Annotated in this window: 233 protein-coding genes, 1 tRNA gene, 4 pseudogenes, 1 riboswitch and 4 other annotated features (1 of these 243 cut by a window edge); of the genes and pseudogenes, 32 read left to right on the plus strand and 206 right to left on the minus strand. The window is 37.4% G+C overall.

Going from position 1 to position 230,686, the window contains the following annotated elements; translation table 11 throughout:
• Window positions 1–334 precede the first annotated feature (334 nt).
• Entirely contained in the window at window positions 335–517 is a 183-nt protein-coding gene (locus ACEN4L_RS00005; protein ID WP_407095309.1) for a YjzD family protein, read from the plus strand.
• Between the two features lie 71 nt (window positions 518–588).
• On the opposite strand, the gene clpB is transcribed toward ACEN4L_RS00005, so the two are convergent.
• On the minus strand, window positions 589–3,204 hold the full coding sequence (gene clpB / locus ACEN4L_RS00010; protein WP_407095310.1) for an ATP-dependent chaperone ClpB: 2,616 nt from the start codon (window positions 3,202–3,204) through the stop codon (window positions 589–591).
• A gap of 171 nt (window positions 3,205–3,375) precedes the next feature.
• Here clpB and ACEN4L_RS00015 point away from each other — a divergent pair, with 171 nt between their 5' ends.
• On the plus strand, window positions 3,376–4,314 hold the full coding sequence (locus ACEN4L_RS00015) for an NADP-dependent oxidoreductase (protein WP_407095312.1): 939 nt from the start codon (window positions 3,376–3,378) through the stop codon (window positions 4,312–4,314).
• A 213-nt stretch (window positions 4,315–4,527) separates the two neighbouring features.
• A pseudogene (locus tag ACEN4L_RS00020) lies at window positions 4,528–4,965 on the plus strand (IS3 family transposase); the annotation flags it as partial.
• Between the two features lie 350 nt (window positions 4,966–5,315).
• Here the strand turns inward: ACEN4L_RS00020 and ACEN4L_RS00025 are convergent.
• From ACEN4L_RS00025 to ACEN4L_RS00325, 61 genes are all read right to left on the minus strand, one after another.
• Window positions 5,316–6,224: an alpha/beta fold hydrolase gene (locus ACEN4L_RS00025; protein WP_407095313.1), complete on the minus strand. Its 909-nt coding sequence runs from the start codon at window positions 6,222–6,224 to the stop codon at window positions 5,316–5,318.
• Window positions 6,225–6,521: 297 nt separating this feature from the next.
• Entirely contained in the window at window positions 6,522–6,866 is a 345-nt protein-coding gene (locus ACEN4L_RS00030) for a metal-sulfur cluster assembly factor (protein WP_407095314.1), read from the minus strand.
• Between the two features lie 24 nt (window positions 6,867–6,890).
• Window positions 6,891–7,652, minus strand: coding sequence for a prolyl oligopeptidase family serine peptidase (locus tag ACEN4L_RS00035; protein WP_407095315.1), 762 nt, complete (start codon window positions 7,650–7,652; stop codon window positions 6,891–6,893).
• Window positions 7,653–7,891: 239 nt separating this feature from the next.
• Window positions 7,892–9,109, minus strand: a complete 1,218-nt coding sequence (locus ACEN4L_RS00040; RefSeq protein WP_079650362.1) for an N-acetylmuramoyl-L-alanine amidase — start codon at window positions 9,107–9,109, stop codon at window positions 7,892–7,894.
• 2 nt (window positions 9,110–9,111) lie between these two features.
• Window positions 9,112–9,393 carry a phage holin gene (locus ACEN4L_RS00045; RefSeq protein ID WP_079650364.1) on the minus strand — a complete coding sequence of 94 codons (282 nt, stop codon included), beginning with the start codon at window positions 9,391–9,393 and terminating at the stop codon, window positions 9,112–9,114.
• On the minus strand, window positions 9,371–9,670 hold the full coding sequence (locus tag ACEN4L_RS00050; protein WP_131832526.1) for a hypothetical protein: 300 nt from the start codon (window positions 9,668–9,670) through the stop codon (window positions 9,371–9,373). The genes ACEN4L_RS00045 and ACEN4L_RS00050 overlap by 23 nt, the downstream gene beginning before the upstream one ends.
• The gene (locus tag ACEN4L_RS00055; RefSeq protein ID WP_131832527.1) at window positions 9,667–10,077 is read right to left on the minus strand and encodes a hypothetical protein; all 411 of its coding nucleotides are present in this window, start codon (window positions 10,075–10,077) and stop codon (window positions 9,667–9,669) included. Before ACEN4L_RS00055 ends, ACEN4L_RS00050 begins: the two co-directional genes overlap by 4 nt.
• Window positions 10,078–10,122: 45 nt before the next feature.
• A complete protein-coding gene (locus tag ACEN4L_RS00060; protein WP_407095316.1) occupies window positions 10,123–10,245 on the minus strand; it encodes a CD1375 family protein in 123 nt (40 codons plus the stop codon).
• On the minus strand, window positions 10,245–10,511 hold the full coding sequence (locus ACEN4L_RS00065; RefSeq protein WP_131832528.1) for a hypothetical protein: 267 nt from the start codon (window positions 10,509–10,511) through the stop codon (window positions 10,245–10,247). The genes ACEN4L_RS00060 and ACEN4L_RS00065 overlap by 1 nt, the downstream gene beginning before the upstream one ends.
• A complete protein-coding gene (locus tag ACEN4L_RS00070) occupies window positions 10,508–11,572 on the minus strand; it encodes an RNA-directed DNA polymerase (RefSeq protein WP_079650368.1) in 1,065 nt (354 codons plus the stop codon). Before ACEN4L_RS00070 ends, ACEN4L_RS00065 begins: the two co-directional genes overlap by 4 nt.
• A 341-nt stretch (window positions 11,573–11,913) precedes the next feature.
• Window positions 11,914–13,671, minus strand: coding sequence for a phage tail protein (locus ACEN4L_RS00075; RefSeq protein WP_407095317.1), 1,758 nt, complete (start codon window positions 13,669–13,671; stop codon window positions 11,914–11,916).
• Window positions 13,672–13,685: 14 nt separating this feature from the next.
• The gene (locus ACEN4L_RS00080; RefSeq protein WP_079650370.1) at window positions 13,686–14,471 is read right to left on the minus strand and encodes a putative phage tail protein; all 786 of its coding nucleotides are present in this window, start codon (window positions 14,469–14,471) and stop codon (window positions 13,686–13,688) included.
• Window positions 14,464–15,531 (minus strand): baseplate J/gp47 family protein, encoded by a 1,068-nt coding sequence (locus ACEN4L_RS00085; RefSeq protein ID WP_207557992.1) that lies wholly within the window; start codon window positions 15,529–15,531, stop codon window positions 14,464–14,466. Before ACEN4L_RS00085 ends, ACEN4L_RS00080 begins: the two co-directional genes overlap by 8 nt.
• The gene (locus tag ACEN4L_RS00090) at window positions 15,531–15,935 is read right to left on the minus strand and encodes a DUF2634 domain-containing protein (protein ID WP_079650374.1); all 405 of its coding nucleotides are present in this window, start codon (window positions 15,933–15,935) and stop codon (window positions 15,531–15,533) included. The genes ACEN4L_RS00085 and ACEN4L_RS00090 overlap by 1 nt, the downstream gene beginning before the upstream one ends.
• Window positions 15,935–16,267: a DUF2577 domain-containing protein gene (locus tag ACEN4L_RS00095; RefSeq protein WP_407095319.1), complete on the minus strand. Its 333-nt coding sequence runs from the start codon at window positions 16,265–16,267 to the stop codon at window positions 15,935–15,937. Before ACEN4L_RS00095 ends, ACEN4L_RS00090 begins: the two co-directional genes overlap by 1 nt.
• A complete protein-coding gene (locus ACEN4L_RS00100) occupies window positions 16,248–17,207 on the minus strand; it encodes a hydrolase (RefSeq protein WP_079650378.1) in 960 nt (319 codons plus the stop codon). The genes ACEN4L_RS00095 and ACEN4L_RS00100 overlap by 20 nt, the downstream gene beginning before the upstream one ends.
• Before the next feature lie 11 nt (window positions 17,208–17,218).
• On the minus strand, window positions 17,219–17,911 hold the full coding sequence (locus ACEN4L_RS00105) for a LysM peptidoglycan-binding domain-containing protein (RefSeq protein WP_079650380.1): 693 nt from the start codon (window positions 17,909–17,911) through the stop codon (window positions 17,219–17,221).
• Window positions 17,911–21,327 carry a tape measure protein gene (locus tag ACEN4L_RS00110; protein ID WP_079650382.1) on the minus strand — a complete coding sequence of 1,139 codons (3,417 nt, stop codon included), beginning with the start codon at window positions 21,325–21,327 and terminating at the stop codon, window positions 17,911–17,913. The genes ACEN4L_RS00105 and ACEN4L_RS00110 overlap by 1 nt, the downstream gene beginning before the upstream one ends.
• A 210-nt stretch (window positions 21,328–21,537) precedes the next feature.
• Window positions 21,538–21,969: a phage tail assembly chaperone gene (locus tag ACEN4L_RS00115; protein WP_079650412.1), complete on the minus strand. Its 432-nt coding sequence runs from the start codon at window positions 21,967–21,969 to the stop codon at window positions 21,538–21,540.
• 87 nt (window positions 21,970–22,056) lie between these two features.
• Entirely contained in the window at window positions 22,057–22,527 is a 471-nt protein-coding gene (locus ACEN4L_RS00120; RefSeq protein WP_079650384.1) for a phage tail tube protein, read from the minus strand.
• 16 nt (window positions 22,528–22,543) lie between these two features.
• Window positions 22,544–23,851: a phage tail sheath family protein gene (locus ACEN4L_RS00125; RefSeq protein WP_079650386.1), complete on the minus strand. Its 1,308-nt coding sequence runs from the start codon at window positions 23,849–23,851 to the stop codon at window positions 22,544–22,546.
• 1 nt (window position 23,852) lies between these two features.
• Window positions 23,853–24,038: a hypothetical protein gene (locus ACEN4L_RS00130; RefSeq protein ID WP_207557994.1), complete on the minus strand. Its 186-nt coding sequence runs from the start codon at window positions 24,036–24,038 to the stop codon at window positions 23,853–23,855.
• A 5-nt stretch (window positions 24,039–24,043) separates the two neighbouring features.
• Window positions 24,044–24,463: a DUF6838 family protein gene (locus ACEN4L_RS00135; RefSeq protein WP_131832529.1), complete on the minus strand. Its 420-nt coding sequence runs from the start codon at window positions 24,461–24,463 to the stop codon at window positions 24,044–24,046.
• A complete protein-coding gene (locus tag ACEN4L_RS00140; protein WP_079650388.1) occupies window positions 24,460–24,930 on the minus strand; it encodes an HK97 gp10 family phage protein in 471 nt (156 codons plus the stop codon). The genes ACEN4L_RS00135 and ACEN4L_RS00140 overlap by 4 nt, the downstream gene beginning before the upstream one ends.
• Complete coding sequence (locus ACEN4L_RS00145; protein ID WP_407095321.1) at window positions 24,930–25,286, minus strand: hypothetical protein; 357 nt, start codon at window positions 25,284–25,286, stop codon at window positions 24,930–24,932. The genes ACEN4L_RS00140 and ACEN4L_RS00145 overlap by 1 nt, the downstream gene beginning before the upstream one ends.
• Complete coding sequence (locus ACEN4L_RS00150) at window positions 25,280–25,705, minus strand: hypothetical protein (protein ID WP_131832530.1); 426 nt, start codon at window positions 25,703–25,705, stop codon at window positions 25,280–25,282. Before ACEN4L_RS00150 ends, ACEN4L_RS00145 begins: the two co-directional genes overlap by 7 nt.
• Window positions 25,706–25,726: 21 nt before the next feature.
• On the minus strand, window positions 25,727–26,782 hold the full coding sequence (locus ACEN4L_RS00155; protein ID WP_079650392.1) for a phage coat protein: 1,056 nt from the start codon (window positions 26,780–26,782) through the stop codon (window positions 25,727–25,729).
• A gap of 21 nt (window positions 26,783–26,803) precedes the next feature.
• Window positions 26,804–27,394 (minus strand): phage scaffolding protein, encoded by a 591-nt coding sequence (locus tag ACEN4L_RS00160; RefSeq protein ID WP_407095322.1) that lies wholly within the window; start codon window positions 27,392–27,394, stop codon window positions 26,804–26,806.
• A gap of 89 nt (window positions 27,395–27,483) precedes the next feature.
• Window positions 27,484–27,681: a hypothetical protein gene (locus tag ACEN4L_RS00165; protein WP_407095324.1), complete on the minus strand. Its 198-nt coding sequence runs from the start codon at window positions 27,679–27,681 to the stop codon at window positions 27,484–27,486.
• 5 nt (window positions 27,682–27,686) lie between these two features.
• A complete protein-coding gene (locus ACEN4L_RS00170; protein ID WP_131832531.1) occupies window positions 27,687–27,908 on the minus strand; it encodes a hypothetical protein in 222 nt (73 codons plus the stop codon).
• A gap of 34 nt (window positions 27,909–27,942) precedes the next feature.
• Window positions 27,943–28,149, minus strand: a complete 207-nt coding sequence (locus ACEN4L_RS00175; RefSeq protein ID WP_131832532.1) for a hypothetical protein — start codon at window positions 28,147–28,149, stop codon at window positions 27,943–27,945.
• A gap of 21 nt (window positions 28,150–28,170) precedes the next feature.
• A complete protein-coding gene (locus ACEN4L_RS00180) occupies window positions 28,171–29,379 on the minus strand; it encodes a minor capsid protein (protein ID WP_079650397.1) in 1,209 nt (402 codons plus the stop codon).
• On the minus strand, window positions 29,366–30,826 hold the full coding sequence (locus tag ACEN4L_RS00185; protein WP_407095325.1) for a phage portal protein: 1,461 nt from the start codon (window positions 30,824–30,826) through the stop codon (window positions 29,366–29,368). The genes ACEN4L_RS00180 and ACEN4L_RS00185 overlap by 14 nt, the downstream gene beginning before the upstream one ends.
• A gap of 18 nt (window positions 30,827–30,844) precedes the next feature.
• Window positions 30,845–32,128: a PBSX family phage terminase large subunit gene (locus tag ACEN4L_RS00190; RefSeq protein WP_079650399.1), complete on the minus strand. Its 1,284-nt coding sequence runs from the start codon at window positions 32,126–32,128 to the stop codon at window positions 30,845–30,847.
• Entirely contained in the window at window positions 32,121–32,894 is a 774-nt protein-coding gene (locus ACEN4L_RS00195; protein WP_131832533.1) for a hypothetical protein, read from the minus strand. The genes ACEN4L_RS00190 and ACEN4L_RS00195 overlap by 8 nt, the downstream gene beginning before the upstream one ends.
• Before the next feature lie 120 nt (window positions 32,895–33,014).
• Window positions 33,015–33,386, minus strand: coding sequence for a DUF1492 domain-containing protein (locus tag ACEN4L_RS00200; RefSeq protein ID WP_079650402.1), 372 nt, complete (start codon window positions 33,384–33,386; stop codon window positions 33,015–33,017).
• Between the two features lie 385 nt (window positions 33,387–33,771).
• Window positions 33,772–33,954, minus strand: a complete 183-nt coding sequence (locus ACEN4L_RS00205) for a hypothetical protein (RefSeq protein WP_131832535.1) — start codon at window positions 33,952–33,954, stop codon at window positions 33,772–33,774.
• Window positions 33,955–33,970: 16 nt separating this feature from the next.
• A complete protein-coding gene (locus tag ACEN4L_RS00210; RefSeq protein WP_079650404.1) occupies window positions 33,971–34,237 on the minus strand; it encodes a DUF3310 domain-containing protein in 267 nt (88 codons plus the stop codon).
• The gene (locus tag ACEN4L_RS00215) at window positions 34,230–34,415 is read right to left on the minus strand and encodes a hypothetical protein (protein ID WP_407095326.1); all 186 of its coding nucleotides are present in this window, start codon (window positions 34,413–34,415) and stop codon (window positions 34,230–34,232) included. Before ACEN4L_RS00215 ends, ACEN4L_RS00210 begins: the two co-directional genes overlap by 8 nt.
• On the minus strand, window positions 34,412–34,552 hold the full coding sequence (locus ACEN4L_RS00220; protein ID WP_165702194.1) for a hypothetical protein: 141 nt from the start codon (window positions 34,550–34,552) through the stop codon (window positions 34,412–34,414). Before ACEN4L_RS00220 ends, ACEN4L_RS00215 begins: the two co-directional genes overlap by 4 nt.
• Window positions 34,553–34,625: 73 nt before the next feature.
• Window positions 34,626–34,793 carry a hypothetical protein gene (locus ACEN4L_RS00225; RefSeq protein WP_165702190.1) on the minus strand — a complete coding sequence of 56 codons (168 nt, stop codon included), beginning with the start codon at window positions 34,791–34,793 and terminating at the stop codon, window positions 34,626–34,628.
• Between the two features lie 17 nt (window positions 34,794–34,810).
• Complete coding sequence (locus ACEN4L_RS00230; protein ID WP_407095328.1) at window positions 34,811–34,963, minus strand: hypothetical protein; 153 nt, start codon at window positions 34,961–34,963, stop codon at window positions 34,811–34,813.
• Window positions 34,964–35,176: 213 nt separating this feature from the next.
• Entirely contained in the window at window positions 35,177–35,434 is a 258-nt protein-coding gene (locus tag ACEN4L_RS00235; protein WP_131832537.1) for a hypothetical protein, read from the minus strand.
• Window positions 35,427–35,690 carry a hypothetical protein gene (locus ACEN4L_RS00240; RefSeq protein ID WP_131832538.1) on the minus strand — a complete coding sequence of 88 codons (264 nt, stop codon included), beginning with the start codon at window positions 35,688–35,690 and terminating at the stop codon, window positions 35,427–35,429. The genes ACEN4L_RS00235 and ACEN4L_RS00240 overlap by 8 nt, the downstream gene beginning before the upstream one ends.
• Window positions 35,691–35,692: 2 nt before the next feature.
• Window positions 35,693–36,622: a DNA cytosine methyltransferase gene (locus ACEN4L_RS00245; protein ID WP_407095330.1), complete on the minus strand. Its 930-nt coding sequence runs from the start codon at window positions 36,620–36,622 to the stop codon at window positions 35,693–35,695.
• The gene (locus ACEN4L_RS00250) at window positions 36,623–36,895 is read right to left on the minus strand and encodes a helix-turn-helix transcriptional regulator (RefSeq protein ID WP_165702191.1); all 273 of its coding nucleotides are present in this window, start codon (window positions 36,893–36,895) and stop codon (window positions 36,623–36,625) included. It lies immediately after the preceding gene.
• Complete coding sequence (locus tag ACEN4L_RS00255; RefSeq protein WP_165702192.1) at window positions 36,840–37,124, minus strand: hypothetical protein; 285 nt, start codon at window positions 37,122–37,124, stop codon at window positions 36,840–36,842. The genes ACEN4L_RS00250 and ACEN4L_RS00255 overlap by 56 nt, the downstream gene beginning before the upstream one ends.
• A 19-nt stretch (window positions 37,125–37,143) precedes the next feature.
• Complete coding sequence (locus ACEN4L_RS00260) at window positions 37,144–39,027, minus strand: phage/plasmid primase, P4 family (RefSeq protein ID WP_079650340.1); 1,884 nt, start codon at window positions 39,025–39,027, stop codon at window positions 37,144–37,146.
• 37 nt (window positions 39,028–39,064) lie between these two features.
• Entirely contained in the window at window positions 39,065–40,780 is a 1,716-nt protein-coding gene (locus ACEN4L_RS00265; protein ID WP_109557438.1) for a hypothetical protein, read from the minus strand.
• 57 nt (window positions 40,781–40,837) lie between these two features.
• A complete protein-coding gene (locus ACEN4L_RS00270; protein WP_079650342.1) occupies window positions 40,838–41,293 on the minus strand; it encodes a DUF669 domain-containing protein in 456 nt (151 codons plus the stop codon).
• Between the two features lie 2 nt (window positions 41,294–41,295).
• The gene (locus tag ACEN4L_RS00275; protein ID WP_131832523.1) at window positions 41,296–41,499 is read right to left on the minus strand and encodes a hypothetical protein; all 204 of its coding nucleotides are present in this window, start codon (window positions 41,497–41,499) and stop codon (window positions 41,296–41,298) included.
• Window positions 41,500–41,515: 16 nt separating this feature from the next.
• Window positions 41,516–43,414, minus strand: coding sequence for an AAA family ATPase (locus ACEN4L_RS00280; protein WP_079650344.1), 1,899 nt, complete (start codon window positions 43,412–43,414; stop codon window positions 41,516–41,518).
• Window positions 43,336–43,749, minus strand: a complete 414-nt coding sequence (locus ACEN4L_RS00285; protein ID WP_079650346.1) for a VRR-NUC domain-containing protein — start codon at window positions 43,747–43,749, stop codon at window positions 43,336–43,338. The genes ACEN4L_RS00280 and ACEN4L_RS00285 overlap by 79 nt, the downstream gene beginning before the upstream one ends.
• Window positions 43,739–44,101 carry an NUMOD4 motif-containing HNH endonuclease gene (locus ACEN4L_RS00290; RefSeq protein WP_079650348.1) on the minus strand — a complete coding sequence of 121 codons (363 nt, stop codon included), beginning with the start codon at window positions 44,099–44,101 and terminating at the stop codon, window positions 43,739–43,741. Before ACEN4L_RS00290 ends, ACEN4L_RS00285 begins: the two co-directional genes overlap by 11 nt.
• Entirely contained in the window at window positions 44,102–44,419 is a 318-nt protein-coding gene (locus ACEN4L_RS00295) for a siphovirus Gp157 family protein (protein ID WP_109557439.1), read from the minus strand.
• Entirely contained in the window at window positions 44,409–44,618 is a 210-nt protein-coding gene (locus ACEN4L_RS00300) for a hypothetical protein (RefSeq protein ID WP_407095332.1), read from the minus strand. Before ACEN4L_RS00300 ends, ACEN4L_RS00295 begins: the two co-directional genes overlap by 11 nt.
• Window positions 44,602–45,879, minus strand: coding sequence for a DEAD/DEAH box helicase (locus ACEN4L_RS00305; protein WP_207557990.1), 1,278 nt, complete (start codon window positions 45,877–45,879; stop codon window positions 44,602–44,604). Before ACEN4L_RS00305 ends, ACEN4L_RS00300 begins: the two co-directional genes overlap by 17 nt.
• 79 nt (window positions 45,880–45,958) lie before the next feature.
• The gene (locus ACEN4L_RS00310) at window positions 45,959–46,465 is read right to left on the minus strand and encodes an NUMOD4 motif-containing HNH endonuclease (RefSeq protein WP_079650350.1); all 507 of its coding nucleotides are present in this window, start codon (window positions 46,463–46,465) and stop codon (window positions 45,959–45,961) included.
• Between the two features lie 10 nt (window positions 46,466–46,475).
• Window positions 46,476–47,078 carry a hypothetical protein gene (locus tag ACEN4L_RS00315; protein WP_079650352.1) on the minus strand — a complete coding sequence of 201 codons (603 nt, stop codon included), beginning with the start codon at window positions 47,076–47,078 and terminating at the stop codon, window positions 46,476–46,478.
• Between the two features lie 64 nt (window positions 47,079–47,142).
• Window positions 47,143–47,520 carry a helix-turn-helix transcriptional regulator gene (locus ACEN4L_RS00320; RefSeq protein WP_165702193.1) on the minus strand — a complete coding sequence of 126 codons (378 nt, stop codon included), beginning with the start codon at window positions 47,518–47,520 and terminating at the stop codon, window positions 47,143–47,145.
• Window positions 47,510–47,707 (minus strand): helix-turn-helix transcriptional regulator, encoded by a 198-nt coding sequence (locus ACEN4L_RS00325; RefSeq protein WP_079650354.1) that lies wholly within the window; start codon window positions 47,705–47,707, stop codon window positions 47,510–47,512. Before ACEN4L_RS00325 ends, ACEN4L_RS00320 begins: the two co-directional genes overlap by 11 nt.
• A 283-nt stretch (window positions 47,708–47,990) precedes the next feature.
• Here ACEN4L_RS00325 and ACEN4L_RS00330 point away from each other — a divergent pair, with 283 nt between their 5' ends.
• From ACEN4L_RS00330 to ACEN4L_RS00350, 5 genes are all read left to right on the plus strand, one after another.
• The gene (locus tag ACEN4L_RS00330; RefSeq protein ID WP_079650356.1) at window positions 47,991–48,407 is read left to right on the plus strand and encodes a helix-turn-helix domain-containing protein; all 417 of its coding nucleotides are present in this window, start codon (window positions 47,991–47,993) and stop codon (window positions 48,405–48,407) included.
• 15 nt (window positions 48,408–48,422) lie between these two features.
• Window positions 48,423–48,836 (plus strand): ImmA/IrrE family metallo-endopeptidase, encoded by a 414-nt coding sequence (locus ACEN4L_RS00335; protein ID WP_079650358.1) that lies wholly within the window; start codon window positions 48,423–48,425, stop codon window positions 48,834–48,836.
• Window positions 48,837–49,157: 321 nt separating this feature from the next.
• Complete coding sequence (locus ACEN4L_RS00340) at window positions 49,158–49,613, plus strand: hypothetical protein (RefSeq protein WP_131832525.1); 456 nt, start codon at window positions 49,158–49,160, stop codon at window positions 49,611–49,613.
• A 141-nt stretch (window positions 49,614–49,754) separates the two neighbouring features.
• The gene (locus tag ACEN4L_RS00345) at window positions 49,755–50,768 is read left to right on the plus strand and encodes a tyrosine-type recombinase/integrase (protein ID WP_079650360.1); all 1,014 of its coding nucleotides are present in this window, start codon (window positions 49,755–49,757) and stop codon (window positions 50,766–50,768) included.
• A 129-nt stretch (window positions 50,769–50,897) separates the two neighbouring features.
• Entirely contained in the window at window positions 50,898–51,710 is an 813-nt protein-coding gene (locus ACEN4L_RS00350; protein WP_079650534.1) for a Cof-type HAD-IIB family hydrolase, read from the plus strand.
• Between the two features lie 66 nt (window positions 51,711–51,776).
• Here the strand turns inward: ACEN4L_RS00350 and ant(6) are convergent, their stop codons facing one another.
• Window positions 51,777–52,631: an aminoglycoside 6-adenylyltransferase gene (gene ant(6) / locus ACEN4L_RS00355; RefSeq protein ID WP_407095334.1), complete on the minus strand. Its 855-nt coding sequence runs from the start codon at window positions 52,629–52,631 to the stop codon at window positions 51,777–51,779.
• Between the two features lie 294 nt (window positions 52,632–52,925).
• Here ant(6) and ACEN4L_RS00360 point away from each other — a divergent pair, with 294 nt between their 5' ends.
• Window positions 52,926–53,153, plus strand: a complete 228-nt coding sequence (locus ACEN4L_RS00360; protein WP_407095335.1) for a hypothetical protein — start codon at window positions 52,926–52,928, stop codon at window positions 53,151–53,153.
• Between the two features lie 346 nt (window positions 53,154–53,499).
• Here the strand turns inward: ACEN4L_RS00360 and ACEN4L_RS00365 are convergent, their stop codons facing one another.
• From ACEN4L_RS00365 to ACEN4L_RS00485, 25 genes are all read right to left on the minus strand, one after another.
• On the minus strand, window positions 53,500–54,402 hold the full coding sequence (locus ACEN4L_RS00365; RefSeq protein ID WP_407095336.1) for a YitT family protein: 903 nt from the start codon (window positions 54,400–54,402) through the stop codon (window positions 53,500–53,502).
• A gap of 182 nt (window positions 54,403–54,584) precedes the next feature.
• Window positions 54,585–55,001, minus strand: a complete 417-nt coding sequence (locus tag ACEN4L_RS00370; RefSeq protein ID WP_407095337.1) for an OsmC family protein — start codon at window positions 54,999–55,001, stop codon at window positions 54,585–54,587.
• 32 nt (window positions 55,002–55,033) lie between these two features.
• Complete coding sequence (locus ACEN4L_RS00375; RefSeq protein ID WP_407095338.1) at window positions 55,034–55,477, minus strand: hypothetical protein; 444 nt, start codon at window positions 55,475–55,477, stop codon at window positions 55,034–55,036.
• Window positions 55,478–55,607: 130 nt separating this feature from the next.
• Window positions 55,608–55,955 carry a 50S ribosomal protein L19 gene (rplS, locus tag ACEN4L_RS00380; protein WP_079650518.1) on the minus strand — a complete coding sequence of 116 codons (348 nt, stop codon included), beginning with the start codon at window positions 55,953–55,955 and terminating at the stop codon, window positions 55,608–55,610.
• Window positions 55,956–56,086: 131 nt separating this feature from the next.
• A complete protein-coding gene (trmD, locus tag ACEN4L_RS00385) occupies window positions 56,087–56,815 on the minus strand; it encodes a tRNA (guanosine(37)-N1)-methyltransferase TrmD (RefSeq protein ID WP_079650514.1) in 729 nt (242 codons plus the stop codon).
• Window positions 56,815–57,330, minus strand: coding sequence for a ribosome maturation factor RimM (rimM, locus tag ACEN4L_RS00390; RefSeq protein WP_407095340.1), 516 nt, complete (start codon window positions 57,328–57,330; stop codon window positions 56,815–56,817). The genes trmD and rimM overlap by 1 nt, the downstream gene beginning before the upstream one ends.
• Before the next feature lie 143 nt (window positions 57,331–57,473).
• Window positions 57,474–57,716, minus strand: coding sequence for a KH domain-containing protein (locus ACEN4L_RS00395; RefSeq protein ID WP_407095341.1), 243 nt, complete (start codon window positions 57,714–57,716; stop codon window positions 57,474–57,476).
• A gap of 13 nt (window positions 57,717–57,729) precedes the next feature.
• On the minus strand, window positions 57,730–58,002 hold the full coding sequence (rpsP, locus tag ACEN4L_RS00400) for a 30S ribosomal protein S16 (protein WP_407095343.1): 273 nt from the start codon (window positions 58,000–58,002) through the stop codon (window positions 57,730–57,732).
• A 108-nt stretch (window positions 58,003–58,110) separates the two neighbouring features.
• Window positions 58,111–59,535, minus strand: a complete 1,425-nt coding sequence (gene ffh / locus ACEN4L_RS00405; protein WP_407095345.1) for a signal recognition particle protein — start codon at window positions 59,533–59,535, stop codon at window positions 58,111–58,113.
• A 15-nt stretch (window positions 59,536–59,550) separates the two neighbouring features.
• Window positions 59,551–59,895, minus strand: coding sequence for a putative DNA-binding protein (locus tag ACEN4L_RS00410; RefSeq protein WP_407095346.1), 345 nt, complete (start codon window positions 59,893–59,895; stop codon window positions 59,551–59,553).
• Window positions 59,896–60,134: 239 nt separating this feature from the next.
• On the minus strand, window positions 60,135–61,739 hold the full coding sequence (locus tag ACEN4L_RS00415; RefSeq protein ID WP_407095347.1) for a PTS transporter subunit EIIC: 1,605 nt from the start codon (window positions 61,737–61,739) through the stop codon (window positions 60,135–60,137).
• A gap of 207 nt (window positions 61,740–61,946) precedes the next feature.
• Entirely contained in the window at window positions 61,947–62,969 is a 1,023-nt protein-coding gene (ftsY, locus tag ACEN4L_RS00420; RefSeq protein ID WP_407095348.1) for a signal recognition particle-docking protein FtsY, read from the minus strand.
• Between the two features lie 38 nt (window positions 62,970–63,007).
• Window positions 63,008–63,832, minus strand: coding sequence for a Cof-type HAD-IIB family hydrolase (locus ACEN4L_RS00425; protein WP_407095349.1), 825 nt, complete (start codon window positions 63,830–63,832; stop codon window positions 63,008–63,010).
• A 29-nt stretch (window positions 63,833–63,861) separates the two neighbouring features.
• A complete protein-coding gene (smc, locus tag ACEN4L_RS00430) occupies window positions 63,862–67,428 on the minus strand; it encodes a chromosome segregation protein SMC (protein ID WP_407095351.1) in 3,567 nt (1,188 codons plus the stop codon).
• A 180-nt stretch (window positions 67,429–67,608) separates the two neighbouring features.
• Window positions 67,609–68,307 carry a ribonuclease III gene (rnc, locus tag ACEN4L_RS00435; protein ID WP_407095353.1) on the minus strand — a complete coding sequence of 233 codons (699 nt, stop codon included), beginning with the start codon at window positions 68,305–68,307 and terminating at the stop codon, window positions 67,609–67,611.
• Window positions 68,308–68,781: 474 nt separating this feature from the next.
• Window positions 68,782–70,614, minus strand: a complete 1,833-nt coding sequence (locus ACEN4L_RS00440; protein WP_407095354.1) for an oligopeptide ABC transporter substrate-binding protein — start codon at window positions 70,612–70,614, stop codon at window positions 68,782–68,784.
• Between the two features lie 17 nt (window positions 70,615–70,631).
• Window positions 70,632–71,543, minus strand: coding sequence for an ABC transporter permease (locus tag ACEN4L_RS00445; RefSeq protein WP_407095356.1), 912 nt, complete (start codon window positions 71,541–71,543; stop codon window positions 70,632–70,634).
• A gap of 32 nt (window positions 71,544–71,575) precedes the next feature.
• A complete protein-coding gene (gene opp4B / locus ACEN4L_RS00450; protein ID WP_407095357.1) occupies window positions 71,576–72,538 on the minus strand; it encodes an oligopeptide ABC transporter permease in 963 nt (320 codons plus the stop codon).
• On the minus strand, window positions 72,538–73,497 hold the full coding sequence (locus tag ACEN4L_RS00455) for an ATP-binding cassette domain-containing protein (protein ID WP_407095359.1): 960 nt from the start codon (window positions 73,495–73,497) through the stop codon (window positions 72,538–72,540). Before ACEN4L_RS00455 ends, opp4B begins: the two co-directional genes overlap by 1 nt.
• A gap of 1 nt (window position 73,498) precedes the next feature.
• Complete coding sequence (locus tag ACEN4L_RS00460) at window positions 73,499–74,533, minus strand: ABC transporter ATP-binding protein (protein WP_407095361.1); 1,035 nt, start codon at window positions 74,531–74,533, stop codon at window positions 73,499–73,501.
• Window positions 74,534–74,794: 261 nt separating this feature from the next.
• Window positions 74,795–75,037, minus strand: a complete 243-nt coding sequence (gene acpP, locus ACEN4L_RS00465) for an acyl carrier protein (protein ID WP_407095362.1) — start codon at window positions 75,035–75,037, stop codon at window positions 74,795–74,797.
• A 130-nt stretch (window positions 75,038–75,167) separates the two neighbouring features.
• Window positions 75,168–76,190, minus strand: a complete 1,023-nt coding sequence (plsX, locus tag ACEN4L_RS00470; RefSeq protein ID WP_407095363.1) for a phosphate acyltransferase PlsX — start codon at window positions 76,188–76,190, stop codon at window positions 75,168–75,170.
• A gap of 66 nt (window positions 76,191–76,256) precedes the next feature.
• Window positions 76,257–78,305: an ATP-dependent DNA helicase RecG gene (gene recG / locus ACEN4L_RS00475; protein ID WP_407095562.1), complete on the minus strand. Its 2,049-nt coding sequence runs from the start codon at window positions 78,303–78,305 to the stop codon at window positions 76,257–76,259.
• A gap of 316 nt (window positions 78,306–78,621) precedes the next feature.
• Window positions 78,622–80,289 carry a DAK2 domain-containing protein gene (locus tag ACEN4L_RS00480; protein WP_407095365.1) on the minus strand — a complete coding sequence of 556 codons (1,668 nt, stop codon included), beginning with the start codon at window positions 80,287–80,289 and terminating at the stop codon, window positions 78,622–78,624.
• 57 nt (window positions 80,290–80,346) lie between these two features.
• On the minus strand, window positions 80,347–80,709 hold the full coding sequence (locus ACEN4L_RS00485) for an Asp23/Gls24 family envelope stress response protein (RefSeq protein ID WP_204210742.1): 363 nt from the start codon (window positions 80,707–80,709) through the stop codon (window positions 80,347–80,349).
• Window positions 80,710–80,978: 269 nt separating this feature from the next.
• Here ACEN4L_RS00485 and rpmB point away from each other — a divergent pair, with 269 nt between their 5' ends.
• On the plus strand, window positions 80,979–81,167 hold the full coding sequence (rpmB, locus tag ACEN4L_RS00490) for a 50S ribosomal protein L28 (protein ID WP_204210741.1): 189 nt from the start codon (window positions 80,979–80,981) through the stop codon (window positions 81,165–81,167).
• Window positions 81,168–81,240: 73 nt separating this feature from the next.
• Here the strand turns inward: rpmB and ACEN4L_RS00495 are convergent, their stop codons facing one another.
• The 23 genes from ACEN4L_RS00495 to ACEN4L_RS00605 all read right to left on the minus strand — a co-directional run bounded on the left by ACEN4L_RS00495 (window position 81,241) and on the right by ACEN4L_RS00605 (window position 105,336).
• Window positions 81,241–81,891 carry a thiamine diphosphokinase gene (locus ACEN4L_RS00495; RefSeq protein ID WP_407095366.1) on the minus strand — a complete coding sequence of 217 codons (651 nt, stop codon included), beginning with the start codon at window positions 81,889–81,891 and terminating at the stop codon, window positions 81,241–81,243.
• Entirely contained in the window at window positions 81,888–82,541 is a 654-nt protein-coding gene (gene rpe, locus ACEN4L_RS00500; RefSeq protein ID WP_407095367.1) for a ribulose-phosphate 3-epimerase, read from the minus strand. The genes ACEN4L_RS00495 and rpe overlap by 4 nt, the downstream gene beginning before the upstream one ends.
• A gap of 9 nt (window positions 82,542–82,550) precedes the next feature.
• On the minus strand, window positions 82,551–83,447 hold the full coding sequence (gene rsgA / locus ACEN4L_RS00505) for a ribosome small subunit-dependent GTPase A (RefSeq protein WP_407095368.1): 897 nt from the start codon (window positions 83,445–83,447) through the stop codon (window positions 82,551–82,553).
• A gap of 197 nt (window positions 83,448–83,644) precedes the next feature.
• Window positions 83,645–85,651: a Stk1 family PASTA domain-containing Ser/Thr kinase gene (pknB, locus tag ACEN4L_RS00510; protein ID WP_407095369.1), complete on the minus strand. Its 2,007-nt coding sequence runs from the start codon at window positions 85,649–85,651 to the stop codon at window positions 83,645–83,647.
• 3 nt (window positions 85,652–85,654) lie between these two features.
• Window positions 85,655–86,398, minus strand: coding sequence for a Stp1/IreP family PP2C-type Ser/Thr phosphatase (locus tag ACEN4L_RS00515; protein ID WP_407095371.1), 744 nt, complete (start codon window positions 86,396–86,398; stop codon window positions 85,655–85,657).
• Between the two features lie 126 nt (window positions 86,399–86,524).
• Complete coding sequence (rsmB, locus tag ACEN4L_RS00520; protein ID WP_407095372.1) at window positions 86,525–87,892, minus strand: 16S rRNA (cytosine(967)-C(5))-methyltransferase RsmB; 1,368 nt, start codon at window positions 87,890–87,892, stop codon at window positions 86,525–86,527.
• Between the two features lies 1 nt (window position 87,893).
• Complete coding sequence (gene fmt / locus ACEN4L_RS00525; RefSeq protein WP_407095374.1) at window positions 87,894–88,832, minus strand: methionyl-tRNA formyltransferase; 939 nt, start codon at window positions 88,830–88,832, stop codon at window positions 87,894–87,896.
• 61 nt (window positions 88,833–88,893) lie between these two features.
• On the minus strand, window positions 88,894–91,314 hold the full coding sequence (priA, locus tag ACEN4L_RS00530; RefSeq protein WP_407095375.1) for a primosomal protein N': 2,421 nt from the start codon (window positions 91,312–91,314) through the stop codon (window positions 88,894–88,896).
• Window positions 91,315–91,329: 15 nt separating this feature from the next.
• Window positions 91,330–92,535, minus strand: coding sequence for a bifunctional phosphopantothenoylcysteine decarboxylase/phosphopantothenate--cysteine ligase CoaBC (gene coaBC, locus ACEN4L_RS00535; protein WP_407095376.1), 1,206 nt, complete (start codon window positions 92,533–92,535; stop codon window positions 91,330–91,332).
• A 199-nt stretch (window positions 92,536–92,734) separates the two neighbouring features.
• Window positions 92,735–92,950, minus strand: a complete 216-nt coding sequence (rpoZ, locus tag ACEN4L_RS00540) for a DNA-directed RNA polymerase subunit omega (RefSeq protein ID WP_304511187.1) — start codon at window positions 92,948–92,950, stop codon at window positions 92,735–92,737.
• Between the two features lie 5 nt (window positions 92,951–92,955).
• Window positions 92,956–93,570: a guanylate kinase gene (gene gmk, locus ACEN4L_RS00545; RefSeq protein WP_407095378.1), complete on the minus strand. Its 615-nt coding sequence runs from the start codon at window positions 93,568–93,570 to the stop codon at window positions 92,956–92,958.
• Window positions 93,571–93,617: 47 nt separating this feature from the next.
• Window positions 93,618–93,845: a YdbC family protein gene (locus ACEN4L_RS00550; RefSeq protein WP_204210730.1), complete on the minus strand. Its 228-nt coding sequence runs from the start codon at window positions 93,843–93,845 to the stop codon at window positions 93,618–93,620.
• 146 nt (window positions 93,846–93,991) lie between these two features.
• Window positions 93,992–95,371, minus strand: a complete 1,380-nt coding sequence (locus tag ACEN4L_RS00555; RefSeq protein WP_407095380.1) for a patatin-like phospholipase family protein — start codon at window positions 95,369–95,371, stop codon at window positions 93,992–93,994.
• A 182-nt stretch (window positions 95,372–95,553) separates the two neighbouring features.
• Window positions 95,554–96,183, minus strand: a complete 630-nt coding sequence (locus tag ACEN4L_RS00560; protein WP_407095382.1) for a V-type ATP synthase subunit D — start codon at window positions 96,181–96,183, stop codon at window positions 95,554–95,556.
• 6 nt (window positions 96,184–96,189) lie between these two features.
• On the minus strand, window positions 96,190–97,566 hold the full coding sequence (locus tag ACEN4L_RS00565; protein WP_407095384.1) for a V-type ATP synthase subunit B: 1,377 nt from the start codon (window positions 97,564–97,566) through the stop codon (window positions 96,190–96,192).
• Window positions 97,559–99,343, minus strand: a complete 1,785-nt coding sequence (locus ACEN4L_RS00570; protein WP_407095386.1) for a V-type ATP synthase subunit A — start codon at window positions 99,341–99,343, stop codon at window positions 97,559–97,561. Before ACEN4L_RS00570 ends, ACEN4L_RS00565 begins: the two co-directional genes overlap by 8 nt.
• 12 nt (window positions 99,344–99,355) lie before the next feature.
• Window positions 99,356–99,667: a V-type ATP synthase subunit F gene (locus ACEN4L_RS00575; protein WP_407095388.1), complete on the minus strand. Its 312-nt coding sequence runs from the start codon at window positions 99,665–99,667 to the stop codon at window positions 99,356–99,358.
• Window positions 99,657–100,661 (minus strand): V-type ATP synthase subunit C, encoded by a 1,005-nt coding sequence (locus ACEN4L_RS00580; protein WP_407095389.1) that lies wholly within the window; start codon window positions 100,659–100,661, stop codon window positions 99,657–99,659. The genes ACEN4L_RS00575 and ACEN4L_RS00580 overlap by 11 nt, the downstream gene beginning before the upstream one ends.
• Before the next feature lie 12 nt (window positions 100,662–100,673).
• Window positions 100,674–101,252 (minus strand): V-type ATP synthase subunit E, encoded by a 579-nt coding sequence (locus tag ACEN4L_RS00585; protein ID WP_407095391.1) that lies wholly within the window; start codon window positions 101,250–101,252, stop codon window positions 100,674–100,676.
• Window positions 101,253–101,298: 46 nt separating this feature from the next.
• Entirely contained in the window at window positions 101,299–101,778 is a 480-nt protein-coding gene (locus ACEN4L_RS00590; protein WP_407095392.1) for a V-type ATP synthase subunit K, read from the minus strand.
• Between the two features lie 46 nt (window positions 101,779–101,824).
• Window positions 101,825–103,783 (minus strand): V-type ATP synthase subunit I, encoded by a 1,959-nt coding sequence (locus tag ACEN4L_RS00595; RefSeq protein ID WP_407095393.1) that lies wholly within the window; start codon window positions 103,781–103,783, stop codon window positions 101,825–101,827.
• Window positions 103,770–104,096, minus strand: coding sequence for a hypothetical protein (locus tag ACEN4L_RS00600; protein ID WP_407095395.1), 327 nt, complete (start codon window positions 104,094–104,096; stop codon window positions 103,770–103,772). Before ACEN4L_RS00600 ends, ACEN4L_RS00595 begins: the two co-directional genes overlap by 14 nt.
• Window positions 104,097–104,142: 46 nt before the next feature.
• Window positions 104,143–104,188 (minus strand) — a sequence feature (sodium ion sensor (DUF1646 type); this cis-regulatory element may regulate processes involved in with the transportation of sodium ions).
• 278 nt (window positions 104,189–104,466) lie between these two features.
• Complete coding sequence (locus ACEN4L_RS00605; RefSeq protein ID WP_407095396.1) at window positions 104,467–105,336, minus strand: DegV family protein; 870 nt, start codon at window positions 105,334–105,336, stop codon at window positions 104,467–104,469.
• A gap of 144 nt (window positions 105,337–105,480) precedes the next feature.
• On the opposite strand from ACEN4L_RS00605, the gene ACEN4L_RS00610 reads away from it, so the two are divergent.
• Entirely contained in the window at window positions 105,481–105,819 is a 339-nt protein-coding gene (locus ACEN4L_RS00610) for a hypothetical protein (RefSeq protein ID WP_407095397.1), read from the plus strand.
• A gap of 67 nt (window positions 105,820–105,886) precedes the next feature.
• Here ACEN4L_RS00610 and ACEN4L_RS00615 read toward each other — a convergent pair whose 3' ends face one another.
• The 12 genes from ACEN4L_RS00615 to ACEN4L_RS00670 form a co-directional block, all read right to left on the minus strand.
• The gene (locus tag ACEN4L_RS00615) at window positions 105,887–106,585 is read right to left on the minus strand and encodes an ABC transporter permease (RefSeq protein ID WP_407095399.1); all 699 of its coding nucleotides are present in this window, start codon (window positions 106,583–106,585) and stop codon (window positions 105,887–105,889) included.
• A 1-nt stretch (window position 106,586) separates the two neighbouring features.
• A complete protein-coding gene (locus ACEN4L_RS00620; protein ID WP_407095563.1) occupies window positions 106,587–107,531 on the minus strand; it encodes an osmoprotectant ABC transporter substrate-binding protein in 945 nt (314 codons plus the stop codon).
• A 20-nt stretch (window positions 107,532–107,551) separates the two neighbouring features.
• Window positions 107,552–108,187, minus strand: a complete 636-nt coding sequence (locus tag ACEN4L_RS00625; RefSeq protein ID WP_407095401.1) for an ABC transporter permease — start codon at window positions 108,185–108,187, stop codon at window positions 107,552–107,554.
• A gap of 15 nt (window positions 108,188–108,202) precedes the next feature.
• Window positions 108,203–109,378, minus strand: coding sequence for a betaine/proline/choline family ABC transporter ATP-binding protein (locus tag ACEN4L_RS00630; RefSeq protein WP_407095403.1), 1,176 nt, complete (start codon window positions 109,376–109,378; stop codon window positions 108,203–108,205).
• Between the two features lie 190 nt (window positions 109,379–109,568).
• Window positions 109,569–111,020, minus strand: coding sequence for a cardiolipin synthase (gene cls, locus ACEN4L_RS00635; RefSeq protein ID WP_407095406.1), 1,452 nt, complete (start codon window positions 111,018–111,020; stop codon window positions 109,569–109,571).
• A 90-nt stretch (window positions 111,021–111,110) separates the two neighbouring features.
• The gene (locus ACEN4L_RS00640) at window positions 111,111–112,286 is read right to left on the minus strand and encodes a hypothetical protein (protein ID WP_407095408.1); all 1,176 of its coding nucleotides are present in this window, start codon (window positions 112,284–112,286) and stop codon (window positions 111,111–111,113) included.
• 169 nt (window positions 112,287–112,455) lie between these two features.
• Window positions 112,456–113,022: an energy-coupled thiamine transporter ThiT gene (gene thiT, locus ACEN4L_RS00645; RefSeq protein ID WP_407095409.1), complete on the minus strand. Its 567-nt coding sequence runs from the start codon at window positions 113,020–113,022 to the stop codon at window positions 112,456–112,458.
• Between the two features lie 76 nt (window positions 113,023–113,098).
• A riboswitch (TPP riboswitch) is annotated at window positions 113,099–113,201 on the minus strand.
• Window positions 113,202–113,282: 81 nt separating this feature from the next.
• Complete coding sequence (locus tag ACEN4L_RS00650) at window positions 113,283–113,756, minus strand: GNAT family N-acetyltransferase (protein ID WP_407095410.1); 474 nt, start codon at window positions 113,754–113,756, stop codon at window positions 113,283–113,285.
• Window positions 113,757–113,866: 110 nt separating this feature from the next.
• Window positions 113,867–114,532 (minus strand): HD domain-containing protein, encoded by a 666-nt coding sequence (locus ACEN4L_RS00655; RefSeq protein WP_407095411.1) that lies wholly within the window; start codon window positions 114,530–114,532, stop codon window positions 113,867–113,869.
• Window positions 114,533–114,898: 366 nt separating this feature from the next.
• Window positions 114,899–116,578: a ribonuclease J gene (locus tag ACEN4L_RS00660; protein WP_407095413.1), complete on the minus strand. Its 1,680-nt coding sequence runs from the start codon at window positions 116,576–116,578 to the stop codon at window positions 114,899–114,901.
• A 43-nt stretch (window positions 116,579–116,621) separates the two neighbouring features.
• Window positions 116,622–117,494 (minus strand): 4-hydroxy-tetrahydrodipicolinate synthase, encoded by an 873-nt coding sequence (gene dapA / locus ACEN4L_RS00665; protein ID WP_407095415.1) that lies wholly within the window; start codon window positions 117,492–117,494, stop codon window positions 116,622–116,624.
• A gap of 28 nt (window positions 117,495–117,522) precedes the next feature.
• A complete protein-coding gene (locus ACEN4L_RS00670) occupies window positions 117,523–118,572 on the minus strand; it encodes an aspartate-semialdehyde dehydrogenase (protein WP_407095418.1) in 1,050 nt (349 codons plus the stop codon).
• Between the two features lie 230 nt (window positions 118,573–118,802).
• Between ACEN4L_RS00670 and ACEN4L_RS00675 the strand changes: the two are divergent.
• Window positions 118,803–119,398 (plus strand): annotated as a pseudogene (locus ACEN4L_RS00675) (DUF3891 family protein).
• 224 nt (window positions 119,399–119,622) lie between these two features.
• Here the strand turns inward: ACEN4L_RS00675 and pnp are convergent.
• The 23 genes from pnp to gdhA all read right to left on the minus strand — a co-directional run bounded on the left by pnp (window position 119,623) and on the right by gdhA (window position 149,878).
• A complete protein-coding gene (gene pnp / locus ACEN4L_RS00680; protein WP_407095420.1) occupies window positions 119,623–121,788 on the minus strand; it encodes a polyribonucleotide nucleotidyltransferase in 2,166 nt (721 codons plus the stop codon).
• Window positions 121,789–122,109: 321 nt separating this feature from the next.
• On the minus strand, window positions 122,110–122,379 hold the full coding sequence (gene rpsO / locus ACEN4L_RS00685; RefSeq protein WP_407095422.1) for a 30S ribosomal protein S15: 270 nt from the start codon (window positions 122,377–122,379) through the stop codon (window positions 122,110–122,112).
• Between the two features lie 172 nt (window positions 122,380–122,551).
• The gene (uvrB, locus tag ACEN4L_RS00690; protein WP_407095424.1) at window positions 122,552–124,537 is read right to left on the minus strand and encodes an excinuclease ABC subunit UvrB; all 1,986 of its coding nucleotides are present in this window, start codon (window positions 124,535–124,537) and stop codon (window positions 122,552–122,554) included.
• A gap of 363 nt (window positions 124,538–124,900) precedes the next feature.
• Entirely contained in the window at window positions 124,901–125,155 is a 255-nt protein-coding gene (gene rpsT / locus ACEN4L_RS00695; protein WP_407095426.1) for a 30S ribosomal protein S20, read from the minus strand.
• Window positions 125,156–125,299: 144 nt separating this feature from the next.
• Complete coding sequence (holA, locus tag ACEN4L_RS00700) at window positions 125,300–126,355, minus strand: DNA polymerase III subunit delta (RefSeq protein WP_407095428.1); 1,056 nt, start codon at window positions 126,353–126,355, stop codon at window positions 125,300–125,302.
• Between the two features lie 67 nt (window positions 126,356–126,422).
• Window positions 126,423–128,735 (minus strand): DNA internalization-related competence protein ComEC/Rec2, encoded by a 2,313-nt coding sequence (locus ACEN4L_RS00705; protein WP_407095564.1) that lies wholly within the window; start codon window positions 128,733–128,735, stop codon window positions 126,423–126,425.
• Between the two features lie 51 nt (window positions 128,736–128,786).
• A complete protein-coding gene (locus ACEN4L_RS00710; RefSeq protein ID WP_407095565.1) occupies window positions 128,787–129,293 on the minus strand; it encodes a ComE operon protein 2 in 507 nt (168 codons plus the stop codon).
• A gap of 121 nt (window positions 129,294–129,414) precedes the next feature.
• On the minus strand, window positions 129,415–130,110 hold the full coding sequence (locus tag ACEN4L_RS00715; protein ID WP_407095430.1) for a helix-hairpin-helix domain-containing protein: 696 nt from the start codon (window positions 130,108–130,110) through the stop codon (window positions 129,415–129,417).
• 159 nt (window positions 130,111–130,269) lie between these two features.
• Window positions 130,270–131,310, minus strand: a complete 1,041-nt coding sequence (locus tag ACEN4L_RS00720; RefSeq protein ID WP_407095432.1) for a SepM family pheromone-processing serine protease — start codon at window positions 131,308–131,310, stop codon at window positions 130,270–130,272.
• 34 nt (window positions 131,311–131,344) lie between these two features.
• Window positions 131,345–131,833 (minus strand): pantetheine-phosphate adenylyltransferase, encoded by a 489-nt coding sequence (gene coaD / locus ACEN4L_RS00725; protein WP_407095434.1) that lies wholly within the window; start codon window positions 131,831–131,833, stop codon window positions 131,345–131,347.
• Window positions 131,826–132,401, minus strand: a complete 576-nt coding sequence (gene rsmD / locus ACEN4L_RS00730) for a 16S rRNA (guanine(966)-N(2))-methyltransferase RsmD (protein WP_407095435.1) — start codon at window positions 132,399–132,401, stop codon at window positions 131,826–131,828. The genes coaD and rsmD overlap by 8 nt, the downstream gene beginning before the upstream one ends.
• Window positions 132,402–132,483: 82 nt before the next feature.
• Window positions 132,484–132,786: a YlbG family protein gene (locus tag ACEN4L_RS00735; protein ID WP_407095436.1), complete on the minus strand. Its 303-nt coding sequence runs from the start codon at window positions 132,784–132,786 to the stop codon at window positions 132,484–132,486.
• Between the two features lie 82 nt (window positions 132,787–132,868).
• Entirely contained in the window at window positions 132,869–134,095 is a 1,227-nt protein-coding gene (locus ACEN4L_RS00740; protein WP_407095437.1) for a CAP-associated domain-containing protein, read from the minus strand.
• A gap of 40 nt (window positions 134,096–134,135) precedes the next feature.
• A complete protein-coding gene (locus tag ACEN4L_RS00745; RefSeq protein WP_407095438.1) occupies window positions 134,136–137,567 on the minus strand; it encodes a pyruvate carboxylase in 3,432 nt (1,143 codons plus the stop codon).
• An 80-nt stretch (window positions 137,568–137,647) separates the two neighbouring features.
• Window positions 137,648–138,841 carry an FtsW/RodA/SpoVE family cell cycle protein gene (locus ACEN4L_RS00750; RefSeq protein WP_407095439.1) on the minus strand — a complete coding sequence of 398 codons (1,194 nt, stop codon included), beginning with the start codon at window positions 138,839–138,841 and terminating at the stop codon, window positions 137,648–137,650.
• A 375-nt stretch (window positions 138,842–139,216) separates the two neighbouring features.
• Complete coding sequence (gene typA, locus ACEN4L_RS00755; RefSeq protein WP_407095440.1) at window positions 139,217–141,052, minus strand: translational GTPase TypA; 1,836 nt, start codon at window positions 141,050–141,052, stop codon at window positions 139,217–139,219.
• A gap of 296 nt (window positions 141,053–141,348) precedes the next feature.
• Window positions 141,349–142,131, minus strand: coding sequence for an inositol monophosphatase family protein (locus tag ACEN4L_RS00760; protein WP_407095441.1), 783 nt, complete (start codon window positions 142,129–142,131; stop codon window positions 141,349–141,351).
• Window positions 142,132–142,209: 78 nt separating this feature from the next.
• Window positions 142,210–142,482 carry a UPF0223 family protein gene (locus tag ACEN4L_RS00765; protein WP_407095442.1) on the minus strand — a complete coding sequence of 91 codons (273 nt, stop codon included), beginning with the start codon at window positions 142,480–142,482 and terminating at the stop codon, window positions 142,210–142,212.
• Window positions 142,483–142,730: 248 nt separating this feature from the next.
• On the minus strand, window positions 142,731–144,137 hold the full coding sequence (lpdA, locus tag ACEN4L_RS00770) for a dihydrolipoyl dehydrogenase (RefSeq protein WP_407095443.1): 1,407 nt from the start codon (window positions 144,135–144,137) through the stop codon (window positions 142,731–142,733).
• 12 nt (window positions 144,138–144,149) lie between these two features.
• Entirely contained in the window at window positions 144,150–145,772 is a 1,623-nt protein-coding gene (locus ACEN4L_RS00775) for a dihydrolipoyllysine-residue acetyltransferase (protein ID WP_407095444.1), read from the minus strand.
• 151 nt (window positions 145,773–145,923) lie between these two features.
• Complete coding sequence (locus tag ACEN4L_RS00780; protein ID WP_407095445.1) at window positions 145,924–146,901, minus strand: alpha-ketoacid dehydrogenase subunit beta; 978 nt, start codon at window positions 146,899–146,901, stop codon at window positions 145,924–145,926.
• Between the two features lie 2 nt (window positions 146,902–146,903).
• Window positions 146,904–148,013, minus strand: a complete 1,110-nt coding sequence (pdhA, locus tag ACEN4L_RS00785) for a pyruvate dehydrogenase (acetyl-transferring) E1 component subunit alpha (RefSeq protein ID WP_407095446.1) — start codon at window positions 148,011–148,013, stop codon at window positions 146,904–146,906.
• Between the two features lie 518 nt (window positions 148,014–148,531).
• Window positions 148,532–149,878 (minus strand): NADP-specific glutamate dehydrogenase, encoded by a 1,347-nt coding sequence (gdhA, locus tag ACEN4L_RS00790; protein ID WP_407095447.1) that lies wholly within the window; start codon window positions 149,876–149,878, stop codon window positions 148,532–148,534.
• 187 nt (window positions 149,879–150,065) lie between these two features.
• Between gdhA and def the strand changes: the two genes are divergently transcribed.
• The gene (gene def, locus ACEN4L_RS00795) at window positions 150,066–150,629 is read left to right on the plus strand and encodes a peptide deformylase (protein WP_407095448.1); all 564 of its coding nucleotides are present in this window, start codon (window positions 150,066–150,068) and stop codon (window positions 150,627–150,629) included.
• A gap of 73 nt (window positions 150,630–150,702) precedes the next feature.
• Here the strand turns inward: def and ACEN4L_RS00800 are convergent, their stop codons facing one another.
• From ACEN4L_RS00800 to ACEN4L_RS00815, 4 genes are all read right to left on the minus strand, one after another.
• Window positions 150,703–151,269, minus strand: a complete 567-nt coding sequence (locus ACEN4L_RS00800) for a metal-dependent hydrolase (RefSeq protein ID WP_407095449.1) — start codon at window positions 151,267–151,269, stop codon at window positions 150,703–150,705.
• A 302-nt stretch (window positions 151,270–151,571) separates the two neighbouring features.
• A tRNA-Ala gene (locus ACEN4L_RS00805) sits at window positions 151,572–151,644 on the minus strand.
• A gap of 66 nt (window positions 151,645–151,710) precedes the next feature.
• Complete coding sequence (locus tag ACEN4L_RS00810) at window positions 151,711–152,265, minus strand: DUF1697 domain-containing protein (RefSeq protein ID WP_407095450.1); 555 nt, start codon at window positions 152,263–152,265, stop codon at window positions 151,711–151,713.
• Between the two features lie 50 nt (window positions 152,266–152,315).
• Entirely contained in the window at window positions 152,316–153,095 is a 780-nt protein-coding gene (locus tag ACEN4L_RS00815) for a Cof-type HAD-IIB family hydrolase (RefSeq protein WP_407095451.1), read from the minus strand.
• 394 nt (window positions 153,096–153,489) lie between these two features.
• Between ACEN4L_RS00815 and ACEN4L_RS00820 the strand changes: the two genes are divergently transcribed.
• Window positions 153,490–153,705 carry a DNA-directed RNA polymerase subunit epsilon gene (locus ACEN4L_RS00820; protein WP_407095452.1) on the plus strand — a complete coding sequence of 72 codons (216 nt, stop codon included), beginning with the start codon at window positions 153,490–153,492 and terminating at the stop codon, window positions 153,703–153,705.
• Entirely contained in the window at window positions 153,705–155,375 is a 1,671-nt protein-coding gene (gene rnjA, locus ACEN4L_RS00825) for a ribonuclease J1 (RefSeq protein WP_407095453.1), read from the plus strand. The genes ACEN4L_RS00820 and rnjA overlap by 1 nt, the downstream gene beginning before the upstream one ends.
• 68 nt (window positions 155,376–155,443) lie before the next feature.
• Here the strand turns inward: rnjA and ACEN4L_RS00830 are convergent, their stop codons facing one another.
• The 15 genes from ACEN4L_RS00830 to zwf form a co-directional block, all read right to left on the minus strand.
• Complete coding sequence (locus ACEN4L_RS00830) at window positions 155,444–155,746, minus strand: HesB/YadR/YfhF family protein (RefSeq protein WP_407095454.1); 303 nt, start codon at window positions 155,744–155,746, stop codon at window positions 155,444–155,446.
• 120 nt (window positions 155,747–155,866) lie between these two features.
• On the minus strand, window positions 155,867–156,499 hold the full coding sequence (locus ACEN4L_RS00835) for a response regulator (RefSeq protein ID WP_407095455.1): 633 nt from the start codon (window positions 156,497–156,499) through the stop codon (window positions 155,867–155,869).
• A complete protein-coding gene (locus ACEN4L_RS00840; protein WP_407095456.1) occupies window positions 156,492–157,568 on the minus strand; it encodes a sensor histidine kinase in 1,077 nt (358 codons plus the stop codon). Before ACEN4L_RS00840 ends, ACEN4L_RS00835 begins: the two co-directional genes overlap by 8 nt.
• Window positions 157,565–158,302 (minus strand): cell wall-active antibiotics response protein LiaF, encoded by a 738-nt coding sequence (liaF, locus tag ACEN4L_RS00845; RefSeq protein WP_407095457.1) that lies wholly within the window; start codon window positions 158,300–158,302, stop codon window positions 157,565–157,567. Before liaF ends, ACEN4L_RS00840 begins: the two co-directional genes overlap by 4 nt.
• 201 nt (window positions 158,303–158,503) lie before the next feature.
• Window positions 158,504–158,983 (minus strand): transcription elongation factor GreA, encoded by a 480-nt coding sequence (greA, locus tag ACEN4L_RS00850; RefSeq protein WP_407095458.1) that lies wholly within the window; start codon window positions 158,981–158,983, stop codon window positions 158,504–158,506.
• 204 nt (window positions 158,984–159,187) lie between these two features.
• Complete coding sequence (gene udk / locus ACEN4L_RS00855) at window positions 159,188–159,823, minus strand: uridine kinase (protein WP_407095459.1); 636 nt, start codon at window positions 159,821–159,823, stop codon at window positions 159,188–159,190.
• 107 nt (window positions 159,824–159,930) lie between these two features.
• On the minus strand, window positions 159,931–161,067 hold the full coding sequence (gene mltG / locus ACEN4L_RS00860) for an endolytic transglycosylase MltG (protein WP_407095460.1): 1,137 nt from the start codon (window positions 161,065–161,067) through the stop codon (window positions 159,931–159,933).
• Window positions 161,068–161,379: 312 nt separating this feature from the next.
• A complete protein-coding gene (locus ACEN4L_RS00865; protein ID WP_407095461.1) occupies window positions 161,380–161,694 on the minus strand; it encodes a DUF1292 domain-containing protein in 315 nt (104 codons plus the stop codon).
• 64 nt (window positions 161,695–161,758) lie between these two features.
• Entirely contained in the window at window positions 161,759–162,181 is a 423-nt protein-coding gene (ruvX, locus tag ACEN4L_RS00870) for a Holliday junction resolvase RuvX (protein ID WP_407095566.1), read from the minus strand.
• The gene (locus ACEN4L_RS00875; protein ID WP_407095567.1) at window positions 162,181–162,447 is read right to left on the minus strand and encodes an IreB family regulatory phosphoprotein; all 267 of its coding nucleotides are present in this window, start codon (window positions 162,445–162,447) and stop codon (window positions 162,181–162,183) included. The genes ruvX and ACEN4L_RS00875 overlap by 1 nt, the downstream gene beginning before the upstream one ends.
• Window positions 162,448–163,225: 778 nt before the next feature.
• A complete protein-coding gene (gene alaS, locus ACEN4L_RS00880; protein WP_407095462.1) occupies window positions 163,226–165,877 on the minus strand; it encodes an alanine--tRNA ligase in 2,652 nt (883 codons plus the stop codon).
• Window positions 165,858–166,076 carry a hypothetical protein gene (locus ACEN4L_RS00885; protein ID WP_407095463.1) on the minus strand — a complete coding sequence of 73 codons (219 nt, stop codon included), beginning with the start codon at window positions 166,074–166,076 and terminating at the stop codon, window positions 165,858–165,860. Before ACEN4L_RS00885 ends, alaS begins: the two co-directional genes overlap by 20 nt.
• Window positions 166,077–166,297: 221 nt before the next feature.
• On the minus strand, window positions 166,298–166,693 hold the full coding sequence (locus ACEN4L_RS00890; RefSeq protein WP_407095464.1) for a hypothetical protein: 396 nt from the start codon (window positions 166,691–166,693) through the stop codon (window positions 166,298–166,300).
• A 392-nt stretch (window positions 166,694–167,085) separates the two neighbouring features.
• A complete protein-coding gene (locus ACEN4L_RS00895) occupies window positions 167,086–167,727 on the minus strand; it encodes a YczE/YyaS/YitT family protein (RefSeq protein ID WP_407095465.1) in 642 nt (213 codons plus the stop codon).
• 34 nt (window positions 167,728–167,761) lie between these two features.
• Window positions 167,762–169,216, minus strand: a complete 1,455-nt coding sequence (zwf, locus tag ACEN4L_RS00900; RefSeq protein ID WP_407095466.1) for a glucose-6-phosphate dehydrogenase — start codon at window positions 169,214–169,216, stop codon at window positions 167,762–167,764.
• Window positions 169,217–169,443: 227 nt separating this feature from the next.
• On the opposite strand from zwf, the gene ACEN4L_RS00905 reads away from it, so the two are divergent.
• On the plus strand, window positions 169,444–170,397 hold the full coding sequence (locus tag ACEN4L_RS00905; protein WP_407123572.1) for a diacylglycerol/lipid kinase family protein: 954 nt from the start codon (window positions 169,444–169,446) through the stop codon (window positions 170,395–170,397).
• Window positions 170,398–170,542: 145 nt separating this feature from the next.
• Window positions 170,543–171,292 carry a sulfite exporter TauE/SafE family protein gene (locus ACEN4L_RS00910; protein WP_407095468.1) on the plus strand — a complete coding sequence of 250 codons (750 nt, stop codon included), beginning with the start codon at window positions 170,543–170,545 and terminating at the stop codon, window positions 171,290–171,292.
• A gap of 62 nt (window positions 171,293–171,354) precedes the next feature.
• Here ACEN4L_RS00910 and ACEN4L_RS00915 read toward each other — a convergent pair whose 3' ends face one another.
• The 3 genes from ACEN4L_RS00915 to ACEN4L_RS00925 form a co-directional block, all read right to left on the minus strand.
• Window positions 171,355–171,537, minus strand: coding sequence for an IS3 family transposase (locus ACEN4L_RS00915; protein ID WP_407095568.1), 183 nt, complete (start codon window positions 171,535–171,537; stop codon window positions 171,355–171,357).
• Window positions 171,538–172,200: 663 nt separating this feature from the next.
• On the minus strand, window positions 172,201–174,699 hold the full coding sequence (locus tag ACEN4L_RS00920) for an ATP-dependent RecD-like DNA helicase (protein ID WP_407095469.1): 2,499 nt from the start codon (window positions 174,697–174,699) through the stop codon (window positions 172,201–172,203).
• An 84-nt stretch (window positions 174,700–174,783) separates the two neighbouring features.
• Window positions 174,784–175,464, minus strand: coding sequence for a tetratricopeptide repeat protein (locus tag ACEN4L_RS00925; RefSeq protein WP_407095470.1), 681 nt, complete (start codon window positions 175,462–175,464; stop codon window positions 174,784–174,786).
• 162 nt (window positions 175,465–175,626) lie between these two features.
• Between ACEN4L_RS00925 and ACEN4L_RS00930 the strand changes: the two genes are divergently transcribed.
• Window positions 175,627–176,994, plus strand: coding sequence for a metallophosphoesterase (locus tag ACEN4L_RS00930; protein WP_407095471.1), 1,368 nt, complete (start codon window positions 175,627–175,629; stop codon window positions 176,992–176,994).
• An 81-nt stretch (window positions 176,995–177,075) separates the two neighbouring features.
• Here the strand turns inward: ACEN4L_RS00930 and ACEN4L_RS00935 are convergent, their stop codons facing one another.
• Window positions 177,076–178,518: a 6-phospho-beta-glucosidase gene (locus ACEN4L_RS00935; protein WP_407095472.1), complete on the minus strand. Its 1,443-nt coding sequence runs from the start codon at window positions 178,516–178,518 to the stop codon at window positions 177,076–177,078.
• Window positions 178,519–178,781: 263 nt separating this feature from the next.
• Here ACEN4L_RS00935 and ACEN4L_RS00940 point away from each other — a divergent pair, with 263 nt between their 5' ends.
• Window positions 178,782–179,486, plus strand: a complete 705-nt coding sequence (locus tag ACEN4L_RS00940; protein WP_407095473.1) for a GntR family transcriptional regulator — start codon at window positions 178,782–178,784, stop codon at window positions 179,484–179,486.
• A gap of 1,165 nt (window positions 179,487–180,651) precedes the next feature.
• A pseudogene (locus ACEN4L_RS00945) lies at window positions 180,652–180,735 on the plus strand (SEC-C metal-binding domain-containing protein); the annotation flags it as partial.
• 58 nt (window positions 180,736–180,793) lie between these two features.
• Here the strand turns inward: ACEN4L_RS00945 and ACEN4L_RS00950 are convergent.
• The 4 genes from ACEN4L_RS00950 to mnmA all read right to left on the minus strand — a co-directional run bounded on the left by ACEN4L_RS00950 (window position 180,794) and on the right by mnmA (window position 186,789).
• Complete coding sequence (locus ACEN4L_RS00950) at window positions 180,794–181,135, minus strand: nucleotide pyrophosphohydrolase (protein ID WP_407095474.1); 342 nt, start codon at window positions 181,133–181,135, stop codon at window positions 180,794–180,796.
• Window positions 181,128–182,906 (minus strand): DUF2075 domain-containing protein, encoded by a 1,779-nt coding sequence (locus tag ACEN4L_RS00955; protein WP_407095475.1) that lies wholly within the window; start codon window positions 182,904–182,906, stop codon window positions 181,128–181,130. Before ACEN4L_RS00955 ends, ACEN4L_RS00950 begins: the two co-directional genes overlap by 8 nt.
• Window positions 182,907–183,325: 419 nt before the next feature.
• On the minus strand, window positions 183,326–185,107 hold the full coding sequence (spxB, locus tag ACEN4L_RS00960) for a pyruvate oxidase (protein WP_407095476.1): 1,782 nt from the start codon (window positions 185,105–185,107) through the stop codon (window positions 183,326–183,328).
• 557 nt (window positions 185,108–185,664) lie between these two features.
• Window positions 185,665–186,789 carry a tRNA 2-thiouridine(34) synthase MnmA gene (gene mnmA, locus ACEN4L_RS00965; RefSeq protein ID WP_407095477.1) on the minus strand — a complete coding sequence of 375 codons (1,125 nt, stop codon included), beginning with the start codon at window positions 186,787–186,789 and terminating at the stop codon, window positions 185,665–185,667.
• A gap of 791 nt (window positions 186,790–187,580) precedes the next feature.
• Here mnmA and ACEN4L_RS00970 point away from each other — a divergent pair.
• Entirely contained in the window at window positions 187,581–188,546 is a 966-nt protein-coding gene (locus tag ACEN4L_RS00970; RefSeq protein WP_407095478.1) for a glycosyltransferase family 2 protein, read from the plus strand.
• Window positions 188,547–188,974: 428 nt separating this feature from the next.
• Here the strand turns inward: ACEN4L_RS00970 and ACEN4L_RS00975 are convergent, their stop codons facing one another.
• The 4 genes from ACEN4L_RS00975 to gshAB all read right to left on the minus strand — a co-directional run bounded on the left by ACEN4L_RS00975 (window position 188,975) and on the right by gshAB (window position 194,034).
• On the minus strand, window positions 188,975–189,310 hold the full coding sequence (locus ACEN4L_RS00975) for a cysteine desulfurase (RefSeq protein ID WP_407095479.1): 336 nt from the start codon (window positions 189,308–189,310) through the stop codon (window positions 188,975–188,977).
• A gap of 88 nt (window positions 189,311–189,398) precedes the next feature.
• A complete protein-coding gene (locus ACEN4L_RS00980) occupies window positions 189,399–190,547 on the minus strand; it encodes a cysteine desulfurase family protein (protein WP_407095480.1) in 1,149 nt (382 codons plus the stop codon).
• 52 nt (window positions 190,548–190,599) lie between these two features.
• Window positions 190,600–191,742 carry a hypothetical protein gene (locus ACEN4L_RS00985; RefSeq protein WP_407095481.1) on the minus strand — a complete coding sequence of 381 codons (1,143 nt, stop codon included), beginning with the start codon at window positions 191,740–191,742 and terminating at the stop codon, window positions 190,600–190,602.
• A 24-nt stretch (window positions 191,743–191,766) separates the two neighbouring features.
• The gene (gene gshAB / locus ACEN4L_RS00990; RefSeq protein WP_407095482.1) at window positions 191,767–194,034 is read right to left on the minus strand and encodes a bifunctional glutamate--cysteine ligase GshA/glutathione synthetase GshB; all 2,268 of its coding nucleotides are present in this window, start codon (window positions 194,032–194,034) and stop codon (window positions 191,767–191,769) included.
• Between the two features lie 256 nt (window positions 194,035–194,290).
• Here gshAB and ACEN4L_RS00995 point away from each other — a divergent pair, with 256 nt between their 5' ends.
• From ACEN4L_RS00995 to ACEN4L_RS01005, 3 genes are all read left to right on the plus strand, one after another.
• Window positions 194,291–195,547: a replication-associated recombination protein A gene (locus ACEN4L_RS00995; protein WP_407095569.1), complete on the plus strand. Its 1,257-nt coding sequence runs from the start codon at window positions 194,291–194,293 to the stop codon at window positions 195,545–195,547.
• A gap of 383 nt (window positions 195,548–195,930) precedes the next feature.
• Complete coding sequence (locus ACEN4L_RS01000; RefSeq protein ID WP_407095483.1) at window positions 195,931–196,212, plus strand: hypothetical protein; 282 nt, start codon at window positions 195,931–195,933, stop codon at window positions 196,210–196,212.
• 177 nt (window positions 196,213–196,389) lie between these two features.
• The gene (locus ACEN4L_RS01005; protein WP_407095484.1) at window positions 196,390–196,851 is read left to right on the plus strand and encodes a universal stress protein; all 462 of its coding nucleotides are present in this window, start codon (window positions 196,390–196,392) and stop codon (window positions 196,849–196,851) included.
• Window positions 196,852–197,463: 612 nt separating this feature from the next.
• Here ACEN4L_RS01005 and ACEN4L_RS01010 read toward each other — a convergent pair.
• The 24 genes from ACEN4L_RS01010 to ACEN4L_RS01125 all read right to left on the minus strand — a co-directional run bounded on the left by ACEN4L_RS01010 (window position 197,464) and on the right by ACEN4L_RS01125 (window position 221,879).
• Window positions 197,464–198,654, minus strand: a complete 1,191-nt coding sequence (locus ACEN4L_RS01010) for an acetate/propionate family kinase (protein WP_407095485.1) — start codon at window positions 198,652–198,654, stop codon at window positions 197,464–197,466.
• 21 nt (window positions 198,655–198,675) lie between these two features.
• Window positions 198,676–199,683, minus strand: a complete 1,008-nt coding sequence (locus tag ACEN4L_RS01015; RefSeq protein WP_407095486.1) for a class I SAM-dependent methyltransferase — start codon at window positions 199,681–199,683, stop codon at window positions 198,676–198,678.
• 325 nt (window positions 199,684–200,008) lie between these two features.
• On the minus strand, window positions 200,009–200,293 hold the full coding sequence (gene rpmA / locus ACEN4L_RS01020; RefSeq protein WP_407095487.1) for a 50S ribosomal protein L27: 285 nt from the start codon (window positions 200,291–200,293) through the stop codon (window positions 200,009–200,011).
• A 16-nt stretch (window positions 200,294–200,309) separates the two neighbouring features.
• Window positions 200,310–200,651, minus strand: a complete 342-nt coding sequence (locus ACEN4L_RS01025; protein WP_407095488.1) for a ribosomal-processing cysteine protease Prp — start codon at window positions 200,649–200,651, stop codon at window positions 200,310–200,312.
• Window positions 200,652–200,668: 17 nt separating this feature from the next.
• Complete coding sequence (rplU, locus tag ACEN4L_RS01030; RefSeq protein WP_204210639.1) at window positions 200,669–200,977, minus strand: 50S ribosomal protein L21; 309 nt, start codon at window positions 200,975–200,977, stop codon at window positions 200,669–200,671.
• A 15-nt stretch (window positions 200,978–200,992) separates the two neighbouring features.
• Window positions 200,993–201,066: a sequence feature (ribosomal protein L21 leader region), on the minus strand.
• Between the two features lie 109 nt (window positions 201,067–201,175).
• Window positions 201,176–201,847, minus strand: a complete 672-nt coding sequence (locus ACEN4L_RS01035; protein WP_407095489.1) for an amino acid ABC transporter ATP-binding protein — start codon at window positions 201,845–201,847, stop codon at window positions 201,176–201,178.
• Between the two features lie 15 nt (window positions 201,848–201,862).
• Window positions 201,863–202,498, minus strand: a complete 636-nt coding sequence (locus tag ACEN4L_RS01040) for an amino acid ABC transporter permease (RefSeq protein ID WP_407095490.1) — start codon at window positions 202,496–202,498, stop codon at window positions 201,863–201,865.
• A 28-nt stretch (window positions 202,499–202,526) separates the two neighbouring features.
• Window positions 202,527–203,336, minus strand: a complete 810-nt coding sequence (locus tag ACEN4L_RS01045; RefSeq protein ID WP_407095491.1) for an amino acid ABC transporter substrate-binding protein — start codon at window positions 203,334–203,336, stop codon at window positions 202,527–202,529.
• A gap of 48 nt (window positions 203,337–203,384) precedes the next feature.
• Window positions 203,385–204,179, minus strand: coding sequence for an amino acid ABC transporter substrate-binding protein (locus ACEN4L_RS01050; protein WP_407095492.1), 795 nt, complete (start codon window positions 204,177–204,179; stop codon window positions 203,385–203,387).
• A gap of 91 nt (window positions 204,180–204,270) precedes the next feature.
• Window positions 204,271–204,517 (minus strand) — a binding site (T-box leader).
• Window positions 204,518–204,551: 34 nt separating this feature from the next.
• The gene (minD, locus tag ACEN4L_RS01055; RefSeq protein ID WP_407095493.1) at window positions 204,552–205,346 is read right to left on the minus strand and encodes a septum site-determining protein MinD; all 795 of its coding nucleotides are present in this window, start codon (window positions 205,344–205,346) and stop codon (window positions 204,552–204,554) included.
• The gene (locus tag ACEN4L_RS01060; RefSeq protein WP_407095494.1) at window positions 205,343–206,035 is read right to left on the minus strand and encodes a septum site-determining protein MinC; all 693 of its coding nucleotides are present in this window, start codon (window positions 206,033–206,035) and stop codon (window positions 205,343–205,345) included. The genes minD and ACEN4L_RS01060 overlap by 4 nt, the downstream gene beginning before the upstream one ends.
• 42 nt (window positions 206,036–206,077) lie before the next feature.
• Window positions 206,078–206,599: a rod shape-determining protein MreD gene (mreD, locus tag ACEN4L_RS01065; protein WP_407095495.1), complete on the minus strand. Its 522-nt coding sequence runs from the start codon at window positions 206,597–206,599 to the stop codon at window positions 206,078–206,080.
• Between the two features lie 3 nt (window positions 206,600–206,602).
• Entirely contained in the window at window positions 206,603–207,454 is an 852-nt protein-coding gene (mreC, locus tag ACEN4L_RS01070; RefSeq protein ID WP_407095496.1) for a rod shape-determining protein MreC, read from the minus strand.
• A gap of 169 nt (window positions 207,455–207,623) precedes the next feature.
• On the minus strand, window positions 207,624–208,637 hold the full coding sequence (locus tag ACEN4L_RS01075) for a rod shape-determining protein (protein ID WP_407095497.1): 1,014 nt from the start codon (window positions 208,635–208,637) through the stop codon (window positions 207,624–207,626).
• Between the two features lie 374 nt (window positions 208,638–209,011).
• Window positions 209,012–210,385, minus strand: a complete 1,374-nt coding sequence (locus ACEN4L_RS01080) for a class II fumarate hydratase (RefSeq protein ID WP_407095498.1) — start codon at window positions 210,383–210,385, stop codon at window positions 209,012–209,014.
• Window positions 210,386–210,630: 245 nt separating this feature from the next.
• A complete protein-coding gene (locus tag ACEN4L_RS01085; protein ID WP_204210628.1) occupies window positions 210,631–210,831 on the minus strand; it encodes a cold-shock protein in 201 nt (66 codons plus the stop codon).
• 210 nt (window positions 210,832–211,041) lie between these two features.
• Window positions 211,042–211,734, minus strand: a complete 693-nt coding sequence (gene radC, locus ACEN4L_RS01090; RefSeq protein ID WP_407095499.1) for a DNA repair protein RadC — start codon at window positions 211,732–211,734, stop codon at window positions 211,042–211,044.
• 52 nt (window positions 211,735–211,786) lie between these two features.
• The gene (locus tag ACEN4L_RS01095; protein ID WP_407095500.1) at window positions 211,787–212,458 is read right to left on the minus strand and encodes an HAD family hydrolase; all 672 of its coding nucleotides are present in this window, start codon (window positions 212,456–212,458) and stop codon (window positions 211,787–211,789) included.
• A gap of 13 nt (window positions 212,459–212,471) precedes the next feature.
• The gene (locus ACEN4L_RS01100) at window positions 212,472–213,782 is read right to left on the minus strand and encodes a bifunctional folylpolyglutamate synthase/dihydrofolate synthase (RefSeq protein ID WP_407095501.1); all 1,311 of its coding nucleotides are present in this window, start codon (window positions 213,780–213,782) and stop codon (window positions 212,472–212,474) included.
• A 127-nt stretch (window positions 213,783–213,909) separates the two neighbouring features.
• Window positions 213,910–216,555, minus strand: coding sequence for a valine--tRNA ligase (locus ACEN4L_RS01105; protein WP_407095503.1), 2,646 nt, complete (start codon window positions 216,553–216,555; stop codon window positions 213,910–213,912).
• Window positions 216,556–216,628: 73 nt separating this feature from the next.
• Window positions 216,629–216,861: a binding site (T-box leader), on the minus strand.
• Between the two features lie 60 nt (window positions 216,862–216,921).
• A complete protein-coding gene (tpx, locus tag ACEN4L_RS01110) occupies window positions 216,922–217,413 on the minus strand; it encodes a thiol peroxidase (protein ID WP_407095504.1) in 492 nt (163 codons plus the stop codon).
• A 167-nt stretch (window positions 217,414–217,580) separates the two neighbouring features.
• Entirely contained in the window at window positions 217,581–218,798 is a 1,218-nt protein-coding gene (gene thiI / locus ACEN4L_RS01115; RefSeq protein ID WP_407095505.1) for a tRNA uracil 4-sulfurtransferase ThiI, read from the minus strand.
• A 23-nt stretch (window positions 218,799–218,821) separates the two neighbouring features.
• The gene (locus ACEN4L_RS01120; RefSeq protein WP_407095506.1) at window positions 218,822–219,961 is read right to left on the minus strand and encodes a cysteine desulfurase family protein; all 1,140 of its coding nucleotides are present in this window, start codon (window positions 219,959–219,961) and stop codon (window positions 218,822–218,824) included.
• Window positions 219,962–220,163: 202 nt separating this feature from the next.
• A complete protein-coding gene (locus tag ACEN4L_RS01125) occupies window positions 220,164–221,879 on the minus strand; it encodes a septation ring formation regulator EzrA (protein ID WP_407095507.1) in 1,716 nt (571 codons plus the stop codon).
• A 205-nt stretch (window positions 221,880–222,084) separates the two neighbouring features.
• Between ACEN4L_RS01125 and ACEN4L_RS01130 the strand changes: the two genes are divergently transcribed.
• From ACEN4L_RS01130 to ACEN4L_RS01140, 3 genes and pseudogenes are all read left to right on the plus strand, one after another.
• Window positions 222,085–222,561, plus strand: a complete 477-nt coding sequence (locus ACEN4L_RS01130; protein ID WP_407095508.1) for a GAF domain-containing protein — start codon at window positions 222,085–222,087, stop codon at window positions 222,559–222,561.
• 256 nt (window positions 222,562–222,817) lie between these two features.
• On the plus strand, window positions 222,818–223,423 hold the full coding sequence (gene rpsD, locus ACEN4L_RS01135; protein WP_407095509.1) for a 30S ribosomal protein S4: 606 nt from the start codon (window positions 222,818–222,820) through the stop codon (window positions 223,421–223,423).
• Window positions 223,424–223,599: 176 nt separating this feature from the next.
• Window positions 223,600–223,797: pseudogene (locus ACEN4L_RS01140) on the plus strand (S-ribosylhomocysteine lyase); the annotation flags it as partial.
• A 41-nt stretch (window positions 223,798–223,838) separates the two neighbouring features.
• On the opposite strand, the gene ACEN4L_RS01145 reads toward ACEN4L_RS01140, so the two are convergent.
• A complete protein-coding gene (locus ACEN4L_RS01145; RefSeq protein ID WP_407095510.1) occupies window positions 223,839–224,486 on the minus strand; it encodes a DUF1054 family protein in 648 nt (215 codons plus the stop codon).
• Window positions 224,487–224,686: 200 nt separating this feature from the next.
• Entirely contained in the window at window positions 224,687–225,232 is a 546-nt protein-coding gene (locus tag ACEN4L_RS01150; protein ID WP_407095511.1) for an NADPH-dependent FMN reductase, read from the minus strand.
• 316 nt (window positions 225,233–225,548) lie between these two features.
• Between ACEN4L_RS01150 and ACEN4L_RS01155 the strand changes: the two genes are divergently transcribed.
• Entirely contained in the window at window positions 225,549–225,995 is a 447-nt protein-coding gene (locus ACEN4L_RS01155; RefSeq protein WP_407095512.1) for a YueI family protein, read from the plus strand.
• Window positions 225,996–226,026: 31 nt separating this feature from the next.
• Window positions 226,027–226,500 carry a GNAT family N-acetyltransferase gene (locus ACEN4L_RS01160; RefSeq protein WP_407095513.1) on the plus strand — a complete coding sequence of 158 codons (474 nt, stop codon included), beginning with the start codon at window positions 226,027–226,029 and terminating at the stop codon, window positions 226,498–226,500.
• 104 nt (window positions 226,501–226,604) lie between these two features.
• Here the strand turns inward: ACEN4L_RS01160 and ACEN4L_RS01165 are convergent, their stop codons facing one another.
• The 3 genes from ACEN4L_RS01165 to ACEN4L_RS01175 are packed head-to-tail and all read right to left on the minus strand — an operon-like array spanning window position 226,605 to window position 228,162.
• A complete protein-coding gene (locus ACEN4L_RS01165; RefSeq protein WP_407095514.1) occupies window positions 226,605–227,294 on the minus strand; it encodes a 5'-methylthioadenosine/adenosylhomocysteine nucleosidase in 690 nt (229 codons plus the stop codon).
• A gap of 54 nt (window positions 227,295–227,348) precedes the next feature.
• Window positions 227,349–227,600 (minus strand): cell wall synthase accessory phosphoprotein MacP, encoded by a 252-nt coding sequence (macP, locus tag ACEN4L_RS01170; RefSeq protein WP_407095515.1) that lies wholly within the window; start codon window positions 227,598–227,600, stop codon window positions 227,349–227,351.
• A gap of 13 nt (window positions 227,601–227,613) precedes the next feature.
• Window positions 227,614–228,162, minus strand: a complete 549-nt coding sequence (locus ACEN4L_RS01175; RefSeq protein WP_407095516.1) for an NUDIX hydrolase — start codon at window positions 228,160–228,162, stop codon at window positions 227,614–227,616.
• A gap of 225 nt (window positions 228,163–228,387) precedes the next feature.
• Between ACEN4L_RS01175 and ACEN4L_RS01180 the strand changes: the two genes are divergently transcribed.
• From ACEN4L_RS01180 to ACEN4L_RS01190, 3 genes are all read left to right on the plus strand, one after another.
• A complete protein-coding gene (locus ACEN4L_RS01180; protein WP_407095517.1) occupies window positions 228,388–229,092 on the plus strand; it encodes a 5-bromo-4-chloroindolyl phosphate hydrolysis family protein in 705 nt (234 codons plus the stop codon).
• Window positions 229,093–229,109: 17 nt separating this feature from the next.
• Complete coding sequence (locus ACEN4L_RS01185; RefSeq protein WP_407095518.1) at window positions 229,110–230,336, plus strand: toxic anion resistance protein; 1,227 nt, start codon at window positions 229,110–229,112, stop codon at window positions 230,334–230,336.
• A 116-nt stretch (window positions 230,337–230,452) separates the two neighbouring features.
• A protein-coding gene (locus ACEN4L_RS01190; RefSeq protein ID WP_407095519.1) for a GlsB/YeaQ/YmgE family stress response membrane protein crosses the window boundary here: on the plus strand, window positions 230,453–230,686 show its 5' portion. Its footprint extends 15 nt past the window's final position; only the first 234 of its 249 coding nucleotides appear in the window; the start codon lies at window positions 230,453–230,455; its stop codon lies beyond the right edge, outside the window.

Genomic DNA, 230,686 nt, shown 5'->3' on the forward strand with positions numbered 1-230,686 from the left:
ATCACTTCGTTGAAGTTCGACAAAATCTGACCCATTAACTGAGCGAACACATCATACATATAGCCTTGAATCGCTTCTTCTGTTTCTATTAAGTTGCTTGAATCCTTTATTATTTGATAAACCTTTGATATAATCTTATCCATAAGAAGGCCTCTTTCATTTATGTATTTGCCCTGCAAAGCATACATTTATGATAAAGTGCCTTCTTTCTTTTTTCCAGTAAAATTATTGGCTCTCGAGAACTATTTTACACATACTCAAAAATCATCAGCTTTTACTTTCATTCTTAAAAAAAAGTGGTAGAATGAGGATGAAGAAAGAGGGTGTTGATACCATGAAATATATCGCAACATTATTTTGGGGATTTTGCTTAGGACAAGTAGTGAATTACATCGGAAGTTCTTTAACCAGCGGAACTTATTCCTTTTTCACAGCTACTTTAATTGGTTTATTGAGTGCAGTACTGGTTATCTTATTGACTTCTGCTATTCCGAAACCTCCAGAAACACAACATTAATCTACTATTCAACTGAATGAAATCATCTCAAAAAAAAGAAGCCGGAATTTAAATCCCGGCTTCTTTTTTGCTTATTCTGAATCTAATTGGGCAACCTCAACGGCCAAATGCTCTTCTCTGACAGTTAATACAGCTGTCGCTCCAGGATAAATTGTTCCTGCAATAATTTGTTTGGCAATCGGCGTTTCTACTTCTTTTGTCAGATACCGTTGCAAAGGCCGCGCTCCATAGGCTGGATCGTACGCTTTTTCAGCGATCCAAGATTGGGCTTCTTCCGTGATATCCAAGCTGATCTCTTGCTGTAGCAACCGTTTTTCTAAGTCTTTAGTCATTTTCAACACGATTTTCTTCACGACTTCAAAATTCAATGGTGCAAATAGAATCGTATCGTCAATCCGATTTAAAAACTCTGGTTTGAAGCTGGCTCTTAGCAAGTTCAACACTTCATCTTTCGTGTGTTGCGCAATTTCGCCTTTTTCATTGGTTCCGTCCAATAGCAAACCTGATCCAATATTGCTGGTCATAATCAAGACGGTATTCTTAAAGTCTACTACGCGACCTTTAGAATCCGTTAATCGTCCATCGTCTAACACTTGCAGTAAGATATTAAACACATCGGGGTGAGCTTTTTCAATTTCATCCAATAAAATAATCGTATACGGACTTCTTCTGACAGCTTCCGTCAATTGCCCACCTTCTTCGTACCCTACATAACCAGGAGGTGCTCCGACTAATCTGGAAACGGTGTGTTTCTCCATATACTCACTCATATCAATACGCACCATATGGTCTTGGGAATCAAACAGGTTTTCAGCCAAAGTTTTAGCCAATTCGGTTTTTCCTACACCGGTTGGTCCCAAGAATAAGAATGAGCCTAATGGTTTATTTGGATTTTGGATACCTGCACGTGCTCGAATAACCGCATCTGTCACACTCTCTACTGCCTCATCCTGGCCAATCACTCTTGATTTCATATTCTCCGCCAAATTCAATAGTTTTTCGCGTTCGCCTTTGACTAATCGATTAACCGGAATACCAGTCAATCTACCGACGACTAAGGCAATTTCTTCTTCCGTAACCGATTCTTGCACTAAACGATTCACATTCGAATCGAGTTGAGCTTGGCTGTCTTCCAACTCTTTCAATTCTTTTTCAAGCGCTGGAATTTCTCCATGACGCAAGACGGCTGCACGTTCTAAATCATAACGTCCTTCAGCATCCTCTAATTCATGGCGTAACTGATCCAATTTTTCTCTTTTATCTCTTAAATGATTTACTTGATTCTTTTCAGCATCCCATTTCAATTGCAATTGACTGGCTTCTTCTTTCAACTCGGCCAGTTCTTCTTGAATGATGTCCAGTCTTCGCTTGCTGGCTTCATCTTGCTCTTTTTTCAAAGCCGCTTCTTCGATTTCCAACTGCATCACACGTCTTCTGACTTGATCCAGTTCAGTAGGCATCGAATTCATTTCCACACGAATGGTTGCGCAAGCTTCATCAACTAAATCAATGGCTTTGTCCGGCAAAAAACGGTCCGTAATGTAGCGATTCGATAAGGTTGCTGCCGCTACAATAGCATTATCGTGGATGTTGACACTGTGATAAATCTCAAAACGTTCTTTTAGTCCACGTAAGATACTAATGGTTTCTTCAACGGTTGGTTCATTAACCAATACTTTTTGGAAACGACGTTCTAACGCTTTATCCGTTTCCACGTATTGACGGTATTCATCTAACGTCGTTGCTCCAATACAATGCAACTCTCCACGAGCCAACATAGGTTTCAGCAAGTTTCCAGCATCCATGCTGCCTTCTGTTTTGCCCGCTCCCACGATGGTGTGAATTTCATCAATGAATAAGATAATTTGTCCATCACTTTTCTTCACTTCTTTTAAAACTGCTTTTAATCGTTCTTCAAATTCGCCTCGGTATTTCGCTCCAGCGATCAAAGCACCCATATCTAAGGAGTAAACGGTTTTATCTTTCAAATTCTCTGGAACATCTCTGCGCACGATGCGTTGCGCTAGTCCTTCTACAATAGCCGTTTTACCTACCCCCGGCTCTCCTATCAAGACAGGATTATTCTTTGTTTTCCGAGATAATATCCGGATCACATTTCGTATTTCTTCATCTCTTCCTATAATAGGATCTTGTTTCCCGCTTTTAACGGCTTCAATCAAATCAGTCCCATATTTTTTCAATGCTTCATAGTTTTCTTCTTGATTTTGTGAAGTCACTCGTTCCCCACCTCTTAGTTCTTCAATTTTAGTGCGCAAGTTTTTTTCTGTCAGCCCTTGAGCCGTTAATTCTTTCGTCAGTGAATGATTTTTAAGTTTCATTAAGGCCAATAAAAAAATCTCCGTAGACACAAACTCATCTTGAAAGGTCTCACTGATTTTATCGGCTTCCGTCATCAAGTTAAACAGATTTTGGCTCATCGATTGCCCATATTGAAGGTTACTTCCTTGAACGACCGATATTTTATCTAATTCCTGATCAATCACTTGTTCAAATTGATCCGTATCGATGCCGACTTGGTCATAAATATTCTTTGCAAAATGATTTGGTGTCAAAAATATTTTCCATAAATGAGCAATGTCAATCTCTTGATGTTGTCTAGTCACAGCGATCTGTTGTGCCTCGCTTAAGGCTTCTTGCATCGTACTTGTTAATTTGTTCAGCTCCATATTTTCCACCACTTTCAGTTGAATGATTTACTATAAGTCTATTTTACTCTTTTGGTCAATAATGGTCAAACATTTTCATTGCTCAAACAAACTATTTTTGGAGATTCTATGACAAGTGTATACTAAATACAAGCGAATAGCTTACGAGAAACTCATAGAAAGGATGTCATTATGAAAGCAATCGTTATCAACCAATACGGTTCTGCTGACGAACTAGTCGAACAAGAGGTACCTCTTCCAGAAATAAACGATGACCAGATATTAATGGAGTTAAAAGCTACTTCCATCAATCCTGTTGATTGGAAAATGCGTGAAGGTTATCTAAAAGAGATGTTGCCTTATAAATTTCCAATCATTTTAGGCTGGGATGTAGCGGGGATCGTAAAAAAAGTTGGAAATCAGGTGACCGCTTTCCAACCAGGAGATAAAGTGTTTGCACGGCCTAAAACCAACCCAACCGGTACTTATGCAGAATATGTAGCTGTTGAGGAGGATTTGGTGTGTTCTCTTCCAGAAAACAGTTCTTTTGATGAAGCTGCAGCCATTCCGCTCACAGGCCAAACAGCTTGGGTAGCGTTAGTAGAGATTGCACACATCAAAAAAGGCGACCGTGTCCTAATTCATGGAGGTTCTGGTGGTGTTGGCCATTTAGCGATCCAGATCGCCAAACATTTCGGCGCTTATGTAGCCGCAACCGCTAGTGGAAAAAATGAAGCTTTTGTTCAATCGATGGGTGCGGATGAGTTCATTAATTATAAAGAACAAGACTTTGAAACCTTATTGAGTGATTACGACATCGTACTAGATACGCAAGGTGGAGAAACACAAGAAAAGAGTTTTTCGGTGCTGAAACGCGGCGGCACATTAGTCTCTATTGCTGCTCCGCCGGATGAAGAAAAAGCTGCTGAAAAAGGCATTAAGACTGGCTATTTCTTCTTAGAACCAGATGGAGAAAGATTGCAGGAATTAGCTGAACTAATGAAAAATGACGAATTGAAAGTCACCATTGGTAAGACTGTTCCTTTTACTGAGGAAGGTCTGCGTGAAGCTCATAGAGTTAGTGAAGAACACGGAGTGGTTGGAAAAATCGTGGTTCAGATAGGCAAATAAAAATCGTCAGAGTTATTCTGATTAGGGCATAAGAACCCCCGCTGAAGAATTTTCGAAATGAAAATTCTTCAGCGGGGGTTCTTTAATGGCTCAAAAGTATTATTTTAATAATGGTTCCATTCACTAATCTGTTGGCGTGCTTAATTACGATATATACTCTGATACAAAATCTTGAACTTTTTTCTGATACTCTCCTTTGTTCTGTTCATAGGTTATTTATCGACCATTAAAGACGGTACGACAAAAGAGGTGCTATCTCATTATGTGTCTGATAACCTAAAACTGGATATTTCTTTAAATACTGTTGATTTATGAATAAGCGCCCACGGCGCAACGCTACACGCAGATGCCTTTATCCATTCAGACCAAGGTGTCCATTACACTAGTCCAAAATTTCATAAAAAGTTGGCAGCTAATCAGTTAGGGCAGTCCATGTCTAGAAGAGGTAATTGTTGGGATAACGCTCCACAAGAGTCGTTCTTTGGGCATTTGAAAGATGAAATGAAGTATAAAGAGTGTACAAATTTAAAAGGATTGCGAGCAATTGTAGATAATTACATTGACTATTATAATAATGAACGCGGACAATGGAATCTAAAAAAATTGCCCCCTGCTCAATACAGGAAGCAGTTTTTTATGGATGTTGCATAAGGTCTCTTTTTTTTAATGTCCTTGACATAGGGTCCATTTCAAAATGATGAAGAAACTTTTATGGGTTCTTTTTCAAGACGGTAACTTTAGTGACATGGTTGATGAGGTAAACCTGCCCTATTCTGAAGTTACTACCACCATAGAAAAGAAGCAGGAACTTAATATCACGTTAAATTCTAATTTGATTAGACAGTCTACTGATGCAACAACAACAGAATTATTGACTCCATCAAATTACTAACTAGTCTTTTTAAATGAAAAGTTAGAAATAGTAGCTGTTTATATTTACTAACTAAAACACAAAAATAAGGATAGTAGAATATCAACATTCTACTGTCCTTATTTTGTTTTTATGGTCTATCCCATAAAAAATTCGCCACAAGCTCATCCACTTGAGTATTTTCATGCAGCTGACTGTGGCTAGCTTGCGATCCGGTAATGATTTCAGTTCGGTACTCTAATCCATTCATTTGCATTAAATAACCAATGGCGAGTGCACTTCTGCTTGGGACAGTCCCATCTCCTTCTGATCCATCTTCTAAATCCCCCACAATATTCAGCATGTTGGTTGCTTTAGGGTAATCTTGGATGCCAGCGGCATAGTCGCTATACCGTTCACTGATGACTAGCGGGCCATTTTGACTTAATGCATCTACAGATTGTTCTTCATTACCTGAAACAAAATTATTGAACGGCGCACCGATTGCAATAAATTTGTTGACCACTGGCAACGAATCATCCTTTCCATAAGTAATTAAATATCGGAAACTGCTCACACCACCCATAGAGTGGCCCACTAGGTTGACTTCTTCAATCTGATACGTCTGATTTAAATAGCTTAAAACAGCTTTGATCCACTCGGCTTGGTTCAGTTCACTATTTTTATTATCCGCAAATAATACCTGAATCATGGGATTGACTACCTGGTCATCCCAAGTTCCTGCAGCAGAAACTGTTCCATCTGGCTGAACGGTTACAGTTAATACCTTCTTTCCAAAATAGTTGGATTCAAAACGAGACAACATCCCATTAAAGCTTCCCTCTGTTCCTCCATATCCATGTATGAACAAAGTGGGAATGGTTGTCTGATTTCTGGTTAGAGAAACACTGTGGGAAAAAACAGCATCACTAGTATTCGTTACATTTGATACAACAGATGTGCGGCTTTCTTTAACTGGATCCGTTTTTTCCTTCCCGCACCCTATACTTAGCAAGCTGAATAAAATAACGAGGAAAGAAATGATAAACGTCTTTCGCATACCGTCACACTCCTGAATATTTTCTCATAAGCTGTATGCTAAACACTGTTTCGCGAATAACAGCGTCATACTCTTTTTTTATTATCATTCTTCTAGTCGTCTTTTACGAATACTAGTAGGTGAAAAAATAAGCCGATAATATCCTCATAGCACTATTATCGGCTTATTTTTTTGAATATAGCTTGAATGAATTTCCCTTCTCTACCATAGACAGTTCATTGATGATCTTAACCTTCTTTTTTAGAATTTAACAGGGTTAGGTAATTAAACTAGCTATCTTTTCATACTTTTAGTATTCTATTGACGTATTCCCAACGCGATCCGCGCATAGCGAGACATCTTGGAAGTATCCCAAGCTGGATACCATACTAATTTCACTTCACTCGTTTCTATTTCTGGAATGGGTTTGAGAGCGTTTATGACTTCCTCTGTGATAACATCCGCCAACGGACACCCCATTGTGGTCAACGTCAAATTGATTACACAATGTCCGCCTTCAAACAGGCCAACTCGATACACCAATCCTAAATTGACGATATCAATCCCTAATTCAGGGTCAATGACTTGTTCTAATGCCCCCATAATATTTTGCTTGATTCTTTCTTGTTCTTCAGAGGACCAAGAAGAAAGTTGTTCAGACATAGCTATTCTCCTTTTTATTGCCGTTTATTTAAGGTTTTCTTCAAAGAAATCTGCCATTTCAACAGAAATAGCGTAAGGTACTTTGTGAGTACCATTCACAGTTGTTTCAAATTGGACATTTTTAGCGTATGACTCATTTTGTATGGTTTGGATAAACTCATTCGTCAACGAATACGGTACGAGTTCATCCTTTGTTCCATGCCAAAAATAAACCGGACGTCCAGCAATTTTTTCAGGTTGCAACGCTAGCGAAATGGCTTTTAAGGGGTCAGTCATTTGATTGATTTGTTCTTCCGTTAATTCAATGTCCAGTCCTTCAGTCCATGGAGAGTTCAGAATCCATTTGGAAAAGGAAATCGGTGAAGGAGTGCCCATCAATACTCCCGCTGCTTTTATCCAGGGGAACTGAGTCAACATGGCACTAGTAGTAATCCCACCCATAGACAGACCAGAGACACCGATACGATCAGGATCCGTTAATTGCTGTTCCACGTAATACTCTTTTATCGTATTGATTTCAGATAAGTTATGTACTACAACATTCCAAAAATCAACATTTCCGTTTGTTGATTCATCAGTCTTTCTTTCGCCGTGCAAATGAGCTTCAGGAAGCAACGCGCGAAAACCTCTTTTAGCTAACTCATAGCCATTGACTAAAGAACTTTCTTTTACATTCGTCCAGCCATGATAGAAAAATACTGTCGGCAGCTTTTCAGAAAAAGTTGCTTCTGGAGCAATTTCTAGCAAAGGAAGTCCTGCTATCGTTACCGTTTTGATTGAAATCATACGGACACCTCGTTTTACATATTTTTTTATTTTTCATTTTGTGTTATCGTGTACTTAAATGAATCGAGAAAGTCTTTAGATACTCATATGTCAATATTCTTTGAACTTTAAAAACGTGTGAAAACTAGTCAATTTGTATGTGTTAGTAACAAGCTAGTGACACGCTAGTAACAAGATAGTAACACGAAATAACCCCTAACTCAATCAAGAGTTAGGGGTTATTTTTTAGTTTGTCTAAATTAGAATGTTCCATTATTTAATCTGCGTTGCAATTCTCGGACCATTAATGATGGACGGCTCAATACTCCATCCGCCGGCGTACCTAATTTACGTTGTAAAGCTTTTAGTGTTCCTGGACCAAAGTTACCGTCTTCAGTAATTCCTAGATATTTCTGTAAAGCACGTACCATCATTGATCCGCCAGATCCGTATGTGATCGCATTTTGATCAATGCCTGCTGATACACTTGATTTGACTTGACCACTAATCACTCCGTCTTCAGGTGTGCCGAATCTGTGTTGTAACAAACGTACGGTGTCGCTACCTAGATAACCATTTTCGCTTATTTTTTCTTGTTGTGACTCGTTAATCGGCTCTGCAGAGGCTACTGCTTTACCACCGTTCGTGGTAATAAAAGCATCGTAACCTGCGGCTTTTACTTTTATCTCTTGAGCTTCGGCATTGGTTTTATTCGCAAACGCCCCGATTTGAACTTTGTAAAGATCGTCAACTTGAACAATATAAGTGTCAAATCCTTTTTTACGGATATCACTTGCGGCTTGAATCGCATTGTTCTTATTAGCAAAAGCTCCTGTTTGGACACGATACAAAGTGCCTGCTGCAGCATCTACTGAAGTTATAGGAGTAACTGCTCCAGATTTTCGTTTCAATCCATATTCGGCTGCCACAGCTTGCGCTACTTTAGTTCCTAGCGAAGCTGTTTTTTTATTATCACGAAGCACTTTAATATCAATAGTTGAATCCATGTAGCCACCCTCAATTAATGTAGCTGGCATTTTTGTGTTTCTCAATACGGCAAAATTAGCACGCTTAACGCCTCGGTCTCTTAATGCATAAGCTTGTGCTGCGGCTTTATGTGCTGTATTTGTCAGTCGTAGACTCTTAGAAGCATTGGCCGTATCTTTGTTGAATCGGTATGTTTCTGTTCCGGTCCACGTGCCCCATGAACCTGTATTAGCATTATGATGGAACGAAAGATACAGGTCCGCACCCCAATCATTTGCAATGTCTGTGCGCTCATTTAGAGGGACATCACGTCTGCCTGTTGGATCAGATACTACTTTTACTGCTACGTCCTGATAATTATTCATTTCTTGAACAAAGGCATCTACATTTTGATCATTAAAGTTCCATTCATACTCACCTGCTGGTGTTCTCTTTCCGGGAGTAACTCCAAAACCTGCATGACCTGCGTCTGCTGCTATTTTAAATACCATGATTATTTTCCTCCTTTTTTAGGTGCGCTATAATTTAAAGCCTGTTGGCTGTCTGATAATCCAGATGTCGTTGGATCAACTACTGCGTTATAAACTGATACAGTCACCATCAATAACACATATGGATTTGATAGCGCATCAATGATTAAATCCAACAAAATAGCCCAAGACGTGATGTCCTGAGCTGTAATACCCGCATAAGTTAATATTGGGATAAAGATGGCCACAATCAATTGAGCAATAAATTGTGGATTTTTAAATCTAATTTTCCAGTTGATTTTCATATTTTTCACTCCTCTTTATTGTTAATTTCAATTCATTCATCTGATTCCTTAAGTCTTGAATAATACTTTTTAATGTGTCATTTTCCTCATCTTTTTCATCTACTTCATTTTCAAGCTCTTTGATTTTGTTATCTAATCGCTCTATTTCTTTTCTAGCACGATCTAATAAATTTAATTCATGAGCCTGATTGTTACTTTTATGTGTAAAATAAGCAGAAAGAATCGTTCCCGCTCCTCCACCTCCAATGAATAGACCAACAAGCACTTCCCAACTCATGCGCTATAATCCCCCTTGAGAGATACTCTAAAGCATCCTACTGCAATCATTCCGATAAATATATAAGAGGGATGCGGGTATCCTGTACCAAATGAATACGTTAAGGCAACGAAAAATAAACCACTCCACATGCCGCTGAGTAGCCAGATACTATATTTTTTCAATGGTCTGTATTGAAAAAATAGACCTATCGATTTTAAAATGCCTAAAACGACAAGAATAATTCCAATCAAATCTTCTGGCATTTGACTTAGATACGGTTCAGCGTTTGCGATTAAAAAACCATCCACTCTAAATATGAATTCACCATACAAGATACTTACAACAGCAATTTGAGTTCCCCAAAAATCACTGGGACGCTTATAAGACGCTTTCTCTAAATCTTGCTTTAACTTTCTATTTACCATATTTCACCAACTTTCATTCAAATTAAAAAGAGCAACCATTTTTGGTTACTCTTCTATTTCGATACCTTTTTCTCTGCATTTTTCTCTAACTTCTTCTTTCCATCTATCGGGCACATTAGTGATGGACCATAATTTTTTATCGATTAAATTGACGTATACAGCTACCATTAAAATGCACCTCCCAAAGTAATAGCGGCTAATTCAGCGATAGCCAAATCAGTTGATGTTTTTTCTGTTTCACGTTGCTTGTCAATTTGAAGAATATATTCATCTTTTGAATATTGAATTTGAGTATATTCATAACCTTCAAATTCATTTTCTTCATTGTCATTTTCTGAAACTTCAACAATATTTTCAGCAATCCAAACACTATGTTCATCAATAACTAGACGTTCCGGTTTGATGGTGCTTCTTACTTTTTCAATTGTTTTCATGTCAAAACTCCCTTTCCCTTTATGTTTTTAAAATAATAATCATCCGCATAATCTTGAATCGGATCAATATATTTTTTATTTAATCGATAGCTATCACAATGAATTAACCATCCTTTATATGAATTTATGGAACACCATTCAGAATAATTTAGTTCTTGATTAGTTAATCTCTTCTTATTAATACGAATCATTTTCTTCTTGAATTGCAAACAAGTTGTTTTTCTTAAAAGAGAATAATTCATAAAGACACGATACCCAACAAAATCAATTCCACGTACAAAAGTTGGAAACACTTGCCAATTTTCTTTAACCTTCAATTTCAATTTGGTTTTGAAAATTTCATCTATTTCTTTTCTCAATTTATGAAGATCTTCTTTATTATTTCCAAGAATGACAATATCATCCATGTAACGATAGTAATATTGAATATTTTTCACTTCTTTTATCCAATGATCAAATTTAGCTAAATAAAAATTACCACTATATTGAGAAATATAATTTCCAATTGGAATACCAGTATCACCATCTGTTGATTCTATAATTTCATCTAATAACCATAGAAGATCATTATCTTTAAATAATCCTCTATATTTATTTTTTAGAATGTCGTGATTAATTGAAGGGTAAAACTTTTTAGCATCCATTTTCAAGCAATATTGAGTATTTGGAACATCTGTCTGAAGTGCTTTTTTCAATCGATTCAAACAAAGATGAATACCTCTTTCTGGTATAGCTGAGTACGTGTCATTAGTAAAATAATTTAACAGTATTGGCTCAATAATCAACATCACTGCCCATTGACAAACACGATCTGGAAAATAAGGTAATTTAAAAATTTCCCTTTCTTTTCCGCCTTCTTTTTTGATGAATGTTTGGTATTCAGAGGTATGGTAAGTTTTATTGATCAACATATTTTGTAACTGTTTAAGATAAAAATCAGGATTTTCATCAATCATTTTTACTTCCTTATACCATCCTTTTCCTTTTTTCGCATTTTTATGTGCTAATCGTAAATTATCTATGTTGTAAATTTTTTCATATAAATTGCCGTAACGTTTCATTGTATTTGTCCTTTAGTGTCGTTGTATTTGTCTGTATGCAAAATGAAAAACCGAATCCTCAACAAAATGTTTACTAATACAGTTTCAAGAGATTTTTATGTTTTGGCAAGAGCCAGGGTAATAAGCGTTTCACGCTTTTTTATTTTTTCGAATCATGCATTTACTAAGTGACTGCTGATATTCCGATTACGATTAGAAGTGGTATTATTCACATTCCAATTGAAACTACCACTATTAGAACCATTATTCCAATTACTGCCCAATTGAGTGATTAACTTACTTAAAAGTTTTTCAATGTCGCATCAACATAACTTATTACCCATTCTTTATTCAATTATTTGTTAGGCTACACCTGGTACATACACCAAGCGACCGCCGATAATCCGACTACGAGTAGAAGCGGCATAAATCACAAGCCAATCGAAACCACCACCAGTAGAACCATAAGCCCAACCACCGCCCAACCGAGCGACCAACCAACTGTTAGCAGTGTTGTTTTGGTATAGGTAATCTCCAACTGGTACACTTGAACTTCCTGTCGTTTCAGATGGGAAGAACAACCAATCGAACTCCTCATTATAAGCAAAAGCTGAAATATAACCGTTTGTTTTAGCAATTGTAATTCCAGCATCTTTATATGGTGCTGTACCAATATCATCAACAAAACCGTTATCAGCTACATATAAATTGTGTAAACCTTTAGCTTCAATGTTTAATCCATCTACGAACATCCACAAGTTCATCCAAAAGTTTTCTTCACCACGATACGTGATTGAACCATTTTCCGTTTTACCTGATTTGTTCCCAAGTAATGTCGTTGCTCCAGTAGGCTCACCTTGGTTGGTAGCACCATCATCTGCTTTCGATACACCCATACCAATCTCTTCTTGTGTATTAAATGAAGAATATTCGATAGAGAATAATAATTGAGTAGCTGCAACAGTAGCGGCATATGATTGATTCCAACCGATACCACGATTGTTAGCCAACTTACGTGTATTTGCACGTGTCAAGTTTTGTGTAAGTCCTGAAGCTGGTTTCGTTCCAGAAATGGATGCTAATTTGTCTGCTACAAAATCAGCAATTTGAGCATCATCCAAAATATGAGAGTTTGTTGATGCATCATAAATACTACCTTCATAGGCAGATAAATAAATATTATTTTTCACTTTCCCGTTGTGAATAAAAGCTGGATGTATTTTGAACCCTAATTTTTGTTCATCCGATACATAATAACGTGCTTTTCTTAAATGGAATCCTTTTCCACCAACTACTTTGTCCAGTTTTAAAGGGACAACTTTGTAATAAAACTTTGGTTGTTCAACCATTACTTGAACTTTTGTTCCAACTGGATAAGTTGTTTCACCAAGCGTAATTGATTGTGTTAATGTTCCATTTTCCGTATATCCTAATTCGCCATGATAAGCTAAACGAACACCTTCGTCTGTTAAAATACAGCGTCTACGACCACCAAAAGCATCAATGTCATCAAATGATTGACCTTCAGTTCGATTAACTGCACCGGCCAAACGAATAACTTTTTTATTTTCAAAATCTGCTTCAATTCCAACAATATTTTCGTCATCATAACCAATATAAGATTGAATATTATTCAATTGACTTTGTAAATCTTGAATATCTCCAACAGTTGCTACTGCGGCTGGATCAACTTGTAGATTAACATTGTCCGCATTTCCAATAGTTGTAACTAATTTGAAGAAAGCTCCGGATGGAGTTCGTCCATTGAATGGTGGCATATATCCGGCTACACTCGCATTTGTTACGGCATAAAGGACTTCACCATCTTGTGGATCTAACGCGTATAATCCTAAAGTGTGCATGTAATAACCGGTAGTTACATCCGTATTTGTGATGGCTCCTTCAACTTGTACAGCTACATCATTCGTTCTTAATACTTTACTTACTGGTGCATTTTGTTTAATGCTTGATAAACTAGTCAATCCCTCTAATTGAGAATCTGAATAAGTTGTACTAGAAACTGCAATCCTTGTAAATTCAACTGTTCCGGTACCACTCATTAATTTGGCCATTAAAGCTTGACCTTTTTTCGTAATAACTACTTTTTTAAATTCAGCCACGTTTTATCATCCTTTCATTCTGTACTGATTATTTGAACATTTCCTAAATTCATACCTGATTCATTTCGACCATCTATACTAAATGATTCATTATAAGCGTCTGTAATAACTACGGTGACGCCACCATTTAATACTGAACCAACTTCATTTTTACCATGTACAATGTATCGTTCGTTGTACGAATCGCTTAATTCTATCACTGCATTTATAGAATGTTGACCTCCTATAGAATAATTTCCGTTAATTTGGAAGTATTCTTGATAAGCATCCGATAATTCGATTATGGAAGCATAAGCGAACCCACCAATAGCATAAATATTACCTTCAGCATTACAATAGATTCTATTTTTTGAATCAACTACTAAGTTAACCGGCATAATGTAATCTAGAATTCGATCCAATTCATCTACTTGACCAGGAACTTCTAAATGAGTAATGATTTCAATTTCATATTTATTATAATCACGATTTATAATAAAATTCTCGCTATTGTGCAACGAAATCAATTTAGAAACTAAAGCATGATACGTGTAAGGAGAAATATCGTTCCACCTACTCATTACCCTTGAACGTCTAGTTTGTAGTTGTTCATCTTTAGAAACATGAATATTTAAAATTCTTTCAAATTTTTGAATACCTTGTTCATCTGCTGAAAGAATAAATTGATTATCTTTTATCCTTTCAGATTCGTCTGCTGCTGCTTGAAATTCTAGATCTTCAGTATTTGTAATCAAAACAAATTCACGAAAGTTCTGCAAAAAAGGCGGCAAATGTTCGATTAAATTAATATCTCTAATCATTTGATACACCACCTAGAATTGGAATTTCATACGGTAACAACTCTAAGTTTTTATTTTTTCCATTAATTCGTGTGTTTTCAATGTCAATCACACCACTAATGGCTAATATTCTTGTATCGATTTGGGCTGTTCGAATAATGGTGTAAGGTTGATTCGCCCAATCACGTCTTAACTCCATCAAATACCGCTCTAAAACTTCACCGATGGTTGTTTCTAATGTTTGGAGTGAATAACCATCATCGAATGTTAAACTCAATACAACGTTGATGTTTACATTCGTAACAGTATCAACGGTTACGATGTGACCAATAGGAGCTATACCCAAACCATCAGATAATTTTGTGGGATCAATTTCTTTTTGGACATTTTGAATCAATGTATTGCTTGCGCTATCAAAATCAGAATTAAGAATAGTTAATTTGACCGTACCCCCACCGTTCCAAACAGGTGTAACTTTTGTTGAACCTACTCCAGGAATAGCATTTGTCTTTTGAATGTAATCCTTTTTGTTCCCACCAAAAGGCTTAGTATCGAATGTTTGAAAGTACCTTTCACGAATCAGTTCAGTATCTTCTTCATCTTCACCAGGTACTAAAATTTCACTCAATACGGCCGTCTCCAACCCATCAATATAATCGATTGGAATAAGTGTTCCAGATAATTCATTACCTACTGAACCAATCATTTCACATTGCAATTGATATTGGCCATTTGTAATTTTGGAGGTAACGGTATAATTTAAGTCTCCAATGGAAAAACGAGACCCTACAGGAACGTTTAAGTCTATAGGTGTAAATTCCCCTTTAACTACCGCATAAGTTGCTGAATAGGGCGTAATTCCTCTTTCGGCTACCCGTCTAATTAAGTAATCTCGACTAGCGGTATCACCAAAAGTTTCTTGTAATATGATGTCAAATTCCATATACATCAATTGCAATTCAACCGCTGCTGGTGCGAGTGCATTGTAAATGACGCTACTTTCTCTTTTATCAAATGAATCTGGAACACGCTCCATCATTCGTTCTAATAAAGTTTCATATTCAATATGTTCATAAACCACTAAATATTCACCACCATTTCATTTTCTAAATTTCCAAAGATGGTATCCGCAATGAAAGTGACTTGAATTTTACCTTTTTGCGAATTATCAAAATCAAAAGTATGAACTTCCAATACCCTTTCATCCATCATCAATGCTTCACTCACTCGTCTTTCCACTTCTGGACAAGCATAAGTGACTGGTTCACCATACAAATCTTTTAGCTCAATTCCATAATCCCAACTATAAATAACGTGTTCATATCGTTCAGTATTCAAAACCATGAAAATGGCTTGTTTTACAGCGTCAATTCCATCTACCATTCCGATTATTTTTTGATTTTCAAAATACATTCGATAATCCAAACTAGGAAGTTGTTCGAATTCTAAATCCTCTTGTAAAGCTGAATCTGTTCCAGGTATCATCAGTTCACCACCTTATCCAAAACTACATATTTTTGACCGCCTTGCTCCCTCAAAAGGACAACTTTATCACCAATTTTCAATTCATTTGAAATCGTAATCGATTTGTTTTCGTTATCTAATAAAATAGTCGTTTTATAATTCATCACATTTCTAGTCAAAATTAAAAACGAATGATCTAGGACCATTCGTTGTTCAACATTTATTTTGAGTGGATTCGTACTGATTACTTTCCCATACATGATTGCTACCGGATAAGTCGTATCCATTGTTTCTTTAGCGTTTTGCTTTAAAAACTTGTTTAAATCATTAAAATCACGCAGTGAACTCACCACCTTTAAGGGTCAAATCCATAAAATGTTCGTCTTTTGAAAATTTATGTGTACATTTTTCAACCAACATCATATTCGATAATGTGGTATCTCCCAAATTCAATTGAACAACAACCATTGACCCGGCTCTTACTCTTAAATCACCTAATGCATTTTTGACAGTAAGTTTTTTCGTTTTTGCATTATACAATGACAAAAGTGAATCAGCTTTACTTTTTCCGTTTTCATTCTCTTCCAACTTATCAAAGTGTTGTAATACTCCCCACTTGTTAATATTTTTTGAATCTTGAGAAATGAAAACTTCGCGTGTTCCTTTTTCTTCATTTTCACGAATCAATTTTACACGGTTATAGGTTTCAGAATCAATTGAAGAACTGTAATCGAAATCTTCAGCAGTCGTTGCATCTACCAAATAATCAATCGCTAAATCTTGAATTCGTTTTAATGCAATTTTTCCAAAATCATCATACATGACGTATTGTTGCCCTTTATTTTGTAAAGTTAAATCTAAAGCGGTTTGAATCATGTCGAATAAAGCCGTATTATCTTCAATCCTACTTGGTATTCTATAACCGGTATTTGGTAACGATCCTACATTCATACTAAAATCATTAGCGACCATTTTAATAAATTCATCTGCCCGTTTGTTTGAATAAATATAGGTATCTTTATTCTTAAAATACCTTAATTGATCATAAGCAGTCACTTTGATTAAATCATCTTTACTAGTATCTTTTTTAAATACGAAACCATAAAAAACACCTTTATTGTCAACTTGTAATCGAACGGCATTGCCTTCTTCAAATTGCAAGGTGGCATCATTCAAAACAGAAAACGTCAATTCACCTGGAACTCCTTGACGTTCTGTTTTCCACTCGGTCCCATCTTCTACTACTGGAATGAGTGCATTATCTCCATTCTGTATTAACATTTGTATATTCATTTTTCATTCTCCTAAATTGGTGGGATGGTGAAAACTTGTCCAGGATAGATTAAATTTGGATTCTTTATTTTTCCTTTATTTGCAGCAACCACTTTATTAACCAACGTCCAATTACCTTTCCCATAAAACTTTTTACAAATATTCCATAAGCAATCACCTTTTTTGACAGTATAGCTTTTGGATGTTTTTTTGGGTTTGGGAGAAGATTCTGTTGAACGATTTTTACTTACGGTTACTTTTGGTTTTGCTTTTACCGCATTCAATTTTATTTTTGCTTTTTTTGTTCCAAAATCTTTGTATTGCTTCAAATTAATCGAAACAACAACGTCAAACCCTTCTTCGTTGTTTTCCTTTATCTCATAATCTTCCATAGAAACTTTCATATTCGTATCGAATAATAATTTTCCATTAGGTAAGGTACGTGTGACAATAAATTGAAAAGGTTCTTTTTTGACTTTTAAAGATTCAAATTTATTTAAAAAATGAGCGGCTCTTTGAAAACCGCTCTTATAATAAGCAAACGGATAATTCACTTGCGGTAGTAATACTTCAAGTGAAATATCTGTCAATCCAGCTGATTTCAAAAGGTTTATTTCACCTTCATTAATCATGTTCATGGTCTTATTTTGATTGTTGATCGTCATTGTTAATTCTCCAGGAGCAACGGGTAATAGTACCTTGTCCAAATAAAAATAATAGGCCATTAATCATGCACCCCTTCCGCTGATTTCATCATGGCATCTTCCAATCCACCAACAATATAATCAACTACACCATCTAAATCTTGTTCTTTATTTACTGTATTATTTACTCCACCAAGATTTACGTTAAAATCTTGATGTGTTGTGTAACGATTAACAATATCTCGTGCGGCTAAATCACGTAAATATTTCAAATCCTCTTGTGATAGATCAAGAGCATCTTTCATATCCCCAGTATTATCAGCAATATCTTTCAAATCATCTTCTGCTGAACCACTACCGCTACCATTACCACTTCCACCGGTTTTATCATCTGCTGCTCCACCTAAACCTTTATCATCTGCACCAGGTATTCCACCCATCTCTTCCAATGTTGGAATATTTCCAGAACCTAATTTATCCAACATATCGGCATAATCGGATTCAGTCGGAATGTCAGGCATATCAAAACCAAGCATATCCATTAGGTCAAAATTCTTAACGTTTTCAGCTAAGTTTTCGCCCCATTCATAACCAGCAGCATGCGCATCTTCAAGACTCTTATAATCTAATTTGTCAAACATAATTGTTTCTGGCATTTTAGGAAGTTCAACATTAGATAGAAAGTCTTTTGTGATAGTTGGTGTATCGAACATAACGGTTTCTGGCATTTTGGGAACATCTACACCATTCAAGAAACCTTTTGTAAGGTTTGAGCGATCGAATTGAGTCACTTCCGGCATAGATGGAACATCTACTGAATTTTTGTAATTACCAGCTAAATTGCTTCTTTCTAAAGAAACTCTTTCGGCTTTAGTTGGTGCAGATATTCCAGAACCAATATTATCGACAAAATTTTGTATTCCTGAACCGACCTGTAAATCAACTGTTCCGATAGCTCCAATGTTTACCCCAGGAATCATGTTGGCCATACCGATAAGTCCATTTAATCCACCGACAGCAGTATTTATTAATGCTGTAATTCCGGATAAAATAGTATTTACTACTCCAATTGTTCCGCTACCTATCGCTTGCATAATTTTAGATGAAAATATCTGTAACTGATAAAAGGCAGACTGTACGCCGAAAATTCCAGAATTCCAAGCATTAGCAAAGAACTCGGCCGTACTAATACCACTATTTAATATTGCGTCTAATACGGTTAATGCGAGAATATTGAATCCAATGAATCCCATTTGAATAGCCCATATTCCAAAGTTCCATGCGTTGGCAAAAAATTCAGCTGTCGAAATACCCATATTCAATATAGAATCCAAAATAATAAATACTAATGTGAGTAGTCCGAAAAAGGCCATCTGAATTAACCAAATCCCCATATTCCAAATATTCACAAATAATGCAGCAATCGAAATACCAATTGAAAGAATGACATCTAGGATTACGGCGACAACTAAAGCTAACCCAATGAAAGCTAATTTTAACGCCCAAATTCCCATATTCCATACGTTAACGAATAATTCAATTGTAGCTATTCCAATATTTACAATAGCGATTAGGATGTTCCAAATGATAGCCCCCATTATCGCAAAGGCTCCGGCTACAACTCCGGTTGCACTTATTGAAGTACCGGCGAAATGATTAATAGCTCCAACCACCGCATAAAGTACTGCGATAATTGCGATAATTCCTAAAATCACCCAAGTAATTGGACTTGCTAATAATGCCGCATTCAATCCGTATTGGGCTGCTGTTGCAGCAAATGTAGCTCCAGCTTGCATCATACTAGCTGCAGCTTGCACTGCTTTTATACCAGCTGAAATAGCTTCCAAAGTATTATTGATAAATAGGGCCGTTTTGTAAACTGCCATAACTCCCATGTAGAACAATAGAGCTGTTGCGATTCCATAAACGATTGGTGAAATCATTCCCCAATTATCAGCAACAAATTGACCTGCAGTGATCATGCCTTGAAATGCAGCCATCACGACAGATGCGAGTACAGCAACGGCTTGAATTCCGTTATTAACAAAATTTTGAAATGCTGGTGTATTTGCCAATTGATTCAATTGTTGCAAAACAGGTTGAAAAGCCATCACCGCATTATTTTTAAAACTTTGCCAAATTTGACTAAAAGTCATAGGCATTTTTTCAAAATCAGCATTGATTGCATCCGTTGCGGAAAGCATGGCATTTTTAACGATTTCAGCAGTGATTTGACCTTCACTGGCCATTTCACGAATTTTACCGATCGGTTCATCAATATAATCAGCAATGGTTTTAATAATGTTTGGTGCGGCTTCAAATACAGCATTTAATTCTTCACCACGTAATACTCCTGATCCCAAAGCTTGTGTCAATTGAAGCGTTGCACTTGATACCTCTTCTTGACTTGCTCCGGCAACAACAAAGGCTTTATTTAATGTTTCAGCAAAAGCCAAAACTTGTTGGGTATTATCAAATGCATCACCTGCACGTTGTCCAAGTTTGGCAACGGTATCCGCCATACCCATGTACTCACCGCGTGAACGTTGTGCTGCTAAGAAAATCAAATCTTGCAATTGTTCAGTGGTTTGCAATCCATCATTCATCAAACTTAATCGTGCATTGGTTTGAGTAAGTTCATCCGACAAGTTCAATATTGAACCGGCTGATTGTAACGTTAAATAGGTTGCGACCAAACCAGCCATCTGCCTACTTAAATTGGATGTTTCTTGTGTGCTTTGTTGTACTTCTTGAGTGAAATCATCTTGCGCTGCTACATTATCCCTTATATAACGTTCAGAATTACTGATGGTACTATTTAAGCGATTATAAGCAGCATTGACATCAGTCGCGTCCATTCGTTGCATAGCGTCATTCAAATCCATTTGTTGCGATTCTGCTTGACCTAACGAACGTCTTAATGTTTCAAGTTGATTATTTACGGAGTCAACGTCTAAATCCAACCGATTACTTTCTAATTGTTGGATTTCGGTTCTAATATCACGAATTCGTTCACTCATCATACCTAAATCATTAACCGCTTTGTATGGTAATAGTTCCATACCAGCAGATTGATTTGCGATATCAATTTGAGTTTGATTCAATCTTTCCAAGATTCCGTTTGCCGATCCAATTTCACTTTCGAACCGTTCAATTCCGCTTGTTTTAAAGACATCAATTTCATCTACTTGCCAATTAATCGGTACGATAACGGGTTCGGGTTCTGGAAGTTTCAATGTATCAAGTGGTTCGATACTTGTTGGGATTTCAATTGGTGGTAAATCTTTTGATATATTTTCACGCATTTTAGCAAATGTTTTAGATACATCATCCAATTCACTTCTCAAATTGTCATAGCTTGAATTTTCAAATTGCGCATTTGCTGAATTTTGCATCTCTTCAAATGCACTGACCGCCGTATATAAGGAACTCGTGATACTTTGAAGTGGTGAGGTCATTTGGTCGTAAATTTCTAGCGTTGTACCAATATGTGCCATAATTTCACCTACCTTTCTATCGTTTTCTAGGTTTCTTCATTCCTCTTTTACTTTGTTTCTCTTGTTCCTTTTCTTCTTCCATTTTCACTTGAATGGCGGCGATGATGAAAGCTTTCTCTTGTCCATCCAAAGCTAAGTATTGATTGGGAAGTATATTGAACTTGTGAAGGCAATAGTACGCGATGTTCGCGTCAGTATCTCCTTCAGTGATTAGTTTTTTGCTTCGTCTACCGCTTCATTATCCTTTTCAGTAAACCCATTAAATTCTTGAATGAATTTTTGGAATTCAGCAAATTCACCTGGATCATCAATCATTTCTTGAACTAATTCATCCGGTGTTTTAACTCCATATGAATCTTGAAGTTCAGCGTTATTCAAATCCGGTTCAATAACACTGGCCACAATTAATTTTGTACCATATTTAGATGTGTTTAATTTTTGACGGTACATATGACGTTTTTTGTCCACTGGAACTTCAACCGTACACTCATCACGAATATCTTCATTCATTTTTGTGGTTAATGGTTTAATCGCCCATTCTAATGCATTTCCATTTTCATCCGCAATTGATTTTGTAGCGGCAAAAGAAGTATTTTCTCTTAGTTTTTTATTTTTCTTTAAGAATTTTGATAAGTTTGACATTGAGTTCACCATTCCTTTAGTTGTTTTGTTATTTTTATACAAAAAAGAACCCAAAAACCATTGAGATTTTTGGGTTCGGTGGATTTATTACATCCCAAGCAATGCTTTGAATTTTTCTGGCATAGTGAAGTCTTCGAACGTTCCTTCGACATCTTCATCTAAGTATTCACCATCAGCATCAAATTTCGTTAATGTTCCACCATCTAAGTTGCAATCTTTCAAGATGATTGTTTGACGGCCAACACTTGTTTGAGGGTCTTCATTTGTGATTTGGATTTCGAAGTAAGGATCCAAACCAGTATTCTTATAATCAATCAATGTTTGTCTAAAAATGGATTGGTTGTAGTGCATTGTTCCGGAAAATGTTCCGGTCATCCCTACTGTTTTGTGAGATGTCATAATTTTCCCAAGAATCGGAACTTCCACTTTATTTTTTTCAATCGGTGCTTCAAAATCAATGATGTTACCAAAATTATACCGTCTTCCAGCTATAGTGATAAAACATTCAGCTAGTTTAGCTGAAAGTGTATCTTGACCTTTCATAATTGCATTTTGCATTAGTCATTCCCCTTTCTTATTGGACCACAACGGACATGTATAACTGTTCCATTGTGTTGATAATTGTTACCGCATCGTTTACAATGATTGATTTCTTGCTATCACCTTGTTCGACAGTTACGTCTTCTTCACTGAAGTTTTCAATTGCGCGTGCTGCTTGTAACTCTAAATGATGGCTAATGATATCAGATTGAAGTGAAACACGACCCGATTGATCATTAGGAATTTGACCAAGATATTTGGTGCTGAATAAAGTAGCAATGTCATTTGCAATTTGATCCACAATACGCACTGTTTGGTTATCTTGGAAGATTTTTCCTTTGTCCGCGGTAAATGTAACAAGTGAATTAACATCACTTAATACACGAATATCTGAACCCACTTGGTGTAATGTGAATTCACCAGCTTTAATTGCTTGCTCTAATTCAGTTTGAGTATATTCAACATTTACATCGAATTCACCATCATAAATACTATTTAAAGCTGAAGCATTTACGGCTGTACCAGCAACAATACCAGTCACCCAATAAACTAGTGAAGATCTTGAAACTCCTTCGTCTACGGCTTCATTTTTGACGTTTACGACACCTTCATAGTCTGCTGCTGTATTAAATACGACAGCTTGGAATTTTTGACCCAATTCATCACGTAAACGTTCGGCATGTACCGCGTACAATTGGTTGATTGTAGGGTCTTCAGTTACAACTCCAATTGCATTAAATGCTTGTGATTCTGACTTGTCCAAGAATGCTTGGTGTGATGCACCGTCAACCGTTCCATTTGTTCCACCTGTTAAAGGTGTAGCAGCAGTTTGAACTAATGTTGAACCTTCTTTGAACTCAACGAAATCATTTGAACTTAATTCTGATGAATTAGAAACGATTTGTTCATCTACAACTGAAGTTCCTAATAATGTGATGACTTCAAACTTAGATTCGTCATCAACAGTTGGTTGAATGGAAATTTTTAAATCATTTCCACGAACACCAGAATGTTTTGCAGTAGCAAAAGCATTGGATGCTTTGATTCCACCACTTGTCAATTTATAAGTGATTAACGTATGAATGTTTAAGAATAAATCTCGTAAACCTTTCATTTTTTCGTGTCCATAATCATAACCAAAAATCTTACGTGAATGTTTAGTTAGATCCTCACGACTTACAACAAATACTTCGTTATCAATACCCCAATCCAAATCTAATGCCATTGCAGCAATGCCACGATCAGATAACGACGCATCAACTGTTGCGGCTGAAATGAAATTAATATACGAACCTGGTAAAACCTTGTTTTGAGAAACGAACGTTCCGCCACCTAATGCCATATTACTTCACCTTTCCCTTCATAAATTTATTCATTTTATTATCGACTTCTTCAAATGAATATTCTTTTTCGTTTTCCAAAATCACATTTAGAATGTCTTTTCGATTCGCATACTTTTCAGATTTCACTAATTTTTCTTTCGAAAATTTAGCAATTTCTTTTTTTGACACTTCTTTTTTTTCTACCAAAATGTTCAACTCCTTGCTGTATTTTTTACTTCGATGGATTCCATTGGGTCCCCCATTATTTCCACTTTATGTGTAAAAAAGTCATAGTGAACGAAAAAATGTAGAACATTATCCACTGGTTCAGCGTTCATTTTAGAACCTCTGAACGATTTCTCGTTCAAGTCAGTAACTTCTTCAAGAACAAAATTCAAACGTCCTAAAACCTCGTTAATTTCGTTTCTACCACCTTTAGGGAAGTATTGAATCAAAAATAAATGTTTCTGTTTGTATTTGTTATTTATGAACTGTTCATTTTCCGGTTTAACCAACGTAATCAAAAAACAAGGTTCATTTAAACCTTGTTCGACATTTTCTGTATAAATTTCTGACTCTGGAAATTCTTTACTTAAAGCTAAAGAAATCCCATCAATGATGTTATTTATCATCCAAACACGTCCTTAAACATTCCCACAATCATTTTTTCTAATATTTGTGGTGTAGCGGCTTGTAGTTCTTCTTCAGATATAGTCAGCATGAATTGACCAGCTACCCAACCTTTATGATTTGGTGTTCTATGACCAAACTCAACATAGCTGGCATAATCTACTGGATTGATGATCTCAATAACGAAAGATGAACCTGTAGAAGTGACGGACAACGATTCAGCATAAGATTTAAAATCTATATCTTTTTCATTGGTCCATCCACGTCTTAATGTTCCACCAACTTTTCCAGAACCTGAAGAATATTGACCGACAGCCGTTCTGGGAATAACCAACCCTAATAATCTGGCTGCTAATTCTTTTGCAGCTGCTTCATAGAATTCAATGATTTGTTTACCGTCTAGTTTTTCAAACTTTTTGTGTAAGTCCTTTAGTTGTTTAAAATCTGCTTTCCCAAATCGTTTACCCATTAAGTCCAACCTCCAAATGATTCCAGGATGATTTCTTGATGAGTAAAATAAAGAGCTGGTTCTCCACTTTTACCGTACTCATTTGTTTCACCATTTTGAGTAACGACTAGTTTTGAACCAGGCTCTATTTTAATATCTGGATTAATGAATAATTTAACGACAGTTGAAACTAAAGTAGCATTATCGCTTGAATTAGCTGAATTAATATTGGAAAAAGACAACTTACATGGAATGTCGGGTTTATCGATTACCGGTCCAAAACTTGTTGAACCATTTGGTAATTTGATTTTTTCTTTCTTCCAAATCGTACATTTTCCAATATAGGTACTTTCAACTGCATTTCTGACAGTCACCATTTGATTTTGCGATAAGATAATAAATCACCTCGCCCATAATTCATGAGTTGACCAATTAAAACATCAATACCACTACTGCCACCATCTTGAAAAGTAGTAGTGACATCACCAGTTTTAATCGATTTTAAGGCTTGTTTTGAATCGAATTCACTTAATCGACCTGTTAATTGCCTTACGTTTAAAAACTCGCCACACACCATATTAACTGCCGTATAAATGAGTCCTTCAGGTATAGAAAGTAAATTAGTTTCATTAAGGATGGTTTCTTTTACTTTTCCAATTGCATAAGACAATTCAAATGCATCTTCAGTTCCCAACTCAATACCAAAAGTTTTCAATCGTTCAATTGATCGCTCGATAATCGCATCCAAGATTACATCATCTTTAACTATATTTTTTACACTTTCAAATAGAGCCATTAAGGGTCATCCCCTTTCTAATTACCCACGAGACACTAATTTAACGATTGGAACATCTTTGTGGTCAAAGTATTTACGTGCTGAAGCATTACCACCATCGTGAACTAATTCCCAGTTAGTTCCATTTTCCAATTCTGCTTTTGTTGGTGAATTAGTAACCATTGCTTTTTTAGTAAATGAAATTCCATAAGGTGCAAATACTTTGCGCTGACGACTATATAAAGTATCTTCCCCACCGTTTACTTTTGCATCACGAGCCATTTCGTGAGGAACCTTTACACCAACATCTTCATGGTCAAATGCTCCATCACCCAATACATAAGACGTGTATTTGGTATAAGCTTCAGTTTCCGCCTCTACATCTGCTGGCACTTCTTCAGTCGGCATAGCGTCATCGATCAATACTGTTTTACCATTCCAAGTTGCTAATTGTAATTGACGTTCAATTCCGTTTGCATCTGTATATTTTAAATATTGTAAAACATTCAAGTTTTCTAAATTGGTAGCTACTTGTGAGTGCATGATAATTAATGAGAATTTATTTTTCTTATCTCCAGATGCTTTTTGAATTGCACTATTTAAAGTGGTAGCTCCTACAAAATCATCAGATTCAACTGTATGATTATCAATAAATTTAGCATTTCCTGTACCAGTCATTGAGAACACACCATTCAAAATAGCCAATAATGTATCTTGGTCAACGTCTTCCCAATATTCAGACGCTTGACGACCAACATTGCTCATGAAATCTACTCCACCAGTAATATCTTCACTAAAGTCGCGTTCAACCCATGCTTTCGCACGACCAATAACAACGACACCACGATCAAAAGTAGTAGTGCTAGTTGCCGTAATATCTGTTTGACCGTCATAGTTCAATGGGTCTCCACCAATACGACCAAACATAGGTAAAACAGCATATACTACTCCGGTTTGTCCTGTAAATGCATTACGAATTTGTTCGTTTGAACGTAATGCTCGTGATTTCAACAATTCATTCTTTGTTAATTTAGGAACTGTATCCACATACGCTCCAAATGCTTCAGGGTTAAAAGTTTTTGCATCAAATTTTGCCATTATCTATCATCCTTTTCGATTTTATTGTTTTGTATTTTTTAAATAAGTATCAATTTCAGCGTATGACATTTTACTGAAATCAACTTTTTCTTTTGAATCATTTTGTTTCTGACTACCAGGTTGAGCACCTTTAAAATTTGGATCTTTAGGTGGTTCTTCGATATTGAATAAATAAGCATCTGATTCTTTCAAGGCATTTAATTGTTCTTCCAATCCCTTAATCGATCCATCTTCATTTAATTCAACCTTTTTTAACTCTAGTAAAGCTTTGACTGCTTTTTCATTCTTTGCTTTGAACTTATTCAATTGACGTTCAACCGCTTGGTCTAATTTCATTTGTTTTAGTTCAGCGACACGTTCAGTTTCAAGCGTTTCGACTTTTTCTTTATATTCGACAATAGTATCTTGAAGTTCTTTCACATCAACATTGTCTTTTTGTAATGTTTCAAGTGTTTCGTTAGCGGTTTTTAATTCTTCTACTTTAGAATTGAAGTCTGTTTTAGGTACTGCATTTTTTGGAAATTCCGCGTCTATTTCCTTGTTTGCTTCTACCAAGTCAACAGTTCCATCTTCTTTAGTGTGTTTGTTTAAAATCGTTTTAATCCAATCCATAATTAAAATCTCCATTCCTTTTTATTCTGGTCGGTACCAGTTAGAGTTGTGAGATATTCCGCTCACGTTCGGTATTAAGACTTTTAAAGTCATTCTTCAGGACCAATAAATGTTGGTTTTCCTAATACGAATATTAACAATCGTTCAACCGGTTCGTCATTATGTGTAATTGTAAATGTTTGTGGTTTGAACCAAAAACGTATACATCTAACCCACCACATAAGTTTCCAAAATGGTTCGCATTCTATTTTGACATTGGTTTTTTCAAATAATATTCTTGTTTTCATATTGGCTAACCTCTTATTTCATCGACTAAAATAGATTTTACAACTTCCAATAATCCTATAACTGAAGAAGTTTCTTCTGTTGAAAAGGAGATGTCTACTTCTTTATCCTTGTTGATGGCTACAATGATAACTTGTTCATAAGTATCTTTCGTTTCTACCAATTCATCCACTAACTCATTAACCGAGTATCCGCGTTCTTTCTTTTGTTTAGCTTGTTTGAAATCCATAGTTCACCACCTTCAAGTCAGATTAGATATTGGATCACTTCCTTTCTTTAATGGGCAAGAATTCAATAGAAATCCACAATTCATTATGATGTTGTTCTTCTTTATTTCCGGTATTTATTTCGTTTGTCATACGTCCATCTAAGAGAATAACTTCATCTTTTTCAAATGATTCAATGAATAAATTCAATTCTTTACGCATAGCATTCAACTGTTCCAATTGTGCTTTCTTAACCTCATCCATTACCTAACCCTCCTTTCAAAGTTATTTTTTTCTCTTTTTAGGTACTTGTTCGATCACATTATTCGAAACATCAATTACACCTAATTTTTCATAATCTTTGTCTGAAAGTTTATCCAGTAACGTATCGAAACTCTTCACTTTATATTTCGTCTTCATTTTATTAACATATTCGTTGTATTTGCGTTCATCTATATTTGGTTCAATGTATTCCGCATACCAATCTTCATACTTCATGTTTGCCGGAACATAGTAAGTTTTACCTGTTTCATCATCACGTGCTGCACGACTACCAATAATGAAGTCATCTTCAAAGTATGGAATAGTAACGGTACGGCAATTTGGATGGAATGGCGGTGCAGTGACACCAACCTCGTAATTGGACATTTCAAATACTTCTAAGTCCATATCTTGACAAATTTCAGATGTAAGGCTATCTAAAGTAGCAACAATCTGATATTTTTCAACATCCAAATCTTGATAAGCTTCCTTTTGACTTTCAGCATAAAAATAAGCCGATTCAGTCATAATTAACCGTCCGGCTTGCTTTTTAGAAGTATTCATTTTTTTAGCAATATTCTTGATGGCTTCATCAGGTTTACCGCCACGAATAGTCATTTGAGTTAATTCTTTATGCAACTCATTGACTAACTTATCTTTGTTTTCCCAAATACGATCACTAAATATTTTCTTATCTACTGACCAAGGTTTATTGATGATTTTATCTAATCTACGTTTATCAAAAGATTGAACTTTCCAACCAACATTGAACCCCTTTTGAACTTCAAATACAGAATGATAATAAGTATCGGGGATTACTTTTTTAGATAATGAAGTGACACCAGCTAGGTATTCAGCGAATAATACTTCAACATGATTTTGAATTTGAAGTTTAGCTAAATCTAAATTAGAAATATGAACTCTTGCTGAAGCATTTTCAAGCTGCTTCATCCAAATAGGATTATCTTCGTTCTCTTCACCATATCGAATGTAATCTTCCACATCCCATTGAAGTTCTTCTAATTCAGCTGCCGAAATGAACTTACGTGCATCAGCCATTGATATTTCATTGTTTACCGCTACTCGTTGATACCATTGTTCAATAGATTTAGCTAAATCCTTTTGAGTTTTATTGAATTTATTTTCTAAATTTTGATACAAATCAATCGCTTCATCGTGTTCCATTTGTTCAAGTGCTTCAAAACGATTCTTCCAATACTTATTCGACTTCATCCGTCTTCACCTTCTTAAAGGCATTTTCATATTCATCCACTTTAGTTTCTTCTTCATCAATCAACTGCATTTCTTCATCCACATTATCAATCCAAGGATGATTCTTGACTTGTGATTTACGTGAAATGACACCAGTACTATTTCGTATGTTCGTAATGATTTCAGATTCATTCAGCATCATATCCCGATTAAAAACTACATCTACAATTTCTTCGTATTCACCTTTATTCGAATTAACAAAGTGAATGTCAATGAAATAAAGCATTTGTTCAAAACTAGCTTGAAATTCTGTTTCCATTTCATTAGCATCCAAATCAATATCTGAATACATAGATTGAATGTTCATTTGATTTGGAGTACCATTCAAACGATCATCTTTACCATCATACCCACGTGCGTTCTCAATCAAGGCATCTTTGAATAGCTTCAAGATAACTTTATAGTTTTCAGCATTTACTTCAACTTGCAACGTTTTAACATCACCGCCACCTGTAGTGGAATCATTTCGAACTTTAACTGCACCATATTGAGCTAAGTTTCTTCTGAACTCACCTAAGTTCTGACCATCATAGTTGACCAGGATAAGAATAGTATTTCGTGCATCCTCTTCCATGTTATTTGCAAACGTGGACAATACTTTATTGATCGCATCTTGTAATGATTTGACCTTACGAATCAATGGTATTTCTTTTGTGTTATATCTGAATGGAATTATAGGAAGCTGCAACCAATTAAACGGTGTCTCATTTCCTTCTTCATCAATCGCACTAAAATAGTTACTGAAGGGTTCTTCATCTGGAATCAGTTTGTTTTCAGTACGAATAAAACGACTAATACCGTTTGAATCATAGACTTCAACTTTCTGAAATTCTTCACCTGAAGGAGACTCCCAATCATAGAAGTAAATTAAGTATTCTAATTCTTCATGTTCAAAATCAGACCATCCAGGAATGACTTGATAAGGTTTTAACCGTCTCATAGATAATGTTCCTTTATCATCATAATTCAAGAACAACCATCCAATGCCACAATTAAGAGCATCTTCACCAATATTCTTTATTAGACGCTGGAACCTCTTATTTAAAACATCATCTAATAATTTGTTATAAGTTTTATTTTCTGATTGGAAGATGATGGGTTTACCCAATAAATAGTTTTTCTTTTGATCAACCATCTTTTGGTATTGATTATCAATGATTTGATTGTTGGGAAGATTCTCAACTTCTTCTAGTTCTCCACCTTGACCAATAACAGTACGTTTAACTTCCAGAATGTCATGTTTACCCTCATAGTAATCTTCACCAGTAATCATTTCTTTGCGTGATTTAGAAGCAAGAAAATCTTCAATCTGTTTCTCAACGAATTCTTCATCCGTCATAGCATTCGTTTCATGAATGATTTTATTTAATCGAACTGGATCACTCGATAGACTTGTAAATTTAAACAAATTATTTCACCTTCTTTCTTAATCAAAACTGAATGTACCTTTACGATAAACAACTTTAAATACGAAATAACGCAATGCATCCATCGCATGATCATGTTCTTTAATTGGTTTGTCTTTACCCAACAAAGAAGCTTTGTCATCCCATCGATAAGAACTAAATTCTTGAATAACGTTTTTACATTTTCTACTGAATTTAATTAAACCTTCATTCATTGCAGAAGCCGTTGCTCTTATCCCATCTAACACATCATTACTTGCTTGTTCAACAACATATCCGTCATTTCTTAAAGCCGTAATGAAAGAAGCAGCTGAAGGGTCAACAATAATTCTCACATCTGATTTACTTAATTCATGATCTTCAACAAATTTATTCATATCCTTAACATATTGTTCATCTGTTTTTTGACGTTGTGTATCACGTCCGGAATGATAATATTCATCACGACAATACCATGTATCTTTGTTTTGTCCCCACAATAAGAATGCAGTAGGGTTCAACGTACCATAATCGACTGAGATATAATGTCTAGTGAATACCATGTCTTTTGGAATATCCACGACCATTGTCTCTTGATCAAAATTATCGTAAATGATTCCTTCAGACATTACCCACAAACCTAAAATAAACCGCTGGAAGAACACACCGGAATACATTCGTTTATATCTATTTTTTACTCTCTCACTCAATGAAGGATTATCATCCATTGTAAAATGAATGTGCAAAGCTAATTTTTCTTTTGCTTTGTCAATCCATTCAGTCTTGAACCAATGATAGGGTCCTTCAGGATTCATATTAAACCATAGTTTAGAACCATCTACCGAACAACGTGCTGTTGCTTGATTAACGAATGATTGTGGCATCAATGCAGCTTCATCAAAGAAGAAACCTGCTAATGTAATCCCTTGAACCAAATCTTGTGATGATTCATCTTTCCCACCAAATATAAAGAAATAATTTGTTTTGTCACCTTTAGATACGGTCAAGATATTCTCGGAACGATTATCATGAACCTTATATCCTCGTCCCCACAAAATAATTTTGAGAGTTCTCAATACATTACGTCTGAATGATCCAATCGTTTTACCAGCCATCCCAAACTGTTCTTCTTTAAATTCCGTCATAGCCCATAAGATAAAACTCAATGACATGATCAACGTTTTACCAGCACGAACAGAGCCATCACAAATAATAGCTTCCAAATTTTTAAATGATGGATGTTGCCACCAACTCAATACTCGCATTTGTTTTTTGGAGAAGTTAGTAAATTTAAAAACTATGTTTGCTTTTTTTGTTTTAGCCATCCGAATCACTCCAAATAGAATCCATGGATTGATTAATAGCTTCTAAGAATCCATCATCTTCATTACCATTTGAACCAGGAATTGATGCTTTGATTTCTTTAATTTCTAAATTAGATTTTTCGACTTGATTATTCAATAGTTCAATTCTCAATCTTCTTTCATCAAACTCATCTGTTAATTCACTAAATTGTTTGATCAAATTTCTTTGTTCGGCCATAGCTCTTGTTTGAGCTTTGATGTAGGATTCATACTTCTCATAAGCAAACATATGCTTATGAGTATCTCCTACACCTTTATCTCCCCATGAACTACCGATTTCTACTCTTGAATCATCTGAAGCATCTTCAACAAACATAATTTTTTGCATTCGAACAATAGAGCTAAAATTAATTTGAATCTGAATCCAAAGTTGATCAACAAGTGATTTACCTTCCATCAAATCCATAATTTCAACTTGTTCTTCATTCAAATATTTACTCCAGAATCCTGATTTCAATGCTATCGAGTTCCGTTTTGTAAATTGATTCTTAGGATTAGGATTACCTATTCCTTTTCTACTCTTTGTTGGTTCTGCAACGTTTTCTGATGCAACTTTTTTATTTTTTGATGCAACATTCGTTTTGTGTTGCGTTGCAACATTTCGTTGCCATCCTTCCCGATTTTTACGACTTCTCAACGTTGAGGGCTTGACATCATGTTTTTCGGCTAAAGCCTTCATTGTTATATCTGTACTTTCAAATTCAGCTCTAATTTCTACCCAATCCACATTAATCCCACCACCTCGCTTAAATTAGATAAAGAAAAAAGAGATACCTGTACTGGAAGGAGGTGACCAGGACAAATATCTCTTTTTTTGTATTATCTTACATTTACATAATATGATGGATTACGATGTCTTACAATGTCTTTCAGTGTCATTACTAGACAGTTTAGGACAATATTTTTTACCGAATGCAATCAATGCTTTACCGTGGATTCGATGCACATGTCGTTCAGTATAATTAAGAGAATAAGCAATATCTTTCCAGGACTTATTCAATACATATCTTGCTTTAAGTACATATTTTTGTTTACGATCACTCAACTGATCAATCTCATTACCGATTTTCATTTTCAATCGAAGCGAATCACCTATCTTCTTATCAATAGACGTTTTCAATTCAGCATAAGCAACATATCCGTCATCGTAACTTTCTCGTGCTGAAGTTTGTACTTTATCGGTTTTTAATTGTTGTGCGCCTAAGAACGATGCACTCATATTTTCAAGGTCTTCTCTTGCTAACTTAATATCTTCATCGACATATCGAATTTGATTTAAGTATTCTTTGGAATCATTCAATAATTTACACAACCTTTCTCATTTGACAAGCGGTTCAAGGTAAACATTCAGGTTCAAGATGGGTTCAAGTTAAAAATATCTATCTTGAACCGTCTTAGTTCTTACTCTCCCAACGGATTCAATCTATCGGTTCAAGATGGTTCGTCATTTGGTACTATATACTTATATATTAGAGTAATAACTATAAATTACTCTAATTTAGTACATTACATAAAGAACTTGATTTCATCTTGAACCATCTTGAACCTCTTACTCTCCCAAGGGTTTCATCTTGAACCTTCATCTTGAACCAACCTTGAACTTTTCATTCATCTTGAACCGATTTATGAATTATTCGACCCCTACCACTATTTGTTAAATGTTCTTTGAGAACGATGATGTCTTTCTTCAATTCTTTATTTTCTTCTCTAACCTTCAACCATTGAATAATAAACGGTGATTTTCCAATCGCATATCCAACTAAAAACATAACGATATACTCAAACATTTATCCACCACTCCTCCTAATCTAAAATATTATATCCGCCATAATGAGTGTCAATGGTTCGCTTATTCTCCAAATATTCGATTGCTTGGTCTAAATTTTTTCTTGCTTTCTTTAGATCTTCTACTCCATTTTTTAAAGGGCTACGGAGAATATATTCTGTTGCACTAGCAGCACGATGTGCAACATACGCATCCTCGTATCTTGGAATGAAATTCTTCAACACATTTTCTACTTCCAGACCATCCACTCCCACATAATGATTAGGTTTGTTTATTTTACTCATTAGGAACCTCCTCAGCTAAAAAACTGGGATAAGAAGCGAAACTAGTAGATTGTTTTGCGTCTTGATAATCACCTAATACTTTGTAGTGTTTACCTCCAATTATGATCTCTTTACCTATTGGAAATTGGTGTTCCATTTCTAAAGGATGTAACACTACTTCTATTCGTTTTGTTTTCATTCCGCACCATTCTCTTTCATGTTTTCGATAACTTTCATCGCTTGACCGATTCCAAAAGCCATAATTTCCATGTTACTTTCTACTGCAAATTTTCTTTCTTTTTCTAACTTTGCTAAAATCTCTTGTTTATCTAACATTTTGATTACCCTCCATATTTTAATTCACTTAAATATGAATCTTTGGATAAAATTCATATTTAAGTGAATCATTTTATATTTCAATCGTGATGCGTCTATTTGGACCATTACCTCTACTTTGATAATTAGGAGTAGCATAATAATGAATTGTTTTAACTCGAACATCTAATACTGCAGCACATTCTTTGGCTGTTCCCATTGCGAGAAGTTTTTCACCTTTATAAACCGCGTATTGTTTCATTACCCCCATCCTCCCTCTTACTTTTTAATTTCTCTTTGTATCGCAAACATGTAAAAAGCTGCAACGAAACCGAATAATGTCATCCGATGTGTGTCTAGATTAATCATTCCGTAATAAATAAAGAGCAACGCTGCTAGTGCAAACGAGATTAAATACAAACACCCTTTCATTTAGCACTCTCCTCATGAACTCGTATTGGAACCAACTTAATTGTTCTTCTACCTTCATTGAACGACTGTAAAACATTGAAAAACGAATGGATAATCAATATTTTTACGATGATTTCATCATCTGATTTTCCTTTACACCAATCAGCAGAAATACTTTCTTCAATAACCAAACCACTAGTCTTCACTTTATAACGATTTTTTTTTTTCCAGCCATTATTCATCACCAAAAATATCAAGAGTTCCATCGGTGATTGGATCTAATATCACTACACTGTCCGAAACATTAATTTTTGCAGTCCGCTTACCTTCCTCATCATCTTCCATTTGAATGACGATAGCTTGACCATTCGGATAAGACTGAATAATCGTATAATCATCTTGATTAGGGTCAACTTCTATTTCTATAAGTTTTTCAAATCCAAGTGCAGTTACATTTTTAAATTGTTCTGAAGTATCGTATAGTTTACTCATTATTTTCACTCTCCATAGTTTGGTATTTTATTCCTTCGTTTCTAGCTTCAATTTGATTCAACTTCCAGTTACTAATGAGTAACTGCTCTTTATTTCCATCACGTTCAAATTCTACTCGTTGTAGCTCAACATATACATCTGCTAAATTTTGATGTAGTGTTTTAACATAGGTTTCGGTTTTAATAATGTAATACGTTATCAACGTTAATAACATCAGAATCAAAATGGATAAACCAATATTTATTTTCTTTAACATTTTTAACCTCTCTCCAATCCTAAAATTTTACTGAACAATTCTTCCAACACATCTACGACAATGCTATTACCCGACTGGTGATATAAGGTTCCGTTTAAGAAATTTTTTCGTCTCGGATGTGCTTTTGCTGCATTATGATAGTCATTATCTTCAAAACCCATTAGTCTCCAACATTCGAGTTCGGTCAATAATCGATATTTTCCATTTCCTATAGGTATGATCCCACTGTTTGGACAACGCATTTGCTTGGTTGTAATTGTCCAAGCAAAATCTTCAATCACATTTAACGATCTGGTAGAAGATGAATTAATTTTCTTCAACATGCTGGGCTGCGTGATGATATAGCGATCATCAACATCACTTTCAAGAAATGCTTGAATATTTTGCGTAGGTTTCTTTTCTAATAGAGTAAAATCAAATGCCGGACCATCTAGCTTACTGACCACGAATATTCTTTGTCGGGCTTGAGGTATTCCAAAATCTCTCGCATCAAGAACTTCAAAACTGTTTTTATATCCTAATGATTCCATATCGGATAAATAACGATTGAATGCCCCCATCATTCTCTTAGATAAAACATTCTTAACATTTTCCCAAACTACAATTTTAGGTTTCCAAATACCCATGTTCTGTATGATTCTAATTGTTTCAAACATAAGAGAACTTCTTGTACCATCTTCGGTGTTTCCACCATATTGTTTCCCAGCAATACTAAAATCCTGACAGGGTGAACCATGTATCAAAATATCAGGTTTCAAATCATAACCAACAACTGATTCAGAACGATAATTGTTATCAAATATTTCATTATAGGTTCTGACAGCTTTTTCGTTCCATTCAACATAATCAATTGACTTATGTTTGACTCCTAAATTAATCAAAGCTTTTCTTGGTGCCCCTATTCCACCAAACAATTCTAATATCTTAATCATCTAACCCCATCTTTCATTTTCATCTGCTTCTTTGATCGCTTCACGAATTTCTTCGGAACTCCAATCAATAAGAAATTTGTATGGTTCGATTCTTAATGTGTCAGCAAATTTATCTAAAGTATCTGGACTCAATCCAACTGTTGCTTCTTCAATTCTTTGGATATAGCTTGGAGAAATGCCCATTCTTCTGGATAACATTTCTCTACTGATACCTTTCTCACTTCTGAACTTGCTGATATTGAACGCTATTATTTCCCTGGATTGCTTTTTCATCCACCATCTTCTCCCATCCATGCTGCATACCAAACCATTTATAAATTTGGTAGCGCTCATCAATTAGAAACAAGTTGTGTAAATGTTTACGATCGGTAGACCAAATTGTTACTTCTTTATCTTTTGAGACAAAAAATTTACCAGTAACTTTAAAACCATGATCTCTTAACCACTCCATTAAGTAGTTTGCTTGTTTTTGTGCTTTCGCTTTAACTTTACTTTCACTCACTTACTTCTCTCCTTCATCATCATTTAGATACAAAAACGCGGTATTTTCTTCCATCAATTTTCTTGTCTACAATGTCAAAACCATAAAATTTCTTGATTTCTTTAGAAAACTGGATGTTACTCATTGCAGTTAAACCATTGTTGATGCAGTATTCTGAATATTTTAAGAAAGTATCTTTCGTTGGTTGATCTTCTAATCCAGAACGATCTACTGATTTTAAGAAACCAAGAATTGGATTATTTTCTTCTTCATATTCTTCAATTTCTTTTTCGACCGCTTTAGAGATAGTGAATTTATTGTTGTCCAATACACGTTTTAAGCCCTGTATTGCTATTTTGATTAAGTATTCGATAGATTCTTGCTTTCTCAGGTCATACTTGATGTGCGGCTTAAAACCTGGATCATCAGAACTAAAACGGGCATTAAAAGGAATAATAACTAATCTACGAGTGACTGCCGCGGAATCTTTTCCTTTCCCAAGTCGTGGGATACTATTCGCTGAAAAGAGCAGCTTACTGTAATTATTAAAATCAAAAGGATCCAATCCTTTTCGTTCAACAGACATTCGATCACCAGTGACTAGCTTCTTGAATACAGCTGTATTTTGGATGTACTCGTTATTGATATCATCACCAATGTTTGCCATTTTCCCAAAGAGTTCAGCGGTTTTGAACCGATCTCCCAATTCAGCTAAATCTAGTGCGGATATATTGTCCTCACCCAACATGGTTTTTACCATATCCAGGAAGGTTGATTTACCATTTGATTTTTCACCTGTTAGGATGAAGGCTTTCCCTAATTCATTTCGCCTATACAAGGTGTAACCAACCATTTCTTCCATCAAGTAACGAATACTTTTATCGTTACAAGCCATTTTATTCAAAGTATTATCAGTCAAATCACTATGAGCATGTGGATTATAACCCCAATCAATTTTATTAGTAATGATGTGATTGGAAGTAAAATCAATGAATTCATCTGTAAAAATATTGAGTAATCCATTTCGGAATGCAATCCACGCTGCATCTTCTGATTTTTCATTTTCAGTAATTAAAATTTCCAAGTAAGCCAACACTTCAGAACGTTTTGCTCGATTCAATGAAGGGATGTGTTTGATCATGGCCGATTCAATTTTGTCGTATCCAGATGTATAGATCCCATCTTTATAAATGTGCAATTGACCATTTATTCGCTTTATGTGGTGATTATTCTTTAGAAAGACAGCAAATTTATCAAATAAGAACGCATTTTTCTTGAAAAATACTGGTTTTGAAAAAGCATCATCCCTTAGAACGATTTCCAATTCTGATTCTTCTAGTGGTTCTTTCAGAATGTACCCATTGATTATTTCAATCGTTTCTTTTGATTCTTCTTTGGAAAAATCATTCGACTGGAGGGTTAAAATATAATTGAATAAAGCTTGATTTCTACCTTCTCCAGAATCCATATCTAAGAATTCAGCATTTGATTTTATCGGGAACAACCATTTTGGAACTGTTTCAGGTTCTTCATCATCAAACAAATCATAGATGATTTCTCTTTCAATACCATTGTGTTTCAGAACCTCATAGCTGTTTTTAGATCCCAATTTGATATCTGCTTTGATCCCGATAGATAATTTAGCACCAGTTCGATTTGTTTCTTGCTCTTTATTTTTGAAAAGGAAATGTTTTCCCCTGGTAGTCTCATAAACTCGACAAGCCAACTGTTTATCTTCCACAATATCCATTAAGATTTCTGATTGATCATAATCATCAATATCAATCAAAATAGTATCATTTGCCAATATTCCAGCATAATCAGGTAGTGATTGGACTTGTTTAAAGGTTTTGAAATCATCTCGCCCTTTTATTTTTTCTATGGACTTTTTATCTTTTGTTTCAATGTAACCTTTATAAAACAAATCCAATCGCTCCTTCCTTTTTTGTGTGGTGTCATCATTAGATCACTCCAAAATCTCTTAATCGCTTGTTTGTCATATCAATATAGAACTTTCTATCCAGGTAACTTGGTGTCTTTACTCCATCCATATTGTCATTGAAGGTAAAACAACTTAATGGAGAATTCGGAAATTTTGCAGCTGTTTTGGTAATTTTGTGTACTTTTCTTAATCCACCATCAGTTTTTCTATTGGAAGCGAAAATTCTTACACAACGTTCATTCAGCTCTTTTTCCCCATGAAGTAAATGACTATATTTACCACTTATTTTTGCTACTAATTGAAATTCGATTAGGTCGTCACATTCGTTGATTGTTTTTTCAACAGGCGTATCATTCACCATATACTCAATCAAAGCTTTATTGATGATCGGTAAATTATAATCAATTCGACTCAATTTCTTCACGTATCCACCTTTAGTTTTTACGTTACCTTCAGCATCCACTAAAATGTAATTATTAACATCTTTTTGGAATAATCGTTCAAACTCTTCAAATTCCATTACCATACCGGTCATTTGTTCCCATTGGTGAACGATGTCATCAATTAATTCATAGTCATCGTAATTGCGTAATTTAACTAAGATACCATCGGTGTTGGATTGGAGTAACTCAACGTGTTCTTCCACCATTTCAATCAACAACAACAGCATCAATTGACCATTTACACAAACAGCATTATTCATTAACGGATCATATAACTTACTGTTTTTATCTTTCAGTTGTCCTGAAATGGAGTTATCGGCAATTTTAAACGGTAGCCGTTCAACTTTTCGACCTTCTTTTTTCAAATTAATATTTTGCATGTGTATTTTCTCAAAGTTTTCAGGTTTACCCATATTCCGGTAACCAAAGTTGTATTCCATTTGTGTTGAAGGATAGTAGGCTTCAACGTCAATATTTAACAACCAACCCTGTTCGGTACTCTTTTCTTTTGCTCCATGAAGACCACCCCATCCAAATACGTGTGGTACTCCGGCAACCGTGGTTTCCAATTGATGTAATTTTGTACCATCTTTGTATTTCATATTTTCTGGATTACGGTACCAATCTAAAACGTATCGGTATTTTTTCAAGTACTTCTCAACTGCTGTAACGATAGGAAAATCAAATTCATTTTCATTGAATTTTTTCTTCATTCCACCTAGAATTTCCGATACGAGTTGTGCTTTCGTTTTACTAAAAGAAGTTATTGGTAAATCGAATATTTTTATCAACTGTCTACTAGCTTCAAATTCACTTTTTCGTTCCAAGAAAACTTCTACTGTTTGCTGTACATCATGACGACAGTATTTGATAGTTTCTTCTATTTCTTCTTCAGTTAATTTACGATCAATATCAAAAGGTACTGTTGATTCTCGAATATCATTACCCATGTAACCTTCGAGAGTTTTTAAACCACCATCTCCAAACTTCATGACGTCATAATTAATCATTTTAATTTTTCTAAATAGCGATGAAAACTTCCAACCTGGATTACCTTTTTCAATGATGTAATCATTTACTCTTTTTGGATCAAATCCACAAAGGATAGCTTTATGAATATATTGGTCATAATGATTATTGTTATAACCAACCCAAATTTCATTGCGATTTTCTTCATGGAATTTTTCCAATTTTTCAGGGTCATTAATGATAATATGTTCTTTCTTTTTCACCATATCTAAAATGACCACTAGCCAATCTTCTTTGAAAACCTCATAGTCAAAAAATAACAAGTCATTTCACATCCTCATAAAAAATAAGGGAGAAATAACCTCCCTTATTCAGTTGTTTTATTCTACTTCGAACACATCTGAAATCTTGTAATTGCTGAAACCTTTTTTACCTTCTGTATATTCCAATTCGAATTCTAATGTTTTATCGATAGCTTCCATTACATCCATTAATAGTTCGCCATATTGTTTGTATGAGCTGAATTCGATTGTTAAACCAGAGTCCATTCCACGTAACAGTTCATTCGCAAAGTGAATTTGGAAGCCTTGAGTAATAACCTGGTTGTAGAAAATAAGGCTGTTTTTGAATTTTCCTTCAAGGATTTTGAACCAAACCGTCACCATTGGGTCACCTTTTTTAGATTGAGTCAATTCCATTTTATTTACTGCCACTTCATAAGTTCCGTGAGGTACTTCTTCGTAATCTCCACCGCCATTTTTAGCAGCTTCCTTTACATCATTTTGTAATCCTGTAGTATCGATTTCTTTATCAAATTTATCCCAAATATTAGCCATTGTTATTTATCTCCCTTAGTGTTTGTATTTTTTATTACTGTTAATTCGTCTTTTAAAAAAAGTTCTAATTTACCGTTTTCTAAAGTCACTGATAACTGATAACCGTTACGTCCGTGAATACTAGTAATCGTTCCTTTTATTCCAACTAATCTACCGTTTGTAGCTTTGTTCTTATCTGTAATGATGATCCTATCCATTACTTTCATGATTTCATTACTCCTTTTAGTCGCGTTTTTTGCGAGTACGTCTTTTAGGTTCTTCTGAAGATTCTTCAGTAGTTTCTTCGACTTTTGGTTCTGCTTTTTTACGAACGCGTCTTTTTGGAGCTTCTTTTTCTTCAGCTACTTCAACTACTTCAGTTGATTCACTTTCTTCTTTTTCATCCTTATTATCCTCGACTGGTTCTACTGGTTTGCGTTTTCTTGTGCGAGCTTTAGGTTTTTCTTCAACCGCTGGTTCTTCTTCCGCTGTTCCCATCTCTGATTCATCCAATGACTCCGATTCTTCAGATATTTCTTCCGGTTCTGTTTCTTTCTCAGTTTCTTCTTCAACCTCTGTCACTTCCTCAACAGGTTCTACTTTTTTCTTACGTCCACGTTTCGGTTTTTCAGTGGTTTCTTCAGTTGTAACTTCTTCTTTGACTGCAGCTACTTTTCTTTTAGAAGGTTTATTCGCATTTGCTTCTTCATAAACTTTCAAGAAAGCTTCATAATCCAATTCAATTTCTGTTACATCAGTAGTTAATCTTCCACCACCAAATGTCACTTCATCTTGCTTAAATGAAAGAGTACGATCATCATTTTCTTCAACAATGACACGCGCTACAATATGGACCATTCCAGCCAACTTATTTGATACTTTGTCATTTAAGTTTGGTTTAATAGCCGTTATACGGTCACCACCCTTTTTGGTAATGTCTTTGGATGAATCTTCATGACTGATTAAAATAATGTTCTCATAGTCCAGGTTCATCAATTTACGGTATGTTGATAGGAATTCAATACGAACTTTATCCCATGCGCTGAAGGAATCATCTGATTCATGAGTGATTCCCAATTTGTCATACATGTAAAGGCGACATGATTCATAAGTGTCTTCAACCAAATCCACAATGATGGTTTTAAATTCATTATCTTTCTTTTCCAATTCGTCAATCGTGTCTTTAAAGTTTGCCCATGCGAATGTGCGAATGGTACGTCTTCCTTCAGTAACTACCGTGTCTTTTATTGGAATAAATGGAGCATCTACGAATTGAATGTTCCCATCTGTATTCAGCATTAATGGATCAGGGAAATTGTTCGCAAATGTCGTTTTACCACTCATTGGTTTACCATATTCCCAAATCGTTCTCTTGCTTACTTTCGTGATATCTCGTCTTTCGTTTCCTGGTAAAATCATGTAATCTTCTCCATTCATAATGTAGTTGTGGTATTCTGAAAATTTCCATAAATAATCTTCGTAAAGCGGAAATGTATCGGCTTCTAGTAATCGTTTTGAATCTAGTAAAAATTCAATAACTTTTGAAGAATCGTATTCAATTTCAATTAGTTCCGGTTCCATGGTGGAAAGTTGGTCCATTAAACGTTGTCTAAATTCGAACAATGATTCAGTTTTCTTTTGTCTAATTCCAGTCTTTGGAGCAAATAAGAAATACATATTTCTTACTTCTTTACCTGGGTTTTGTCTCTCCCAAAAGTATTTGTACAAGTGTAACTGACTAGAATTCTTATAGTTCTTGACGTTATTTGAATATTTGAAATCGTAAATGTCATACGTTCCATCTTCGTTCTCAGACACCAAGTCAATGAATCCAATAAAATCTTTGTTTGAAATCATCACTTCATGTTCACCATCTGGAATCATTTTCTTTACTTTAGGAACGATAACTTCCAGCTTCATGGCTTCTTCAATGTGTCTATCGTTGATGATGGGGTAACTCATGTAATATTCTTTGATTCCTTGTTCAGCGGTTGTTTCTACCCCTTTATGAAGTCCTAATCCAATGATTAATGGATTTGTTGGATCATCAGGTGGTAAAGTTCTTAATCGGTCAATATATCGCAATTTGTATTCGAGTGGATTTCTTTTAAAGAGTTCAACTCTGGAATGTGATAGTTGCATTGAAGTACTCCTTCCACAATTTGTTTAAATTCCTCAAATCCTTCTGGATATAAAATCAATCCTATTCCGTTTGATTTGTTGATTCGTTTTGTGTTTAGTTTTTGTAATTCGGATGGAGTTCCTACTGAAGCTTTCAGTTCAATGGAGAAAAATACCCCATTAATACAGGCAATTACATCTGGAATACCAGACTTTTGAAATCCCCCTCCAAAAACTTTGAAGTACCATCCCTTTTGCTTCACCGTCATACTTTGTATCGGATGACCAGCAGAATAGATACCTTGAGTGTGTAACCATTTCTTTACTTTATTTTCAAATAATTTTTCACTTGCCATTCAAAACCCTCTTTCTCAATCCAGTATCCCAAGCATGTTGTGTGTTTTCTGAATTTGTCATCCACTCCAAGTTATCAATATGATTATTCGATTTATCACCATCTTTGTGATTTACCTGTGGTTTGTTCATAGAATTTTCAATGAATGCTTGTGCTACCAGCCTATGCACTTTCTTTATATTTCTATGAATATCAACTTTCAAATAACCCTTTGGATCCGGATATGGTTTCAAGATTATCCCTTTTCTAAATGCTCCATTATTCATAATGAAACCTTTAGACCGAACTCTTCCAAAACTACTAACTTCATAGGCTTTGTATCCTTCCACCGGTCTCCAAACTTCTGCTGCCATTTAACGTACCGTAAACTTCAAATATGGTTTTCGTTCGGTAACTTTAGGATAATCTTTCAACAAATCTTCATGTAAACTTGGTTCTTTTTTCTTAACTGCTGCAAGGTCAATACTCACACTAGGTTTTGATTCGACATAAGTTATCTTAATGAACTCATTGTCAATGGATTGAATATCATAAGCTTCCATTGAAGATTGAATCTGACTTTTAACCTCTTTTTCTTGTTTTTCCAGAGATTTCTTTTGTGCAGTTAATCCAGCCAATTGTTGAAAATAAACCAAATGATTCTTTTCAAATTGTGTCATTTCATTTTCCATATTCGTTCAGCTCCTCTTTCCCATCTGTGATTGTTCCATCTAGTAACCACACCAATATCGGTAATACATAGATGAATATTTCTCCACCTGTCGAATCATAACCTCTACTACCATCTGCAATTTCGAATATATAAGGTGCTACCCAAATGCAAGTTGCAGCAAAGATTGACCATAACGTTTGTTTATTCGTTGGTTTCATATTCCTTAAAGAGTTCATCAGTATAGTCCTTTCTCATTTTCAAATTTTCATAGATATCTTGTTCGATACTGTTTTTTGTTTCTAAAATATAGTAGAAGCAAGGTTTATCTTGTCCAATCCTATGAATACGTTTCTTGGATTGTTCAAATAATTCACTTTTTTCAGTGAGTGAGAAATAAATAATCTTGTTTGCTTTTTGAAGATTCAGACCCATTGCACCAGCCTGGTATTGAATGAAGGTGATGGAGTTATCAAATAACTCATAACTTTTTAAATGTTTTTCGTCACCACTAATGACCGACATTGGACGTTCGTGTTTGTCAGCTAGTAGTTTCATATTTTCCAATTCTTCTTTGAAGTTATAGAAAACTACTAATCGATCCATGGTACTAGTTATCAAGTCTTCGAATGCTCGCCATTTATTTTCATTGTATTGAGCTGCTAACATTCTCAAATACAATCTATGAGTTAATGTAGTATCTCCAATTAGTTCCAAATCACTCATTCCCCATACCGTTCCGTAAAAATCAGAATCAATATCATTTGGTTTTTCTTCATAAACATCCCCATAACCTTTCAAAACAACATACTTATCATGTTTAAACGTTCTGTATAGTTTTGTGGACGAAATAGGCACCGTTATGAAGTTTTGTCTTGGTAAATCGAATACTTCTTCAGTCTTCATGAAGATGGCTCCATGCTGTCTCATTTTTGATTTTAGACGTTCTACGTTTCGATATGGATTAGCTGGGTCAGGTATTTTTCTGATGAAACCACCTGAATCAATTTTTTTCCAATTCACGTACTGTTTTTCATACAAATTCTTTGAAACTTTCCAACCCAATAAATGAAGTTGAGTCCATAAATTTTCGTATTTACCACTCGTTGGTGTACCAGATAATAGGATGACGTTCTTAGGTTGCATGTCTAGCACAAATTTAGACCGTTTAGCCTTGTCATTTTGAATCAATGAGGATTCATCTAATATTAGAGTATAATCTCTCAAACCAAGGAATATTTTCCTTCTAAAAAGCAAGTCATAGTTAACCACTAAAAAATATTTGTGGTCTTCATTTAATCCCTCATTCAATTTCTGCAAATTACCTTTGATCGTCATATCCAATAATTCATACTGTGGATAATGCTGTTCAATGTGTTTTGACCAGGTCTCAATCAGTGACTTTTGACAAACGACAATAGTGATCCATTCATCTAATTGTTTTGCTTTTTCAGAACCTACATACGTTTTTCCAAGTCCCATTCGTCACATATCCAAATAATAAGCTACGTTTGAGAACTGTTCTGTTTCCTTTAGCGCACGTTCTTGGTGCGGAAATAACTTAATATTGGACATTGGCATCACCACACTTGATAGAGTGTCCGAATAACTGGAATGAATTCCCTCGTTTTCGCCTTTCGTGTGAGATTCTGAATGGTTTTAACCCGATTGCGATACTTGCTTCTTTCATTGTCCTAAATCGTTCACCATTCACGTAAGTTGGTACACAATGAGTTTGTAATTCAGTTTCATAAGAGTGTCTAATGTTTTCTTTTTGAGAAAGCCATTCTAAATTCGCTACATGATTGTTTGTTTTATCACCATTGATATGATTGACTACATTTCCACCTTTTTCTTGATTGATGAAATTCAATGCTACCAATCGATGAACGTAATATTTTTTGACTTTCCCAAATCGATCGTATAAGTTTACTCTTAAATATCCACCTTTATTAACATAAGGTTTCAATTCTCCAATTCTTCTCGATGTAGTTTGGAGAATTGAAAATACTCTACCGTCATGGGAAACTTCGTAAATTCCTTCGTAACCTTTAACCGACAATTTCAATTATCTTCACCTACCCTATTCTTACTGGTGTAACCAGATATTGAAGGTTTTCATGTTCAAACATCATCGGGCGAACTGCTGAACTAGCTGTCATTTTGATAATTTTTATTTTTTGAGTTTTGAAAAACATCATCGCGTCATATAAATATTTTACATTTACAGCTATATGAAATTCTTCATTCATGTTCAGTGGAACAGTTAATTTTGCTTCTTGTATGATGTTTCCAGCGTAATTTACAGGTTTGAATTCAATACCATCTTTGCGAAACGAAAGTTTTATCACTTCTACTTTTTCCAATTTGAAAGGACTCAACATTCCAAGCATTAGTTTTGGCTCCAACTCAATTTGAAAACTACCATTTTCTACTCCATTGAATATTCGTTCCAAACTTGGATAAGCTGAAGTATCAAGATAAGGTACAACGTGTTCTGGTTGTTCGTGAACGTCTTTCATTCGAATAGCTACATGACTATTAGTCATTTCAATGTTTCCATCTTCTGTGAAATGAATTGTGTTTAAAACGGGACGATTTTCTTTTAATCTCTTATTACCTACGAACCATTTTTTCAATTCTGCTTGTAGCTTATTGAATGTTTTTTCAGTTAATTCCATGGTATACTCTCCTTACAAATTACTTTTTCCAAGTCACTGTTCGCTGCAGTGGCTTTTTTTCGTTTTATCCAACATATTCTTTGAATTTCTTTGGACTGATATGGTAGGTGAACTTACTACTCATCTTTACCGCAAAACCGAATGGTAAAATACCATTTTGTAATCCAACTCTTACGAATTGTTCTGACTTGCCAAGTTTTTTAGCAGCAAATGAAATGGAAATGTTATTTGTACTTTCCGGTTGCGATTCGGATTCTTCTAAAAAATCAGCATCCACTTCCAAAACTTTCATCAATCTCTTTTTGTTTTCTGCGGATGGCTCATTCTTTCCAGATACATACTGACTAATAGATGATTTTGCTAAACCAGTTAAATCACTTAATTGTTTTTGAGTCATTTCGTTTTGAATCATCAACTTTTTCAACTCTTGACTAAATGTCATTTGAATCACCATCCATACTCAAAATATAAATAATTCTCTTCCTTTGTTCCGGAGCGTTTCTTTTCCCTTTCAAAATATCTGAAAGATATGCTTCTGAAATATTCAATGTTTCTGCTAATTGTTTAGCCGACATTTTCCGTTTCCATAGCTCATTCCGAACACGTATTTCGAAAGTTTCGGACGTCATGTTTTTTATTCTCTCCTCTCTATAATTATTTTCTCAAGTTATTATCCTTTTCTATTGACCTTCAAAGGAAAATAAGCTAAGATATAAGCATATTAAATAAACAAAAGAGATATACAATAACCCTTTAATGTCGCCAAACATTGTTGTTTTTGTTTTGTCTTTTTTGCTAACTTATTAGCTTATACACATAATAACGGAATATTTTCCTTTCGTCAAGAGAAAAAGGAATATTTTCTATTGTTTATTTGATAAGCTATCAAAAACCTTGATAGGACGTGGAAAAATGATAGTAGAAAGAATTGTAGAATTAGCTGAACAACGGAAAATAACACTAGCTGAACTAGAACGTAAGTTGGATTTGAGTAATAGCAGCATAAGAAAATGGAATACTACTAACCCTGGAATCGATAAAGTTAAAAAGGTTGCTAAGTATTTTGGCGTCTCAACTGATTATTTATTAGGAGAAACAGATCATAAAAATTTAGCAAAAGAAGTTCAAAAATATGAAGAGTTCCAAAAACTATCTAATGCAGACGTGGCCAGTTCGATTAATTTCTTATTGGAACAGTTAGGTTCAGAAAATTATGCGTTAATGTTTGATGGTGATGAATTGGATGATGATACTCGTGATCTTTTGAAGAATAGTTTGGAAAATAGTTATAAGATGGCAAAAATGATTAGTAATAAACATAAGGATTGATGTCATTTGAAAAAAATGGTTACTGATTTAGTTAAAAAGCACGATTCACGAGATCCATTCATCATTGCCAAAGAATTAGGAATTCACATCATCTTTGAACCATTGGGTAAAATTAATGGCTACTTTAACATTATGTTAGATGAGAAGTTTATCCATATTAATGAAAACATGGACGAACACCAACAAATGTTTACTGCATCGCATGAATTAGGTCATGCGCTACTTCACTCTGATATAAATGCCATGTTCTTAGTAGAAAATACTTACCTTTCCATAAGTGAATTTGAAAATGAAGCAAATGCGTTTGCCATCCAATTACTAATTAGCGATGACATGGTTGAAGAATATAAAGAATTTCCAAGTCCTAAATTAGCTGAAATGTTTTCTATTAAAGAAGAACTAATCGAATACCGGTTCAAGATGAAATGAAAGTTCAAGATAAGTTCAAGATGAAATAATGCCATCTTGAACCGCATAAAACTCATGGTGTGACTGACTTTTGAGGGTGAAAAGTTCAAGGGTTCAAGATGAATCTCATTTCTTTATAGTATTCTTACTTTTATCTTTTCTCTATCTTTAAATACTTTAGTACTATAATATATAAGTATATAGTACTAAATGGCGAACCCTTGAACCTCTAGGGTTAAAAAGTCAATGGTATCAAGTGTTCATGACGGTTCAAGATGAAATGTTTAACTTGAACCTATCTTGAACCTAACTTGAACCTGTAGTGAGAAAGGGAGAATATAAATGTTTGGGATAAAAAAGAAAAATTATGTGATCGTTTTAGGTAGCTTAGTTGAAGGTCTTTCATTAGAAGAAGAAACAGATATATTTCTGAAACTATCAAGTGATGAGTTATATATGTACGGATTAACGAATGGTAAAAAGCAAGAATTCACCTTATCCATAGATAAAATTAATTCGATCGTTCATAAAACGGAAACCGAAATGCAGCAATATGCAAAACAATCGGTTCCAGGTATGATGATTGGAAATGCTACATTCGGATTATTGGGCGCCATGATTGGTGGCCGCGTCAAAACTAAAGAGAAAAAACAAAAAACTGATTTTATTCTTATTAATTACGTTTCAAATGATGAACCGAATACAATCGTATTGATTACACGCGATCCAAATAAATTAAAATTGGTTCAATTATTTGAAAAAATAAAACCAACTCAATCAAAGAACGTCTATTTATAAACAAAAAAATACACCACTCTCTCCTACCAAAGTTCGAGTGATGTATTTTTACCTAAACAGTGTACTAACGCTACTGAAATTTGTAACGTCTCTTTAGCGTACCTGTACACTCATTTTACCATAAAATGAGGAGTGAATGGAATGAAATTACCAAATGGATATGGTTCTGTAACCAAATTATCAGGAAATAGAAGGAGACCCTTCTTTGTCAGAAAAACAATTGGATGGAATGAAAAAGGACATCCAATATATTTGCCAATTGGATATACTGAAACTAAAGAAGATGGATTGATTATGTTAGCTGAATACAATAAGAATCCATATGATGTGAAACAGAATAAAGTCACATTAGCTGAATTGTTTGAAAAACTCAAAACAACAAAAAGATACATTAAGTTCGCTAAATCCACCAAAAACATTTTGAATACGTCATTTGGAAAAGCCGAATCTCTTCATGATGTAGCTTATAGTGAAATAAAAACGTATCATATGCAAGAAATCGTTGATGAGTCCGGTGGGTACTCTTCCCAATCATCTACAAAATCTTTTTTTAAGAACATAGATAAGTTAGCAATGGAGTTGGATGTTATCGGAAAAATGTATTCGGACCTCGTCATTGTAGACCCTGAAGCTCCTAAAGAGAAGGTCCCTTTCACTGAACAAGAAATTGATATGTTATGGGAACTGTCCGATAACATTTGGATTAAGCACACTCTAGCAATGATCTATACGGGTTTTAGAATTAGTGAATATGTAGGTTTGAAAAAAGAAGATGTTGACTTGGTAAAAGGAACACTTCAAGGAGGACTCAAAACAGTTAATGGAAGAGATCGAATTGTTCCAATTCACCATAGAATATTCCCTTTTATCGAAACTCAAATGAAAACTCCTACTGAATATTTAAATCCTCATGATGATAAAGATATGAGTACTCAAGTTTTGAGAAATCATTTTAAAGAAGAATTAGAATATTTAGGTATGAAACACATACCACATGAAACACGACACACACTAAGAACTAGATTAGATAGTAAAAATGCAAATAAAGTGTCAATCGATTTAATTATGGGACATAAATCAAAAGGTGTTGGTGAACGTGTGTATACACATAAAACGCTTGAAGAGTTAAAAGAAACAATTGAACTAATGCGTTGAACTAGTGACAAGCTAGTAACAAAAAAGTTTTGATGGTTGATATATCAGTACTTTTTATTGGTTTTGATTTGTGTTATCGTGTACTTAAATACTTTAATTAGTTTAGCATAAAAACCTTGGAGGATACAGATGAATAAAAAGTTAATCGCACTTGATTTAGACGGAACTACTTTAAACAATCAATCCCTTATTTCAGAAAAAACGAATGCAGTCTTGACCACCTTAAAAAAAGCTGGTCATATCGTTTCGATTGCTACTGGTCGACCATATCGCAGCAGTCGTCAATATTATGCGGAGTTAGATTTAGACACTCCTATCGTGAACTTCAATGGTGCATTATGCCACAAACCGAACGAATTAGCTTGGGAATCTCAATACCATAAAACATTGAACAGAGAAATTGCGATCGACATGCTTTCCTTACGAAAAGAAATGGACATCCAATTGATTGCTGCAGAATTACGCGACACTGTCTATGTAGATGACGATTTTATTCCTTACGCAGACTTTTTTGCAACCGGTAAAAATATGTCTTTCAAATTATCTGAAGATACATTAAAAGAAGAACCGACTGCTATCAGTGTATTCACTGGACATGAAAATCAACAAGTGATCATCGACAAAATCGTCAACCGCTACGGCGATGCAGTAGAAGTGCGCACTTGGGGTGGACAAACCCCTTGCTTGGAAGTAGTCGCTGCCGGCGTCCAAAAAGCACTGGGTGTGGAAAGAATTGCGCAGGTTTACGGTATCCAACAACAAGATATTCTAGCATTTGGCGATGAAGCCAATGATTATGAAATGATCCAATATGCCGGACACGGCGTTGCCATGAGGAACGGGATTGATGAACTGAAAGCAATTGCTAATGACGTGACAGATTTTACAAATCACGAAAATGGATTGGCCAATTATCTAGAGAGCTATTTCAAATTAAACTAATATCCTTTCGCAAAGAAGCTGAATCCGATCAAGTATCGAATTCAGCTTCTTTGTTTTCATTTCTATTCAGGAACATTTAGTATGGAGACCTTGGATATAAGGAGTAACTCTTTCATCATAGTTTGGATAATCATACCCATATGCTAAAGCTACTTTTTTTGAGATAGTTCGAAATAACTTCTGACAAAGAAACAATGCTTCCCACGTTTCACTATAACCCGACCCTTGGAAAGTCTGGAGAAGTAGTTCCCATTCTTCGGCAGCAAGGTAATGTTGAATAAATTTGTAATTTTTGCCCAAGCTAAAACTACTTCCTTTTTCAGCACCAATTTTCCAAGACATCATCAACAATAACGTTGGTCGAACAATTTGATTGAGATGGTCTTGAGCAAAAAGGAATTCTTGTCGTGCTAATCCTTTTGCGACATAAGTACTTACCCACCAAAATTCGTTGCAGCAATCAGTGAATTTCTGAGCAGTCGGTTTAGTCATCCAGTAGTGTTGATCGGTAGCAACGATTTCCTCTTTAACTGTGTTGTCCTTGTCCAACAAAATCTTCAATAAGCCATCACTCCTTTTTAAGCATGATTGAAGTTCACTTATTGGAACTAGCGTGAGGTCTATTTTTATCCCGTCTTCAAAAAGCATTAAATAAGAAAATTTATTTCCCAGTTGTGGTGGATAAAGCTCCATATCTTCTGGCTTTTGAAGAATGAGTCTTTTACCTAAAAAATCTAGCCAATCATCCTTTGAGAGGAACGATTCCATATCTGTTACGAAAAAAGCGATATCATAATCTTTGAACTCGTCATCCGCTATTGCTGGATTGGCTCTAGAACCTTCTAAACTCACCAAGCGTATTCGCTCATCTGACTTGGCAAATCCTATTAGCAATGCAAAAACTTCTTCTTCACTCCGCATAATTCCCCTCCATTTGACAGTCAGTTTATTGATAGATATAAGTAGTTTTGATTGTTTTCCAAGCGTGAATTCAAAAAAAAGAACAACATTCGTTTTCTGTAAATTTCTTCATCCAGTCTATTAACAGTTTATTTTTAAGAGAATTTCCGCATGACTCCAGAATATACCATTCCATAAGTTACATATCACTTTGTGAGTTGTACTCTGTTTCATGGTTCTAGAAGTTTCAATAATACATTTCAATTATACTAAAATGAGCACTGTTGCATCTACTATAACGAAAAGGAGATAGTTATGGAACAGATACAATTAGAAGCCAGTATTCCATTGCTACCTGTAATTTCCCTAAAAGAAACAGAAGTTTTCTTTGAAGACTTAGTTTTTAAGAACATCTACAAGGGTAACGAACGCTCCTCAGCCTATGCAGTAATGGAAACATCTTTATCGTTCTGCAACCTAACCAAACAAAAACGCAGTAAAGATAACCGCTTCGGAAAGTTATACTCTTCTCTATTCTCATGAAAGTCCGATCGAAGCTAAAAAAATGATGGAACGAGGATTAAAGCTGTCTGATCTTAAAAGCCGAATCCCCTGACTTAATGTTCCAAGCTTTTGTTTTATTAGTGGACAGCTTTCTTATGCTAGGAAATGAGGACTCGGCTGTTCAGTATCTTCAGCGAGTACAAAAATGGCACAGCCGTTTATCGAATGATTCGTCGGAACTGCTAACAGAAACGTTAAAACAATACCATGAGTTTGAACAACTGTTAGAACACTGAAACAACCTTTCATTGCTCTATAAAAAGAACCTCTATTGGCTCCACAGTAACTTGGAGTGAAATAGAGGTTCTTTTTGGAATGATAAAACTCAACGTACTTCGCTGGCTCTACGTTGTTTTTGCTGGTCACTGCTTAGGAATTCTCCTAAAACACTGTTTGTTTGCATAAAGTTGACAAATGCAGCTGCATCGGATTCTTTAACAGCTTGTTCTAAACTATATATTTCATAACGAGAAATAACCACCATTAATACCGCACGATTTGTTTTGCTGTATCCGCCTGTAGCAGGCAGCACGGTAATCCCTCTTACCAATTGTTTGTGGATTGCATCGACTAATGTATCCGGATCTGTAGTCACAATCATGGCCGTCACTTTTTGATGACTTGTGTGAATGGCATCCACGACTTTTGTAAAAGCAAAAATAGATAAGATCGTATAGAATGAATACTCCCACCCAAATAATGCTCCGGCAGTGATGGCGATAATCGCGTTCATCACCATCATTAAATTACCGATTGTTTTGCCCGTTGTTTGGGCCAGTACCATGGCGATGATATCCATCCCGCCAGTTGAGAAGCCGTATTTTAACGCAAACCCTACTCCAGCTCCTCCAATGACACCACCGAATAATGCATTCATAATGGGATCAGGAGTTAACTGCACGACTGGAAGAAAAACCATTAAGATTGACACTAGAAAAGAAGACATAAAACTTAACATGGTAAAAGTTTTTCCAATTTTAAACCATCCTAAAATAGCAATGGGGATATTCAATAATAATATAATTAGCCCGGTTTCCATTTGAATATTGAAATATTCAGCTGAAATACCTGTAAATAATTGCGCAAAACCATTTAATCCAGATGCATAAACATTTGCTGGAATAAAGAAAAAGTTAAACGACACCGCTCCTGTTATAGCTGAAAAGATCAATACAATCGTTATCTTCAAATATTCCCACCAGACAACTGGCGACTTAAATTTTTTCACCACTACACCTCCACAATATAATTCTAAATAAGGATAGCAACAAAGGTTTCAGAAAGAAAGAAGAATCTTTATACAATAAGAAAAGTCTCATTGAATCCGCTTCACGATAAGATTCCGTTAAGTAAAAAAAGGAACAGGATTTTTATCCCGTTCCTTTTACACTTATCAGACTTAATCACCCATTAGGATGCGATGGTTTTTACAGATACCGTTTTACTACCATTGATTAGTTTAGCTACTGGACAGCGTTTTTCAGCAGATTGTACAATACGGTCCGCTTTTTCAAATGGCATATCTTCTATCGTAGCCAGTACGACTACCTCAAAAAAATACCCGCCTTTTTCTTCAGGTACCATGTCTACTTGAACTTCCACTCGACTTTTATTCTTTAAGCCTCTGCCTTTTAATAAAGCTTGAATGGTCGCATTTAAACAAGTGCTTAAAGACAATCCCAATAGTTCTTCAGGATTAGTCCCAGGTGTTGAATCTAGCGGATCAGAAATAGTAACTTTCAGTCCTCCATTTTTTACAAAAGCATCCCCGTGTAAACCTTTATCATTTACAACTTCTGTGTGAAATAAACTATTTGGATGAGCCATTTAATCCCTGCTTTCTATTGAACAGTCTATCTTTACTCTGCAGCGTTTTCGGGTTCCAATATTTTTTCAATCTCTTTAATCAGTACTTTAGCGATCGTAGAACCGAAAACCATCATTTCATATGCAGCTAAAACATCGTTTGTAGTTCGACTGAGTAGTTTTAAATAAACTTCCCCGTCTCCAGCAAGAATCACGCTATAATACCCTGCTTTCACTTGGTTTAACTCATTTAACAATTCTAAGATAGCTGCTTTTTTAGAAAAATCTTGTACGTACGCTAATTTATGGTATGTAATTTGAAAATCTACGGATTGTGCATCCTTGCTGTCAAAAACAATCCCGAATGGCAAGACTTTTGTTTTTGTTAAGCGAAAATTTCCATTAAATAAAGTCTGTCCGTTTTTAAGTTCACTTCTTTTCAAAGGAATCTTCTTTTCTTTTATCAATGCTTCAAAATTTTCAATTGTTTCTGTCACTTTTGTTTCCCCCCAACTATAGTCGTCAATATCTGTTTCTCTTTTATTATAGCGTAAACAATGCAGAATTTATAGACAAAATAAAAAGCCTGAACAATCAACAGATTGTCCAGACTTTTTGAAGTGCGAATTAACGGCGAGCTTCTTTGATACGAGCAGCTTTACCATGTAATGCACGGATGTAGTACAATTTAGCACGACGTACTTTACCTTGACGAATTACTTCAAGTTTTGCAACACGAGGTGAGTGTACAGGGAATGTACGTTCAACACCAACACCGTAAGAAATTTTACGAACTGTATAAGTTTCGCTGATTCCTGCTCCACGACGTTTGATTACAACACCTTCAAATAATTGGATACGTTCTCTTTCACCCTCAACGATACGCGCGTGTACACGAACTGTATCTCCAGGACGGAAAGTAGGAACATCATTGCGTAATTGTTCGCTAGTAATGGCTTCAATTAATTGACTCATGATTTTTATCTCCTTCCAACAAACATTCATATATCTCCATTTGGATACAGCGGAATATCGTTAATTAAGTGGTTTTCCCACTCACCAAATAACTTTATCATATTCTATAATGACTGTAAAGTATTTTTTCTTTATTCTTTGATTTCTTTCAACCATTTTTGCTGTTGCTCTGTCAATTCGATCTCTTCCAGTAAATCAGGTCTTCTCTCATACGTCCGTTTCAAAGATTCTTTTTCTCGCCATTCTTCAATGCGTTTATGATTGCCGCTCAATAAAACTTCCGGCACATCCATTCCTTTATAAGATGCTGGTCTTGTATAATGAGGATGTTCCAATAAACCTGTTGAAAAAGAATCAGTGACTGCCGACTCTTGATTTCCTAAAGCATCCGGCAATAAACGGGCAGTAGCATCAATAACTACCATAGCGCCCAATTCACCGCCTGTTAAGACATAATCTCCAATCGATATCTCATCAGTCACAATAGAGCGAATACGTTCATCGTACCCCTCATAATGCCCACAAATGAAGATCAAGTGTTCTTCTTCTGCTAACTCTTCTGCTTTTTTTTGATCAAATGGTTTTCCAGCCGGATCCAATAAAATCACTCTTTTTTTAGTTTCTGGAGTTTGTTCTTGGATGTGATCAAACGCAGACAGAATCGGCTGAACTGTTAACAGCATCCCAGCTCCGCCGCCGTAAGGATAATCATCTACATTCTGGTGTTTATTAGCTGAAAAATCACGGAAATTCTTCACATTAATAGACAGCAAGTTTTTTTCAACGGCTTTTCCAATAATCGATTCCGACATAGGCCCCTCAAACATCCGAGGAAACAATGTGAGTACATCTATTCTCATTAGTCGTCTAACCCTTCCATTAAGTGTATCGTAACCTTACCGGCTTCTAAATCAACATTCAGCACACATTCAGCGATATAGGGGATCAGCAAGTCTTTTTTCTTATGTCTTTGGATGACCCATACATCATTTGCTCCAGGTTGCAGCACTTCCTTGATTTTACCAATTTCATTTCCAGTCTCGTCTTCTACCATCAGCCCAACGATTTCATGCAGATAAAACTCGTTTTCTGGCAATTCTGTCAATCGCTCTTCTGTAACTTTTAAGATGCCGTCACGGTATACTTCTACAGACTCGATCGTTGGGTGATTTTCAAACGTCAACAAATCAAAATTTTTGTGTTTTCGATGACTAGCGACTACCAACTCGATAGGTGCTGCTTTTTCTCTTTCTAAAATCAATACTGAACCTTTTTGGTATCTTTCTTCAGGGAAGTCGGTTACGGAAATGACTCGAACTTCACCTTTAATCCCATGCGTATTGACGATTTTTCCAACATTAAACAGTTTTTCCATATCATCCCTCATTTATGCCAAATTATCTTTCCTCAGTCTTATTGTACTAGGAATTATGAATATGTCTACAGCAGACTTTTCTTTCCTAAATAAAAGAAAAAACCATTTCTAAAAAGAAACGGCTTTGTCTTATAAATGGATAATTAATTGTCGACAATGGTTAATCTCACACGCTTGGATCCATCGATCTTTGCGCTGTATACAATCGTACGAATAGCTTTCGCTACGCGTCCTTTTTTACCGATCACGCGTCCAACATCTTCTTCATGAACGCTTAAGTGGTATTCAATAAATTCATCTGACTCGTCAGTTTCCAGTTGAACATCTTCCGGATGGCTGACTAGGGGATGAACGATTGCAAGAATCAATTCACTAATGTCATTCATTTAATCATCCCTTTTATTTACTGTATTTAGAATCGTGGAATTTTTTCATAATACCTTCACGAGAAAGGATATTACGAACAGTATCTGATGGTTGAGCACCATTGCTTAACCATTTTAATACAGATTCCTCATCGATTTTTACTTGAGCTGGTTCAACAACTGGGTTGTAGTGTCCAATTTCTTCGATAAAGCGTCCGTCACGTGGAGAACGTGAATCTGCGACTACGATACGATAAAAAGGATTTCTTTTAGAACCCATGCGTTTTAAACGAATTTTTACTGCCATACTTTAACACCTCCATTAACAATCTCACAAAAGATAGTTTATCAGTTATTTCGAAGCTTGTAAAGTGTTTTTTCTTTACACTTCATTTTTTTTTGCCTTTTTTTGCGATTATTTCTTTTTACGGATGATTTTTTTCTTTTTCTTCTTGTTTTTTCTGGCCATTTGGTTCATAGCCATTTTACCTAGCTTACCTTTAGCACCTTTTCCGAATAGACCATCCATGCCTTCAAAATTGCCTTTGGACATTTTATTCATCATTTTTTTCGACTCGTTGAATTGTTTGATCAACCGATTTACTTCTACTAATGGACGCCCTGAACCTTTAGCGATCCGTTTTCTCCGGCTTTGAGAAATGATATCCGGATTTTCTCTTTCCTTGGTTGTCATCGAAAGGACAATAGCTTTCATCCGAGCCGTATCTTTAGGATCGACCTGCAGTTGATCCAAACCTGGCATGTTGTTCATACCGGGAATCATTTTAATGATGTCTTCTAATGGCCCCATGTTGCTTACTTGATCCATCTGTTCAATGAAGTCATTGAAGTCAAACGTATTTTCACGCAGTTTTTCAGCCATTTCTTCGGCTTTTTTCTCATCAATATCTTGTTGCGCTTTTTCGATCAGGGTCAACATGTCTCCCATGCCCAGGATTCGATTCGCCATACGATCTGGATGGAAGGGGTCTAAGGCATCAAGCTTTTCTCCTTGACCAACAAATTTAATCGGTTTTCCTGTGACAGAACGGATAGATAAAGCCGCCCCACCACGAGTATCCCCATCTAATTTGGTTAACACGACACCTGTGATATCTAGTTGTTCGTTAAATGATTTCGCTACATTGACAGCATCTTGACCGGTCATAGCATCAACGACTAAAAAGATCTCAGAAGGATTTGCTGTTTGTTTGATATCAGCCAGCTCTGTCATTAAATTGTCATCAATGTGCAAGCGTCCAGCCGTATCGATTAAAACAACATCGCGACCTGTTCGTACAGCTTCTTCAATCCCTTTTTGAGCGATCTCTACCGGACTGACTTGATCTCCCATTGAAAATACCGGCATATCTAACTGATCACCGATAGTTTGCAATTGTTGGATAGCAGCCGGACGATAAATATCCGCAGCAACTAATAAAGGTCTTTTGTTTTCCTTTTTGCGTACATAATTCGCTATCTTACCAGCAGTAGTAGTTTTTCCGGCTCCTTGCAACCCGACCATCATGACAACAGTCGGAGGTTTTACAGAAAAATTGATTGTAGCTGTTTCTCCACCCATCAATTCAGTCAATTCATCATTTACGATTTTGATAATTTGTTGTCCTGGAGATAAACTGTCTAATACTTCTGTTCCAACAGCACGTTCACTTACTTTATTGACAAACTCTTTGACAACTTTAAAGTTTACATCGGCTTCCAATAAAGCTAATCGTACTTCACGCATCATTTCTTTAACGTCTGCTTCAGAAACTTTTCCTTTACGACGTAATTTTGTCATTGCATTTTGGAGTCTTTCTGTTAATCCTTCAAATGCCATATTTCTTCACCTTTCCTACTCTTCATCATTTGTTTTTCTAAGTTTTTCGATCTCTGCTCTCAACTCTTCATCTTTTGGATAGTGAGCAGCTGCATATTCTTCGAGCTGATTGATAATGGCAGTAGTTTCACTAAATTTTTTAAATAAGCTGAGTTTGTTTTCGTATTCGATAAGGATTTTCTCTGTACGCCTGATATTGTCGTAAATTGCTTGGCGGCTGACATTAAATTCATCGGCTATTTCACCTAATGAATAATCATCACCATAATACAACTGCATGTATTCTTTTTGTTTTTCAGTCAGTAAAGCACCATAAAAATCAAATAACGCATTCATTTGATTTGTTTTTTCTAATTCCATTATCTGTTCTCTCCTAGCACTCACTGTAAAGTATTTTCCTTTTACACACTACTTAAGAGTACCTATTTTTACTAGTTTAGTCAATAGAAGCTAGGCTTTTTTTGTCATGAAAACAGGGAGCAGAACTAAAGTTCCACTCCCTGTTTTGATTAGTTATTTAGTTGGAGCTTGCAAATGTCCTGAAAAAAGCAATTCCATAAGAGTTCTGCTTTCAGAGGCAAGATGATTTTTACATGACTCTATTTATTTAAATATTCATCGATATTTGATTTGATATTCGATACTTTTGGACCATAGATGACTTGAGCATTATTTCCTTTAACGACTACTCCCGCAGCTCCTGTTGACTTCAACAGATTTTGATTGACCAATTCTCCGTCTTTGATCGTTACTCTCAAGCGTGTCGCACAGTTGTCTACATCTACTAAGTTTTCTTTTCCACCTAAACCTTCAATGATATCTTTAGATAATGAATCTTCTGGTTCAGGAGAGGTCCCTTGCTTTTCACCAGCTTTTTTAGCTTGGTAATCGGCTTTAGTATACATTTTAGATTCTATTACTTCATCTTCGCGTCCAGGTGTTTTCAAATCGAACTTCAAGATAAAGAAACGGAATACAAAGTAATAAACCAGTGCATAAACTATTCCAACAAGCACCACAGGGATCCAGTTCGTCACAGATTGACCTGGTAAAACGCCATACAATACGAAGTCAATTAATCCACCAGAGAAAGTCAACCCTACTCCGACATTTAAAAAGTGCATCAACGCAAATGAAGATGCCGCAAGTACACAGTGTACTCCAAAGTACAAGAATGGAGAAGCAAACAAGAATGAAAATTCTAGCGGCTCAGTAATTCCTGTAAAAACAGAGGTTAAAGAAGATGACGTCATCAATCCTTTGACATCTTTTTTACGTTCTGGCTTAGCAGTGTGATACATCGCTAAAGCTGCAGCCGGGAATCCGAAAATCATGAAAGGGAACATACCTGAGAAGAATTTCCCAGCTTCTGCACCTACAGGAAGTCCATTTGCTAATTGAGCGAATAAGATATTTTGCGCCCCCTCAACAGTTTGTCCTGCAATTACGGCAGTTCCACCCAATGCTGTTTGCCAGAAAGGTAAGTAAAATACATGATGTAAACCAAGCGGAATCAATGCACGATAAATGAATCCGTATAAGAAAGTTCCGACATATCCCAAGTCAGCAACCAATGATCCTAACCAAGCAATAAATTGCGCCGCAAACGGCCATAAGAAGGCCAACAAAACACCGGTAACAATTCCGCCTAAAGCTGAAACAATTGGGACAAAACGAGTACCCGCGAAGAATGATAACGCATCTGGCAGTTCGATTTTATAATAGCGGTTGTGTAGAAAGGCTACTACCGAACCAATAATGATCCCACCAAACACTCCTGTATTCATAGTGTTTTCAAACCCTAGGAAACTACTCATCAGTCCAGGAATGGATGATAATGCATCCATATCTCTAAAATTCTCTACTGTACTGGTTAATGCAGCATACATCATAAAATACGCTACAACTCCTGAAATAGCAGCAACTTCTTTCGCCGCTTTAGCGAATCCTAAAGCAACTGCGACTGCAAACAATAAGGGCAGATTATCAAAAATAATTTGTCCACAGTCGTTTAGAATGGTCAAAATTTTGTTAAGGACTGTACCTTCCCCTAATAACCAATCTAATTTGTATAAATTAATAAATGCGTCCCCGGTAAATGATGCTCCGATACCAAGAAGTAACCCAGCAATAGGTAATAATGCAATTGGAAGCATAAATGTCTTACCCATTTTTTGCAGAGTTTCAAAAACCTTGTCTTTCACAAAAAATTCCTCCTTAAATCTAAACTCCTTTGGTTATAAGGAGCTTTGTTCCATCATTCGATGGAACAGTCCTTGTAACCAAAGTAGATGATAACACATTAAAAATACCCAATCAATATTCATTAAGGATGAATAAAAATAAAAAAAACTAAAAAAAGCAGACGTTTCAACATTGGAAACGTCTGCATCTTCTAGGTAATCTTCTTCTTAAAGACTGTCTTTGATCATTTCACTAAATAAACCATAGACGAAATCATTCGGTTCGAATTCTTGTAAATCGTTCATACTTTCTCCAAGACCTACATATTTAACCGGAATACCTAGTTCCTTACGAATAGCCAATACGATACCACCTTTGGCTGTTCCATCCAACTTAGTCAGCACCAATCCTGTAACGTCGGTTGTTTCTTTAAATTGACGCGCTTGGATCAAGGCATTTTGCCCAGTTGTAGCGTCTAAGACCAACAAAACTTCGTGAGGACCGTCTGGAATTTCTTTAGAGATCACTCGTTTCATTTTTTCTAATTCTTTCATCAAGTTAACTTTATTCTGTAAACGTCCCGCTGTATCCACAAAAAGAATATCTGCATTTTCTGCTTTAGCACGTTTGACAGCATCGAAGACAACAGAAGCTGGATCTCCACCCGCTTTACCGGAAACTACAGGCGCTCCAACTCTTTCTCCCCATACTTCCAACTGTTCGATTGCTCCTGCTCTAAACGTATCACCAGCAGCAAGGATCACTTTTTTACCTTCAGTAATGTACTGATGAGCCATTTTAGCGATAGTTGTTGTCTTTCCTACGCCATTTACTCCGACAAATAATACCACAGTAAGCCCATCCTCGTTCAATGCAATAGAACGGTCTCCGGTTTCGCTTTCTTCGTAAATATCTACCATTTTTTCAATAATCACTTGTTGGACTTCTTTTTTTCCTTTAGGATTTCTCAATTTCACTTCTTGTCTCAATGCTTCTGTGATTTCCATCGTTACTTCAAACCCAACATCCGATTCGATTAAGACTTCTTCCAATTCTTCGAAAAAATCCTCATCAACAGTGCGGAAATTCGCAAATAACTCGTTCATTCGACTGGAAAAAGATTTCCTTGTTTTTTCTAATCCTTTTTCGTATTTTTCCGTGGTTTCATTTTGTTCAACTGGTGCTTGGTCCTGTGTTTCTTCTGGTTTTTCACCAGTAAACGCTTGTTTAATACGATCAAATAATCCCATATCTTCATCCCCTTTTCTTCATGTCCTCACTTGTTCAGTTAAGCATGATCTGTATTCGTCAAAATAAATTTCTTAATAGCTTGGGCGATCCCATGGTTATCATTTGTATCTGTAATGTAATCGGCAACCTCTTTTAAAGCTGTAGTAGCGTTGCCCATCGCAACACCCATCCCAGCAAACTCAATCATAGCATGATCGTTAGCTTCATCTCCAAAGGCCATTACTTCATTTGCTTGGAACCCCAGTAAATGACATAAAATTTCGATTCCTTTTCCTTTATCGACTTCATTATTCATCATTTCAATCAAAATAGGACGAGATTTCATGATCGTGAATTTTTCATAGAATTCGGGTGGGATACCTTTGATTTCTTCGTTCAATACCTTTTCTTCGTAACAGAAAATAATTTTATTGAATCGACTGTCATCTGGAAGTTCTTCCAAAGTAGTCGTCACAAACGGCAACGCTGGTTTAGTGCTGCTGTACCATGACTCTCTGTCTTTCGGATAGGGAAGCTCATAAATATTGTCCAAATCTAACAGATTACACGGCAAATTAAGCGACTTGCTCAAGTTGTATAATTCTACAGCGTCTGCCTTGGTCAGTGACTTCTCAGATAAAATTTCCCCTGTGTCTGCCTTTTGGACTAAACCGCCATTATAAGTAATCACATAATCTCCAGGCTCTCTTAAATTCATTTCATCCAGGATGGTCGCTACACTCAGTAACGGACGTCCTGTACAAATCACGACTTTAATGCCTAGATCTTTTGCACGATTTAAAGCTTCTTTATTTTCTAACGATATACTTCCATCACTCTTTAAAAGTGTCCCGTCTAAATCAACGGCGATTAATTTCATCATGTTAGGATACGCTCCTCTATTTTCCAATATTACTTACCTGAAGGCATAGTTCCGATTTCTTCCAAACGGACAGAAACAATTTTTGAAACTCCTGATTCTTGCATCGTAACTCCGTAAAGGCCGTTTGCTTCTTGCATCGTACCCTTTCGATGAGTGATCACAATAAACTGCGTGTCCTTTTCAAATTTACGCAAATAACGTCCGAAACGAACCACATTTGCTTCATCTAAAGCCGCTTCTACTTCATCTAAAATACAAAATGGAACAGGACGAACAAGTAAGATAGAAAACAGAAGGGCGATCGCTGTCAATGAACGTTCTCCACCCGAAAGCAAACTCAGTTGCTGCAGCTTTTTACCAGGAGGCTGAGCAATTATCTCGATTCCGGTAGTCAATAAGTTAGATGGATCCGTCAATTTTAATTCAGCTGTTCCACCGCCAAATAATTGTTGGAAAACAGCAGAAAATTGACCGCGTATCGCTTCAAACATTTCTGAGAAACGTTTAGTCACTTCCGCATCCATCTCATCCATCGTCTCAAACAAACTATTTTTGGCATCCTCCAAGTCGGCTTTTTGTTCCGATAAGAAGGTATACCGTTCATTGACACGTTCATACTCATCTATAGCTGCTAGATTCACTGTACCCAATTCTTCAATGCCTTGCTTCAATAGTTTGACTGTCCGTCTGGCGTCTTCTAAAGATACGGTGATTGTAAAGTCTTTAGCAGCTTCAAACGTTAATCCATATCCTTCACTCAAAAGAGTCAGTCGGCTCTCAATAGCTACATCTAAGCGGTTCATTGCGATTTCGATAGTCGCTCTTTTTTCTAACACAGATTGACGTTGATTGTGTTTAATGGACATTTGCTGATCCAATGCCTCCATTTTTTCTTCCACTAGTTGTTTCTCTTGTTTGTGCTGTTTCAACAGCTCTTCGACCTCTAATTTATCAGTTTTCAGCTGTTTCAACGTTTCTTCGATCTCTTGTTTGGTCAGTTGATGATTGCCGTCAAATTGATTCGTTTCTTTCAGCTGATTTTCCAAGATAGTCAGTTGTTGTTCAAGTTGACTGGTATATTGACTTAAACGCTCTTGCTCTTTCGCCAACCCGTTTAAATGCTCCTGAAGAGTAGCTGATCGAGCGATCAATTGCTGATAATTTTCAGTTAATTGTGTTTTTTTCACTTCTTTTTCTTCGTTTTGAGAAGAGACCATATCCATTTGCTTCGTTAAAACGGTCATTTTTTCTTGCACAGCTGTCAATTCTGTTTGGATAGCGTTCAATCGTTCAGCTGTTTCGTCGGCTTCTTGTTTAGCAGCCGATGCTTCATATTCTTGAGCTTTCAATTCTCTCGTTAATCGGTGAATTTCCTCTTCTAGGTGATTGGACTTGCTCTTCAATTCTTGTTCTTCCAATCTTTTTTGCTCACCGATTTCACGGTATTCGTTTAATAACTGCTCTTCTTTTCTTTCAGATTGTTTAATACCGCGTATATCGATTTCTTTTTGCTGCATCAATTCATCCATCTGTTGGATTTGTCCTTTTAAAGACTGCAAATCATTTTTTCTAGATAGTAAACTGCCTTTATTGCCTTTTTTGTTCGAACCACCCGTCATTGAACCTCCAGCATTCATCACATCTCCTTCCAGAGAAACGACTCGATACTTGTAATGGAAATGTTTAGCTAATTGATTAGCAGCTTCTAAATTTTCAGCTATCAATGTCGTTCCCAGTAAGTTTTGCAAAATCGTTTTCACTTGTTCTGGGTATTGGATGATCTCGCTTCCGATGCCAATGTATCCTGCAATAGATTTAGCTTGTGTTTGAATGGATTCGGGTAAAAATCTTGGTTTGATCGATGTCAAAGGTAAGAAAGTAGCTCTTCCTGAATGTTTTTGTTTTAAAAATTGGATAGCGCGTCTCCCGCTTGTCTCGTCTTGGACTACGATATGTTGTCCAGCGGCTCCTAGAGCTATATCAATAGCTAATTCCAGTTGTTTAGGTACTTCAATCAATTCTGTAACCGCTCCAACTATTCCGCCTATCCGATCTTTTTGCTTCAACACTTCCCTAACCCCTTGATAGAAGCCAGTATAGTCATCGCTTAATTCTTTTAAACTGTCTCGTTTTGCTTTAGCTTGCTGCAACACACGCATAGCATCGTATAACTGATTTTCTTTAACTTCTCGATCTTTTTTTAAGGCTTGCAGCTGAGCTTGTTTTTCTTGGAATTGCAGTAGTTTCTCTGCAATCTCTTGTTGCACAAGTGTTAACTGTTCTTTTTTAATACGCGATTGCTCTGTCAATTGTTGAACGTCATTTTGTAGATGATGCTTAGACGACTGAGACCTCACATTCCGCAGTTCGTACTGAGAAGAATTTTTCAACAAATACGTTTGTTCATTTTTTAAAGATGTCTCTTGTTGCATCATATCAATGTACTCATCACGCAAATTATCTTCCATTTGCTTTTGATTACCAGATAATAATTCGCGTTCTTTTTTAACTTCTTTCAACTCTTTTAACAACTGCTTCTGTTCGTTTTCTTTCAACTTGATACTGGCTGTAACTCCATCTAATTGACCTAATGTTTCTTGCAATTGAAGAGCCAATTGTTCTTTGGATTGAAGGGCTTTTTCTTTGTTTTCTTGCGTGTGTTTCGTACGTTCACTTAAAACATTTTTCTTTCCTTCCAACTGCTCAATAGACTGAATAGAATGAACTAATTTTTCCTGATACAAGTCTACTTGTTGAGACAGTTGCTGCTTCTGTTCACGAAAAACGGTTAAATCAGTTTCCATTCCTTGAGTATTTTTTTTCATCTCCACTAATTGGCTGTCGAGCTGTTCCATTTTTTGCTGTTGTTCTTGCCATTCTAATTTGAACTGATTGATCTCAACCGCTGCAAGCCCAATTTCTACATCTCTTAGTTGTTCTTTTTGTTGAAGATAATCTTTTGCAATGGTACTTTGAATTTTCAACGGCTCAATTTGCGTTTCCAATTCATAGACAATATCTTGCACACGATTTAAATTATCTTTTGTTTCGATCAATTTCTGTTCCGCTTTTTTCTTTTTCGTTTTGTATTTCAACACGCCAGCTGCTTCTTCAAAGATTGCGCGTCGATCTTCTGGTTTGCTATTAAAAATGGATTCAACTTTCCCTTGAGAAATAATGGAGAATGATTCTTTTCCTAATCCCGAATCCATAAATAAATCGACGATATCTTTTAAGCGGCATGCTTGTTTATTAATATAAAATTCACTATCTCCTAATCGATTCAAGCGTCTGGTAATACTGACTTCCGAAAAATCAAGAGGCAAAAATTGATCTTGATTATCCAATACCAGTGTTACTTCTGCTATATTAACTGGTTTACGTGATTCTGACCCTGCGAAAATGATGTCATTCATTTTCCCACCACGTAAACTTTTTGCGGACTGTTCTCCCATTACCCAACGAATGGCTTCAATAATATTGCTCTTTCCACTTCCGTTTGGTCCAACAACAGCCGTTACGCCTTCGTTAAATTCGATAGTCGTTTTAGCAGCAAAAGACTTAAAACCACTAATATCTATTTTCTTCAATTGCACGAAGACTGGCTCCTTCCTATATCCTCACACTGGATAAAATACAGTTTTTATCCATATACATATGTTTATTTTTATCATACACTTAAAAATTTGATGTCCTTCTATCATTACACAAACAACGAACGTTAGCAAAAACACCTAACTTTCGTTGTTTGTGTAATGTATAGAAAGATCATTGTTTTATTCTACGCTCTTTAAATTCTCTAAGGCGTTAGCAGCAGCTACTTGCTCTGCAGCTTTCTTGGATTTTCCTTTTCCTTGCCCAAGAATATTGCCTTCTGCATGGACTTCCACCAAAAATTCTTTTTCGTGTGCAGGTCCGACTTCTTCTACCAATAAATAGTCTATGGCAACTTCTCCATTGCGTTGTAAAAACTCTTGCAAATTGGTTTTATGATCCATTACATGTGAAAAAGCACCGGACTTGATCCGCGGAAAGATTGTTTTATCTAAGAAACTTATCACGCCTACTAGATCTTGGTCTAGATACAAAGCTCCTATAAATGACTCGAACAAATCACATAATAAAGAAGGTCTTTTTCTTCCATTCATGCGCTCTTCGCCTTTACCTAAAAGAATGTATTGGTCGAATCCACATTCTTTAGCAAACTGGCTAAGGCTGGCTTCACAAACGATAGCAGCTCTCAAACGAGTCAATTTGCCTTCTGGAAGATTTGGGTATTCTCTAAACAAGTACTTCGTTACGGTTAACTCTAGTACTGCGTCTCCCAAAAATTCAATACGTTCATTGTCCTTCAAATCCAATTCCCGGTGCTCATTCACATATGATGAATGGGTAAATGCTTCACTTAAAAAGTCAGTGTTGTTAAATTCTATTTGAAACGTTGACTTCAATTTTGCTAAGAATTCTTTATTCATTTGTGATTCCCCTTTTTCCATCATAATACTCTTACTGCCTTATTATACTGGTTTTTGCAACAAAAATAAACGTTTATTCATGAAATCCCACGTCATGCGCATGAAAAGTAATTTTCTCCTAAAAATTAAGGTCTTCTTTTTAAAACGCGCTCTTAATAAGTAGGGGCGGCTCTATGAGGTGAAATTTCCTCCAGAAATATCACTGGTCTCAAATGAGTCACAGCTTAAAAAGCGTGTCTCAGTATTTTGAGAAATTCAAAAAAGCAAGTCTTCCTCTTCACTCAACAGATGAAAAATCTCGTTCATGTCGCCCACCTCCGCATTTTTCTTTTAGCAGACTAGAGATGTGAGGATTCGTAATCTTATTTTCTATTTCATTTTTTTCATGCGTATGACGTGATGAAATTCGATTTTAGCCTATACAAAAAAGAAGCAAGAGCATGACACTCTTACTTCTTTTTAGAAAAACTGGAATTATTCAGTTACTGCTTCTTCTTGAGTAACTCCAACTGCATGCCATCCAAATTCTGGATCTGCATCATAACCCCAGTCGTAGTTAGCTACGCGGTTGTTTACTGGTAAGATTTCGTTACGGAACAATGTCGGGATGATTGGTGCTTCTTCAGAGAAGTACTCTTGCCAATCGTGGTATTGAGTCGTGATCCATTCGCTATCCCAAGCATTACCGTCTGCATCATCCGCTCTTCCAGAAATTTTGTCAAGAAGGGCATCATTTTCATCACTACTCCAACGAGTGTAGTTGAATGCTGAATTTCTTCCATACAAGCCTTCTGGGTTAGGATCAGTACCTGTTCCCCAAGCTCCTTGATAGATATCGATTCCTTCATCATCTGCTTCAAGACGGTCATAGAAACTGTTGAACTCAAGCAAACGCCCATCTGTTAATTGTACGTTCAAGCCAATTTGTGCCCATGATTGCATGTAATATTCAGCAATTGGTTCTGCTGTATCTCCACCAGCCATAGAAGCAAAGTTGATGACCAATTGTTCACCATTTTGATCCTCACGGAAGTTATCTCCATCTGTATCTTCAAATCCAGCATCATCTAACAATTTATTTGCCATATCTGGATCATATGTGTAACCTTCAACGTCCGCATTATGGAAATCTCCAAATGCAGGGATGATAGCCGTATTCGCATTTGAACGCAATCCGTTATAGAATTGAGTCGCTACAGCATTGTTATCGATAGCGTATCCCATAGCTTGGCGCAATTCTTTACTTGCCATTTTAGCATCAGGATTTGGCACAACTTCGCTGGCTTCAGAATCCCAAGTTCCTAATTTGAACCCAATGTAAGTGTATGCTAATTCTTCTCTACCTAATAACGTGTATCCAGGAAGATCTGCATATGTTGGGTATTCATCAGTCGGCATAGATAAAGCTAGATCGTATTCGCCATTTTCAAGAGCAGCAACGATACTTTCTGGAGGAACAACTTCAACAATAACGTTGTCTAAAATAGGTGCGCCTTTGTAGTAATGTTCGTTAGCTACAAATTCAACTGACTCTCCCGGAACGATGTTCGAAACAGCAAATGGTCCAAAGCCAATTGGATTGTTGCGGATTTCTTCTGAACCTTCCAGATCAGCAATAGCAATATTTTCTAATTGGTGCTTAGGCATTGCGCCAGCCCAAATTCCACCACCAGATTGAAGCATTCCTGGGTGAACTTCTAGGTATTCAATTGTAATACTTTTATCATCATTTACAGTAATTCCAGAGATGGTATCTGCAGCACCACTATTGTATTCTTCCATCCCTACAATATTTGTAAAAGAAGAGTCGTAACGAATTCCTGTATAATCAGGACTTCCGATTACTTCATATGAATACAGTAAGTCTTCAGCAGTAACAGGTTCCCCATCTGACCATGTTACACCTTCATTAACTGTTAGTGTCGCTGTTTTTGCTTCTTGATTAAAATCTAAACTAACAGCTCCATCATTTGTAATTTGGAAATTTTCATCTGTAGAAAAAATTTCTTCCACAGCGAATTGCATTAAATCAGCATCGTATGCATCTTCGTAAAGTTCCAAACTGAAGAGTCCTTGGAAAGGAGAACTAGTAACTAAAGCTACGTTTAAAGTTCCGCCGTCCATAACTTCGCCTTCGTTTGTTACAGCAGATTCAAACTCAACAACTCCTGCTTCTTCAGTGCCTTCAGAAGCGTCCCCGCCATCTGCGGATGATTCTGTCGTGTCATCCGTTCCACCACCACATGCAGCTAAAATTAACGCAAGTGCAGCCGAACCTGTTAATAAACCTAATTTTCTTTTGCTCATGTAACTCTCCCCTTTTCTTATCCTAATCGTTGTTTAGAGTCTGCCGCACGTTTCAATGCTTGGCCGACATAGTTTATACACAACATCAATACTAAAATCAATAACGATGCTGGCAACCAAACCCATGTTTTATTCTCCAAAATATCTGGAGAAGTAGCGTAACTGACCAAAGTTCCTAAACTTGGTGTACTGGACGGTAGCCCGAAACCAAGATAAGAAAGGCCAGTTTCAATTCCGATGTTTGCCGCAAAATTCAAGGTCAAATCAACAATAATGATTGAACTTAAGTTAGGCATAATTTCTCGGAACATAATTTTTAAAGAACTGGTCCCCATTGTTTTAGAGGCACTAACATAATCACGTCTGCCTTCAGATAAAGCTTTACTCCGAACGAGTCGTGCTTGTCCAGTCCAGTAGAACGCACTCATAATAAAAATAAATGTCCAAACATTATAGTTTGGTATGATGGTAATAAATACAATGATCAACATTGTTGTAGGCAATACCATAATAAAGTCAATGATACGCATTAAAATATTGTCTACTAATCCTCCGTAATAACCAGCGATTAAACCAACTGTAATCCCAATCACTGTTGTGATAAAAGTAACCGCGATCCCTATTAAAATAGAGTTTCTACCACCAATTAATAATTGACCGAATATATCCCGTCCACCGGAATCTGCTCCAAGCAGAAACTTATCTCCTGGTGGAGCATACTGGTCTAATAAACTGACCCACATGATCTTATCTTGATCAATAACATAAGATCCTATCATAACGCCGACAATCAAAAGTACCAAAAGAACTAAAGCAATCAAAGCACCTTTGTCTTTAGCAAATTCTCTAACAATAACTTTAACTCCCATAGGCGGGACACTGGTTTTCATATCTTGAGTTTGTGCTTCTGTATTTGTATTAGCAGCCATTTATTTCATTCCTTTCATCTGATTTCCCGCTGTTAGTCAATGCGAATACGAGGATCTACAATTGTCATGATAATGTCCGACAAGAGCGTACCTACTAAAGTAGCTACCCCAAACAGCAGAGTCAACGCCACAATGACACTGTAATCACGAGAAGTTAAGGAACTAATAAACAATTGCCCCATTCCTGGAAAAGCAAAGATTTTTTCAATAAATATTGATCCGCCGATTAAACCGGTGATTTGATACCCCATTGTCGATGCAATCGGCAATGCAGAGTTTCTAAAGATGTGACGACTATAAACCACTTTTTCAGGAACCCCTTTTGAGCGGGCAGTTTTAACGTAGTCTTGTGTTTTAGCATCTACTACTTCACTTCTTAAGTATTGAATGATCGTTGTTGTCCCAAGTAAAGCATAGGTGATAGCTGGCAATATCAAGTGGAAGCCTTTATTTAAATAATAGTCCATTGAACCAGCAGCTAGAGTAACATCAACCGATCCACTAGTTGGGAACCAATTCAGCGTATAGCCAAACAGCCACAACATTAGCAATGCCAGAACAAAAGTTGGAATAGCGTAACTCACATAATTATAGACTACCACTATCTTATCCAACCAAGAGTTGTTGTACCGACCAGCCAGCATTCCTAGTGGAATAGCGATCAAGTACGTCAAAATAAAGGATAATAAAGATAACAGAACGGTATTCCCTGCACGCTGCCCTATGATAGAGGAAACAGGAATCTTATACGTATAGCTTTGTCCAAAGTCCCCTTGAACAGCATTTCCCAACCAACGAACATATTGAACTGGAATAGGATCATTCAATCCAGCTTGTTCACGTAAGTTTTCAATAACAGCAGGATCTGTTTGCGGAGTAATTAATCCAGTAAATGGGTCCCCCGGCATCGCTTGGGCTAAAGCAAAAACTATAATGCTCAGAACAAAAACTTGAGGAATCATGACGAGAACACGTCTTAATATTGTTTTCCACATTAGAAATCTCCTCCTTTATCGTCTGGTTTCAACGCGACAAGATGAGTGTCTGTCAGAGATTTCAAATCATATACACGATTGTTTTCGTCATAATAGTGACTTTCAGATTCAGTGTATTCTTTCTCCACTGCTTTTCGAATGGCTTTATGCTCTTCACGACCTCTGGGATTGATATCCGGAATCGCAGATAGTAAACGTTTCGTGTAAATGTGTTGAGGATTGTTGAAGATTTCATTTTTACTTCCTACTTCAACAAATCTTCCTCTGTGCATAATAGCAATGTCATCAGACATGTGTTTTACAACACCCAAGTCATGTGAAATAAATAAGTAACTTAATTGATATTGATCTTGGATGTTGCGCATAAAGTTCAATACTTGAGCTTGAACAGACAAGTCCAACGCTGACGTAGGTTCATCTGCAATGATCAATTTAGGCTGACAAGCAACTGCTCGCGCAACACCGATACGTTGGCGTTGACCACCTGAAAATTCATGCGGGTATTTATACAGCGCATCTTCCGGCATACCGACAATATCTAACAACTCAAGGATTCGTTTTTTCTCTTCTCCTGGAGTCAATTTAGTAAAGTTGCGGATAGGTTCTGCAATCACATCAATAATACGTTTCTTTGGATTAGAAGAAGAAGCAGAATCTTGGAAGATCATTTGAACTTCACGGTTGTATTCTTCATACTTTCCAGATCGCTTTCTAGCTTTATTGGTGACATCTTCTCCATCATAAAATACTTGACCAGAAGTAATCTTTTCTAATCCAATAATGGATTTTCCAATAGTCGTTTTTCCAGAACCGGATTCTCCGACAAGGCCATATGTTTTCCCAGTTTCTATTTCAAAAGAAACACCGTCCACTGCACGTACGTGATCTTGGATCGTATTAAAAAAACCGCCGCGTATTGGATAATGTACTTTTAAATCTTTAATTTCAATAAACCCCATGCTACTCATCCTCCCCTTCAAAATGGAAATGTTTGTAGCAAGTACATCTGACAAAATGATTTGGTGCTACTTCATGCAAGGTAGGATTTTCTTCATGTTCTTCATCTGCGATCCACGGAATACGCGGAGCAAATCGACATCCTGTACGTTTCATTTTAGAAAGTGAAGGTACCGTTCCTTGAATTACATGCAATTCTTTGTTCTCATCTTCTAATTCATCGCTGTTTTGCGGCATTGAATTTAGTAAAGAACGCGTATAAGGATGCATTGGATTTTCAAACAGTTCCAGTGCAGTAGCTTCTTCAACGATTTCCCCTGCATACATTACAGCCACACGGTCAGCCATTTCAGCCACAACACCTAAGTCATGAGTGATCAGGATGATTCCAGTTCCGGTTTCTTCTTGCAAATCTTTTAATAAATCTAAGATTTGTGCTTGGATGGTCACATCCAAAGCTGTAGTTGGCTCATCAGCGATAATGATCGGCGGTTTACATGATAACGCAATCGCGATCACTACCCGTTGTCTCATCCCACCAGATAATTCGTGAGGATATTGTTTCATCACGCGTGGCGGATTTGGGATACCAACTTGATTCAGTAATTCTAAAACACGATTTGTCCGGGCTTCACTATCTAATTTTGTATGATAGATCAACGCCTCAGCAATTTGATCATGGATGGTCATCAAAGGATTTAGTGACCCTAGGGGATCTTGGAAAATCATTCCAATATCGTTTCCACGGATACGATTATACAATTGTTCATTCAAATTAAGTAAATTCAAATCTTTGTATAGCGCTTCCCCTTTGATCTGAGTATTTAGTGGATCGTGAAGTCCAACAATGGAGGTAGCTAACGTACTTTTCCCACTACCCGATTCTCCAACGATCGCTAAGATCTCATTATTTTCTAATGTTAATGAAACATCATCAACGGCATTGTAATATTGATCATTAATTCTAAACGCGGTTTCTAAATGATTGATTTCTAATAAAGAACGTTCTACGGCCAAAATTATACCTCCTAAAAACATTACATCCCATCAAATATGAGAAAAGTATTAAACTTGCATAATAACTAATTTAATAACATAATTGAATTATACACAGCGAAAACTTACATTGCAATAGTTTTTTAATCATTTTATCATAAAAATGTCTTTAAAATATAAAATATGAGCATTTCATTTGCAAATTCAAGCTTCTTATAATTCAAGCTTCTAATTTACCAAAAGCTGATATTATACAAAATGAACCAGAAATTTTTTTCTGGTTCATCGTCTGTTCATTTATAATTATTTACGGTTATTTGCGATATAAGTAACAGCATTTCCAACTGTGGTTATTTGTTCAGCATCTTCATCTGATATTTCAGTTCCGAAAACATCTTCCATCTCCATCACTAATTCCACAATATCCAATGAATCAGCTCCCAAATCATCTTTGAACGTCATTTCTGCCGTTACGCGGTCTTCATCAATACCAAATCGTTCTACAATAATTTTCTTTACCATTTCAAAGGTTTCTTCGTTAGACAATCAATACACCTCCAACCCTCATTTACAGTCTATGACTATAGTATTCTAACTTTATCCTTTACTATTTTAACTTTATTCCTAAAACATGTCTATCTTTTTTTAGAAAACGTTCTTTTTGTCTTTGGGGATTTTATTCCTCTATGCTTTTTTCAGCTTCATTTTTTGCTTCAAAAGTAGTCACTAAATCTTCCATAACGTTTGAAGACAACATTTCACGAATCTGCTTGATGGTATAATATACAGCTTCCTTTTCTGTAGAGCCATGTGTTTTTACAACGGGAGCTTTCAATCCAAACAGAACTCCACCCCCATGTTTGGAATAATCCAAGACATCTTTCAGATTGGCTAAGCTATCTTTTAACAGCATTCCGCCTAATTTAGCTTTGGTTCCATTTTCCATGATGGCTTTTTTAATTAATTTCATCATGCTCAGTGCTGTTCCTTCCACAGTTTTCAACACAGCATTCCCCGTAAAGCCGTCTACCACCACTACATCAGCTACACCGTTCAACAAATCGCGTGCTTCAACATTTCCAATAAAGTGAATGTCTTTGTTTTCTTTTAATAATGCATAGGCCTGTTTACTCAGTTCATTCCCTTTATTTTCTTCTGTCCCATTGTTTAACAAACCGACTCTTGGTTTGTCGATTCCACGTACAAAATGAGCATAATAGCTTCCAAGTGTTGCAAACTGATTCAAATTTTCCGGCTTGCTGTCCGCATTTGCTCCAACATCCATCATATTGAACGCATCAATCCCGCCGCCAAGAGCAGGCAATGTAACCATCAATCCTGGACGATCGATCCCTTTTATTCTCCCTACTACTAATAAACCCGAAGCTAGTAGAGCTCCGGTATTACCAGCTGAGAATAAAGCATCTGCCCGGCCTTCTTTAACAGCTTTGGCAGCCAATACCATCGAAGCCTCTTTTTTTCTACGTACTGAACGTACGGGGTCATCTTCACTATTGATTTTTTCATCCGTGTGAATAATAGTAATGTTTGTTTCATTAATCAGATATTCACGTATCGCACTTTCTTTTCCATACAACTGAAACTCGATATCCTTAAATTCTTGAGCAGCCAGCACTACCCCTTCCACGATTGCTCTTGGCGCATTATCGCCGCCCATTGCATCTACTGCAATTCTCATGTTACTTTTCCTCCTCTTAGGCTGATTCCACTTCATCAGCTTCTATTTACTATTTAACATTATTAGTTAATGAAAAGTGTCAGAATCCACCGATTCCATCTCTATTGCTTTTCTTAATGCTGCAAAATCCGGATGAGTATAAAAATCAGAACGTTGGACCAACTCTGCTGCATCTAAACGTGCCGTTTCCAAGGCTGCAAAGTCGCTCACAATATCTCCTATTTTAAAGTCTGGTATTCCTGATTGTTTATTTCCAAACACATCACCTGGACCTCTTAATTCTAAATCTTTTTCACTCAAGATAAAACCATTATTTGTTTCGGTCATTATTTTCATGCGTTCTATTCCAGCATCACCTTTAGGGTCAGAAACAAGAATACAATAAGATGCTTTGTCTCCTCTTCCTACTCGACCTCTAAGCTGGTGCAGTTGAGCCAAACCAAAACGGTCAGCATCATAAATCACCATAGTAGTAGCATTAGGTACATCTACTCCTACCTCAATAACCGTTGTAGAAACTAAGACTTGCACTTCATTTTGTTGAAACAAATGCATGACAGCTTCTTTTTCAGCCGGCTTCATTTGACCATGCAATAATCCCACTTTGTATTTACCCTCGTAAAACTGTGACAGTTTGCGGTAAACTTCTGTAGCATTTTTCACGTCTAAACTTTCAGATTCTTCAATTAACGGACAAATCACATAAGCTTGCGAACCAATATTCAATTGTCTTTCAATGAACTCCAATGTATGTTCAAATTGTTTTGGTTTTACCCAAGTAGTCTGAATCGGCTTTCGTCCAGCGGGCATTTCGTCAATGATAGAAACATCCATTTCTCCAAAGGCCGTGATGGCTAGTGTTCTTGGAATAGGGGTTGCCGTCATAAACAGCACATCTGGTTCGATTCCTTTACTACGCAATTTTTTTCTTTGATTGACTCCAAAGCGGTGTTGTTCATCGGTAATCACTATTCCCAGACGGGCGAATTCAACATTATCTTGAATCAGCGCGTGCGTACCAACAATCACATCTATTTCACCCGTACGCAATTGCTCTTCAATAATCCGTTTTTCTTTTGCTGTTGTCGAACCCGTCAAAAGCGCTGTTTTGATTTCCAATGGATCAAATAAGCTGTTCAAGCTTTTCATATGTTGTTCAGCCAGAATCGTCGTCGGTACCATTAAAGCCGATTGAAATCCGGCAGTAGCAGCCGCATAGATAGCAATGACCGCTACTAAAGTCTTTCCGCTTCCTACATCTCCTTGTAATAAACGATGCATATGAACGGGCTGTTTTAAGTCTTTACAGATTTCATTAACGACTCTTTTTTGAGCATTGGTCAATTCAAACGGAAGGGTAGCAATAAACTGTTTCAACCGATGGATATCGTAATCGATCGCTGTACCATAACCCGTTTTTTTCTGTTTTTTTCTTAGGAGCTGCATTTTTGTTTGGTAAACCAAAAATTCGTCAAAGACCACTTCTCGACGTGCTTGCTTTGTTTGTTCGGGCGAAACAGGAAAATGCATCGCATAAATGGCTTCTTTATGTGAGATCAACCGATATTTTTGCCGCAATTCTTGAGGAATATTTTCAGGGATCACATCTTTATATTCTTCGTAGGCTTGCTTTACTAGATTCATAAGGGTTTTCTGCCGGATCTTTTTATTGACATGATAAACGGATTCGAAATCCGAATCTTCTTGAGCAGAGGACTGTCCGACTATTTTGATTCCAGATAAACTTTTTCGTTTGTCATCCCATTTCCCATAAACGGTTATTTCGTTTCCAGTGACTATTTGATTTGCCAAATAGGGCTGATTAAAAAAAGTCACTACAACAACTGCATGGTCGATTTTCATGCGAAAAGACAACCGACTTTTTTTGTAACCAAAGCGAGAAACAACTGCATCCGCAAGAACTTCTCCTCTTAGACTTGTCTTTTCTTGATCGACCAGCTCAAAGAGATCCTTTACTTGAATATCTTCATATCGAAACGGAAAATGATTGAGCAAATCAGCAATAGTATGGATTCCTAAATCTTGTAAGGCTTCTACTCTTTTCTCCCCCACATGTTGAAGTACCGAGACAGAGTCATAGATTGTTTTTTCCATCATATCTGACAATCTAAGGATGAAAAAATCACTTTTCTTCAGATTGTCTCAAGCCTCCTTTTATTAGGTAATATCTATAAAAGGAGCCGGGATAGAATCCAAGCTCCTTTTATACTACACATCATACTGTTTAGTTGAGTTGAGTTTTAAAAACCAACAGTAGCAATCAGAGGATGAATAATACTTGTGTAGTTTTAGGTGTTTTTCATCCTCTTTCTCTATGTAGTGCTTTATCATGCTTCCTGACTGAATTAAATCAATCAAAAGTAGACAGAAATAAAATAGAAAATCGATTTATTTTTGTCTACTCTTGATTTTATTCTACAGAAAGAAGGTAAGGATAAACAGGCTGTTTACCTTCATGAATTTCAACTTCTATATCTGAGAATTGAGCTTCAATTTCTGACGCAATTTCTTCAGCTTCTTTTTGCGGCACACCTTCACCTAAAAGAATCGTTACAATTTCGCTATCTTCGGTAAGCATTTGTTGTAACGTTTCAATAGCAGCCTCTTTACGCTTTTCTTTAGACAAAACAATATCTCCGTCTACAAGTCCCATAAAGTCATCTTTTTTGATCTTAACACCGTTGATTTCAGTGTCACGTACAGCGTTAGTAACTTGTCCACTGATGACATTTTCCAACTCACTGCTCATTTCTGCTTTGTTAGTCTCTAAATCATTTTGCTCATTAAAGGCCAACATAGAAGTCATTCCTTGAGAAATCGTACGACTTGGAATCACAGCTACAGGAATCTCACTCTCTTGAGCAGCTTGTTCTGCAGCCATAAAGATATTTTTATTGTTTGGCAACACCAAAACTTGTTCTGCATTTACTGCATCAATCGCTTTTAAAATATCCTCTGTACTAGGGTTCATTGTTTGTCCGCCATTGATGATGTAATTAGCCCCTAAACTTTTGAATAGGTCTTGGATACCTTCACCAGCTGCTACAGCAATAATACCGTAAGGAACTTTTTTAGTCGGTTTAGCAGGCTGATCATTGTCCATCAATGCGTCATGTTGTTCACGCATATTGTCTACTTTGATTTTGACCAGTGAACCAAATTTTTGACCATAATTCATCACTTCACCTGGTTTTTCAGTATGCACATGAACTTTAATAATCTCATCATCATTGACAACTAGTAAAGAATCACCGATTTCGCTCAATTGATTGCGGAAAGTATCGTAATCAAATTCACTATCGACAGTTTCTCCTTTTCCAATATGAACCATGATCTCAGTACAGTAACCATATTGAATATCTTCCGTTGCGATATGGTTGTGAACTCCCCTGTGGTGTTCAGCATTGATCATATCTGTCATTTCACTTTCAGTAGGTTGATATACTTCTTCTTCAACGACTTTACCAGATAATGCTTCTAAAAAGCCTTCAAAAACATAAACTAGTCCTTGTCCGCCACTATCCACAACGCCTACTTCTTTTAAGACAGGTAGTAAATCCGGTGTTTTAGCCAAAGATTTTTTAGCAGAAGACAAGACAGTTTCCATGACCTCGATCGTATCGGTAGTTTGCTCAGCTTTTTTCTCACCAGCTTTTGCAGACTCACGGGCCACTGTTAAGATTGTTCCTTCAACAGGTTTCATTACAGCTTTATACGCAATTTCAACTCCTCTTGTAAAGGCACTCGCTAAATCAGTTGCATTGATCGTTTCTTTCCCATCTAAAGCTTTACCAAATCCTCTAAATAGTTGAGACAAAATAACTCCAGAGTTTCCTCTGGCTCCCATTAAAAGTCCTTTAGCTAATGCTCCAGCCAATTCTCCGACATGATCCGAATGATTTGACGTTACCGCTTTTGCTCCGCTTGTCATGGATAAGTTCATGTTTGTTCCAGTATCGCCATCCGGCACTGGGAATACGTTTAAAGAATTCACGTATTCTGCATTTTTTTCTAATCGTTTTGCTCCACTAGCTACCATTAAACGGAACTGTTTCGCTTCAATATTTTCAACTTTCACCGTTAATTTCCTCCTTATGTCACTACGTCAAGAAACGGTGACATTAACCTTCTATTTCTAGTCTTGTATTACACGTACACCTTGAACAAAAATATTTACTGCATTCGCAGAAATACCTAACATAGATTCCAAGTTGTATTTTACTTTTTCTTGTACATTACGACAAACTTCTGAAATTCTTGTCCCATAACTGACAATAATATACACATCTACAGCTACGCCATTATCTTCTTGGCGAACAATAACACCTTTAGAATAATTTTCTTTTTTCAAAATCTCGTTTAAATTATCACGGATTTGATTTTTACTAGCCATTCCAACGATCCCGAAAATTTCGGTTGCTGCTCCGCCTACTACTGTAGCAATCACTTCATTTGAAATATCCACTAGTCCATATTGTGTTTTGATTTTAACTGCCATGTTTAAAATCCTCCTCTTGACTTAAAAAGTCATAAATAACTACCTTACATTGTAGCATAGCATATTGAAGAATAAAAGATAAAAGCGAAAACCAGCTTATCTATAGACCTATTCTCTCATTTTTCTCCCTATTTTGCTAATCGTAAATTAATTGTGTCAAGTAAAAATACTTGAAAGAATTATCTTGCAAATAAGATAAAGATATGCTAAATTGTTTAGGTATGAAGATTGAAGCTTTGCTTCAGTTATTGGCAAAGGAGGAAAGTAAAATGGCAAAAGTATGTTATGTAACAGGACGTAAAGCAAGAAGCGGTAACAACCGTTCTCACGCAGTAAACAAAACAAAAAGAAGTTTCGGCGCTAACTTGCAAAAAGTTCGTATTTTAGTTGACGGAAAACCTAAACGTGTATGGGTTTCTGCTCGCGCTCTTAAATCTGGAAAAGTTGAACGTGTATAATTTTTCTACTTATAAAGAAGATAAAAAAAGCCTAGGCATTCAAGCTTAGGCTTTTTTATTTTGTTTATACCTATCAATCTTTGCTTTGAATTACGGCAATCAACCCTTCTGTAAATGAAAAAGAAGCAGTCTGTTCTTTAAATTCATTACTAGCCAACGAAATTGGATAAGCATAATCTTTTTCTTCCAAGGTGTACTTGACCTCTCTTAAAGACAACTTCTTAACCGGTGTCATGCAAACAAAAGCGATGTATTTTTTATCGTTTTCTTTCGTAACCGTATATTCACCAGGAAGATAAAACGAAACTGTATTCAATTTATCGTACAAATAAATTTTTGATGCTTGGTGCTGGAATCTTGGCTGGAAGATAAAAAACAGGTTACTCATTAAATGGTCTAAACGTCCAGCTGTGGCCCCATAAACGGATATTTTATCGGCTGAGTATTCTTCTAATGCTAATTGGATAGCCAATTCTGTATCTGTATCGTCTTTTTCAGAAGGAAATGAACGGACATCCGTTACTTTTGTGGTTAAAAACTTCATTTCTTCTTTCGTAATTGAATCAAAATCACCTATTGCGATGGCGGGAACAATCTTCTGTTTTAACAGCCGAATAGCCCCATGGTCCACACCAATCCACATCACAGCTTCTTTTTCAGCAGCGTAAACATCCGTCGGAAGAGCTGTTTCCGGACCTCCGACCATAATTTTTATGTGTTTCATTTTTGAACCGCTTCTCTCAATTGTTTCATGCGTTCTAAGGGTTTATCAGCTGAATAAATATAAGAACCAGCTACAAAAACAGTCGCTCCTGCTTCATGACACCATTTGACTGTTTCATCATTTATTCCCCCGTCCACTTCAATTTCATAGGAATAGTCGTTGGTATCTTTCAGTGCTTTCAACTGACGAATTTTTTCAAGGGACGGTTCAATAAAACTTTGTCCGCCAAATCCTGGATTTACGGTCATGACTAAAATCAAATCTACATCGCTTAATAACGGTTCGATTACAGAAACCGGCGTGCCTGGATTGATCACTACTCCGGATTTGACTCCTGCATCATTGATCAATTGGATCGTCCGATGGATATGAGGCGTACTTTCGACATGCACGCTGATGATGTCTGCCCCTGCTTTAGCAAAATCGGCAATGTAATTTTCTGGATTTTCAATCATTAAATGGCAGTCCAAAGTTAACTTTGTCGTCGGACGAATCGCACTGACAGCATTCGGCCCAAATGTAATATTTGGCACAAAATGCCCATCCATCACGTCGATATGGATGTAATCGGCACCTCCAGTTTCAACCAGTTTAATATCTCTTTCTAAGTTGGCAAAATCTGCACTCAAGATCGATGGAGCTAATTTCATTTGTTTTCCTCATTTCTTTTTAGAGTAATCGGGTTTGCGTTGACTAATTTCTTCATAAAACTGGAGATAGCTGGCGTAGCGGTATTCAGCAATCGTACCTTCATCAACCAGTTCCTTTACTTTACAGCCTGGTTCCTTGTGATGAATGCAGCCTCTGAAGCGACACTGATCTTGGACTTGAACGAAGTCTGGAAACAGTTCCCTTAAATCAACCAACTCAATCTCTGCCAAGTCGATCGCACTGAAGCCTGGAGTATCTGCTACTAAACCATCATATAGAGGAATCAATTCCACATGTCTGGTGGTATGCTTACCACGTCCTAAAGACGTCGATATCGCAGCTGTTTTTAACACTAATTCTGGCGAGATCGTATTCAGCAGTGTAGATTTCCCTGCTCCAGATTGTCCCATAAAGACGGTCAAATGAGTTGCAAAATGACTGCATAGATCTTGCACAGCTTGGTCTTTTTCAGCATTTGTCGGCAAATACACTGTATAACCGATTGATTCATAGTACTGTTGGTATTTTTTTAAAGATTGGTACGTCTCATCATCGATTAAATCAGTTTTCGTAATGTAAATGATCGCTTCTATTTCTTTATTCTCTAAGGTCACTAAAAAACGATCTAATAATTGAGTAGAAAAATCCGGTTCTACCGCTGATGTCACGACTACTCCTAGATCAATATTTGCGATTGGCGGTCGTACCAATTCATTTCTTCGTTCTAAAAGTTCTTGAACGACACCTTCCTCTTTGTTTCCACTCTCAAATTCTACAAAATCTCCCACTAAAGGGGTTAGATTGCGGTTTCTGAAGTTTCCTCTCCCTCTAGTCTGATAGGTTTCTCCTTGGTAATAGACGTAATAAAATCCACTTAATGCTTTCCTGATCTGTCCTTGTGGCAAATAGGCGCCCTCCTCAACTCTCTTTTCTCTTTAACTTTACTCAACTCTGAACCAGAATGCAAACCTAAAATCAGAAACGTCCATTAATCTCATGCTTTCAAAAACTTAAAAAAGAATAAAACACACTCTCCATGGACTAGGGCAAAATAATTTTGCTTGTCCGTAGAGAGTGTGTTGATTTTACACAGCAGGTTATTCTATTCGTCTGTATCAGGAGCAGCAACGTTGGTGTTTTCTTCAATCGTTTCGCCATCACGTACAACACGGTAACTTCCTGTTGTTCCTTCTTCTAAAATAAAAGGTATTTCTAAATCATGGTCTTCTGTGATCGTAAATTGCTGGAACAATGTGTTCAAGTTATGTTCAGCATCTTCAATATAGATTTCAATAGTATTCGGTACAGGCTGTGATTCAGTCGAACTTTCTTCCGATTCGTTTTCTGAGGATTCACTTTCCGAGGAAGATTCAGCCGCATTTTGATACGGAATCGTTACAGGAACCGTAAATTGACGTGCCGGAATATCTTCTTTTCCAAGGGAGACTACAATGCTTAATGCATCCCCCTTGTAAACGATCGTTCCAGGATCAATATCTTGCGAGATCACATATCCGACTGGGACCTCTTCAGAATATTCTTCCGAAATCTGCAGACTCAATTCATTTTCAGAAGCAAAATCTTCTACACTTTTTTGAGAATATCCATTAAGATCTCTCATCTCAGTTCCAGCTCTTCCGCTGCTGACAGTAAACGTAACCGTCGTCTCCGATGGTACTACTTCTTCATCTTCCCCGATGTCTTGTGAAATGATAGCTCCTTCTGGAATCTCTTCACTGTTTTCTCCCACACTCTCTACTGTAAATCCGATCTCAGTCAGTTCAGCTCGAATTTCCTGATAATCTTCGTTCGTGTAATCCATGAATTCAACTGTTGCTTTTCCTGAACTGATAAACAGATCAACTTGTGTGTTTTCTTTGACACTATTGCCGATAGTCGGGTTTGATCGAACAACAAGTCCTTCTTCAATCTCTTCATTCGGTTCTTCAACCACTTCATCAACACTTAAATTCACTTTTGAGAGTTCCATTTCTGCTTCTTCCAGCGTCATCTCTTCCAAGTTTGGGATAGTGACATCTTTAGGCGTTAATAAATAAGCCGCGATGGCAACTCCAATGGCTATGAAAAAAAGACTTAACAAGACTATCCATATCCATCTTCGTTTTTTCTTTTTCTTTTCCGGAACCGACTCTTCTTTCGGTTCTTCTGTCACGACTGGAATAACCATGGTATCTTCCAAATCCGTTTCTTTTGTGACCGATATGGGAGTAATGACTTTCGTCTCTTGCAACATGCTGGCAGGAGCATACGGCGGCTCATCCACTCGACTAGGAGATAAAGCTGTTTCAAGATCCATTTCCATTTCACGAACTGATTTGTACCGGTCAGCTGTTTCTTTAGCAGTAGCTTTTAATACCACATTTTCTAATGCTTGCGGTATTCTGGGATCAAACTTTTTAACCGAAGGGATACTTTCTTGGAAATGTTTTAATGCGATCGAAACAGCTGATTCACCTTCAAAAGGTACACTGCCAGTTAGCAACTCATATAAAATAATCCCCAACGAATAGATATCCGATTGGTTGGTAGCCATTCCCCCGCGAGCTTGCTCTGGAGAAAGGTAATGAACGGACCCTAGTAATGAATTAGTTTGTGTAATAGAAGATTGTGAAACAGCAACGGCTATTCCAAAATCGGTAATTTTTACAACGCCGCTTTCATCTATCAATACATTCTGCGGTTTTAAATCTCGATGGATGATTTGATTTTGATGGGCATAAGAAACAGCTGACAAAATTTGACTCATGATATTCAAGACTTTACGATATGCAATCGGGAAATTATTGATAATGTAATCTTTTAAATCCATACCTTCAATGTATTCCATGACAATATATTGTGTATCGTTTTCTTCGCCTACATCATAAATACTGACAATGTTCGGGTGGACCAGTTCAGTGGAGGATAAAGCTTCACGCTTGAAGCGACGGATAGTATCTTGGTCTTTTCTAAAATCATATCTCAAGACTTTAACGGCAACATCTCGATCTAAAATCAAATCATGAGCTAAGTAAACATTAGCCATTCCGCCGCTGCCAACTGGTTTTATTATTTTATAACGACCATTTAATTTTTTTCCGTTTTCCATTCTTTAAACCTCCTTTCTTCCATTTAAATCAATAATGATCACAGTAATATTGTCTACTCCGCCGCGCTCATTGGCTAAATCAATCAGCATAGTCGCTTGGCTTTCCAACGGTTCAGTTATATTCAAGATTTTTTCAATTTCTTTATCTGCTACCATATTGGTCAATCCATCCGAACACAATAAAATAGGGTTATTGGACCCGTATGCATACGTATCGATGTCGATTCCCAACGTTTCCTCAACACCCAATGAACGTGTCAATACATTCTTTTGAGGATGATTTAAGGCTTCTTCTTCGGTCAATTGACCATTCCTCATCAATTCGCCTACTAACGAGTGATCGTCCGTAATTTGAACTAAGCGACCATCGATCAAACGATAGGCACGACTGTCTCCTATGTTTGCAATCACATAACCGTCCACAGCTTCTGCGACTGCTACTAAAGTCGTTCCCATTCCATTTAAGTCCGGGTACTGACGGGCTTTTTCGACCAATCGCTGATTTTCTCGATTGATACGTACTTCCAGCCATTCCGCAGCATTTTTTGCAGAGTCGAACTCGGTTTTTTCCCAATTATTTCCTAAATGGGATACAACCATCTCGCTGGCAATATCTCCAGCCCGATGTCCTCCCATACCATCACACAATACAGCTAGTGTTAAGCCGTTTTGATTCTTGTATGTATTTGCAAAATCCTGATTTGTTCCTCTTTTTCTACCTTTATCGGTCTTTACAACCAATCTCATACCGACACCTCTTTTTCGCCTGTTTCAAATCTAAGTCTTGTGGCTTTTTCTCTATGTAAGGAAAATATAAGACACTAAAAAGGACAATCTCTCAGAAAAGATGTCTTTTCTGTGAGATTTCCACGTTTATTTCTTTCTTAACGCACTGATAAAAAAACCATCTGATTCAAAATCATGAGGATAGATTGTTAAAAAACCATCCGTTAGACACTCTTTTGCAGGTCCTTCAACAAAAACCTCTTCTTTTTCAAATTCAGGATGCCCTGTTAAGAAGGCTTCCACGGTTTGACTATTTTCTTCTCTAGTTATTGTACACGTACTATAGATTAGAAGTCCACCAGATTTTAATTTAGGCGCGACATGTTTTAAAATATCTAATTGAATGGTGTGCAATTGTTCAAAATCTTGTGGTTTCTTAGTGTACTTGATATCGGGTTTTCTTCTCATCAAGCCTAAGCCGGAACAAGGAGCATCTACTAATATCCGATCAAAAGTGTCATCGGCAAATATTTCGTCGACCTTACGAGCATCTTGTTCAAACCCTTCAACAACATCTGCTACTTGCAATCTTTCCGCATTTTCTTTGATCAATTTGACTTTGTGTTTGTGCAGATCAAGTGCTGTTACTTTACCACCTGCTTCTTTAGAAAGAAAAGAGGCAATGTGCGTGGTTTTTCCGCCTGGAGCGGCACAAGCATCTAAAACTTGATGGTGTGGTTCTACTTGCAACGCAGGAGCGACCAGCATAGAGGTCTCATCTTGAATCGTGATCTTTCCACTTTTGAAAAGTTCAGAAGACGCAAAATGTCCACTGTCGCTAACGATTCCATGTGCTGAAAGTTCACTTTTGCGCACATAAAACCCTTCTTCTTCCATGTAATCGAGTGCATCTTGCAGGGTCGTCAATTTTTCATTCACGCGGGCACTGGAATGGCTGGGAGACAATAATGATTCTCCCAGCAATTCCGTTTCTTCGTATCCGATCTCCGCAATGAATTTCTCTACCAGCCATTTAGGCAGACTATACGAAACACTTAGACACTCGACTGGATCAGCTATGTCTTCAACAGTTGGGAATCCTTTTCTCTCAGCATTTCGTAAAATACCGTTGATAAATTTACTGATTCCTACATGACCACGTGTTTTTGCTATCTCCACAGCCTCAAATAAAATAGCATGCGCTGGTATTCTTTCCAAATAAACCATTTGATAAATGGATAATCGCAATAAGTTTCTTACCCATGTATCTACTTTTTGATTTTTTTTCAAGAATCGACTCAAATAATAATCCAATGTGATTTTACGTTGCAAGACACCATAAACCAATTCTGTCATTAAACGTGCATCAGCAGAGCTTAAATTATTTTTTTGAATGGCTTCATTCAAAAGAAGATTTGAATAAGAACCACTTTTTTCAGTTTTATCTAAAATTTGCATAGCTTGGTAGCGGCTGCTTTTCTTCACCGCTCGTTTAGCTGAAGGTTGTTCTGCCATGTTATCCTAAGACCTCTCCCGTATTAAGTTTACTGCCTATCCCACTGACAAATGCAGCTGCTGACATTCTTGTTTTACCAGCTGGTTGCACCTCGTCCAGCTGCACCACAGTATGGTTTCCACAGGCAACTAATATACAGTCTTTTTGAATATCGATCATCGTTCCAGGTGCTTGATCGGTTTGATTGGACAAAGGTGTCACTGCCCAGATTTTTAACCGTTCGCCCTCTAAAAACGTATAGGCTCCTGGGAAAGGACGCATGCCTCTGACTTGATGATCAATGGCTGCGGCTTCTTTGTGCCAATCCAATACTTCTTGTTCACGAGTAATATTAGGTGAAAAAGTTACTTTTTCTTCCTCTTGTTTGATAGGATGAATAGTCCCATCAATGATATGAGGGATCGTTTCCATCAATAAATCTCTTCCTAAGATGCTCAAGCGGTCAAACAAAGTTCCGACATCATCCGCTCTAGTGATCGGCAATGATTTTTGAGAAATAATATCTCCCGCATCCATTTTTTTCTCCATGTACATAATCGAAACTCCAGTTTCGGTTTCTCCATTGATCAAAGCATAATGAACAGGAGCGCCGCCACGATACTTAGGCAGTAAAGAGGCATGAACATTTATCGCACCGAGGTGAGGAACATTCAATAATTTTGTAGGCAAAAATTGTCCAAATGCAGCTGTGACGATTAAATCAGGATTCATTTCCATAATTTTTTCCATTTCTGGAGATCCAGAGATTTTTTCTGGCTGTAAAACTTCAATACGGTGTCTTAAGGCCGCTTCTTTCACTGGCGTAGGCGTCAATACTTTTTTTCGGCCTACTGGTCTATCTGGTTGTGTTACTACAGCTATTACTTCGTAATCTGATTCCACCAAAGATTCTAATATAGGTACAGAAAAAGCTGGTGTTCCCATAAATACTATTTTCATTGAGCAAAACTCCTTTATCTCGCTTGATAACATACTGTGATTATTTTTTGCTGTTTTTTCATTACATAAATTGCTGCGGTTCTTTATCTATCGCAATTGTTAAACCTTTAGCCATTTCTTTTTGTGATTCGTTTAAGATTTGGTGCAGCAAAGGAATCAATGTGGGTTCTGATTTATATTTTATCAATACTTGGTAATAAAAACGGTTATTGACCCGCGCAATAGACTTAGGCGTAGGACCCAACAGGATCGTGTTTTGGTTCAATTGCGGCGCCAGAAAATTGACGATGTCATACATTTTTTTGGCGGCTACTTTTTCTTCTGTATGACTAGCTGTGATTGAGACTGTAAAATAATAGGGCGGATAATTCCCACGATGACGAATGATCATTTCTTTTTGGTAGAAATGATCGTAATCGTGTTTTTTAGCCAATTGAATGGAATAATGTTCAGGGTTAAACGTCTGAACAATCACTTCACCTGTCAATTCAGCCCGTCCTGCTCGACCACTCACTTGAGTCAGCAGCTGAAAGGTTTTTTCACTGGATCGAAAATCCGGCAATCCCAGAGAGGTATCGGCATTCAACACCCCTACTAAAGTAATGTTCGGAAAATCTAATCCTTTAGCGATCATTTGTGTTCCCAATAGAATATCGGCTTCTTGGTTTCCAAAAGCACTCAAAATTTTCTCATGGGCACCTTTTTTACGAGTCGTATCCACATCCATCCGAATAACTCTAGCTTCAGGAATCACTTGCTCTAATTCCTCTTGGATTTTTTGCGTCCCGGTACCATAATACCGGATTTTAGAACTTTTGCAAACAGGACAAGTGTGAGGGATCGCTTCTTCGTGTCCACAATAATGGCACTTCATACTTTTAGTATCCATGTGGAGTGTCAAAGAAATATCACAGTTTGGACACGGCAGCACAAAACCGCAATCTCGGCACATCACGAATGAGGAATACCCTCTTCGATTGAGCATCAATACAATCTGCTCTTTTTTAGCCAAGCGATCGCGAATTTTTTCTTGCAATACTAATGAAAAACTGCTGCGATTTCCGCTTTTCCCTTCATCACGCATATCTACAATAGCCACTTCCGGCAGCATTCTCTGATTGACTCGATCAGGCAATTCCACTAATGTATATACTTTTTTCTGAGCTCTGGCACGAGATTCTAAAGAAGGTGTTGCGCTCCCTAAAATCAATGGACAATTATGAAATTCAGAACGCCACGCAGCGACGTCTCGAGCATGGTAACGTGGATTTTCATCTTGCTTGTAACTGCTCTCGTGTTCTTCATCCATGATAATGACCCCTAAGTTTTTCACCGGTGCAAATATAGACGAACGAGCACCAACGACTACTTTTGCTTCTTCTCGTTCAATCTTGCGCCATTCATCAAATTTTTCACCGTCAGATAACCCACTATGCAAAACAGCTACTTCATCTCCAAAACGACCTTTAAAACTCGTCACCATTTGAGGTGTCAATGCAATTTCCGGGACCAGCATCAATGCCGTTTGGCCCTTTTCCAATACGGAAGCAATGGTTTGTAAATAAATCTCCGTTTTCCCGCTGCCTGTAACTCCTCTTAACAGAAAAGTCTCTGACCGCTGATGAGTGACTGCTGATTGAATCGCTTCAAAAGCTTGTTGCTGTTGTTCAGTCAGTATATGAGGGGAAGTTTTTTCAAAGGTCTGCTCTTTAAATGGATCTCTGTACACTTCTTCTTCAAACACTGTCAGCCAATGTTTCTTTTCCGCTTCACGAATGACCGGAGACTGCAGCTCGTACAGTTTGCTCAGTTCTTGAGTACTGATGGATTGCTCAGACAAAGATAATGACTGCAGGATATCTAATAAACGCAGCTGCTTTTTAGCTGTTTTTCGCAAACTCATTTTTTCCTCTTCCAATTGTTCAAAAGACAGAGCTGGCTTTACCATTCTTCTTTTTTTCTTACTGGCACGATTTTTTACAGAATAGACCACTTCAACAACATCTTGTTTCTTGAGTTGCGTCAATCTTGGTAAAATTCCGCGGTTTACGGCATCATCCCAAGTAATTTCATCTTTTCCTTTGAACAATTCAAAAAACTGATCTTCATCCAGTTCATCAATGAGACGAATACTTTTCTCATACTTGGCCCGCAATACTGCCGGAAGCATCGTTTGATAACACGTTATTTGAAAACTGAATGTTCTGTCTGCCATGTCTTTTCCTAATTGAATCAATTCATCGTTCAAAACGGGATGTAAGTCCATTACACCTGATATTCTTTTTAATTTCCCGCTAAATGAAGCTTCTTCAACTACTGAAACGACAAATCCTTGGACAACTCTTTTCCCTTGTCCAAAAGGAACTTCTACTCTCATTCCCGGAAAAATTTGTTCTGCAAATTCTTCTGGTATTTGATAATCATATGGTTGATTTGTTTGCATCGTTGGAACATCAACGATCACTTTAGCGATTAAATTCAAAATCACTTCACACCTTTACTTGCTCATTTTCTTAATCACTTGCTGAATGATCTCCTCAGCAACCTCTTTTTTGGATCTAACGGATACTTCCACCGGTTCTTCATCCGTTGAAAAAATGGTCACTTCGTTCGTATCTTTATTGAATCCGGCATGCGGTTTGGAAACGTCATTGGCTATGATCATATCAGCCTTCTTCTTTTCCAGTTTTCCTTTCGCATAGCTTGCTACATCATGCGTTTCGGCCGCAAACCCTACTAAGTATTGATGCGTTTTTTCTTGACCCATTGTAGCTAAAATATCTGTTGTTTTAGCTAAAGGAATCGTTAGAACAGCTTCACTTTTTTTAATTTTTTGTCTGGCTTGATCTATAGGAGTGTAATCGGACACGGCCGCTGCCATAATGACTGCGTCCGCTTGTTCAAATTGATCAAAAACAGCATCATACATTTCTCTTGCAGAATCTACAGGGACCAGCTGGACCCCAAAAGGTTTTTTTAACGCAGAAGATGCAGATACCAACGTCACATCTGCTCCCATATCTCTAGCTGCGGCTGCTAAGCTGTATCCCATCTTCCCAGAAGAATCATTGGTAATGTAGCGAACAGGATCGAGCCGCTCTTTAGTTCCCCCGGCAGTTATTACAAATTTCTTTCCGCTTAAAGGCAAGTCTTGTTGATGTTTTAATAAGAAGCTTTGAATAGTCTCTACAATATTTTCCGGCTCTGGAAAACGTCCTTTTCCATCGTAACCTTCTGCTAAAAATCCTGTATCAGGTTCCATAATAAAGTGCCCATCGTTCTCCAACTGTCGCCAATTGCGTACCGTAGCTGCATTTTCTAACATACGCGTATTCATTGCAGGAACAATCACTATCGGAGCAGTTGTCGCCAACAATGTAGTGGTCACAAAATCATCTGCGATTCCATTAGCCATTTTTGCCATGATATTGGCTGTAGCAGGTGCTACAACAGCCAACTCAGTCCAATCTGCTAAATGAACATGACTGACATTTGCAGAATCCTTTTCGTCAAAAATATCTGTATACACATCGTGTTTGCTTAATATTTGTAACGTATAAGGCGTTATGAATTCTGTCGCTGCTGATGTCATAGCTACTTTCACTTCAGCACCTCCTATGATCAATCGTCTTACCAAGTCTGCTGCTTTATAGGCAGCGATACCGCCAGTAATGTATACCGCTATTTTCTTCCCATTTAACACTCTGATTTCCCCCGATCTTTAGTGCATTTTTAACCATGCATTCTTCTCTATTCTACTAAAAAACAACCCATTTGTCTTTAAAGAGAATGGAATAAAGCGATTGCCGCATTGAATATACGCTATGTCTTAAAGATTTCGCACTATAAAAAAAACAAAAGAGTGGAACATTTTTACGCTGTTCCACTCCTTTATCGATTGATTAAGCTTCTGGTTCTACTGTAGTAGGATCAATCACTAAATCCCCACTTGAAATTTCTTCTAAAGCTCGTCCAACATTTTTAAATGATTTATATTCTTCCAGCATTGGCATTGCTTTTGCTTCCAATTCATACGCTCTTTTACTAGCTACGATTACTAAAGAATATTTTGAATCTATTTTTTCCAATAATGCATCTATAGAAGGATCCAACATCATAATTCTCACATCTCCTCAACGATTTTTTTATATCTGTTTATGACTCTAGGTACTTTTAAATGTTCACTTTCGATAATATGTTTGATTTTAGCGACTGCATTCTCTACTTGATCATTCACAACAGCGTAATCATAGTGATCCATCATTTTGATTTCTTCAACAGCTTTTTCCAAACGTTTTTCGACTAAAGCTATTTCTTCAGTGCCTCGATTAAGAATACGGGTTTTGAGCTCCATAATATCGGGGGGAGTTAAGAAAATAAAAATTCCGTCAGGCATTTTTTCGCGTACTTGCCTTGCTCCATTGACCTCGATCTCAAGGAAAACATCTTTACCCTTGCACAACGTTTCTTCTACATACTCAAGCGGTGTTCCGTAGTAATTGCCTACATATTCAGCATACTCTAACAAGCCGCCAGTTTCAATCAATTTTTCGAAGGCTTCTCTAGATCTAAAAAAGTAATCTACTCCATCTTCTTCACCAACTCGTTGGTTACGAGTCGTCATAGAGATTGAATATTCAAAATCGATTTCTCCACTATCAAAAATTGCTTTTCTTACTGTCCCTTTTCCTACTCCGGACGGTCCAGAAAGAACAATCAATAAACCACGTTCAGTCATATGTTACCCTTCCTATCTACACAGTTTACACCTAAAGATGGTCCTCATTACATGAATTCAGACTCTTTTAAAAAATCTGTCAACTTTTTCATTTCTTCATTGGTTAACGTAATCCCTTTACTCATTTTATCATGTTCAGGAGACCATTCGCGTAAATCAAATTTTGGTGGATTACCATTCCAGCTAACTAGATTCAATTCTTTCTGCCAACCCTTTGCATTCTGAGAAAGTACTAAAATTTCTTCTTTGATGTCAAAAGAGATTTTTTGTGCCATTTCGTTCACCTCGATTAAGAAAATTGAAAAAGTCTTTTTAGATTTTTTTTGCTTATCTTCTAGTTTAACATAAAACAGTAACTTACTGTACTACTTTTTAGCTTTTAAAGGCTTTTTTTGGTATTTTACCTAGTTATAAATAGAAACTAGCCTCTTTTGTTTAAAAAGAATAGAAATAACGCAATTAAAAAAGGATATGGACGAACACGAATTATCAATTGGACTTTCCAATCGTTCAATTCATTTTTATGCTGGTTTTCTAAAATCGATAAGAAATAAAAACATACTTTAAGATTGGATAATAAAGGAATACTTTCTCTAAATTCTTCTTGCCATTCTTTAGCTGTCTTGATGATATCACTCGTTCCCGAATTTTGAATAACTGCGATGACATCATCAAAAGACATTTTTTGAGTCATTTGTTCATATTTCGCTTTAACTTCTTTTTCAAATTCATCAAACGTATAAACTTTTGTTGGGTGCAGATGAAACATCTTACCTGTCAATTCATGAAAAGCATAAGTAAATGCTTCTTTTTGAACTCTGCCATACCAGTTGATATTCAATTGTTCCAATAAAAACCGCTGATTTTTTTCGTCTAGCAAATAATTTTTTATCTGCTGCTGTGACTGTTCAAGAAATAAAGCCACTTCTTTATAAAACTGATTATAATGATCTTGAAAGCTTCTTTTGTCAAATGTATACCACGAACCTTCGTACTTGCCAAATTTTTTCATGGCATCCAAGTAGCCTAGTTGAATATTGACTTCAGCTCGATTTCCGTCGAACAACAACATATCTCCTAAGGGCCACTTGCTGGTAATATGATACGATTCAACATTATCAGGGACAGAATAGTTTCGGACTTTCCCGTTGATGTTGATGTCTGCAATGATGAGGTGTGTGGGATTCCGTTTAAGAGCCACATCTACCGGAACATTTTCGCTATAGCCTCCATCTATATATTCTTTATCTTCAATCATTGTAGCAGACATAGCAGGATACAGGGATGCGCTCGCTAAAAGATAAAGATCCAACTGCCCTTCCGGAATATCTTCAAGGTAAAAAATCTGTCTTTCTCTGCTGACCATTTCAGTAACTGTCAGTCCAAATTCAATCCCGCTCTTTCGAATTTCACTTTCTTTAATGATGTACTCTCTAATTAAAGTCAGCAGCGGCTTAGAACTTATCCCTCTGTTTTTTATGGCCGTTAATAAGAATTTACATAATATCTCACTGTATTCGTTAAAATTAGACGGCTTGGAAGACAACTCAAACTCTACAACGTGATTGACTTCTAATTCTTTCCACATCCGCTCAGCTAGTTCATAATCTCCTTGTAAAATCACCGCCCCGTTCAAAGCTCCTACAGAGGTACCTGTAATAATATCTAACGCTACTCCCAACTCTTTCAATGCTTTCCAAACGCCAACTTGATAAGAACCACGCGCACCGCCTCCACCAAGAACCAGGGCTATTTTTTTGTCTTCTGATTGAGGTTGTAATAAGGTTTCTGCTTCCTTCATAAACTAATCCGCTCCTATAGTACGTATTACTTACAGTATAACTGGAATTCAGTCTTATCTGAAAGAAAAGCGCATTTTACCTCCTTATGGGTCAAAAAAATAGAGAAGAAAGAAAACCAAATTGGTCTTCTTTCTTCTCCTTACAGACTAGCACCAAAGGATGAGCAGTAAACAACTACCGATTACCCCATATCCTTCACTTTCATCAATCGAGTGATTTCAGCTCGTTCGCTTTCATCTAATTTCATTTGAATGAAATAAATGGTTTCTTCCAATTGTGGAATAGTGCGGTATTCCAATGCATTCACTCGACGTCTTGTGCTTTCAATTTCATCCGCCAATAATTGACACGTTTTTTCGATTTCTGACAACTCCAAAAGTTCCTTCATAACAGCTGACATTTCTTCGATAGAAACATCTAATTCACTATTGGAATTTAAATAACCATAAGAAACATCACTGGTATTGTCATCTTCTTCGGAGTAATCAAAATTCATTACCGGAACGTTAACACTCATAATATTTTTTTCATAAACACTTAAATTAACCGTGCGTGGAGGAACTGCCACCAATTCTTCAATGTATTTTTCATTCAGCAATGATTTCGCCATGACGAAAGATTGCATTGCAGAAATCAGCTTGTCTTCTACCACAGTACGCAGTTGATTGTTTTTTTTGATCAATTCAATAAACTGACGCATCAATTCATCTTGTTTATCTTTTAATAATTTGTGCCCACGACTTGCCAGACTCAATCGGTCTTTCAAGTTCGCCAGTTCCATACGTGTCGGATTAACGTTCAACTTAGCCATTTAGGTTCACTCCCCTTTTGGTAAGTATTCATCTAACATATCATCTTTAATCCGTTTCAATTCAGTTCTAGGCAAGATTGACAACAATTTCCATCCCAAGTCCAGCGTATCTTCGATAGTACGGTTTGTATAGAATCCTTGGTTTACATATTCTTCCTCAAATTGAGTCGCAAATGCTGCAAACTTTTTGTCTGTATCGGATAAAGCAGATTCTCCTAAAACAACTGCTAATTCCTTAGCTTGTTTCCCCTCTGCATAAGCAGCAAACAATTGGTTCATCGTAGCAGAATGGTCTTTTCTGGTTTTACCTTCCCCAGTCCCTTTATCTTTCAAACGAGACAATGAAGGCAATACATCGATTGGAGGTTCAACATTGTTGTTGTACAACTCACGAGAAAGAATAATTTGTCCTTCAGTGATGTAACCAGTCAAGTCAGGGATTGGATGAGTAATATCATCCTCTGGCATAGTTAAAATAGGAATTTGTGTTACAGAACCTTCTGAACCAACTAAACGGCCAGCACGTTCAAACAATGTTGCCAAATTGGTATACAAATATCCAGGATATCCACGACGCCCAGGAACTTCACGACGAGCAGCAGAAATTTCACGTAATGCTTCACAATAGTTTGTCATGTCCGTCATGATAACCAACACGTGCATTCCTTTTTCATAGGCCAAATATTCAGCTGCTGTCAAAGCCATACGTGGAGTAGCGATCCGTTCAATAGCAGGATCATCTGCTAAGTTAAGGAAAACTACTGAACGGTCAATAGCACCTGTTTTACGGAAGTCTTCCATAAAGAATTCAGCTTCTTCAAAAGTGATCCCGATACCAGCAAAGACAACCGCAAATTTTTCGTCAGAATTCAATACTGAAGCTTGACGAGCGATTTGAGCAGCCAATTCCTTATGTGGTAAACCTGATCCAGAAAATACGGGCAATTTTTGTCCACGAACTAATGTGTTCAGGTGGTCAATACTTGAAATACCGGTTTGAATAAATTCATCCGGGTAGTCACGAGCCATAGGATTAATCGCTTCACCATTGATATCTAAGGTTTTTTCCGGAATAATTTCTGGGCCACCGTCGTTTACTTCACCCATCCCGTTAAACACACGACCAACCATGTCTTCAGAAACTCCCAAAGATAAAGGTTTACCGGTGAAACGGACTTTGGTGTCACGTAAGTTGATTCCAGAAGGACCTTCGAAGATTTGAACCATGGCTTTGTCGCCATTGATCTCTAAAACTTGGCCTCTGCGTTTTTCACCGTTTTGCATTTGAATGTCTACTAATTCATCAAATTTAACCCCTTCGACACCTTCAACAGTCATCAAAGGACCTACAACTTCATTGATTGTACGGTATTCTTTAAGCATCTGTATCCATTCCTCCTTTTTCAACAACTTGGTGAATGGTTTCTTGAATAGAGTTACGTATGTCTGCAAATTGAGCAATTTTATTCTCAGGTAAGAACTTACCGCGACCAATACGTTCTCTTACGTCTACCGTGCCTTGGATGATTTCATCAAAGTAGGCGCCTAATTCCATTCCTTTTTTCGCTTCTTCTTCAAAAGTCAGAATTGTGTGCAACATTTCGTATTGTTTTTGGATAGAAGTGGTGGAATCTACATCATCAAAAGCATTTTGCTGCAAGTAGTCTTCACGGATCATACGTGCAATAACTAATTTCAAGCGGTCTCTTTCAGATAATGATTCTGCCCCAACTAATTGAACGATTTCTTGTAGTTCTGCTTCATCTTGTAGTAAAGAAGAACTGCGAGTAACCATTTTGTTCCAGTCAACACCTAATGTTTCACCAATGTAAGCTGTCATTTCATTTACATAAAGTGAATAAGAGTCCAACCAGTTAATGGCTGGGAAGTGACGTTTTCTTGATAGACCTGCATCTAGTCCCCAGAATACTTTTGCTACACGCATAGTATTTTGAGTAACCGGTTCAGAAGTATCTCCACCCGGAGGCGAAACAGCCCCAATAGCAGTGATGCTCCCTTCTCTGCCTTCATTACCTAAAGCAACAACTTTTCCAGCACGTTCGTAGAATTCAGCTAAACGACTTCCTAAATAAGCTGGATAACCTTCATCCCCTGGCATTTCTTCTAAACGTCCAGACATTTCACGCAACGCTTCTGCCCAACGAGAAGTAGAGTCAGCCATGATAGCCACACTATATCCCATATCACGGAAGTATTCTGCAATCGTAATCCCTGTATAAATAGAAGCTTCACGAGCTGCAACGGGCATGTTTGAAGTATTGGCAATCAAAATCGTACGTGCCATAATCGATTCGCCTGTATTCGGATCAATCAATTCAGGGAATTCGTTGATAACGTCCGTCATTTCGTTTCCACGTTCTCCACACCCAACATATACTACGATATCTACATCGGCATATTTTGCGATTTGGTGTTGTACAACTGTTTTTCCAGCACCGAAAGGACCTGGAACAGCAGCTGAACCACCTTTAGCAACTGGGAATAACGTATCGATAACACGTTGTCCTGTTTTTAAAGGCGTTGTAGGGTTTAATTTACGAGCTGCTGGGCGTCCCTTACGAACAGGCCATTTTTGAGTCATCGTAAATTCTTTTTTGCCTTCTTCTGTTTCAAGTACGTAGATCGTTTCTGTAATGTTGAATTGTCCAGCTTCAATAGCTGTTACTGTTCCTTCTACTCCCACAGGAACCATAATTTTATGGTCCACAACTGGTGTTTCCTGAACATGTCCAATAACATCTCCAGTAGATACTTTAGTTCCAATAGTAACTGCTGGTTTGAATTTCCATTTTTTCTCACGGTCTAGGGGTTCAATAGAAACACCACGACTTAGATAGTTACTTTCTGCGCGATTCAAGAAAGTATCTAAGGGTCTTTGGATTCCATCAAACATTTGTGACATAATCCCAGGTGCAAGTTCAACAGATAAAGCTTCTCCTGTTGTTTCTACTGGTTCTCCTGGTCCTACCATTGAAGTTTCTTCATATACCTGAATGGAGGCAATGCTTCCTCGCATTTCAATAATTTCACCAATCAATCCAAGATTCCCGACTCTACAGATATCTTGAATATTGGCATGTTCCATGCCTTCAGCCGTAACAAGCGGCCCAGAGACACTTACAATTTTTCCTTTATCCAAACTGGTTACCTCCTATAAAATATTTTGTCCCACTGCTTTTTCAACATTATCTTGAATGCGTTTTTTCCCAATATTCAATGTTCCAGTATGATTGGGGATCAAAATAATTGCGGGTTGTATTTTGCTGTCATAACGACTAATCGTATCTGGTATCTTTTCCCCCAATGCTTCAGTGAGGTAAATAATGCCATACTCATTTTTGGCTAAGTGATCAACCGTTTTTCTGGCTTCTTTGGCTTCAGATGCGTAGAAAACATCAAAGCCCAACATTTTAAATGGTAAGATAGAGTCTTTATCTCCAACTACTCCAATTTTATGAGCCATAATTCATACGCATCCTTTCTCTTACGCTCTCTATTGGCAGGCCGTTTTCTTTCCCTGCCAAAATCATCCGCAAGTTTTTAACTTCTGTTTCTTTAGCGTGAATAAAGGCTAATAATGGGAGCGGACCAAAAGGCTGTAATTTAGCTTTTTGCATCGTTTCCATCACAGCATTATCTGTTTCTAAATCAACTTTTACTGGAGATAACTCATGTGTTTCAGTGTCCAATGAAGCTTGCACAATAGAAGCAAAATTACCTTCAGATAAGATTTTCCCAGCACTTTCTAGATCCTCTTTGCCTAACTCTACTAATTCTTCTTTTGGAATATTACCAGAGCTGGACAAAATAGTGACTAAGAAATTACGGCTTTTTTGTTGTTTAATGGCTCTGGATAAAGTAGATAAGTTATTCAAGTCAATGTAATATTTCACAAAATCAAGAATTTTTGCATTACCTATTCTTTCAGCCAACCATCTTAAATGAGTAAAATAACGACGATCCAAGATAATGTCTACAGATTGAATATTGTGGTATTCTTCCTCTGCAATTAAAACTTCTTGTATGCTGTCGATATACGCTTGATCCAAGTCTTCTGAGGTACCCACCTCAACAGCTTGTCGGTAAGCAGACATTGGTACCTTCCCGATCGGAATCAGCATTGAGTCAAAGTCTTCTCCTGTGATTTTAGCTTTAAATAAAACTTTTAGATTGTGATACGTATACCGCAATGAAAACAGTTCCACTAAGTCAGGATCAGGACTTAGTGCAAACATTTCTGCATAGACACGTTGCAATTCTTTCGTCAGCAAGGCATCGTAATCTCTTGTTTCTAAAAGTTCTTCTACATCATTACGGTAAGGAGTATCTTTTAAGACCAGAGTTGCTTCTTCAAAACTATTGGCTTGCAACATACGTTCAAATTGATCATTTTGAAGGAGACTGCTCTCATAAACGCGGATTCTTGCATTCGATCCAGCAAATGCTGTATCTTTCATTTATTCTCCTCCTTATTGAAACAATTTTTGCGATACAGTTGGTAAGACATCTTCTCTCGTATCATCGACTAAAGCATCAAAAATGTAATTGTAGTCGATACCTTTGTGACGAATAACAAATCCTGCTTTTTTAGAAACTTGCTCATCACTTAGACGAACAGCTTTCCCTGCTTGATTCTGCTTTTCTATCCATTGAGAAGAAACAAATGAACAAGATTTTTCTCCAACCACTAGTTCTACTTCTTTGTTTTCGTATTGCTCCAAAACAGCAGCTAGAAACTGTTGGAATTCCTCTTGATTCAATTGTTCCATTCTTTCTTTAGCTGAATCGAATACAGCAGTTATAGCTTGTTGTTTTTCAGCTAACAATTGATTTCTTTTTTGATTGGATAAAGCATTTTTATCTTTTTCATATTGAGCCATTTGTTCAGCCTGAATTCGTTCTTGACGTCTTTGTTTTTCGGTTGCCAAGTTCTCATTTGAAGCTTGGATTAATTGTTGCGCTTCTTTTTCAGCTTCTTGAATAACGACTTGGATTTCTGATCGTTTATTTTCCATTAATCGATCTGTGAGTAATTTTAAGTCAGCCATGTTTTCCCTCCATTCTGTTTTACTTTATAGACTATAGAATGAATCATTAGCCATTTAATACAAGTAAGAATGAAATAACGAATCCTAAGATAGCGTAAGTTTCTACCATGGCAGAATAGATAATCCCTTTAGTTGCATGTTCAGGTTTTTTAGCTAAAATTTGGATACCTGCAGAAGCAACACGTCCTTGAGAAATACCTGAGAACAAACCAGTAAATGCAATTGGTAATGATGCCATAAACATGTACATACCTTGTGCTAAAGTAGTGTCTGCACCTGTATTTAAGAAAATCAAGAAGGCGATAACGAAACCATAAAGCCCCTGAGTACCTGGAAGCAATTGAAGAATCAACGCTTGACCAAATTTTTCCGGTTGTTCTGTTGTTAAAGCAGCAGCTGCTTCCCCTGTCATCCCAACACCTTTAGATGATCCAATACCTGCAAAGATTGTTGCCATAGCTGCACCTAAAGCAGCGAACATTAAACCACCATTATTTTCAGCAAAAAATGTTAACCAGTTTTCCATTTGTAATTCCTCCATTTATAATTAAATTGTTTTTTTTATTTTGATCTTACTTTGAGTCTTTCTTTAGATAAATATGTTTTTCGAGTGTTTTTAGTGGAGATAAAGCTCTACCGCCACCTTCATAAAACTTGCCGAAAAACTCAACATATTGCAAACGAGCAGTATGCACGTACGCACTTAAATAGGTTAAGAAAATATTTAGTGAATGCAATGCTATGATGAGAACGATACCTATACTGAATCGAGCTGGAGTAGGAAGGTATTGTACAATCATATTAAAGGCAACTGCGATACTACCACCTGAAACTCCCAGAGCCATTAGTCTAGTATAACTTACTAAATCACCTACATATCCGGTAACCCCGTATAAGTTATATAGACCTAATGCAAATCCAAGTCCTTTATTTTTAGATGCCATAGTAGAAACTAAAATAATACCAATGACATTTGCAAAAATTAGGATATAGGATATGATGCGTATCACAGGATTTGGCATGATCATCATGTCTACTACTAAAAGAGCTAAACCGATTAACACTCCAGCCCACGCTAAGCCATCAATGTAACTAGAAGCTCGTTGTTGCTGCTTCCATTTCACTACTCCATTTATCATTAAACCATAAACCATTTGAATGAAACCAAAGATAACTGACACAATAAGGATGGTAATCACATCATCCGTCGTAGAGAGCAATTGTATCGGTAACGTTGCACCGAAGAAACTTCCATAAATAAGACCCCAAACAATGACTGAGTAAGAAAGTAAATGGAAAAATCGTATAAATCTCCCCATACCCTTGTCTAACTTCATAAATTTCATTGCCACAAATGTTCCGATCATCAGTACAAGACCATAGCCTAAGTCAGCACTCATCATACCAAAGAAAACAAGATAGAAAGGCATCATAAAAGGTGTAGGGTCTATATCATTATACTTAGGTAAACTGTACATCTCTGTAACACTTTCAAAAGGCTCAACGACAGCATTATTTTTCAACACTGTTGGAACAAAAGCATAGTCTTTACTGCGGATGTCGTCAGACATAATCGCATAATTTTCTTGCCCAATATGTTTATCTAATAAAGTAGTTAAATCAGAAACTTCTTCTTCCTCAAGCCACCCATTTAAAATAAACAAACTGCTTCCATTTAATAACAAAGATTTAGCATTCTCACGTTGAACTAAGTTGAAATAATATTCTTCTGATAGTTTTAAGTGATCTATATCTGAGTTATAACTACGTAGTTTTTCTTTCAATTGTTTTTCTTCTTCAGAAAGTTTATTCAAAGAGCTTAAAACTGACTTCAGCTCTTCTTTTGGCAAAGAGTGATAAGGATAATTCAGATTTGTAAATTGAAATTGATTTAACACTTCATTTACTTCAGCAAATGAATCAGATGGCGCAATAACCAAATAAGCTGCTTCATCTTTGTATCGGAAAATTTCTTCCACATAAGCAAAACCGGAATCTTTTAAAGCGGCGTTAAAACTATCAGCATTTACTGATGAAATAACTCCTATCCTGCCGGTAGTTACCTTAAAGTCATCTAAATCATTTGGATTAAAGTCCAACCGTTCCCATCTTCTTAAAAAGTTTTCGGTATCTGTTAAACTTTTCCGTTGTTGATTAATATCAATTATTTCTTTTTCGATTTGTCTAACTTCATCAATTACTCGATCTAAAGGAAAATCAGCCACTTTTTGTTCCAATTCTTTTAGTGTATACTCTTTTCTTCCTTGTCGCATTTTTTTCAAAGCACTGGGTTGTTTGACGTATTGATTTAGATAAGCCAATGTACTTTGAATCGTTTTCATATTTTCCTCATAGATGCCTCTGTTTTGAGGTAGAGTTTCACGAGAATAATAATCAAGTAATTCAGTTTCTTCTAAAGTTGACAAATCAAATAGTTCAAGCTTTTGCAACTCTTGTACTGCTTTTAAAAGCTGCTCTTTATTGGCTTGTTCCGCTAAAAGTGTTATTTGTTTCATTTTAGCTATTGCCATAACGTTTAAACACCACCTTCAATAGTTCATTGACAACTTCATCTTTATTCTTTTCAACAACTTGTTGAATCTTCTCTTTTTCTTGAGCAACTTCCTCTGCAATAACCTGTTTATCATTTGCTAACAATGTGCTGTATTTCTCTTTTTCATCCTCTTCAAATTTCGTTAAATCTTGTTCAAGGATTTCTTTATTGTGTTGAATTGTTTTTTCAGCATCTGAAACAATTTTCCCTGCTTCAGATTGACTATTTTTTCGCAATTCTTCAATTTTTTCTTCAGCTTGTTTAACATATTCAACAGCTTCGAGTCCCATTCCTTCACCCCCTTAAAAGTGCAAAAAAAGACATCAGCAAAGAAGAATCTTCTCACCCTAGAAGACGTCTTCTTGAAAGCTAATGCCCAACCGATTTTGCTTATTTAACTAATAAAACATTAACACAATCGAATTATTTCGTCAATATAGACTAAGCATGCAAGATCTATATCGGTTATTCAATCAGGGCGTTAAGTTTTTTTAATAATGAGTAACAATTGCATTACTCTATATAGAATTTATCTTACTCTGGACATTTCCTACATACTAAAAATAATAGCACTTTTTTACTGTTACAACAATATATATAGTATAACATATACCAACTTTACACGCTTAAAAATATTTAATCAATAATAACTAACGTCTCTTATACTCTTTCTTCTCCCATAGAAAAAATCGAGAGTGAACCATACCCAGTATGAGACGCAATCGTTGGTCCATACGGATAAATCTTGATATCTTTTACAGTGATTTGCTCTAGGAGTTCTTGTTTTACCATCTCAGCTTCGTCTGGTACACCTACATGCCCAATAAAAATGGTTTGTTGTTCAGGGTTTATAATTCCTTCAACGGTTTTACTCACTAAATGGTGTAAAGACTTTTTACGTCCTCGGACTTTACCAGCTGGTACTAAACCTCCTGCCGGATTAACAACTATGATAGGTTTTACGTTCAATAACGTTCCTAAAGTAGCTGATAACGCAGAGACTCTTCCTCCGCGTTCCAAATGTTTAATGTCATCAACAGTGACCCACGAATGGAGCTTCATTTTATTGTCTTCCAGCCATTTAGCAACTTCCTCTATTGAAGCTCCTGCTGATTTGCGCATCGCAGCTTCATAAACTAGTAAACCTTCTCCTAGACAAGCAGCTTTGGAATCTACAATAGTGATATTCACATTTGTATAGTCTTCTTTTAATTGTTCTACAGCCGCAACAGCATTATTGTAAGAACCACTTAAAGCTGAAGAAAAAGCTATATACAAAACAGGAATCTCTTCTTTTACGTACTTTTCAAACACATCGATATATGTACCAATATTGATTTGAGAAGTAGTAGCCATAGCTCCTTCTTTTAATTCTTGAAAAAATTGATTGCGGTCAAATATTTTGCCCATATCATCAACCAATTCTTTTCCATTCATATGAACAGTTAAATTCACTACATCGATGTCTTGTTCTTCAATAAATGTATAAGGCAAATCGCAACAAGAATCTGTGATCAATTTATAACTCATTCAACTCACTCCGACCTTTAGTATTTTATTCCTTCTTTATTATGACAGGTTTTGCGAAAATTAAAAAGAGAAAATAAAAGATTGCATTATTGAACATTTGTTCGTATAATATAGAAAACGAACAAATGTTTGGAGGATGCACACATGGAAAAAAATAGTGCCGTAACATTATCTGCTTTTAGCTTTTTGCAAAAAACAAAATTATTTTTGACAGATGCCGCTTCACCCACTCTACTGCCCCAAATGCCAATGGAACAAATCCTTTATTTTTTAGAACAGGCTCACTTAAAATCCAAACCCATTATCATTCAAACCACTGATCGAAGCAACAGTTTCGCTTTTCATGAATACACTGGAAAACTAATGATCTCTCCTAAAGATAACGAGAAAATTATTCTGTCTAGTTTAGATAAAAAAACAATCTCTATGATCAAAATGGATGAAATTCGCTATATCCAATTGACAAAACGCACTGCTAAATAACTCAAAAAAAAAACAAAAGATACAGGATTCCGTATAAATGAACCCTGTATCTTTTGTTTTTTAGTGCTTAATTTTTTGGTTGCGCTACCTTTGACTCGAACAATCGGGTGGATTGTGTCGGATCTAATTTTTTTTCGATCCATCCTAAAACGACATCGGCAATAACAGCCATTAAAGCAGTTGGAATAGCACCAGCTAGGATAATCGCTCCACCATCAGTGGCATTAACCCCTCTTGCGATAATGTCCCCTAATCCTCCAGCACCAATAAAGGTTCCTATGGCTCCGATACCAATACCAACTACAAGGGCATTACGAATTCCACCCATGATAACCGATAAAGCTAACGGCAATTCTACCATTGTAGTGACTTGCCTTCTTGTCATTCCCATACCTTTTCCAGTGTCTAGCAAACTGTCATCTACACTTCGGACTCCCGCATAGGTATTTTTTAGAATCGGCAGTAGAGAATAAAGGAAAATCGTCACGACTACGGTTGTAGCTCCTAAACCAAAACCTAACATCAATATCGACAGCATAGCTAAGGAAGGGATCGTTTGAAGCACATTGGCTATCCCGATTACCCATTTAGCTAAATTTCCATGTCTGGAAATCCAAAAACCGATTGGGATACCAATGATGGCTGCAAATAAAACGCCATATATCGACATCAAAAAATGCTGAATAAATTGACTCCACACATAAGCACCGTTTTGAGAGAAATAATAAATCAATTGCTCGAAAACATTCATGTCTGTAATATTCATGCTATTCCCCTCCGTTCGTAGAAACTGACGTATCTTCAAAATAGTTGTTGTCTTGTAAAAATTCTTCCGCAACTACTTGCGGCTCTTTTAAATTGTTGTCTGCTTCATAATTCATTGTTTGCATCTGTTCTTCACTGATCGTTCCTTCTAGTTTCAATAAAATTTCTTCTAATTCGGGATAATTTTCTAATACCTCATTAGTAGCAACAGGACTTGCATCGTAAGGAGGAAATAACCTCAAATCGTCTTCTAGAACTACCAGATCATAACTGGCAATACGTCCATCTGTAGAATAACCTAAGATGATATCCATTTCCCCAGCGGCCAAAGCATCATAAACCAAACCGATTTGCATAGGGTAAACTCTGTTAAAGTCAAATCCATAAGTATCTAAGAAAGCATCGTACCCGTCTCCTTCTCGTTCGATCCACGAATTGTCCACACCAGCCTGCATATCTTGAGCGTATGGTTCCAAATCACTGATTGTTTCCAAATCATATTCATCAGCTGTTTCTTGTGTCACCATAAAGGCATATGAGTTAGCAAACCCATATGAAGGGAACCACGTTTGATCAAATTCCGTTTGGAACCCTTCCACAACTACTTTCAGGGCTTCTTCAGGATCTGTGATCGGCGCAAGACCTAATTCTCCCGTCAATGAAGTCCCAGTATATTTAACACCAGCAATATTTGCATCTCCATTTAATAAAGCCTGATGACTTACTGTTGAAGAACCTAAATTATTGATGACTTGAACATCTATATCATCCATATAATGCTCGACCATTCCCTCAACTACATAACTCATGATCAATCCTTCTGTCGAAGTTACACCAGCTACTGTGATTACTTCACCAGATGTCCCGCTTCCAAGACCTGGTAGAGAACACCCTGCTAAAGCCAACGCGCTAAAAAGCGACAAGGCAATCGTTTTTTTCTTCTTCAAATATTTCATGTTGTATCCTCCTATTTCGCAGTTCGCAAGTTGACTGGAGTGACTTTTTCTTCTACTTTTCCTAAAAGAAAATCTACCAGCAACGCTAGTATGGTAACAGGGATCGTTCCACCAATAATCAACTCGGGAATATATAAGTTTAAGCCGTTAAAGATAAAGTCGCCTAAACCGCCTCCGCCAATGTAAGAAGCTAAAGTAGCCCATGCAATAACATACACACCAGATAAACGTATGCCAGCCATGATAACAGGAGCTGCTTGCGGCAACTCAACAGAGAAAATCAATTGCCTATTAGTCATTCCCATCCCTTTAGCTGCATCGATCAAATCTTTGTCTACTCCTTCCATCCCAATATACGTATTTCTCAATATTGGCATCAAAGAATACAAAAATAACGCAATAATAGCTGGGAATTTTCCAATTCCGAACAATGGAATCATTAAGGCCAATAAAGCTAGTGATGGTATAGTCTGCAACACTGTGATTGCACTAATGAACCCACTTGCGATTCGTTTATATCTAGTCAGTATAACTCCGATGGGTACAGCTACAAGTATCCCTAAAACTAAAGCAATAGCGGATATATATAGGTGCTCCCATGTCAATAATAGAAGTTGCGAACCATTGTCAGTTAAAAAATCTATCATGCATACCCGTCCTTTCTATTGCTCTCCACTTATTTCAGGAGTAGTTCCCAAGGGAATATCTTTTGCTTCTTCCAGATCTCCCCAAATATTGTCGTACACGATTTCTGCAAGAGAACCTCTTGTTACCAATCCAATCAATTTCCCTTTTTGATTTACGACCGGGATATTTTTAAATCCGATTTTCAACATACGTTGAACAGTATCACGCAACAATGTGCCCGAACGGACAAAGCGGATTTCACCTTGCATCACATCACCAACACTGGTCGCTGTTCTGCGGTAACGGTCAATGTCTTCCAGTCCTACCATTCCTTTTAAAACACCTGAGTCATCAGTAACAAATAAGGTATCTACTTTACGGTCGCGCATCAATCGAATAGCATCTTGTAAAGATTTCCCTGGAGTTACAGAAACGGGATTTTTGATCATGATTTGGTCAACAGTCTGAATGGAAGGTCTAGCTTGCAATAAGCGGTCTTCTCCGAGGAAATCTTCAACAAATTGATTTGCGGGGTTGGCTAAAATATTTTCAGGAGTGTCAAATTGCACCACTTGACCATTCTGCATAATGACAATACGGTCAGCCAATTGCAATGCTTCGTCCATATCGTGAGTAACAAAAACAACGGTGCGTCCCATCTCTTCTTGAAGGTGCTTGACCAATTCTTGCAAAGCATCTCTCGTGATCGGGTCTAACGCACCAAAAGGTTCATCCATGAGAATAATATCCTGATCAGCAGCTAATGCCCGAATAACACCAATCCGTTGTTGTTGCCCTCCAGAAAGTTCATTAGGGTAACGATCTAAGAACTCTTTAGGCAGATCCACTCGTTTGATCAATCTTTCTGCTCTTTCCCTTTTCTTTTCCTCTGGCCATTTCAACAATTTCGGAACCAAAGTAATGTTTTCATAAACCGTCATATGCGGCATAAGTCCGATTTGTTGAATCACATAGCCGATTCCTCTACGCAGTTCAACTGCATCCTTCTTCATGATATCTTCCCCATCAATCAGAATTTGGCCTTTACTAGGTTCGATCATACGATTGATCATCCGCATAGAAGTTGTTTTCCCACTCCCACTCGTTCCAATAAAAACAATAAACTCCCCATCATTAAAGGTTAAATTTATATTTTCTACTGCTTTTGTGCCGTCTTTATATATTTTAGATACATTCTTAAATTCGATCAATTTAGTCCACCTCTTTAGGTTTTATTTTTAATTGTACTTTATACAAGTGTTGCATAAATGGAAAGAAATTACAAATAATCTGCTCAAACACAAGTTTTCATAACATTTTCAAAATAAACTGCTTCATTTACAAGGATGCAAAAAAAGGAAGTAGTTGATTAACCTGCTTCCTTTTGATAGCCTTTACTTATTATAAAATCGGTGACAATAAACGTGAGAAACTTTGTTTGAATTTGACCCATGAAGATTGTTTTTCGATTAATTCCCTCGTAAATAAATAACTTTTTTCCATATCTTTAAAGAAATAAGCTTCTTGTTGCTTGGCTATTGCCGGGTCATACATGAAAGCATTTACTTCAAAATTCAGTTTAAAACTTCGGATATCAAAGTTGGCTGTACCCACTGAGCAGATTTCTCCGTCGATGACGATCGTTTTACTGTGCAGGAATCCATTATCATAGATGTACACTTCTGCTCCCGCATCTACCATTTGCGCTGCATACGATAACGTAGCTTGGTAAATAAAAGGATGGTCCGGCTTATTGGGAATCATAATTTTAACATCTATTCCCGACATAATAGCTATTTGCAACGTTTCAATCAGTGCATCATCTGGCACAAAATAAGGGGTTTGGATATAAACAGTTTTATCTGCCATACTGATCATTTTGATGTACCCTTTTTTTATTTGTTGGATCTCTGTATCTGGACCACTGGATACGATCTGCAGGTTGGTTTTCCCTTTTCGTTGGATATAAGGAAAATACCTCTCTTCATATTCTATTTTATTGGTAGGTACAGCTGCATTCCAGTCCATGATAAACCGACTTTGCAAGGCCAGCACTCCATTTCCGATTATTTTTAAATGAGTATCTCGCCAATAGCCGAATTTCTTGTCTTTGCCCAAGTATTCGTCTCCTACATTAAAGCCGCCGATATACCCGATTTTTCCATCGATAACGACAATTTTGCGATGATTTCGGAAGTTAATTCGAAAATTGATCAAGCCCAATTTTGATCCAAAAAAGGTCTCGACTTGTCCGCCTAATTCTTTTAATTTTTTAAATGAAGCCAGTTTCAAAGCGCGAGAGCCTAATGCATCGTAAATGACCAAGACTTCTACGCCTGCTGCTGCTCTATCTTCTAAAGCTTTCAATACCATATTTCCTATCTGATCATTATGAAATATGTAATAAATCATATGAATATGATTTTCTGCTTTGTAAATATCGCGAATCAGCGATTTAAATTTTTCTTTGCCGTCTGTAAACATTTCTACGACATTTCCTTTTGTTAACATGGATTCGCTGCTTTCCAAAAACAAACTGGTAATTTCTTTCGAATCCTCAGTGGACTGTTGGCTAGACAACAATTTTTCTTCTTCGATCAGCATTTGTTTCTGAGCTTCCACCAACTCTGGCATACCGATACTTTCTTGAGCTTGTATATCAAAAATCTTTTCTCTGGAGATCTTTTTGCCAATAAAAAAATAAATGATAAATCCTATACCCGGCAAAAAGTTTAATACCAGCAACCACGCCCAAGTAGCTGCAATATCTCTCTTTTCTCGAAACACTGTAACAGCTGCAAATACAGTATTAACCGTTAATAATAATGAAATAAAATAAAAAACGTAATTCATTAAAACTCACATCTCTTTCCAACATTCTTTTTCTTCAAATAAAAGCACTCCTCATTGAACAAATAGATATCGACTTGTCGTGTCATCACCTTAGCTATCATACTCTTTTTTCTCATCAGCCATAGTAAGAAAGGACATTTTTTCTTTTATCCACTCTCCCAATATCCGTTCCATAGCTGATTCGCCTTTTACAGGGTATATAGTCGCGGTTTTCTGCAATTCATTATAATATTCCATAGCTTTGGGGTAATTCCGTTGATGGAAAGCTTCATAAGCCATCATTAACCGTTTCTTATTCGGCAAATAAGTCGTCATTTTAATGTATTTCTGTAATTCTTTGGTATAAAATTTCTTCACTACGAATGGGTCTGCATCTTGAATCAACTCTAAAAACAAGCGTTCACAAGTTAATTCATTCTTATATAACACTGACATTTCTTCTATATACGGATCAAAAGCTGTTAAGCATAGTCTCGCTTCTTCAAATTTCAACTGATCTATATACCAGTTATATTCCAATAAATACATGGCGACTTTTAAAGGATTGGAATAGTCTTTTTCTCCTTCTAATTGAAGAGTTGTTAGCGGAATATCTTTCACTCGTTTTCCTTGTGTCATCAAAGCATTTATTTTGAGTTGGGTGTAAAAAGCGTATTTATTTTCTTGGTTTTTTAACAACAAATACAAATTGTAGCCATCATTTGGTATGCCTCCCATTTTCATCGGAATTCCATTGGTTGCTGCTGTAAACAAACCTGCTAATGCAAAAGCACTCAAAATTGTCATCAAGATAGGGGGGGAAAATACACCGTTAAAGATTAGCCCAAATAGTGCGATAGAAAGCACTGCATTCATTAAAACTCCGCCTAAATTATATAACACAAATGGAAAATCACCCTCGTTGTATGCAGGAGGGGACATCAAACATTGTCCTCCTGTACCAGGTAAGTTCATTCGTTTTTGTTGGATACTTCCTTCTTCTTTGACTAACGTCAAGGAACCTATTCGGAAAGAAACATAAGCATAGCCGGTCATCAATCCAAATACCAAATGACCCATTTCATGAAGTAAAATATGTATCAAATAACTGATAAAAAAAGCTATGAACCCAATAAACAACAGACTTAAATTTAATTCAATTGCATCAGTTTCCAAAAATACTCCTGCAACAAAACCAATCGTTAAACCAATAATTGCTGAACCTCCCATTACAAGAATCACGGTACTCCATTGGGATTTCTTTTTTTCACTTTTATTTTTTGTCATATGTGCTTCACTTCCTTATGGGTTGCTTAATGCATTCTCCTAAAAAGGATAACATTACTTATTTAGTATGTACTAGTCGAAAAAAAAGTCAATCATAATTTTGACCGACAACTCTTTTTAGCTTTAAAAAAAAAGACGAGATAGTAATATCCCGTCCTTTGATCTTGTATTAACGTGTTGTTGATGAAAATAATTGTGGTGCTGTTTTTTTGATCGCTATCAGTAAGATGCTGACTACGACCGCTGTGATTACTCCACTCAAAATCTGTGTCACGAAAGAATACAGCAAAGCACTCATTCCTTCTGGTGCGTAGCTGCCCCAGAAATAATAACCTGCTACAAAATGCCAGAAGAATCGTGCCATCGTACCGGAAAATGTTCCCAGAACAATGTACAGATTCAATTTAACCGTCTGATCGGTTTGACTGAGCGAATGGATTTTAGCAGCAAATAATCCTCCGAAACCTGCAAAGGCAAAGGCAATAAAATATTCAATAAATCCTTGTAAAGGACTTAGAATATAGGCATTACCAATTACAAAATGCAAGATCCCCCATAAAAAACCAGCATAAACTGCTGGAACAAAACCTCTCCTAAACGCATAAAGCGTGAGAGGCACCATCCCTAATGAAACTGTAAAAGACGGACCGATATTTGTTGGGATAAGCGATAATACAATGGCTAAAGCAGCTATAATCGTCCCTTCTATCCACACACCAAACTTTTTGTTGCGCATAAAAAAACCTCCTTTATAATTTGAACAATGCCAAACAACAAAGGAGGAGATCACTTGAGTAATTAGACTACATACTTTTGTGCTCTGTCACAATTCCTACGCTCGTGCTAACGAACAGGTTCGAAGGGTCAGAATCATCGATTCAATCTCAGCTTAAAAAAGCACCCCTTTGTGATGGACGTTCATTCAGTTTTTACCTATTCACTATACCGAATATTTCAACCCTTGTCAATACTGCTCTCCGGGTTGAAACGATTTGATTAGTCTAACTTTTTAGCTAATACAAATTCTATACTGTCCCCTATGTTGATCCGTTGTTGAGTATTTGAAAAACCTGATTGAATATACAGCATTTGACTGCTGATATTGTCTATAGAGACAGACAACACAATTTCGTTGATCATGGGATAATGATAGCGCACATAGTCGGGCAGCAGTTCTAAAGACTTTTTAGCATATCCTTCTCCTTGATAATTCAAATCAATCGAATGTGCTCTAAATAGAATTGCTTTTGGATTGTCTGTAAAAGTGGACACCCCTACTCCAAGTTGAAGGATAAAAAAACCAATCAATTCCTGCCCCTTTAAAATCAAAATCGGGTGTTTTTCAGTTTCATGCATACTCTCGGTTAAAGCATCCATTGGCTTAACAATATAAGAATTTGAATCAATGGCATAATTTTCTAATTTTGGAGCATCTTCTATAACCGCTTCTCTTAGAATTATCTTTTCCATAGCCCTTCACCTTGCCTTTTTCATTATTCTTTTTCAGTATAAGAATAACAGACAGGACTAATAAATGTCTCTTGAAACGTTCTTAATTTCTCTGATTTGCAATACTCTGATTACTTCAACCCATCCCACTCCAAATAAAATTCTTGCAAAAACTGTTCCATAAACTGGTGTCTGTTTTCAGCAAAAGATCTTCCTGTTTGAGTATTCATCGTGTCTTTCAACTTTAATAATTTTTCATAAAAATGCATGATCGCTGTATCTTCTCCAGATCGATACTCTTCGTAAGATACCCCTTCTCTCGGCATTTTAGAAGGATCATGAATCAACCGACCACGGGAACCCGAATAAGCCATTGTTCTGGCAATACCGATTGCTCCAATGGCATCTAACCGATCTGCATCTTGCACGAGTTTTCCCTCTATAGAAGTCATCTCTATTTTATTGGTTCCACCTTTATAGGACAAGTTCAGCACAATAAATAAAAGAGACTCTTTTTCGGCGTGGGTTAAAGATAGCTGATTCAACCAATCGGTTAATTTTTTTTCTCCTGCTTCAGGTGTCTCATTTAATTTTTCATCTGGGACATCATGCAGCAATGCAGCCATCTCACAAATAAAAGCATCTACTTCCCCGGGTTCTTCAGCTGCCATTTGCAAGGCTAGATTACGTACACGATGAATATGCCACCAATCATGTCCGGAAGCGTCTTTCTTCAATAACTGAAAGACAAACTGTTCTGTCTGCTTTAAAATCTCTTTTTGAAGGTCTGTTTTCATATTTTGTCCTCTCTAAACTTTTTGGGTTCTTCATCTTCTAGCGTTGGTAGAGAAATTTCCTCCAGCCTATGGGGTTGCTTATGGACCGCCATGGGACCGCCTTGAGCTGAAAACCACATCTCAAGACTTGCAAGCTTCAAACTTAGCGTAACGGCTAAAGCCTAACGCTAAGTAATTCCCATTGCTTCCTTTTCCATGGCTACAAGCAACCCCATAGTCCTCCATAAATTTCTAGGAATGAGCTTCTAAAAAGTTTAGAATTAATTTTTTTACTTACCAACGTCAAATATTGTAGAACCACTTTTTGAACGACCCATTAAGGGTTTTAAATAAGGCTAGGACAAATGTCCTAGCCTATGCCTTAATTTATCTTCTGCGTTTTGAATTGCTGACTTCCATAATGATCGGTAAGATAACCGGTCTTCTGCGTGTCTTATCGAACAAGAATTTGCTTAATGAGTCTCTGATGTCTTGCTTCAAAGCTCCCCATTCAAATTCATTTTGCTGTAAGTTCTCTTCAACGACTTTTTGGACCATTTCGCTGCTTTGTTCAATCAATTGCGTATTTTCTTTGACGTATACAAAACCACGAGTCATGACTTGTGGACCAGACGTAATTTCTTTTGTTTTACGATTAATTGTCACCACAGCGATCAGAATCCCATCTTGAGACAATAGCTTACGGTCACGCAAGACAATATTTCCAATATCCCCGATTCCAATACCGTCTACCATAGTATTCCCAGATTCTACTTGACCAGACATTGTCAAGCGGTTATGAGAATATTCCATGATATCTCCTTTGCCAGGAATAATGATATTTTTATATGAGATCCCTACTTCATGAGCCAAGTCAGCATGAGCTGCTAACATACGGTACTCTCCCGTTACAGGGATGAAGTACTTCGGTTGGATCAAGTTAATCATCAACTTCAGATCGTTCGGTGTAGCATGTCCAGAAGCTTTCAGATTATCGGTGATTTGTTTCACTTCTCCACCAGCACGGTAAACCATATTTTCAGTAGTGGCTACTGTAACTTCCATTTCATTTGAAGGGCTAGTCACGATATAAACTAGATCGCCTTCTTTGATATTCACTTGCGGATGCTTGCCTTTTGCCATACGTTGTAAGGTTTGGATCGGTTCGCCGGTGCTCCCTGTTTCAAGTACAACGATTTCTTGGTCTTCGTATTTTTCAATCTCTTTTACAGAAACGATCAATTCATCGCTTGGCAATTGCAATTTGTCTAATTTTAATGCTTTGTCGACAATCTCTTCCAAATGTTTTCCGGTAATAAAGATTTTACGATTGGAACGATGTGCTGCGTCCAATACTTGTTGGATTCTTAGAATATTGCTGGCCACAGCGGCCACAATGATTCGTCCATTTGTATTTTGGAAAGTATCCAATACTTCTTCAGCAACTTTCAATTCACTCACATTTTCAACAGGACTTTCAGCTTCACTAGAATCACTTAACAGTGCCAATACATTGCTTCTGCCGATATCGCTGATGCGGTTTAAATCTGTTTTATACATCGGTTTAGCACTCTGATCAAACTTAAAGTTTCCTGTATAGACAATGCTGCCTTCATCCGTTTTAACAACGATTCCGACAGAATCAGGGATAGAGTGAGTGGTTCTAAAGAAACTCACTACTGCGTTGCCAAATTCAATTTCGGTATGCTCATCGACTACATGGTAATCATCAAAATGAGCCACTTGTCCTTTTTCTTCGACACTCATTTTAGCTAACGCCATTGTTAATTCAGTACCAAATACCGGCACATTGAATTTTTGCAGAAAATACGGTAAAGCTCCTATAGAATCTTCATGTCCATGTGTTAAGAACACTGCAGTAACACGATCTTTATTTGCTTCTAAATAATCAAAATTTGGAATGACAACATCGATTCCAAATAATTCTGTTTCTGGATACATCAATCCGCAATCCAGAACAAAAATTTCTTCATCTACTTCCACAACGTACATATTTTTACCATTTTCACGCACGCCACCAAGTGGAATGATTTTAACTTTACTCATTACTTCACCTCTTTGGTTTTCTTTCATTACATTGTTGATACTTTTATGGATAACAAATTGCTAAGATACTTTCTTTTTCTTCAGGCGTACATTCTACTAAAGGCAATCTCAATCCTCCAACAGCTACCCCATTGTGATTCAACACACATTTTGTGGGTGCCGGAGAAGGAACAGAAAACAAACTGTCCATTTTTGGTAACAGCTCAGCAGATAGTTCAGCCGCTCGTTTCAATTGCCCGTCTTCTAAAGCGTCGTACATCTCGGACATTTCTTTACCAAATACTTGACTGGCTACCGAAACCACCCCATTGGCTCCAATGGCTTTAGCTGGAAGGGATAAATTATCTTCACCGGTGTAAACCAAAAAGTCTTCAGACGTATGTGAGATGATTTGGCTCATCGCATCCAACCCTGCACATTCTTTGATCCCTATCACATTATCAATGCCAGATAAACGAATAGTCGTTTCTGGATCTATCGACACACTGGTTCTGCCTGGAACATTGTAGATCATGATTGGTAATGCGGTACTTTTGGCTACAGCTTCAAAGTGAGCGAATAATCCAGCTTGATTCGGCTTGTTATAATATGGAGTAACAACCAATGCTGCATCGATACCGTTGATTTTTTCCACTTCTTGCGTAAAAGAAATCGTTTCAGCAGTATTGTTTGAACCAGTCCCTGCAATAATGGGAATACGTCCAGCAACATATTCAACCGTTTTTTGATACAAAGCCAATTTTTCGTCATGGGAAAGGGTTGGTGATTCGCCTGTTGTGCCACCGACCACGATTCCTTCAGTGCCTGTTGAAATTAAGTATTCGATAAATCTTTTTAATTGTTCATTGTCTACTTTATTTTCTTGATCAAAAGGAGTGACCATTGCTGTAATGATTCTTGCACGTTGAATATCCAAACTCTCACCTTCCTGTAATGCGATTTTTTTACGCTTTGACGCTTAATAAACCTAATTCATGCATTTTTTCGGCTATTTGTACCGAATTCCATGCCGCACCTTTTAATAAATTATCGGATACGATCCACATATGATAACCAGCTTCATCGTCTAAATCTTTTCGAATACGACCGACAAACACTTCTTTTTCGCCCTGTGTAGCTAATGCGGTGGGATAAAGCTGTTGAGTCGGGTCATCTTGAAGAATGATTCCGGGAGCTTCATTTAGCAACGATTGAATTTGTTCCACTGAAGCTGTTTCATCTTTCACTTCAATATAAACGGATTCTGAATGGCCAAATACCACTGGGATCCGCACACATGTAGCGGATACTTTGATTGCATCGTCTCCCATGATTTTTTTGGTTTCATTCGTCATTTTCCATTCTTCTTTTGTATACCCCTCTTCATCAAAGACATCGATTTGAGGCAACGCGTTGAATGCGATTGGAAAATGCTTCTTGTCTCCACCAGAAGGCAGGATATGAGCTTCGTACGGCTCATCGTTCAACATGTGCTGTGCTTGAGCATGCATTTCTTTTAGAGCAGCATTTCCAGCACCACTGACTGCTTGATAGGTAGAAACAATCACTCGCTTCAGCCCAAATTTATTTCGTATCGGATGTAAGGCTGCTACCATTTGAATGGTCGAGCAATTAGGGTTCGCAATGATTCCTTGGTGATGTTTTAAAGCTTCAGCATTCACCTCAGGTACAACCAAAGGAACTTTTGGATCCATACGGTATGCACTCGTATTATCGATTACGATTGCTCCGCGCTTCACGGCTTCAGGAGCAAATTGTTTTGATATGTCTCCTCCCGCACTAAATAATGCAATATCGATTCCATCAAATGATTCATTGGTTGTTTCTTGAATTTCAATTTCTTCGCCATTAAAAAGTAGTTTTTTCCCAGCTGAACGTTTAGAAGCCAATAAGGTTACCTCTTTGATTGGAAAAGCTGCGTTTTCCAACATTTTGATCATTTTGGTTCCCACTGCTCCAGTGGCTCCAACTACTGCAACTGAATACCCATTCATAACTTTCACTCCTGATCGATTACTATTTAACTTATATTGATGCTTTCGAATAATACCCTTACTCATTTTAGCATAATTACTGGCGAAATCATACCAAACAAAATCTTTAGGCAGCTGCTGACAGGATTTGAACTCTCTATTTTTTTATTTCTCTCTATTTTCTTTATAATGGCAGTGAAGTATTCTGATCACTCGTCTATAGAAACAAAAACAGAAAGGATGAAGTACAGATGATTTCAAAAGAACACAAAGAATCATTTACATTAACAGAACAACTCCACCATTCCATCGTTTCTGGTGAGATGTTAACTCATTGGAAGTACCAGAACATTAAAAACTCAGCCTTCTATCCTTCTGTGCATTATGCCATCTCGATGCATGATTATGGCTGGCAAAACTTTGATAAACAGCCTTTTTGGAACGATCGAACTCAGCAACCTTATTCTTTTATCGACTTTCCTATGATGGCAAAATTAGTCCTTTATCAACATGGGATAGATGTAATAGAAAAAGAAATCCCTATGCGGCTCTCTTGTGCAGCTGTCATTATCAAAACTTTTTTGCTGAAGAAAAAGCTGCTGCTGCTAAACAATTTGTGCAGCATGAGGAACAGCGTCAGTTCCAGATCAAAAAGACTTTGCCTCATTTCGATGAAGCACAATTTTTGTATCATTTTGGGTTGCTTAATCTCTTAGATGGGATCTCTCTTTTTGCAGCGATCACTGAACCAGAAACTGATAAGGAAACTACTCACCCATTTTTCAAAGACGGGTTGGAGATTCCTGACGTTTTAGGTTTAACGGACGAACGGATAAAATTGAATTAGGTAGATGAAAAAACCATAGAGATCGACCCCTTTCCTTTTGAAGAATCTTTCAGTTGTACGTTTAAACAAAAAGAACTTGCTAAAGAAACTATTATTCAAGACGGCTTTCTTGAAGCTTATGCAGAACAACCTTACAAATGCGTTTCTATCCGCCTAACGCCAACTGAAGAGTAAAAAAGAGAAGATCGTACTGAAAAACTCAGTACGGTCTTCTCTTTGGTTCATTAGTTTGATTCCGTTTTTTCTTGTTCGTCATCTGCCATCAATACTTTGTGTGAAAGATTGATGCGTCCTTGACGGTCAATTTCAATAACTTTAACTTCTATTTTATCTCCAATATTGACCACGTCTTCTACTTTTGCTACACGTTTAGTGTCTAATTGAGAAATATGCACTAAACCATCTTTACCTTTAGCAATTTCAACAAATGCACCAAATTTTTCAACACGTTTGACAGTACCGTTGTAGATTTGACCTACTTCAATATCTTTTGTCAATTCTTCAATGATTTCTTTGGCACGTTGAATCATTTCAGCGTCATCAGAAGCAATGCTGACTTTTCCATCTTGATCGATATCGATTTTTACGCCAGTTTCTTCAATGATAGCATTGATTTGGTCTCCGCCGCGGCCAATAACTACTTTGATTTTTTCTGGTTTGATTTGCATCATTTCGATTTTTGGAGCATACTTGCTCAATTCTTTGCGTGGTTCAGAAATAGTAGACACTAATTCATCTAAAATCTCCATACGAGCTTTTTTAGCTTGAGTCAATGCTTCAGTTAGGATTTCTTGAGTGATACCTTGGATTTTGATATCCATTTGCAATGCTGTGATTCCTTCAGCAGTTCCAGCAACTTTAAAGTCCATATCGCCTAAGTGGTCTTCCAACCCTTGGATATCGGTTAAAACAGTGTGGTTGTTTCCATCACTGACTAATCCCATTGCAATACCAGCAACTGGAGCTTTGATCGGTACACCGGCATCCATCAATGCTAAGATTCCTGCACAAATACTTGCTTGAGAAGAAGAACCATTTGATTCCAACACTTCTGAAACAACACGGATCATGTAAGGGAAATCTTTTTCATTAGGGATTACTTGAGCCATAGCTCGTTCGCCTAAAGCACCATGCCCAATTTCACGTCTACCTGGCGCACGGCCACGGCCAGTGCTACCAACTGAGAATTGAGGGAAATTGTAATGATGAATAAATCGTTTGCTTTCTTCAATGCCTAAGCCATCAATAATTTGATGTTCTCCTAGAGGCGCTAAAGTTGCAATAGACAACGCTTGAGTCTGTCCACGTGTGAATAAACCAGAACCATGAGCTCTTGGTAAAACACCTGTTTCAGAAGCTAATGGACGAATCTCATCGATTTTACGACCATCTGGGCGAATTTTATCTTCCGTAATCAAACGGCGTACTTCATCTTTTTCCAGATCTTCAACAATTTTCTTGACTTCTTTTTTGATACGAGCTGCTTCATCATGATCAGCGTATTTAGCTTCAAAAAAGGCAACCGCTTCTTTTTTAACGGCTTCTGTTTGTTCAGCACGTTCTTGTTTGTCAAAGATTTGGATCGCATTGACCATTTTTTCTTTGTAAGCTGCTTGTACTTCTTCTTGCACATCTGCATCTACTTCTAATAATAAAACTTCCATTTTTTCTTTTCCAACAGCTGATTGGATTTCTTCTTGGAAGGCTACTAATTTTTTGATTTCTTCATGACCGAACATCAGCGCTTCTAACATGCCTTCTTCAGACACTTCAGCAGCTCCACTTTCAACCATGTTGATAGCTGTTTTTGTCCCAGCTACTGTTAACTGGATATCAGACTCTTCATCTTGTTGAACAGATGGGTTAATGATCAATTCACCATTCACACGGCCAACATTTACTCCGGCAATAGGACCATTAAATGGAATATCAGAAACAACCAAAGCCAAAGATGATCCAAGCATTGCCGCCATTTCTGGAGAGCAGTCTTGTTCAACAGACATAACGGTATTCGTGATTTGGACTTCATTACGGAATCCTTCTGCAAACATTGGACGAATCGGGCGGTCAATTAAACGAGCTGTCAATGTAGCATTTTCGCTAGGGCGGCCTTCACGTTTGATGAATCCTCCTGGGATTTTCCCTACGGCATACATTTTTTCCTCATAGTTTACTGTTAGTGGAAAGAAATCCACATCCATTGCATCTTTGCTGGCAACAGCAGCTGTTAAAACAACCGTGTCTCCATAACGAACCAAAACGGCTCCATTTGCTTGCTTAGCTAACTGTCCTATTTCCACTGTTAAAGGACGGCCGCCAAGTTCGGTTGTAAAAACTTGTTTTTCTGTCATGTGTTGTTCTCCTTTTTTCCGAGAACTATTGGTATCCATGCAATCTACTAAACAAATGTCAGTATTTAATGTTTAAACGCTCACATTTGCATAGTAGGATAACGGATAGATCAACGTTCTCTTTGTATAAGTGATTTCTACTGCTTAACTAGCTGGTAAGCTAAACGCCTAGCTACACTCTCTCAAAAAACGAGTTGCGAAAAGCAGTCTATACGTCCTATAAACTAATACCAACTGTCAGGTAAATAGCACCTGTCTGTTGGTATTTTCTTATAGGCGAAAGGCTAAACGCTTTTCGTCACTCTCTCGAAAAAAAGCGAGATTCCTTAGAACCCCGCTTTTAATATAGACAAACGGATCTTAACGACGTAAGCCTAAGCTCTTGATTAATTCACGGTAACGTGCAACATCGTTGTTACGTAAGTAAGCTAACAAGTTACGACGGTGACCGATTTTTTTCATCAATCCACGGTAAGAATGGTGGTCTTTTTTATGAGTACGTGCGTGCTCATTTAAGTGGTTGATTTCGTCTGTCAATACAGCAATTTGTACTTCTGGAGAACCAGTATCTCCTTCGTGTCTTGCGTATTGTTTGATGATTTCGTTTTTGCGTTCTTTAGAAATAGCCATTTCTAAACACCTCTTTCTGATTTTTTCCTTTTACTGAGAAGTCGTTGGTGAATCGTACAACCAAGTAAAAGGTCTGTGCTTAGCGCACATCTAAATACTACAGAACTTTCTCTTAAAATGCAAGTATTAATCTGGTAATTCCCCTCATTTTACCGAGTTCTTTTTGACACCATTATATTTTGTATTCCGCTCTAATCTCAAGAATAGTATCTCGTAAGTTAGCCGCTTTTTCAAAATCTAATGCTTTAGCAGCAGCTCTCATTTCAAGCTCCATTGTTTCTACAAGCTGAACTCGCTCAGCTTTATTTAATTTCGAAATTTTCCTTACTGGAATATCTTTCGTTTCGTCCACTGCAGTAGTAATAGAAATCAAATCACGAACTTCTTTTTTGATCGTTTTCGGAACAATTCCATGATCGGTATTGTATTGCATTTGAATAGAACGGCGGCGATCTGTTTCATCTATAGCATACCGCATCGAATCAGTGATTCTGTCTGCGTATAGAATTACTTTACCATTCTCATTACGTGCTGCACGCCCGATAGTTTGGACCAGTGAACGTTCACTTCTTAAGAACCCTTCTTTATCCGCATCTAAAATAGCGACTAAAGACACTTCCGGCACATCGAGTCCCTCTCTCAATAAGTTGATTCCGATCAGAACGTCAAATACACCTAAACGTAAATTCCGGATGATTTCTGTTCGTTCTAGAGTCTTCACATCACTATGCAAGTATTCTACCTTTAAGCCGATCTCTTTTAAATAATCCGATAGGTCTTCGGACATTTTTTTAGTCAAGGTTGTAATAAATACCCGTTCATTTTTCTCGATCCGTTCATTAATTTCACCAATCAAATCATCGATTTGACCTTCAATCGGATGAATTTCGATAACAGGATCCAATAACCCGGTAGGACGAATAATCTGTTCTACCACACCATTGGTCCGTTCTAATTCATAAGGACCTGGAGTAGCTGAAATGTACATAATTTGATTGACATGCTCTTCAAATTCTTCTAATCGTAACGGACGATTATCTAAAGCGCTCGGCAGACGAAATCCATGTTCAATTAATTGTTGTTTTCTAGCTCTATCTCCGTTGTACATCCCTCTGATTTGAGACATCGTGATATGTGATTCATCCACTACAAATAATGAATCATCTGGAAAGAAGTCTAATAATGTATACGGAGATTCTCCTGGTTTCCGACCGTCCATATGGCGGGAATAATTCTCGATCCCTGGACAATACCCCATTTCCAAGAGCATTTCAATATCATAATTGGTTCGTTGTTCAAGACGTTGCGCTTCCAGCAGCTTATTTTCTGCGCGCAATTCTTTGAGTCTCGCATCTAATTCTGCTTGAATAGTTCCTACTGCGTGACGTGTTTGTTCATCATTGGCCACAAAGTGTGTAGCCGGAAAAACAGCTACGAATTCTACGTCTGCTTTGACTTCTCCGGTCAAAACATCCACTTCACGGATACGCTCGATCTCGTCTCCAAAAAATTCCACTCGCACGGCTTCACTATCTCTAGACGCTAAAAAGATCTCCACGACATCACCCCGAACCCGAAAACGTCCACGTTGAAAATCAATATCGTTTCGTTCAAATTGCATTTCGATCAATTTACGCAGCATGTCATCTCGACTGATCTCCATCCCAACTCGTAAAGACAAGACAAATTCTTTATAGTCCAATGGGTTTACCAATCCATAGATACAAGAAACTGAGGCTACAACAATCACATCTCGTCTATCGATCAATGAACTGGTAGCGGAATGACGTAATTTATCAATTTCATCATTGATACTGGCTTCTTTTTCAATGAATGTATCTGTTTGAGGAACATACGCTTCCGGTTGATAATAATCGTAGTAACTTACAAAATATTCTACCGCATTATTAGGGAAAAATTCTTTAAATTCACTATATAATTGTCCAGCTAATGTTTTATTGTGTGCAATGACCAATGTGGGTCTATTCACTTCTTGAATGACGTTGGAAACCGTAAATGTCTTCCCAGTTCCTGTTGCACCAAGTAATGTTTGCTCTTTAACTCCTGTTTGGAGCCCTTTAACCAACTGTTTGATAGCTTCAGGCTGGTCCCCACCAGGTTGATATTGAGAAACTAGTTCAAATCTTTTTTCTGACATATAATCTCCTCGCTTCTGCATGACTCACAACACAAATATCTCCTTTATATTCTAGCACTGAACGTATGTTCTTACAAGGTAAAGGGCCGTTATAACAAATGAGGTGTTACATAGTTTTGACAACAACCACTCGTTAGTTGGATAACCCCACTCTTCCCTAACCGAATAATTCTGGTCGGCAAAGCCTAAAACACAAAAACTCTGCTGGATAGGGTCAACCTATCCAACAGAGTTTTTGTGTTTTGTGAGTTGTTTGTAATGAACTTTTGGCGATCGTCAAAAGTTTTGAAATGAACTTGCAGCACTAGATCAAGCTACCACACAACAAAAAAGAGCCTGGAACACCAGACCCGATTCATTGGATTATTTAGCTAATTTAGCTGATAAACGAGATTTATCGCGAGCTGCTTTGTTTTTGTGGATTAATCCTTTAGATGCAGCCATATCAATTGATTTAACTGCACTGTTGAATAAAGCATTTGTGTTGCTGTCTCCAGCTTCAACTGCTTTTTCAAATTTTTTCACAGCTGTACGCATTGAGCTTTTTTTAGTGTTGTTTAAAACTGCTGCTTTTTCATTCGTACGAACACGTTTAATTGCTGATTCGATGTTTGGCATTTAGTACACCCCTCTTTCCTTATAGAACAACTAAAATAATTGTAAAATTATTTCAACATCGTTTATTATACCGGATGAATCTCTTGAATGCAATATTAAAGTGTAAAGTTTTTTTACTTGATAGGATAGAATAATGAATTTTTCTTATTTCTGTCTCCCTATTCCTTTTCCCTCAGCAAATTGCAAGATAAACAATTCAAATTGCATTTTACGATCTCCCTGACCCGTTTTCAATCGGTATTCCGTTTCGATCAATCCTTCAAACGCTTCAGTTAATGTACGCTCATCATGCTTTCTAATCTGCTGGCTAGCCAATTTCACTCGAAATGGATGAACTTTCAGAGTTGTCGCAATTTCGTTTTGCTGGAATCCCTGTTTCGTTAAAATAAATACTTGGATCAACAAACGAAATTGATTCGTCATGATCGCATTGATTTTAATAGGGTCTTCTTTTTGCAACAACAATTCTTGGTACAGATCCAGTGCTGATCCTGCTTGTTTTTTCAACACCATTTCATTTAAAGCGAAGATATTTTGTTCCAGTGATTTCGAAATCAATTCTTCAACAGCCGGCTTAAGTATTTTTTTAGACTCCATTGCATATAAAAACAACTTCGGCAATTCTCCAACTGCCGTACTTAAATTGGCATCTGTCAATTGAATCATCGTATCAAAAGCTTCAGGCGTAATTGTATAGCCTTCGTTTGCAATTGTATCTTGCAAAAATTTCCGAGTGTCTTTTTCTGACAACGCTGCTATATCAATCGTTGTTGCTGATTTTTTGAGCTGCTTGACGACTTTCTTTCGTTGATCTAGTTTTTCATATGGGGCAAAGAAAACCAATACAGTCGAAGGCGACGGATGTTGTAAATAATCCACTAATCCCTCGATATCATGCTCAATTTTTTGCTTGGCCTTTTCACCCGTTAAAAATACTGGGCGGTTGACGAAAATCAACCGGCGTTCCCCAAAAAACGGAATACTTTCCGCATCATTCAGCACTGTACTTAACGGTGTTTCTTCCATATCAAATGAACTGAAATTCAAATCCATTTCATCAGGAGAAATCACATGCTCAATGAAAGCTTTTTTTAACTTATCCGCTAAATAGTTCTCCGTTCCGAGCACCAAGTATACCGCAGATAATTCTTTTTTAGTTATCTTAGCCAGTTCAGTTGTATAATTCAACTTCTTCCCCACTTTCTATATCTCTTTAATCGTACAAATTGCATCGCTAGAAAGCAAGTCTATTTTGCCTATTTTTACATTAGAAGTTGGTTGCACTCTGTAAGATCGTATTAAACCGTCCTAATGGATCAAACCACAGATAAGGAAAGTAAACATAGTGAATGGCTCCCTGTTTATCTGTCCGGTAGATTTTTAGGTTCTCTTGTTCCAATACATCAAGCACTTCAGTATGGGGATGACCAAACTGATTGTTTAACTTAGCGGAAATCAGCGCCACTTGAGGTTCTAACCGCTGTACAAAAAGTTCACTCGTAGAGGTATTGCTGCCATGATGACCCACTTTCAAAATATCTGCTTTTAACCCAGGAAACTGATCTAACAATTCTTTCTCTTCCTCGATCCCCATATCTCCAGTAAACAGCCAATTGTAAGCGCCAATCTTGCCATACAATACAAGTGAATCTTCATTTTCCCCCGTCCCCGTCTCAAATGGCCACACCACATATAAAGAGGAAGTCACTTTGAATGGTGTCTCGCGGTCAGCTAATACACCAGTAAGAGCAACTCCGTTTTTCTTGAGGACTTGAGCTGTATCAGAAAACAATTCTTTTTGCTCCGTTCCTGCCGAGTAAATTACTTCCTCAATGGGCAGCTCATCGGCTAATTCAGCTAATGCCTGAATATGATCGGCGTCACCATGCGTTGCAAAAACACGATCTAAATGTCTAATGCCTTTTGCTTTCAACAAAGGGATCAGATTTCTATTGGCAACAGTTGACGGTGTTTGTTTTTCGGTCCATTCTTCTCGTTCAAAAGAAACCGTCCCTCCAGTATCGATTAAGTAGTTTCCTTTTCCGAAAGGTTCTTTAATAAGAATCGCATCTCCTTGACCCACATCAATAACGATCACTTCTGTTATAGGAGAATACGCTTGGTATTGAGCCACGACTATTAAAGCAACCAATGCAACAACAGATGCTTTTCCAATGCCTTTTTTTGTCTCAAGAGCAATAAACCAGATTGTAAGGACAACACAGAATACGATCATTAAAATCAGCGGTATTCTTCCCGTCACGATCAGATTAAAGGGTATCTTAGAGAAACTTTTGGCTATCCATTCAGGAAAACTCAGCACTTTTTCAAATACGGCTAACAAGCCCGAGAATAAGACAGTATCTCCAATCAAAAAGGAGAATACCAAATAGATCAGCAAAGGTATCAGAACCCACGAAAAAAATGGAATGAAGATAAGATTCGCTATCGTTCCGATCCAGGGAAACTCAAAGAAATGGAACATCAGCACCGGAATCGATGCTACCGTCATCACAAATGAAATCAATAAATTGTTTTTTAAATACGAGTGTTGAGGAGCTAAAAACGTCTTAGAAAATAAAATCAATAATAAACTCAATAAATAGCTCAATTGAAACCCTACACTGCTGATTTGATAAGGATCGATCAACAAGGCCAGCAATAGTGTGATCGACCAAGCATCAAAACTGGAGAGTTTCCATTGAAAACGGTGAGCGCTCAATGTCATAAAACTAACGACCACAGCTCTAAAAGCACTTGTTCCCCAACCAATCAAACTGCCGTATAAAAAAAGAATCGGCACTATTATAAAATAACTCGTTTCTTTCGTTACCCCAAACCGCAATAAAAGGTACGACAATCCAGCGAATAAGAATTGGATATGTAAACCAGAAATACTCAATAGGTGCAACAACCCCAAGTCTTTAAAATCCTGCAAGAGTTCCGTCTCAAATGATCCCACATCCCCAAGAAGAAGTGTTTTCATATAATTTCCTACTTTAGGTGTGACTTGTTCCTCAATATGCCGCACCAGCCGCTGCTTTAAATGGAGTAAAGAAAATTGTTGCCAATAGCTGTTCGTTTTTGGACTAGTGACCAACGATAAAGTATCTGCTGAAAGTACCCAATGGATCCGTCTATTAAAAAGGTATTCTTGGTAGTCAAATTGATATTGATTGCGATTGCTTTCTGGTTCTGTCAGAATCCCTTCAATCTTTATTTTTTCGAATGATTCTTGAGACTGCCACCACTCTTTTTCTTCAAGAGTCTCAGCATAATAAAACACGACCACTTCTTCAGATACTTGTTTCTGCTGATCAGTTTCTTGAACGGTACCGTAAAATTGCATCTGATTGCCATCGTATTTGATATCCGTTGGTTGGACATCGACTACAAATTGTCCGGCTTCGTTTAACAACTCGGTATGGTTTGAATAATGATGCCAACAAGTCGCTAAACCTATCATACCACCTATAGCTAGTGAACAAACCAGTACCTTTCTATTCTTTAATGAATAGAGACGGACTAAACCGTATAAAACCAACAAGACTGTCAGCCAATAAAATTCGCTTACCACCATACAAACCAGTAGCAATGAGAAAAGAGCAGAATAAAGGTAGTATCCTGTCAATTAAGATTCATGGATGTGTCCAGATTGATTGGTTTTAGACTGTTCTTTTACGAGAAGGTCTAATTTTCCAAAAAAATCTGTCGGTAAACTTACTTTTTCGCATTGAACATGGGCTTGTTCAATCAATTTCTTTGCATACTCATTATTGTGGTAATCTTCTAAGTAATAAATTTTCTTTATTCCTGCTTGCAGAACCATTTTTGTGCATTGCAGACAAGGGAAATGAGTCACGTAAATTTCTGCGTTTTCTGTTTCTACACCAAACTTGGCACACTGGAGAATAGCATTCATTTCTGCATGGATTGTACGCACACAATGGCCATCTACTACATAACACCCTTCATCAATACAATGGCTGTCTCCACTTACAGAACCATTATAACCGCCTGCAATGATTCTTTTTTCTCGAACGATCGTTGCCCCCACCATTAAGCGCGTACAAGTACTCCTTTGCGCTAACAATACACTTTGAGACATAAAATATTCATTCCACGGAATTCTTTCTATCATTCTAATCCTCCTACTTTCCATTCACTGCACGCGACCCTTATCTCATGCGGAACATACAAATAATTACTTCAAGTATACAAAAGCCCAAAATGAGTTGCAACAAGACTTTTAGTCTTCGTTACTGAGAACCTACTACTACAAAGTCTTTCAGTGCTTCAAAAGTTTTGTCTCCGATTCCAGACACGTTTTTCAATTCATCAGTGGATTGAAATGAACCATTTTCTTCACGATACTGAATGATCTTTTCTGCTTTCTTTTCTCCTATGCCATTTAAAGTTTGCAACTCTACTGCATCCGCTGTGTTGATATTTACAGTTCCTTCTTTTTCTTCACTCTCATTTCCGTTTAAATTTCCACTTAAGCTGGTTTCATCAGTGATTTCTTTTGCTTCTTCTCCTATGAGAGGTACATACACCACCATTTGATCTGTTAATTTTAAAGCTAAGTTGATTTGAGATTGGTCCGCGGAGATCAAAAATCCTCCAGCTAGTTCAATTGCATCCATCAGCCGCATATCAGAGGTTACTTGATAAACTCCTGGATTGCTCACAGCTCCTTTTACATCTACATATAGATCTTGTCCCTCTTCAGTTATCCCTTCTGCACTCTCTGCCTTCATAGATTCTTCCTCTTGCATAGGCTCCATCAAATATTGTTCAGTCGTCTCCTCCACTCCCATCTCTGATGTCGTTTCATCTTTTGAGTTCATGAATAGAAATAACGTAACAACAAAAAATAGGAGTCCCATTATACCAACAGCTGCACCGTTCCATAATGGAACTGTCATTATTTTTTCTTTGAACTTTTGCAACATCTTTTAGCACCTGACTTTCCGTTTTTGTCCCATAATTTCTCCTTTTTCTAACTATACGAAAAAGAGCTTCTTTTCATTAAAATTTTTAAAGCAAAAAAAGAGCAGAGACCTTTGTCGTCTTCGCTCTTTACAAACCTCTTCTTTTTGGTTGTTCTTGGTTTAATCTAGTTGATTCAAGTAATCGACCGCATCTTGAATATTTTTTACCGGTACAATTGTCATGTCAGTGTCTATTTCTTTTGCAGCCGCTAAAGCTTCTTCATAATTGCTTTTTAGATCAGGATAATTTTCTAGGATCACTGGATCAATTTCATCATCTGGAGCAAAGAAAATGGTAGCTCCTTCATCGTCTGCAGCAACAACTTTCTTCTCGATCCCGCCGATTCTCCCAATGGTTCCATCAGCTGCTATCGTTCCAGTACCGGCAATTTCATGGCCGTTCCTTAACTCTTCATTAACGAGTTGCGTATAAATTTGTAAAGCAAACATAAAGCCGGCAGATGGACCGCCAATGCCGTCAGAATCTATTTCTACTGGAATATCAGTAGTAATGGAAGTATTGTCCACCAAACTGATCCCTAATCCAGGATATTTAGTTTCTTCCATTTCCATCAATGGAGCAGAAACGGTATTTTCTTCTCCGTTTCTTTGGTAAGTCACTTCGATAGCTTGATCAACTTCTTGGTTTTGAACGTATTCAATAAATTCTTGTGAACTCTTAAAAGTATTCCCGTCTAAAGCAATGATCGTATCTCCGACTTGAAGCAGCCCTTCAAAATGGGAATTTTCTAAAACAGACATGACATACACTCCATTATATGAAAATTCATACGGTTCATTGGCTACTTCAAATGCTGCTTGAACAGCACTATTGATGGAGCTGGTCATATAATATTGCTGAAGGTTATTGTATTCTTCAGATGTCGTGGTTGTCCCGAACAATTCTTCTTCAGTGTAACCATCATGAAAAGGCAAAAATTTTGTTAAGTACGTCAAAGGCGTCGCTCTGCGAACCGCCACTGTGGTCAGCATGTAACTCCCTGGTTCTTGGTCCGCTTCATTATCGACTTGGACCAGTTCATTCAAATGAACAGCTGATCCTGGAGATTCAATATAGTATGGCATAGGCATAAACAACGCCCAAAATACAGCTGCTACAATGAGGATTACACTGATACTTTTGATGATTTTTTTATTCATTCCCACACATCCTGTGCCCGTTATTTACCAAAAACTACTCTATTTCATATTTTTTCTTCATCGCCACGTTGACATTATCCGGTACTAAACCCGATATATCTCCTCCGAACATAGCCACTTCTTTAACCAAACTTGAACTGACGAACCGATACCGTTCATTTGATACTAGAAATACAGTTTCTACTCGGCTGTTTTGCGTTTTATTCATTGCCGCAATATCCGCTTCGTATTCAAAATCTTTCACACTTCGTAAGCCTCTGAGCAGAATATCAACATTCAACTCATCCGCCAAATCAACAGTCAGACCTCCAGAGTGTTTAACAACTTCAACATTGGATAAAGATGCTACATTCTCCAGGATCAATTGGATTTTTTCATCCTCTGTAAACAACGCTTTTTTCGAAGTATTGGTGGCTACTGCAATGATAACACGGTCAAATAATGTAGCTGCACGTTTGATTATATCAATGTGCCCGTTAGAAATAGGGTCAAAACTTCCTGGATACAACGCAATTTTAGACATCTTTTTCCTCCGTTTCTATCATTAGTTCGTAAATCCCTATAGTGGTGATTCCATATTGTGCTTTTTTATACAGTTTTGCCTGATGAATCTCTTCTGGCAGAGCAACATTTTTGTCTACTTCACACACAATCAATGCATTCGAAGAGAGCAGCTCCCTTTTAAGCATTTGAGCTATTTGTGCGGGGATTTGTTGTTCTGCATACGGAGGATCCAAAAAAACTAAATCAAAACGCATTTTTTTGCTTTTCAGCGTTGTTAAAGCTCTAGTCGCATCACTGCGAATCACTGTAAATTTTTCTTCTTCTTTAGTAACAGCAATATTCTCTTGAATCGTTTTGATCGCCATAGGAGCTTTATCAATCAACACCGCTCCATCCATCCCTCTTGAGACTGCTTCAATAGACAATCCACCCGACCCGGCAAATAAATCCAAGCATTGTCCACCATCAAAATAAGGACCAATCATATTAAACAAGGATTCTTTTATTTTGTCTGTTGTTGGTCGGGTACTATTACCAGGTACCGCTTTTAATCTTCTTCCTCCATACTCTCCAGAAATCACTCTCATACACAATTTATTCCTCTCAATGGTATTTGGCAAATGCAAAACAAGGAATACCGTAAAACGATGTATTCCTTAGTTCTATACATTACGGGGTAGCTTGTCCTAACCCGCTAAAGGCTTCTTCAGCTGTTTGACTGAGTTCACCTAAAACATGATCAAAGTCCATATTGACATTCGCCCGGTAAGAACGTTCTACTTTACGCACAAAGTGAAAACTGTTCAGCTTCTTTTCAGTTAAATCGATTTCTGATCGGTTTACGTAAAGTACGACATACTTCATCCGCTTGGAAACATAATGTATTAATCCTTGTCTCTTCAAAGTTTTCATATGTTTTAAACTGTATACCCAAACGATGATCCCTTGTCTTTCATTAATATTTAATTCCATAATGTACCTCCAATCCCTGACACGATCTTTTCAATGAAAAAGTGTTTTTATTTTTCTACATTATACAACTCTAGTCACACTACTACAACTCGATTTCAGAACCGTCATCTAGTATCAGCAATAATTCGTCTCCTCTAAATGAAATACCTATTCGTTTCATAGCTTTATCCATCACAATTTCACGGTATTCAGCTAAAGTAAACCACTGCAGCACATAAATAGAAGGATTTGTTTGAACAGGCTGGTAGAACAATCTGACATTATCTAATTGGATCTCCTCTTCATTTAAATAAGCTTGAATGGTACTTTCATCTAGCAGATTGATTTGAGGAGTCTCTTGTGTAGATTGTTTATTTTCAGAATCTGTACCGGCAGTTTGCTCTTTTTCCTCAACGGTTTCTACCGATGCCTCTTCATTAATGACTAATGCATCATTACTAGATTCTTGCTGTGAAGCGGGTTCCATAGCAGCTTCTTCGTTCTCCTGTGTGAGTTCATTAAAGTCATACAATTCATTTCCCACAGCAGATAAAACGAGACTATATTCCAATTCCTCTAAGCCCATTTTTTCTCTCAGAATGTTGATGTATTGAAGAATTTGATCCGACTTAACCTTTTCTTGAATAGCCTGATTCATTTGAACAAATGCCTCTTCAGTAAGGGATGAAAAAGTACTGACTTCATATAATCCCGAATGAATCAAACTTTCATTGTTCATATAGTGGATTCCCACAATGGTATTCGTGTGACTGTCCATCGTCAAAATTGCATACGTTTGATTGTCAAAGGCTACTAAAGGCTGATTATTCAGTTCGTCTTCATTTAGATTGATTTGAACCAGCTGATTCTCATACCGGACTTCAAATGTTGGATCAAATGAAGCTACTTGATACATATCCGCTCGCTCCATCCCCATTTCAAATGGAGGGATCTCAACAGCTGAACCTAATACTAAGATTTCAGCGATAACATAATTAGTGACTGTCAGTTGCAGATAATGAGTATTTTCGGTGCCATAGATCCATAATTCGCTGTCATCCGCTATAGTTTTGATTACAGAAGGATCTCCATAGTCTACTATAAAATCATCTACAGCCATGCCTACATAATTAGAAAAACCAGCTGCTGGAACAAGCGTCTGTTCCAAGTCTGATGGTTCTAATACAGATGCAGATTCCAACTCTTCACTAGAAGACTCTTCCGGAATGACGATCGGTTCTGCTCGGTCAAAATGAAAAATAAGAGGGAAAAGATAAGATCCCAATAGAAAAACAATAAATAATACGAACGTTTTTCTAACTGTTTTCATCTCTATTTCCCTCCATTAAATCACTTTTTATTTTGGATGCTTATCTAGCTACTGTTTCGATCAACAAGTCACCCGAATCGATCACATCGCCCACTTCAACGTAAATTTGATCGACAACACCTTCTGTGGTTGCTTTAATTGTCGTTTCCATTTTCATGGCTTCTGTAGTGATCAAAGACTGGCCTTTTATTACACGGTCGCCTTTTTTCACAGAAATGTCTAAAACAGATCCAGACATTGTCGCACCTACATGTTGTTTGTTTGTAGGCTCTGCTTTTCTGCGTAATGCTGTGGTACTGGTAATGCTCAAATCTTTGATTTCGATTTCTCTGCCTTGACCATTTAATTCAAAGTACAATACGCGCATACCTTCTGAATTAGGTTCACCGATTTGATTTAACGTAATGATCAGCGTTTTCCCCTTTTCAATTTGGACTTCAATTGTTTCACCTGTACGCATTCCGTGGAAAAATGTCATAGTATCTAACAATGTCACATCCCCATAACGATTGTATGATTGCGTATAATCTAAGAACACTTGAGGATACATCAAGTAACTCAAGACTTCTTCCATCGTTGGTTCTCTATCGATCGCTTCTTGCAGTTCTTGTTTAACTGTATCAAAATCGACATTTTCTGCCAGTGTTCCTGGTCTTTCTGTAAAAGGTTTCTTATCTTTTAGAATGATGCGTTGCAACTCTTCAGGGAAACCTCCTGTAGGCTGACCTAGATTTCCCATGAACAGGTTGATGACAGAATCTGGAAAATCAATCTCCATTCCTTTTTCAAATACATCTTCACGAGAAAGCTTGTTTTGGACCATGAATAAAGCCATATCACCGACTACTTTAGAAGACGGTGTTACTTTAACAATGTCTCCAAACATCTGGTTCACTATGGTATACATTTTCTTGATGTCATCCCATTGCGCTTCTAAACCAACGGCGATTGCTTGTTGTTGCAAGTTGGTGTATTGACCACCAGGCATTTCATGTTGGTAGACCTCCGTTTGAGGCCCGGTAACTTTGATCTCAAAGTCTTTGTAGTATCGGCGGACATCTTGCCAGTAGTGATCAATTTGTTCCACGTTATCAATCTCAATTTTTGGACGTCTGTCGCTTGATTCAGTCGCGTAATACAAACTGCTCATACTTGGTTGGCTCGTTCTGCTGCTCATTGCACTAGTAGCAACATCAATGACGTCAACGCCTGCTCGAATGGCTTCAGCATAAGTGAAAATACCATTCCCACTAGTATCGTGAGTATGCAAATGAATCGGCAGATCAATCGTTTCTTTCAATTCACTGATTAACTGGTAGGCTGCTTGCGGTTTTAGAATGCCCGACATATCCTTGATTCCAATCATGTGAGAACCCAGTTGTTCAAGTTCTTTAGCCATTTCTTTATAGTAATTCAATGTATATTTCGTTTGTGCCGGATCTAGGAAGTTTCCGGTATAACAAATCGTTCCTTCAGCAATTTTCCCGTTATCCCTTACAGCTTGAATACTTTTTTCCATTTGCGGAATCCAGTTTAAACTATCAAAAATACGAAACACATCAATACCGTTGGCAGCTGCTTGTTTGATAAAAGCTTCGATCACGTTGTCTGGATAATTTTGATATCCTACCGCATTAGAGCCTCTAAACAACATTTGAAACAATACGTTCGGCATTTCTTTGCGCAGTTTTTTTAACCTATCCCATGGATCTTCATTTAAGAAACGGTAAGCCACATCAAACGTAGCTCCGCCCCACATCTCAGTAGAAAAGAGTTGCGGCAAAGCTTTTTGAGTATCCGCAGCGATTTCTAAGAAGTCTTGAGTACGTACGCGAGTGGCCAATAAACTTTGGTGAGCATCTCTAAACGTTGTATCCGTCAACTGGACAGCTTGTTGTTCTTTTAACCATGAACTAACCGCTTCTGCACCATCTGTGTCCAACAGTTGTTTGGCAGTGATCATCGGTTCTTTCGGTAAAATCAGTTGTTTGGGCTTCCGCGGTTCTTCAAAGAATGGTTTTTGACCATGATTGATTCCCGGGAATCCATTTACACTGATATTTCCAATATATGCCATCGTTTTGTTTCCACGGTCACGCACTGTTGAAAATTGATACAATTCTGGAGTAGAGTCGATGAACGTTGTTTTAGCATTTCCAGAAAGGAATTCTTCGTGTGCAATCACATTTTGCATAAACGGAATGTTTGTTTTTACTCCGCGAATACGGAATTCTTTTAAAGCGCGCATCATTTTTTGAGCAGCTAATTCAAAAGTACTCGCTTGAACACAAGCTTTTACTAATAGAGAATCAAAGAACGGTGTTACAACTGTTCCTTGGAACCCATTGCCTGAATCTAAACGAATTCCAAAACCACCTGGAGAACGATAGGTATTGATTTTACCAGTGTCCGGTAAAAAGTTGTTCAATGGGTCTTCAGTCGTAATACGGCATTGGATAGCAGCTCCCATTAATGGCATATCGGCTTGTTGAGGGATATGGATGTCCTTGTGCAAATCCAATCCTTGAGCAATCAAGATTTGGGCTTGGACAATATCTACTCCTGTGATCATTTCTGAAATTGTATGTTCTACTTGAACACGTGGATTAACTTCAATAAAATAATACTGATTATTTTCTAGTAAAAACTCCACTGTACCAGCATTCTCATATCCAACATGTTGCATCAATTGGACAGCAGATTGACACATTTCTTGACGCAGTTCTTCAGAAATGGACACACACGGCGCCACTTCCACAACTTTTTGGTGACGTCTTTGGACGGAACAATCTCTTTCATATAAATGAACAATATTCCCTTGTTTGTCTCCCAATATTTGCACTTCAATATGTTTTGGATTTTGTACATATCTTTCGACATATACTTCTCCACTACCAAAAGCGGCTTTAGCTTCACTTTGAGCGCGTTGGAAACTTTCTTCTAATTCTGAGCTATCATGGACTACACGCATCCCACGACCGCCGCCTCCAAGAGCAGCTTTAATAATAATTGGATAACCATGTTGGTCTCCAAATTCTTTTACTTCATTTAAGTTGTTTACTGGACCATCTGTACCAGGAATGGTTTGCAGTTCTGCTTCTAAAGCGGCTTGTTTAGCTTTGATCTTATCTCCAAAGATATCCAGATGATGCAATTGAGGGCCAATAAATATAACGCCTTCTTCTTCACAACGACGAGCAAAATCAATATTTTCAGATAAAAATCCATAACCTGGATGAATAGCTTCTGCGCCGCTTTCTTTCGCAATACGGATGATATCTTCAATATCCAAATAAGCTTCAATCGGTTTTTTTCCTTTTCCCACTAGGTAAGCTTCATCCGCTTTGAAGCGGTGGACTGATTTTTCATCTTCTTGCGCATAAATCCCTACCGTATCTATTTGCAATTCTGTAAGAGCTCTGAAAATACGAATTGCAATTTCTCCTCGGTTAGCTACTAAGACTTTTTTCATGCTATCTCTCCTTAAGTTTGGGGGACTCAAGTTGTGGCAAAACTTCTTAAAGAAGATTATTTACCATACCTAGTCCGCAGTTAATTTTTTTTAGTATTGCCTTGTGTTGTTTTTGTCATCAATTCTCTTCTTTTTGAGGTAGCACTCACATTTAATACGACTCCTATTGACACCGAAAGAATCAAAATGCTGGATCCTCCGTAACTAATAAACGGAAAAGTAACCCCAGTGATAGGCATTAATCCTAAGATCCCCCCCAAGTTAATGGTCGACTGGATGAGCAACATGGTAGCAATTCCAATACATACCAATGAGCCAAAAGAATCCTTGGTTTTAATACCGATTAAGTAAATGCGCAGAATTAAAAATCCAAACAGCAGAACAACACCTAAAACACCTACAAGTCCTAATTCTTCACCTAATATCGACATGATAAAGTCCGTATAAGGTTCAGGCAGATAACCTGTTTTTTGGACACTTTCTCCAATCCCTACCCCAAACAAACCACCTCGACTTAACGCGTAATAAGAGTTGACCAATTGCAGCCCTGTCGATTCAGAAACAGCAAAAGGATCCCAAAATGCTAAAAATCGGTCATATTGATAGCCTTCAATAAAAGGCAGACTAGTCCCAAAGCGACGAATCAATTCCATTACGCCCCATATAACGGTACTACCTGCAACTGCAAGACCTAACCCAAACTTATAAGAGATTCCGCTGGTTAAAACCATTACTACTCCTATCGCCAGTATAATAATAGCTCCCCCAATATCCGGCTGTAAGATGATAGGAAATACGATCCCAATCACGAACAGTAACAAAGGTGCTAAAAAGGCATTGACTGTTTCTCTTAGATCTTGAACAAACCTTTGCTGTCTTTTTGAAAAAATAAAAGCAAAATACCAAATAACCACTACTTTAGCAAATTCTGCTGGCTGTATTCTTCCAAGAGGTCCTAAATCGAGCCACCCTTTTGCTCCATTGATTTCTTCTCCAAAAGCCAAAAGAGACAGCAACATGATTACAATAATGCTAATGGCTGAAATAACAAAGGCCTTATGTTTTAAGATTTCTAGCCGAAGCATATACGCGAAGAAACAAAAGAACAATCCAGCTCCTGCAAATATTGCTTGTCTGATAAAATAATATTGTGCGTTATCAAAATTCTGCAACGCTATAAAACTACTGGCACTGTATACCATTAAGATTCCTATACTGGTCAACACCAAGTAAGGTATCAAGATATAATAGTCAAGATAACTTATTTTCTTCATGAAAGCGGCTAATTTAGCCTTAGCCCCCTTTTTAAATTATGGTCTGTCTGATCTTAGTTGCTTTATAAGCTATTTAGTACAGGAATAGGGTGGTTTGTTTCTTCCATTGACCATTCAATCAGAGCTTATAAGTATTCATTATACACCACTTATCGTCAGTGTCCTGTACTGAATTTTTTCTCTGCAGCTTCACCCTATCATCTTCCCAATAACCAATGAGTTTATTATAACAACAAAAAGCCCCCGCAACAATAAGACAGCTACTTTGATTCCTATTTTTTTTAAAAGAGAGTTTAATTATCTAGGTTATTTCAACAAGCAAAAAAAGGGCTGAACTTTTTACAGTTCAGCCCTCATGAAATAAGAAGAGGCTTATTATTTCATTTTATTTTTCTTAGCAGATTTTTCACGTTCGTTTTTGTTAAGGATTTGTTTACGCAAACGGATGCTTTCTGGTGTCAATTCACAATATTCATCATCTGCAATAAATTGTAGTGATTCTTCTAGTGTTAATTTACGCGGAGTTTTAATCACGTTTGTTTGATCTTTGTTTGCTGAACGGATATTTGTTTTTTGTTTTTCTTTAGTAATATTAACGGTGATATCATTGTCACGACTATTTTGTCCAACGATCATACCTTCATAAATTTCAGTACCTGGTTCAACAAAAATCGTTCCGCGATCTTCAACACCCATAATTCCATAAGTGGTTGCTTTTCCAGTTTCAGTAGAAACCAAAGTTCCATTACGGCGTCCGCCAATGTTTCCTTTAACTACTGGAAGATATTGGTCAAACGTGTGATTCATAATTCCGTAACCGCGAGTCATAGATAAGAATTCAGTTGAATATCCGATCAAACCACGTGCTGGAGTTAAGAAAATCAATTTTACTTGTCCGTTACCATTGTTTACCATATCAATCATTTCACCTTTACGTTGGCTTAATGACTCAATGATAGAACCCATGTATTCTTCAGGGGTGTCGATTTGAACACGTTCAAATGGTTCACATTTCACTCCATCAAAATCTTTAACGATAACTTCAGGACGTGAAACTTGCAGTTCGTAACCTTCACGACGCATGTTTTCTACCAAGATAGACAAATGCAATTCTCCACGACCTGAAACGATCCATGCGTCTGGGGAGTCTGTATTGTCAACACGTAAAGAAACGTCAGTATGCAATTCAGATAGCAAACGGTCTTCTAACTTACGAGAAGTTACCCATTTACCTTCACGACCTGCAAAAGGTGAGTTATTTGTTAAGAACGTCATTTGCAATGTTGGTTCGTCAATGTGCAAGATAGGTAGTGGATCGATGTGGTCAACAGGAGTAACTGTTTCCCCAACAAAGATATCTTCCATACCAGAAACTGCAATCAAATCTCCAGCTTTCGCTTCGTCGATCTCAACACGGGTCAATCCAAAGAAACCTAACAATTTAGTTACACGGAAGTTTTTAGTTGTTCCATCTAATTTACTTAGAGCAACTTGGTCTCCAACTTTGATTGTTCCGCGGAAGACACGACCAATACCGATTCTACCAACGTAGTCACTATAATCCAATAGTGAAACTTGGAATTGTAGCGGCTCGTCGCTATTATCGATTGGTGCTGGGATTTCTTTTAAGATCGTTTCAAAAACAGGATCCATAGAAGCTTCTTGTTCACTTGGATCTTCTGATAAACTACTTGTTCCATTTAATGCAGAAGCATAAACAACTGGGAATTCTAATTGATCATCGTCTGCTCCCAATTCGATAAACAATTCTAAAACTTCATCTACAACTTCAGCTGGACGTGCAGATGGTTTGTCGATTTTATTGATAACAACGATTGGAGTTAATTTTTGCTCCAAAGCTTTTTTCAATACAAAACGTGTTTGAGGCATTGTTCCTTCATATGAGTCAACAACTAAAACTACACCATCAACCATTTTCATGATACGTTCTACTTCTCCACCAAAGTCCGCATGTCCTGGTGTATCCATAATATTAATGTGGTGATTTTTGTATTTAACAGCAGTATTTTTCGCAAGGATAGTGATACCACGCTCTTGTTCGATGGCATTAGAGTCCATAGCACGTTCTGCTAGTTCATTATGCGCGTCAAGAGTATCAGACTGTTTTAACAACTCATCTACTAATGTTGTTTTACCATGGTCAACGTGGGCAATAATTGCGATATTTCTAAGATTTTCTCTTCTATTCATTTTGATATATTCCTCCAAGATTTCTTTTTAAATCATGTACTACTTTTTGTTCAACAACCATTGAGCAAAAATTAAAAAGCCAAACTTTTCTAATGACTGAAATCATTTTTAGATTGTCTTATTTCTCATCGTCCCCGCTAATGAAAACGCTATGAAAACGTGCAATGTTCAACTTTCAACTTTCATAGTGTAACACTTTAACGGGGCTTTGAAAAGAAAAACTTTCATTTTTTTAAGGAACGTATACAAAAGAAAACTTTTCGTGACCTTTTTATGAAAAACATTTATCAAGCTGCTTACGATTCGTTATTGAGCATCTCAATAATTGTTTGATGGGCTGCAGGAGTAGCAACGACAACCGGATTTTTTTTCAACAAATCAATAGTGCTTCCATCGTGTTGAGTGTAGATTAAACCGAGTTCTTCAGCAATCAATTTTCCAGCGGCAATATCCCATGGCGCTAATGACGCAGCTATATATGCCACAATTCTCCCAGTGCTTGCATAGATGGTTTCAAGACCAGCTGATCCTATCATTCTAACACCATTGCTTTTACGACCGATCTTACGGACAGTATCGTTATTCCCAGACAATAAAAGACTGCTGATAGCTACCAATCCATTTTCCAGCCCTATATCGCTGATTTCACCCACTGGTTGTCCATTACAACTAACTCCATTATCCTTGATTGCAGAATACAATTCATCTTTCATAACGTCATAAATATAACCCATCTGTCCTACGCCGTCTTTATATAATGCAATCATGATAGCAAAATCATTGTGCTGTTTGACAAAATTAAGTGTTCCATCAATTGGATCAATAATCCAAACGTTTCCTGACAAGTCTTGAATGTCTTTATTATTGCTTTCTTCCGCAAAAATACGTTCACCTGGAAAATGTTGTTGAATGTTATCAATCAAAAATTTTTCTGTTTTTTTATCCATCTCTGTTACTAAGTCATTGCGGTTTGTTTTTTCTTCTACTTGAATCGTCTCTTTAAAAGAGTGCTTAATTTTTTCCCCTGCTTCTAAAATCCATTCTGTTATGAGCCGATCTCTTTTTTCTACTTGATCCAACTGATTACATCCTCTCATTTGATTTAGAATAGCGCAGCTTATTTTCTGCCTTTCAAATTTCAACTATTGTTTATTACATTATAAGCGAATGATTTTTTTTTCGCTTTCTTTTGCAGCTTTGACTACTTGATATAATGAATAACCGGAAGCAGCCTCAAATTTATTGCCCCAACTTTTTTCTTCCCCTTTAGAGGGAACTACTTTTTTAAACAATGCATACTGCGCTAAAAACACTTCTCGTTCAACGCCCTTTTCATATGCCAACTCTACTAACCTCCATAACTGAACCACATCTACCAATTCATCTTTTGACCAGTCTAAATCTAATGGATACTCATAATTTTTTTCCATATTACTATCCTCATTTACTCATTTTTATCGTTTTTCTTCTTTTTTATTATAACAAAAAAGGAATGATATTGCTTTACTCAGCTTTCTCCTATATTTGTCGATAAACACGAGAGGGTATTTATTGATGTAGCAAGACGAGAATTAGTTTACACAAAAAGAAGCTGAGACAAGGTCCCAGCTTCTTTTTGATAGATTCAAGCAAAAATTTCAACTCGGTAGTTTACACAAATACCGAAACTGCAACAATTTTACATGTGAATTGGCATACCCAATGCTGCTTCAGCAGCATCCATTACAGCTTCGCCTAAAGAAGGGTGAGCATGAATGGTAAGAGAAATATCTTCCGCATTCATACCACTTTCAACAGCTAAACCTAATTCAGCGATCAAGTCACTTGCACTAACTCCAGCAACTTGAGCTCCGACAATAACATTGTCTTCTTTAGTAACTACTAAACGAACAAATCCTTCTGTCGCGTCTAGAGAAAGAGCACGACCGTTACCTGCTAATGGGAATTTAACTGATTTAACATCTAATCCTTTTTCTTTAGCCTCTTTTTCATTCAAACCAACGATGGCAATTTCAGGATCTGTAAACGCAACTGCTGGCATAGCACGATAGTCAACAGCAACTTTTTTACCAGAAATAGCTTCAGCAGCTACTTTAGCTTCATAACTTGCTTTATGAGCTAACGCAGCCCCAGGAACGATGTCTCCGATAGCATAAATGTGATCAACGTTAGTACGCCCTTGTGCGTCAACTTCAATTAAGCCACGGTCAGTCATATTGATTCCAACAGCTTCTAGACCTAAATCGTCTGTGTTTGGACGACGGCCTACAGTTACCATTACATAGTCAGCTTCAACAGATTCTTCTTTTCCATTTGCTTCATATTTAACTGTAACTCCGTTGTCTGTTTCAACAGCTTCTTTAGCCATTGCTTTTGTAACAACAGTAACCCCTTTAGATTTGAAGTTCTTTTCAACCAATTTAACGACGTCTTTTTCAAAGCCGCCTAAGATCGAACCTGCTCCTTCAAGAATAATCACCTCAGCACCCAAGTTAGCATAAGCTCCAGCTAATTCACTACCAATATAGCCTCCGCCTACAACAACTAATTTTTTAGGTACTTCTTTCAGGTTCAAACCGCCAGTTGAATCGATCACGCGTCCACCAAATTTAAATCCTTTGATTTCGATTGGACGACTACCAGTTGCGATAATAGCGTTTTTGAACGTGTAAGTTTGTGCGCTCATTTCAGTCATCACACGCATTGTGTGATCATTGTTGAAATATGCTTCTCCGCGTAAAATTTCTACTTTGTTCTTTTTAAGCAACATTTCGATACCGCTAGTCAACGTGTTCACTACTTTGTTGTCTTTCCATTCTTGAGTTTTAGTAAAATCAAGAGTGACGTTTTCTGTAGAAACACCAAAAACTGATGAATCTAGAGCTTCTTGGTACCGATGTCCCGCGCTTATTAATGCTTTTGAAGGGATACATCCAACGTTTAAACAAACGCCTCCAATGTATTCTCTTTCAACAATCGCTACTTTTTGTCCTAATTGTGCTGCACGAATAGCCGCAACGTATCCGCCGGGGCCTGATCCTACGACAACTGTGTCTAATTCTACTGCGAAATCTCCTACTACCATGTAATTTTCACCTTAACCTTCCATTAATAACAATTCTGGATCTGCCAATAATCTTTTAATGTTGTTCATTGCTTTTTGAGCGGTAGCTCCATCGACAATACGGTGGTCAAAGCTTAATGAAAGTTTCATCATACGTCCAACAACAATTTCGCCTTCAGCATTCACAACTGGTTGTTGCGCAATCGTTCCAACACCTAAAATAGCTACTTCTGGGTAGTTGATTACTGGAGTAAACCAGCCGCCGCCTACTGAACCAATGTTACTGATTGAGATTGAACCGTTTCTCATATCTGCAGCAGCTAATTTACCTTCGTGAGCTTGAGCTGCCTTTTCATTAATTTCATCAGCGATAGTGAACATACCTTTTGCATCAGCATTTTTAACGTTTGGTACGTACAATCCATTATCAGTATCTGTTGCAATACCGATGTTAATGTAGTTTTTGTACACAATTTCTTGTGTTGCATCATCAATTGATGCATTCATTACTGGGAAAGCTTTAACTGTTGCCGACAATGCTTTAACAACATACGGTAAGAACGTAAGTTTCGTTCCTTTGTCAGCAGCAATTGTTTTGAATTTCTTACGGTGATCCCATAATTGAGAAACTTCCACTTCATCATGTAAAGTAACATGGGGAGCAGTTTGCTTGCTGTTTACCATAGCTTTAGCAATAGCTTTTCTCATACCAGTCATTTTTTCGCGAGTTTCTGATTCTTCCATAGAAGAAGAGAAAGGTTGTGCAGCTGGAGCTGCTTCTTTTTTACCTGCTGTTTCTTTAGCTGGAGTTGCTGCAGCTGTTTCTTCTTTAGCTGGAGCAGCAGTTTCACCAGCCATAAAGCTTTGTACATCAGCTTTAGTTGTACGTCCGCCTTTACCAGATGGAGTAACTAATGCGATTTCTACATCGTTGTCACGTGCAAATTGACGTACAGATGGCATAGCCAATACGCGCTCGTTACGTTCACCAGTTTGAGGTGTTGATGCAGCAGGTTTGCTTTCAGTTGAAGTTGAAGCAGTAGCCTCAGCTGCAGGAGCTGATTCATCAACATATCCTGGAGCATCGATTTCAACAAGAATATCGCCCACACTTGCTACTGTTCCTTCAGAAACTAAAATGCTTTTGATTGTTCCTGATACTGGGGAAGCAATTTCTTCAACAGATTTATCGTTTTGAATTTCAGCAATTGAATCTTCTTCTTCAATTGTGTCTCCTTCAGCGATCAACCATTTTACGATTTCGCCTTCTGCCATTCCTTCACCAACGTCTGGCATTTTGAATTTGTAGATTGAAGAACCAGTTGATCCAGAAGTTGCTGGGTCAACAGCTTTTTCTTCTACTGCAGGAGAAGCTGGAGTAGATGGAGCTGCTGCTTCTTCGCTGTCATCTTCGTATCCAGGAGCATCGATTTCAATCAATACGTCACCAACACTTGCTACTGTTCCTTCAGCTACTAAGATTTTTTTGATTGTTCCAGAAACTGGAACTGCGATTTCTTCAACAGATTTATCGTTTTGGATCTCAGCAACTGAATCTTCTTCCTCTACTGTATCTTCTTCAGCAACTAACCATTTTACGATTTCGCCTTCTGCCATTCCTTCGCCAACGTCTGGCATTTTAAATTTGAAAGCCATGTTTTATTTCTTCCTTTCTCTATATAACACTGTAGTTGTTAAATCACTTTTAATTCCAACAATAACATGAATGCCCTTCTTGATTGTCGAAGTACGTTCATTCATATCTTATTAAAAATCTTCTTTATAATAAAGCAATTACTCTTTTAAATTAGAAGTTTACAGTTTCTTTAACTTGTGCAAGGATATCTTTTGCGTTAACGTTCCAGTCGTCTTCAGCAAGACCGAATGGGAAAATTGTATCAGGAGCTGTTACAAATCCTACAGGAGCCTCAAGAGATAAAACAGAACGTTGTGAGATTTCAGAAATAACTGTTGCACCAACACCTGCTTGGCGTTGAGCTTCTTGAACAACTATTGCACGGCCAGTTTTTTCAACTGAGGCAACGATAGTTTCGATATCTAATGGAGAAATAGTACGTAAGTCGATAACTTCTACAGAAATACCTTCTTTTTCTAATTCTTCAGCAGCTTTTAATGATTCACGAACCATTGCGCCATAAGTGATAACAGAAACGTCTTTACCTTCACGAGTAACTGCAGCTTTTCCTAGTGGAACTGTATATTGTTCTTCAGGAACTTCGTCACGGAATGAACGATAAAGTTTCATGTGTTCTAAGAAAACAACTGGGTCGTTGTCACGAATAGCTGAAGTCAATAGACCTTTTGCATCGTAAGGGTTAGAAGGAACAACTACTTTCAAACCTGGTGATTGAGCAAATAATCCTTCAAGGTTGTCTGCGTGCAATTCTGGAGTATGAACTCCCCCACCAAATGGCATACGGAAAGTAATCGGCATAATACGAGTGCTGCCCATACGGTAACGAGTACGAGCTGCTTGACCAACGATTGAATCCATAACTTCAAAGATAAATCCAATAAATTGAATTTCAGGTACTGGACGGAAACCTTGTAGAGCTAAACCAATAGCCATTCCACCAATCGCTGATTCAGATAGTGGAGTGTCGCTTACGCGGTCATCACCATATTTTTCGCTTAGTCCTTCAGTAGCACGGAAAACTCCACCGTTTTTACCAACATCTTCACCGAAAATCATCACTTTGTTGTCTTGTGCCATTTCTTGATCTAAGGCTTCAGTGATTGCTTGAATCATTGTTTTTTGTGCCATGCTTATTTACTCTCCTTTGCTTCGTACTTTGCAATTTGTTCTTGCGTTATTTGTCCTGGTTCTTCAAACATGTTTTTCAAGAAACCAGAGATTTTTTGTTTAGGTGCTTTGTCTGCTTCTTTAGCAGCTTCTTTGATTTCTTCTTTAGTTTTTTCAATGTAAGCTTCTTCTTTTTCTTCAGTCCATAGACCTTTAGCAGTTAAGAAGTTACGGAAACGGATTAATGGGTCGCGTTGTGCCCAGTAATCGAAACTTTCTTGCTCACGGTAACGAGTTGGGTCGTCTCCAGAAGTTGAGTGAGGACCGAAACGAGAAGTAATTGTTTCAATTAAAACAGGACCATTTCCTGCTAAAGCCCATTCTCTAGCTTGTTTAGATACAGCATAAACTGCTAATGGATCCATACCATCTACTTGGATACCTGGAATTCCAACTGCTGCAGCTTTTTGGGCCAATGTTTTAGCGCCAGTTTGTTTTTCGCGAGGAGTTGAAATAGCATATCCGTTATTTTGAATGTAAAATACGATTGGAGCTTTGTAACGGCTTGCGTAGTTGATTCCTTCATAGAAGTCTCCTTGTGAAGAACCACCATCACCAGTATAAGTGAATGTTACAGCGTTATCGCCGTTTAATTTTTGACCAACAGCGCTACCCATCGCTTGAATGATTTGAGCCCCAATAATGATTTGTGGAGGCATAGCGTGTAAATCTTCTGGATAATTGTTTCCTTCAACATGTCCTCTTGACCATAAGAATGCTTTGCTAACAGGAAGCCCGTGTTGAATCAATTGCGGGATATCACGGTAGCCTGGGAACAACCAGTCTTCTTTAGTAAATGCATAATGACTTGCAAGTTGAGATGCTTCTTGACCAGCAGTAGGTCCATAGAAACCTAAACGTCCTTGACGAGCTAATGCCATTGAACGTTCATGTAAGATACGAGACCACACCATTTTCCCCATTAATTCTACTAACTGATCATCAGTTAAATCAGGCATAATGTCTTCGTTTACGACATTTCCGTCCTTGTCTAAGATTTGTACCATTGGATAAGCAGCATCAATTGCACTTAACAACGCTTCATAATCTACAGGTTGTTTATTGTTAGCCATTTAATACCCATTCCTCTCTTTTATAACAATCTAATTTCCAAACTATTAATACAGATTTCAAAAACTGTATTAATTCAGTCCGTTTACTCTACAAATTTATCACTCTTTAAACTATTTTGCAAGCACTTTATATTACACTAATAAACTAAATGGTCCTTTTATCTAAAACAAGAAGGTTTCCTCTTTATTAAAACAAATCTCTTTTTCTGTTTTATAGAAAACTTCCTCGTAATAAGGAGTGGTAACGCTTTTCTTCCATTCATTCAAGGCATGACTTAAGAGCGCAGATAATTAGTACGCCTGTTCACAATATCTGTTATATAAACAGGAAATTCCTGTACCATTTACTAGCGTTTCAAGATTTTTTTCATTCCAAAACCTTAAATTGCCTATACTTTCCGATCCAATCTTACAGCTGAATGAAAAACACTCTGCTTTTTTCGTTAATATTTATTACACGAAACGGCGCACAAGAAAAGGAAGCGGTTTTTATTCCGCTTCCTTTTGCTTCTTTCTATTTAGACTATCCCTTGGCTTAACATAGCAAAAGCCACTTTGTTGAATCCGGCAATATTTGCACCAGCTGCAAAATCCCCTTCAATACCATATTCTTTAGCAGTCTCACTAATTTGTCGGTAAATAGTTTTCATAATGGATTTTAATTCAGCATCCACTTTTTCAAATTCCCAGCTTAGTCGTTGGCTGTTTTGGGACATCTCCAGAGCAGACACAGCTACTCCACCAGCATTTGCCGCTTTAGCCGGTCCAAATAAGATACCAGCTTTTTGCAATTTCTTAGTACTTTCTAAATCGGTTGGCATATTAGCACCTTCTGCAAGCGCATAAACTCCATTTGCAATAATGGTTTCTGCAGCTTCACCAAATATTTCATTTTGAGTAGCACATGGCAAGGCAATACCATAGTTTATTTTGTGGTTCCATACATTTCCTTCAAAGTACTCTGCTTCAGGACGTTGAGTAACGTATTCAGAGATACGGCCACGTCTCTTTTCTTTAATCTCTTTTACAAGTTCGATATCAATTCCTGCTTCATCAATAATGTAACCGTCAGAATCAGAACAAGCGATTACGACACCTTCATATTCCTTCACTTTTTCCATCGCATAAATGGCTACATTTCCGCTTCCGGAAACGACTACTTTTTGGTGTTTAAACGTTTTTCCTGCATCTTTTAACATAGCTTTAGTAAAATAAACCAATCCATAACCAGTCGCTTCAGTTCTTCCGATACTTCCGCCATACAATAGAGGTTTTCCAGTTAATACACCGTTTTGAGATCCATTCAATTTTTTGTATTGTCCATACAAATAACCGATTTCCCTTGCTCCTACACCAATATCTCCTGCAGGAACATCCGTGTCTGGACCAATGTATTTTTGCAATTCAGTCATTAGACTTTGGCAAAAACGCATGACTTCTCCATCGGACTTGCCTCTTGGATTAAAATCGCTACCGCCTTTCCCTCCGCCGATAGGTAATCCTGTTAAACTATTTTTAAAGATTTGTTCAAAACCTAAAAATTTGACGATGCTTTGATTCACTGTAGGGTGAAATCTCATACCACCTTTATAAGGACCAATCGCTGAATTGAATTGAACACGAAAAGCTCGATTGACAACAACTTCCCCTTGATCATTTACCCAGGGAACTCTAAATTGGATAATTCTCTCAGGCTCCACTAAACGTCCTAAAATATTTTGTTGCATCAATTCGGGATGTGACGCCAAGACAGGTTCAATAGAGTCAAAAAACTCGCGAACAGCTTGTAAAAATTCCGGCTGATAAAAATCTCTTTCGCTTACTTCTTGGTACACTTCTTCAATATATTTTTTTGCATCTGACATAAAATTTCCCCTATCCATTAAAATATAAAAGTTTGTTGAAAAGATGACTTTTTTATTATCGCACATTTCATCAAAGATAAAAAGAACAAATACTCGTGCAATATCCTTTCATTCCTGTTAAAATGAAAGAGTTGAAAATAATCTTAAGGGATACGAAATCCCCTATATTAGTAGGAGTGAAATAGTAATGATCACAATGAAAGACATTATTCGAGAAGGCCATCCTACTCTTCGCCTCGTTGCCAAAGAACTAGAACTCCCTTTATCACAAGAAGTTATTGACACGGGACATGAAATGATGGAATTCTTAGTTAATAGTCAAGATCCGGAAATAGCAGAAAAATATGAGTTAAGAGCTGGTGTAGGTTTAGCCGCTCCTCAAATCAATCAATCCATCCGTATGCTGGCTGTTCATATTCCCGGAATCGAAGAAGATAGTGATGAATATATTCTAAGTACTGTTATGGTCAATCCTAAAATCGTCAGTCACTCTGTTCAGTCTTCTTGCTTAGCTGAAGGTGAAGGCTGTCTATCTGTTGACCGCGATGTGTCTGGTTATGTTCCACGCCACAGCAGAATAACTGTGACGTATTACGATTTAAATGGCGAAAAACAAAAAGTACGTTTGAAAAATTATGCAGCTATGGTAGTCCAACATGAAATTGATCATTTGAACGGTGTGATGTTCTACGATCGCATCAACGAAGAAAATCCATTTGATTTAGAAGAAGGAACAAACGTGATTTCTTAATCTTTCTATTCATATGAAAATAATGCAGCAAAAAGGAGACGATAAAAATCGTCCCCTTTTTGTGTTGAACAAATTAAATAAAATACGTATTTTTGATTTGGTTTAAGACATTTTGAATCTCGGGCAATGGAAAAGTGAGTTGTGCAAATAAATCTGTCTGCACAATTTGATACACTAAAATTGCCGAAGCAATGATGAAAATAGCCCATTCACTTCCTCTGCCAGTTGTATAATATACTCGCTTTAGTCCAAATTGAATATTTTTATTGTATAAAGGCTGCAACCAAGCGATACCATACTTCGAAAAAGAATCTTCTACTAAATGAGCGAAAAAGCCCATTAAGAACCAAGTCGCCCAATCGATCGGCCAGTCAAACGTCACTGACAGAAACCGAAAAACCGCTGTAAAAAAAACGGCTCCTGCTAAAGAATGGACAATTCCTCTGTGCCCGAATAATTTCCTCATTCCGTCACTCACTATCGGCAGTCTTTTACCTATAAAAGATCCCGGATGGTCAATATCAGGAAATAGCGCTCCTATGCCTAAAACAGCCAGATTTCCTATCGTTAAAGAATCTGAAGAGGCCAACATTGGTAAAGCAGCCGCATAAGTAACGACTAAATGTGTTTTGTACTGCATCTTTTCTCCTTTCAAAAAGTAAACACCTTTAACACTAAACAAAAAAATTCTCATTCTTACTATTCAGGGAGGATGTCTAAAAATAATCATTTGCGGCTAGGTCTCGTTGATAAATACCTGCACACAAAAATGTCTTCGCTCAACAAAAGAAATCCCTCTTTTACACGAGGGAACACACGTTCAATTGTAGCATAATTGCGATTAAATTACTTTATCTTTTAACAGGAGAAGCAAAAAAGCCGCTAAAACATACAGCACATTAGTCCTGCCCAAGTTTTAACGGCTTCTTTTAAATGATAGTATGGAGATAAGGGGGCTCGAACCCCTGACCTCTACGCTGCCAGCGTAGCGCTCTCCCAGCTGAGCTATACCCCCAGAAACAACACCCTTATTATACCACTGATGTTGTTTTTGTACACTTGTTTTTTGCTCATAAAGTCTTTATTTTTCTATCTGCTCTTGGGACATAGCCCATAATTTTCGAGTAGTATTTGAATTGCGGATCGTTACCTGTTGACAGGATTTTGTCCCAATGATTTTTGAAAACCGCGTTCGCCTGTATTTTTCTACTGAAGCACTCCAAAAAAGGATAGTGCCTACATAAGACACTTTTTCGAGATCATTGTTTATAGGCCCCACTCCAGACAATACGTCTTCTGCCGAGGCCGGATAAATGACAAATAAAGCATTGTGTCTCATAGCAGGATCTGTTCCCCACCATGATGGAGCATGTTGAATTGCCTCCGCTAATTCGTCAGCTGTAACAATCGCAACGATCACCGGAAAACCAAATGCTGCTTCAATGATCTGCTGACAATAATCTTGAAGCGTTTGTTCTCTACTTTTCCAATCCGCTTCAAATACGATGTTTCCACTGTTGATATATGTAGCGACTTCTGTAAAGCCTGCATCCAAAAAGCACTTCTTCAACTCTTGCATCGGCACTCTGTTTTTACCGCCAACATTGACTCCTCGAAGCAAAGCAACCATCTTCATAATGTTTGTCCCCTTTTTAGTCATCTCCGATAGGAAAATAACTGTTTCAACTAAATCAAGTTCATTTCTTTTAATGCAATCGCAATGCCATCTTCATTGTTATTAGCCGTTACTTTATTTGCACGTAGTTTGATCGTTTCAAGAGCATTTCCCATTGCCACACCTGTGCCTACTTCTGTGATCATTTCTAAATCGTTCAATCCATCTCCGAAAGCAATGATATCTTCTCTCTCAAAACCTTGATCAGCAGATAATTTAAGAATGGTTTTAGCTTTTGATCCACCACGAGGCAATATATCCACTCCAGCATCGTGCCAACGGACAAATTTGAATTTAGGAAATTGTCCATTTTCATAAATTGCTTGATCTTCTTCACGATAAAACAACAGCGCTTGAACAAGCTTATTCGTTTTGTAAAAGTCACTGTTGTATTCCGGTACTCCAAAGCCTACTGCTTCCATAGCGGTTTTGATATTCGCATCGACAAATTCATCTCGTCTTTTAAGCATAAAAGGTGTTTCATACACCATTTGATGTTGATTTCGATCGGCTACCGTCAGTAATCTTTCAAAATCAGCCGCATCTAAAGGGTTTTCGTATACTTGTTCATCATGGAAAAACCCAGCTGATCCATTACAAACAATGTAATTTTTCAAGTCCAGCTCATCGATCACGACTTTAGCCATAGCATAGTTTCTTCCTGTTGCTATTGCAATTTCATGACCATTAGACTGCAATTCCTGCAGCGCTTCTTTAGTACTTGTCAGTATTTTTTTCTCGTCATTTAATAGTGTGCCGTCAATATCAAAAAAAAGGATTTTCTTCTTCATTTGATTACCTACTCTCCAAAATTCTATCTTCCCTATCCCATTCTATCGGATTAGAGACTAAAAGAAAAGCTGATATTGAAAACCTTTTTATGCTAAAAAATCAGCCATGAAAAACCTTTTATCTTCTCCATACTACTGCTCCGGATAGAGAACTTCGTTTGCTTACATCAAGTCTTCCAATCTATACTTAATGTGCAAACTGTGTTAAACTATTTATAGCCGTTGTGGTTAACCACAACAACCAGTTCGGGAGAAAAAATGTACATTAGGAGATAAATCGATCGTCTTTTATCAAAAATCGTTTATTTTTTGTACCCAAATTTAATTTATTTACAGAATTATTTAATTTGCTTTTTACTTTTAAAAGAATGAAAGATTAAAGGAGAGAATAGATATGATATTTAAAGTAACTTATCAAGAAGAGAAAATCAGAAATCCAAAGAGAGAAGAAACAAAATCTCTTTACGTTGAAGCAGAAACAGATGTAGATGCACGTGCAATGGTTGAAGAAAACACCCCCTATAACGTTGAATTTGTTCAACTTTTAGACCCAGCACACTTAGCATACGAACAAAAAAGTCCTGACTTCACTTTGACGGAGTTTAGCTAATGAAACCAAACATCAAAAATAATGAAGCTGCCGTATTTGCCATTGGGGGATTAGGCGAAATTGGGAAAAACACATACGGTGTTCAATTCCAAGATGAAATCATCTTGATTGATGCTGGTATCAAGTTTCCTGAAGATGATTTGCTCGGTATCGATTATGTCATTCCTGACTATAGTTATATCGTACAAAACATTAGTAAAATAAAAGGTTTATTCATTACTCATGGTCACGAAGATCATATTGGCGGGATTCCATTTTTACTGCAACAAGTAAACATCCCTATTTATGCAGGACCATTAGCATATGCCTTAATTCAAAACAAATTAAATGAGCGCGGATTATTGCGTGATGCAGAACTTCATAAAATCGATGAACATGATGTCATCAAGTTCCGTAAAACAAGTGTCAGCTTTTACCGGACGACTCACAGTATTCCTGAAGCATATGGAATTATTGTAAAAACACCGCCCGGTAATATTGTTCACACAGGGGATTACAAATTTGATTTCACTCCTGTCGGCGAACCTGCTGACCTACACCGTATGGCAAAAATCGGTGATGAAGGAGTACTGGCTCTCCTTTCTGATAGTACTAATGCAGAAATACCAAACTTTACAAAATCTGAACAAGTTGTTGGCGACTCTATCACCAGCATCATGCAAAAAGTCGAAGGACGTATCATTTTTGCAACTTTCGCATCAAATATTTCTAGACTGCAACAAGTAGCTGATGCAGCTATCAAGACCGGCCGAAAAATTGCTGTTTTTGGTAGAAGCATGGAAGCTTCTGCAGTTACCGGACGTGAATTAGGTTACATCACTGCTCCCGAGGAAATATTTGTAGATCAAAGAGAGATCAATCGTTATCCAGCCAATGAAACAATCATTTTATGTACAGGTTCTCAAGGTGAACCGATGGCTGCTCTTAGTCGAATTGCGAACGGTACTCACCGTCAGATTCAAATACAGCCTGGAGATACTGTTATTTTCTCCAGCTCACCTATTCCTGGAAATACAACCAGCGTAAACCGTTTGATCAACTTATTGTCAGAAGCTGGAGCAAATGTGATTCATGGTAGATTAAACAACGTCCATACTTCTGGTCACGGTAGTCAACAAGAACAAAAATTGATGCTGCGTTTGATGAAACCGAAATACTTTATTCCTATTCACGGTGAATACAGAATGCAGAAAATTCATGCTGGTCTTGCTGAACAGACTGGTGTTCCAAAAGAAAATTGCTTTATCGCTGAAAATGGAGACGTTATTGCATTTACAGAAGATTCTGCACGCAGAGCCGGTCACTTTGAGGCTGGTGACGTGTATGTTGATGGTAAAGGAATTGGAGATATCGGGAATGTCGTGTTGCGTGACCGTAAATTATTATCTGAAGAAGGTTTATTAGTAGTCGTGGTGACCATTGACTTCAAAACTCATGAAGTTTTAGCTGGACCCGATATTCTTTCTCGAGGATTTATTTACATGCGCGAATCAGGAAAATTGATTCATGATGCACAAAATGTCGTTTCTCGCAGTCTTGCGAAAGAAATGAAAAAAGAGTCTATCACAGAACATTCTGTTAAAAATGAAATCATCCAAAGCTTAAAACCATTCTTGTACGAGCGTACAGAAAGAAGCCCTATGATTTTACCGGTTATTATGCCGATTTAAAAAGAATAAAAAAGGAATTGAGCTAAACAGCTCAATTCCTTTTTTTTTGGTTTAGTTGTATTAATTTGTTACGCGCTCTGCTCATTAAAATGATAAACCGGTTCGTCTCTTTCAGCATCATAATCCACTTCTAGATCGTATCCGCTAAAAAACCAGTCATCATGATTATTGATATAGTAAACGACACCATTTATTTCGGTAGAAACCATTACATCAGAACCAGGTTTATCTACAGCCATTCCCACTGAAAAACCTTCGTGTACTTCTGTTTTACCGTAAACCTTTCCAGAAAAATGGATTCCTGAACCTTCCGATAAACCTAACTCCTCTTGAAACCATTGTTGTGCTGCTTTTGTCACATCTATTTTCATTTTATTTACACAGGAACCGAATCCCTGTGATCCCCCTCTCAGTGATTTGCTTATCTTCAGTTTATCACAGAAAATAAAACTTTACACCTGAGATAAAAAAGAACCACTTTCTTTATCCCTTTATTCAATCAACTGATTTTTAAACGCATAGATCGTTGCTTGTGTGCGATCATCTACTTCAAGTTTTGAGAGGATATTGGACACATGTGTTTTGACCGTTTTTAATGTAATAAAGAGCTCATCAGCTATATCTTGATTCGATTTACCCTGAGCGATCAATAACAAAATCTCTCTTTCGCGGCTCGTTAAATCATCATGTAATTTATGTTCTTGCTTCTTAGAAAAACGCTCCATCATTTTTCCAGTTACTTCAGGCTCTAAAACAGATTCCCCTTTGTATGTATTGCGGATAGCAACAGCGATATCGTTTGCAGTTGACGTCTTCAGGATATAACTGGATGCTCCTGCTTCCAAAGCAGGATATACTTTTTCATCATCAATAAAGCTCGTCAAAATAATGATTTTTGCTTCAGGCCAGTCTTTTAATATACTTTGTGTAGATTCAATCCCGTTCATTTCATCCATGACCAGATCCATTAAAATAATGTCTGGCTTAAGCGATAAGGCTTTTTCATAACCTATTTTTCCATTTTCCGCTTCCCCGATAACTTCAATATCCGATTGAATCGTTAAATAAGACGACAAACCAAGTCGCACCATTTCATGGTCATCTACCAATAACACTTTAATCATGATTCATTTCACTCTCCTTAATGACTGGTATTTTGATCTCAATACTTGTTCCTTTTCCTGAAAAGCTGATGATTTTACAAGTTCCACCCATTCCAATTACTCGCTCACGGATATTTTGCAACCCATAACTTCCTACCGTCTTTTTCTGCGGATCGAATCCTACTCCATCATCCATCACTCTCAAAGACACTGTATTGTCTACATTATCCAAATACACCTCCAACTCGTGGGCTTTCGCGTGCCGTAATGTATTCGACAACAATTCTTGAACGATACGGAACAGATGATCTTCGATTCTTTTAGGCAGAGATATATCAGCCACTGACCAAGACAATTGAATCTGGATTTTTGTACTCAACTCCTTTAATAATTGTTCGATGCCCTGCTTCAAGCTCTTACCTTCTAGATTCACTGGTCTTAAATGAAGGAGCAACGCTCTCATTTCTGATTGAGCTTCATTGATGATTCTCTCAATCATATCCATTTGTTTACGAGTAGCGTCATCTGCACCAGCTAATTGTTGATTTAAGGCAGATAGCATCATCATTGCAGCAAATAACTGTTGACTGACAGAATCATGTAATTCCCGTGCTAAGCGGTGACGCTCTTGCTCCAGTATTTCTTCTTTAGTCTGACCATCTACAAATTTAGGCAGATTGCTGCTCTTTTGTACTTCTCGAGACAATTCCAATAACTTCTCTCGAATCACATCTATATCCTTTTCAAGGAGCTCTATGGCGGATAAAGAATAAAAATCATTATCTAAAGGTTTTTGAAATGCAACAGCTTCATAATTTCCATTAGCCAATTCTTCTAACAGCTTAAACAATTGCTTATTTTGTTTACGAATCGAAATATAACCATATAAAGCAATAATTGCGGCTATGATTCCAGCCAGTACAAATAAATACAAGAAAATAGGAATGTAAAAAAAATGTCTCGTTACTAATTCAACATACCAAGTGTCCGGGTAAACGGTGTAACTAAAAGAAGCCGTTACAAAAAATAAAATCAAAAAGGCTAAACCAAAGGCCAAAAAGAACAATTTCCCAGTTGCCTTTTTATTCATATGGCGATCACCTCTAAATCTCCCACCCCTACAGAAGTGATAACTTTTAATTTCCGGTTATGAAGATCATAGTCCTTACTGTACATTTTGACTGATTCATTTACCAAAGAAAGCTCTTCTGTCTCAAATAGCACCTTTCCTTTGATTGCACTGTGTTCAATCATTACACCGACACCTTTAGGAACTAAAATGCGTGTCTTTCCAAATCCTTTACGAATAACGATATAACTTTCTGCTTTTGGAAGAAACGTGTTTCCCAAATCTACAATAGTATCACCCATTAAGATGGAAAAATTGATATCATCCCATTCGAAAATCGATTGCCCAATTTTATGATGACCGATCCAATCCTGTTTTTTTCGTTTACCGTTTTTTGGAGTTTGTTCTGCTGCTTCCACTACAATGATGTCTTTTTCATTCCAAGGTGCTTTTTTAAATAATTTACCGCTCAGATTATTCATGAAGATTCCATTGTCTTTGATTGCGATAAACATAAAAGTGAACAACACGATGATCCAAAAAGCACTAGTAGACAGTACCGCAAACGATAGTAGAAAAACACCTACTAAATAAGAGGGGATCTTATTTTCCTTTTTAGATTGGCTAGTGGTAACCAGCATGATTATCCCACTAATAGCTAATACAGCCATAAATAAATTAGTGGTCAATTGATAGAAAAACCAAATAATCAATAAGGCTTCTACGGTCAAGAAAAATTTCCAATGGCTTCTCATTTGCTGTATCTCCTTCTTACTGTCCTATTCTTTAGAACGTTCAATTTCTCTTCCTACAGTATACCGTTTTCTCTAAAAAACATATAGTGTTCTAAAGCATGAAATTCATCTACGACTTAAGACTGATAGACAATCATTCTAAATTCAAAAAAGCTGCCCCTTTATGAAAAAGGGCAGCTGCATGTAAAACAGAATAAAGAATTAAGCAAATTCAACATTCGTAATTTTAATTGTCATATCTCCACCTGGAGTTTGAATAACGACTTCTTCTCCAACATTTTTACCAATCAATGATTTAGCAATTGGTGAATCGTTTGAGATTTTTCCGTTAAACGGATCAGCTTCTGCACTACCAACGATAAAGTACTCTTCTTCATCACCATCTGGTAATTCAATAAATGTTACTCTTTTACCTAGTGAAACTTCATCAGCAGCTGTTTCTGAACTATCAATAATTTCAGCAAAACGCAGCATTGTCTCTAGACGAGTAATTCTGCCTTCTACAAATGCTTGTTCATCTTTAGCTGATTCGTATTCAGAGTTTTCAGACAAATCTCCGAAACTGCGAGCGATTTTGATTCGCTCAATAATTTCTTTTCGTTTTTCTGTTTTTAACAGATCTAATTCTTCTTCTAATTTTTCTTTACCTTCAATTGTCATAGGGTATACGCGTTCAATCATTATATTTCTCTCCTCTAAGTTAAGCTACTCAAATTGGTAGCGTCATCAATGCTTGTATATTTATAATAATGACAAGATACCACGACACAAAGCAATTGTAAATAACAAATAAATTAATTTTGGTTCTTTTAGGAAATTCTTTAAAGTTTTAGTCTTATTTAGGGGCTAACTTTCTTTCGTAAGAAATACAAATACACAATTGTATTATTCTCGGTAATCAATGATACTATGAATTTTAGTCGTCATTAAGTCAATTGCCACTTGATTGCGACCACCTTCAGGAATCACAATGTCCGCATAACGCTTTGTCGGTTCTACAAATTGATTGTGCATCGGTTTAACCACATTTAAATACTGTTCAATAACAGAATCCAACGTACGACCACGCTCTTCTATATCTCGTTTGATACGACGAATGATACGAATATCATCATCTGTGTCCACGTAAACTTTTATGTCCATCAATTCACGCAATTTCGGATCATCTAAAATCAAGATTCCTTCTACAATAATCACTTCTTTTGGTTCTTGATGAATGATTTTATCACTACGAGTATGTCTAGAATAATCATAGACCGGTTTATCGATCGCTTTAAATTCAATCAAATCATGCAAATGTTGAACTAACAGCTCTGTATCAAATGCAAAAGGATGATCATAATTGGTTTTTAAGCGTTCTTCAAATGAAAGCTCACTTTGATCCTTATAATAGAAATCTTGTTCCAACATTAAGATAGAATGACCAGAAAAATGATCAAAAATCGCTCGGCTAACACTTGTTTTCCCGCTACCTGAACCTCCTGTCACCCCAATAACGATAGGTTTTGTTAATTTATTCATTGCATTTGCCCCTTTTCATTTAAAAAAGCTGGAAAGTTCTTCCAGCCTCTATCTTTTTTTCTATTCTTACTAAACAACTTACTTCTATTCACCAAAAGATTCGATCATCAATTGTCTACATATTCACGTTTGTATTCCAAATGTTGTTGATAGGTTTCAGCAAAATAAACTTTTTGTGTATCTATATCAGCAAGGAAGTATAAATAATCAGTGTCTGCCGGATTAATAGTCGCTCTGATGCTTTCTTCACTTGGGCTATTGAACGGACCAGGTCCCATTCCTGTATTTTGGTACAGATTATAAGGTGAATCAACTTCCAAATCATCATGAGAAACTCGTTCTTTATGAGTATCAAGAGAATACAATACGGAAATGTCTGTTTGCAACGGCATACCGATCTCAATCCGATTATAGAAAACATCTGCAATCTGAGTCCGGTCTTCGTAACTGAGGCCTTCTCTTTCAACTAATGAAGCGATCGTCAATATTTCATGAACCGTCTGTCCTTGTTCTTCAATTTGCGCATAATACTGTTGCATTACTTCATTCATTTTAGCAACCATACCTTGCACAATTTCTTCTAAAGACATCTCTTCATGGAATTCATAAGTAGCCGGGAATAAATAGCCTTCTAACACATACCTGACTCCTTCTGCTTCAAAAACATCCGTCAATAATGCTGGATATTGAGTCAGCAGTTGCTGTTGGAATTCTTCATTCTCAATCAACGCCATAAACTCTTCAGCGCTGTAGGGAGTTCTTTCTCCAACGATGTCAGCTATCTGAGTAATCGTATACCCTTCTGGTACCGTAATTCTTTCAACAGAATCTGCAGGAAAATCCGTTCCACCCTCTTGTAAAGAATCAATGACATTGTCAATCGTCATTGATGGCGACATAAGATAATACCCAGCTTTAAACTGTCCTTCGTTATTTAAACGAGTATATACATTAAATACTGAAGCACTTTTAATAATCCCATTTTCTTCCAGAATGCGCGCAATACTGGTGGGAGAAGATCCACTTGGAATTTCCACTTGAATTTCTTCTTCACTGGTTGGATCAAGAGGTTCAATAGAGGATGTATAAAAGTTATATGCCGATACACCTAGAACAACTAAAAGAACCATTAAAACAGCCACGATACTCAACACAATTTTCGTCACGACGCTTTTTTCTTTTTGTTCCTTCTTTAGTCTTCCATCTAACTGTTGATTCTTTTTTCCCTGATTAGTATCTTTCAACAAATTCCCTCCTAAATTAGTGCTGGGGACTAGCTCATTTTCTATGCTAATCATAAGAGTAATCACATTTAATTTCTGGAATTCAACACTCCAATCATCCACAAAGCGCTATTTAGCTGCCTTTATTCAGTGCTGAATGTTCTTCCAGCAAAAAGCTCAGGCTCTTTATCTTATAACCTGATAGTGGATTTAAAACCGATTTCTATGTAATCTACTGGCTTAACCTTTACCATTATACATGATATGACTATTAAATAGAACAAAAAAAGCCAACAATATTGTCAGCTTTTAGCGTGGACTGTAATAAGCGACTTATGCTTCGTCTTCATCAGCCATAAAAGTATTTAAGACTTCTTCAATCATGTCCCATTCTTCTTCTGTTTCAATAGGTCCTAATTGTCCTTGTTTGCCGTCTTCTTCTTGAACGAATGAAAAAGCAGATAATTCAACTTCTTCTCCTTCAGAAGCACTAGCTGGATAAACCAATACATAAGATTTTTCAAAATCATCTGAATCAAAAGTGAATAAAATCTCGTATAACTCTTCGTTTCCTTGTTCATCGATTATTGTAATGTGTTCGTGATCGTGGTGGTCGTGGTCATGATCATGATTGTGTTCGTGTGCCATAAATTAGGCTCCTCTCTTTTTACCAAATTAACTTTATTAGTTTACCCTAACACAGACAAAAAAGCTAGTTGTGATGACCATCCAAATAATTTTGTAAAATCATCACAGCTGCCACTTTATCAATGACTTTTTTTCTCTTTTTACGTGACGTATTGCCTTCTTCAATTAGCATGCGCTCTGCTTGAACAGTCGTTAATCGCTCGTCTTGAAACTCAATGGGAAGATTAAAAGCTTCGGTCAGCATTTTTCCATACGATAGCGAAGCTTCCGCACGGGGACCAATAGAGTTGTTCATATTTTTTGGCAAACCGACCACAATTTTAGCAATTTCATATTGTTTGATCAATTCACCGATTCTTTCCAACCCAAACACTTCATTTTCTTCATCGATTTTAACGATTTCAACACCTTGAGCAGTCCAACCAAACGGATCACTCACTGCGACACCAACTGTCTTAGAACCTACGTCTAGCCCCATTATTCTCATCAATCTTCGTTTACACTCTTGTCCATGTAACTTTTCACCAACTCTTCCACGATTTCATCACGTTCATGACGTTTAATTAAATTTCTGGCGTCATTGTGACGTGGAATATAGGCTGGATCTCCAGACAGAAGATAACCAACGATTTGATTAATCGGACTGTATCCTTTTTCCTTCAGTGCTTTATATACAATAGATAATGTTTCTTTAACATCTTTTTCACTGTTCTCTGGAACATTGAAGCGGACTGTTTCATCTTTTGTGCCCATCATTTACACCTCTATTTCTGTTAACTACATCTTTTATTTTACAAGAAACTCATGCAAACTACAATGCTATTCAAAAAAATGATATTACAAATCTATTTTACCATACAAATTACTCTTTAAACTACTCTTCTACGTTCTTTTCAGATTTAATTCTATTCTTTTAATGGTTCCCCTCCATTGTATTGTGCTTTAGTATGCCTTGCCTTCTATATACTAGGTTACCTCATCACAAAATTATTGCAAAGAAAGCCCCTTATATTGGATACATAGTAATATACGTTTTTTATCTCTTCTTTTTTCTATGGATTAAATATTTAAGACTAAAAACAATGCTCAGATACTTACTGACTATTTCGAGGTACCATGAGGACTCCAATCCCTGCTCTTAGAGCTATTTTAACTTTTTTTGAAAGCACAAATGGCTCTTATCTTCGTTCTCAGAGCCATTCAAAGGTTTTCGAAAGACCAAATGGCTCTTATCTCCGTTCTCAGAGCCATTCCAACTTTTTTGAAAGAACAAATGGCCCCTAATTTCGTTCTCAGAGCCATTCTAAGGTTTTCGAAAGACCAAATGGCTCTTATCTCCGTTCTCAGAGCCATTCAAAGGTTTTTGAAAAACCAAATGGCCCCTATTTTCGTTCTCAGAGCCATTCCAACTTTTTCATAGACTACTGAACACATTGAAGCGAACTCATGCATAATCAACCAACAAAAAAAGTCCTATAGGCCACTCGCTATCGGCAGACTCTATAGGACTTCTTATTATTTCATTTCCAAATTATTCGCTTTTTTCTCTTACCCATTCAGTTGCTTTAGCCAAAGCATCTTGTAAGCCGTCTGGATTCTTTCCACCAGCTTGAGCCATGTCAGGACGTCCGCCACCGCCACCGCCTACAAATGGAGCGATTGTTTTGATTAGGTCTCCGGCTTTCAAGCCTTTTTTGACGGTTTCTTCATCAACAGCTGTCAATAAGTTGACTTTTCCATCTTTCACTAATCCTAACACAAGAACATTAGAAGAAGCTTTTTGTTTCCATTGGTCAGCTAATTGGCGCAATTGATTCATGTCTTTGACATCGACTTGAGCTGCAATCACTGTTATGCCGTTTACTACTTCAACCTCGTTAAAGATATCAGCCGCTTGGTTATTGGCTAATTTTGCTTGCAATGACTCGTTTTCTTTTTTCCAGTCTCTAACTTCAGCTTGCAATTGTTCCACTTTTTTCACAACGTCTTTCAATTGTTGTGCTTTTGTTAATGCGCCCACTTCTTCCAAATAAGTCTGGTTTTCGTTGATCAAACGATAAGCTGCCTCACTCGTTACCGCTTCGATGCGACGAACTCCTGCACCAATACCGGATTCAGAAACAATCTTGAAGATTCCGATATCGCTCGTGTTCATGACGTGCACCCCACCACATAACTCGATAGAGTAATTGCCTACATTTACGACACGAACTTCTTGGCCATATTTCTCTCCAAATAATGCCATAGCCCCCATGTCTTTAGCCGTTTCAATATCGGTCTCAACAGTTTCGACTGGGATAGAAGACCAGATTTTTTCATTTACGATCTGTTCCATTTGGTTTAATTCTTCCTTGGTGATTTGACCAAAGTGAGTGAAGTCAAAACGCAAATGGTTCGGAGCTACTAATGACCCAGCTTGGTTGGCGTGTTCGCCCAGAATGTCTTTCAACGCTTGGTGCAACAAGTGAGTAGCTGTATGGTTGCGTGTGATTTTGCGTCGAGTTGCTTCGTCAACAGCTAATACATACGTTTCGCCTGCTACCAACTCTTTTTCAACTTCCACTGTATGCAACGTTTGACCTGCTGGTGCTTTTTTCACATCGGTTACTTTACCAACCACTTCATCAGCAGTATTTAAAATGAGACCGGTATCCGCAACTTGTCCACCCATTTCGGCATAGAAAGGCGTTTGATCAAAAATCACGCGAACGGTTTCTCCAGCTTCAGCCGTATCTGTCAAAGCTGTGTCAGTAGCCACGACCACTAATTTCCCTTTGCTTCTTGTTTGGTTATACCCAACAAACTGGCTTTCTTCAATAACGTCTGCAAATAGACCCGTTTGAACGGCCATTGATGTCTCATCGCTACGAGCAGCACGAGCACGTTCTCTTTGTTCGTTCATTGCTACTTCAAAGCCTTTATGGTCTACAGCTAATCCTTCTTCTTCAGCGTATTCTTCCGTCAATTCTACCGGGAAACCATAAGTGTCATACAAACGGAAAATATCTGTCCCGACAATTTCTTTTTCGCCGCTTTCTTTTAAAGAAGTCACTAAATCATTTAAAATACTTAATCCATCATTGATTGTTTCGTGGAATCGTTCTTCTTCTATACGAATCACTTTCGCAATAAAGTCTTGGTTTTCTAAAATTTCTGGATAGTGGCTTTCCATAATATTGCCTACTATTGGAACTAACTTGTAGAAGAATGCTTTGTCGATGCCTAATTTCTTCCCATGCATAACCGCTCTACGCAATAAACGACGCAACACATAGCCTCGTCCTTCATTAGAAGGCAATGCGCCATCTCCAACCGCAAAAGTTACAGCACGAATGTGGTCTGCAATCACTTTAAATGAGATGTCTGTCGCAGAGCTATCGCCGTATTTTTTACCTTGGCTCATTTCTTCTACAGTATGAATGATCGGCATAAACAGATCTGTTTCAAAGTTTGTCGGCGCATCTTGAATAATCGATACAATACGCTCAAGACCCATACCGGTATCAATATTTTTGTTCGGAAGTGGTTCATAAGTGTCATCTGGCTTGTGGTTGAATTCAGAAAACACTAAGTTCCAAATTTCCAACCAGCGTTCATTTTCGCCACCTGGGTAATTTTCTGGATCCTCTTCAGCCAAGTTGTTGAAACTTTCGCCACGATCATAGAAAATTTCAGAATCCGGACCACTTGGACCAGCACCGATATCCCAGAAGTTGTCTTCTACATCAACAACATGGTCATCAGCTAAGCCAACTTTTTCTTTCCATATTTGTTTGGCTTCTTCATCTTCAGGATAGACCGTTACATACAATTTGTCAGGATCCAATCCTAACCATTTTTCATCGGTTAAGAATTCCCATGCCCAAACGATCGCTTCTTCTTTGAAGTAGTCGCCGATGGAAAAGTTTCCCAACATTTCAAATAAAGTATGATGGCGGGCTGTTTTCCCTACATTTTCAATATCATTGGTACGAATACTTTTTTGCGAATTTGTGATGCGAGGATTGTCAGGAATCACCGATCCGTCAAAATATTTCTTCAGTGTTGCGACTCCTGAATTGATCCACAATAAAGTGGGATCATCAATAGGAACTAATGAAGCACTTGGCTCAATCTTGTGTCCTTTTGATTCAAAAAATTCTAAAAATAACGAACGAACTTCTTTACTTGTCATGTGTTTCATATTCTTCTACTCCTTCTATTTGCTTCCTCAAATGGGGCTTTCTGGATAAAATGGCAACAAAAAAAGCCCAATCTCCCACTGCTAAACAAGGACGACGCATCGCGGTACCACCTTGCTTGCAATGAATGGATTCGACCAACTCATTACCTCTTATAGTCTCGATAACGGGAGAACCGACAATATTTCTATTGTATCTCAAAAGGGAGCGTCCAATTTTGCTTGATGGTTTTCTTTCAGCCAAGGAAAACCTTTCTGCAAAGCAAGTTTAAAATTTGACATATCCTTTATAACATACAAAGTATAGAAAATATCCTGCCGAATGTCAATTGCAAAATTTTAAAAACTGCTTGTCTGAATCAAAAAAGTTTATTTGGCAGATTAACAGATTTTTCGGGTTTACGGACTCTAGTCTCTTTCAATCTAATCAAAATACTCGTCAGTATTGTATGTGTTGCCATCTTCATCTTCAAAAATACGTTCTCCAATGCGCTTTAAGGTAAACGTGAAGCCGTCTTCTGTTTGAATTTCGTATGTATCACCTGAAGCAGAAACATCTACCTCGTATTCTCCATTTGATGGAATAGCCGTTTCTTCTTGTGCCAGTTCTTCAATATCGCTTGGTTCCGTACTTGGTGTGACTTGAAGGTCATTGTTCATCACTCGTAAGGTTCCTTCAGAAAAAAACAGCTGCCCAGAACTACTTTGTCCGCTAAAAAGCGCTCCTTCCAAATGGCTTTCCTCTGCCGGATATTCTGCTCCGCAACCGACCACTAACAATAGACCTAAAGATAAACCAACAACTTTTAGCTTTTTCATTTTATTGATCTCCTCCAATATGAATTCAATAGAATTTTTTTTATATTTTCAGTTTACCATTTATTTGAATTCGATGGCAAATAGATTAAAAAAAGCCACAAACAAACCTCCATCAATGGTTTGAATTCACTGATGGAGGTTTCCACAAAAATCATCTTTTATCTTATTTATTATCGTTCAAATCCAATTTACCTTTAATCTTCTCTACTGCTTGTGTCAAAACTACCTTCATCAGGGTTAATTCGCTCTGTTTGCGGCAATTCAGATTGAACCTCTTCTACTGAAACTGACGCGCTTCTTAAGGAGTTCTTTTGCCGGTAATAACATCATGCATCCTATTTATCAAAAGAGTACTGCCCCTTCATTGTCACAGCGAATGAATTCTCATCAAATTATTGAGAAGCTTCTGCTAATTTGTCCATAAGAGGTTGAGAAACCTTCTTTGAGAAGAAAGTAATCAGTGGCCCGGCAAAAAAACCGGTAATAAATGTTGCTACTCCAACAGGACCACCAACTAATAAGGATATAACGACTACAATCAGATCCTGTGCTATTCTAACAGGTGTATAACTCCATCCCGTTCTATCGGTTATAAGAGGTGCTATCGCATCATAAGGCGAGACACCCAAGTCTGTGTCCATATAAACGGCTACACCTAGAGTAAAAATCAATATAGCGATAATAGTAACGATTATTCGAACAACAAAACTGATTTCTTCAACTGCGAAGTAATTTTCAAACATACTTTTGAAAAAATCGATTTGGTATCCTACTAACACCATGTTAAATATGGTCCCCCACCCAATCAACGATTGTTTCATAAAAAACACGACTGCTAAGATAATAAGATTCACAACGAGTTGATAGTTCCCTAAACTAAAACCCAATAGGGATGATGCTCCTCTATTCATTGCAGTAAAGGGATCCAGTCCCATGTCCATTGATTCACTGAGAGCAGAACCAAGGCTGATTAAAGTAATTCCAATAATCGATGTTAACGAGCGTAAAAGAAAATCTTTCCAATTTATTGACATATTTTTTCTCCTTATCTACAAATTTTTCCATTTATTAAATACGTTTGACCCATTCATGATTATTTTTTGTCAGTAAGTCTTCTGCTTCAATTGGACCAAAAGTATGCGCACGATAATTCGGAAAATCGGGTTCTGGTAATTCTTTCCAAGCAGCAACAATACTATCCGTAATACGCCATTGTTCTTTGATTTCCTCATAAGTTGAGAAATAAGTTCGATCTCCTGCCAAAGCATCGTATATCATATTCTCATACGGATCGGCAATGTAATATTCTTTGAACGTATTTTCATCAGGACCGATAAATGTGCTAACCGGCTCATACTCATTGTTCGGCATTTTTTGGTTCAGAACCAGTGATACTCCTTGTGCAGGCTCAGCCATAAAAGTAATCCGTGTCGCTACATCTGAATCAACAGCATCGGTCGATTTCAACAAAATATCGATTGCTGTATAATCCTCTATCAATGCTTTTCCTGTTCGTAAATAGAAAGGCACCCCTTGCCATCGTGGTGCATCAACCGATAACTCAATCGCCACATAAGTATCCGTATCACTGTCACTAGCTACCTTCTCTTCATTGCGGTAACTCTTGTACTTCCCTTCGCTGTCAGCTTTGTACTGACCGCGAACGACTTTTTGCTCCACTTGTTCTGTGGTGAATGTCGGTAAGTTTTGTAAAAGCGTCAGTTTATTTTTGTGAATGGATTCGGTAGTTAATTCAGCTGGTAATTCCATGGCCACAATGGAGAGTATTTGTAATAAATGGTTTTGGAACATATCCAGCAACGCGCCATTTTCCTCATAAAAACTGCCGCGCGTACCAATAGATAAATTCTCAGGAAGTGAAATTTGTACGTTTTCAATAAAATTGTTGTTCCAGATACCTTCAATCAAAGGATTGTAAAATCGTGTGGCTAGAATATTTTGTACAAAATCCATTCCAGGAAAATGATCCATAAAGTATAAATCTTCTTCATCAAATACTTTCAATAATAAGCGGTGATATTCTTCAGCAGTCTCTAAACTGTCTCCAAATGGTTTCTCCGTAATTACACGATGATTCCCTGGCAATTCAGTAATTTCTGCTTTTTGGATATTCGTAGTTGTCTCGTCATACAATTCAGGAGCAATGGAGTAGTAATAAATGTATTCATCTGGTGTTTCAAATTCTTTGGCTACTAATTCTATTTTTTCACGCAGCTGTTTTAAATCTTCCAGATTCGTATTATCCGTTCCTTGGTAACGACAATGTTCAAAGAACTTTTCATCTAACTCCTCAAAATTAGGCCCGTTCTCGACGGATTTACGCACAAGTTCTTGAAACTCTTGATCTGTCATTTGTGTTCGTGATGCACCTAATAGAGCAAAATTATCAGAAACTAGTCCCCGTTGATACAATTGGTGTAAGGCAGGCAACAACATCCGCATTGCTAAGTCTCCTGTGGCACCAAATAAGACAATTAAACCTCCAACTTGCTTTTTAGACATCTATTCTTCATCCTTTCCTATTGGCTGCGGCAAGCAACAAAATGAGTTACCTTTACCATAACATGCATTTATCAAATTCAGATGTATTCTGCTCAATCATTTGCAGGATGAGGCAGCTCAATGGAACAACTAATTAGCTGATTTCTTTTTTAGATTCTTTGGTTTATAATATGAAAGCATGATCGACTAAGAAATATTAACTTATTTAGTAGGAGCTACATATGTCAATGATTAAAGAATTTCATCTCATCATCAATCCTCATTCCGGTTCAGGAAAAGGGGAAAAAATAGGGAAACAAGTCAAACAATATTTAGAACAAAAAGATAAGGTTGTTTTTGTCCATGAGAGTCAATATGCAGGACACACCACGAAAATCACAGCTGATATCGCTCAAAAAATAGCCCAACAGTCCATTAAAGATGGCTTGATCATCGTTATTGGTGGTGACGGGACAATTCACGAAAGCCTGAATGGGTTAGGAGAACGTTACGCCTCTGTTCCTTTAGGGTATATCCCATCTGGATCCGGAAACGACTTTGCTCGCGGAGCTGGAATTTCCCATCATCCCAAAAAGGCTCTCGAACAAATTTTGGCTGCAACTGAACCTAAAGAGCTGGATGTTTTAGCTTTTCTGGATATCCCTACTTACCGTCAAGGTTTTACCGTTAACAACGTCGGACTTGGATTAGACGCTTCGATTATCAAAGCAGTCAACCATTCTTCTTCCAAAACAGTCTTCAATAAACTCAAACTGCATTCGTTGATTTATTTATCCGCAGTGATTTCACATTTTATACGACAACAACCCTTTCCTTTAGCGGTCGATGTAGATGGGAAAAAAGAATCCTTTGAGAGAGCTTTTTTAGTCACTACAAATAATCATCCTTACTTCGGCAGCGGAATCAAAATTTCTCCTAAAGCTGCTCTGACAGATGGCAAAATGGATTTAATTGTTGTAGAACGCATCTCTGGATGGAAGTTTTTAAAACTTTTCTTTACTCTCTTTACAACTGGTAAACATTTAGAGGATGAGGCAGTTCATTACTTTAAAGGAGAACACATGCGCCTGTCAGTTTCGTCCGTAATCGAAGGTCAAACTGATGGAGAAGAACTGGGCTACACTCCTTTTGATTTAAGCATCCGTACGGTAAAAAGACTCTTTTGGTTTGTTGCTCACTAAAGCGCGCACAAGGACCAGGATTATTCTTGGTTCTTTCTTTTTTGCCTTAATCTTTCAACAAGTATGGTAAAATGAAGACTTGTAATATCTAGTTCAAAAATGTCTTTATCCCTGTTCATTGGGAGACAAAAAGGAGTTTATTTCTGTGGATGCAACAATTATTTTACTGGTGGTCGGAGTCGTTTTTCTAGGTTCTTTGATGCGTGCTGTTTTTGGATTTGGCGACTCAGTCGTCAGTATGCCATTATTGGCTTTATTGCCGATTAGTTTTTCAACTTCAGTTTCTTTAATCGGGTTAGCAGGATTTACGGTCGCCATACTGACTGTTCTTTCAGGTTGGAAAGAGGTTGATCGGCCTGTTTTACGGCGACTGTCATTGGCTACACTAATAGGGATTCCATTCGGCTTAGGGCTGGTCAAATTTGCTCCGAAAATACTGATTACTTCCATATTAAGTATTTTTCTTATTCTTTATGGGATTTATTCCCTCTCTAACCCAAACCTTAACCAGACTAAACTGGGTAAAAAACTGCAAGGTCCGATGGGTACAGGACCATTTGGTTTTGCTGCTGGTATGTTGGGCAGTGCGTACAATATGAATGGCATACCTATAGTAGTCTATGGTACTATGCGAAAATGGGATCCAATTGTTTTTAGAGAAACGTTACAAGCTCATTTTTTGGTTTCCAGTCTGATGATTATTATTGGCCATTTTTTAGGTGGATTTTGGTCAAAAGAGTTATTTATTTTGTATGGCTTTTCACTCCCAGCAATTGCTTTGGCTATTTGGCTAGGCAACTTCTTGTATAGTCGAATCCCCAGTCAACAATTTAAGCGCTATGTTTTTATCTTGATTATTCTGTTGGGTATTTTCTTATGGATTGATTTTCTTTAGCATACACTACAATAAAAAAACTCTAACTTTTCGGTCTTGACCCTGAAAAGTTAGAGTTTTTATTATGTAATTGATGGGCTGATTTGAGTTTGGAATTTAACCGAACTTAGTCCAGGCAATTTTGCTTTTGATCGAGCAAGGTTGTACCATTTGATGTATTTCCACGTTTCTAAATTTATGTTGGTGTTGGCACTGCTAATCTTTAATAGAGTGAATAATGGAATGAATAGTGTGGAATGCTCTATTCAGCGTGAAATGAAATATTTGTTTAATGAGTAAATGAAGGCTTGCTCCTTACATTATCCCGTTCTTCATCAAGATGGTTTTACTCTTGATGTTCAAACCTCATTCTTCATCAAGGAAGTTTTACTCTTGATGTTTAAACCCCATTCTTCATCAAGGAAGTTTTACTCTTGATGTTTAAACCCCATTCTTCATCAAGGAAGTTTTACTCTTGATGTTCAAACCCCATTCTTCATCAAGGAAATTTTACTCTTGATGTTCAAACCTCATTCTTCATCAAGGAAGTTTTACTCTTGATGTTCAAATCTCATTCTTCATCAAGGAAGTTTTACTCTTGATGTTCAAACCCCATTCTTCATCAAGGAAGTTTTACTCTTGATGTTCAAACCCCATTCTTCATCAAGAAGACATTAAATAAATCCTTCTTTGAAGAATAGTCAAAAACAATAGCGCTACTAGTTGTCTCTAGCACCCTCGTATACTATTCGAGCAGCGATGATTTGTTTCTTCGTTAATAAATAATCGCTCAAAGAACTCTTAAAAATTCTTGAACAAAGGTAGCTTGAATTCCTCTCTTCCCTATATCTTGCATAGAAAATAGCCCCCAAAAATTAGATTTTACTCTAACTTTTGGGGGTCACTCTCAAAAAGGAATCTTTCTTGAATTACATTTGATAAGGGGACACACCTTCCATGCCAATCATGGGGTCGATGTCTTTCATATTAGATGCGGTTAATCGGTAGTCTAAGACTACTTTCGAAGTTTTAGTTTCCACAGACACTGAATGCGTTTCTTCACTTGTCACTGGAACCACCCGTTCAGCTTGTTTACTTGATTTATTTGTTTCCGTGATTTCTTCCGCTTTTGGAGCTTCAGTCGTTGCTTGTTCTTCCCCTGATTCACCCGTGATACGCTCTTTCAACGTGGTCAACCGATTGGCAGAAGATTTCATCACACTTTCGTGAAAAGCTGGAATCTCTCCGCACAAGATCAGCAATTCACTGGCTCTGGTAATCGCCGTGTACAATAAATCTCGCCGAAGCATCCGGTGATAATTGCGCACCATTGGCAAAATAACCATTTTAAACTCGCTACCTTGAGACTTATGGATCGAACAACAATAAGCTAAAGTGATTTTATTCCATTCATTTCGTTTGTAAGTGACCTCATTGGCATCAAACCGCAAAATCAGCTCATCTACCTTATCTTCCGTTTCTTTCGCGTAAGAAATCCCGACGATTTCACCCATATCCCCGTTGAACACATTCATTTCCGGGTAGTTGACCAATTGCAGGACTTTATCCCCGATACGATAGACTTTATTGTTGAACGTTACTTCTTTTCGGCGCCCAGTATCGTTGGGATTTAAAATTTCTTGCAGCATTTTGTTCAATGCATCAATCCCTGCTGGACCACGGTACATGGGCGCCAATACTTGGATATCTTGAGCTGTAAAGCCTTTTAATTTCGCTTTACTCACTACTTGACGAATCACTTCTTCAATTTGAAAGGCGGAACAATTGAAGAACGATCGATCGCGTTGCGGTTTTTGAAAATCGTTGGGCAGCTCTCCATTTTTAATATTGTGCGCCAAAGTGATAATCGACGAACCATCCCCTTGACGGTAAATCTCATTCAACTCCATACTCGGAACTTTCTGGCTGGCAAGTAAATCATGCAGCACTTGGCCGGGACCGACAGAAGGCAATTGATCTTTATCTCCTACAAATAAAACCTGCATATGATTCGGAACAGCTCTCAACAATTGATTGGCCAGCCAAGTATCCACCATGGACATCTCATCCACGATCAATAATCCGCCATCCAATTCCTTTTCAGATTGTTCGCTATCCGGATTTTCCGTTCCATTCAAACCTAATAAACGATGAATGGTACTGCTCGGCAATCCGGTCGCTTCATTCATCTTTTTCGCAGCTCTTCCCGTAGGAGCCGCCAACAAAATAGGAAAAGGTTTCTCTTCCGTATAATCATTGACATCTAACGACAATCCATTTAACTCAGCATACAATGTCACGATACCATTTAAAACGGTTGTCTTCCCTGTCCCAGGACCACCCGTCAAAATAAACACAGGAGATTGAACCGCTTTTTTTATCGCCTCTTTTTGCGAATTGCCGTATTGGATCGCAAATGTTTTTTCGACGATTGCGATTTCTTTTTCAATATCTTGGGTGTAATTGATTTTTGATTTGCTTTCCAACAACCGTTCAATCGAAGTCGCTATTCCCCATTCAGCAGCAAACAACGATCGGATATACAATTTACCCTCATCTTCAATCAGCTTGTTTTCTTCGATCAAATGCAGGACTTCATCTGCCACGCTTTCAGGCTCAATCAAGAAAGAACGACTGGATTCCAAGACTTCGATTGTTTTGGTAAGCAAATTTTCCGCATTTGTATACGTATCTCCATTAGACATGCACAATTCATTTAATGAAAACATAATAGCAGCTTTGATCCGCATCGGAGAATCAGCTTTAAACCCTAATTGTTCTGCAATTGCATCGGCTTTTTTAAATCCTACATGCTCGACCTCTTCCAGCAAACGATAGGGATTTTCCTGGATCACTTCTAAGGTTTGTTCTTGATAGGTCTGATAGATGCTGTATGCCAGTTGACTACCAAAGCCAAATTGATTCAATCCGATAATGATTTTTTCCATGCCATTATTTTGCTGAATCACTTCTACAATCGTATCGCGTTTTTTTTGATTGAGTTGAGTAATCTGTTCTAAGACATTCGGATCTGCGTTGATCCGATCAATCGCTTCTTCACCCAACGCATCCACGATTGCTTCAGCCGTTTTTTCTCCAATACCAGGGAATTTATCGCTTGATAGATAGGCAATGACTCCTTCAGCTGAAGTTGGTTTCTCTTGATGGTACCGGCTGGAAGTAAACTGCACACCAAACTTAGGATGGTCCACTAACTTCCCATAAAAACGGTACACTTCTTCTTCCTGGATCTGACCAAAATTTCCGGTAATCACGACTTCTTGTTCTTTGTAGTCACTATTGGTTTCGGCAATTTGAATCAACAACACTTTATAAAAATTGGACGGATTTTGAAAAAAGATCGCTTTAACTCCCCCAACGATATATGGTTCTGTTGTTGCATCAAATAACTCTTCTTGAAAATCCAAATTCTCTCCACCCTTTTCTGCGTGTTTCTTAAACGCGTTGGGTAAGGCAGCTCACACGTCTTACCCAACGCTCTTATTTTCGTGCTACTCTTCTTTTTTAGTGACAACTGATTCAATTTCTTTTAATTGCTGCGCATAAGTCAAAAACTGTTCCGGATCCAATTGTTTGGCTTTTTGCAAACAATCTTTCCCCTCTTTAGGGTCTTGCTGCAGGACTCTTTTAGCTAATCCTTTTTTGAACCACGCTTCTGCATTTTTTTCATCCAATGCGATCACTTTGTCAAAATAGCTCTCTGCATCTAAAAACGATTCTGTCTGCAACAAACTATTTCCAATCATTAGCAAGATCATCGTATCTTCTGGATGATGGACTTCTGCTTCCAACAAATAGGCTAACGCTAATTTCGGTTGGTGTAAAGCTAGATAACACTGCCCGATCATAGCAGCAGCTTCTCCTTTAAAAATACTCTTTTGTTGCTGGAACACGGATAAGTAATTGTTCAATGCTTCAGTATAGTGCTGTTGCTGATAGTGCCAATTTCCATAAGCATATAGAAATGACTCCTCTGCAGCAAATTTTTCACCCGCCATCTCCAAGACAGCTTTCGCATCTGCAAACTTTTTAGCAGCAATCAATAAACTGATCAGATTATAATAGCCTTCTTTTTCACTTGGTTCTTCATCAATCGCTCTGAATAAGAGTTCTAAAGCTTCAGCAGCTTTGCCGTCATTCCATAACGCCAAGGCTTTTTGATTTAAATCCATACTTCCAGCCTCCTTAAAACACTCCATTCTATTTTACACTAAAAGTGTCTTTTGGACTACCGTCTGAGATAGAACTTGTTTTAATCTCTATCATACACTAGTGAGTCTTCACTATTTGTATTATAATGAACAAACAAACTACGGTCTCAAGAGGTGCTCGCTATGAAAAAGAAAACAATAGCCGGAATCATTCTGTTTCTGACTGGTGTACTGGTATTTGTCTTTGGTATGGGACAATCCATTGAATCGACTGAACTGAAACGCGATCCGCTTATGCCAACTGAAGCTATTTCTAAAACAGATTCTATTTGGATAATCACTGATGTGCATTACTTATCACCTTCTCTGTTTGATAATGGAGAAAATTTTGACTACATCCAACAAACATCAGCTGGAAAAGAACTGGATTACCCAACAGAACGAATGGAAGCACTTGTATGGCAAATAGAAAAAGAACGACCGAAACTACTGATCGTCAGTGGCGATTTGACCTTAAACGGAGAAAAACAAAGCGCATTGGACTTAGCAGATTATTTTCATCAAATAGAAGAATTGGGGACACAAGTCTACGTCATTCCCGGCAATCATGATATCTCAAATGGCTGGGCCAGAAAATTCAATGGAGACAGTCAAGAAAAGACAACCCAAATATTGCCGCAAGACTTTCAAACGATTTTTAGTGACATGGGGTATACCGAGGCTTTTTCGGTAGACGAGCATTCTTTAAGTTATGCCGTACAACCGTACACTGATTTGATTTTATTGATGCTGGACACCAATGTTTATTCCCAAACAGAAGGCAAAGGCGCTCCTCCTTCAAATGGATTGTTAAAAAAGGAAACCTTGGTTTGGATGGAATCTGTGTTGAAAGAAGCTAAAGAAACTGAGGCAACTGTCTTACCTGTGTTACATCACAATTTACTCGAGCACAATGACTTTATGACGAATGGATTTACCCTGGATAATGCACAAGTTGTCCAAGAATTATTTGCCAAGTATGAAACAAACGTGGCTTTTTCTGGTCACACTCATGTCCAAGATATCGCCAACAAAGAAGATTCTTTATACGATATCACAACGGCTGCTTTTTCCATTATGACTCCTAGTATTGGGCAGATCACGATTGATAGCAAACAACTGAATTACCAGAAAAGCACTTTAGACGTAGACAGCTGGGCTGCTGAAACGAACCAAACGGATGAGCAGCTGTTGCATTATGCAGACTACGCTACTTCTTTATTTGTTAAGGACGGTATCGATATGGGATTGCGGCAGATAATCGAAGAACAATGGTATGACAAAACCAATCCTGATGAAGTGGGCACCTTTGTCGGTGAAAACAATCGCCTCTTTTTTAGCGGAGAATCTTCTCAAATCAGTTCCGCTGAAGCTGAACTGATGAAACAGACATCTGCTTATCAAGCCATTAAAGAGTATTCTAGAGGATTTTTGCTACGGTATACGGATAATATTTTAAAACTTAACGGACAGTCCGATCTGACATTGACTCTCCCTCTGTTCAAAGACTAGTCTCCCTACTCTCAAATTAGGAAAAAAAGAAAAAACTCTCTCATTGCTGAATATACAACAATGAGAGAGTCAAACTTTTCATTACAATTGTTCTCCATTTGTTTCGATGACTTTTTTATACCAGTCAAACGAATCTTTCTTGCTTCGTTCCATCGTTCCGTTGCCTTCATTATCCCGGTCTACATAAATCATACCGTAACGTTTTTTCATTTCTCCAGTTGTGAAAGAAACGATGTCAATGATGCCCCAAGGTGTATACCCCATCAATTCAACACCATCATGGTCTATCGCGATGCCCATTTGTTTGATGTGTTCACGCAAGTAAGAGATACGAGCTTCATCATGGATGCTGCCGTCTTCTTCGACAATATCAATCGCACCAAACCCGTTTTCTACAATAAATAGCGGAATTTGATAACGATCCCAGAAACGATTCAATGTATAACGCAGACCTACCGGATCAATCGTCCAACCCCAGTCACTAGCTTTTAGATATGGGTTGTCTACTTGATAAGGAATCTTACCATGCACGTTAGCAGCCTCATCATCGTTATTTTCATCTTTATGATCCACCACATTAGACATGTAATAGCTGAACCCTAGATAGTCCACTTTACCTTGTGCTAATATTTCATCGTCACCTTCTTGAATAGGTATATTCAAGCCTTCACGATCAAATTCCTTCAGCGTATAGTTTGGATAATACCCGCGTACTTGTACATCCGGGAAGAAATAACGCAAATGCATTGATTCTTCAGCCAACATAGCATCTTCTGGATGAGCAGTTAATGGATAGATCGGTACATGAGACACCATTGCCCCAATTTGGAAATCAGGATTGATTTCGTGACCGATTTTCACTGATAGAGCACTTGCCAACAACACATGGTGCGCTGAAGTATACATCACTTCTTTAGCGTTTTCGCCTTCTTCAACTTGAACCCCTACATTTGTCCATAAGAAAATCGGGTTTGTGTAATCCATCATATTGTTGATTTCATTAAATGTCATCCAGTATTTCACTTTGTCTTTGTAACGCTCAAAAACTACTTCGGCAAATTTAACAAAGAAATCGACTACTTTACGGTTTCTAAATCCACCATATGTTTGTGCTAAGTGCAGCGGCATTTCAAAGTGAGTCAACGTAATGACCGGTTCGATACCATTTTTCAATAATTCATCAAATAAATCATCGTAAAATTGAAGTCCAGCTTCATTTGGCTCAGCTTCGTCGCCTTTCGGGAAAATACGCGTCCAGTTGATAGATGTGCGTAAACTGTTCAATCCCATTTCAGCAAACAACGCCACATCTTCTTTATAACGATTGTAAAAATCAATGGCTTCGTGATTCGGATAAAATTTACCTTCTTCAACCGTTTTCGTGATTTCACGCGGTTTACCAGCTGCACCAGCTGTCATCACATCAGCGACACTTGGCCCTTTACCACCTTGATCCCAGCCACCTTCGAATTGGTGAGCTGCTAACGCTCCGCCCCATAAGAAATCTTTTGGAAATTTAGACATATATATCCTCCTATTTTTTGATAATTACTATCGAATCTTTTACTTCTTTTGAATGAGAGACTAACAACTTAGCGTATCTATCAGTGTTTGTTACAATAATCGCTGGAAAGATTTTTATTTTTCATGTTCTTATTCCTTCACACTTAAAAAGTGTATGGGTACAATTTATTTACTGTGATTACAGCATAGATTATACCCATACGATTTGTCAATGCCCTTACAATTCAAAATATGTTATAATTTTCTGTAAAGGGGCAAAAGTGATGAACAAATACCATGAAGTTGCCAATAAAATCAATACCTATATTCAAGAGAATAATTTAACTCGTGGGTATAAATTACCAACTCTCACAGAATTAGAAGGTACATATAAAGTTGGTAAAAACACGATTATTAAAGCCTTAGAAGTTCTAGAGACAAATGGCGTGATTTACCAAGTACGAGGCAGCGGTACATATGTCCGCGGACGTCACCGAAAAGGATTTGTTAATTTAACGGATGTACAAGGGTTTCATAGCATTTTTAGAGAATTCAATTTGTCTTCTAAGGTCATTGAATTAAAGGAAATAGAAGCACCTTCGAATGTCGCAGACATACTGGAACTTACAGATCAAGAAATCATTTATTATATTAAACGCGTCCGCTACATTGAATCTCGCCCATTTTGTGTGGAAGAATCCTATTACCTCAAAACGGTAGTACCTTATTTGAATGAAGAAATTGCCAGCCAGTCTGTTTTCAACTATTTAACAGAAGATTTAAAAATAAATATCCGTTTTTCAGATTTATTTATGCGGATTGGCAAATTAAATCAAGAAGAAGCTGGATATTTAGAATTGGAAACTCACGATCCCTCGTTAAATATCGAAAGCATTTATTATTTAAGCAACGGTCGTCCATTCAACTATTCCTTAATCAAATACCATCACGAAGAAGCACAATTCTTTGTGCAGGGAAATAATTTTTAAGTTGTTTTTAAATTATCAAAAAGAACAAACTCTTTTTTTAAAGGAGACATACCTCATGTCAGAAAAACTAACTACAGAAATAATTAGCGAACTATATGATCATGTCCTTGTTTTGCATAAACCAGTCTTTTCGTTTACGGAATGCCTAACAACTTATTCAAAAGAAGATATGGTTGCAATAGCCACCGACCTTCGTTATAAAGTGCGCCGCAGTAAAACAAAAACTGTTATTGCCGAAGATTTCTTTGAAGAGCTATCTTTGAAAAGCCAGCATCGGTTATCTTTTCAACCAAAAGAAAATATTCAACTCTTAAAACAACTGATGAATGGTCCAAAAAAAATTGATTTTATTCCCTTCTCTCGTAAAAATCCAGACCTATTTGATTTAATTTATTTTCGCTGGGTCTTTTTATTTTATTACAAGGATACTTACACCTTAGTACTGCCAAATGAGACCAAAGAAATGGTGCAAAGTTTTATTGATGATCCTGATTTTAGAGAAGTAAATAAAAAGAACAATCTGCTCCGTGAGTATGCAGAGGCGTTTATGAACCTATACGGTGTTTTTGAAACAGAATTTTTCTTACAAGTGTGGTGTCAACACAACAAACAATACCCATTCGAACTCGATGAATTATTGCTTGAATTAATTGGGTTGGCTTGGTTTGATGAACGACTCAGATTTACAGATAATCTGGAACACATCTTTGATAACTCTGTTATGGATGAGGATGAAGTACCTATTTTCATGTCACAGTCTTCGCACCACGATTATTACCAACCAACAAAATCCGACATCAAATATTTTGCTAAACACGAATTCGACGAACGAACTGCTCAATACAAGAAAATGGAACAGTTTTTCGCTAAAACGCTGAATGCAGAAAATCTTGTAGATATCATGGATATGATTATGGTATATATTAAACTCGATTTTCGCCTGCAAAATCTAGTGAATGAACTAGACAGCCAGTTTGGCATTCTTTTTGATGGTCTGAAAGACTTAGAAGAATTTAGCTCTCTCTATTCAAACTTAAACAACCATTCACGAAAATGGTCCAATCGTGGCCATACTCCAAGAGAACTATTTAAAAATCATCATACATTGTCCTCTGTTCCTAACAATGTTGTTCCATTTACAAATAAGTTCGTCGGAAAACAAGAACCTATCCAAGCAAAAAAAGTTGGTCGAAATGAACCTTGTCCATGCGGCAGCGGGAAGAAATACAAACATTGTCACGGGAAATAGCATGTTACTAAAAAGCCAACAAGCAACTTTCTGCTTATTGGCTTTTTGAATACTATTGCTATTCAAAATCAGTGTATTTAGCATTATTCCCTTTACTTTTACTCACAGGATATTTTTCATTGTTTTTTTGCAGTTTTTCATCTATTATTTCCTCAATACTCAAATTGAGATTATCTGCTAACATATGAGAATATATCAATACATCTGCTAATTCTTCCTTAATCTGTTCTAATTTTGTTTCTTTTACTTCTTCGGCTGATTTCCATTGAAATAGTTCAAGTAATTCTGAAGCTTCTAATGAAATAGAGATGGCTAAATCTTTTTCATTATGAAATTGACGCCAATCTCTGTCATCTCTAAATTCATTTACTTTCTCCATAATACTTTTTTCTTTACTCATTATGTGTTTTCTCCTTTGCTGCATTTAATAGCGCTTTTTGAAGTTCCTCATCTACCGCGTAAATATATAAACCATTTACCCCTCTTGTTAAAAGCACATTTAATTCGTTTTTTAACAGCATATCAGAAAACTGTTCTTTTTTTCCGTTCTTTAATGTTCTTTGGCGAGTAGCTTTTTTATTTTGACTGAAACTTCTATCGAATACAATTTCTCCATTTCTATATTTTACAGAAGGACCGATAATCACACCTGCATAGTTCAGGTCAAATCCTTGAATAGTAAATGTAGAACCCACTTCATCAATAGTTTGTTCTTGTTCTGCCCAAGAAAGGCTTCTATTTTGTCTCTTTTGCTCTTTCGTTTGAGGCAGTTGCAGATTCCAAGGTAGAGACCAATTCCCTATCTTAACTCTCCAATAATCATCCTTTTCTGGTTTTCTTTTATCAACGTATTCCCAATCAAATGTTGCAGTAATTCGGGAAATACCTGAATTCTCATTTTTTGCTTTTTCTTTAATAGCTTGATGCATTTCTTCTGGAGATTTAAAAATTTTCAACTCATATCCTTTAGCATCCTGAAGAATGGGTTTGATATCTTTATCGTCAGTCATTGATCTTATCCAATCAACAGTGCTCTGACTCGCATTAATCCTCATCTGATTTTCTAAACGGATATAATTCCCTTTTAAATTCGCCTCATGTTCCAAAGCAAGTAGTTCCTCTTCTTCCCAATATTGTTCAGTGGAAAGAACTTGATTGATGTCAAAAACCGCTACCACCACTCTTGCTCTCTCCATTAAATCATATAGCTGATTCTTTCCTCTATAAGATTGCTTCCCTTGTGTCCATAACAAATGAGCCTCATCTACAATAACAACATCTACTTTTTCTTCTGGAGTATGATTATTGATAAATGTAGTTGGTTTGCTGACTAAATTAGGGACTTTCTTAGAAGTAATTCCTAATTTGTTTGCAATTTGTTGATAAACTTTCAACTGTTGCTCATGATTTACGAGCAAATAACTATTTGCTTTTTGCAAGACGATATTTTCTGACTCTTCTTGAGTTAGCTGTTTTAATTCGTAAAAAAGACTGCTCATTAAAACTGTTTTACCTGAACCTGCTTCTCCTGCTACTAAAATCAATTCACCTGACTTATCTCTCGTTAGCGCCTCCATAATTTTCAAGATAATCTTGTCCTTAGCATGAATTTGTTCATCACTTAGTTTATGAAAGGGCGAAGCTTTAAATAGAGCAGAGTCTTTGATTATTTTTTCAACAGGGAAAAGGGTTTTATTCTTCTTTCTTAATTTTCTCCAAATCTTAGAAAAAATCTCATCTAGTTTATCTGCCGTATAATATTCTTTTTGTTGATTCGTTCTTCGATTATACACAGTTTGAACTGAATCGATACTAGACATGTACATCATTAATTTATTTTCAATGTCTAGAGTCAACGATTTATTAAAATAATTATGACCTATTATGTACATCTTTGAATCTTCTGAATTTGCGAGTTCTTCCCAATCTTCTCTTTTTTTGGGATCTTCAATAAGATGTTGTTTGGTTCTTTGCCTTATATCAGAAGTTTCTCCGATATAAACTGAAAATTTACGGCTCTTTTTTTCATCATGAACAATATAAACTGTAGGATAATCCAATAGGTATTTTGCATTAGGTCCTTCTTCTTGAAGGATTCCAACTTCTAAACTTCCCACTGCTTCCTTGCTATAGTCTATTTCATATATAACTGGATTAGAGATGTCACTCATTTTTTTACCTTCCTTTCAAAGCAAAGTTTTATTACTACGATAACTTTCTAACAAGATAGTTCTAGATATTTCACTCCTATCTTATCCAATTCTTCAATTTAAGCGAAATAAAGCAGTCGCTAAACATCATAGTAGACAAGATTATTTGATTTCTTACAGGCAAAAAAGCTGTAATGAAATACAAATATTGTCACAGGAATTAGAATGTAAAATTTATCACGTGTTTTTTCTCACTCGATGGATATATATATTTTTTTAATTGTTTTATCTTTTAAGCTTATTATATAAAGTTGAAAAATCAAGCATTTTTTTCATTAAGGTTGGCTAACGTCTTTAAAAAAAACTAACAAAAAAAAGACAAGCCGCTTTAAATAAGCGACTTGCCTTTTTATTAAACTATCAGTTGCAGTTTAGAAAAATTATTTAGTTGCGATAGATTCTAGACCTTCAGCTTTTAGGTATGCGCTAAATGGTACTAATTCTTCAGCTTCATATTTTTCTTTGTAAGCTTTGATTTCTTCTTCACTGTAGAATGAAGGGTCTAATTTCAATGTTTCTACTGGAATTGGACGATCTTTAGTAATTTTAGCATCGATTACAACAGTTTTACCTGCTTTGTTAGCTTTAACAGCTTCAGCCATTACTTGATCCATGTCTTCGATACGGCTTACTGTGAAACCAACAGCTCCTTGAGCTTCACCAATTTTAGCGTAGTCTACATCAGTAAATTCAGTACCGAAAGTATTTGTGTTTGTATCTTCATATTTGTTCTTGATGAATCCATACTCAGTGTTAGTGAATACTACGTTGATAGCAGGCATGTCGTAACGTACGTTAGTAACAACGTCTTGGTAGTTCATAGAGAACGCACCGTCACCCATTAAGTTAAATACTTGACGTCCAGGGTAAACATTATTAGCTGCAATACCACCTGGAAGTGCGATACCCATTGAAGCAAATAATGGAGAAGTTCTCCACATGTTTTTAGGAGTCATGTGCAAGTGACGGATAGATGTTTGAGTTGAGTTACCAACATCAATTGAGTAGATTGCATCTTCGTCAGCATATTTGTTGATAGCGTTATATACTTGATAAAGTTGTAAAGCACCAGATTCTTTTGTTTCCAACTTAGTCATGTAGTCACGCCAGTTTTGAACGTTTTTCAAGTTAGCATTCCACCAAGCTGATTCTTCAACAGGTGCTACTTTTTCTAGTAATGAATGAACTGCTTCACCAGCATCACCAAGAATAGCAACATCTGCGTTATGACGTTTACCAAGCATTGTTGGATTGTTGTCGATTTGGATGAATTTTTCAACGCTTCCGAAAGTATTTTCTACTTCAGCAAACGGGAAGTTTGAACCAACGAAAAGAACTGTATCTGCTTCTCTAACAGTTTCGTTAGCTGGTTTCCAACCAACACGGTATGTTGAACCAGTTAATCCTTCAAAGTCATAGTCGAAAGTTTCAAAGTTTTTACCAGTTGTGATAACTGGAGCTTTAAGTTTACGAGATAATTCTTGAACTGCTGGACCATGTCCCATAGTTCCGATACCTGCATAGATTACAGGACGTTTAGCGTTGTTTAATACTTCAACAGCTGCATCGATATCTGCTTCGTTGATTGCAGAAGAAACGTAATCACGGTAGCTGTGACCTGAAGAGTAGAATGCGTCATTAGCAATTTCATGGTAACCGAAGTCGCCAGGTACTTCTAATACAGCTACTCCACGTTTAGAGATAGCAGTACGGATTGCATCGTCGATCAATTTTGGTAATTGTTCAGCGTAAGCAACACGACGGTTGTATACTGCGATGTGATCGAACATTGGGTTTTGGTTTAATTCTTGGAATGCGTCCATGTTTAATTCACGTTGTGGACGAGATCCTAAGATAGCTAAAACTGGTGTGTTATCCATTGCTGCATCGTAAAGACCATTGATTAAGTGAGAAGCACCAGGACCACCTGATCCAACACAAACACCCAATTTGCCTCCGAATTTCCATTGCATTACAGCTGCCATGGCTCCAACTTCTTCATGTTTTACTTGTAGGAATTTAATGTCTGTCTCGTCTTGTTCTCCTAAAGCTTCCATTAAAGGAGCTAGAGTTCCTGAAGGAATACCATAAATTGTGTCTATTCCCCATCCTGCTAATACTTTTAGTGAAGCTGTACTAACTTTAGTTTTTCCATCTGTCATTATAAAAATCCTCCTAGATAATTTCACAAAATAAATGCAAAATCAATTTTACCACGTTTAAATTAAGAATCAAGCTTTATTTCCTTTTAAAACACATTTCTGTGAAAAAAGTACAGCTTTCTCAATCTACTCTAACTAGCCATTCCGATTTTTAAACGCTGTTTCATTCCTTACGAAAAACTGTTTAACCGTTCTACTTCCTGTTCTGTAATGATTTCGCTGCCTTTTGCTAACTCTGATCCAATGTTCTCCTCCACAAAACTAAGTGATTTTCTTACTCCCTTTAATAATAAATGGATTTTCTACTGAATTTAAAAAAACAGTAACTCGTGGCTTCATTTGCTCCCGTTTCGAGAATTGATTCACTAAAGGAACTAATTTTAACAGGGTTACCCCCGAGAAGTTTGACTTCATGTTAGCATGAATCAACACTCGACTAAGGAAATGTTTCAAATAAAAACACTGCATGAGGTATTTATGGAAAACGTATTACACTTAATTTGACAAACTAACGCACAAAAAAGGATTGAAACAAGTCTGTTCCAATCTTTTTTTGTTTACACGTAATGCAATTCTTTCACATTGCTATATGCCTTGTCGATTGTTCCGCCGCCTAAACATTCGTCGCCATCGTAGAAGACAACCGATTGTCCTGGTGTGATCGCTCGCACGGGTTCGTCAAATTCAACTGTAGCGCTCGTTCCATCGCTGTTCATATGAACAGTTACGCCTGTATCTGCTTGGCGGTAACGAAATTTAGCGGTACATTTAAACGTAGCCGGTTTTGCTTCCTTAGAAGTAAAGTGGATATCTGACGCTTCTAAATGAGTTGCGTACAACCATTCGTGGTGGTAGCCTTGACCAACATAAAGAGTGTTGGTTTCAAGATCTTTTCCGATTACGAACCATGGATCATTTGTTTTACCGCCGCCGCCAATTCCTAAACCTTGACGTTGTCCGATCGTGTAATACATCAATCCATCGTGTTGGCCTTTGATTTCCCCTTCAGGAGTCACCATGTTACCTGGTTGAGCTGGCAGGTATTCCATCAAGAATTTCTTGAAGTCGCGCTCTCCGATAAAGCAAACTCCAGTAGAGTCTTTTTTCTTAGCGGTTGCTAAGCCTGCTTCTTCAGCAATGCGGCGTACTTCTGGTTTTTCCATGCCGCCTAATGGGAACATAACTTTAGACAATTGTTCTTGTGACAATTGATTTAAGAAGTACGTTTGGTCTTTATTGTTGTCTACCCCACGCAACATATGTGTTACACCATTTTCATCACGTTCTACTCGTGCGTAATGTCCAGTAGCTACATAATCTGCCCCTAAATCCATCGCGTAGTCTAAGAAAGCTTTGAATTTGACTTCTTTGTTACACATTACATCAGGGTTAGGTGTACGGCCTTTTTTGTATTCTTCTAAGAAATACGTAAAGACTTTATCCCAATATTGTTTTTCGAAGTTGATCGAATAGTACGGAATCCCGATTTGATTTGCTACAAGAGCGACATCATTGTAATCATCCGTTGCGGTACACATACCGAATTCATCCGTATCGTCCCAGTTTTTCATAAAAATACCTACAACGTCGTATCCTTGCTCTTTTAAGACATGAGCTGTTACTGACGAATCAACGCCGCCACTCATTCCTACAACAACACGGATTTTACTGTTGTCTGTCATTTTATCACCATCATTTCAAATAGATTCTGAAAATCTTAACGATTTGAAGGTCGTATTTTTCCAGTCTTACCTATTATACTAACTATTAATAGGAATGCAAGGTTTGCCGATCAAAAAATGGCTTTTTGTTAAAAAGTATGGGTGTCCGTCTCAATCACGTCACACGCATGAAAAAAATTAAATAAAAAATAAGATTACGAATCTTCTCGTCTCTGGTCTGCTAAAAGAAAAATGCGGAGCCGAGCGACATGAACGAGATTTTCCATCTGTTGAGTGAAGTGGAAGACTTCGGTCTTCATTATGAGAAAGACCTGCTTTCTTTGAACTTCCCGAAATATTTAGACACGCTTTTTAAGCTGTGACTCGTTTGATACCCGTGATATTTCTAGAGGAATAGGGGTTTCTTGTAGCCATGTAAAGGATGAAATGTGAATTACGGAGCGTTGGCGCTTCAGCGCTTACGATTCCGTTTGAAGCTTGAAAGTCTGGAGACTACAGGCTCCAGACGGTCCCATGGCTTTCCACAAGCAAACCCGTCCATTCCGGAGGAAATTTCACCCCATAGAGCCGCCTTTACTTATTAAGAGAGCGTTTTAAAAAGAAGACCTTAATTCTTAGGAGAAAATACTTTTCATGCGTATGACACCCGTCTCAATAATGAATCATTGACAAAGAACAAGATAGGCGTAAACTTAAGGTGTAAAGGCTTACACCTTATTTAAATGATTTCACTCCATTTTCAATCGCCCATAATTAGTCTCTCAAACGGTTAGTGATAAGGAGGGAATACCATGATATCCGTTATTGTTCCAATCCAAAATGTTGAAAAAACACTCTCTAAAAGCCTGCATAGCATCAAAAGTCAGACCTATCGTAAATTACAGATTATTTTGATTGATAATGGGTCTATTGATAAAAGCGGTGAAATTTGCGACCGATTCGCTAAAAATGATGCTCGCTTTGAAGTCATACACATAGAGTACAGTAGTCGTTCAGTGGCTAAAAATATCGGTCTTGTACATGCTAGAGGTGAATACGTTTGTTTTGTCAATGCGATGGATTGGTTGGGCGCAGATATGTTAGAAGAACTGATGATGGCCAACCAATCCTTTAATGGAGATATGGTCACCTGCAGGTATTTTGAAAACACTCTTTCAGAATTGTATCTGATTCCTGGACCAGACGAAACAAGACTGATGTCCAAAAATGAAGCTATTCAGCTTTGTCTAGCTCAAACAAGGACTGAAGGTTTCTTGTGCAACAAACTTTATAAATTGGAGCTGTTTCATTCTGCTCCTGAAATTCGTTTTGATGAAGAGATTGACCATTACGAAGATTTATTAGTAGCTATGCAATGCTTTTTTAAGAGCAGCTCTATTGTATACAGCCCGCCTCCCCATTACCACTACTACCTTAGCCGTCATTTGTCTATCAGCGTACTTCAAAATAAACGAAAATTAACCGGACTCACAGCAATCGAGAAAGCCATTGATCTGTTGGTGCAAGATCCTTCCATTGACATTCGGATATTGAAAGATTACTATGCCCGCTTAACGCTTTCTTCTTTGTTCCTCTTAGTGAACTCGGAAAATGTACATGGTCCCTTCATCACACATCTAAGAAAACACCTCAATCATTATGACCTGTCCGATCTTCAAGACAATGATTTGAAAAGATGTGCAATGATCACCCGCAGAAACATTGGATTGGGCAAAATTTATTGGGATATGTTCTACAAAAGTAAAATGGCCGAATAACCTTTCTATTATCTAAAAAAAGCACCTAGGACACTGCCGAATCTCATCGGTGTGCTCTAGGCGCTTTAAAGACTGGTTCTACAATATTTGATGTTGGTAAGTAGAAAATACAATTTTTTTCAACTCTAAACCTATTAGAAACTCATTTTCTAGAAATTTATGGAGGAATATGGGGTTGCTTATAGCCATGAATAAGGATGCAATGGGAATTAATCCCGAGTTAAAGTTTCAGCTTTTACTCGGGGTTTGTTCTCCGCTACGCTACGCATACCATATCCGTACGTCGCTAGCGCTCCAACGGCTTCGGTAACGCTTGCAAGCCTTGAGACGCGGTTTTCGGCTCAAGGCTTTCCCATGGCTTTCCATAAGCAACCCCTTAAGCCGGAGGAAATTTCTTTACCAACATTAGAAGATGAAGAACCTAAAGACTACACTTTTTCTAAAATACCACTCTCTACAAATCCAGCCAAAACATATCCTGCACGGTCTTGTGCTTCTTTAAAGGCATCCCCTTTGTATAAGTTCACCGAACGCAACCCATTTGCGGTTACGACAGACATTTTGAACGTCTTTAGGTCGCTGGCAACTGTCATTTTTAATTTAGGACTTTTTGCTGAACCTATTTCTAAATCCCGACTAAATTGAAAATGGCCGTTCTTCGATTGTTCAAAACCGTTATCTCGTAAAGTGTATTTTTTTACGCTTTCGCTCATACGATACATATCCGTTGAGCCGTCTAATTTATCTTTTGCTAAAAATGCCATTTGACTACCACCTTTGTTGTCGTGTTAAAGCTTTTAAGGATAAAGCCTTTTCACCTTAACTATAGCATATTCTAGTACACGAATTAAGCTATTTTTTTAGTCGGGCAACACTTTTGGTCAGTTCTTCCATAAGAATATCCAATTGTTCTTTTGTCGTTCCTAACCCAAAACTGATGCGGATCGATTCACTGATTCGTGGGCTTTCTTCACCGTACATCGCTCCTAATACATGGCTAGGATCGATATTTCCGGCTGTACAAGCTGAACCTGCAGATAAAGCAATGCCGACTAAATCCAAACTCATCAATAACTGCTCCGAACAAACTCCTTTGACCCATACATTGATAACGTGTGCCAAATGGTGTTTATCAGAACCATTCAAGTCATAATCGATACCGCTCTCGTCCAACTGTTGCATCAAATAGGACCGCAATTCTTGATGATGCAGTTTGCGTTCTTCTCTTTCTGCCAGCATAATTTCAACAGCTTTTTTAAACCCGGCAATACCTGGAATATTTTCGGTTCCGGCCCGACGTTTTTGTTCTTGTTCGCCGCCCAGCATAAAACTAGGCAAATGGATACTGCTGCTGATGTATAAGAAGCCGATTCCTTTGGGTCCATTGATTTTATGCGCTGAGACCGACAATAGATCGATGTGATCGCGTTTCACATCAATATCTTCGGATCCATAGGCTTGAACGGCATCCGCGTGAAAATAAGCCTTCGTTTCGCTTTCGTGGATAATATTCCCAATCGCTGCAATGTCCATCAAGGTACCGACCTCATTATTGCCATACATGATCGATACTAAAATCGTATCCGGGCGTAAAGCAGCTCTCACATCTTCAGGGTTCACGCGACCAGTTTCATCTACAGGTAAATACGTGACTTCAAATCCCAACGATTCCAAATGCTCCATTGGTTTTAAAACAGCATGGTGCTCGATCGCTGTCGTAATCAAATGCATGCCCTCTTCTTTCCTGGATAGAGCTGTTTCCATGATCGCTGTATTGTCGCTTTCTGTTCCGCCACTCGTAACAATGATTTCATTCGGTTTTGCTCCGATACTTTGGGCAAAAACGATTCTGGATTGATCTAATATTCTTCTGCTGTCACGTCCGAATCCATGAATGCTTGAAGCATTACCAAAATGGGCTTTCATCATTTCGTAAGTTACTTCAGCTACTTCAGGATGAACTGGGCTGGTTGCTGCATGATCTAAATAAATTTTTTCCATGTTATCCTCTCATTCACTTATTATTTGTCACCAAATTGTACCACTAATTACTTCATCGAACAACTTCATCACGAAGATTTACAGCACCTTCTTGACGTACTTCGTTTGCTGGTTGTTGCTCTAATTTCAGTTGAGCATGTTGGCGCAGCCACTCTAAGAGATTGATTTCCACTTGCAAGCCGTTGTCAAAAGTATTGCTATTTCCTAAACTCCACCCTGCTTTAGTCCATATCAGAGCTTTAACAGGATCATTTTCTACATAAAGAAAATAGGTCGCAAAAATGCGTTTAAATGTGATCTGTTCGTATTTTTGCATCAGCTGCACATCCGTTTGGTGGTACATTTTTGTCGCTTCTTCGGCTGACTGTCGGTGCAGGCTTAAACAAAACAACTTTTCTGCTTGAACCATCATTCTATCTAGCGGAACCAATTTATCTTTAATATTCCACTGCTTCTCTACCAACACAGCTGCTTTGTCAAATTGGAACTGTTCCAAATATTTGTAATACTCCAAGCGCATCACATACAGCGAAAAAGGATCGCTTAGCTCCACCTCATCAAACAGTTCAAATGATTCCGGCGGCAAACTGGTTAACGTCCGGCTTTCCGTTAAATAGTACACCGTGCGTAATTGATGATACATCATTTGACGGTAAGCTGGATTCTTGCGGCATTTCTTTAAGATCGCTCCATCATTCATCCTTTTTGGAAGACCATTTGATAAAGTCAGAAATAAACCGATTCCGCTAAATAATAGAGGAAAGATAGCTGGAATAAAATCACTGGTTAAGAGAAAAAGGGCGCTCAATGAACAGATCGCATTGAAGAGTACACCTCCGCTTAGGTACAATTTATACGGATAGCGGGTCGGATTCCATTCTTTATCTGGAACCATCAAGCATTGAGCAACAGCTTCATTAACAGTTTGTCGTTTAAAAACCAGTTTCCCTTTTTCTTTCAGAACTACAAAACTGAAGATCCGGTAAGATAAAAACCGGTATCCTGTAGCCCACCCACAAAGGAAGTGTCCTGCTTCATGAAGAATGATTTGAAGTCCTGCAAAAACAAAAAAAGATAAGACAGTCAGACTAAAAAAGTAAGGTGGTAAATCAATCGTGGTAAACATCAACAGTGTTTCAATAATCAACAGCAGTAAAAATGGCCACCATATAGCGAGCATCTTTTTTACATTCACAGCCTCACTCCTTTTCTCAATTGTTTAGAGTTCAGGAAACAGCATTGTCAAAATCTCTTTGGTCAAACGACGATTTTTTCCTTTGTATACATAGGCGTGCATATGCATAGCGGGATTAAAATTGGCTTCAATCACTGTGTATCCAGGTGATTCAGGCGTACTAGCTTTGGTTAGATCCGGGATGATCAAATCGATTCCTGTTACGTTAGCTTCGATCGCTCGTGCCATTTGGACTGCGATTTCTTTGTAGCTTTCGTCCATTTCATCCGTCACATCGATGGAGTCTCCACCCGTACTGATATTGGAGTTTTCTCTTAAATAAACGGTTTCTCCTTTTTCGGGAACACTCTCCACAGAATACCCTTGTTCTTTCAACATCAGTTGCTCGATTTCACCCAATTGGATGATTTCCAATGGTGCTCGGTGATTTGTTCCGCGTAAGGGATCTTGGTTCTTCTGTTCAACTAAAGCTTTAACTGATGATGTTCCATCCCCTACAACGTTGGCTGGTGTCCGCAATAAGACAGCAGGTACTTTGTTGTTGACGACAAACAACCGGTATTCCGTTCCTGGAATGTACTCTTCTACAAGAATCGATTCATCTTCTTTAAAAGCGATCGTTACAGCTTGGTTGAAGTCTTCTTTTGTAGGACCTTGTTTAAAAATAGAGATTCCTACCCCATAATTGGTTGATTTAGGTTTTATGACGATCGGTCGGTTTTCATAACGCCAGAATGCCTGTTGAGCTTTTTCAACTGTTTGATATTCTCCTCCCGCTGGAATATGAAAACCATTTTCAGCAAGTATTTTTTTCGTCACCGTCTTATTAGCCATGATCAAAGAAGAAATATACGTATCTTTAGCTGTCATATTGCCGTTTTTAACATACTCCACATGACCTTTATAGGTCAATTTGACAAATTGATCGTACTCATCAATCACTTTTACTTTGATTCCCAATTGGATCGCGTCATGGATCAACAATTGAGTCGACATCTCAAGCGATGTAAACCCACGTAATTGATAAGGTTTCTCCATAGCATCTTGTTTGTATTGCTTCGCTAATTCCATACCAAAGGAGACATAATCGCCAGCTGCTTGAATACCGTCTACAATTTGAGCAGCTACTGTTTTTTCTGGATGCTCAAATACATCTTCCGCCCATGACACGAGTTCCAAAGCTTTTTCATGTTGATTAGTGGACTCTATCATGTCCCGCATCTCTTCCAGTAAAGCCAGTCCTTCAGCTTTAAACTGCGATTCTTTTTTAGGATGTTCTAAAGCGGTCAAATGATTTTTGTCATCTCCGGTTTTGGAATTGACTGCAGTACTTTCTTCGTCCATCCAAATCAAGGCGAAACAAAACAATTTTACAAAGTTCAGTGTCTGCTTGTTGATACTGAATGCATCAAAAGGATTCAAATCAAAATTGCGCAACTCTACATACGAGATTCCTTTATCCAATAACCCATGTACTTGTTTTGTTCCTCTCAAGCGAATCGAAGCATAGAACTCTCTTTCTTCCGATAAATCGCCTGATTCTACTAATTTTTCAATGCTGTCCACATAAGCATTTAAAGTTTCATAGGATACTACAACATTTTTGCTGTTCACATACCCTAATTGACTATTGCGCAAGCTGCGCACAAAATCCTTCGGCACTGACTCACTATCAGAGTAAAAGTCATTGCAAACCGTTGGAGAAGCACCAAATAAATAGCTCAATACCCAGCGGTAACGTAAAAAGTTCCGAGACAATTTCATATAAACGGCTGATTTAAACGCCTCTTTATTTATGATTTCTGTTTGCTTTTGATACAGTGAATCGATAAACGATTGATCAAACTCAAAATTGACGTGTATTCCGCTTTGCATTTGCTTTTTCTTGCCGTAGATACCAGCTAAATATTCTCGATAAGCTACATCAGCCTGATTTTCTAATTTAGCGATCGGAATTTGTTTTTCTTCCGGCAATGTACCAGGCATGCTCAGTGGCCAAATCAGTTCTTCTTCTTTCATAGAATGATACGTAACATCATGCAAAGCTGCCAACCACCGTTGCATACTCTTGCTGCTTTTTAGAGGAGGCGTAATCAATTCCAATTGTACTTCACTAAAATCCGTTTGAATATAAGGGTGATGGCTTCTGCTGCCAAGTGTTTCGGGATGATCAGTAGTCGCTAAGCTGCCATCTGGGTTAACTCTCAAACCTTCTTTTTCAATTCCGATGATGGATTCGCTCCATATCGGTTCAATCTTATTTTCTTTGATTAATTGTTTTACTGTTTTCATAACGATTATCTGACACTACCTTCCTGCCAACTTCTTTTTCTCATCTATTGTAAATCAGAAGTTTCTTTTGTCAAAACTATTATCGCAAAATTGGCTAAAAAAAGCGAACCTATTTAATTTTCTAAGGACAACATCCACTATTTAGCGAACTAATGTTCGTTTCGGATGGAAACAAATGGCTAAAAATGCTATACTAAAAGAAAGTTTTTCTAGGAGGAGTGATTCAAAATTGACGAGTAAACCATTAGCTTTTCGAATGCGTCCTACAAATATTGATGAAGTCGTCGGACAAAGTCATTTAGTAGGTGAAGGAAAAATCATTCGCCGGATGGTAGACGCTAAAATGCTGTCTTCCATGATCTTATACGGTCCTCCAGGAATAGGAAAAACCAGTATTGCCAGTGCGATTGCAGGGTCTACCCAATATGCTTTTCGGATGTTGAATGCCGCAACCGATTCTAAAAAAGATTTGCAGATTATTGCAGAAGAGGCCAAAATGAGTGGTTCCGTTATCTTGATGCTGGATGAGGTCCATCGTCTGGATAAACCAAAGCAAGACTTTTTGCTGCCCCATTTGGAAAATGGACGCATCATTTTGATTGGTGCTACTACTGAAAATCCCTATATTACCATTAACCCCGCCTTAAGAAGCCGGGCACAAATATTTGAATTGAAACCTCTTTCTATTGAAGATATTCAATTAGCCATGGAACGAGCTTTACAAGACACCGAAAGTGGTTTGGGTAGCTACTCATCAGAAGTCAGTGAAACAGCCTTGCTGCATTTTGCTCGGGCCACTAATGGAGACTTGAGAAGTGCTCTAAACAGCTTGGAACTGGCCATTAAATCGACCAAACCGGATGAAAACGGAACGATTCATATTTCGCTCAACATTGCGGAAGAATGTGTTCAAAGGAAAGCGTTGACTCATGATAAAGATGGCGATGCGCATTACGATGTCATTTCAGCTTTACAAAAATCGGTTCGAGGCAGCGACGTGAACGCTGCACTTCATTATTTAGGCAGATTGATTGAAGCAGGTGACTTGCCGATCATTTCCAGAAGATTAATGGTTATTGCGTATGAAGACATTGGTTTAGCCAATCCCGGAGCCTGTTCACGTACTGTTACTGCCGTCCAAGCTGCAGAGCGCATTGGTTTTCCTGAGGCAAGAATTCCATTAGCCAATACGGTCATTGATTTATGTTTATCACCGAAGTCCAATTCCAGTATCTCAGCGATTGACGCAGCAATAAGCGACATTCGAAACGGAAACAGCGGTGATGTCCCAGATCATTTGAAAGATTCTCATTACAGCGGAGCCAGCAAATTAGGCCGCGGCGTCGATTACAAATATCCGCACAGTTATCCTGGTGCTTGGGTAGATCAACAATATTTGCCGGACAAATTAAAAAAAGCACGCTACTTTGAACCTAACCATACTGGTAAATATGAAGACACATTAGCTCAGCAATACGACTCTATCAACCAAAGGACTAAAAACCAGCCGTAAGCGCTGCCTCCATTGTTTCTTCACGTTTTTTGTCCTTAGCTTGAGCGTATCTAGTTGACAGGAAATACCCTCCGTGCTAATATAAGGATAAGAATTCTGAGGTATGCGCGATGTCCTGACATGTGTTGACCGAACATTTTTTACGAATACTTTGGGATCCAAACTGAATCAAACGGATAACATGCCTTTTCACTTGGTAGTTAGATGCTTGACAGTGGAGCCCACCTGCTAACGTGCGGGTTCAATACTAATTGGACGTATAAACGGTACCATCGGAATTTTTACATAAAGTTTCGACTTTAAAGCCATTCCTTTTTGGAATGGCTTTTTGCGTGGTGTATAATGAATTAAGAAAAGAATTTAGTCTTTTAGGAGGAATGAATATGATTTTATCCATTTTATTTGCCATTTTCGCGTTGCTTTTATTGTATACAGCTTATTTCTTCTTAACGATGAAAGCACAGGTGTTTCTTTACTATAAAAGCAGCGATGCTAGTGAACGAACAAAACCGATTTTTATGGGGTTCGGAGTCGGATTTTTATTATGCGGTCTCTTCTCTCTCTTTCTCACTTTCTTTTATACTATACCTCTGGCTTTTATTTTCTTAGGAATCGTTATGGTACTCATATTGGCCTTCTTAGTTTATTTGAACAAAAGTATGTAATCTAGATTGGTAGGATAGAATAATAGCGCCAGTAAACTAACCTTCCTCTTTTTCGTTTTTTTGAAAACGCTGCTCTTTTTATCGTTTCATTATGAAAATGAAAAAATAAACGTTATACTATAGATGAACAAAGCGTAGTTTCATTGCTTTCAATTGATATAGAATGGAGTGGTTTATATGTTACAACAATACAATCGAATTTTAGTGGCTATCGATGGTTCCAAAGAAGCTGAGTTAGCATTCAAAAAAGCGGTTCAAGTTGCCGTTCGAAACAATGCTGCTTTACTGATCGCAAATGTCATTGATACAAAGGCTTTCCAAAGTATTTCTACTTTCGATGGTTCCATGGCGGACAAAGCGAGTCAACAAGCAAAAACAACATTGGAAGAATATGTAAGATACGCTAAAAACCACCGTGTTAAAGACGTCAGTTATGTTATTGAATACGGTTCTCCAAAAGTATTGATCTCTAAACAAATCCCTGAAGAACACAATGTTCATTTGATTATGTTAGGAGCCACTGGTTTAAGTGCTGTGGAACGAATCTTCATTGGATCCGTTTCAGAATACGTTATCCGCAATGCTGCCTGTGATGTCTTAGTAGTACGTACCGATTTAGAAAATCAAGCGACAGACTAGTTGAAAAAAATATTTTTGATGGAGGCAGGATATTGTTCCTGTCTCTACTTTTTTGTGGTTCGATTTATTGCGTAAAAGTTGGTTAATTAATGGTCTGTTCTCTTTTGTTTGATTGAGCTTTGAGCTGTAGGAGTTATAGTCCCTATTACTGGCCGTATTTTTGGGTGGATTATGAGGTAGAATAGTTATAGCTCATGTTACTGCTTGTATTTTTGGGTGAATTGTGCAGTAGACTGGTTATAGCTCATATTATTGTTCTTTTTTCTTGGTGGATTGTGCAGTAGGCGGACTTTAGCTCATATTATTGCTCTTTTTCTCTGATGGATTGTGAAGTAGACAATGTATAGCTTATATTATTATTCGTATTTATTAGTCTATTGTGAGGTAAACAGGCTTTAACTCGTATTATCACTCGTTTTTTTCTGGTGAATTGTAAGCTAGAGAGGCTCTACCTTACAGTTCTGGTTATTTTTTCATTCGTATTATTAGCTAGATGCCTTACAGTGCGAAAAAAGCACCTCACTATGAATTTTCTTCATAGTGAGGTGCTTTTAGAATGCTCGATGAGCTCGAGCTCTTAGACGCGTTGCGCAAGGCAGACTTTCTATGGTCTTATTTTTTTAGTCGTTCTACGTCACGGGCGATCATGACTTCTTCGTCTGTTGGAATCAACAAGACTTTAACTTTTGAGTCGTCTGTTGAGATAATGCGTTCTTCGCCACGAACGTTGTTTCTTTCGTCGTCGATTTCAGCACCAAACCAGTTGATACCATCGATAAGGATTTTACGAGTTTCAACTGAGTTTTCACCGATACCAGCCGTAAAGATGATTGCGTCTACTCCATTCATCAATGCTACGTATTGGCCAATGTATTTTTGAACTCGGTTATAGAAAATGTCTAAAGCTAATTGCGCTCTGTCGTCTCCTGCTTCAGCAGCATCTTCCACATCACGCATGTCGCTTGATACACCTGATAAACCAAGTAATCCAGATTTTTTGTTAAAGATATTGATCATTTCGTTAATATCAGTAATACCTTCTTTTTCCATCAAGTATGGAATAATAGAAGCATCGATATCACCTGTACGAGTTCCCATTGTTACACCAGCTAAAGGAGTGAATCCCATAGATGTATCTACTGATTTTCCACCTTCAACAGCTGTAATAGAAGCACCATTACCTAAGTGGCAAGTGATCAATTTCAAGTCTTCTAGTGAACGTCCAAGCATATCTGCTGCACGTTCAGATACGTATTGATGAGAAGTACCATGTGCTCCATATTTACGAGCTGCATGTTTTTCATAGTATTCCATTGGTAAGCTGTACAAGTAGTTTACAGCTGGCATTGAAGTGTGGAAAGAAGTATCAAATACCGCTACACTTGTGATGTTTGGCAATAATTTTTTAAATGCTTTGATTCCTGTTGCGTTTGCAGTATTGTGTAAAGGAGCTAAATCAGCTAATTGTTCAATTTTTGCTAATACATCGTTGTCGATAAGAGCAGATTCTTTAAAGTCTTCTCCCCCAGCAACTACACGATGTCCAACACCTTCGATTTCATCGTAGCTTGCGATAACGTTTAATTCAATTAATTTATCCAATACTTTTTGGATAGCAATTTCATGGTTGTCGATGTCTTCTGTGATATTGTATTTTTCACCATTGTATTTTGTTGTAAAGATTGAATCTTTCAATCCGATTCTTTCAACGATCCCTGAAGCGATTTCTTTTTCTTCAGGCATTTCAAACAACGTAAATTTTAAACTTGAACTACCTGCATTAATTGCAATTGTTTTTGACATGTTTCTTCCCCTTTTCTTCTCTTACAAATTTTCTTTCTTCCAGCTATCCACTTCCTGCATAAATTTTAACATGGATTGTTGATTTTTCAAATCAGGAATGTTCCCAAGCAATACTTGTTTAGCTTGTTCTGCTTGGTCCCCATCTTTTTGAAGCAGTAAAATAGATTTTTGTGATTGTTCATTTGCAAATAATTCTTTTGGCAAATGCAACATACCTTGTAAATATCCTGATTTTTGAATAGCTTTCATCAAAGATGCTGCTTCTGGTGTTTCAAACAATAGTTTCGGTACAAGAAATAAACCAAATACATTTGGTTTCAAATACTTCATACTTTGTTCAATCAGCAAATGATGGGCAAAGGAATGTCCTTCTTTTGCTGCCGATGTATAGGATTTCGCTCTTTCGTCAACTGGATAGTAGCCAATCGGTAAGTCACTCACCACTAAGTCTACCGGGTCTACTAATAGATCCTGAATAGCATCCTGATGGGTTAATTTAACGTTTTGTCTTTGGAGTCTTGTAGCCATAGCTGCTAAGTCAATGAGTAAATCATCATTTTCAATTCCTTCTGCTTCTACCTCAACATTGGAAGTCGCTAAAGCATTGTAAACTGTTGAAAGCAAATTGCCTGTACCAACAGTGGGATCTAGAATCCGCATTTTCGTCAAAGAAGTGTCTCGCACTTTTTCGATAAAATACACAAACATAAATCCGATAGCATCTGGTGTCATTTGATGATTCGCCTGCACTTTGTCCTCTTTCAATCCTTTTAAGATTGCTAATTGCAAACTTTTTCGGATGTCTTCAGGTTCCATGTCAGCTGTATTTGCACCTTGATAAATCTCTGTTAATTTATCTGCTGTTGCTGGATTTAAAATATTCTTCATTTCAGTAGGAATATTTTTTTCAATCAGATTGCTGCCTGATTCAGTCAGTGCTTCCAAGTATGAAAAATCAATTTCATTTCTTAACAATTGAACGGTACTATCTAATTGATTAAAAAGAGTTTCCATGTCTTTTTGAGACAAAAAAATCAACCTCTCTTCCTCATACCTGTCTTTTACGTAAGATAAAAATTAGTCATTTGAATTCAAGACTACTTTATCATTTTATCTAATCTGCACTATGTACACAAGATACAAAGCGACTTATTGCATAGAATTAGACTTAAAGTTCTTGATTTCATCAATAAGTATACCTTATTCCATACAATATTGCTCTTATTGAGGACATGGCAAGGCACTTAATTTTTCGGGGGATTCACTTTTTTCTTTTAGAAGGTGTTCTTTAACATCTAAAAATAACTAAAAAATAGGGGAGTGAACGATTGTCCACTCCCTTTTTTGGATCTTATTATTGAGCTACTGGGTATACAGAAACTTGTTTTTTGTCACGGCCTTTACGTTCGAAACGAACAACGCCGTCAACTTTAGCAAACAATGTGTCATCTCCGCCGATACCTACGTTAACTCCTGGGTAAATTTTAGTACCGCGTTGGCGGTATAAAATTGATCCACCTGAAACAGTTTGACCATCAGCACGTTTAGCTCCTAAACGTTTTGATTGTGAGTCACGACCGTTAGCAGTAGATCCGCCCCCTTTTTTGTGAGCGAAGAATTGTAGATTCATTTTCAACATTTGGAATGCACCTCCATCATGATTTAATCTTTAATTGAATGTATTTAGAGTATTCTTCTGCTATTCCATTTAAGGAAATAAGCAGACTCTCAAGCAACACTTGAGCTGTCTTCAACTGTTCTTCTGTTAAGTCTTGAATCAGTTCAACATATAAGTAGCCGCCTTCGACCTCATCATTTTGCTCGATGATTGGAGCAACTCCAGTCAAGGTGATCAAGCTATTTGTAGTCCCAATCACTAACGCAGAAACAGCTGCACAAACGATGTCGCTGCCATAGGGTCCTGACTCCGCATGTCCCGTCACTTCAAAAGAAACGATATTTCCTTTGTCATTTCGTTTAATAGATGCTTGAATCAATATGGATCACCTCTTTATTATGCGTTGATAGCATTGATGACAACTTTTGTATATGGTTGACGATGACCTTGTTTACGGTGACTGTGTTTTTTAGGTTTGTATTTGAAAGTAGTAACTTTCTTTTGTTTACCATGTTTTTCAACAGTTCCTTCAACAGTTGCGCCTTCGATGAATGGAGTTCCCACTTTAGTGTCTTCTCCACCAACTAAGATTACTTCGTCAAAATTGATTGTTTCGCCAGCTTCAACGTTTAATTTTTCAACGTAGATTGCTTGTCCAACCTCAACTTTTACTTGTTTACCACCTGTTTTAATAATTGCGTACATTTATTCGCACCTCCTTATTAGACTTAGACTCGCCGTTGTGAGTGCCGTAATGGACTTACAAACTCATTTCCGTGCGGTTGTAGTTGTGGTGCTACACATTTACAACATTAACATCATACCAAAAACAAAAGAACCCGTCAACGTATTTTTCTCATTGACAAGTTCTTTTTCTCATTGACAAGTTCTTTTTATGTTTGATCAAATAAAGGCATCAGATGAAACGGAACGAGTTCCGTATTGATCGGCAAAAGCCGTATCATGAGTAACGATTAAGATACCCGTTCCACTTGCGGCGATTTCTTGGATCATTTTTCCAACTCCGTCAGCAGTGTCTCGATCAAGAGCTGATGTTGGCTCGTCAAAGCACAAGATCTGCGGATTCAACATCATGGCACGTGCGATAGCAACCCGTTGTTGTTGTCCACCAGATAAAGTTCCAGGATACACATCTTTTTTATTTAAAATAGCCATTTGATTTAACAAAAGTTCTGCTTTTTTTATGGCTTCTTCTTTGGACAATAATTTCTGAGCTAGAGGAGCTTCAATACAATTTTCTAAGATCGTCAAATTAGGAAACAATTGATAATCCTGAAATACCATTCCGATTTGGTTGTTGTACACCATACGTTCTTTTTTTGGCACATAATCAGCTTTTCCATCAGTTTCGCGGCATAAGTAGGCATCATTAATAGCAATCGTCCCATTATCCGCTTTTTCCAGCTGATTCAACAGTCTCATGAACGTCGTTTTCCCAGTACCAGATTTCCCTATAAGATTCACTATTTCTCCTGTATCAATTGTAAAATCAAAATCTTTAATGATATTTACACCATTGAATTGTTTTGAAACATTCATTGCTTTCAATCCCATGTTTAACCTTCTCCTTTAGTAATCTGATTTCTTCTCAATAACATTTAAGAGCAACGTAATGATTCCCGTCACCACTAAATAAACGATTCCCACTGCTGCATATGGAATCAAAGAAGCATACGTGTTAGCAGCAATTTGACCGGCTCTTAATAATTCGCCTAATCCTAAAATATAAATCAATGAAGTATCTTTTACTAGAGAGATAACTTCATTTCCCACAGAGGGCAGCACTACCCGCATTACTTGCGGAATAATGATTTTTTTAAAGCCGTTTATTCTGCCGATTCCTAAAACTTTGATCGCTTCAAATTGACCATTTGGAACAGAAAGAATTCCGCCTCGAAAAATTTCAGCGTAATAAGCAGTATAATTAATAATAAATGTAAAAACAGCTGCTGGAAAACGTTCAAACGTGATCCCTATAAATGGCAGTCCAAAAAAGACAACCATCAATTGCAATAGAAGCGGTGTTCCACGCATCACATAAATGTAGACTTGAATGATCCAAGAGATCCATTTAGGTGCATATACTCTAATGCAGGCAATCAAAAATCCCAAAGGAATTGTCACAATCACGATAATAAAAAATAATAATAAGGTTGTCTGTAGTCCATCTAACAGACTGGGAGTTATCTCTGCAATCAAATCCATTTCTCACTCATCCTTTATTTAACTTAATTTATTCAGCAATCCATCTGCCTTTGATTTCTTGCAACGTTCCATCTTCTTCCATCTCAGCTAGTACAGCATTCAGTTTATCGCGAAACTCTATATCCGATTTTCTCAACCCTACTGCACTGTCTTCATAGCCGAAACCTTCTTCTAAAATGCGGTACTTCTCTTCCCCTTTTTGCTTCATGTAATAACGAGCATACGTTTCGCTGACTGCAATAGCTTCACTGCGTCCACTCTCCAAGTCATTGAAGACATCGTTGTACGAAGGGTATTGTACGATATCCCCGTCCGCAAATGTGTCCACGATGCCGGTCTCATGATTTTTCAATAAGTCAACCGTGCTGGAAGACTGTTGCGAGGCGACAATCTTCCCTGCCAAATCGTCCCAATTTTCAATTAAGCTGTCAGCCAGTACAACAAATACTTGTCCGCTGCTGTGATAAGGAGTACTGAAAGCTACCTTCTCTTCTCTTTCTTTAGTCATAGAATATCCGTTCCAGATAGCATCAATTTTCCCTGAATTCAATTCTGTTTCTTTCATTGCCCAATCAATGGGTTGAAATTCAATTTCTACATCCAAGCGATCTGCGGCTTCTTTTGCGAGATCAACATCTAAACCAACTAAGCGCCCTTCATTATCCCTAAATCCCATTGGTACAAAAGTATCATCTAATCCTACAACAAAAGTGTCTCCTGGTTCACCTATAAAGATTTCTTCATTGTCCGCAGCAGTTGTATTTGCATTCCCACAAGCCATTAGAAGCAACGGAAACAGCAGTACACTGCCCATCGTTTTTATTTTTTTCAGTTCCATTTTGACACCCCCTAAAATGATTACTTAAAAATCATCAGCTGCTTTTTTTTATTCCGCAAACCATTTGGCATAGATCTCATCAAACGTGCCGTCTGCTCTCATTTCCTCTAAAGCCCCGTTTACAGCTTCCGTCAATTGGTCATCAACCTTACGGAAACCGACTGCATATTCTTCTTCACCGAAGTTTTCTTCCAGCACACGGTAAGCCATATCCTCATTTTGTTTCATATAGTACCGACCAAGTGTTTCATCTACTACGATAGCATCGCTTCGGCCTGAACCCAGATCATTAAAGACATCATTGTTTGAAGGGTATACGACAATTTCTTGGTTGGCAAATTGATCAACTATATTTGAAGGATCCGCATTGATCGCATCCACAGCACTTGACGATTGTTGTGCAGCAACTACTTTCCCACTTAAATCAGCTATCGTTTGGATGGGACTATCTTCCAATACGATCACGATTTGGCTATTTTCTAGATAGGGTGTACTGAAGTCCACTTGCTCTTGACGCTCTTCTGTAATCGTATAGCCGTTCCAAATAGCATCAATGTTCCCATTATTCAATTCTGTTTCTTTCAAAGCCCAATCAATGGGTTGAAATTCTACATCTAAGCCCAATCTATCTCCCACTTCATTTGCCAAGTCAATATCAAAACCGACAACTTCACCATTACTGTCTCGAAAGCCCATTGGAGCAAACGTATCATCCAATCCTACAGTAATTTTCCCCTCTTCAACAATTCGTTCATATGAATCTGTCTCTGTATTATTTGAACCGCACCCTGCTAAAACTAACGTCATTGCGCCAACAAAAGATGTAATAATTTTTTTATACATTCCTATTCTCTCCCTTTTTTTAAATGATTCATTTTTAAAGCTGCAGTCCTTAAAAACAAAAAAACGTCCTTTGAATTCCGAAATTCGAAATTCAAAGGACGATGATGATCATTATCGTGGTTCCACCTTTATTTGCAAGTTCTTCACAGAAACTTGCCTCATCACGTTCAAAACTACTAAACGCTAGTACTGTAACGGGTACTCCCGAGTCAACTTACTTCTATACTTTCAGCTGCCAGCTTAAAGGTGTGTGTTCAAAATTTCATCTTAGCTGCTTTCACCATCCGCAACCTCTCTTGAAAGATTCCATTTCTACTTTTCCTCATCCATGCTTTTTTAATGGATATTTAATTTAAATGTACTATAGCACAATTATTTCTTTTTGCCAAATATTTTTTGCCAAAAAGTTGGTTTTTCTGATTTCAGTGACATTAAAGGTACCGTCTCACCCAATATTCTGCGGGCAATATTCCGATATCCTTGAGAAGCCGCATTTTTCGGATTCAATACAATAGGGTCTCCATTGTTGGATGAACGGACAACATCATCATCATCAAATATGATCCCTAACAAATCAATAGACAAATGACGTGTAATCTCATCTACATCCATGACTTCTCCATCTTGCATCATTCGTTTGCGAATACGGTTGATGATCAATTTAGGATCAGAAATTTCTGTTTGTTCCAACAATCCAATAATTCTATCTGCATCTCGAATAGCCGAGATCTCTGGAGTTGTTACAATGAACGCTTGATCTGCAGCAGCAATAGAGTTTTTAAATCCTTGTTCGATACCTGCAGGACAATCAATCAGAATATAGTCATAATCACCGCGCAACTCTTCCACAATATCGATCATTTGTTGTTCATTGATGGAGTTTTTATCTGCATTTTGTGCAGCTGGAAGTAAGTACAAGTTATCGTTAAAACGTTTGTCTTTAATTAACGCTTGATGTAACTTTGCTCGTTCTTCCACTACATCCACAATATCATAGATGATACGGTTTTCTAGACCTAAAATAACGTCTAAGTTACGTAATCCGATATCCATGTCGATCAAGCACACTTTTTTCCCTTGTAGTGCCAAGGCCGTTCCTAAATTAGCCGTTGAAGTTGTTTTCCCAACTCCACCTTTACCAGACGTAATGACAATAGCTGTACTCATTCAAATAATCCTCCTGTCACTTTATCGATAGATGGCTGTATCTTCTTTAAGCGATCCAACGTTTCAAAAGATAAGATATGTAAATCATTTATATACGCCACTTCTACCTTGCTCTTTTTACTTTCTTCGTCCTCATTTTCAATAACTTCTACATTATCTGCAATGCGAATTTGTGCTTTGGTAAGGAAATCAGCCACAATAACTGCTGAAGTATCTCCATCAACGCCAGCATGAGCTACCCCATGAAGTTCTCCGATAATAAAGATGCTGCCTTTTGCTCGGATGCTGCCTCCTGGATGGACTTTTCCAATCAATAGAATATCTCCAGGAGCTTCTAAGATTTGCCCACTTCTTACGGTTTGAACTTTCATTTCTAAACTGACTTTTTTTTGCCATTCGATGGCACGTTCGTAAGTCAACACATTTGAGTCAAAAGATTTGATGGAGAAATGACTTTTTTCTTCAATTTTTTTTGATAACAGTTCTTTTTGTTCAGTATTCAATAGACGATCTCCCGAATGGATCTCTAAATGAATATCTTTACGCGTTTCACCTGATAGTTTGCGCTCTGCTCTCAAATGATCTAACAACTCATCTAGTTCATTAGTCAATTCTTCAAAAGAAGCCGCATCATTCAAATTTAACAAAAAGCCTTCCTTAATACCCTTTAATGTTACATTTTGTTTCATTAAACCCTTCCCCCAATCTCAAAAGACTTACGAACAAATTTTTTAATCCTGCACAATGGTTGCAGCCGTTTTTTTTAGTGGATAGTAAAGTACCAACAAGAACATACTGTTTAACAACAGTGTTGGTCCCAACCGATTTGCTAAAAATGTTGCAATATCGATTGTGGTCAGATCAATAACCGAGTAGAAGCCAAACAACAAGGTTTCTACCAGGCTAATGTGAATAATTACTATCATAACCAACACCAATAAATTAGGGTTTAATATTTTCCGCATTTTATCGCTTAAATAAATGATGATCGGAAATAGAGACGTGTACAACCCTAGAATCCCTACATAATAACTATCGTATAGTAAACCAAAGAGAATACCAAAAAGAATCATGTACTTCCGATCCACATAAAAAGAAAACAATACAATGCAGATAATAATCAATCTGGGAACCATATCGCTGGTTGCGGTGTAGAGTCGAGTTGAAAAGATCGATGCAATGATACCATCAAACAACAGAGCTATCAAAAAAGTCACTGGGACAAATAGATTGATTCTTGCTTTTTTGGTCATTCTCTATTCCCCATTTCCAGATGCTCTTTGAATAATGGTCACAAAACGAATATCATTCATGTCTGCTGCTGGAGTAATATAGGCTTCCATCGCTAATCCATGAGAGTCTAATCGTATTTCATCTACCGTACCGATCAATAAAGAACTTGGTGAAAGACCTCCCAATCCTGAAGTCATGACTTGGTCTCCTTCTTTCAAAGTAGCATCCGTAATGATTTGGTTCAGGATCAGACGATTTGTTTCTGCTTCATAGCCGCTGATGATTCCATGTACTGCTCCGTTATCTGTCAGTACTTGTGCAGAAACTCGTCCTGTATTTTGGTGGGAAGTTGTCACCAATTGAACTTTGGAACTGGTAGGACTAACTTCTACAATTCGTCCAATGTAACCATTTCCGCCCATAACCGACATATCTACTTCTACTCCATGCTGACTTCCTCTATCAATCACTAACTGATCGACCCAGTTATCTGGATTCCGACCGATCACTGCACCATTGATACTATTGTAATCAGACAATGTTTCCGTTAATCCCAATTGTTCTTGCATTTTGTCGTTGTCTTGTTGTAATGCAGCAATTTCTGCTTCTGTTTCATACAATCCATCCATTTTAGACTTCAATAATTTATTTTCTTCATACGTGTCAAGCAATCCTTCTACAGAGTCAATGATACTGACTACTCCATTAGCAGGTTTACTGATGACTCGACTGATTAGCGCTGTTACATCATTAGTAAATCGCTGAACTATAGGAACATTTCCACTGCCCGTAATGGAAACTGCAATAAGCCCAAGAACAACAATTACACTAACTAATAAAATAATAAGTTTTTTGTTTGAAAAAAACTGGTTCAAAGTACCACCTCGTTGATTTTTGCAGGCTGTGTATATTTTACCATAGGTTGCTCAAAATAAGCAGACTGTTTTCGATTTTATTTCAAATTCCTTTTTACTCAAACCCTCAAATTCCTTCACTCAAAAAGAGCGGGATGGATAACCCATACCCGCTTGATAATGGTCAGTTTTATTTAAGGCCGCGTTTTTGGTAAATGTCCATGTGTTTCAAAGCTTCTCCTGTACCGTTAGCCACACAATCCAAAGGTTCATTTGCAACAAATACCGGTACATCTGTTTCATGAGCGATCACATCGCTGATGTTTTTAAGTAACGCCCCGCCACCAGTTAAGACAATTCCATGATCGATAACATCTGCAGATATTTCCGGCGATGTTTCTTCCAAGGTTTCACGAACCGCTATGACGATTCCTTCAACAACTTCTTGAATAGCCTCAGCTACATCAACTGCCGTTATTTCAATAGTTTGCGGTAAACCAGTAAGTAAATCTCTACCTCTAATGTCCATCGTGCCATATTCAGCTGCTTTTTCAACCGATGCACACCCAATTTCCATTTTGATTTGTTCAGCGGTTCTTTCACCGATCAGCAAGTTGTGTTTTTTACGTATGTGGTGGATGATCACTTCATCCATTCGGTCTCCAGCTAAACGAATCGTTCTGCTGCTGACAATACCGCCTAAAGAGATGGTTGCCACGTCCGTTGTTCCACCACCAATATCCACTACCATGCTACCTGTAGGATCCATTACCGGTAATCCAGCTCCAATTGCTGCTGCAAATGGTTCTTCAATGATATAAGCATCCTTAGCTCCAGCTAAGCGAGTAGCGTCGATAACCGCTCTTTTTTCAACTTCTGTTACACTGCTGGGCACACAAACTACCACAAAAGGTTTAGAAGTACGTTTACCCACCGCTTTTTTAATGTAATATTTCATCATTTCAGCCGTGATATCAAAATCCGCAATAACTCCATTTTTCATTGGACGAATCGCAATGATCGAACCTGGTGTTCTACCAATCATATTTCTGGCTTCTTCCCCGACCGTTACGATTTCTCCTGTGTTTATATCTTTAGCAACAACAGAAGGTTCTCTTAAAACGATCCCTTTACCTTCAACGAATACATTCGTATTGGCTGTTCCTAAATCGATTCCCATGTTTTTATTTCCAAAATTAAGCACATATTTCATCCTCTCAGTTGTCTAGCCTATACAGGCTTTGCTTCTTCAACCCAATTTTTTTGAGAAAAGAACCAGTAGACTTTTCACAATAGCATTACTGCATTTTACTGTATTTTTTCACTTTTACTATCATACTTTAATTTCAATCACTTCGCATCAATAATCGTTGTTTTTAATACAAATTTAAGTAGAACTCAACATTCTAGTAATCTTTGCAATTGAGTTTTTTTAATAGCAAGCATGCTTAGTATACATTTTTCTGCGAGGAATATAAAGGCATTCAACTATTTCACCGGTTATTTTAAAGAAAAACGATAAATTTTGTTTCTAATTTAAACAACAGAAATGACATTTTCCGATTCTGCATGTTCTCATTACTTGCGGATCATCAAAGCCGGGTCCAGCCATTGATCCAGTTCTTCTTCAGAAGCGAGTTCCAACTGTAGAGCGCCTTCACGGATAGATAATCTGTGCGCATATGCGTATTTTGCAATTTGTGCACTCTTTTCATAACCGACGTGAGGAGAAAGAGCCGTTACGATCATCAACGAATCTTTTAAATAGCTGTCCATCTGTTGCTCATTCGCTTCCATACCAGACAGACAATGGATCCTGAATGACCGCATCCCCTCTGTCAGCAATTGAACACTTTTCAGCATATTAAACAAAATAACCGGCTTGAAGACATTCAATTGAAAATTCCCTTGGCTGGCAGCAAATTGAATCGTTGCATCATTTCCTATGATTTGAGCTACGATCATCGTTAATGCTTCCGCCTGAGTAGGATTTACTTTTCCAGGCATGATAGAGCTGCCTGGTTCATTAGCTGGAATCCTAACTTCTCCCAAACCACCTCTTGGACCACTTGCCAGCCATCTGACATCATTAGCGATTTTCATCAAATCAACTGCTAAACTTCGAAGCGCGCCATGAGAATAAGTCAAATTGCTGTGACTAGACAGACCATAAAATTTGTTTTCTTCAACTTCAAAGGTAAATGGCAACGATCGATTTAATTCCGCTACTATTTTTTGATCAAAGTCATCTGGAGCATTTAAACCAGTACCCACAGCGGTACCTCCAATGGGCAATTTTTTCAACGCCTCACTGCTTTCAGTAATGAAATAAGTATTCTTCTCCAACATCGTCCGCCATCCGCTTATTTCCTGTCCAAATGTCATCGGAACGGCGTCTTGCAAATGAGTACGACCGATCTTAATCAGTGATTGATACTGCTGTTCTTTCTCTTTGAGTACAGTGATCCATTCTCTGCATTCCATAAGCAATGCAGTCTGGATCGATTGATAAATCGTCATTTGCATCGCAGTTGGAAAAACATCATTCGAGCTTTGTGAAGCATTGACATGATCATTTGGATGCAATTTAGGCAGGTCTTTCGACTGATTGGCAATAGCTGCAATAACTTCGTTCACATTCATATTGGTTTGCGTACCGCTTCCCGTTTGCCAAATTTTCAATGGAAATTGCTCATCGAATTTTCCGTCCAATATCTGATCACAAGCTTCGACTATTCGATTTCTTTCTTCCTCAGATAACAATTGCTCCTTATGATTGATTGTTGCGGCAGCTTTTTTGATGCTGACCAGTGAATAAATAAATTCGAGCGGCATTTTTTCAGACCCGATAGCGAAGTTTTCTAAACTCCGTTGCGTTTGGGCTCCCCATAAATTTTCTGTTTTGACTTGAACTGTACCTAGCGCATCTTTTTCTTGCCGATATCCTTGCATATCACTTTTCCTCTCTAAAATGCCATTTTTCTCTCCTATTTAAATGATCCCATCAGTTATTCGCTAAGTTATGTGAATACCATTAAATTTCCACTCTGACTTAGACCCGACGAATAATCATTTATTCCACTAATAGTATATGATAATTTAACGTAAAAAAATATTTAGCAGTAAAAAAAGACAAAAAAGAACAGCCTAGTTATAAACTAGGCTGTTCTGAGCTAACTTTTAATTTTTTAGTTAAATTAAATTTTGTTAACGTTAGCAGCTTGAGGTCCACGGTTTCCTTCTTCTACGTCAAAAGAAACTGCTTGTCCTTCTTCTAAAGTTTTGAATCCGTCTCCTTGGATAGCTGAGAAGTGTACGAATACATCGTCTGCGCCTTCGCGTTCGATAAATCCAAATCCTTTTTCTGCGTTAAACCATTTTACTGTACCTTGTTCCATGAAAAATTCCTCCTCGTGCTTGAAAGCACATTATAATTCACATTGTTGCTGACGGTACGATTCGGAATGTTTTGAAACAATTCTTTTTTCCACCTAACAAAATGCTAAACAAAGTATAACACGATAAAAAAAACTTAGCAAGCTATATTACAAAGTTTATTTATTTATTTCTGGATAATCTTAAATACCATTGCTGCGACTCACTTTTCTTTAAATGATACCGATTTCTTTTAAACTTACGTATCTGTTTTGACCAATGATCAAATGGTCCAACAATTCTACTCCCATCAACTCGCCACATTCTGCTACACGTCTAGTAAATGAAATATCTGCCTCAGAAGGATCTGGACAGCCTGATGGGTGATTGTGTACAATCGCTAATCGAGCAGCTGAATAACGAACGGCACCTTTGAATATTTCTCTCGGATGCGCGACAGATGAATTTAATCCTCCTTTAAAAATAGTTTCTTTTTTAATGATTTCATTCTTAGTGTTCAAGTACAACACAATAACGTGTTCTTGCTGTAAATCACTCATCTCAGCCAACATCATCTCACCTACTTGGCGGCTGGAAGTAATTTGTCCGGTTTTCAGTTGTGGGGCTTGTGCGATCCGCGTCCCTAATTCAATTGCTGCTTTCAATTCAACAGCTTTTGTTTTTCCAATACCCGATACCAACATTAATTCTTCCAACGACACTGTTTTTAAATAATACAGATCATCAAATGCATTGAGCAGTTGCAAAGCAACGGAAACGACATTGGTTCCTTTTATTCCCGTTCGCAGTAAAATAGCCAAAAGCTCATGGTTGGCTAAAGCTTTTTCACCGTATTGTTGCAATCTTTCTCTCGGTCTTGATTCTATTGGCATTTCAGCTAGTAAGTTCATTCCTTTTGTAGACATAAAAAAACCTCCTTTGCAGATAATATAAGTAAAAAAGAGGTTATTTAGTTATTTAATTGTCTAAAATCCAATTTCTTTGAAGAAACTGTTTGACTTCTCTTAAATCATTCTGTATAGCAACTGTTTTTTCTCTGGCTTCTTCATTCGGCTCAAACAAATCCGGAACCATAACGACCGAAATTCCTGCATCATAAGCCGCACGGATACCATTTAAAGAATCTTCCAAAATAACGGTCTCTTCTTTTTCTCCCTCAAACAGCCCCCAAGCTTTTTCAAATATTTCTGGATCCGGCTTAGCAAATTCAACTTGATCACCAGAAACGACTTCGTCAAAATAATGTGCTACGCCTGCGTGATCCAAACACATTTGAACCATGGAGCGAATACTGCTGGAAGCTACCACTTTGCCGATTCCGCGTTCATGAAGGAAGTCTAACAATTCAACTAAGCCAGGCTTTACTAAAATACCAGCTGATTCGATTTGCTCAAACAAATATGTTCGGCTGTTTGCGATAAACGCATCCACCTTTTGGTCATCTTTAAAATCACGGTACATACTCGCAAAAAACTCTTCATCTGATATTCCGATGTATTTGGCGTAATATTCATAAGTAAATGGCAAGCCTAAGTCATCGGCTGCTTTTTGATTTGCCTGGTAATACATCGTTTCTGTATCAAACATCAGCCCATCCATATCAAAAATCACGGTTTTTAGTTTATTCATCACTCTATCCCCCTTATTCCTCTTCATCCGTATTTAACAAGTTCCTTCTCACTTCTGAGATAAAGTACAGTGACCCAGTGATCAATAGGATACTGCCTTCATCCCTATTTTCCAGCTCATTTAGCAAGGCTTCCTGCCATTGTGCATAATAGTTCACTCCAGATTGAGTATATGGGTGCAGCTCTTCTCTGGAGGCTGCTTTTTCGAAATCAAAAGACGTCAAGGTGAGTTGAACATTTGACAATTCCTGAATCAAATCCACCATTTTTTGGATATCTTTGTTTTTTAAGGCTGCAAATATCACATGCACTTCTTGTTGAGTAAAGTCGTTCTGAATCGTTTCTACTAGTCGTTCAATTCCCGGTTCATTGTGTGCACCATCCAATATGATAACCGGATCATCACTGATTTTTTCCATTCTCCCAGGCCAAAAAGCTTTTTTCAACCCTCTTAATAAAGCCTCGTGATTTAATGTCAACTGCGTTCTCTCAGCGTAAATCTCCACCGCTTGGATAGCTGTCGCAGCATTTTCTACTTGATGTTTACCCAGCATAGATAATTGGATCGTTCTTAAGCGCATCAACTCATCTTCATAACTGAATTGTTCTCCCCAAGTAGGTAAAGTATGCCAATCTGAAATGGCAAAATCTTTTTGATAGGCGTACAATTTGCTGTCGCAGTCAGTAGCTACTTTTTCAATTTCCTTCATCGCTTCTGGAGGGATATTTCCTGTCACAACTGGAACAGCTGGTTTAATGATCCCAGCTTTTTGTTGGGCAATTTCCGGCACTGTGTCTCCTAAAATAGCCATATGATCCATTCCAATAGTGGTAATCACGGATACTTCAGGCAAAACGACATTCGTCGAATCGTATAATCCGCCTAAACCAACTTCAATTACTGCAACGTCCACATGACCCTCCCCAAAATAAGAAAACATCATCGTTGTGATGACTTCAAACTCACTTGGTCCGCCAAGATCAGTCTCTTCTAAAGCTCCCGCTAAAGGGTACACTATATTGGCTAAACGCAGAATCTCTTCATCAGCTATCGGTTCACCGTTTACACTGATGCGTTCATTAAACACTTCGATAAACGGCGAAGTGAACGTTCCGACGACCAACCCCTGTTCTTCCAGCATACTGCGAATAAAAGTGACCGTTGATCCCTTTCCATTTGTTCCTGCTACATGGATAGCCGGGACTTTTTTATCTGGGCGGCCTAACCGTTCCAACATCCATTCCATTCGTTTTAAACCGGGTTTCTTACCAAATACTCGAATGCCGTGAATCCATTCAAGTGCTTCTTCATATGTGTTCCACATGTCTTTTCCACCGTTCTGCATTAAACTATTGTCTTTTCCATTATAGATGATTTGCTCTCGATTTGCAGTAGAAAAAGCTGTGCCTCTAATATCAGAGACCCAGCTTTTTCATTCAGTACTGTTTCAATTAACGTTTTTGTTTCAACACAGCAATTCTATCACTGACAGTTGCTTGTCTTTCCAAGTACTCAGCTTCTTTGGCTTTTTCTTCTTGGACAATTTTTTCTGGAGCGTTGCTGACAAACTTCTCGTTGGCTAATTTACCTTGGACACGTTTCACTTCTTTGTTCCATTTGTCCAATTCTTTTTCCAAACGAGTGATTTCTTCTTCAATATTGATCAATCCTGCTAGAGGAAGATAGATTTCTGCACCCGTAATGACCGCTGTCATTGCTTCTTCAGGAGCTTCGATCGATTTAGAGATCGTTAGTTCTTCCGGATTACAGAAACGTTCAATATAAGAAATATTTGCGTTCAAGAATGTTTCAACTGTTTCATCATTGGTTTTGATCAGGATGTTGATTTTTTTCGACAATGGTGTATTCACTTCTGAACGAATGTTACGTACAGAACGAATCAATTCCATCAAGACATCCATCCCTTTGGCAGCTGCTTCATCAGACAACTCCGGACGAACCGTTGGGTATTCTGCTACGACTAATGATTCTCCTTCGTGCGGAATATTTTCCCAAATTTCTTCCGTTACAAAAGGCATAATCGGGTGCAACAAGCGCAAGATTTGATCCAACACATGTGCCAAGATACTTCTTGTCGTTTGTTTCGCTGCTTCATCTTCACCGAATAAAATCTCTTTACTCATTTCGATATACCAGTCACAGAAATCATCCCAGATGAAATGATATAAGTGACGACCAGCTTCACCAATTTCATATTTCTCTGTTAAATCAGTTACCGATTGGATGGTGTCATTTAATTTAGTCAAAATCCAACGGTCAGCAACCGTTTTTTCGCCTGTTAAATCAATGTCTTTTACATCAAAATCCTCTAAGTTCATTAAAACAAAACGGCTGGCGTTCCAGATTTTATTGATAAAGTTCCAAGCAGCATCCATTTTATCGTAACTAAAACGGACATCTTGTCCTGGAGCAGATCCCGTAGATAAGAACCAACGCATAGCGTCCGCACCGTATTTGTCAATAATATCCATTGGATCGATTCCATTCCCTAAAGATTTGCTCATCTTGCGTCCTTGTTCGTCACGAATCAATCCGTGAATCAACACATCTTTGAATGGTCTCTCATTCGTAAATTCCAAACTTTGAAAAATCATACGGCTAACCCAAAAGAAGATAATATCGTACCCAGTTACCAATGTGCTGGTCGGGAAGTAACGTTTGAAATCTTCTGCGTCTTCGTTAGGCCAACCCATCGTTGAAAATGGCCATAGCGCTGAACTAAACCAAGTGTCCAATACGTCTGGATCTTGTTCCCAGTTTTCACTGTCTGCCGGTGCTTCCATTCCAACATACAATTCGCCCGTTTCTTTATGGTACCATGCTGGGATACGGTGTCCCCACCACAATTGACGAGAGATAACCCAGTCATGAACGTTATCCATCCATTGAGTAAAGGTCTTTTCAAAACGGTCAGGCACAAAGTTGACTTTTCCGTCTGACTCTTGGTTTTCTAAAGCGTCTTTTGCCATTGGCGCCATTTTAACAAACCATTGAGTAGACAATCGAGGTTCAACCACTACTCCGGTACGCTCGGAATGTCCAACACTGTGAACCATTTTATCGATTTTCACCAAACGTCCTTCAGCTTCTAAATCTTTCACCACAGCTTTACGAGCTTCAAAACGGTCCATACCTGCATATTTGCCTGCTGTATCATTCATAGATCCATCTTCATTCATCACATTGACACGTGGGAGGTCATGACGGTTCCCGACTTCAAAGTCATTTGGGTCATGAGCTGGAGTGATTTTAACGACACCCGTACCAAATTCCATATCCACATAATCATCCGCAATAATCGGAATTTCGCGATTCATCAATGGCAGCATAACTGTTTTACCAATCAGCGCTTGATAACGTTCATCTTCAGGATGCACGGCAACAGCTGTATCCCCTAGCATCGTTTCTGGACGAGTCGTAGCAATTTCTACTTCTCCGCTGCCATCAGTTAAAGGATACGTCATATGATAAAAAGCACCTTCGATATCTTGATGGATCACTTCAATATCCGATAAAGCTGTTTTCGCTTTTGGATCCCAATTGATGATGTATTCGCCACGGTAGATCAGCTCTTTTTCGTACATCGTAACAAATACTTTACGAACTGCATCAGATAGACCTTCATCTAATGTAAAACGTTCGCGGCTATAATCGACAGAGATCCCGACTTTTGCCCATTGTTCACGAATCACACTAGCGTAATCTTCTTTCCATTCCCAAACTTGTTCAATGAACTTTTCTCTTCCTAAATCGTAACGAGAAATACCCTCTTCAGCTAATTTAGCTTCCACTTTCGCTTGGGTAGCAATTCCAGCATGGTCCATCCCCGGCAGCCACAATGTGTCGTATCCTTGCATGCGTTTTTGACGCACTAAGATATCTTGTAAGGTGGTATCCCATGCATGTCCTAAATGCAATTTACCCGTAACGTTTGGAGGTGGAATCACCACTGAAAAAGGTTTTTTCGTTTTGTCTCCACTGGGTTTGAATAAATCTTTTTCCAACCATTTTTCGTAACGGCCAGCTTCAACTTCATTCGGTTGATATTTCGTCGGCATTGTAAGTTCTTTTGCCATATTGCACCACTCCTTTTCTCTTTTAAAGTGTAATCTTGTTTTAAAACGCTAAAAAAGCACCCATCCTAATCTACATTAGGACGAATGCTTTTGGATTCGCGGTACCACCTATATTGCCTGTTCTTCTTCAAGAACAGACCACTTCATTCACGTGTTTAACGTCACGTTAGACCGGTCAAAGCTACTCTTCTTTCACTTCGACAGCTCCCAAGCTACCTTCATTTCAGTTCCATTAAGGACTTCCACCAATCGCCCTTTTCTCTTCAAATGAAACCTGAAACTACTCCTCTTGTTCATCGCTTTATTCTGTATTATAGTAGCATGTTAAACTTCAAAATTCAATAACGGAATTCTTGTATTGCTGATTTATCGAGCAGATTTCGCAGCTTCGATCACGGCTTCATAATCTGGCTCATCCACCATTTCAGAAACAATTTCTTGATACACAATCACACCATTAGCATCAACCACAAATACTGAACGCGCCAGTTTTTCTAGTTCCGGCATGTAAAGACCATAAGCATCACCAAATATCAGGTTCGTATCATGAAGCATTTCCATTTCAATACCTTCTCCTGCACACCAATTATCTTGTTGTTCTTTGGTATTGTTTGAAATGGTTACTAATTGAACTCCTTCAATATTGCTTGCTTTTTCATTGAAGGCTCTTGTTTGTTGAGCACACACGCGAGTGTCAATATCTGGGATGACACTGATTAACACTACTTTCCCTGTAAAGTCTTGCAATTGGATCATGTCACCTGTTAGATTTTTGACTGAAAAATCTGGGGCTTTATCTCCCACGTTGGTTTGCTTTCCATTTAATTGATAAGGTGTCCCTTTTCTTGTGATTTGCACACACTTCACTCCTCTAAATTACACTCTATTCCCATTATAAAATTCTTTTGCGTTAAACGCTAGCGAAAAATATAGGTTCTGCAGCATACAGAACTTGCTTTACTAAAAAAAGCTGTCCCAACGTCGAATAATCATACTCAATGCTGGAGACAGCCTTTTATTCTTCTCTATAGTAATTCACTAAAAGCTTCATGCTGTTGCTCTTCCAAGGTGTCTCCCACACTGATCGTAGAGATGACTAAGCCATCCATCGCCCGTTCGATCAATCCTTCTACATCTAATCGAGCTTCAAAATCTCTTGTTTTTTGCAGATCGGGTTTAGTTTTGGGTGCTGGCGGTGCAAAAATAGTACAGCAATCTTCAAATGGTTGAATAGACAATTCAAACGTATCGATTTTTTTAGCAATATCAATAATTTCATTTTTATCCATTGAGACAACTGGACGCAATACAGGAGTATTGGTCACATCATTGATAGCAATCATACTGTGCATCGTTTGAGAAGCCACTTGTCCTAAAGATTCTCCGTTCAATATAGCCAAACCTTTGCGTTGTTCACGAATCCGATCTGTGATGCGCATCATGAAACGACGCGTCACTGTCATTAAGTACCCTTCAGGAACATTCTTTTTGATCTCTTCTTGGATTTCAGTAAAAGGCACTTCAATAAATTGCAGATTTCCAGAAAAGGCAGCAATTTTAGAGGTTAAGTCTTTCGCTTTCTGCAAAGCTCTTGGACTAGTGTATGGAGGACTGTGGAAATGTACAGCTTCCACCTCAACTCCCCGTTTCATAGCCAAATAGCCAGCAACTGGAGAATCGATTCCGCCAGATAACATCAGCATCCCCTTACCACTTGTTCCTACTGGAAGGCCACCTGCTCCTTGGATCGTTTGGCAAGATAAGAAAATGCCGTTTAGCCGCACTTCAACACGTAACGTAATATCCGGTTTTTTCATTTGAACTTGAATGCCTTCAATATGGTCGATGACTTCATCACCCAACATCAAATTGATGTCGTTAGTATCCAAAGGAAACTCGTGGTCTGATCGACGAGTAGCGATCTTAAATGTTTTACCTGGGACATACTGCTCTTTCACCATTTCGACAGCGACTTTTTTCACTTGTTCCATGTCTCTGTCCAACTTCATCACAGGAGAATAATTTTGAATCCCAAATATAGGCTCCAATCTTTTCAATACTTCCTCGCTATCGGCATCTTTCAATTCCAAATGCATGCGATCGCGTTCTCCATGAACTTTTACTTCGGGAAAATCGTGCAAAGCTGCTTTAACATTTTGAGCCAAGCGACTGATAAACGTTTTTTTATTTTTCCCTTTTGTAGACAATTCGCCGTAACGAACCATCACCTCATTGTATTGCATGACTTACTTCCTCTCTCAATCTCTTATTTAATATCTTTAAAGTTTTCGTACAATTTAGCAAATGAATTCAAAAATTGTTTGGCCTCTTCTAAGGTGCTGGTATCTGTTAAACTCACGCGAACCGCTCCTGTAGCGATCTTACTAGGCACATTCATCGCTGCTAACGTACTCGAACTGGTTTTGCTGCGGCTCGAACAAGCACTCGTAGTCGAAATAAAAATAGCTTCTTTTTCAAATGCATGCACACTCACTTCACCACGAATACCTCCTAAAGCGAAACAAACGATATGCGGTGCACCTTGTTTGGCAGAGAAAATGTGTACTTTGCTATAGTTCGCTAGTTCATCCATCAAGTAATCTCTGATGTGTTTTTGATGCGCTATTTTTTGTTCTTTTTGATCAAATAATAGACGTAAGGCTCTAGCCATGGCTGCAATACCAGCTACATTTTCTGTCCCGCTGCGGCGCCCTTTTTCTTGTCCGCCGCCACTCAGTAGAGGAGCGATTACTCTTCCGCGTTTGATGTACAGGAACCCTGTGCCTTTTAAACCATGAAATTTATGTCCAGAAAATGTAGCTAGATCAATACGTGAAGTCGCGCTTAAATTGAGAGGCACCTTGCCTACTGCTTGTACAGCATCTACATGAAAGTGAATCGTCGGATAATCTCTCAATACTTCTCCTACTTCTTCAATCGGCTGGATACTGCCTACTTCATTATTTACCACCATAATCGACACCAATATAGTATCAGGACGAATGGCCGCTTTTACATCTGAAATGGAAATGACTCCTTCTGCATTAACGGGCAAATAAGTCACTTCAAAACCTAATTGTTCCAATTGAAGCATACTTTCCTTCACTGCCGGATGTTCAATCGTAGTTGTAATCAGGTGTTTTCCATAACGCATTTTTTCGATCGCTGTTCCCTTGATGGCCCAATTGTCCCCTTCTGTACCGCTGCTCGTAAAGAATATTTCCGATTCTTGAACGCCCATAATAGAAGCGACCTGTTTTCTTGATTGTTGTAACAACCCATCTGCCATATCTCCTAATTGATGCAAGCTAGAAGGATTTCCATTCATTTTTTGGCTAACTTTCATAAAAGTTTCCAATACGCTGTCATCAACTTGAGTTGTTGCGCTATTGTCAAAATAAATCATTTTTCCACATTCTTTCTACTTCAACTATTTTTTTACTCGTTGAAAAATTCTTTACCTATTATAACAAAATCTTCTGCAAGTACAAGATTTCATTTCCGGTTTTCAACATCTAGACACAATCACAGCGGGATGAAAAATAACTCTTTCATCAAAGGCTCCAAAAAATAAGAAGCTGAGATTTTTCTCTCAGCTTCTTATGCCTTTAGGTTTTTGGTTTGATTTCATTGAAATACATTGTTTCGACTTTTTTATACGCTCCTGGTTCTACTTCCTCTAATGCTGTTGAGATAGTTTCCAGTGCCTCACGGTAATTGTGCTCTTGATTGAACAATTTAAAACTCTTTTGAGTAGCTGAAGCAATTTGAGGAGTACTCTGACGATACCGATTAGCGTATTGCGTCATGTATTCTGTCAATAATGCAGTATCAACGATTTCTTCTGTCTTATCCAGCAATAGCTCGATGTCATCCTCAATAAAGTCTGCCATTTTCTTTATTTCGTCCATATCGATTCTCAATTTATTGATCTCGATGGACAGATTTTCAATTTTTTGTGTAACCGCAAAAAACAGATCCATGTAATCAATCGGAAGACCCGGAAGATGTTGCTTTTCAATGTAACGCTTCATAGCACGCATATTAAATTCAAAGTCATCGATACTTTCTTTCACTTCTGTTTCTTCTTTGCGCAGTTCTTTTAAATGTTGGGCAATATCATTTTGACCTCTGTCAATTGTTTCCAATTTTTCAATACTGGAGTGGAAACTTTCTTTGGCTTCAGAATAAACAATGTCTTTTTGTTGCAAGGCTTCCAAATAATAATTCACTGTTTCTGTCAGTTCATCTAATTGGTCTTTAAAATCTTGTGTTTGTTTTAATTCATTGTGATTCAGTTTATAGCTTTGAGAAACTCGATCGATCTCAATAAGCAGCTTACTGTTTTTGCGTGTCAAGTAAGTGATCAATTGCTCGATTTTTTCTTTATTCTCTGCTACATACTGACTAGCTTCCATTTCAAATTCCATTACTTCATACAACTGATCGATTTCGTTTTCTATCATGGGAATTTTTTCTTGTGCTGCCTCTATCTCTAAGTTTCCCGCTAATTTTTCAGCAGCCAACCGCTCTGTCTCGATTTCTGCAATTTTTTCTAAAATGCGATCTTCTGGAAACTTAAATTCTTCTTCTATTAACATCTGATACCCGATTTTGATTTCTTTTAATTGCTCTACAAATTCACCATTGATCTCTTTTAATAACGCCGGGATGTCCTGAGCAAGTGTGTTCAAGTTTTTCGTCTTAGTCCGAACTTCTTCCAATACTTCTTTAGCCTCTATGTGATCCCCTTGAGAAGTATATTCAGAAAAAGTAGCAAAATCAGTTTCCAGTACGGTTAATTTATGCTCCATTTTTTCTAGAGCTGGTCCAAAGCTGAAACTGTGTGTGAGCAATTTCTTCCGAATGCTTTGATACATTTCTTTTACTTTTTCAAGCTCTAAACGGTTTTTTTCTTCGCCTCTCACAAGTTCGCTCAATGCTTCTTGAATACGGAGCAGTGTTTCTTTAGTTTCTTTTATCTTACTTTCTGCTAGCTCCTCAGCGTCTTTTGCTTTTCCAAATCGTAATTTGTCAATAAAGCGTTCTGCTTCAAACAAGTGATTCTCGATTGCTGGGATAGATTCTTTTTCTACTCCTTCCCACACTGTTTTCCATTTTTGGAATTTTTTTTCTGTCTGTCCAGTGAGATTCAGTGTTTTGATCATATGTATGTCATCCGCTATTGGCATATCAGATAATTGCAGTTTTTGCCCTTCCAACTCGTCGACGATTCGGTAGTGTTTTTTTCTCATCGTATAACTGGCTACAAAAGCAGCTATCGCTAAGACGATGATAACGATGACGGTAATTTCAACATTCATGTAAAGCCCTCCGTTTGAAAATGAATACTCCATTTTTTAATAGTCCGTTTATCATTTCTTGTATAATGGGATGGATTGTTTCCGATTTTCCTAGTAAAATACCTATTAATTAGTATAACATAATGGAAATGTTCTAACAGTACAAATAAAAAAATTCTGAAATAATCTTTACGTTTATTTCTAAGTGGAAAGTTGGGTCTTTAACATGTCAAAAGAAAAAAAATATCAATTAATGAACAACCAACTCCGTGCACTAATAGCTGGAGAAAAAAACTTGATTGCTAATTTAAGTAACGCTTCTGCTTTACTGTATGAATCTTTACCTGAAATCAATTGGTCTGGATTTTATTTGTTTGAAGAATCTTCTCAAGAATTGGTGTTAGGACCATTCCAAGGAAAAGTAGCTTGTATTCGCCTCCAACTGGGTAAAGGCGCCTGTGGGACAGCCTTCGAGCAAAATAATTCTATCATAGTAGAAGATGTGAACCAATTTCCTGGTCATATTGCATGTGATGCCGCTAGCCAATCGGAAGTTGTTGTGCCACTTCAAACAACAGCTGGTGAATTGATTGGAGTATTAGATATCGATGCGCCTATCACAAATCGTTTTGATGAAATTGATCGCAAATACTTAGAAGAATTCGCAACTATTTTAATGGAAACTTCAGTTGCAGTAAACTAAATAGGGGTTAATTTGAAAAGAATGTTGACGTTGCTATCTGATTTAGGCTATAATGATGGATGTGTAAAATAATGCAGCAAAAAAAGTGGTAACCGCGTCAACAGTTCATTGCCTAAGGGATTCGTTTTCTTTAGAACAGCACAATTGTGTAACCTGCGGCTGCAAAGGTGAAGATTGAAAATGAACTGCACGTATTACTGAACTTTTAACTTAATTATTTTACTCCAAAAAATTGATTTATTGGAGGAATTTTATAATGGCTCGTTATACAGGTCCAAGTTGGAAAAAATCACGTCGTTTAGGAATCTCATTGACTGGTACAGGAAAAGAAATCGAACGTCGCCCTTACGCACCAGGAGATCACGGTCCAAATAGCCGTAGAAAATTATCTGAATACGGTATGCAATTACAAGAAAAGCAAAAATTACGTTTCATGTACGGTGTAAATGAACGTCAATTCTTCAACCTTTTCTTAAAAGCTGGTAAAATCAAAGAAGGTAAACATGGGGATAACTTCATGATCCTTTTAGAACAACGTTTAGACAATGTTGTTTTCCGTTTAGGTTTAGCTACTACTCGTCGTCAATCACGTCAATTAGTAAACCACGGTCACATCCTTGTTGATGGTAAACGTGTTGATATTCCATCATACAGCGTTCAACCAGGACAAGTAATCTCTGTTCGTGAAAAATCTAAAAATATGGAAATCATCAAAGCTGCTGTTGAATCAGTATTTGGTCGTCCAGAATTCGTTTCTTTTGACGAAGAAAAATTAGAAGGTTCATTAACTCGTCTTCCATTACGTGAAGAATTGATTGCTGAAATCGACGAAACTCTTATTGTTGAGTACTACTCTCGTTAATAAAAGTTGTCATTTCAAAAGCTCTCCCATCTTATTTATTAGGATGCGGGAGCTTTTTTTGTTCTCCCTATTTCAGTAACCTCCATTACAAATCCAATCAATTCTTGTTATATAGAAAAAGATTTTATTTCAAAAGGAGCATCAATCATGACAAAGAAAATGAATGCTGAAAGCTTCACGAAAACTCTGATGAGATTTTAGACGTTTTGGAACAAACGATGAAAGATGTCTTAGGAGCTGTTGAAGTTCCAGCTAGCAATGAAAAGCAATGCGGGTGGGCAGCTCATCTCACCCTTGAAGGTGCACAACAATTAGCTTGCGACTTTTTAGCAAAACGCAGCGAATGGCATTTAGTTTTTTCGCATAATGAATAAGCAGTAAAAAAAAGACTTCCGTAATGGAAGTCTTTTTTTTACTATACAGTTTCCTTTGGATAAGCTGCATAAGCCTGTTTATATAATGGAACAAGGTCACGAACCGTGTCCAAAATGAACTGTTCTGTCTGGTCGGCAGTATCTAAAATCGGGTCGTCTTCTTTTAAATATCTTCCTACCATGAACTCCCCTTTTTTCACTTTCTGCCATCTTGTCAACGCAGCAGTAATATCCATCTCGTCTATCACTGTCACCTTATCTTTTGTATGATCTAAGGAAACAATGTAATCTTTAGAAAGTTGTGCAATAGACTCAGGGAATTTCAAAAAGGAAGATGCCATTTCATTTTCAAATTGCGGATTGTCAATAAACGCCAACCATATGTAAACAGCTTTTCGGTCAATAGCAATTTGGAAATGAGGGTATTTCTTATATCCTCTGGCATCTCCGCCAATTCCGACCCAAGTGCTCTCAGGAGCAAATTTAGTTCGACGCAAATGTTTCGCTACATGTACTGGTAGTACCGCCCCACCCAATTGTGCGATCAATGATTTGGAAATGAATTCTCCTAACGACTGAAACGTTGGCTGGATATGTGTTCTAATTTCCTTCATCCGTTCTTCTAAGCCTTCAATTGAAAAAATCGAAAATGTTGTTTGTGTAAAGTATGGTTCTTCTTTTGTCTGCATATTAGTGAAACACCTCTCTTTAGTACTTGTTCTTATTTTACCATTATTGTATCGCTGGAACGAATGGATGAGGATCTTTTTGTCCATTTGAATTAAGATTTTGTAAAACAGGCTTTTTTATCATTGCTGTAGAGAATAAAAATAGACACAGAAAACCTTTAGAGATTTTCTGCATCCGTTTAGTGATTTTATGAAATGATTTATTTAGTGTTTTTGTCAATGAAAGCTACAAATGCATCAGCAATACTTTGTAAGAATTCCACAGTTCCTTCTACAACTTGTCCATCTTCACCAATAGCTTTAGTTGCATCAATGTAAAGTTCTGGTTGGGCCATAACTGGGCTGTCACCGAATACTAATGATTGACGAACTTGATGGTTAGCTAGTGCACCAGAGATACCTGACGGGGAAACAGATCCCACAAGAACTGGTTTGCCTGGCCATACACCTTCTCCCCAAGGACGAGAACCAACGTCAATAGCGTTTTTCAATGAAGCTGGCATACCTCGGTTGTATTCAGGTGTCATGAAGATATAAGCATCTTGTTCTTTCATTTCTTTACGGAAACGGTTATAACTTTCTGGAGCATCTGCTTCTAGGTCTTCATTGTAGACTGGTAAATCACCAATTTCAATAAAGCTTAAGTGATAATCAGCTGGAAATAACTCAGCCAATTTTTTTGCGACTATCTTATTTAATGAATCTTTACGTAAACTACCTACTAAGACTCCAACATTTTTTCCCATCTGTCATTACCTCCGATTAGTGGTTGTTTTTTACTACAAAATTAATGATACACCACGAACTTACTTTTTACAAGTAAAATGCATGTAAAGTTTCAACCCTATTTTTAACCGGATTTATTTGAAAAAATTCGACTAAATAAAAAAAGAGCAACGAGTTCTAATAAATTCGGTATAGACATTTCACAATAATCTTTTCATAATTCGAATGGACTAGATCAACTCTTGAACAAAAAAAGACATCCTTCTTATTTTTCTTTTGGAATATGTGATAGAATAAATGATGAGACTAATTATTTTTGAATAAGGGGTTTTTGATATGGTCAATAAAGATCCAAACGATTATTTACAAAAAGGACAATACGGTGCAAAACAAACATTGCTTTCAGAACGGAAAGAATTTTTGGGCAGTTTACGAGAAAGAATTTATTTGACAGCAACTTTAGATCAACTCTCTCTAAACAATAGTTTAAAGGCCTTTACAACTGAATTTCAACGTCATCCTGATGGCAGCTTACTGCTGAATGGTAATTTAGATATGAAGCCATTCGAGCCTTTCATTAAAGCCAGTAAACAAGCTGATATTCCGTTCACACTAGTCGCTAATGAATATGCTCAAACTTGTCCTTATGCATTGATTTTCGCTGCCCCTACGGACGTAAATGAATCCATTATTGATGTCGCCGAAAAGTATCCTTTGCCTAAAAAAGAAGAGCCTCAACAAACTGAGCAGAAAAAATCGTTTTTTAAACGTTTCTTCTCTTAATTTTTTATTCGGAACCAGGAGTGAATCACACGTGCAAATAGTAGAAACAAAAGACCCTAAATTAATGGGTCAATTAGGAAAAACTATGCAAGAAAAACACCGCAGTATGTACCCGGAGTTTTTCAAATCTTATGACGAAGAAGCTATTGCGCTTCATTTTGAAACAGTTTTTCAAAATCCGAAAGCCAGAGTATTTCTTTGGATTGATGAAGCAAAAGAAGAAGGTCCGATTGCTGCTTATCTGTGGTTGGAAGAACAAGAGATGAAAGAATCGGTTTATCGTTACGGCTATACGCGCTTATACATCAGCCATATCGCTGTTTTGCCGGATTATCAAGGACAAGGATTAAGTAAAGAATTGCTCCAATATGCGGATGATTATGCCCGCAAAAAAAATATTGCATTTGTAGAATTGCATTATTGGGCAACCAACGAAATCGCCAAAGAAACCTATCGCAAAAATGGTTTTGTGATCTATAATGAAATTGCTCAAAAGAAACTTTAGTCTTTTGCCCTAAGTGAAAAAAGCGGCCTTCAAAAATTAGAGTGACATCTAATTTTTGAAGGCCGCTTTTTTACCTCTTTATGAATACTTTTCTATGTTTTAGACTATAGATACTTAATAACTTCCATCACCATCTCAGCTGATTTTTTTCCAGCTTCAATAATAAATTTGTCGAAACTGATTCCTGCTTCATCATCAGCTGAATCTGAAACAGCTCGCACGATAACAAATGGAGTTTTAAACTGGTAACAAACTTGTGCTACAGCAGCCCCTTCCATTTCCGATACCATAGCATCAGAGAAATCTGTTTTGATACGTTGGATTGTCTTTTTATCTGCAATGAAAGAGTCGCTTGTGACAATAAGCCCTTTCACTGATTTTAACCCTACTTTTTGAGTAGCTGCTTCGATCACGCTGATCAGCTGTTCATCAGCTGGATAACGAGCAGGCATTTGCGGTACTTGCCCCATAACATAGCCAAATGCTCGTGCATCAGCATCATGGTAAGACAGCTCAGTAGAAATAACTACATCGCCTATGGCTAAACTAGAATCTACCGCTCCTGCTGACCCTGTATTAAAAACAACGTCTGCTTGATAGTCATTGATCAATAATGTAGTTGCTATTGCTGCATTGACTTTTCCAATCCCTGATTGGACTAATATAATATCATGGCCCGCCATTTTTCCAGAAGAAAATGTCGCTCCTGCCTTCGCCCAATCGTTTCGCTCTGTTAAGTTGTTTTTCAACGCAATCGTTTCTTCTTCCATTGCTCCGATGATACCAATTCTCATTTCATTTCTCCTCATATCTCTCTATTTGCAATTATCCATGGATGTTTAACTGTTTTACACTAAAAAGACAATCAACAACGCAACGACCAGCAATACAGACACAATCAATATCGCTAGATTGAGTTTTTTCCCGGCTTCTCTCACTTTGTCATTCTCGCCTTTTCGACTTCTAGTAGCAAAGCCTTGTTTTTCTTGTTCTTTTTGGTATTTTTTTTCTGCTTTATCACGTTTTTTTGCGAATTGTTTTTGCTTTTTTAATTCAGCTTGTTGTTTTTTTCTCTCTTGTTCTCTCAAACTGTTTCCCATATCCACCATCCTTTTAATCAGCGGCTAATCGTTCGATTTTCCAATAAAGCAACGCCATAATGGTTTTTGCATCCACTATTTGGCCAACTTCATAAGCTTGCCATGCTTCTTCAAAAGACAATTCTTTAAGTTCTAAAAATTCATCTTCATCTAAAGCCAATTCTTCTGTTTTTTCCAGCTCAGAAGCCCGATACAAATGAATCACTTCATCCGTAAAACCTGGTGTGGTATAAAAAGTTTTGACTAGTTCAAAAACATGAGCATAATACCCTGTTTCCTCTTTTAACTCTCTTAATCCTGTTTCATGAGGATGTGAGTCTGTATCATCGATTTTACCAGCTGGGATCTCAATAATGGTTTTTTCAATTGGTTTACGAAACTGCTCTACAAAAATCATTTTTCCATCGGGAGTAAATGGCATAATTGCTACGGCTCCAGGATGTCTGACGATTTCTCTGGTAGAAGTTTTCCCATTCGGCAATTCAACGGACTCTACAAAATATTCTGTTAGGTTTCCTTTATAAATCTGTTCACTAGACAACGTTTTTTCTTCAAACTTCATGACGCTTTCCTCCGTTCGACAAGGTCTTGTTCTATGATACCGTTGAATGTTTAAAAAAACAAGCAGCCAAACAGCTATCAGTCGAAAGAATCCTTATTTTACTTTATACTGAGAGTAACAATTCATTCTTAAGTCGGATGTATTTGTAGGGAGCATTTATGCTAAAATATACTTAACCAGAAAAGACTACGAATTTTTTCAAATTTATTTAAGAGGTGGACAAATATGGATAATTTTATCAAAAGTTTAGGCGAAATATTAAAGTATACATTTACAACTGCAGGAACAATTGCTGTTTTTTTAGTGTTGTTAGTGCTTGATTTTGGATTTTGGCCATCTTTAATAATCAGTTTAGTCATCGGCGGTTTTCTTTTTTTAAAAAAAGAACCCAAGAAAGCTTCACGAACTAAAGTACAAAAATTAAGACGTTTATCTCCTGAAAAAGAAGCTTTTTACAGATCGCAAGGCTTATCCAAGGATGAAATGAATTTTTTTAGAGAAACGATGCAGACGGCAAAAATCAATATCTTAGAATTAGAACAAAACATGCGCCAATCTACTAAGCTGACGGCGATTGAAAGACGCAATAACACTGTTCATTTAGCAAAAGCGTTATTTAAAGAAATTACTCAAGAACCTCATCGTTTGCATGACGTGGATAAATTTTTGTACGTACACCTTCCTTCTTTAAAAGACTTGACCACTAAGTACAATGAAGTAGACAGTCATGAAGTGAAACACAAATCTACCTTTGATGTACTGGAAGAAAGTGCTAATACAATTGATGGCATGTGCAACTTGATTGCCGAAGATTATGTATCTTTTAAATCAGATGACATTGATGATATTGAATTAGAGGTCGAACTTGCAAAGAAAACCATTACAAGAGATAATGATACAACAAATGAAATCACTAACGAGGAACTATAATTTTAGGAGTTGACACTATGGTCGATACAAACAAAGAACCGATGAATACCAATCAAAATGAACCTTCTACAACAATTAAAGATGTTAACGCAGAACTGGACAGTTTACTGGCAAATCCATTTGCAGACCCTTCACTGCCTGCAGCAGCTGATCCTATCGATACAGAATTGCAAAAAGAGCAAAAAAGTGAACGGTTAGTAGATAAATTACCCAAAGAACGACAAGAACAAGCTTATTCCTTAGCCGGACAGATTGATGAAACGAATATTGAATCTGTGATGTCTTATGGAGCAGCTGCTCAAAAAAAATTAGGTGACTTCTCTCATTCTATGCTGGATCATGTTCAAAACCAAGATACAGGTGAAATTGGAGAAACCCTCAATGAATTGATGTATCGCTTAAATGAAGCTAATCCTGATGATTTAAAAGCTGAAGATAACAATATTTTCAAAAAATTGTTTGGAAAAATCAATCGCTCTATTTATGAAGTTACCGCTAAGTATCAAAAAATTGGTGCGCAAGTAGATAAAATAGCTGGAAAGTTGGACAAAGAAAAAGATTTGTTGTTACGAGATAATTCCATGTTGGAACAACTTTATGTCAAAAACTTAGATTACTTTGAGGCATTGAATATTTACATTGCAGCAGGCGAAGTAAAAATTGAAGAATTGTTAACTCAATTGATACCTGCAGCTGTAGAACAAGCAGAAAGCAGCACCAACCAAATGGATGTTCAACGAGTGAACGATTTGAATCAATTCCTTGATCGATTGGAAAAAAGAGTCTATGATTTAAAATTGGCTCGTCAAATGACGATTCAACAAGCTCCTCAGATCCGCTTGATCCAAAATACGAACCAAGCTTTGTCAGAAAAAATTCAATCTTCTATCAATACGGCTATCCCCCTTTGGAAAAACCAAATTGTGATCGCTCTTACATTGCTCAGACAAAAAGATGCGGTTGAAGCTCAACGACAAGTTTCTGAAACCACGAATGATTTACTGAAGAAAAATTCAGAGCTTTTGAAGACTTCTGCTATCGAGACAGCTAGAGAAAATGAGCGAGGCATTATTGACCTTGAAACATTGCAGCAAACACAAACTGATTTGATTGATACTTTACAACAAACCCTAGAGATTCAAAAAGAAGGACGAATTAAACGTAAAGAAGCTGAACATGAATTAACGACTATGGAAACCACATTACGCGATCAATTGCTTGAATTGACCAGTAAAGATTCTTAACAAAAGAAACCAAATATGGATAACAAGCATATTCTTTGAGTTTTGTACAAATTGTGTCTATACTAATAATTGTAATAGTTCATTACAAATATTATTTATATAGGAGAGTGGAATTTATGTCACTTATTTGGTCATTAATCGTTGGTGGTGTCTTAGGAGCTATCGCAGGTATGATAGTTGGACGAGACGTACCATTCGGAATCGTTGGTAACATTGTTGCCGGATTTATTGGTTCATGGTTAGGTACATCGTTATTAGGAGAATGGGGATGGAACGTCGGTGGATTTTATGTCTTCCCAGCATTAATTGGTGCTGTTGTTCTTATCTTTATCTTCTCATTAATTGCCGGA

Source organism: Desemzia sp. FAM 23988, assembly GCF_045528365.1.
Lineage (GTDB): Bacteria > Bacillota > Bacilli > Lactobacillales > Carnobacteriaceae > Desemzia.

What these genes read in the sequence shown, in the direction of transcription:
- ACEN4L_RS00005 (WP_407095309.1), top strand. Translation starts at nt 335, where the DNA reads ATGAAATATATCGCAACATTATTTTGGGGATTTTGCTTAGGACAAGTA.
- clpB (WP_407095310.1), bottom strand. Translation starts at nt 3,204, where the DNA reads ATGGAGCTGAACAAATTAACAAGTACGATGCAAGAAGCCTTAAGCGAG.
- ACEN4L_RS00015 (WP_407095312.1), top strand. Translation starts at nt 3,376, where the DNA reads ATGAAAGCAATCGTTATCAACCAATACGGTTCTGCTGACGAACTAGTC.
- ACEN4L_RS00025 (WP_407095313.1), bottom strand. Translation starts at nt 6,224, where the DNA reads ATGCGAAAGACGTTTATCATTTCTTTCCTCGTTATTTTATTCAGCTTG.
- ACEN4L_RS00030 (WP_407095314.1), bottom strand. Translation starts at nt 6,866, where the DNA reads ATGTCTGAACAACTTTCTTCTTGGTCCTCTGAAGAACAAGAAAGAATC.
- ACEN4L_RS00035 (WP_407095315.1), bottom strand. Translation starts at nt 7,652, where the DNA reads ATGATTTCAATCAAAACGGTAACGATAGCAGGACTTCCTTTGCTAGAA.
- ACEN4L_RS00040 (WP_079650362.1), bottom strand. Translation starts at nt 9,109, where the DNA reads ATGGTATTTAAAATAGCAGCAGACGCAGGTCATGCAGGTTTTGGAGTT.
- ACEN4L_RS00045 (WP_079650364.1), bottom strand. Translation starts at nt 9,393, where the DNA reads ATGAAAATCAACTGGAAAATTAGATTTAAAAATCCACAATTTATTGCT.
- ACEN4L_RS00050 (WP_131832526.1), bottom strand. Translation starts at nt 9,670, where the DNA reads ATGAGTTGGGAAGTGCTTGTTGGTCTATTCATTGGAGGTGGAGGAGCG.
- ACEN4L_RS00055 (WP_131832527.1), bottom strand. Translation starts at nt 10,077, where the DNA reads ATGGTAAATAGAAAGTTAAAGCAAGATTTAGAGAAAGCGTCTTATAAG.
- ACEN4L_RS00060 (WP_407095316.1), bottom strand. Translation starts at nt 10,245, where the DNA reads ATGGTAGCTGTATACGTCAATTTAATCGATAAAAAATTATGGTCCATC.
- ACEN4L_RS00065 (WP_131832528.1), bottom strand. Translation starts at nt 10,511, where the DNA reads ATGAAAACAATTGAAAAAGTAAGAAGCACCATCAAACCGGAACGTCTA.
- ACEN4L_RS00070 (WP_079650368.1), bottom strand. Translation starts at nt 11,572, where the DNA reads ATGAAACGTTACGGCAATTTATATGAAAAAATTTACAACATAGATAAT.
- ACEN4L_RS00080 (WP_079650370.1), bottom strand. Translation starts at nt 14,471, where the DNA reads ATGATTAGAGATATTAATTTAATCGAACATTTGCCGCCTTTTTTGCAG.
- ACEN4L_RS00090 (WP_079650374.1), bottom strand. Translation starts at nt 15,935, where the DNA reads ATGATACCTGGAACAGATTCAGCTTTACAAGAGGATTTAGAATTCGAA.
- ACEN4L_RS00100 (WP_079650378.1), bottom strand. Translation starts at nt 17,207, where the DNA reads ATGAATATACAAATGTTAATACAGAATGGAGATAATGCACTCATTCCA.
- ACEN4L_RS00105 (WP_079650380.1), bottom strand. Translation starts at nt 17,911, where the DNA reads ATGGCCTATTATTTTTATTTGGACAAGGTACTATTACCCGTTGCTCCT.
- ACEN4L_RS00110 (WP_079650382.1), bottom strand. Translation starts at nt 21,327, where the DNA reads ATGGCACATATTGGTACAACGCTAGAAATTTACGACCAAATGACCTCA.
- ACEN4L_RS00115 (WP_079650412.1), bottom strand. Translation starts at nt 21,969, where the DNA reads ATGTCAAACTTATCAAAATTCTTAAAGAAAAATAAAAAACTAAGAGAA.
- ACEN4L_RS00120 (WP_079650384.1), bottom strand. Translation starts at nt 22,527, where the DNA reads ATGCAAAATGCAATTATGAAAGGTCAAGATACACTTTCAGCTAAACTA.
- ACEN4L_RS00125 (WP_079650386.1), bottom strand. Translation starts at nt 23,851, where the DNA reads ATGGCATTAGGTGGCGGAACGTTCGTTTCTCAAAACAAGGTTTTACCA.
- ACEN4L_RS00135 (WP_131832529.1), bottom strand. Translation starts at nt 24,463, where the DNA reads ATGATAAATAACATCATTGATGGGATTTCTTTAGCTTTAAGTAAAGAA.
- ACEN4L_RS00140 (WP_079650388.1), bottom strand. Translation starts at nt 24,930, where the DNA reads ATGGGTAAACGATTTGGGAAAGCAGATTTTAAACAACTAAAGGACTTA.
- ACEN4L_RS00145 (WP_407095321.1), bottom strand. Translation starts at nt 25,286, where the DNA reads ATGGTGACTGTCAGAAATGCAGTTGAAAGTACCTATATTGGAAAATGT.
- ACEN4L_RS00150 (WP_131832530.1), bottom strand. Translation starts at nt 25,705, where the DNA reads ATGGCTCTATTTGAAAGTGTAAAAAATATAGTTAAAGATGATGTAATC.
- ACEN4L_RS00155 (WP_079650392.1), bottom strand. Translation starts at nt 26,782, where the DNA reads ATGGCAAAATTTGATGCAAAAACTTTTAACCCTGAAGCATTTGGAGCG.
- ACEN4L_RS00160 (WP_407095322.1), bottom strand. Translation starts at nt 27,394, where the DNA reads ATGGATTGGATTAAAACGATTTTAAACAAACACACTAAAGAAGATGGA.
- ACEN4L_RS00165 (WP_407095324.1), bottom strand. Translation starts at nt 27,681, where the DNA reads ATGAAAACAAGAATATTATTTGAAAAAACCAATGTCAAAATAGAATGC.
- ACEN4L_RS00170 (WP_131832531.1), bottom strand. Translation starts at nt 27,908, where the DNA reads ATGGATTTCAAACAAGCTAAACAAAAGAAAGAACGCGGATACTCGGTT.
- ACEN4L_RS00175 (WP_131832532.1), bottom strand. Translation starts at nt 28,149, where the DNA reads ATGGATGAGGTTAAGAAAGCACAATTGGAACAGTTGAATGCTATGCGT.
- ACEN4L_RS00180 (WP_079650397.1), bottom strand. Translation starts at nt 29,379, where the DNA reads ATGAAGTCGAATAAGTATTGGAAGAATCGTTTTGAAGCACTTGAACAA.
- ACEN4L_RS00190 (WP_079650399.1), bottom strand. Translation starts at nt 32,128, where the DNA reads ATGGCTAAAACAAAAAAAGCAAACATAGTTTTTAAATTTACTAACTTC.
- ACEN4L_RS00200 (WP_079650402.1), bottom strand. Translation starts at nt 33,386, where the DNA reads ATGAGTGCATCGTTCTTAGGCGCACAACAATTAAAAACCGATAAAGTA.
- ACEN4L_RS00205 (WP_131832535.1), bottom strand. Translation starts at nt 33,954, where the DNA reads ATGTTTGAGTATATCGTTATGTTTTTAGTTGGATATGCGATTGGAAAA.
- ACEN4L_RS00210 (WP_079650404.1), bottom strand. Translation starts at nt 34,237, where the DNA reads ATGAGTAAAATAAACAAACCTAATCATTATGTGGGAGTGGATGGTCTG.
- ACEN4L_RS00215 (WP_407095326.1), bottom strand. Translation starts at nt 34,415, where the DNA reads ATGAAAACAAAACGAATAGAAGTAGTGTTACATCCTTTAGAAATGGAA.
- ACEN4L_RS00220 (WP_165702194.1), bottom strand. Translation starts at nt 34,552, where the DNA reads ATGTTAGATAAACAAGAGATTTTAGCAAAGTTAGAAAAAGAAAGAAAA.
- ACEN4L_RS00225 (WP_165702190.1), bottom strand. Translation starts at nt 34,793, where the DNA reads ATGAAACAATACGCGGTTTATAAAGGTGAAAAACTTCTCGCAATGGGA.
- ACEN4L_RS00230 (WP_407095328.1), bottom strand. Translation starts at nt 34,963, where the DNA reads ATGAAAGGGTGTTTGTATTTAATCTCGTTTGCACTAGCAGCGTTGCTC.
- ACEN4L_RS00235 (WP_131832537.1), bottom strand. Translation starts at nt 35,434, where the DNA reads ATGAGTAAACTATACGATACTTCAGAACAATTTAAAAATGTAACTGCA.
- ACEN4L_RS00240 (WP_131832538.1), bottom strand. Translation starts at nt 35,690, where the DNA reads ATGTTAAAGAAAATAAATATTGGTTTATCCATTTTGATTCTGATGTTA.
- ACEN4L_RS00245 (WP_407095330.1), bottom strand. Translation starts at nt 36,622, where the DNA reads ATGATTAAGATATTAGAATTGTTTGGTGGAATAGGGGCACCAAGAAAA.
- ACEN4L_RS00250 (WP_165702191.1), bottom strand. Translation starts at nt 36,895, where the DNA reads ATGAAAAAGCAATCCAGGGAAATAATAGCGTTCAATATCAGCAAGTTC.
- ACEN4L_RS00270 (WP_079650342.1), bottom strand. Translation starts at nt 41,293, where the DNA reads ATGGCTAATATTTGGGATAAATTTGATAAAGAAATCGATACTACAGGA.
- ACEN4L_RS00275 (WP_131832523.1), bottom strand. Translation starts at nt 41,499, where the DNA reads ATGAAAGTAATGGATAGGATCATCATTACAGATAAGAACAAAGCTACA.
- ACEN4L_RS00280 (WP_079650344.1), bottom strand. Translation starts at nt 43,414, where the DNA reads ATGCAACTATCACATTCCAGAGTTGAACTCTTTAAAAGAAATCCACTC.
- ACEN4L_RS00285 (WP_079650346.1), bottom strand. Translation starts at nt 43,749, where the DNA reads ATGGCAAGTGAAAAATTATTTGAAAATAAAGTAAAGAAATGGTTACAC.
- ACEN4L_RS00290 (WP_079650348.1), bottom strand. Translation starts at nt 44,101, where the DNA reads ATGGCAGCAGAAGTTTGGAGACCGGTGGAAGGATACAAAGCCTATGAA.
- ACEN4L_RS00295 (WP_109557439.1), bottom strand. Translation starts at nt 44,419, where the DNA reads ATGGAAAATGAAATGACACAATTTGAAAAGAATCATTTGGTTTATTTT.
- ACEN4L_RS00300 (WP_407095332.1), bottom strand. Translation starts at nt 44,618, where the DNA reads ATGAAACCAACGAATAAACAAACGTTATGGTCAATCTTTGCTGCAACT.
- ACEN4L_RS00305 (WP_207557990.1), bottom strand. Translation starts at nt 45,879, where the DNA reads ATGGGACTTGGAAAAACGTATGTAGGTTCTGAAAAAGCAAAACAATTA.
- ACEN4L_RS00315 (WP_079650352.1), bottom strand. Translation starts at nt 47,078, where the DNA reads ATGGAATTAACTGAAAAAACATTCAATAAGCTACAAGCAGAATTGAAA.
- ACEN4L_RS00320 (WP_165702193.1), bottom strand. Translation starts at nt 47,520, where the DNA reads ATGACATTTAGTCAAGAGTTGAAAAAGTTGATGATTCAAAACGAAATG.
- ACEN4L_RS00325 (WP_079650354.1), bottom strand. Translation starts at nt 47,707, where the DNA reads ATGACGTCCGAAACTTTCGAAATACGTGTTCGGAATGAGCTATGGAAA.
- ACEN4L_RS00330 (WP_079650356.1), top strand. Translation starts at nt 47,991, where the DNA reads ATGATAGTAGAAAGAATTGTAGAATTAGCTGAACAACGGAAAATAACA.
- ACEN4L_RS00335 (WP_079650358.1), top strand. Translation starts at nt 48,423, where the DNA reads ATGGTTACTGATTTAGTTAAAAAGCACGATTCACGAGATCCATTCATC.
- ACEN4L_RS00340 (WP_131832525.1), top strand. Translation starts at nt 49,158, where the DNA reads ATGTTTGGGATAAAAAAGAAAAATTATGTGATCGTTTTAGGTAGCTTA.
- ACEN4L_RS00345 (WP_079650360.1), top strand. Translation starts at nt 49,755, where the DNA reads ATGAAATTACCAAATGGATATGGTTCTGTAACCAAATTATCAGGAAAT.
- ACEN4L_RS00350 (WP_079650534.1), top strand. Translation starts at nt 50,898, where the DNA reads ATGAATAAAAAGTTAATCGCACTTGATTTAGACGGAACTACTTTAAAC.
- ACEN4L_RS00360 (WP_407095335.1), top strand. Translation starts at nt 52,926, where the DNA reads ATGGAACAGATACAATTAGAAGCCAGTATTCCATTGCTACCTGTAATT.
- ACEN4L_RS00370 (WP_407095337.1), bottom strand. Translation starts at nt 55,001, where the DNA reads ATGGCTCATCCAAATAGTTTATTTCACACAGAAGTTGTAAATGATAAA.
- rplS (WP_079650518.1), bottom strand. Translation starts at nt 55,955, where the DNA reads ATGAGTCAATTAATTGAAGCCATTACTAGCGAACAATTACGCAATGAT.
- trmD (WP_079650514.1), bottom strand. Translation starts at nt 56,815, where the DNA reads ATGAGAATAGATGTACTCACATTGTTTCCTCGGATGTTTGAGGGGCCT.
- rimM (WP_407095340.1), bottom strand. Translation starts at nt 57,330, where the DNA reads ATGGAAAAACTGTTTAATGTTGGAAAAATCGTCAATACGCATGGGATT.
- ACEN4L_RS00395 (WP_407095341.1), bottom strand. Translation starts at nt 57,716, where the DNA reads ATGAATGACATTAGTGAATTGATTCTTGCAATCGTTCATCCCCTAGTC.
- rpsP (WP_407095343.1), bottom strand. Translation starts at nt 58,002, where the DNA reads ATGGCAGTAAAAATTCGTTTAAAACGCATGGGTTCTAAAAGAAATCCT.
- ffh (WP_407095345.1), bottom strand. Translation starts at nt 59,535, where the DNA reads ATGGCATTTGAAGGATTAACAGAAAGACTCCAAAATGCAATGACAAAA.
- ACEN4L_RS00410 (WP_407095346.1), bottom strand. Translation starts at nt 59,895, where the DNA reads ATGGAATTAGAAAAAACAAATCAAATGAATGCGTTATTTGATTTTTAT.
- ftsY (WP_407095348.1), bottom strand. Translation starts at nt 62,969, where the DNA reads ATGGGATTATTTGATCGTATTAAACAAGCGTTTACTGGTGAAAAACCA.
- ACEN4L_RS00425 (WP_407095349.1), bottom strand. Translation starts at nt 63,832, where the DNA reads ATGATGAAATTAATCGCCGTTGATTTAGACGGGACACTTTTAAAGAGT.
- rnc (WP_407095353.1), bottom strand. Translation starts at nt 68,307, where the DNA reads ATGAATAAAGAATTCTTAGCAAAATTGAAGTCAACGTTTCAAATAGAA.
- ACEN4L_RS00440 (WP_407095354.1), bottom strand. Translation starts at nt 70,614, where the DNA reads ATGAGCAAAAGAAAATTAGGTTTATTAACAGGTTCGGCTGCACTTGCG.
- ACEN4L_RS00445 (WP_407095356.1), bottom strand. Translation starts at nt 71,543, where the DNA reads ATGGCTGCTAATACAAATACAGAAGCACAAACTCAAGATATGAAAACC.
- opp4B (WP_407095357.1), bottom strand. Translation starts at nt 72,538, where the DNA reads ATGTGGAAAACAATATTAAGACGTGTTCTCGTCATGATTCCTCAAGTT.
- ACEN4L_RS00455 (WP_407095359.1), bottom strand. Translation starts at nt 73,497, where the DNA reads ATGGGGTTTATTGAAATTAAAGATTTAAAAGTACATTATCCAATACGC.
- ACEN4L_RS00460 (WP_407095361.1), bottom strand. Translation starts at nt 74,533, where the DNA reads ATGTTTTTAGGAGGTATAATTTTGGCCGTAGAACGTTCTTTATTAGAA.
- plsX (WP_407095363.1), bottom strand. Translation starts at nt 76,190, where the DNA reads ATGAGAATTGCAGTAGATGCAATGGGCGGCGATAATGCGCCAAGAGCA.
- recG (WP_407095562.1), bottom strand. Translation starts at nt 78,305, where the DNA reads ATGGAAAAAACAATCTATGACTCTGTCTCGGTACTTCAACATGTGGGG.
- ACEN4L_RS00485 (WP_204210742.1), bottom strand. Translation starts at nt 80,709, where the DNA reads ATGGCAGTTAAAATCAAAACACAATATGGACTAGTGGATATTTCAAAT.
- rpmB (WP_204210741.1), top strand. Translation starts at nt 80,979, where the DNA reads ATGGCAAAAGTATGTTATGTAACAGGACGTAAAGCAAGAAGCGGTAAC.
- ACEN4L_RS00495 (WP_407095366.1), bottom strand. Translation starts at nt 81,891, where the DNA reads ATGAAACACATAAAAATTATGGTCGGAGGTCCGGAAACAGCTCTTCCG.
- rpe (WP_407095367.1), bottom strand. Translation starts at nt 82,541, where the DNA reads ATGAAATTAGCTCCATCGATCTTGAGTGCAGATTTTGCCAACTTAGAA.
- pknB (WP_407095369.1), bottom strand. Translation starts at nt 85,651, where the DNA reads ATGGAAAACGGAAAAAAATTAAATGGTCGTTATAAAATAATAAAACCA.
- ACEN4L_RS00515 (WP_407095371.1), bottom strand. Translation starts at nt 86,398, where the DNA reads ATGAGATTGGTTGTAAAGACCGATAAAGGTAGAAAAAGAGGAACAAAT.
- rsmB (WP_407095372.1), bottom strand. Translation starts at nt 87,892, where the DNA reads ATGGCAGAACAACCTTCAGCTAAACGAGCGGTGAAGAAAAGCAGCCGC.
- fmt (WP_407095374.1), bottom strand. Translation starts at nt 88,832, where the DNA reads ATGAAAATAGTATTTATGGGAACACCAGCTTTTTCTGTACCTATATTA.
- rpoZ (WP_304511187.1), bottom strand. Translation starts at nt 92,950, where the DNA reads ATGATGTTGGATCCTTCTATAGATGCATTATTGGAAAAAATAGATTCA.
- gmk (WP_407095378.1), bottom strand. Translation starts at nt 93,570, where the DNA reads ATGACTGAACGTGGTTTATTGATTGTTCTTTCTGGACCGTCCGGAGTA.
- ACEN4L_RS00550 (WP_204210730.1), bottom strand. Translation starts at nt 93,845, where the DNA reads ATGGCACAAAAAATCTCTTTTGACATCAAAGAAGAAATTTTAGTACTT.
- ACEN4L_RS00555 (WP_407095380.1), bottom strand. Translation starts at nt 95,371, where the DNA reads ATGAAGGAAGCAGAAACCTTATTACAACCTCAATCAGAAGACAAAAAA.
- ACEN4L_RS00560 (WP_407095382.1), bottom strand. Translation starts at nt 96,183, where the DNA reads ATGGCTAAGTTGAACGTTAATCCGACACGTATGGAACTGGCGAACTTG.
- ACEN4L_RS00565 (WP_407095384.1), bottom strand. Translation starts at nt 97,566, where the DNA reads ATGCTTAAAGAATACCGTACAATCAATGAAGTTGTAGGTCCTTTGATG.
- ACEN4L_RS00575 (WP_407095388.1), bottom strand. Translation starts at nt 99,667, where the DNA reads ATGGCTCATAAAATTGGAGTAGTTGGAGATAAAGACTCTATCTTACCA.
- ACEN4L_RS00580 (WP_407095389.1), bottom strand. Translation starts at nt 100,661, where the DNA reads ATGAAAGATACAGCATTTGCTGGATCGAATGCAAGAATCCGCGTTTAT.
- ACEN4L_RS00585 (WP_407095391.1), bottom strand. Translation starts at nt 101,252, where the DNA reads ATGGCTGACTTAAAATTACTCACAGATCGATTAATGGAAAATAAACGA.
- ACEN4L_RS00590 (WP_407095392.1), bottom strand. Translation starts at nt 101,778, where the DNA reads ATGGAAAACTGGTTAACATTTTTTGCTGAAAATAATGGTGGTTTAATG.
- ACEN4L_RS00595 (WP_407095393.1), bottom strand. Translation starts at nt 103,783, where the DNA reads ATGGCAATAGCTAAAATGAAACAAATAACACTTTTAGCGGAACAAGCC.
- ACEN4L_RS00600 (WP_407095395.1), bottom strand. Translation starts at nt 104,096, where the DNA reads ATGGGACTCGAAGCTGTTGAATATGTTAAACAAGCTGAAGAAAAAATT.
- ACEN4L_RS00605 (WP_407095396.1), bottom strand. Translation starts at nt 105,336, where the DNA reads ATGAGTTATAAATTGATCACAGATTCTTGTTGCGATTTGCCTTATACA.
- ACEN4L_RS00610 (WP_407095397.1), top strand. Translation starts at nt 105,481, where the DNA reads ATGGAAAAAAATAGTGCCGTAACATTATCTGCTTTTAGCTTTTTGCAA.
- ACEN4L_RS00615 (WP_407095399.1), bottom strand. Translation starts at nt 106,585, where the DNA reads ATGAATATTACAGACATGAATGTTTTCGAGCAATTGATTTATTATTTC.
- ACEN4L_RS00625 (WP_407095401.1), bottom strand. Translation starts at nt 108,187, where the DNA reads ATGATAGATTTTTTAACTGACAATGGTTCGCAACTTCTATTATTGACA.
- cls (WP_407095406.1), bottom strand. Translation starts at nt 111,020, where the DNA reads ATGAATTACGTTTTTTATTTTATTTCATTATTATTAACGGTTAATACT.
- ACEN4L_RS00640 (WP_407095408.1), bottom strand. Translation starts at nt 112,286, where the DNA reads ATGACAAAAAATAAAAGTGAAAAAAAGAAATCCCAATGGAGTACCGTG.
- thiT (WP_407095409.1), bottom strand. Translation starts at nt 113,022, where the DNA reads ATGCGCAACAAAAAGTTTGGTGTGTGGATAGAAGGGACGATTATAGCT.
- ACEN4L_RS00650 (WP_407095410.1), bottom strand. Translation starts at nt 113,756, where the DNA reads ATGGAAAAGATAATTCTAAGAGAAGCGGTTATAGAAGATGCTCCAAAA.
- ACEN4L_RS00655 (WP_407095411.1), bottom strand. Translation starts at nt 114,532, where the DNA reads ATGAAAACAGACCTTCAAAAAGAGATTTTAAAGCAGACAGAACAGTTT.
- ACEN4L_RS00660 (WP_407095413.1), bottom strand. Translation starts at nt 116,578, where the DNA reads ATGAGTAAAGTTAAAATCATTCCACTTGGTGGCGTGCGTGAAAATGGT.
- ACEN4L_RS00670 (WP_407095418.1), bottom strand. Translation starts at nt 118,572, where the DNA reads ATGAATGGGTATTCAGTTGCAGTAGTTGGAGCCACTGGAGCAGTGGGA.
- pnp (WP_407095420.1), bottom strand. Translation starts at nt 121,788, where the DNA reads ATGGATACCAATAGTTCTCGGAAAAAAGGAGAACAACACATGACAGAA.
- rpsO (WP_407095422.1), bottom strand. Translation starts at nt 122,379, where the DNA reads ATGGCTATTTCTAAAGAACGCAAAAACGAAATCATCAAACAATACGCA.
- uvrB (WP_407095424.1), bottom strand. Translation starts at nt 124,537, where the DNA reads ATGTCAGAAAAAAGATTTGAACTAGTTTCTCAATATCAACCTGGTGGG.
- rpsT (WP_407095426.1), bottom strand. Translation starts at nt 125,155, where the DNA reads ATGCCAAACATCGAATCAGCAATTAAACGTGTTCGTACGAATGAAAAA.
- ACEN4L_RS00705 (WP_407095564.1), bottom strand. Translation starts at nt 128,735, where the DNA reads ATGGTGGTAAGCGAATTTTATTGGCTGACAGTCTTGTTGGTTTTATAC.
- ACEN4L_RS00715 (WP_407095430.1), bottom strand. Translation starts at nt 130,110, where the DNA reads ATGTTGCAAAAGTTCAAAGAAAAAATAATGACAGTTCCATTATGGAAC.
- ACEN4L_RS00720 (WP_407095432.1), bottom strand. Translation starts at nt 131,310, where the DNA reads ATGAATAAAAAAATCATCAAAAGTATCAGTGTAATCCTCATTGTAGCA.
- coaD (WP_407095434.1), bottom strand. Translation starts at nt 131,833, where the DNA reads ATGTCTAAAATTGCGTTGTATCCAGGAAGTTTTGACCCTATTTCTAAC.
- rsmD (WP_407095435.1), bottom strand. Translation starts at nt 132,401, where the DNA reads ATGAGAGTGATTTCTGGAGAGTATGGAGGAAGAAGATTAAAAGCGGTA.
- ACEN4L_RS00735 (WP_407095436.1), bottom strand. Translation starts at nt 132,786, where the DNA reads ATGGAATTAAATATTAATGAAAGACAAGGGATCATCGTTTGGGTATAC.
- ACEN4L_RS00740 (WP_407095437.1), bottom strand. Translation starts at nt 134,095, where the DNA reads ATGAAAACAGTTAGAAAAACGTTCGTATTATTTATTGTTTTTCTATTG.
- ACEN4L_RS00745 (WP_407095438.1), bottom strand. Translation starts at nt 137,567, where the DNA reads ATGAAAAAAGTCTTAGTAGCTAACCGAGGAGAAATTGCAATTCGTATT.
- ACEN4L_RS00750 (WP_407095439.1), bottom strand. Translation starts at nt 138,841, where the DNA reads ATGAAGAAAATAAGTTATCTTGACTATTATATCTTGATACCTTACTTG.
- typA (WP_407095440.1), bottom strand. Translation starts at nt 141,052, where the DNA reads ATGAATAGAAGAGAAAATCTTAGAAATATCGCAATTATTGCCCACGTT.
- ACEN4L_RS00765 (WP_407095442.1), bottom strand. Translation starts at nt 142,482, where the DNA reads ATGGAAAAAAATTATGAGTATCCATTAGATTTAGACTGGTCAAAAGAT.
- lpdA (WP_407095443.1), bottom strand. Translation starts at nt 144,137, where the DNA reads ATGGTAGTAGGAGATTTCGCAGTAGAATTAGACACAGTTGTCGTAGGA.
- ACEN4L_RS00775 (WP_407095444.1), bottom strand. Translation starts at nt 145,772, where the DNA reads ATGGCTTTCAAATTTAAAATGCCAGACGTTGGCGAAGGAATGGCAGAA.
- ACEN4L_RS00780 (WP_407095445.1), bottom strand. Translation starts at nt 146,901, where the DNA reads ATGGCACAAAAAACAATGATTCAAGCAATCACTGAAGCCTTAGATCAA.
- pdhA (WP_407095446.1), bottom strand. Translation starts at nt 148,013, where the DNA reads ATGGCTAACAATAAACAACCTGTAGATTATGAAGCGTTGTTAAGTGCA.
- gdhA (WP_407095447.1), bottom strand. Translation starts at nt 149,878, where the DNA reads ATGTCAGATGCAAAAAAATATATTGAAGAAGTGTACCAAGAAGTAAGC.
- def (WP_407095448.1), top strand. Translation starts at nt 150,066, where the DNA reads ATGATCACAATGAAAGACATTATTCGAGAAGGCCATCCTACTCTTCGC.
- ACEN4L_RS00800 (WP_407095449.1), bottom strand. Translation starts at nt 151,269, where the DNA reads ATGCAGTACAAAACACATTTAGTCGTTACTTATGCGGCTGCTTTACCA.
- ACEN4L_RS00810 (WP_407095450.1), bottom strand. Translation starts at nt 152,265, where the DNA reads ATGAAGATGGTTGCTTTGCTTCGAGGAGTCAATGTTGGCGGTAAAAAC.
- ACEN4L_RS00815 (WP_407095451.1), bottom strand. Translation starts at nt 153,095, where the DNA reads ATGAAGAAGAAAATCCTTTTTTTTGATATTGACGGCACACTATTAAAT.
- ACEN4L_RS00820 (WP_407095452.1), top strand. Translation starts at nt 153,490, where the DNA reads ATGATATTTAAAGTAACTTATCAAGAAGAGAAAATCAGAAATCCAAAG.
- rnjA (WP_407095453.1), top strand. Translation starts at nt 153,705, where the DNA reads ATGAAACCAAACATCAAAAATAATGAAGCTGCCGTATTTGCCATTGGG.
- ACEN4L_RS00830 (WP_407095454.1), bottom strand. Translation starts at nt 155,746, where the DNA reads ATGAAAATAGATGTGACAAAAGCAGCACAACAATGGTTTCAAGAGGAG.
- ACEN4L_RS00835 (WP_407095455.1), bottom strand. Translation starts at nt 156,499, where the DNA reads ATGATTAAAGTGTTATTGGTAGATGACCATGAAATGGTGCGACTTGGT.
- ACEN4L_RS00840 (WP_407095456.1), bottom strand. Translation starts at nt 157,568, where the DNA reads ATGAATAAAAAGGCAACTGGGAAATTGTTCTTTTTGGCCTTTGGTTTA.
- liaF (WP_407095457.1), bottom strand. Translation starts at nt 158,302, where the DNA reads ATGAGAAGCCATTGGAAATTTTTCTTGACCGTAGAAGCCTTATTGATT.
- greA (WP_407095458.1), bottom strand. Translation starts at nt 158,983, where the DNA reads ATGATTGAACGCGTATACCCTATGACAATTGAAGGTAAAGAAAAATTA.
- udk (WP_407095459.1), bottom strand. Translation starts at nt 159,823, where the DNA reads ATGAATAAATTAACAAAACCTATCGTTATTGGGGTGACAGGAGGTTCA.
- ACEN4L_RS00865 (WP_407095461.1), bottom strand. Translation starts at nt 161,694, where the DNA reads ATGGCACACGAACACAATCATGATCATGACCACGACCACCACGATCAC.
- ruvX (WP_407095566.1), bottom strand. Translation starts at nt 162,181, where the DNA reads ATGAGAATAATGGGGCTAGACGTAGGTTCTAAGACAGTTGGTGTCGCA.
- ACEN4L_RS00875 (WP_407095567.1), bottom strand. Translation starts at nt 162,447, where the DNA reads ATGGGCACAAAAGATGAAACAGTCCGCTTCAATGTTCCAGAGAACAGT.
- alaS (WP_407095462.1), bottom strand. Translation starts at nt 165,877, where the DNA reads ATGAAACACATGACAAGTAAAGAAGTTCGTTCGTTATTTTTAGAATTT.
- ACEN4L_RS00890 (WP_407095464.1), bottom strand. Translation starts at nt 166,693, where the DNA reads ATGAAAAAGCTAAAAGTTGTTGGTTTATCTTTAGGTCTATTGTTAGTG.
- ACEN4L_RS00895 (WP_407095465.1), bottom strand. Translation starts at nt 167,727, where the DNA reads ATGTCAATAAATTGGAAAGATTTTCTTTTACGCTCGTTAACATCGATT.
- zwf (WP_407095466.1), bottom strand. Translation starts at nt 169,216, where the DNA reads ATGTCTAAAAAGCAAGTTGGAGGTTTAATTGTCTTATTTGGTGCCACA.
- ACEN4L_RS00905 (WP_407123572.1), top strand. Translation starts at nt 169,444, where the DNA reads ATGATTAAAGAATTTCATCTCATCATCAATCCTCATTCCGGTTCAGGA.
- ACEN4L_RS00925 (WP_407095470.1), bottom strand. Translation starts at nt 175,464, where the DNA reads ATGGATTTAAATCAAAAAGCCTTGGCGTTATGGAATGACGGCAAAGCT.
- ACEN4L_RS00930 (WP_407095471.1), top strand. Translation starts at nt 175,627, where the DNA reads ATGAAAAAGAAAACAATAGCCGGAATCATTCTGTTTCTGACTGGTGTA.
- ACEN4L_RS00935 (WP_407095472.1), bottom strand. Translation starts at nt 178,518, where the DNA reads ATGTCTAAATTTCCAAAAGATTTCTTATGGGGCGGAGCGTTAGCAGCT.
- ACEN4L_RS00940 (WP_407095473.1), top strand. Translation starts at nt 178,782, where the DNA reads ATGAACAAATACCATGAAGTTGCCAATAAAATCAATACCTATATTCAA.
- ACEN4L_RS00950 (WP_407095474.1), bottom strand. Translation starts at nt 181,135, where the DNA reads ATGAGTAAAGAAAAAAGTATTATGGAGAAAGTAAATGAATTTAGAGAT.
- ACEN4L_RS00955 (WP_407095475.1), bottom strand. Translation starts at nt 182,906, where the DNA reads ATGAGTGACATCTCTAATCCAGTTATATATGAAATAGACTATAGCAAG.
- spxB (WP_407095476.1), bottom strand. Translation starts at nt 185,107, where the DNA reads ATGACAGATGGAAAAACTAAAGTTAGTACAGCTTCACTAAAAGTATTA.
- mnmA (WP_407095477.1), bottom strand. Translation starts at nt 186,789, where the DNA reads ATGACAGACAACAGTAAAATCCGTGTTGTTGTAGGAATGAGTGGCGGC.
- ACEN4L_RS00970 (WP_407095478.1), top strand. Translation starts at nt 187,581, where the DNA reads ATGATATCCGTTATTGTTCCAATCCAAAATGTTGAAAAAACACTCTCT.
- ACEN4L_RS00975 (WP_407095479.1), bottom strand. Translation starts at nt 189,310, where the DNA reads ATGGCATTTTTAGCAAAAGATAAATTAGACGGCTCAACGGATATGTAT.
- ACEN4L_RS00980 (WP_407095480.1), bottom strand. Translation starts at nt 190,547, where the DNA reads ATGGAAAAAATTTATTTAGATCATGCAGCAACCAGCCCAGTTCATCCT.
- gshAB (WP_407095482.1), bottom strand. Translation starts at nt 194,034, where the DNA reads ATGAAAACAGTAAAACAATTAATCAAAGAAAATAAGATTGAACCGATA.
- ACEN4L_RS00995 (WP_407095569.1), top strand. Translation starts at nt 194,291, where the DNA reads ATGCGTCCTACAAATATTGATGAAGTCGTCGGACAAAGTCATTTAGTA.
- ACEN4L_RS01000 (WP_407095483.1), top strand. Translation starts at nt 195,931, where the DNA reads ATGATTTTATCCATTTTATTTGCCATTTTCGCGTTGCTTTTATTGTAT.
- ACEN4L_RS01005 (WP_407095484.1), top strand. Translation starts at nt 196,390, where the DNA reads ATGTTACAACAATACAATCGAATTTTAGTGGCTATCGATGGTTCCAAA.
- ACEN4L_RS01010 (WP_407095485.1), bottom strand. Translation starts at nt 198,654, where the DNA reads ATGTCAAAAACAATTGCAATTAATGCAGGTAGTTCAAGTTTAAAATTT.
- rpmA (WP_407095487.1), bottom strand. Translation starts at nt 200,293, where the DNA reads ATGTTGAAAATGAATCTACAATTCTTCGCTCACAAAAAAGGGGGCGGA.
- rplU (WP_204210639.1), bottom strand. Translation starts at nt 200,977, where the DNA reads ATGTACGCAATTATTAAAACAGGTGGTAAACAAGTAAAAGTTGAGGTT.
- ACEN4L_RS01035 (WP_407095489.1), bottom strand. Translation starts at nt 201,847, where the DNA reads ATGGGATTGAAAGCAATGAATGTTTCAAAACAATTCAATGGTGTAAAT.
- ACEN4L_RS01040 (WP_407095490.1), bottom strand. Translation starts at nt 202,498, where the DNA reads ATGGATTTGATTGCAGAGATAACTCCCAGTCTGTTAGATGGACTACAG.
- ACEN4L_RS01045 (WP_407095491.1), bottom strand. Translation starts at nt 203,336, where the DNA reads ATGGAACTGAAAAAAATAAAAACGATGGGCAGTGTACTGCTGTTTCCG.
- ACEN4L_RS01050 (WP_407095492.1), bottom strand. Translation starts at nt 204,179, where the DNA reads ATGTATAAAAAAATTATTACATCTTTTGTTGGCGCAATGACGTTAGTT.
- minD (WP_407095493.1), bottom strand. Translation starts at nt 205,346, where the DNA reads ATGAGTACAGCTATTGTCATTACGTCTGGTAAAGGTGGAGTTGGGAAA.
- ACEN4L_RS01060 (WP_407095494.1), bottom strand. Translation starts at nt 206,035, where the DNA reads ATGAAACAAAATGTAACATTAAAGGGTATTAAGGAAGGCTTTTTGTTA.
- mreD (WP_407095495.1), bottom strand. Translation starts at nt 206,599, where the DNA reads ATGACCAAAAAAGCAAGAATCAATCTATTTGTCCCAGTGACTTTTTTG.
- ACEN4L_RS01080 (WP_407095498.1), bottom strand. Translation starts at nt 210,385, where the DNA reads ATGCAAGGATATCGGCAAGAAAAAGATGCGCTAGGTACAGTTCAAGTC.
- ACEN4L_RS01085 (WP_204210628.1), bottom strand. Translation starts at nt 210,831, where the DNA reads ATGGAACAAGGTACAGTAAAATGGTTTAACGCAGAAAAAGGATTTGGA.
- radC (WP_407095499.1), bottom strand. Translation starts at nt 211,734, where the DNA reads ATGTCTACAAAAGGAATGAACTTACTAGCTGAAATGCCAATAGAATCA.
- ACEN4L_RS01095 (WP_407095500.1), bottom strand. Translation starts at nt 212,458, where the DNA reads ATGAATAAACTAAAAACCGTGATTTTTGATATGGATGGGCTGATGTTT.
- ACEN4L_RS01100 (WP_407095501.1), bottom strand. Translation starts at nt 213,782, where the DNA reads ATGTGGAACACATATGAAGAAGCACTTGAATGGATTCACGGCATTCGA.
- ACEN4L_RS01105 (WP_407095503.1), bottom strand. Translation starts at nt 216,555, where the DNA reads ATGGCAAAAGAACTTACAATGCCGACGAAATATCAACCGAATGAAGTT.
- thiI (WP_407095505.1), bottom strand. Translation starts at nt 218,798, where the DNA reads ATGCAATACAATGAGGTGATGGTTCGTTACGGCGAATTGTCTACAAAA.
- ACEN4L_RS01120 (WP_407095506.1), bottom strand. Translation starts at nt 219,961, where the DNA reads ATGATTTATTTTGACAATAGCGCAACAACTCAAGTTGATGACAGCGTA.
- ACEN4L_RS01125 (WP_407095507.1), bottom strand. Translation starts at nt 221,879, where the DNA reads ATGAATGTTGAAATTACCGTCATCGTTATCATCGTCTTAGCGATAGCT.
- ACEN4L_RS01130 (WP_407095508.1), top strand. Translation starts at nt 222,085, where the DNA reads ATGTCAAAAGAAAAAAAATATCAATTAATGAACAACCAACTCCGTGCA.
- rpsD (WP_407095509.1), top strand. Translation starts at nt 222,818, where the DNA reads ATGGCTCGTTATACAGGTCCAAGTTGGAAAAAATCACGTCGTTTAGGA.
- ACEN4L_RS01145 (WP_407095510.1), bottom strand. Translation starts at nt 224,486, where the DNA reads ATGCAGACAAAAGAAGAACCATACTTTACACAAACAACATTTTCGATT.
- ACEN4L_RS01150 (WP_407095511.1), bottom strand. Translation starts at nt 225,232, where the DNA reads ATGGGAAAAAATGTTGGAGTCTTAGTAGGTAGTTTACGTAAAGATTCA.
- ACEN4L_RS01155 (WP_407095512.1), top strand. Translation starts at nt 225,549, where the DNA reads ATGGTCAATAAAGATCCAAACGATTATTTACAAAAAGGACAATACGGT.
- ACEN4L_RS01165 (WP_407095514.1), bottom strand. Translation starts at nt 227,294, where the DNA reads ATGAGAATTGGTATCATCGGAGCAATGGAAGAAGAAACGATTGCGTTG.
- macP (WP_407095515.1), bottom strand. Translation starts at nt 227,600, where the DNA reads ATGGGAAACAGTTTGAGAGAACAAGAGAGAAAAAAACAACAAGCTGAA.
- ACEN4L_RS01175 (WP_407095516.1), bottom strand. Translation starts at nt 228,162, where the DNA reads ATGAAGTTTGAAGAAAAAACGTTGTCTAGTGAACAGATTTATAAAGGA.
- ACEN4L_RS01180 (WP_407095517.1), top strand. Translation starts at nt 228,388, where the DNA reads ATGGATAATTTTATCAAAAGTTTAGGCGAAATATTAAAGTATACATTT.
- ACEN4L_RS01185 (WP_407095518.1), top strand. Translation starts at nt 229,110, where the DNA reads ATGGTCGATACAAACAAAGAACCGATGAATACCAATCAAAATGAACCT.